This window comes from Pseudomonas haemolytica (assembly GCF_009659625.1).
Taxonomy (GTDB): Bacteria; Pseudomonadota; Gammaproteobacteria; order Pseudomonadales; family Pseudomonadaceae; genus Aquipseudomonas; species Aquipseudomonas haemolytica.
In genome coordinates this window covers 226,912-439,265 of the sequence record NZ_VOIW01000007.1, presented here as the reverse complement: position 1 = coordinate 439,265, position 212,354 = coordinate 226,912, and the positions used below count along the sequence as shown (strand labels likewise).

Below are 212,354 nucleotides of genomic sequence, written 5' to 3'. Positions count from 1 at the left end.
AGGAAGAGTATCCAGGCACGACGAATCCGTTCCCGTGGATGAGTGAGATCATGGACTTGAAGAAAGAGAAGAACTTCTTCGAAACCCGTGTGATCGAGTACCAGACCGGCGGCGCGTTGAGCTGGGATTGATTTCCAGGCCTAGCACCATTAAGAAGCCCTGACATGTTCAGGGCTTTTTTGTAGCCAGGAGAAATTGCCATCTTTTGAAGTACATCACGTCAGGCACCTCGCCCAGAAGGGTTCGGATCGCATCACCAATGCTGTAGCCTTGTGCCCCAATTGCCATCAGCGTTGTCACCGGTCGAGTGACCGGGACGCTTTCACTGAAGCGCTTTACGCCAAAGTCGGAAGATTGGCACGGGAGTAAACTCCAGTGGTCACACCTGATGTACGCTCAAAAAATACTAGATAGGACCGAGGCCAACCCGTGAACCCAGACATGCTCGAAGCCGGCCCCGCAGACGCCAAAGTACTTTCCGTCTTTGACTTCGACGGCACCCTGACCCATCACGACAGTTTCGTGCCCTTCCTCAAGTTTGCCTTTGGCCCCGGTGAGTTTTATGGCCGGATGGTCAAGCTGGCTGTGCCGGGGCTGCGCTTTTTGGTGCGGCAGATCAGCCGGGATGAGTTGAAGGCGCAGCTGATTCGCACCTTTATGACCGGGGTGCAGAAGACGTGGGTGCAGCAGAAAGCCGAGGAGTATTGCCAGCGTAATTGGGCGCGGTTGATGCGCCCGGCAGGGGTGCTGTCGGTGGAGCAGGAGTTGGGCTCGGGGGCGGTGGTGACGCTGTGTTCGGCGTCGCCGGCGTTGGTGTTGCAGCCGTTTGCCGATCGGCTGGGGATCAAGTTGATTGGGACTGAGCTTGAGGTGGTGGATGGAGTGCTGACCGGTAAGCTCACCGGGAATAACTGCCGATGTGAGAATAAGGTGCTGCGGCTTGAGGCGGTGTATGGGGACCTGGGCGAATATCGGCTGCGGGCTTGGGGCGATACGCGTGGGGATCGGGAGTTGTTGGCGGCGGCGCAGGATGCGCACTTTCGGCATTTTCATGCGAAGAAGAAAAAGCGGGCCAGGGTACAGCGCTGATAGCGGTGTATAGGGTCGGCGGGTAGACCGAGCTGATCCCATCGCAGCCCCGCTGGGGTTCTGTGCGGCTGCTTAGCCTTGAGGGGCGACGCGTAGCAGGTTCTTGCTGATATTTACGCAGGATCCCGCTATTAATAGCGAAACCTCTCACGGACCCGAGCCCCATGAAATTCGACACGGCCTACAGCCTGAGTCTCGATGACAAGGTGTCGATCTACGACGTACGAGACCTGAATTTCGACGAAACCACTGATTTCGATTCCGACAAGGACAGCTTCCTCTGCCCCAGCGACGCCTGCCGTGCGGCGTTCGATGCCACCAATGTGTTGAGTACATTCAACGCCAAGAACGTCAACTACCTGCGTACGCCGCACTTCAAGAACAAACCCGGCACCCGCCACATCGATGGCTGCCGCTATGCCAGCAGCCAAAAGACCGCGAACGGTGAAAGTGACGACGAGCGCGAGGAAAATTTCCCATCGGAATTTGTGCTGACGCGGCGTCAGTACGAACGTAAAACCCCCACGGTCGGCACCGAAGGCGGCCTCCCACAAGAGCCACCGAAAGCACCCTCAAACCAAGCCACGACGTCCCATAGCAACAGCGACTCCACTCCGGACAAAACCAGCGTGTTCGCCCACCCGGTGGAGTGCTATGTATCGAACATCGATGACAAGGACAAGCTAAAAGCCATGCCCTTGAAGATCGGTGAGCACACGGCGACCTACTGGGCATTTTTCAAGAAGATCGAATACCTGCAAGACAACAAGGGCCTGATTTACTGGGGCAGGATCAAGGCAATCAAAGACTACACCAGCAGCTTTCGCATCGATTTCGAAAAGAAGGTGTGGCTCGACAAAAAGCCTTATTCGGTCAACGTCTACCTGAGCAAAAAGCTTATCGAGAACTACCGCAAGCGCACGGCATTCCTGGAGCAAATCAAGGCCGCTGCCAGCAGCGAAAGACCGTTATATTGCTTCTTCTATGGGGTGACGCCAGCGCTCAAGCAGGTGCCGAGCAAGAAAAACCCCGAGCAAACCTTCGGGGTATTCAGCGCGAATATCGAGAACCTGGATCACCTGATTATTCGCGAGGCGCCGGGGGTGGAGTGATTGGGGGATGTAATGCCAGCGAAAGGGCCCAGTTGATGAGCGGTATAAACAACTGTACAAAAACACAGTATAGTTACGCCTCACCCGTCGAACCTGGAGAATCCCCATGTCCTCTCTGGCAATGAGCTCTTTCGTAGAACAGCAGATGGTGCTGCATCAATTCACCGCCAAACACAGCGCGCAGGCCCGCGTCATGCTGGGCTGGAGCCGCGAAGAACTGGCTCGCCAGGCAGGCGTGGCGGTGCAAGCGATTCAACAATTCGAGGCCCACGGCGACGTGGACGACGAAACCCGCCTGGTCCTGGCGTTCCGCCTGGAGGCGGAAGGGCTGGTGTTTTTCCCGGGGTTTGCGCCGGGGTGGGGGATGAGTGTGCGTCGGTTTGACACGCCATCAGCCGAACCCGCAACGCAAGGGCTCATGTCTCGGTTGTTGGGTACAACAACGGCAACAATTGACTCACCAACGCCTCAACCGAATGGTGCGTAGAGTCCAGCCGGATCACCGGGCAACTCAATGGTTTCAACCAGGTTTCATGCCGACGTAGGCTACGCAGGCTGTGATTGCCAGCATCGTAACGCGCGGCCCAGGCGAGGAATGCGACGCTGTTTTGATGACGGCTGCCACCTTCCAGGATCTGCTCCCCATAGCGCTCCACCTCCCGCAGGCGCAGGCGGAGCAAACGCACTTCAGGGTCCAGGCGCAGGAACACTACGTGGCTGAACTGCGGGATCATCGCATCGCCCCAGCCGCACAAGGAACCAGATAACACCCAGCGTTCATGGCCGGCAGTGTGTTCCTGCAGCAGTTGAATACGTTCATCCCGGGGCCGGGCGATGGTGAAGGGTTCCGGGGTTTGCTGCCAGTAATAGAAATCCGAGTCGAAATAGGCAATGCCCAGGCGTTCGGCCAGAGCCTTGCCCAAGGTCGTGGTGCCGGCACCCGCAGCACCGAGAATATGGATTCTGTGGCAGTCCATGGTTTTCCTCCCATGGCCGGCAGTGTAGCCCGTGGTGATAGTGTCGGCCTGAGGCAACCTCTGCTGAGCATTTGCCAGCAGAGGTTGATTCAAACTCAGGTACCAGTAGCAGGAGCCTCAGCTACTTCATCCTCGATTTCAGGTGCCGGTGTGAACGGAGTGCCTGGAAGAAAGGCGGGTTTTTGGATTGCCGGCGAAGCTTGTTCATAACCGTAGGCGACTGACAGTAATGTGGCTTCACTGTTGCCAGGGCCATAAAAATAGAGTGCCGTCGGCATGCCTTCATCATCCATGCCAGACGGAACCGATATTCCGGGATACCCGGCTGCAGCACTAAAAAAATAATTGTGTGACAGGAAATTCGACACCATGGCGTCGAGCTTGTGCTCCTTCATCGGGTCATCGATGGTTTTCTGAAATATGGGAAGAATGGCCGCCCACAATTCATCGCGTTTTTCCGCGGTCGTCTCCAGGTTGTTGATCATTTTCAGCACGTTCTGATCAGGCTCGCCGGATTGCTGATTACGGTTATTGAAAGCAATCAGTTCCGAAATAGATTTGACCGGTAAACCTTCCCGTCCAGCCAGATATTCCTCCAGCTTTTGCTTAACATCTGAAAATAACGCTTCGTTGTATTCAGCGTAGGTTTCCTCAGGGACGCCTTCGTCCAAGCGCCCTACCGGTACTAGAATCGCACCTTGGGATTTCAGTACCTCAAGGGCTTCCTGATAGTGCTTGTAGTCCGCTCGTTTCGCCGGATCCTTGGCATCCTCCGCGGACAATTCAGGCAAAGACGTGTAGCCAATTCGCTTACCTTTCAGAGCATCGGAGCTTAGCCCAACGGTGTAGGCCTTGGTCTCGGTCATAGCGTTGAGCGCTTCCGCCGCATCGCAGACATTACGCGTGAAAGTGCCAATCGAGTCCTGGCGTGAACTGGTCATAACGCCCTCGGTACTGAGCAACCCCATCGTGGCTTTCAGCCCGAAAACGCCGTTATAAGCTGCTGGAGCAATGACCGACCCGTTGGTTTCAACGCCCAAGGCTAGAGGCACATGCCCCTGGGCAACTGCCACGGCAGAACCTGAACTCGAGCCCGCCACCTGCCCACCCAGCCGATGCGGGTTCAGCGTCTGGCCACCTCGAGAACTCCACCCATCCACAGGATAATCAGAGCGGAAGTTAGATAACTCACTCATGTTGGTCTTACCCACGACCACCACCCCGGCCTTCAACAGGTTGTCCACGACCTTGGCATTTTTAGTCGCAGGCCCCCCCGTCAGCGCCTTTGAGCCTGCACTTGTTTGCATGCGGTCGTTGGTTTCAAACACATCTTTCAACGCTATCGGAACGCCGTGCAAGTACCCGCGCACTTGGCCTTTGGCACGTTCCTGGTCACGCGCCTTCGCTTCCTTGAGGGCATCCGGGTTGGTTTCTACAAACGCGTTGCCGCCCTGCAACCCCTGGTCAATATTGGCAATTTGCTTGAAGGAATCCTTTACAAGCGACTCCGAGGTGACGCCTCCCTTGGCCATCTCCCCTGACATTTCACATGCGCTCTTGAAGCCTTGCGGAGGATTTGAAAGCGCCTGGAACAGGCCTGTCGCCCAGCCACCTGCGGAAACGGGTCCCAACATAAAGTGCCCCTTAACTTGACTGAATATAAGGGCTATCAGCCGATAGCCCGACAGCAGTCTAAGAGGCGAAAACCCGCCCCTAATGCAGCCGAATCCTACCGCTGCGTCCTATCATTCCCAGCCTGATGTAGGCATCAATACAGCCTATGGGCGTAGCTGGCGGTAAGTTCGCAATAGGGTCGTCAAGCGATCAGCCGCCCAGCGGGCGCCGTAAAACCAGACTTTCGATCCGTCCCCCAATGTTTCACAGGCGTTGGGGTATCTGCTCCTGCACGCGTGATGAAACGCGGCATCTGGATCGTCTGAGACCAACGCATCAAGGCGATGATGAGTCACCAGTTCATCGATTCCATTGCAGCCTTGAAGGCTGAATTGAAGGTTCTCGTCCCCACGCCGCGCATCCACCGCCACCCATTGCGCACCGGCTTGGCGCAGGAGGTCGAACATTCCACGCACTGCTGCGCTGTGTTCGATGGATTCGACATGATTACCCTGCACATAGCGGTCGACGTAGCCGATACGATAGCCCGCCAACGTCAGGGAAGCGGTGAACGTGGTGTTGTTCAACACCAGGGGGACTTCCACCATCACGGGCTCCGTGGGGTCTATGCCACTCATGGCAATAAGGGATAAGACCGGGTCTCGCACAGGCTTTATATGTGGGGCCAGGGCGTTATACCCGGGTATGGGCGTGGCACCCTGACGCTGCCCGGCCCCAAACACGATACCGCCCGCACCGACGTTACCGGTGTGTAAAGCGCTTGATGAAGCGGGAATGTCGACAGTGTTTACAGGCGCGGGAGACGTCCGGTCGAGGGGACAAGGTAAATCCAACTTCGAAAACTCTTTACAGTGGCTGTCCATAGAATCCCCGCCGAAAATGAAATTTGCGGAGATCATCGCATTCCCCTCCGACAGTTGTCGCAGGGCTGAAACCTCCCGAAACCTCTTTCCCAACGGCTCTCGTCTCAGCCCGCCGCGTGCTCATCCAAAGACTGAGACTGCGCCTCCAACCACCACGCATTCCCACGTTCGGGCTGATTCAAGTGGAACGCCTGCCCCATCGCCGGGGTGGCGATCAACACGTTGTGCTCCCAGGCCAGGGCCATGATGCGGTCGAAAGGTTCGTGCCAGGCGTGGAACGCCAGATCGAACGTGCCGTTGTGAATTGGCAGCAGCCAGCGCCCCTTGAGATCGATATGCGCCTGCAGCGTTTGTTCCGGCTGCATGTGCACATGGGGCCAGTCGACGTTGTAGGCTCCGGTTTCCATCAGGGTCAGGTCAAACGGCCCATACTGCTCGCCGATGCGTTTGAAACCATCGAAATAACCGGTGTCGCCACTGAAAAAGATTCGTCGCGCATCATCGATCATCACCCAGGAGCACCACAGGGTCTGGTTGCTATCAAACAGCCCGCGCCCGGAAAAGTGCTGCGCCGGGGTGGCGATAAAACGGATGCCATCGACCTCTGTGCCCTGCCACCAATCCAGCTGGCGTACTTTGCTGGCGTCTACCCCCCACTTGATCAGCGTGTCGCCCACGCCCAGGGGCGCCAGGAAGTAGCGCGTCTTGTCGGCCAATTGGACTACAGCCTTGTGGTCGAGATGGTCGTAATGGTTGTGGGAAAGAATCACCGCCTCCAGAGGGGGCAACTCTTCAAGGCTGATGGGTGGCTGGTGGAAACGCTTGGGGCCGGCCCAACTGAATGGCGAGGCGCGCCCGGCAAACACTGGGTCGGTGACCCAGAATTTACCGCGCATTTTCAGCAATACAGTTGAATGCCCGAGGCGGAACACACTGTGGTCAGGGGCGGCCAACAACTGCTCGCGGGTCAGTGGTTGTACCGGAATCTGCCCAGCTGGCCGTGTCGTGCGTGGTTTGTTGAACAGCATGTTCCAGAAAATACGCAAGGTTTTGGCAAAGCCACCCTGCTGCACCGGGGCGTCATTGCTGAATTGCCCCTGGCCCTGCCCGGCAGGCTTGAGCGTTGCAGGCGCAGGGTCGAGACGAGTTGAAATCGTGGCCATTACAGGGTAACTCCTACGGTTCGCTCAAAAAATTACACTGCGCAGTGTAGTTTCTAGATTGCAACAAAAACCGGAGCAAGTAAACTACTGAGTGTAATTTCCTTTTTGAGTCGAATGCCATCCATGACTGCCCCCAAGCGCCTCACCGAGCGTAAACGCGAAGCCATCGTGGCTGCGGCCATTACCGAATTTCGCGAGAACGGTTTCGAGGTCACCAGCATGGACAAAATCGCCGCCACCGCCGGTGTTTCCAAGCGCACGGTGTACAACCACTTCCCTAGCAAGGAAGAGCTGTTCGCCGAGATCCTTCACCAGCTATGGGCCAGCAGCGTTGCCCAACTGGACGTGAACTACGCCAGCGACCGCCCTCTGCGCGACCAATTGCGCAAATTGCTGGAAGCAAAAATGAAGATGATGTCGGACGCCAACTTTCTCGACCTGGCGCGTGTGGCCATTGCTGCCACCATCCATTCGCCAGAACGTGCGCAAGATATGGTCAACCGCCTCAGCGCCCGGGAAGAAGGCTTCACCCAGTGGGTACGCGCCGCCCAGGAAGACGGCCGCCTCAATTGCACCGACCCGGCTTTCGCTGCCCACCAGATCCAGAGCCTGCTCAAGGCCTTTGCATTCTGGCCACAAATTACCCTCGGCCAGCCCACTCTCGACGCTGCCGCACAGGCCTGTGTCGTCGAATCGGCCATCGACCTGTTCCTCGCCGGCTATGAAGTCAGCACACCGCACCCGCGATAAGGAGTTGTTGCCTGGGCGACATTCCTAGTCGTTTTCGGCGCATTCACCCGCTGTTTTGCGCAAATGGCCTGGAAGGACACTGATTATTCCCACGAGAATAATCGACAATCACACCCATTTGCCGATCATCGGTTCCGCCCGTTGACGCATGCCGTCGTACCGGCAAAAAACAGCTGAACCAGGACACTATGGAAAACAGACGAGGCAAAGGGCTTTCATTTGCCAGGCGTATCTACAAGCCAAGGATTATCGGCCTGGGTATCGGCAGCATCAGCGTAATTGGCGCGTTGTATCCCTTATCGATGCCCGCTTGGGTCTGGGTGTTGCTGTTGTTCAATGGCTTCGTCTGGGCGCATCTGGCGTACCAACTCTCGACTCGCTCGCCGTTTCCCTACCAGGCTGAGCAACGCAACCTGTTGTTTGACTCGCTGGCCGGCGGTTTCTGGACGGCGGTCACTCAGTTCTCGCCGGTGACGGCCGTCACCATTCTGTCGATGATGGCCATGAACAACGTCGCCGCCGGTGGCAAACGCCTGTTCCTGCGCGGGCTGCTGGCACAAGCCGTCGGTATCGCAATGGCCTGGACCCTGTTCGGGATCAAGTTCGATCCCAACGTCAGCCTCATAGAGGTCTACACCTGCTTACCCATGCTGACGCTCTACCCAATGGCCATCGGCATGGTCTGCTATCAGTTGGCTATCAAGCTATCGGACCACAAACGTGCCCTCAGCGCCCTGAGCCGCATCGACAGCCTCACCGGCCTGCTCAACCATGGTTCGTGGAAAGACCTGCTGAACATCAAGTTCCACAAGTGCCAGCAGCAACAAGGCCAGGCGACCATTGCCTTGATCGATATCGACCACTTCAAACACATCAATGACATCCACGGCCATACCGTCGGGGATGCGGTACTGCGCCAGTTGAGCCAAGTACTGCGCCAGCACTTGCGGGAAGACGATTTGGCCGGCCGCTACGGAGGCGACGAGTTCTGTGTGATTCTTCCGCGAATGCCGCTGAAAGAAGCTGCACACGTCATGGAGCAGTTACGCGAAACATTCAGCAACTATCGACATCCGCAGATTCCCGAGCTGCGCGTAAGCCTGAGCATCGGCCTGGCGGACTTCCATCCCTCATTCGAAGATGCGGTCATGTGGCTCAACGCCGCGGATCGCGCGCTGTACGCCGCCAAAGACACCGGTCGCAACCGAGTCAAGATCACCGATTGCGTGGCCGCCAATTCAGCCTGAGTTGTCCGATAACACCTCGTCCGAATCTTCCTCCGCCAGCCCGCCGCAATAGCATAATGCCGCCACTGGTCGCCTACCCAATAAGGTCCTGCCCACAGGGCGAACTTCTGGGGCGGCTGATCACTCTGAAACCGTTGTTCCACCCCCTCTGTCAGCACCAGGAAGCTGGCAATGAGCAAGTCAACCGTAAGGCCAGGGGCCCTACGGGGTCAGGCGCAACTACATGGATACCGCATATGCTTGCATGCCCGAGCCCTCTAACATGCTATTTAACGCCCACAAGAAAACCATCAATACCCTGCAACACAGCATCGCCCAACAAGCCAGCCTGCTGGACGCTATCGAGCGCTCCATGGCAGTCATCGAGTTCGACCTGCAAGGCAACGTACTGCGGGCCAATGACAACTTCTTCAAGACCATGGGCTACCGTGCCGAACAGGTCTTGGGCCAGTCCCACCGGATGTTCTGCACCCCGGCGTTCGCCCGCAGCGCCGAGTACAACCAACTGTGGACGCACTTGCGCAACGGCCAATTCCAGTCAGGCACCTTTGAGCGGGTGGGCGCCAACGGCGAATCGGTGTGGCTGGAAGCCAGCTATAACCCGGTACGGGATGAAGTCGGGCGCGTGATCAAAGTGGTGAAGTACGCGATGGACGTCACCCCACGCCTGCAGGCCGAAAGTGAAGCCAACGCCAAGCTGGAAGCCATCGACCGCGCCATGGCGATGATCGAGTTCAACCTCGATGGCACCATCATCACTGCCAACGCGAATTTCCTGCAGCGCATGGGCTACAGCCTGGCGCAGATCCAAGGCAAGCATCACCGCCTGTTTTGCAAACCTGAGTTGGCCAGCAGTGCCGCCTACAGCGAGTTCTGGAACCGCTTGAACCAGGGCGAGCTGTTCAATGGCCAGTTCGAGCGGGTGGATAAACACGGCCAGGTCGTGTGGCTCGAAGCCAACTACAACCCGGTGTACGACGCCAGCGGGCGCCTGTGCAAAGTGGTCAAGTTCGCCTCTGACGTCACCGCCCGGGTACAACAACATGCCGCCGACGCCCAGAGCGCAGCACAGGCTTATCACCTGTCCTTGAGCACCCAGGAGATGGCCGAAAAAGGCGCCGAGGTGATTCAGAAAACCGCCAACGGCATGCGCGAAATTGCCGTGGATATCGACACCTCTTCGCAACTGATCGCCAAACTCGGCGAGCGCTCGCAACAGATCACCGCCATCGTCAATACCATTCGCGGTATCGCCGACCAGACCAACCTGCTGGCGCTCAACGCCGCCATCGAGGCCGCACGCGCCGGCGAGCAAGGCCGTGGCTTTGCCGTGGTTGCCGATGAAGTGCGGCAGTTGGCAGCACGTACCAGCGGCTCCACCGCGGAAATTTCCAGCATGATCGCCATGATCCAGGATGAAACCCGCCAAGCCATCGACAGCATGGACGCCACCCGCGACCGCGCCGCCCAAGGCGTCGAGCTGGCCAACCAGGCCGGCACGGTGATTCTGCAGATTCGCGAAGGCACCGGCGAAGCGGTCCAGGCGGTGAGCGCATTTGCCAATGAGCGAGGCAATCGCTGACCTGTTCTTCATGTGTCTGGCTGGGGGCTCGGTCTATAGTGTTGGCTATCTTTACGCTAAGGATTCGAGCCCGCCATGACCCCCGACAAGCCAGAAGCCGCTCCCGTCGACCACCTGCGCTTCCACCGCAGTCACGCCCACTTGGCGCCGACCTTCGGCAACGACACCTTTGCCCTCAAGGCTGAAGCCTTTGCACGCTTCTTTGGCACGCCCACCTTCCTCGGCGCACAAACTGCGATCGTGGTGTTGTGGGTCGTGCTGAACATGACCGGCGTCACCCACTTCGACGTCTACCCCTTCATCCTCCTCAACCTGGCGTTCAGCCTGCAATCGGCCTACGCCGCGCCGCTGATCCTGCTGGCCCAGACGCGCCAGGCCGCACGGGACAAAGCCCAGTCCGACGCGGACGCGCAGCACCGCGAAGCCCTCGCTACGGCCAACACCGAACGCCAGGCCCAGGCGGCCCAGACCACCAGACAGTTGATGGAACTGCTGGAGCAGAACACCCGGCTGACAGAAATGACCAAGCAGTTGACCGAGCGTATCGAGACCCTGACGTGCGAAATGCATGAGCAGTTTGTGCGTAAAACTTAAGACTTCATCTGCACATGCCGCCCCAGCTCATCAAACAGAGTCACCACCGAACGCAACGCCCGGCAATCAGGCCGCGTCAACAACCACAACGCGGTGTCGTGCCCTGCCAATGCGGGGCCCAGTGGTTGCAAGCCATCGCCCATTAAAAAATCCGGCAACGCCGCCACACCCAGCCCCGCGCGCACCAGTTCAGCCACCGACTGCATGCTGTTGCAGCGATAACTGGGACGCACGCCCGGCAAATGCTCACGGCGCCAGGCTACGGTGGGGTGGTCGGGTAAAAAATCGTCCGGTGCGATCCAAGCCAGTTCGGCCAGCTCATGACCTGCGTGTCGGCGGGCATAGTCGGCACTGGCACATACCTGATACGCCACCGTCCCCAGGCAACGTCCGACAAGATGCTCTGGTGGCTTGCTGGTCAGGCGCAGGGCGATATCCGCATCACGACGGCTGAGGTTGGCGAAGTCATTGGACGTGCTCAGTTCCAGGGTCAACGCTGGATAGGCAGGCATGAACTGCGCCAGAGCCGGCAGCAGCAGGCCCTGGAGCACCGAGTCCGTGCAGGTCAGGCGTACGGTGCCGCTGATCACTTCACCGCCCTGCTCCACACCCACACGCGCAGCCTCCAGGGCAAGTTCGGCGCGCTCAGCCTGTTGTGCCAGGTTACTCGCCAGGCTGGTGGGCAAATACCCGGCGCGGCTTTTTTCAAACAAGGTCTGGCCCAGGGCCGCTTCCAATCGCCGCACCGCACGGAACACCGTGGACACGTCCACCCGCAGCAAAGCAGCCGCCCGCGCCAGGGTGCCGCCGCGCACCAGTGCAAGGATCAATGACAGGTCGGGGTAATCGATTTGATAGTGCGTCGCTGCATTGAGCATATGGGTAAACGCCAATATTGATTGCGCGAACGCCAATCTATAGTGCGTATCAGCACACCACAAGTTATGGGACGTACACGATGACAACCACTGCTCTGCACCTCGCCCTGATCGGTGACTACAACCCTGACGTGATCGCCCACCAGGCTATTCCAGTAGCACTGCAGCAGGCCGCCACCGCCCTGGACCTGAGTGTCCATGTGCAATGGCTCGACACCGACACACTCACTTCCACCTCTGCCCTGCACGGTTTTGACGGCTTTTGGTGCGTGCCGGCCAGCCCCTATCGCGACACCGACGGCGCACTGCGAGCGATCCGTTTTGCCCGCGAGCAAGGCCGCCCTTTCCTCGGCACTTGTGGTGGTTTTCAACATGCCGTTTTGGAATATGCTCGCAATGTGCTCGGCTGGGCCGACGCAGAGCACGGCGAACTGGCTCCGGACGCCGAACGCGTCGTCATCGCGCCACTGAGTTGCTCCCTGGTAAACGCGAGCGGCACCGTGCGCCTGGCCCCTTACACGCGCATGGCCCAAGCCTACGGCCGTCTGGATATTCACGAAGGCTATCACTGCCGTTATGGCATCAACCCTGAGTTCGCCGACGCACTGCTGGAAGGCAACCTGATTCCCAGCGGGAATGATTCGGCGGGCGACCTGCGCGCAGTGGAACTGCTCGACCACCCGTTCTTCGTCGCCACCCTTTTCCAGCCCGAACGCGCCGCGCTGAAGGGCGTCACTCCGCCATTGGCGCTGGCCCTGCTCAAGGCTTGCCTGGAGGCTTCGGCATGATCGCCAAGACACCAGCCCCGCCTTATTACGCGGTGATTTTCAGCTCACTGCGTACCGATGGCGACCATGGCTATGGTGAGGCCGCCTCCCGCATGCTGGAACTGGCTGGGGAACAACCGGGGTTTCTTGGCGTGGAGTCGGCGCGGGAAGATGGTTTGGGGATCACGGTGTCCTACTGGACCAGCGAGGCGGCGATCCTGGCCTGGAAACAGCAGGCCGAGCATCGGCAGGTGCGTGAGCAAGGGCGCTCCACCTGGTACACGGCGTTTCATACACGGGTGTGCAAGGTGGAGCGGGCCTACGCATTCCCACATTGAAACACTGCCCGCTCCCACAGGTTGATCTTCACATAACAGAAGTGGGCTTAGCTCACCAAACTACGCAACGCACTGATCTGCGGGATCTCCACCCGGCGCATATACACCCGCAACGGCTCGGTGATGTTGATGCGGTCGTCGATATTCTGGTCGAGTAACAACTGTAGGCGTTCACGGCACAGGGTCATGGTGTGATCGGCGGCGGGTAGCCAGACAAATTCGGCGGTGGGAATGATGCCGTCATCGGCGACGTCCATGCCGAAGGCATCTTCGCTGAAACGCACGATGTACTGGCCGGTCTTGCGATTGAGGCCGACAAAACCATGGAGTTGGTCGGCGGCCTGGCAGATAAGCTCGGAAGTGATGCGCATGGTAAACCTCACTGAAAAGTCCCACTGGGACTGGAAAGATGGTTTACACGCGTGGCAAAAAATACTGCCCTCTAACGGGGCAGCTACGAGCAAGAATACTGCAATGCACCACAAAAAAACCGACAAAATTGGCCCGTACGCACGTTAATGTCGGTTTGGTGATAGCGCCTTTCGCAATCAATTGTTAAAAAGGAGGCCTTCTCAAAGCTACCTCCACGAAAGGACTTCGCATATGCCTGTCACGTTTACCAACGGCCCGGTGCCCGCCACTATAGGGAGTGCCTTGCTGCTGGCGCTGATGCTCGGTGTTGGCCCCGCACAGGCTGCCGATCCGATCAGCCCGGCTGAATTGGCGACAAACGAAGGCATCCCCTACCCTGCCGTGATCGCTCACCGTGGCGCCTCCTACGATGCACCGGAGTCCACCGCCGCCGCTTACAAGGTCGCACGCGACCTGGGCGCCGACTACCTGGAACTGGACCTGCAACGCAGCAAGGACGGCGTGCTGTTTGCCCTGCACGACAACAACCTGCAGCGCACCACCGACGTGGCCACCAAGTTCCCAGAGCGCAAGGACGCCCCGGCCAACGAGTTCACCTGGAAAGAACTGCAAAGCCTCGACGCCGGCAGCTGGTTCAACGCCGCCTACCCGGACCGTGCGCGTCCAGGCTTCGTCGGCCTGAAAATCCAGAGCCTGGACGACATCATCAAGATCGCCGAAGGCAACCCACAGCACAAACCCGGCCTGTACATCGAGACCAAGGAGCCCAAGCAATTCCCGGGTATCGAAGCCGACCTGAAAAACAAGCTGCTGGACAAGGGCTGGTTAAGCTCCGCCGGTTCCAAGTTGGGCAAGAGCAACACCGGCGTCGGCCAAGGCAAGGGCCGCGTGGTACTGCAAACCTTCGAGGTTGCCAGCCTCAAAGAGCTGCAGAATGAAATGCCGAACACGCCGAAGATCCTGTTGTTGTGGGTTGGCGAAGGCAGCATCGAACCGAAGTCCAAAGTGACCTTCGCTGAGTCCGGCGAGCCGACCAAGGCCGCCTACTACGCCAAGCAAGAGCCGAAAGACGCGGCCGAGTTCGAAAAATGGGTCGACCAAGCCAAGAGCCTGGGCGCCATCGGCACCGGCCCGTCGGCTGAGCTGACCGACCATGGTGACCAGAGCTATTCAGACCTGGTGAAACCTGAAATGAACAAGCTGACCCACGACAAGGGCATGCTGGTGCACGTATACACCGTTGATGAGCCGGTGGACTTCGAGAAAGTGATGAAGGCTGGCGTCGACGGTATCTTCACCAATCGCGCCGCCGAACTGCTGAAGTTCTACAAGCGCTGGCCGTCGTCCAGCGTGCAGGATCTGCTCAGCGACCATAAGTACTGAGTGAAGCCCGAATGGTCGGGCCGCCTGTGGTTGGGGCGTGACTACGGGCTGATCCTCGGTGAGCTGGGGCGCACCGCGCCCCATGCGCACTACGCGCACCAATTGATGTTGTCCCCCCACGCGCCGATCACGGTCAGCCTTGATGGTCATGTCACCACGGCCCATCGCCTGTTTATTCCTTCGCGTCACAGCCACGCCATCCTAGAGACCGAGGGTGAGGTGTGGGTGCTGTACGCCGAGCCGATGGTCTTTGATACCGAACCGTTGCAACAACTGCTGGTAGACGGCGAGCTATCCCCACAGGCCCTGCACACGCTACCCCGACGACGCCTTGACGACCCACGAATCGAACGCGCACTGGCCACCCTCGACCGACACTTGGGCGGCAAAGTATCGGCGCAGGCGTTGGCCGCGGCGGCGCATCTGTCATTGAGCCAACTGGAGCGCCTGTTCACCGATCAACTCGGTCTCCCCGTGCGCCGGCTGGTGCTGTGGCGGCGGTTGCGCATCGCCCTGCAACTGGCCCTTGCCGGCAGTACGTTGACCGAGGCGGCCCACGGCGCGGGCTTTGCCGATTCGGCGCACTTTTCGCGGACCATGAAGCAATTATTCGGCGTGACAGCGGGCGCGTCCTTGCGCCAACTGCAGGTGCAGTTCCTAGCGTAGATCGCCTGGTAAAGCCGGCTCCTTGGTCGTACGAACCGAGATGAACGGATCACGCAGTTGTGCTGCATATTCCACGGGGAAATCCGGGCGACTGCCAATCCCTAAGTCACCTGGCCCCATACGATAGCCATCGCGATAAAACGCCGTGCCCAACAGCCAATCCCACAGGTTGAAGAACAAGCCGAAATTCACATCCCCGGCGCGTCCATATTTCATATGGTGGAACCGATGCACCGGCGCCCAGGCGAACACCCAGCGCAGCGGCCCCAGGCGCATATCCACATTGGAATGTTGCAGCAGCAATTGAATGGCGATGGCCAGGGCCAGCAACTGCGCAACCTCCAACGGGATCCCCAGCAGGATCAACGGCAACAGACCCGCCGTCGCTTCCAGCATCTGGTGCAACGGATGCTTCATCAACCCATTGAAACCATAAAGCCGCTGCACGCTGTGGTGCACCGCATGCAAACGCCACAGAGGCGCGAGGCGGTGGCTGGCGTAATGCATCAAGGTGATACCGGCATCCGCCAGGAAGACGGCCATCAACAACTGCTCCCACAGCGGCCAGCCTCGCGGCCAGATGCCCTCGAACGCCAACAACGCCGTGAGCCCGGCAGGACCAACAAGCCCAGGGCATTCAGGCTTTCATTGACCAACGCATGCAAAGTGTCGCGCCGACGATCGCCCAGGCTGCGATTCCACTGCGGCTCGTAGGGCAGCCATTGTTCCGTTAGAAACGACACCGCCACCGCTGCCGCGAATATCACCAGCAACCATCGGGGCTGGTAGAGCCCCCATCCGATAAACCCCAGCAGGAATGCAGGTGCATAGAGCCAACTGACTAACCGTTTCATCCGAGTCTCCTTTTTTGGTGAGCCCTCAGCATGAAATCCCGCACCTATCGCGGATTGAACAAACTGCGCAACTGATTGAAATAATTAAGGGTGAGTTAAGTTGCGCGGGATAACCTGAGGCCACTTAAACAGATCACCCCGAGAAGGAAACACTATGAAAACCCTGACTGCCCTGTTCGCCGCCGCTGCCCTGACCCTGACTGCTGGCCTGGCCCAGGCGGATGTTCGTCCGGATCAGATCGAGGGCCTGCTCAAGTCCGGCGCCGTGATGCCTTTCGAAAAACTTAACGCAGCCGCCTTGGCCAAACACGCCGGTGCGACGATCAACGACACCGAGCTGGACCACAACAACAGCGGCGTACTGGTTTACGAAGTTGAACTGACTGACACCGCCAACAAGAAGTTTGAAGTCAAGCTCGACGCCAAGACCGGCGCCGTGCTGGAAGACAAGCTCGATACTTGAGTCGAACTTCCAAAAAAACGCGCCACCTGCCCCGGTGGCGCGTTTTTTTATGGCCATCATCAAACCGTCACCTGACCGTCATCCCGCCTTGCAATGATTCGCCATACGACCTGTGAAACGCCCTACAGGTCCTTTCACTGCGAGCCGCTATGAACCACAGCATCGACCACGCCCATCAGGATCCCGACCTGTTTGGCCTGCTTTACGGTTTTCGTTTTCGCCCGGGCGAAAAAGGGCAGCAGATTGATTCAGCCACGGCCCTCGCCGCCTTGCAGCAACCGCAAGACCCGGAGGAATTCCTGTGGCTGCACCTGAACCTGGCCCACGCCGCGTGCGAGCGTTGGATGCAGGCGCACCTGTCGCTGCCGGACGAGTTTTTCGAAGCGCTGCATGAAGGCTCGCGGTCCACGCGGATTGAACATGTCGATTCGGCCTTGCTGGCGGTGGTCAACGACGTGGTGTTCAACTTCAGCAGCATGGTTTCGTCGGATATTTCCACGCTGTGGGTGTGCGCCCGCAGCCGTTTGCTGGTGAGTGCGCGCCTGCAACCGTTGCACTCGGTGGACAAACTGCGCTCGTCGGTGAAGGCCGGTGAACACTTTCGCTCGCCCCTGGAGTTGCTGGTACACCTGCTGCGTGACCAGGGCGAAGTGCTGACGCAGATCGTGCGCAAGACCAGTCTCAGCGTCGACCATATCGAAGACCAGTTGCTGTCTTCACGCCTGTCCACCAACCGCGCCGAACTGGGCGCCGCACGCCGTGTGCTGGTGCGCCTGCAACGCCTGCTGGCGCTGGAGCCGGGCTCACTGCTGCGCCTGCTCAATCGCCCGCCGCAATGGCTGCAAAAGGAAGACGTGAAAGAACTGCGCAAATCCACCGAGGAATTTGCCCTGATCATCAACGACCTGACGGCCCTGGGCGAACGCATCAAGCTATTGCAGGAAGAGATCGCCGCCAACCTCAATGAACAAAGCAACCGCACGTTGTTCACCCTTACGGTGGTGACGGTGCTGGCGTTACCGATCAACATCATTGCCGGCTTTTTTGGCATGAACGTGGGTGGGGTGCCACTGTCCCAAGACCCGGAAGGCTTCTGGATATTGGTGGCGCTGGTCGCGACCTTTACCTTGATTGCCGGGCGGTGGGCCTTCCGAAAACGCAAAGACTACTAACTTTGAAATGCACTCAAAATGTGGGAGGGGGCTTGCTCCCGATAGCGGTAGGTCAGTCAAGAATATTCTGACTGATCCACCGCTATCGGGAGCAAGCCCCCTCCCACATTGGTTCTTCACTGTTTTGGAGACCAGCGGCACGCTCAACGTCTAAAACACTGATCTGTCGCAGCATCTCTGTAACATTCTGCAATGATCATCAAGGCCATCCTCCTCACACTGGATGCTCCGGCATGGCCACCCCTTCCCTGACTGCCTCCACTCACGCTTCATCCGCGGGCCCCAAACCCCGGCTAGACACAAAACCCGGCCTGTTGACGGTGATCATGTTCTTCGCCGTACTCGCCATGGGCCTGTTGTTCACCGCCTACAGCCTGATGCACGACATGCACGAAATGGGCGCCCAGCTCACCACCTGGACGCCATTCCTGTTGCTGGGCGTAGCGTTGTTGATCGCCTTGGGCTTCGAGTTCGTCAACGGCTTCCACGACACCGCCAACGCGGTCGCGACGGTGATCTACACCAACTCGCTGCCGCCACATTTTGCGGTGGTGTGGTCGGGCTTTTTCAACTTTCTCGGGGTGTTGCTTTCCAGTGGCGCGGTGGCGTTCGGCATTATTGCTCTGCTGCCGGTGGAGCTGATTTTGCAGGTGGGTTCATCGGCGGGTTTCGCCATGATCTTCGCCTTGCTGATCGCCGCGATCTTGTGGAATCTCGGCACTTGGTGGCTGGGGCTGCCGGCGTCGTCATCCCACACCCTGATCGGCTCGATCATCGGCGTCGGCGTGGCCAATGCCTTGATGCATGGGCGTGACGGCACCAGCGGTGTGGATTGGAGCCAGGCGATCAAGATCGGTTATGCCTTGCTGCTGTCACCGCTGATCGGCTTTGCATTTGCCGCCTTGCTGTTGCTGGCCCTGCGCGCCTTTGTCAAAAACCGTGCGCTGTACAAGGCACCGAAAGGCGACACGCCACCGCCCTGGTGGATTCGCGGCATGCTGATCGTCACCTGCACCGGTGTGTCATTCGCCCACGGTTCCAACGATGGGCAAAAAGGCATGGGCCTGATCATGCTGATTCTGGTGGGCACTTTGCCGATGGCCTATGCGCTGAACCGCACCATGCCCGCTGACCAGTCGCTGCAGTTTGCGGCGGTGGCGCAAGTCACCCAGGCCGCGTTGGTAAAGTCTGCACCGCAGCCTGCACCGAGTGATTCACGGGCACTCTTGTCCACCTACGTACGCACCAAGGAAGCCACGCCCGAGCTGGTGCCTGCCCTCGCGGCCATCACCGGCCATATCGGCGAAGAAGTGAAAAGCTATGGCTCTCTCGCGGCCGTGCCAGCCGAGGCCGTCGGCAACGTGCGTAACGACATGTACCTGACCAGCGAAACCATTCGCTTGATGGACAAGGACAAGGTCGGCAACTTCGACGCCGACACCCAAGACAAGCTGCAACTGTTCAAGCAACAGATCGACAACGCCACGCGCTTTATCCCGCTTTGGGTGAAGATCGCCGTGGCCATCGCCCTCGGCCTGGGCACCATGGTCGGCTGGAAGCGCATCGTGGTGACGGTGGGCGAGAAGATCGGCAAGACCCACCTGACCTACGCCCAAGGCGCCTCGGCCGAGACGGTAGCGATGCTGACCATCGGCGCGGCGGACATGTTTGGCCTGCCGGTGTCGACCACCCACGTATTATCCTCGGGCGTGGCCGGGACCATGGTGGCCAATGGCGGTGGCTTGCAGATGAAGACCATCCGCAATTTGCTGATGGCGTGGGTGTTGACCTTGCCGGCGGCGATTGTGCTCTCGGGCAGCCTCTACTGGCTGTTCACCCAATTGTTCTGACACAGCACGGTGATTAAAGAGCCCGGCCATGGCCTTCAAGCGCTTCTTGTAGCCCCGGCGCGCCGCTGAGGTGGGCTTTGCTGGTTTGCCGGACGACATTGGCGGCGCGATTTCGACCTTGCTGGCCGATGGCAGTAACTGGATCACCGGCCAGCGGATCGAGGCGTCGGGTGGGATGTTCCTGTAAGCGATGCACGCCTACAGGGTGACGGGGGTTTTGTCGGCGATTTTTTCGCGCAATACGTCATAACCCCAGTGGTACACATAGGTGTACGGCAGGAAGAACAACAGCACGCCGATATCGAGGATGAAGGCCTCCAACAGGCTGATCTTCATCAAGGCCGCAATCAACGGCACCGCCAGCAGAATCAGGCCGCCTTCGAACAGCAGCGCGTGCAGCACACGGGTCCAACCACCGTTGGCCAGTTGCAGGCGTATTTTGAGGCGGTCGAACAGGCTGTTGAAAATAACGTTCCAACTCAGTGCCAGCAGGCTGATGCCCAAGGTCACTACGCCCATCTCCAGCGCCGGCCTGCCGGTAATCCACACCAGCAGCGGCGTACAGATCAACAAGGCCAGCCCTTCGAAACCGAGGGCTTGGAGAAAACGTTCAGTAATGGATTTGGTAGGGGTCATGACCCGGCTCCGTGAGTGACGATGGTTGCCATGATCATGCCTTTAATCGATACTTCATAACCAATAACCATCGATAAAGGCGATAGTCATGGCCTCCCATGAAGTGCTCCAGGCGTTTGTCCAGGCTGCCACCCAAGGCTCGTTTTCCGCCGCGGCACGCAAGCTGGGCAAGAGCCAGTCCACCGTCAGCGCGGCGGTGGCCAGCCTTGAGATTGACTTGGACGTGGTGCTGTTTGACCGCAGCAGCCGCAAACCTACTTTGACCCCGGCGGGCTATGTGTTGCTGCAACGCGCCGAACAGGTGCTGGAGGCCAGCAGCCGTTTTGAATTGACGGCGAGCCAGTTGTCTCAGGGGTTGGAGCCAAAGCTGACAATCGCCATGTCGGACACCTATCAGTCGCAGCGTTTCGAAACTGCAATCACGGCGTTCGCCGAACGCTACCCGGACCTGGAACTGGAATGGCTGATTGCCGAATCCGATGACCTGATCGACCTCTTGCAAAGCGGCCGGGCGCAAATTGCATTGATCGAACAGCAGGACGTGTACCCGCCGGACCTGAACCATTCGCCAGTCCAGGAGCGCACGGAAACCGCCTTGTTCGTGTCGCCGCAACATGCCTTGGCCAAGCTGGAAAAGGTCGACCAGCAGGCCTTGAAACACCATCGTGAATTGCGCCTGGCGAGCATCGTCAAGCCCTACGACAACCGTGCAGCTGGGCGGGTCTGGTCGGCAGCCAGCTACCTGATGCTGATGGAAATGGCGCAGTTGGGTTTCGGTTGGGCGCCGCTGCCACGCTGGCTGGCGGAGCGTTTTGGCAATGGCAGCCTGCAGGAGCTGACGGTGCGTGGCTGGCCGCGCTCGGTGACGGTGGATGCCTTGTGGTCGCGGCAACAACCGCCAGGGCCGGCGGGGAGTTGGCTGTTGGGGCAGATGCTCGAGTGAGCCAGTTAGAACAATGAGGTCAAAATGTGGGAGGGGGCTTGCTCCCGATGGCTGAGTGTCAGTCAGCTAATCTTTACCTGACACACCGCAATCGGGAGCAAGCCCCCTCCCACATTTTGAGCTTCATTGTCTGGGGGATTTGAGTTCGCTCAGGCGTCGTTCGAGAAAACGTTTTTCCGGGGTTTGCTGGGTCAGGGACAGGGCTTTTTCATAAGCTCCCCGTGCCTCATCAACGTGCCCCAACTGCCGACAAAACTCCCCGCGCGCCGAATGCGCCAAGTGGTAATCCTGCAACTCACCGCGTTGCAAAATGCTGTCCACCAACGCCAACCCCGACGCCGGCCCCTGCTCCATCGCCACCGCTACCGCACGGTTCAGCTCGATCACCGGCGACGGCATGGCCCTGAGCAACACATCGTAAAGCCCGACAATCTGCCGCCAATCAGTCGCCTCTGCGCTCGGCGCCTCGGCGTGCACCGCCGCAATCGCCGCTTGCAGGCAATAGGGGCCGAAACGCCGCGTAGTCAGCGCCTGCTCCACCAACGCACAGCCTTCAGTTATCAAGGACGTATCCCATAGCCCACGATCCTGGGCATCCAGCAGCACCAGTTCGCCGCTGGCCGAGGTGCGTGCCGGTCGACGGGATTCGTGCAGCAGCATCAACGCCAGCAAGCCCATGACTTCCGGCTCTGGCAGCAATTCCATCAACAAGCGGCCCAGGCGAATGGCCTCAAGGGTCAAGTCTTCGCGGGTGAGATCGGCGCCCCTGGAGGCCGAGTAGCCCTCGTTGAACACCAGGTAAATCACGCGCAGTACGCTGTCCAGGCGCTCGGGCAGTTCGGCCCGGGACGGCACTTGATAGGGGATTTTCGCTTCACGGATCTTGCCCTTGGCACGCACGATGCGCTGAGCGATGGTGGTGGGCGTGGCGAGGAAGGCGTGGGCGATGGCCTCGGTGCTCAGGTCGCAGATCTCACGCAGGGTCAGCGCCGCCTGGGCGTCGGGCGCCAGCGCCGGGTGGCAGCAGGTAAAGATCAGGCGCAGGCGGTCGTCTTCCACGTCTTCATCACTCCACTGCGCCGCTTCCAGTGTGTCGGCCTGCTCTTGCAGCAACGGGGTAAACCGCGCCTGGCGACGCAGGCGGTCGATGGCTTTGAAGCGGCCGGTCGACACCAGCCATGCGCGTGGGTTAGCCGGAATGCCGTCCTGGGGCCAGCGCTGCACGGCGACGAAAAACGCCTCGTGCAACGCCTCCTCGGCCAGGTCGAAATCACCCAGCACACGAATCAGCGTCGCGAGGACGCGGCGTGATTCGCTGCGGTAGATGACCTCGATCTGCGGCGTCAATCGACCATGCCCTGGGTCACCAGCGTCACCAGGCGGTCCAGGCTCTGGCCCCAACCGTCGTGAAAGCCCATGGCTTCGTGGGCCTGCTTGTCCTCAGCACTCCAGTGCATGGCGCGGGCGGTGTAGAGGGTCTTGCCGCCGACATCTTCGAAGGTGACTTCGGCGCTCATGAACGGCTTGCCCGAGGGTACCCAGCCCGGCAGGAACGCATCGGTAAACACCACGCGATTAGGCGCGTCGATCTCCAGGAACACGCCCTGAGTCGGGTACTCACTGCCATCCGGCGCGCGCATCAAGGTGCGAAACAACCCACCGACCCACAGGTTCATTTCGCACTCGGGCGTGGTCATGCCGTGGGGGCCCCACCATTGCTGCAGCAGGGCCGGCTCGGTCCAGGCGCGGAACACCCGGCTGCGCGGCGCATCGATCAAGCGGCTGATGGACAGTTCGAATTCCGCAGGTTGACGTTTCATGGGTAAACCTCCTGGTTCTTGTTGTAGTCAGAGATTCAATTCGCGTACGGGGCGTACTTCCACACTGCCGACCCGGGCCGCCGGAATGCCACCGGCGACCTGGAGCGCCTCATTGAGGTCTTTGGCTTCGATCAGGTAGAACCCGGCGAGCTGCTCCTTGGTTTCGGCAAACGGCCCGTCGGTGATCGACAGCTTGCCGTTGCGCATGCGCACGGTGGTGGCGGTAGTCACCGACTCCAGCGGCTCGGCGGCGAGCATCCGCCCGCTGGCCTGGATGGCCTCGGCGTAGGCGAAACACTCCGAGTCGTGGGGGCTGTCGGCCGAGGTGTGCAACACCTGTTCGTTGCTGTAGATCAGGCACAGGTATTTCATGGCGTTCTCCGTTTTCGGACTACTGACTATAGTTCGCGGTGCTTAAGGTTTCAGGTCGAACAACGTGGTGCCGCTTTCCATGTCACAAGGTGCCGACCAGTGCTCATGCACCACCTTCCACTGGCCATTGATGCGCTGGTAGCCGGCGGTCACACGCATCCAGCACGCCTTCACCTCGCCATCCGGCCCAGTGCCGCCGCAGTGGGCCAGCCAGTGGGCGAAAGCGCTGTCGGCGGCTTCGACGATGTGCAATTGATGAAACTCGAAAATACCGGGGCCGGGGCAGTGCTTCATGCATTCCTCCCAGTGCGCGCGGTAGGCGGTCCTGCCCTTGAATTGCAGGGCGCCAACCGCGTCGAACGCGACGATATCTTCAGCGTAAAAGCTGACAATCTTGTCGATATCCTGGGAAACAACGGCTTGCTTCCATTGCTCGATCAGGGTGTTGATTGCGGTGCTCATGGCGATGACTCCTGGGGTGAAAAATCACGGAAGACACCCTTAGTCGAACGGCCTTTGAGCAAATCGACACACCACTGAAAAATAATTTCGCCGCCAGCAAAACCGCTAGAATTGACGCCTCTTTGTAGGATTTCGGATGCGAACCCGATGGAAACCCGCCTAGCCGCCTATGAGGCATTGAGTGCTGCGCAAAAACAGCGGCTCGACGCCCTCGAGGTCCATCCCGAACAACTGCCGTTTTGCGGCGATATCTATAGCGCGTTGAACTGCCTGCTGGTGAATCCCAACCCTGGCGTCAGAGGCTTTGCGCTGTTGGCCGACGACATTCCAGTGGCCTTCCTGCTGCTCAAGCGCCCACCCTGTCTGCCCCATTGGGCCAATGAACACAGCGCCACACTGCATGCGTTGCAGGTGGATCGGCACCAGCAGGGGCTTGGGTTCGGCAAGGCGTGCTTGCAGGCACTGCCGGCCATGGCGCTTGAGGCATGGCCGCAGATCAAGGGGTTGGAGTTGTCGGTGGACACGCACAACGTGGCGGCAATGGGGTTGTATCTAGGCGCGGGATGGGTGGACAGCGGCGAGGCCTACAAGGGCCGGGTTGGGTATGAGCGCCGGCTGAGCTGGATGTTTAATCCATAACGGTAATGCCACGTAAACCTGACTTTCATGCGTGCATGCCCTGTTTACGTGACATCGAATGCAGGGTCAGCCCCGCTCTCCAACCGGCAACCAGATCTCTACCGTCCCCGTGCCCTTCCTCACGTCAAAATCCGCGCTGTAGCGCTCGAAATCAGCGCCCATCACCTTGTAGCCCGAGTGCGGCAGCCATTCGAACATGATGCGCTCGTAGGTTTGTTCAAGCGCCTGCACCGGCCCGTAATGGGGGAACACGGCATAGTTGAGCGGCGGGATTTCGATGAACTCGAAGTTGCTCGGCACATCGCCCTTGGCGGGGACTTCTACCCCGGCCATGTAATCGAACTCGCCGTGGTGGGGGTTATGGCAAACCCCGTAGGTCACGCCGCCGACGCGTTTCTTGATGTCCTTGATGCACGTATCAAACAACTCCCACAGTTTGGGGATATCGCCTACGGTGGCCTTCGAATAACGCCCTTGTACACCGGCAATCACCAGGGCCTTGCCGGCTTCCATGCGTGGCTCTAACGGTTGTTTTGTCTGCTGATCCATACGAACAGTCTCCTTCTTATGAGGGAACAAACCCGCATCGAGTATAGGGGCATATCCCTGCCGCGCTCCATGCACAAATTTTTCCCACGCCATCTGGACAACCAGCCATCATCGCCCGTATTGTCTGCCCCGCAGGCCACCGCAGTGGCCGACGTCGCTCGGACGGTTCCGGGCGCTTACGTATTCGAGGCAACAATGGCAGACCAAGGTTCGCCGCGCCGCTTTGCGCGCATAGATCGACTCCCCCCGTATGTTTTCAATATCACTGCCGAGCTGAAGATGGCTGCGCGTCGGCGCGGCGAAGACATCATCGACTTGAGCATGGGTAACCCCGACGGCGCCACACCAGCGCATATCGTCGAGAAAATGGTCACCGTCGCCCAGCGTGACGACACCCACGGCTACTCGACCTCCAAAGGTATCCCGCGCCTGCGCCGGGCGATTTCGCGCTGGTACAAGGACCGTTATGAGGTGGATATCGACCCCGAGTCGGAAGCCATCGTCACCATCGGTTCCAAGGAGGGCCTGGCACACTTGATGCTGGCTACCCTGGACCAGGGCGATACTGTGCTGGTGCCCAACCCCAGCTACCCGATTCATATCTACGGTGCCGTGATTGCCGGCGCCCAGGTGCGTTCGGTGCCGCTGGTGCCCGGCGTGGACTTCTTCGCCGAGCTGGAACGGGCGATTCGCGGCTCGATCCCCAAGCCGAAGATGATGATCCTCGGTTTCCCGTCCAACCCCACCGCGCAGTGCGTGGAACTGGATTTCTTCGAACGCGTGATCGCCCTGGCCAAACAGTACGACGTGCTGGTGGTTCACGATCTGGCTTATGCCGACATCGTCTACGACGGCTGGAAAGCCCCATCGATCATGCAAGTGCCGGGCGCCAAGGATATCGCGGTGGAGTTTTTCACCCTGTCCAAGAGTTACAACATGGCCGGCTGGCGCATCGGCTTCATGGTGGGCAACCCGGAACTGGTCAACGCCCTGGCGCGGATCAAGAGCTACCACGACTACGGCACTTTCACCCCACTGCAAGTGGCGGCGATTGCGGCGCTCGAAGGCGACCAACAGTGCGTCAAGGACATTGCAGAGCAGTACCGCCAGCGCCGCAATGTGCTGGTCAAGGGCCTGCATGAGCTGGGCTGGATGGTGGAGAACCCGAAGGCGTCGATGTACGTGTGGGCGAAAATTCCCGAGCAGTATGCGGCCATGGGCTCGCTGGAATTTGCCAAGAAACTGCTGCTGGAAGCCAAGGTGTGCGTATCGCCGGGGATTGGCTTTGGTGAGTACGGCGATGACCATGTGCGCTTTGCGCTGATCGAGAACCAGGACCGGATTCGCCAGGCGGTGCGGGGGATTCGGGGGATGTTCAGGGCGGATGGGCTGGTCACTAAAGCCTGAGCCTGACCCGGTCAAAATGTGGGAGGGGGCTTGCTCCCGATAGCAGAGTGTCAGTCACCGCATTGGGTGACTGATCCACCGCCATCGGGAGCAAGCCCCCTCCCACATTTTTTATTGGGTTTTCACCCCAGGCTGTGCGGTGTGTCTGTCAGACCACCAACGACAACAACATGATGAAGATCAGCGCCACGATCGACAGAATGGTCTCCATCGCCGTCCAGGTCTTGAACGTCTCGGCCACGGTCATGTTGAAGTACTGCTTCACCAGCCAGAAGCCCGCATCGTTGACGTGAGACAGAATCAACGAACCCGCCCCCGTCGCCAGCACCAGCAGCTCGCGGTTAACCCCCGGGATCATCCCCACCACCGGCACCACAATGCCTGCCCCCGTAATGGTCGCGACCGTCGCTGAACCGGTGGCAATACGAATCACCGCCGCCACCAGCCATGCCAGCAGGATCGGGTTGATCTGTGCGTTCACCGCCATATGGCCGATCACGTCACCCACGCCACTGGTCACCAGCATCTGCTTGAAGCCACCACCGGCACCGATGATCAGGATGATCGCAGCGGTCGGCGCAAGGCTGGCGTCGAGCAGCTTGAGGATCTGCTTGGAATGGATGCCCTGGCGATGGCCAAAGGTGTACAGCGACAGCAGCAAGGCCAGCAACAACGCGGTGATCGGGTGGCCGATCATGTCCATCCAGTTGCGCACCACGTTGCCTTCGGCAAAGGCGATGTCGGCAAAGGTTTTCAGCAGCATCAGAAACACCGGCAGCAGCACGGTGACCAGGGTAATGCTGAAGCTCGGCAGGTTTTTGTTCTCAGGCTCGCGGGCCAGTTGATCGACCAGTTCCTGGGACGGATTGCCCGGGATGTACTTGGCGATAAACGTACCGAAGATCGGGCCGGCGATGATGGCCGTCGGCAGCGCAACGATCAGGCCGTACAGGATGGTCTTGCCGATGTCCGCGCCAAACACGCCGATGGCCAGCAACGGGCCCGGGTGCGGCGGCACCAGGCCATGCACCGCCGAAAGGCCGGCGAGCAGCGGGATGCCGATTTTGATCAGCGACACGCCGGTACGTCGAGCGACGATAAACACCAGCGGAATCAGCAGCACAAAGCCGATCTCGAAGAACAGCGGGATGCCCACCAGGAACGCGGCGAACATCATGGCCCATTGGACCTTCTCTTTGCCGAAGGCACGGATCAGGGTCTGGGCGATCTGATCGGCGCCGCCGGATTCGGCCATCATCTTGCCGAGCATCGTACCCAGCGCGAGGATAATGCCGACAAAGCCGAGCACCCCGCCGAAGCCGTCCTGGAACGCCTTGATGATCTTGTCCACGGGCATGCCCGAGGTCAGGCCGAGGAAGCCGGCCGCGATGATCAGTGCAATGAACGGGTGCACCTTGAACTTGGTGATCAGAACGATCAACCCGATGATAGTGACCACTGCATCTAGCAGCAGGTAAGACTCGTGGGACATGCCAAACATGGGGGGTCTCTCCTGTTTGTTGTTGTTATTAAAGCGGGTGTTGAACTTTCTGCCGGGGATAGCGCTATCTTTTCCGGCAAAAAATCAATGAGTGGGTTCAAAGCCGTGTTGCAGCCACCAGGCGTTGGTCTGCCTGGCCAGGGCCTCGACGCTGTCTTCGCTGGCGTTGAGGGCCAGGGTCAGCGGTTCGCCCTTGGGCGATTCAAGGGTGGCGAACTGGCTGTCGATCAGGCTTGCCGGCATGAAATGGCCGGGGCGATGGGACACCCGGTCGGCGGCGACTTCACGGGTCAGCTCCAGGAATACAAAGCCCAAGCCCGGCGCGGCTTCGCGCAGGTGGTCGCGGTATTTCTTCTTCAGGGCCGAACAGGTCAGCACCGGGTGCTCGCCGGCCTTGAGCGAGCGGCGCAGTTCATCACACAGGATGTCGAGCCAGCCGGCGCGGTCGTCGTCGTTGAGGGGGTGGCCGGCGCTCATCTTTTCGATGTTCGCGGCGGGGTGAAAGCTGTCGCCTTCAATGGCAGTGGCGCCGTTCAGGCGGCACAGGGCTTCGCTGACGCTGGACTTGCCACAGCCGGAAACACCCATGATGACCAGGGCGGTAACAGGTTGACTCATGAAACACCTCAGGACGCAGATAGCGCTACCTTTGCACAGCATAAGGCTAGTGCAAAAACAGGCTTTTCCCGCGCCGACTTGTCATTTTTATGGAGTGACGCGTGCATCCGTTCCAACCGACTTACTTCAAAAGTTGAACAGGATCAGGCAACCCTTTATCCAAGAATTTGCAGCCCTTTGGAGACAGCGCTACCTTAGTGCCTCGATTTTTGTTTGGCAAGCCGCCTGATGACCTCCAAGAACGATAAAAATACCCGCACGACGGGCCGCCCTACCCTCAATGAAGTTGCACGCCTGGCCGGGGTCAGCCCGATCACCGCCTCCCGCGCCCTGCGCGGTATCAGTACGGTAGCCACCGAACTGGTGGAAAAAGTGCAGCAGGCCGCCGCCGAACTCAACTACGTGGTCAACCCCGCCGCCCGCGCCCTGGCTTCGGCCCAAAGCCATTCAGTGGTGGTGCTGGTGCCGTCCTTGTCCAACCTGCTGTTTATCGAAACCCTGGAAGCGATCCACCAGGTGCTGCGGCCCAAGGGCTTTGAAGTGCTGATTGGCAACTCCCATTATTCGCGCGACGAAGAAGAAAACCTGCTGCGCAACTATATGTCCTACCAGCCACGGGGTTTGTTGCTGACCGGGTTCGACCGCACCGAAAGCGCGCGCCGGCTGGTCGAGGCCAGCAATGTGCCCTGCGTGTACATGATGGACCTGGACCCCAACGCCGGAGTGAACTGCGTGGGGTTCTCGCAATTGAGCGCAGGTGAAACAGCGGCGGCGCATTTGTTGTCCCGTGGGCGCAAGCGCCTGGCCTATATCGGTGCACAGCTGGACCAACGCACATTGCTGCGCGGTGAAGGTTTCCGCAGGGCACTGCAACAGGCGGGAATGTACGACCCGGCGTTGGAGCTGCTCACGCCGCAACCCTCTTCCGTAGGCTTGGGCGGCGAGCTGTTCCTGCAACTGTTGGCGCGGCATCCCGACGTGGATGCAATTTTCTTTGGCAACGATGACCTGGCCCAGGGCGCATTGCTCGAAGCCCTGCGCCATGGCATCAAGGTGCCAGAGCGTGTGGCGGTACTCGGCTTCAACGACTTGCCTGCGTCGTCATTCATGGTGCCGCGCCTGAGCAGCATCAGCACGCCACGGGAAGCCATTGGCCGGCGGGCGGCGGAGCATTTGTTGGCCATCATGGCAGGCAACAAGATCGCCAAGCCGGTGGTAGATATGGGCTTTGAGTTGCAGGTGCGCGAGAGCACGTAGCGGCCTGATGGCCGATAGGTCGGGCCAGCTACCGATACACCGCCACGTTCCACTCATCGAAAAGTATGGAAACCTGTTAGAAATGACAGTAGATATCCCTAGCAACTCTTGCCTAAATAGTTAGTGCAGCACCATCACGCCCTCAACTTGTTTAGGAGATACACCGTGAATAATCCCAATAAAATTACTGGATATCAAAAAGAGCTCAACGAAGACTTTGACTCTCACAGTATTCTCCATATAAATTCGTTCCCCGGGACCAAAAACATTACATTTGCTTTTATACAGAAAAATCATTTTATCGCTTTCGAAATCGACAAGAATTTCGCAGTAGGCTGCTATAAACTTTCCCATACAAAAAAGGAAGAATCTGTTCAAGTTATTTATAACATACCTACCGGGAACGGAAATACTGATCAATATCCGGCCATCTCGGGAACGTTTGAAATTATCAGCAATGCAAATAATATCCTCGAAGCAAAGTTTGCCTTCATTGCAGCTAAAGTCGACGACCCAAATGAAATCGTTACCGTCGAACGCGGCGAATACTACGTCAACGACTTCAACGAAACGCCATTAAATTGAACATCTACCCTCTTGAAGGCAGCACTTCCCATAGTCGGGAAAGTGCCTGCCTTTTTGACGGCTACACCACCTCGCTATCGCCCTCAAACGTCTGCTAAATTGCCCCTGTCATCCAAAAACGCAGGGAAGCTCAATGGCACACTCACTGAAAATCCTGGGCCGCACCTCCTCCATCAACGTGCGCAAAGTGCTGTGGACCTGCCAGGAACTGGGCATCGACTACATACGTGAAGACTGGGGCATCGGCTTCAAGCCCACCCAGTCCACCGAGTTCCTCGCGCTGAACCCCAACGCGCAAATCCCCGTATTGATCGACGACCACGGCGTGCTGTGGGAATCCAACACCATCTGCCGCTACCTCGTGGGCCTGTACCAACGCCACGACCTGCTGCCCGTCGAGCCCGCGCCACGTGCCCGCGTCGAGCAATGGATCGATTGGCAAGCTATAGAACTCAACCGCGCCTGGGGCGATGCCTTCACCGCCCTGGTACGCAACAATCCGGACGGCTTGGACGCGGTGCAGATCGGCGCCGCAGTCCAGCTCTGGAACGACAAGATGGGCATTCTGGAGCAACAGCTGGCCAAAACCGGTGCTTATGTAGCAGGGGATGAATTCACCCTCGCCGATATCCTGATCGGCCTCTCGGTACACCGCTGGCAGATGACGCCCATGGAACGTCCGCCCTACCCCGCCATTGCCGCGTACTACCAGCGGCTCACCCAGCACGCCGGTTTCAAGACCTTCGCCCTCGACGGCCACAACTGAGCGCCAGGGCGGTCACGCAAAAGGGCTCCACCTACTGCTCACCGGTGCCCATAGCAACATTCCCAACACGCTTTTTTTCGGGACAGCCAGCCGAAGGCTCATCGGTCAGAAAAATGCCGCTACCTGTCAGGTTTGACAGTAGATCGCACCGGCGATCGACGTTCTACTGGGAACCCAGGCGCTCCCGCAGTGGGTCGCCATCGGCAGATAATCAGGAGTTAGACATGGATCAGAGCAACCACGCCTCAGCAGGATGGCTTAAGTCCACAGGCTTCGAAGGTGAGATTGATACCAGCAACGTCGACTATCGCCAATCGCCTACAGGCACTAGAGGAATCACGCTGTATGGTCTACAGCCAAGCGGGGCTGACAGTTTCAGGGGTATTCAAATCAACTTTCCAGGAGATTCATTCACAGGTCCGATCGACGTGCCTCAACCTTTTCCGAATCAAGTTGAGGTGGGCTATTTTCGACAAACCAGTAGCGGCCAACGAACAACGTATAGGGCAAAAAGTGGTGTACTTGACCTGACGACGTATAACCAGCAACTGGGCTCAGCATCGGGAACATTCAACGTTATTGCCGAGGTGGAGGGCACGGAACATACCTTCAATGGCTCATTTGACATTCACATCGTATAGAACAGGCAGTCGGCGGCAACGACTGGCCTCTACACGGTCATCGCTTGCCGCCTCAAGCGTCCCGCCCCCCGCCGCTACTGGGTTTGATCATCGGCACACTATTTGCTCCAGCTGTCGCACCGAACATTTACACAGGTGACTGATCATGCTGGTTAACAACAACACCCAAGCCATGTCGACCGTCCAACAGATCAAGCGACCCGATATGGACCCCGCCAACGCCGCCGCCAGCGCGTTGTACAGCGGCGCCCTTCAGGCTGCGCAGCAAAGCGTCACGGTGCCGAGCGCACAGAAGGAATTGGACAAGGCCAGCGATCGCATTGACGAAGCCTTTGCCAAGACCCGTGTGCAATTGCAGACCACGGCATCAGCCTCCGATGTGCCGGCCACCGGTTCCACCTCCGGGGCACGCGCTGAGTTCACCGATTACATGACCAAGAGCCCCGCCGAGCGCATCCGCGACCAGTTGCTCAAAGAACGGGGCCTGACGCTGGAGGAGCTGAACGCCATGCCGGTGGAGCAGCAAAATGCGTTTGCCAAGGAAGTGTCCGAGCGGCTTAAGCAGCAGCAAGATCAGCAGGTAGCAGCAAAGAGTGTTAACCCACAGGCCCAGGTGCTGAAAGAAACCTTGGCCGCGATCTAAGCCACACCACATTTGGAGTTATTGCAGTTGCAACGTCGAGTTGAACTGACTGATCGCATCCACCACATGCCGCGACCCTTCCTGGATCTCCAGGATCACCTGCCCCGCCTCATTCGCCAACTCCACCCCAAGCCCCGTTCGGCTCAAGCTTGACTGCATGCTCGACACGGCACTCAGCGACAGGTCGTGGTTCTTGCGCACCACCTCCACAATCTCGACCGTGGCCTGGCTGGTGCGGGCCGCGAGGCTACGCACTTCGTCGGCCACCACCGCGAACCCGCGCCCATGCTCACCGGCCCGCGCCGCTTCAATCGCGGCGTTGAGCGCCAGCATGTTGGTTTGCTCGGCAATGCTGCGGATGGTTTGCACGATGGCGCCGATGATGTCTGACTGTTTATTCACCGCGTCGATGCTCTGGGCGGCCTGGTTCAGGTCACTGGAGATCGCCTCGATGATCTGCACGGTTTGCTGCACCACCTCCGAGCCCTTGCGGGCGCAGGCGTCGTTTTGTACCGAGGTGGCGTGGGCCGAATCGGCGGCGTTACGCAAGGTGGTGACCTGGTCGGTGATGTCGCTGGCAAACTTCACCACTTTGTACAGGCGCCCGTTGGCGTCGAAAATCGGGTTGTAGGACGCCTCCAGGAACAAGGTCTTGCCGTATTTGTTTTTGCGCTCGAAGCGGTGGGAGTGATATTCGCCGCGGTTGAGGGAGGCCCAGAATGCCTTGTAGGCCGGTGACTCGACGTCATTACGATGACAGAACATGCTGTGGTGCTGGCCAATGATTTCCTCCCGTGAGTACTGCACCGTGCGCAGGAAGTTGTCATTGGCATTGAGGATCTGGCCCTGCGGGGTGAACTCGATCACCGCCATGGAACGGCTGATGGCGTCGATCAAGCTCTGGTTCTCGTGTTCATGGTGCACCCGCACAGAAATATCCGACGCTACTTTGATCACACTGCGCACCTGGTTGTCGCTGTCCAGCACCGGCATGTAGCTGGCTTCGAGCCACACTTCCTGACCGCGCTTGTTCAAGCGCATAAAGGTGCCGCTTAGCGCCTCACCCCGCGCCAGGTCGCGCCATAATTTGGCGTATTCGTCAGTATGGGTGTAGGCCTCATCGCAAAAGAGGCGATGATGTTTACCGCGGATCTCCTCGACGCTGTAGCCCATGGTTTTGCAGAAGTTCTCGTTGGCATCGAGGATCACGCCTGTGCGATCGAACTCGATCATTGCCATGGAACGGCTGATGGCGGCGAGCTTGGCGTTGGCTTCGGTAAGGGCACAGGAAAAACGCTGGATTTCTTGCAGGTCGGATTTGTGATGACGATTGAACATGGTCAGCTCACCCTTGAGTCCCGGCGCCTGGACGGCGCATTCCATTCTTGAGTTGGATAGTGCTGGCAAACCTTCACGGGGAAATAACCATCCAAAACGCTTTATAGTCCAAGCGTCATTAACGGTTCTGGGTGAGCATAGACAGGGGTTGGCGCGATGCAAGGCCACTAGTCAGCCAGCATTGCCAGGATGACCAGGGAGCAACTCGTGTTGCAACGACAGCCAGAGTGTCACCAGCGGGATCAGTAGCAGAGTGCTGCACCACAGGCCCCGCCAGTGGCTGGCAAGCAACACACCGAACCAGCCGGCATACACGCCGAGCAACAACAGCCAGGTCGGCCATTCGGCCTTTGCGGTGAAACTTCGTACCAGGGCTTCGATTTCCCGGCGGTGGGTCAGATCAAGGTAGTTGGCCATCGGCAGCTCAGAGCAGTGTTTCCTGCTCTGTGCAGCGCGGCGCGCAAAACGTGCAGATCGTAGGGTTCTAAGGTTGTAACTCAGTGACCGAACAGGCCGGTCTCAGACTTCTTGGCTTTCTTGTCGGCGCGTTTTTCATCGGCTGTCTTTGCCGGTTTTTTCTTCGCGGCTTTCTTTGAATCCATACCTTTGGCCATGATGCATGCTCCACTGAAAGGGGATGTAGCACTGGGTATACCACCTATTGCCCAGGAGAAGGCGCTTATAATCCCCGCCCCCTGACAATGCTGGCCCAAAGACCATGCCCGAACTGCACATCGAACCGCTGGCAGAGCCCCTGTGGCCACTATTGAACAAGTTTTACCGCAGTCACAATTCGCCGATGAAGGCCCAAAAGGGTGGGCGCTTATGGGTGGCGCGAGACAGCGAGATAGTGGCCGGGCTATGCCTGACTCAAGTGGTCGGCGGGCAGTTTCTGACCGGCGTGTTTGTCGATCCGGCCTATCGCGGCCAGGGGCTGGCGGCGCGTTTGATTCGCCAGGCGGTGGCTGAAGTGGACGGCACGGTGTGGCTGCTGTGCCATCCGGATCTGGAGGGTTTGTACCAGCGTATAGGGTTCTCTCAAGACACCGTGCTGCCGCAATCGCTCAGTGAGCGGTTGGTGCGCTACAAGCGGAACAAGCCGATGATTGCGATGGGGCTTCAATCACCTGAATGATGCAGGACAAAAATGTGGGAGGGGCTAGCCCCCTCCCACATTTTGATCTCATGCTGTCAGAACGTTACTCGTCAGCCGTTGGGTCCATCTCCGGGAACATCACTTCGATAAACCCGAACTTGCTGAAATCGGTAATCCGCGACGGGTACAACCGACCGATCAGGTGATCACACTCATGCTGCACCACCCGCGCATGAAAACCATCGGCAAACCGCACAATCGGCTCGCCCTTGGGATCGAAACCCTCGTAGCGAATCTGCTGGTACCGGTCCACGGCCCCGCGCAGTCCGGGTACGGACAGGCAACCTTCGTAGCCCTCTTCCAGCACCGGGCTCAAGGGGGTAATCAGCGGGTTGATCAGGATGGTCTGTGGCACCGGTGGCGCATCCGGGTAGCGTTCACTGGCTTCAAAACCAAAGATCACCAGTTGCAGGTCGACGCCAATCTGCGGTGCGGCCAGCCCCACCCCGCCCACATGCTCCATGGTCTGGAACATGTCGTCGATCAGTTGCCACAACTCCGGGCTGTCGAACATTTCCGGTGGTACCGGCGGGGCGATACGCAGCAGGCGTTCGTCGCCCATTTTCAGGATTTCACGGATCATCGATCAGGCACTTCATCAGGGGTAGGTTTGGAGTGGTCCCGGCCTAGGCCCGAGACGTGCTGTTTTTCATCGGTATGGGCCGGTTCGTCGAATTCCTTTTCACCCGGGTCTTTGCCTTCGGCCGACATGTGTTCGATTACCGCATTCATTTCCGCACCCAGCAACAACACGGCAGCGGAAATATAGAAGTACAGGAGCAGGACAATGATCGCACCGATGCTGCCGTACATGGCGTTGTAGTCGGCGAAGGTTTTGACGTAATAGCCAAAGCCCAGGGAGGCAACGATCCACACCACCACTGCCAATACCGAACCCGGGGTGATAAAGCGAAACTTCTGCTCCACGTCTGGCATCACGTAATACATGAGGGCCACGGCGAACATCAGCAGGATCACGATCAGCGGCCAGCGCAGGATGGTCCACAGGGTGACGACGAATTCCTGCATGCCGATCTGCCCGGCAAGCCATTCCATGACCTGTGGGCCAAGCACCATCAGTGCGGCGGCGGCCAGCAACATGCCGGCGATGCCGACGGTGTAGAAAATCGACAGCGGGAAACGCTTCCAGATCGGCCGGCCTTCGACCACATCGTAGGCGGCGTTCATGGCACTCATCATGAGGCGTACACCCGCGGAGGCGGTCCACAACGCGATGACGATACCCACCGAGAGCAGGCCACCCTTGGATTGCTGCAACTGGTCGATCACCGGGTTGACCTGCTCCAGCGCCTGGGGCGGCAACACCAGCTCCGATTGCAGGCGCAGCCAGGTGAAGAAGTCCGGCAGGTGCAGGAAACCGATCAGGGCAATGAGGAACAGCAGGAAGGGAAACAATGAGAACAGCATCTGGTAGGCCAGTGCCGAGGCATAGGTAGGCATCTCGTCATCGACGAATTCCTTGACGGTGCGTACCAGCACCTTGTGCAGCTTGAGACCATCGAGTACTGGAAAAATCATAGCGTCTCCTTTCGCCGCAAAGAGGTTGAGTTCGTGGGCGACTCAGGGGCCGTTTTCTACATCAAAGTAGCCCATTTGGCGACTTTGAAACAATTTCCAAAGTTTAGTTGCACCGGTTCACATAAAAACGGCCATCCATGGATGGCCGCAGGGCTGCGAGAAACCAGCCGGCGAAGCAGGATTACTTGGTGGCTTTTTTTACCGCGTCTTTGGTATCGCCGACCGCTTTCTGCACTTCGCCTTTCTTCTCTTGAACCACGCCTTCAGCGCGCAGCTTGTCGTTGCCGGTGACTTTGCCGACACCTTGCTTGATGTTGCCGACCGCTTCGTTCGCCAAACCTTTTGCCTTATCCGATGTGCTGCTCATGGTATTTCTCCTGGAACAATCGAGGTTTTTGGTCATTACGTAGGAATTGACCCAGGGCTCCGCGGCAGAGTTTCAAATATTTTCGGCAGGCATTTCATCGCAGGCCGCAGGTTTGGCTTTATGTTTTGCGGCCAACCCACGAGAATGCCCGGCACATTCAGGCTGCAAGGCTGAATAACAGATCCCGTAGGAAGGTTATGAAACTCAATAAAGCACAGGCCATCGCCCGTAGAAACCAGGAACTGGGCGGTGCCGTACTCGGCGTCAATAACTGCCACTTCACCGACCTGGACCACAAACGCAACATCTGGTGGTTCGACCTGCCAGTGGCGCGGATTGCCGTGGGCCAGTACGAGTGGATCCACCTGTTGATGCACAACGCCGAGACTGACCAGTTGCTGCACCTGAAGGTGCCGACCGTGTTCCTGCGTGAAAAACTCGAAGGGTTGGTGGTGCGCAATGCAGGCAAGCGCAAGCCGGAAATCACCCTGGAGCTGAGCGCGGACAAGGATTCCTTTCTCAAGGATGTGCGCCCGGCGGGTGCGGGTGTGAGCTTCGCGCAGTTCGCCCTGTAAGAGCGTAGTAAAAAATGTGGAAAGGGCTTGCCCCCTTCCACATTTGAAGTGCGTTACTTTTTAAGACCGAGTTTCTTCAACTCTTCATCGCGCAATTCACGCCGCAGGATCTTGCCCACGTTGGTGGTCGGCAGCGCATCACGGAACTCCACGGCCTTGGGCACCTTGTAGCCGGTGACGTTGGCGCGCATGTGTTCCATCACCTGGTCCTTGGTCAGGGTAGCCCCTGGCTTGACCACGATGAAGATCTTGATGTGCTCGCCGGACTTCTCGTCCGGCACACCGATGGCCGCGCATTGCAGCACGCCCGGCAGGGTCGCCAGCACGTCTTCCAGTTCGTTGGGGTAGACGTTGAAGCCGGAGACCAGAATCATGTCTTTCTTGCGGTCGACAATGCGCATGTAGCCGTCTTGCTGGATGATCGCGATGTCGCCGGTCTTCAGCCAGCCTTCGCTGTCGAGCATCTCGGCAGTGGCGTCTTCGCGCTGCCAGTAGCCCTTCATCACCTGCGGGCCCTTGACGCACAGCTCGCCGGTTTCGCCCAGAGCCAGTTCGGTGCCGTCGTCGGCGATGACTTTACACACCGTGGACGGCACCGGAATGCCAATGGTACCGATCTGGATATTCTGGATCGGGTTCACCGTGGCCACCGGGCTGGTTTCGGTCATGCCGTAGCCTTCGCAGATGCCACAGCCGGTCACGGCCTTCCAACGCTCTGCCGCTGCCAGTTGCAAGGCCATACCGCCCGACAGGGTGACCTTCAGCGCGGAAAAGTCCAACTTGCGGAAGGCTTCGTTATTGCACAGCGCCACGAACAGGGTGTTCAAGCCGACAAAGCCGCTGAACTTCCACTTCGACAGTTCCTTGACCATCGCCGGCAGGTCGCGCGGGTTGCTGATCAGGATGTTGTGGTTGCCAATCAGCATCATCGCCATGCAATGAAAGGTGAAGGCATAGATGTGGTACAGCGGCAGCGGCGTGATCAGGATCTCGCAGCCCTCGTTGAGGTTGGAGCCCATCAGTGCCTTGCACTGCAGCATGTTGGCGACGAGGTTGCGATGGGTCAGCATCGCGCCCTTGGCCACGCCAGTGGTGCCGCCGGTGTATTGCAGCACGGCGACATCACTGCTGGCCGGGCTGGCATCGTTGACCGGCTGGCCATGACCCTTGGCGAGTACGTCGTTGAACCTGATCGCCTGGGGCAAGTGATAAGCAGGGACCATCTTCTTCACGTACTTGATCACGCTGTTGATCAGCAGGCGCTTGAACGGCGACAGCAGGTCGGCGACTTCGGTGACGATCACATGCTTGACGGCGGTCTTGGGCACGACTTTTTCAGCCAGGTGCGCCATGTTGGCCAGGCAAACCAGGGCCTTGGCCCCGGAATCATTGAATTGGTGTTCCATTTCCCGCGCGGTATACAGCGGGTTGGTGTTGACCACGATCAGGCCCGCACGGATGGCGCCGAACACGGCAACCGGGTATTGCAGGACGTTGGGCAGTTGCACAGCGATTCGATCGCCAGGCTTCAAGTCGGTATGCTGTTGCAGGTAGGCGGCGAAAGCGCCGGACAATTCGTACAGTTCACCGTAGGTGATTGTCTTGCCCAGGTTGCTGAAAGCCGGTTTGTTGGCGAAGCGCTGGCAGGACTGCTTCAGTACCGCCTGAATATTTTGATACTCGTCTGGATTGATCTCTGCAGCAATCCCGGCGGGGTACTTATCCTTCCAAAAGTCTTCGTTCATGGAAGCCCACTCCTCAGCGACGCGAATTCATCATCGCATTTGATGCGATTATTATTGGTGTATGTTTTTTAAGGTGAATCTGGCGCTTTCAAGCAGGCCGAGACGTCACAAAGCGCGCCGAGAGTAGCAGCTTTGCCAAGGGCCGCCTAGAGCCAAAAGAGGGCCCTACAGTCATAAACATGACTCAAGAATACGCAATGGTCATTTTTAGAGCAAAAATTCTATATCAATGAAAGCCGCTCTGGAATGGGCCTTACGGGCGACAAATAACAACTGTGGGAGGGGGCTTGCCCCAATGCCAGTCAGCTAAGGCTTTTTGTAGGAGCGAGCTTGTGTAAGCGAGCGTCGGATTTGGCACGGTCTAGCGGGAAGTATGGCACCGCATAAGCAGCCATCTCGGGTCGGTTACTCAGCAACCAACGCGGCAGCTAGCCAGTCGGGCGCTTGTGGGCGCTTGGAGACCTTCGGGAAGCCAACAGATGACGGCCAATCTCTAAGAAGCTGGCGATAATCCAATAGGTCGACGAACCTTTCAATTGCGATAGTCGGCACTTTAGCCATGTCTATCTCATCGCGGTGACGAGCGACCAGCCACTCTGTACTGCTTATCTCACCGTTCCGCCACAGTCGCTCATTGTCAGCCAGTTCTGCGGCCGTTGGTGCCAATCGCTGAATAGCGGTAGGTTTACCATCGCCGTCAGCAACTAAGCGCATGCCTTGGGAGCGCGCTTCTGACATTGCTTCAAACACGTTCTGGGAGACTTCCACGACATCAGAAGGCATCTTGCAGCGCTCGCTTCCAGGCACGCCATGCGTGTCGGTGCGGAAAATGTAGTCGTGGACGGACTGAAATACACCTGAGACATGATCACCACCCCAAAGCCAAAATACGGAAGCGGCCTTCACTGCTGAAGGAACCACCTCCATTCAATAAGAATTTTTGCTTGTCCCAACTCCCAGTTACCACACCGACATTCGTTCCCCAGCCGGAGCCAACCGTGCTGCTGAGCAATACTGGAAATACCCCAAAGACTCCGGTAGGGAACTCTAAAGGGAAGTACCGATAGTCGGCGGCAGAGGCGCTTTCTGTTACCTCAAACACTTGCTGCATCCATCCATTCGTAGTGCCAGAATTCCCAGGCTACTTGAGAGGCTGGTTGTCACTGCGGCGTTATGCCAGACAGGGGAGTCTGTTACCCAGGCAATAGGATTGGCACCAGCAGCGACACTCCTAATCCTGACTTGGCCTTGACTGACCGTGAGGGTAGATGCTGCTTTAGAAGTGTCATGATGCACCCAGACGCTACCGTTCGGTGATGTCGATTTGCAGATTGAGCCAGCCGTTGTGGGGCTGCTCGACGGTGATGGTGATGTCCTGGGCGCGGCCGTCATCGAGCAGCGGCTGGAGCGCCTGCTCGGCTTATCGCTTGGCGAGTTTGCAGACCCGCGGCAGGTCTTTGGAGCGTTTCAGCTCATGCAGACGCGAGCCCACAGTGGTGTCTTTCCCCCAGGTGCCGAGGGGTGTCATGAGGCGGATGTAAACGGCGTTGCCGAGCGTATTGATACGCGGGCCCGTCAGGTCGCCAGTGATTGGGTTTATGCATGCGTCCATAGAAGCAGGATGCCCCGCATTAATACGGGGCGGAGTTTCGCTCGGCTTTAAGGTAGCAAGTTAATCTTCGTTCAATGCAGTGAGCTGAACAGAAGACGGCTTGATGATTTGCTTACCGCTTCCTGCCTTAAAAGTAGTGCCAAAAACTAAAATGTGCGCCCCATCAAGGTTTGCCACAGTTGTTTTGTGTCGAGTCAAAAATGGGGCAACGTCCGTAGGATCAATTGCAACACTGACATCTTCCCATTCGCCTGTGTTCACCCAAAGAGTGCCATCGTTACCATAGCCGGTGTCGTAAATAACGCCCCAGAACCCATATAAGGTGTGTGGCTGGCACTGACTAACATCGGAGAAATTGACGAACAGGTCACGGGCGGGCCTGGTGTCTCTTCCAGGAATCTCAACATAGACTGTTGAAGTTCTAAAGGCTGGTTCATAAATAAGAGTTTTAAGTAACGGCCCTAGTCGTTTGCGTGATACAGCATTGGGCCGTCCACCATCGCCAGTAAAGCGCCTACCTCCCGCGCCTGCTCCGCCAGGCTCTCCAGGATCACCATTAACAATTTCGGCGGCCCCTTGAGCCTCATCTAAAACGATGCGAGTACCAGGATTATGAAGAGCATTCTCTTCATTGTTCCCACCCATTCCACGAGCCGACTCAACGGTAGCTAGCACGCAGTTCGCGTGGGGTCTTGCTCCAAAGCAAGGCCCCTGTCCGCTACTAGCCTCTTTACGAAAATAGGCTTTCGTCCCGCACATCACACAAACCAAATGCCGCCGATAGTCTGCCCTTTCAGCCTCAGGCAAAGCGGCAAAACCTACGCCTGTGTAATCAGTGTTGTTCACGGTACAGCGCGCACTATCCATATGGGATCTCCTTTATGAGCCCCAATGAATACCAGAATACTATTGGATTGGCGATGGCTTGCGGCCACTACCATGGTCGTGCTTGTTATAAATGTCCCGATCTTCTTGCATGCTGCGCGTATGGTCGGCTAGTGGGGCGGGTGGTCTGGTCAGGCGGTTGGATGATCTAAAGCCCAAGTGCCAAAAAGCCCGCTAAATGCGGGCTCTTTGTTGGTTTCGGTTGTTTTTCGACTTCGCGCCCCTTTTGGCACTGATTAGCCCTTTCTGATCCGTTCAGAGCCCGCCTTTCCTGGCTTGCCCGTTTTCTTCCCTCTTCTTCCCACCAGTTTCCTTTAGTGCCATATCTCTCACCCCCTCACAGCTTGCTCACGAAAAACTCACAGGCGCCGCGTTCATTCATGAAGCACGCGTTATCGTTGAGGTTTTTCGCGAGCAAGCTCGCTCCTACAGAGGGCGATGCACGCTTAACTGACCGGCATTAGGGCAAGCCCCCTCCCACATTTTGACCCTATTTCAAATCAGGCGCTGTCACGCAGCTCCCGCCGCAGGATCTTGCCCACCGGCGTCATCGGCAATGACTCCCTCAGCACAATATGCTTGGGCACCTTATAGCCGGTGAAGTTGGCCTTGCAGTACGCCTTCAACTCCTCAAGGGTCACCCCCTGGGCTCGCGCCACGACGAACAGCTTTACCGCCTCCCCCGTACGCTCATCCGGCACGCCGATCACCGCGCAGTTGGCCACGGCCGGGTGGGCCATGACCACGTCTTCGATTTCGTTGGGGTACACGTTAAAGCCCGAGACGATGATCAAATCCTTCTTGCGATCCACAATGCTGACGTAGCCATCGGTATCGATCACCGCAATGTCACCGGTCTTGAGCCAGCCTTCGGCGTCCAGGGCCTCGGCGGTGGCAACCGGCTGCTGCCAGTAGCCCTTCATCACCTGCGGGCCCTGGATGCACAGCTCGCCGCGCTCGCCCAACGGCAGTTCGTGCCCCTCATCATCAATGACTTTCATCGCCGTGCCCGGCACCGGGATACCCACGGTGCCCAGGCGCGATAGGCCGCCGTACGGGTTGGTGCTGGCCACCGGTGAGGTTTCGGTGAGGCCGTAGCCTTCGCCGATGGAACAGCCGGTCAGCGCCTTCCAGCGTTCCGCCGTGGCCTTGACCAGGGCGGTGCCGCCGGAGTTGGTGATCTTGAGATGAGAAAAATCCAGGGTCTTGAAATCCGGGTGATCCATCAATGCCACAAACAGGGTGTTGAGCCCCAGCAGGCAGGAGAACCGCCACTGCTTGAGCTCCTTGATAAAACCGCCAATGTCCCGTGGGTTGGTGATCAGCACGTTGTGGTTGCCCGACACCATCATGCACATGCAGTTCGCCGTGAATGCATAGATGTGGTACAGCGGCAGCGGCGCAATCATCACCTCCTGCCCATCCTTGACCAGCGGATGGCCGTCTTCGCCCAGTTGCGACATGCACGCGCGCACTTGCTGCATGTTCGCCACCAGGTTGCCGTGGGTGAGCATCGCGCCCTTGGCCAGGCCGGTGGTGCCACCGGTGTATTGCAGCACGGCGATATCGTCCAGGGCCACCGGATGCCGCGTCACCCCAAGGCCCGCGCCCATGCGCAAGGCGCGCTTGAACGACACCGCCCGTAGCAGGCGGTAGGCCGGGACCATCTTCTTTACCTTGTCGACCACAGTGTTGACCAGCCAGCCCTTGGCGGCGGGCATGAAGTCGCCCATCCTGGCTTCGATCAGGTAGTCGATCTCGGTATCGGTACAGACCTCCTGCACCCGCGCCCCGAACAGGTTGAGGTAGACCAGCGCCCGTACGCCCGCGTCCTTGAACTGGTGGCGCATTTCGCGCGGGGTATACAGCGGGTTGGTATTGACCACGATCAGCCCGGCCCGCAGTGCGCCGAAAACCGCAACCGGGTAATGCAGCACGTTGGGCATCTGCACTGCGATGCGCTCGCCGGGCTTGAGGTCGGTGTGCTGTTGCAGGTAACCGGCGAACGCCGCACTCTGGCGTTCAAGCTCGGCGTAGGTCAGGGTAATGCCCATGTTGCTGAACGCCGGACGGTCGGCAAAGGTCTTGCAGGAACGCTCGAAGACCTCGATCACCGACTTGTAAGTCGTGAGGTCGATGGCATTGGGCACGCCCGCCGCGCGTTTGTCATTCCAGAAATCAGGTTGCATTGTTCTTGTCCTCTTACCTGAGTGTGTCCGGCCGCTTTATACATTTATAACAAGCGGAGCTTTGGGGACGTTAGCAGCTATAACCAAACAGGCAAATACGCTAAATCGTGTCATTGATTGTGTGAATCTAGCGGCTAACGTGTAGGCAGATGCTCCGCCCCTCTGCCGATGAGCTATACACTGCAACGACCCTGAGCAAAGGAATCGCCATGAACCACAGTACCTTCTGGCTGAATGCGAACGACCGCAGCCGCCTGTACGTCAACCAATGGTTGCCAGACGGCTCGCCCAAGGCCCTGGTGATGCTCTCCCATGGCATGGCCGAGCACAGTGGTCGTTATGCCCGCCTGGCCGAAGCCCTGTGCGGCGCTGGCTACGGTGTGTATGCGCTGGACCAGCGCGGCCATGGCCGTACTGCTGACGAGGGCACCTTGGGCCTGTACGCCGAAAAGGATGGCTGGAACAAGGTGGTGGGCGACCTGGCCAGCCTCAACCAGCATATCGGCCAGCAACAGCCGGGTGTGCCGATTGTTTTGCTCGGCCACAGCATGGGCAGCTACATCGCCCAGGCCTACCTGCTGCACCACAGCGCCAGCCTGAATGGGGCGATTCTCAGTGGTTCGAATTTCCAGCCGGTGGCGTTGTACGGCGCGGCGCGGGTAATCGCTCGGGTCGAACGCCTGCGCCAGGGTCTGCGCGGCCGGAGTGCGTTGATCGAGTTCCTGTCGTTCGGCTCGTTCAACAAAGCGTTCAAACCCACGCGCACGGCGTTCGACTGGCTCAGCCGCGACCCGGCTGAAGTCGACACGTACATCAACGACCCGCTCTGCGGCTTCCGCTGCACCAACCAGTTGTGGATCGACCTGCTCGGCGGCTTGCAGCAAATCAGCAAAGCGTCCAATCTCAGTCAGATCGACCCGGGCCTGCCGATCCTGGTGATGGGCGGCGAATGTGATCCGGTGAGCGAAGGCAAGCGTCTCAAAAGCCTGGCCCACGCCCTGCGTGAGGCCGGCTGCCAGAACCTGCAATTGAATATCTACCCGCAGGCGCGTCACGAAGTGTTCAATGAAACCAACCGTGATGAAGTCACAGCGGATGTATTGAAGTGGCTCGACCAGGCCCTGGCCTTGCGCAGGCCGGCCCGCTGCGAATAACTTTTCGTTTAAAATCAGTTTATTAAATTACCGATTAGCCACAGGATGCCGCTTTAGATGACCCAGGTAACCAACACCCCGTACGAAGCCCTCGAAGTCGGCCAGACCGCCAGCTTCAGCAAAACCGTCGAAGAGCGTGATATCCAGTTGTTCGCCGCCATGTCCGGTGACCACAACCCCGTACACCTGGATGCCGAATACGCCAAGGCAACCATGTTCAAGGAGCGTATCGCCCACGGTATGTTCAGCGGCGCCCTGATCAGCGCGGCAGTCGCCTGCGAACTGCCTGGGCCGGGCACTATTTATATCGGCCAGCAGATGAGCTTCCAGAAGCCCGTCAAGATCGGCGACACACTGACTGTGCGCCTGGAGATCCTCGAGAAGCTGCCGAAGTTTCGCGTGCGCATTGCCACGCGAGTGTTCAACCAGCGCGATGAGTTGGTCGTGGATGGCGAAGCGGAGATTCTGGCGCCCCGCAAGCAGCAGGTTGTGACCTTGACCGAGTTGCCGCCGATCAGCATTGGCTGATCGTCGCACATAAAAAAGCCCCGCATCTGCGGGGCTTTTTCTATTCAGACAGGTCTTATGACTGAGCACGAGCCTGGTTACGCAGGGCTTTCACCTGGTCGTGGTTGCGCTGTACACCGTGGTACTGACGCTCAACCAGGTCACGAATGCCCAGCAGGTTGTGCTTGTTGATCTTCTCGATGGCTTCTTTATAAGCCTTCAGAGCGTGGTCTTCACCGCGCTCGGCTTCGTTCAGTACAGCCTCTTCGTCTTTACCGGTGACCATCGATTTTACGTCGACCCAACCACGGTGCAGAGCGCCGGCTACGCTACCGGAATCTTCCGGATCGCCACCCAGTGCGCGTACTGCAGTTTTCAATTCAGCGGCGGCAGTCGCGCAATCAGCAGAGCGCTTGGCGAACAACGCCTTGAGTTCTGGATGCTTGATATCTTCGGCACATTCCTTGAAACCCTTTTGGCCGTCGATGCTGGTCTCGATCAGGTCGTTCAGTACGGAGATCGATTCTTTATTGATGTCAGTCATTTTTCAATTCCTTGTACGGGTTAGAAGGTTGTCTTAGTTATTGCAGCGCCCGTGCCAGGTTTTCAAAAACAAAATTAACCAATAATTTCAAATACTTACGAATTATTGAACCATCTGTATCGATGTTATTTGCATGATCTGTCATTTGGCCTTCATGCAGAATGCCTGTATTTTCGAAGACCTCGCCTCTATCGCACGAAGCTCATGAACCCCGAAAAACTCGAACTGCTGATCACCCGCGAAATGCCCTTCGGCAAATACAAAGGCCGGATCATCGCCGACTTGCCCGGGCCCTACCTGAACTGGTTCGGCCGTGAAGGCTTCCCCCACGGCGAATTGGGTGGCCTGCTGGCCCTGATGCAGGAAATCGACCATAACGGCCTGTCCGAACTGCTCGAGCCGCTGCGCGTTAAACACGGTAAACCTGCCCCACGTCATTAAGAGACTCGCCATGCCAAGGAATGCAGATAACGAACGCCACTGGCACGCCATCGCCCAGCGCTATGACGTGGAGCCTGGGCCGATCAACCTGGAAAACGGCTATTTCGGGCGCATGAGCCGTGCAGTACAGGCGCACTACCTTGAGCACATCAGCTTTATCAACCGCAGCAACTCAGTGCATGTGCGCCAGTGCTTTGAGCAGGGTGAAAACGTCGAGATCCGCCGCGAGCTGGCGGGGTTGATCGATGTCGACCCGGAGTCCGTCGCCTTCACTCGCAACGCCACCGAAGCCTTGCAATCGCTGATTCGCAACTACAACCGCCTGCAACCGGGAGACCAGGTGCTGATCAGCGACCTGGAGTACGACACGGTCAAAGGCGCCATGCGCTGGTTGGCAGGTAGTCGCGGCGTGGAGGTAATCGAGGTGTCCCACAACCACCCGGCCAGTTTCGACAGCCTGGTGCAGACGTATCACGACGCGTTCGTTAAGTACCCACGCCTCAAATTGATGGCCCTGACCCATGTCACCCACCGCACCGGCCTGGTCATGCCCGTTGCGGCCATTGCCAAGGCCGCACGCGAACAGCATATCGACGTGATCCTCGACGGCGCCCACGCCCTGGGCCAGTTCGAGTTCAACCTGGCTGAACTGGGCATTCAATTCGCGGGGTTCAACCTGCACAAATGGATGGGTGCACCGCTAACCCTGGGCTTTTTATATATCGCCCCCGAGCGCCTGGCCGATATCGACCCGGACATGGGCGAGTCTCACTACCCGGCCACTGATGTGCGCGCTCGTACGTCCTACAGCACACCGAACTTTCCCGCGCTGATGACCTTACCGTTGGTGTTTGAAGAACATCGGCAATTGGGTGGCGCCGCGGCCAAGGGTGCGCGTGTCAATTACCTGCGGGATCTGTGGGTGAGCCAGGTGCGCCCCTTACCGGGGATTGAAGTGCTGACCTCGGATGATCCGCGACTGTATTGCGGGATCACCGCGTTCAAGTTCATCGGGCGGGATCAACAGGTGATGGTGGATAGGCTGCTCAAGGAGTATGACGTGTTCACCACGACCCGCTCGGGGGCGGCGTTTGGCACCTGTATTCGGGTAACGCCGGGGCTGGTGACGTCAGCGGCGGATATCAATGTGTTGGTCAACGCGATTACCGAGCTAAACAAAGATTGAAACTGTGGGAGCTGGCTCCCACATTTGGACTTGTGGTGGATCGAGTTTTCTACAGGCAAAAAAAAGCGGCGCACCGACCAAGTGCACCGCAAAAATGCCGTTAAGCACAGCAACAACGATTCAGTAAAAGCAGATCAATCCAGCAGCGCCAGCGCCTGCGCGGTGACTTCCTGGATACGCGCCCAGTCGCCGTTCTTCACCCATTCAGGGTCAAGCATCCAGCTACCGCCTACGCACATCACGTTTTTCAACGCCATGTAGTTCTTGATGTTGGCCGGGCCAACGCCGCCGGTAGGGCAGAATTTCACTTCGCCAAACGGGCCACCGAGGGCCTTGATGGCCGCGACGCCGCCGCTGACTTCGGCCGGGAACAGCTTGAAGCGGCGATACCCCAGGCCATAGCCTTCCATGATGCCCGAAGCGTTGCTGATCCCAGGCAGCAGCGGGATCGGGCTGTGCACCGAAGCTTCCAGCAGGTCACGGGTAATGCCGGGGGTGACGATAAATTGCGAGCCGGCCACTTCAGCCGCTTCGAGCATGTGGCGGTCGAGCACAGTACCGGCGCCGGTGCACAGCTCCGGACGTTGCTCGCGCAATACCTGGATGGCCTTGAGGCCGAACTCGGAACGCAGGGTCACTTCCAACGCGGTCAAACCGCCGGCTGCCAGGGCGTCGGCCAGCGGCAGGATGTCCTGTTCGCGGGCGATGGTGATCACCGGCAGGATCCGCGCCTTGGCGCAGAGGCTGTCGATCAAGGCAACTTTATCCGCCATGGACACGGTCGGTTGAGGGCTTTTCATAGCGGCTGATCCTTGGCTCATGGGCACCAGTAAATCTCTAGAGTAGGTTGCAAAAACGCGCGAATCGGCATGGCAGCAACATCGTCACTGGCCAGGGCGGCGCTCAAGGTGGTCAATTTCGAGCTGCCGGAAATCGACAGCACGGTGTAGTCGGCCGTGGCCAGCAGCGCACGACTCATGGTCAGGCGCTGGTGCGGCACGGTGGGCGCCAGCATCGGCCAGCAACGGCGGGTACCGTCGGCCTTCAGCGCTTCGCCCAGGTTCGGGCTGTTGGGGAACAGCGATGCGGTGTGGCCGTCATCGCCCATGCCCAGCACCAGCACATCAATGGCTGGCAGTTCGGCCAGTAGGCGATCGGCCTGCTCGGCAGCGTCTTCAAGGTTGGCAGCAGCGCTGTACAGGCTGAGGAACCTGGCCTTGGCCGCCGGGCCTTGCAACAGGTACTGCTTCAACAGGCCGGCGTTGCTGTCGGCGTGTTCTACCGGCACCCAGCGTTCATCGGCCAGGGTGATGGTGACCTTGGACCAGTCCAGGCCCTGCTTGGCCAGGTTCTGGAAAAATGCCACGGGGCTGCGCCCGCCGGACACCACTAACGTCGCCTCGCCACGGGCACTGATGGCCCCGCGCAGTTGTTCCGCCACGTCATTGGCCAGGCCATCGGCCAGCAGCGCGGGCGTGCGGTACTCATGGGCAGTGACGCCCTGAGGCAGTTTCAATTCAGATATCGCCATACCACGACCTCCCATCCCGCGTGATCAGTGCAATCGAGCTCATCGGCCCCCAGGACCCCGCCGCATACGGCTTGGGCGCATCACCGGATTTTTTCCACCCGGCGATCAACTGGTCGCACCACTTCCACGCAGCTTCGATTTCATCTTTGCGAACAAACAGGTTCTGATTGCCGCGCATTACTTCCAGCAACAACCGCTCGTAGGCATCGGGAATCCGTGCGCTGCGATAGGTGTCGGAAAAATTCAGTTGCAGTGGCCCGCTGCGCAGTTGCATGCCCTTGTCCAGGCCCTGCTCCTTGGTCATCACGCGCAAGGAAATACCTTCGTCCGGCTGCAGGCGGATGATCAACTTGTTGCTGATCTGCAGGCGCTGCTCCGGGGCGAAGATATAGTGGGACGGTTCCTTGAAATGGATGACGATCTGCGACAGCTTTTGCGGCATGCGCTTGCCGGTGCGCAAGTAGAACGGCACCCCGGCCCAACGCCAGTTACGGATATCGGCACGCAGGGCGACGAAAGTCTCGGTGTCGCTCTGGGTGTTGGAATTGTCTTCTTCCAGGTAGCCCGGCACGGCTTTACCAGCGCTGTAGCCGGCGATGTACTGGCCGCGCACGACCTGGGTGGTCAGGCCCTCGGGGCTGATCGGCGCCAGGGCCTTGAGCACCTTGACCTTCTCGTCACGGATGCTGTCGGCGGACAGGTCGGCCGGCGGGTCCATGGCAATCAGGCAAAGCAGTTGCAGCAGGTGGTTCTGGATCATGTCGCGCAGCTGGCCGGCCTTGTCGAAGTAACCCCAACGGCCTTCGATGCCGACCTGCTCGGCCACGGTAATTTCCACGTGGGAGATGTAGTTCTGGTTCCACTGGGTTTCGAACAGGCTATTGGCGAAACGCAGGGCGATCAGGTTCTGGACGGTCTCTTTGCCCAGGTAGTGGTCGATGCGGTAGGTGCGGTTTTCCGGGAAAAACTGCGCCACGGCGTCGTTGACCTTGCGCGAGGATTCCAGGTCCGAGCCGATGGGTTTTTCCAGCACCACCCGGGTATTTTCCGCCAGGCCGACCTTCGCCAGGTTCTCGCAGATCGCGCCATACACCGCCGCTGGGGTGGCGAAGTAGGCGATCAGACGTTGTTCGCTGCCGACATTGTCGGCGAGAGCGACATAGTCGTCGGCCTTCATGAAGTCGACATGCACATACGCCAGGCGCGCTAAAAAGCGTGCGGCCACGGCTTCGTCGAGTTCCTTGCCGACGTACTTACGCAATTCTTTTTCGATATGGCCCAGGTGCTGCTGCTCGGACCCGGCTTCACGGGCCAGGGCCAGGATGCGCGTGTCGTCGTGCAACAACCCGGCGCCATCGAGTTGATAGAGAGCAGGAAATAACTTGCGCAGCGCCAGATCACCCAAGGCGCCAAACAGGGCAAAGGTGCAGGGTTCTACGGTTATCGAAGGCATGATGTTTGTTCTTTTATCAAGTTAAGCTACAAATACCTTTTTTCAAGGCATCACTCAAGGAAAAATGTAGTAATAACCACAACATTTTCCGGTAATTCGCATTCCGAGTGGTGGTGTTCAGCTACCCTCAGTAGGATAGGCCACCGCAAAGGGCCACTCATCGATTGGTCACTGCCCTTTATTTGCATCGTCGCCCGAAGGAAAGACTGAATGGACCGCGTGCGAAATCTTCTGGAACAGATCCGGAACCGCCTCGAAGAATTGAACAAGGCCGAGCGCAAAGTCGCTGAAGTCATCCTGCTCAACCCGCAGCAGGCCACACGCTTCTCGATCGCCGCCCTCGCCCAGGCCGCCTCGGTCAGTGAACCGACGGTCAACCGTTTCTGCCGTTCGTTCGGTGTCAGCGGTTACCCTGAACTCAAATTGCAGCTGGCGCAAAGCCTGGCCAGTGGCGCTGCGTATGTCAGCCGCGCCGTGGAGGCCGATGATAACCCCGAAGCCTACACCCAGAAGATCTTTGGCAGTGCCATTGCGTCCCTGGACAGCGCCTGCCAGGCACTGGACCCGGCCCTGATCAGCAAGGCCGTGGACCTGTTGATCCAGGCGCGGCAGATCCACTTCTTTGGCCTGGGTGCTTCGGCCCCGGTAGCCATGGACGCCTTGCACAAATTCTTCCGGTTCAACCTGTCGGTGACCGCGCATGCGGACGTGCTGATGCAGCGCATGATCGCTTCGGTGGCGCATACCGGTGAGTTGTTTGTGATCATTTCCTACACCGGGCGTACCCGAGAGCTGGTGGAAGTGGCGCGTATCGCCCGGGAAAATGGTGCTTCAGTACTGGGCGTCACCGCCGAGAACTCGCCGCTGGCCAAGGCCAGCACAGTGAGCCTGAACATCCCGCTGCCGGAAGACACCGACATTTATATGCCGATGACTTCGCGGATCATTCAGTTGACGGTGCTGGATGTGCTCGCAACCGGCATGACGTTGCGTCGCGGAGTGGATTTCCAGCCGCATTTGCGCAAGATCAAAGAAAGTTTGAATGACAGCCGGTATCCGGTGGGGGATGAGTTCAACTGAGTCAGCCTGTGTTGGCTTCACTGGCCTCATCGGGAGCAAGCCCCCTCCTACATTTGACGGTATTCACACATCAAACTGTGGGAGGGGGCTTGCTCCCGATGAGGCCATCAGCCACACCATTAAGCCCCTGCCCTGGCCTGCAAACTCAAATGCGCCCTCTCCCCCGGCGCCAGGCTGGCTGCCGCCATCGCCGATTCCACGCACACAAACCCCGACGCCTCGTTGAAGCTCACGCCCAACAGCGGCCGGCTGCCCGGGTGCCACACCACGGTGTCGGCGCTGTCGCCAGTGTCGATGCACAATTCACGCTGCCAGGCGTGGTCCTTGAGCTGTAACTCGCCCTCATGCTGGAACACTCGCTGGCAACCACCATCGACTCGCAGTTCGCCTTCCTGTTGGCAAACCTGGCGATTGAGCTGGTCGTAACCCTGCGCCCCGTCGAGCCCAGACAGCGCTACCTCATCAACGTGACCGATACGCCAGTAAGCGTGCAACGCATGGCTCAACTGGCACGGCAGTTCGTCCTGATGCTCGGTGCTCAGGCGCAGCTCCAGGGTTTCGCCCAGGTGCGCGTGCAAGTCCACCTGCCAGTCGCACAACTGCAATTGCCAGTGCAGGCGCACGCCATCGTCGTCGGTGCTGCTGTCGAGTAGCTTCCAGTCGATCAACCGCGCCCAACCATGGGAAGGCCAGGCGTTTTCGCTGGGATGGCGGCCATACCACGGCCAGCACACCGGCACGCCACCACGGATCGCGCCGACTTGCGGCCACTTGGCGGCGCACCACAGCCAGGGTTTCTGGCCCGTGGGCTGAAAGTGCAGCAATTGCGCGCCCTGTCGACTGAACACCGCCTGGCACAGGGGATGGTCGATCACCAACACGTCGCGCATCTGAAAGCGCTCCCAGGCGAACACCGGACGCTCGCGCAGGGATTTGAAAAAGCGTTGCAACGGTTGCTCATGCATGTGCTCAGGTCCCGAATATCACAGTGCAACCCAAAAAAAAGCGGATAGCCATGGCTACCCGCAAATGCGCACAGAGAGAAGGAGCTTATCGCAACCGTGTTAGAACACCGACTGAATTTTCAGGCCGGCGACCAAGGCGTTGTCGATCTCGTCATTGCCACCTGGGTGGGTAACGTATTGCAGGTTCGGGCGCACGGTCAGCCAGTTGGTCACGTGGAAGCCGTAGTTGATTTCGTAGTTGTATTCGGTGCTGCGCACCGGTGTGAAACCGGCTTGGGTGTAGTCGGTGAAACCACCGCCTGCGTTCAGCAGCTCCGCGTTTTTCTTCACATCATCGTTGACATGGATACGGGCGAAACCGATACCGACGTCATCTTTTGGACGCGCATCGAATGGGCCTTTGTACACAAACATCAGCGACTGGTAGTTGTCGATGAAGTTAGTGTCTTTGTCGTGGAAGGTCGCGTTGGCTGCAATGTTCAGACCGCGAGAGGCGTCGCCGTTGTGTGTGGTGAGTTGTTGTTGAATGACGCCCCAGTAGCCGTGTTTGCTGCTGTGAACGCGGTAACCGTCACCGCTGAGGGCAGCGTCATTACCATTGGCATCTTCACGCACGTCATTGGCGTCAGCCGTGCTCTTGTAGTAACCCACACGGTATTCGCCCGGCAAGCCGTTGACCTTGGGCGACCAAACCAGTTCTACCGGCAATACGGTGCCTTTGGTGCCGCTGCCGCTGAGCTTGAAGCCGTTGCCGTGTTCAAGCTGCGATGGGTTCTGGTTGTACGCGCCGATTTGGGCATACAGCTCTGGCGTGATGTTGTATTTCACGCGCAGAGCGGCTTGGCTGACCGGCCAGTTGTACCAGATGTTGGTGGCCCAGTTACCCACTTGGGACCCGCAGAACGCCAGGTTCTGGAAGTCGCATGGGAAAGTGTTGAAGTCTTCGCCTTCACCGAAGTAACCAGCTTTCACGTCCAGTTTGCCGTCGAGGAACTGATGCTGGATCCACAATTGAGTCAGTCGCACCATGTGGCCGCGACCGTAGACTTCTTGAGAAGAACTCAAGGTCGCCGGACCTCTGCTGGAGTCGCCAACCCGGTCATTGGAGATGTTTTGGCCATTACGGTTAGTCAACTGGATCTTGGCCTGGGTGTTATCCCAGCCCCACAGTTTTTGCAGGTCCAGTGCCACGCCCAGACCAAACTGGTCGGAGTAACGACCGGTCTTGTCATCGTTATAGCCGCCGTGGGCGTTGTAGCCCATTTCCCCAACGTAGTCGGCCTTGATGTCGATACCTTGCTCGATCAGCTTGGTGCGCTCGCCGCCCCAATCGCCGGTCATCCATTTGGAATCGGCACTGAAGGCTTCGTCCGCCATCGCATTGGCGGACAAAACCAGGGCTGCTACTGCTGACAGTTGGCAGATCAGCCGGGTGTTGTTGTGTTGCTTTTTCATCCCTACATCCTCGTCTTTATTGTTATTAAACTGTTTTTATCTAACGCGGGTTACATTTTTTAACTAAAACAACCGCTTATCTGCTTCAGCGACCCTTGAACTGGGTCACATTGTCGGCATGCCCCTGTGCCGCCAGCGAAGCAGCGGTACCCAGTCGCTCACCGGTCTTGGCGTCAAACAGCAATACCTTGGCCGGGTCAAATTGCAGGGTCAGGGTCTCGCCTACCTGCGGCGCCACGTCCGGCGCCAGGCGGCAGCAGACCTTGGTGTCGTTGAGCTGTACGAACACCAGGGTGTCCGGGCCGGTCGGCTCGGTGACCTGGACTTCGGCACGAATGCTCGAGGCACTGTTGCCCTCACCTGTCGCCAACATGATTTGCTCCGGGCGCAGGCCCAGGATCACGTCGCGGTCTTCCAGACCCGCGTCAGTCACGTTCAGCGCCAGCTCGCAACGGGCCTGGCCGCTGTCGAGCAGCGCCACCAGGCGACCGTCCTTGCGTTGCAGGCGCAGGGGTACGAAGTTCATCGGCGGCGAACCGATAAAGCTCGCCACGAACTGGTTGGCCGGGTTGTTGTAGATCTCTTTGGGCGTGCCGAACTGCTGGATGATGCCGTCCTTCATCACCGCCACTTTGTCGCCCAGGGTCATCGCTTCGATCTGATCGTGGGTGACGTAGACGGTGGTGGTTTTCAGGCGCTGGTGCATCAGTTTCATTTCGGTACGCATCTCCACGCGCAGCTTGGCGTCGAGGTTGGACAGCGGTTCGTCGAACAGGTAGATCTTCGGCCGACGCGCCAGGGCACGGCCCATGGCCACGCGCTGTTGCTGGCCGCCAGACAGTTGGCCAGGCTTGCGGTTGAGCAGGTGTTCGATCTGCAGCAGCTTGGCCACCCGCGCCACTTCGGTGTCGATATCAGCCTGGGGCATCTTGCGGATTTTCAGGCCGAATTCGATGTTCTCGCGCACGCTCATGGTCGGGTACAGCGCGTAGGACTGGAACACCATGGCGATGTCACGGTCCTTGGGGCTCATGCCGCTGACGTCCTGGTCGCCGATCATGATCGCGCCACCGCTGATGGTCTCAAGGCCGGCAATGCAGTTCATCAGCGTGGATTTACCACAGCCCGACGGGCCGACCAGGATCAGGAATTCACCTTCCTTGATCGACAGTTCGATGTTCTTCAAGGTGTCGGGCAGGCCGGCGCCATAGGTCTTGTTTACATTGCGAAGTTCAAGCGTAGCCATGATTACCCCTTGACCGCGCCGGCCGTGAGGCCGCGCACGAAATACTTGCCTGCGATCACATAGACCAGCAGGGTCGGCAGCCCGGCGATCATCGCCGCCGCCATATCCACGTTATATTCCTTGGCCCCGGTGCTGGTGTTGACCAGGTTGTTCAGCGCCACCGTTATGGGCTGGGAGTCACCGCTGGAGAACACCACGCCAAACAGGAAGTCGTTCCAGATCTGGGTGAACTGCCAGATCAGGCAGACCATGATGATCGGCGTCGACATCGGCAGAATGATCTGGCGGAAGATGGTGAAGAAACCCGCACCGTCCAGGCGTGCCGCCTTGATCAGCGCATCCGGGATGCTCACGTAATAGTTACGGAAGAACAGCGTGGTGAACGCCAGGCCGTAGACCACGTGCACAAATACCAAGCCGGTGGTGGTGCTGGCCAGGCCCATCTTGCCGAGGGTGAACGACGCCGGCAGCAGCACGGTCTGGAACGGCAGGAAGCAGCCGAACAGCAACAGGCCGAAGAACAGCTGCGAACCCCGGAAGCGCCAGAACGACAGCACATAGCCGTTCAAGGCACCGATGGCGGTGGAAATCAGCACTGCCGGAACGGTGATCTTGATCGAGTTCCAGAAGTAGCCATCCACGGTAGCCCAGGCCTTGACCCAGCCGATACCGCTGACCACAGTCGGCCAGCTCAGCAGGTTGCCGGTGCTGATATCTTCCGGGGTCTTGAAGCTGGTGAGCAGCATCACCACCAGCGGTACCAGGTACAGCAGCACCGCGAGGATCAGCACCGCGTAGATCGCGATGCGACTCAGGCTAATGGCAGGTTTGGCAGCGAGACTAGTCATTGCGCTTGGTCCTCAGCTCGGAATACAGGTACGGCACGATGATCGCGAGGATCGCACCCAGCATCAGGATTGCACTGGCCGAACCCATGCCCATCTGGCCGCGGCTGAAGGTGAACGAGTACATGAACATGGCGGGCAGGTCGGACGAATAGCCCGGGCCACCCGCGGTCATTGCCGCGACCAGGTCGAAGCTCTTGATCGCGATATGCGCCAGGATCATCACCGCACTGAAGAACACCGGGCGCAGGCTGGGCAGCACCACGCTCCAATAGATGCGCGGCAGGCTGGCACCGTCGATCTGGGCAGCACGGATGATCGACTGGTCGACGCCACGCAGGCCGGCGAGGAACATTGCCATGATAAAACCGGAGGCTTGCCACACGGCGGCAATCACCAGGCAGTAAACCACGCGGTCCGGATCGATCAGCCAGTCGAGACGAAAGCCTTCCCAGCCCCAGTCACGCAGGAGTTTGTCCAGGCCCATGCCCGGGTTGAGCAGCCATTTCCAGGCGGTACCCGTGACGATCATCGATAGCGCCATCGGGTACAGGTAAATGGTGCGGATAAAGCCTTCACGGCGGATTTTCTGGTCGAGGAAAATCGCCAGCGTCACGCCGATCACCAGGGTGATGCCAATGAACATACCGCCGAACACGGCCAGGTTTTTGCTCGCTACCCACCAACGGTCGTTGTCGAACAACCGCTCGTACTGCGCAAGGCCCGCCCACTTGTAGCTGGGCAGGAACGTGGAGGTGGTGAACGACAGCACGAACGTCCACAGGATGTAGCCATAAAAGCCCACCAGCACGATGAACATGCTGGGCGCCAGCACCAGTTTAGGGAGCCAGCGCTGCAGTGCATCGAACGGCGAGGCCTTGCTGAACACAGCAACAGAACTCATGGGAAAATCCAGTACAGGGAAAAAGGACTACAGAAGCATGCCTTGTGAGGGGTCAGGGGGTTTCCCCTCACAAGGACCAGCAGTGCTAACCGTTACTTGGCCGACTTGATCGCCGCGCCAAGTTTTTTGGCGGTATCGGCCGGGTCGGCTTTCGGGTCGTTGATGTAGTTGGTCACGACATCAAAGAACGCACCTTGTACCGCCAGGGTGGTGGCCATGTTGTGGGCCATGCTTGGCTGCAGGCCGCCGGTCTTGGCGTCGGCCAGGAAGTCCTTGGCGGCAGTCTGGGCACAGGAGTCGAAACCGAGCTTGTCCATTTCAGTGAGCATGTCGGTGCGAACAGGGATCGAGCCCTTGTTGATGCTGAAGACTTTCTGGAAGTTTTCACCCAGCACGACTTTGGCGATGTCTTGCTGGCCAGCAGCAGTGCCTTTGTCTTTCTGCTTGAACACCGCCAGGGAGTCGATGTTGTAGGTGAAGGCTTTGTCGGTGCCAGGGAAGGCTACGCACTCGTAGTCCTTGCCGGCGATTTTCTTGGCCGCGGTCCACTCGGACTTGGCCCAGTCACCCATGATCTGCATGCCGGCCTTGCCGTTGATGACCTTGCCTGCTTCGAGGTTCCAGTCTTGGCCTTTGCCGTCGACGTCCATATAGGTCGCGACTTTCTTAAGCTCGGTGAGTGCCTTGACCATTTCCGGACCGGTCAGTGCACCGTTATCCAGGTCGACCAGGGCTTTCTTGTAGCCATCGGCACCCATCACCGACAGAACCACCGCTTCGAACACGGTGCTGTCCTGCCAAGGCTGGCCGCCATGGGCGAGCGCAATGAAGCCCGCGGCTTTGAGCTTGTCGCCGGCCGCATAGAATTCTTCGAGGGTGGTGGGGTTCTTGGTGATACCGGCTTTCTTGAAGACTTCCGGGTTGATCCACAACCAGTTCACACGGTGAATATTCACCGGTACGGCAACGTAATCACCGTCGTATTTCACGGTATCGGAGACTTTCTTGTCGAGCAGGGAGTCCCACTTTTCTTCTTTGGCGACGTCTTTGAGCACGTCGGTGTCGAGCAGGCCGGTGGACGCCCATTCCTGGATGTCAGGGCCTTTGATCTGGGCAACGCCTGGCGGGTTGCCGGCGACCGCACGGCTTTTCAGCACGGTCATGGCGGTGGCGCCACCGCCACCTGCAACGGCACCGTCTTTCCAGGTGAAGCCGTCTTTCTCAACTTGGGCCTTCAGGACATCCACAGCCGCTTTTTCACCGCCGGAGGTCCACCAATGCACCACTTCAACCGTTCCTTTCGAGTCGGCGGCAAATGCACTGAGGGGAAATAACGAGGCAATGGAAATAGCGACGGCGAGGCGATTAATCGCGTTCATCTGAGTACCTTTTCTTGTTGTTATGCATGCAAGTCTAGAGCTTGCGCTGCACGGAGTTTAAACATGGATTTTCGGGGTGCAGGTAACAAAGGGACGCACAAATGTCACCACTTGGTGACATAACCGCCCCGGGCTAAAGCGCTGGTCATACTGGGTGACAAGGGTAGCGCAGGCAGCACCACCGCTTGCCAGGCATGGTACAGGTCGGGTTTGCCGCCCCAGATCTTGCTGCTGGGCTGGTTGTGGGGGCTGAGCTCGTGGTGCCAGCTCCCGTTGATGCGGTCGATAAAGTGGGTTTCGCAGAACTCCCAGAATCGACGGTACCAGGTCTCGTAATGCAGCTCGCCGGTACGCTTGAGCAAGGCTTGCGCTGCGGCGCTGGCTTCGGCGTGGGTCCAGTGCAGACGCTCGCGTACCACCGGGCGATGATTCCAGTCCAAGGTGTAGACGATGCCGGCAGCGCCATCCACAGCCCAGGCGTATTCGCAGGCGCTGGCAAACAGGTTTTTGGCGTCGCTCACCAACCAATCTGGCGTGCTGAGCCCGGCCTGCAGGCGCGCGGCTTCCAGGTGCAGCACCAGCCGCGCCCATTCGAAACCATGGCCAGGGGTGATGCCGTAGGGGCGAAAGCCGTCGGCGGGGTGGTCTTCGTTGTAGCCCAGTAGCGGCTTCCACTGCGCATCGAAATGCTCGATCACCATGAACTGGTTGCCGGCGGCGTGGGTATGGATCACCCGCTCGACGATGCGCAGCGCACGGTCCAGCCACCGGGTATCTGCGGTGACATCGGCCAGGGCCAGGAAGGCTTCGGTGGCGTGCATGTTGCTGTTGGCGCCGCGATAGGCTTCAACGCCGCTCCAGTCCTGGGCAAAGGATTCGAGCATGACGCCCTCCTCCTCGCTCCAGAAGAACTGGTCGATGATATGGATAGCGTCGTTCAACAAGGTCTGCGCACCGGGTGCGCCGGCCACCACGGCAGAGCTGGCGGCCAGGGCCACAAAGGCATGCAGGTAAGCGGCTTTGCCGGTGTTGCCATCGAGGGCGTTGGGCGCGGCGAACCAGCCACCGTGCTCGCTGTCGCGCAGCGGCCCGTTGAGGGCATTGACGCCATGCGCCACCAGCTCCGCGTAACCGGGCAGCCCCATGGCATGGGCCATGGCGAAACTGTGGGTCATGCGGGCGGTGTTCATGGTTTCGGCGTGGGCATTGGCCGGCAGTTGGCCTTTATCGTCCAGGTTGCCGAAACCGTCCGGGAGCCTCGACGCCTTGGCGAACGCCAACAGGCGCTGGCCTTCGGCGGCGAGCCAAGTGTGATGGGCAGGTGCGTTCAGCCAACTGCTGGCAGGCAGTGGTTGCGTGGTCATGGGGAGCCCTTATTGTTTTTTGTGGGATGACCGGAGTCTAAACAAGGGCGCAGGAGGGGCAAGTAACGAAGGGGAAAAGAAATGTCACCGGGCGGTGACAATCGAAGCCCTGAGGATCGTGGATATCTAAATGTGGGAGGGGGCTTGCTCCCGATGGCGGTGTATCAGCCACTATATCGGGTGACTGACATACAGCTATCGGGAGCAAGCCCCCTCCCACATTTAGATCTCATTTACAGCTTATAACTGTGGTCATTGACCCAACGGAGTAATTGCCGCCGGCGCATTGAGGCGCTGATGCAGGTTCTGCACCTGGCTCTGCAAGGTGGTGATGTTGCGGGTGGTCTGGATGCGGAACACGTCGAACTCCTTGTTGGTTGGCGCATCGATGTTGGCTGGCTGGTTTTCCTGGGTGCTCTTGAGTACCAGCAGGTCCTGCTCGAGGCGGGCGATGGCCGCGCTTGGGTTGCCCTGTTTTTTCAAGGCCGCCACATCGGTGGACAGGTCCTTGATCTCACCCTGTGCTGCCTTGAGGGTGGCAACGGCGTCGGTCAGGGCCTGCACCTCGCCTTGCAACTTGGCGTTCGCCGTCGTCAGCTCGGTGGTGCTGGCACTCATTTGAGCCAGGCGACTGTCCAGCTCGGTGGCTTGGCCGGCTACGCCCATCTGTTGCTTGCCCTGCTCCTGCAACTGGTCTTGCAACTGCTTGATCTGCAGTTTCAATGCTTCGCTGCCGTTGTTGACGTTGGCTTCGCTGGCCACGACCTTGCCGGAAATAGCCTGCAGGCGTCCAGCTGCTTCCTCGCTGATACGTGCAAAGCTTTCCTGGGTGGCGACCAACTGCTGGCCCATCAGGGAAATCTGCTGGAAGCTCCACCAGGCAAGGCCGGCGAAGGCAATCAGCAGTGCGCCGACCAATGCCCATAACGGGCCGGTGCTGGCGCTCTTGACCTTGACCACGGGCGTCGTTCGCGAGCGCACCGACGTGGCTGGAGTCGGCACGAAATCATCGTCGTCCCCATGGTCGGCCCGCAGGGTGGGAACGTTGTCGAGATCGTCGTTTGCATCGTTACGCATGAATCTACCCTGAATCAATGAGATGGCTGGCTGGGAAGCCGAGCGGCAGGAGTATAAACCGCACTCCCGGCGCATGGATCGACCGGGAACCTGGAATTCGGTTCCCGATGTGTTGCTGGTTATGAGCTTATTTGAGGCCCGGGTCCTGGGCCTTCCACCAGCTGCAGAACTCGTCGAGCGCGGCCCACAGGCTGACCTTGGGCTCGTAGTCGAGATAATGCCTGGCGCGGCTGATATCGAGGCTGAAATCTTTGTTCATCACTTGCATGCCCAGGCGCGACAAGGCCGGCTCGGGCCGCCCCGGCCACATCGCGCAGAAGGCTTCATTCAGGGCCGCTACGCTATAGGACAAACCGTAGGAGCGGTAACGGGTCACCTGAGGCAACTCCATTTGCCGCATCACATAGTTGACCACATCCCACACCGGCACCGGCGCGCCATTGCTGATGTTGTAGGCCTTGCCCAACGCCGAGCCGGGGGCGAGCAGGCTGCTGAGCAGTGCTTCGTTAAGGTTGTGCACGCTGGTGAAGTCGACCTTGTTCAGGCCGTCGCCGACAATGGCCAGGCGATTTTTGCGCTGCATCTTCAGCAGGCGCGGGAAGATGCTCATGTCGCCGGCACCGGTGACAAACCGCGGGCGCAGCGCCAGCACTTCAAGGCCGAACTCCTGGGCACCGAAGACCTTCTGCTCGGCCAGGTATTTAGTCGCGGCATAGGGATGCTTGAAACGCTTGGGCACCTGCTCTTCGGTGAGCCCCACGTGGTCGCGGCCATCGAAGTAGATCGACGGCGACGACAGATGCACCAGGCGCCCGACGCGCTGCTTGAGGCAGGCTTCAACGACGTTTTCGGTGACCAGCACATTGCCTTGATGAAAGTCCTGATACTTGCCCCATAGCCCAACGGCACCGGCGCAATGCACCACGGCTTCGACATCGCGGCACAGGTCGCGTACCAGGTCGGCATCATTCAAATCACCCTGGATAAACTCGGCACCGCGCCGTACCAGGTGTTCCACACCTTCGGCGCGCCGCCCGTTGACCCGCACACCCAGGCCCTGCTCAAGGGCGAAACGCGCAAAGCGCCCGCCGATGAAGCCGCTTGCGCCGGTGACCAGAATTTTCATGTAGTACTCCGTGTTCTTTCGTTTTTCATCGCTGTTGCCTTGACGTCCGCCGCTACTCCAACGGCACCAACCATTGACCACACGCCTGGGCCAGATGGTCGGTCAACAAGCCCAACAGTTGCCCGCCACTGCGCCAATGATGCCAGTACAGCGGCACGTCGATGGGCTTATCTGGCAATAACTCGACCAATACGCCGGTTTCCAACTGGTCGCGCACCTGCAATTCAGGCACCAGGCCCCAACCCAGGCCGGCTTCCGTCAGGCGGATAAAGCCTTCAGATGAGGGGCATAAATGGTGTTCGAAACCACCGTCCACCCCGAGGGAGGCCAGGTAACGGTGTTGCAGGAAGTCATCCGGGCCGAACACCAGCGCCGGCGTGCGTGCCAATTGGTCCGCCCGCACGCCCTCGGGAAAATGCCGGGCTATAAAGGCTGGGCTGGCCAGCGCCCGATAACGCATGGCGCCCAGCAACAGGCTGCGAGCGCCGGCCACCGGGCGCTCGCTGGCGCAGATACAGGCCGCCACTTCACCGGCACGCATGCGTTTGAGGCCGACAGTCTGGTCTTCCACCACCAGGTCCAGCAACAAATGCTGTTCGGCACAGAAATCGCTGACGGCCTCGGCCCACCAGGTGGCAAGGCTGTCAGCATTCAGGGCGATACGCAGGCGCTCGGGCATGCCCTCTTCATCAAGGGCCGGCACCTGGCTTTGCAGGTCACGTTCGAGCAAGCGCACCTGTTGCACATGGTTGAGCAGGCGCCGACCGATATCGGTGGGCGTCGGCGGCGAGGCACGTACCAGCACCGGCTGCCCGATGCGCGCCTCCAGCAACTTGATGCGTTGGGAGATGGCCGACTGCGACAACCCCAGCACCTGGGCACCGCGTTCAAAGCCAGCCTGTTCCACCACCGCCGCCAGGGCAGACAGCAATTTATAGTCGAACATCAGTTTCTCTAATGAGCGATCAGCAATATTGGTTTTTCTTATACAGCCTCCGCCGTGACAATGACCAGCATTGCTTCCCCCTCTTTTAAGGAAACCTCACATGGCTGGCGAAACCGCCCTGGCTACCCTGCTGCGCAGCATGAGCCCGCACTTGAATGACGGCGACTATGTGTTCTGCACATTGCCTGATAACCACATTCCTCAAGGGTGTGAAGTCATCGGCAGCTTTCGTGAACAGGAAGGGCTGACGTTGATTGTCGAACGGCAACAGGCTGAACAGGCCGGGTTGAACTTCGACTATGTCGCCGCATGGATCACCCTCAACGTGCATTCCGCGCTCGAAGCCGTAGGCCTGACCGCCGCGTTCGCCAGCGCGCTGGGCAAGGCAGGTATCAGTTGCAATGTGATTGCCGGCTACTACCACGACCATCTGTTTGTCGGTCGCGCCGATGCCGAGCGGGCCATGAACGTATTGCGGCAACTGGCAGCGGACGCGGAGTAAACCCTATGTGGCAAAGTTATGTGAACGGTTTGCTGGTAGCCCTCGGCCTGATCATGGCGATCGGCACCCAGAATGCGTTTGTATTGGCGCAAAGTCTGCGGCGTGAACATCACCTGCCGGTGGCGGCACTGTGCATCGTGTGCGATGCCATCCTGGTGGCGGCCGGGGTATTCGGCCTGGCCACCGTGCTGGCGCAAAACCCGCTGCTGCTGGCGATTGCCCGCTGGGGTGGCGCGGCGTTCCTGTTGTGGTACGGCACCCTGGCCTTGCGTCGGGCGTTTTCGAAACAGAGCCTGGAGCAAGGGGCAAACCTCAAGGTGCGTTCATTGCGAGCTGTATTGCTCAGTGCCTTGGCGGTGACGCTGCTCAACCCCCATGTGTATCTGGACACCGTACTGCTGATCGGCTCACTGGGGGCTCAACAAACCGAACCTGGCGCCTATGTCGCGGGAGCGGCCAGTGCTTCGTTCCTGTGGTTTGCCACCTTGGCCCTCGGCGCAGCATGGTTGGCACCGTGGCTGGCGCGCCCGGCCACTTGGCGCCTGCTGGACTTGCTGGTCGCGGTAATGATGTTCAGCGTGGCCTATCAATTGATCAGTGCCTGAGGAATAATCCAAAACGCTCTGGAACCTCTATCCCACACAGTTGTTGCGTGGTTTTGCCGCAACCCCGGTGCTATGATCCGGACCCTGCGCCGCAAAGAGTACAAACTCCCCGGCGCTTGTTTGGCCGCCCGTGATCGGCCTTGCGCTCACCGCAACTGACCTGATTAGGAGAATCATCATGGCTTTCGAATTGCCGCCGCTGCCCTACGCACACGATGCCCTGCAGCCGCACATCTCCAAGGAAACCTTGGAATACCACCACGACAAGCACCACAACACCTATGTCGTGAACCTGAACAACCTGGTGCCAGGCACCGAGTTCGAAGGCAAGACCCTGGAAGAAATCGTCAAGTCTTCCTCGGGCGGTATCTTCAACAACGCCGCTCAGGTCTGGAACCACACCTTCTACTGGAACTGCCTGGCGCCAAACGCCGGCGGCCAACCTACCGGCGCACTGGCTGAGGCCATCAACGCTGCGTTCGGTTCGTTCGACAAGTTCAAGGAAGAGTTCACCAAGACGTCCGTCGGCACCTTCGGTTCCGGTTGGGGCTGGCTGGTGAAAAAGGCTGACGGCTCCCTGGCCCTGGCCAGCACCATCGGCGCCGGCAACCCGCTGACCAGCGGCGACACCCCGCTGCTGACCTGCGACGTGTGGGAACACGCCTACTACATCGACTACCGCAACGTGCGTCCAAAGTATGTGGAAGCGTTCTGGAACCTGGTCAACTGGAAGTTCGTGGCTGAGCAGTTCGAAGGCAAGACCTTCACTGCCTAAGCAACGCTTGCAGTAGAAAGAGCCCGGCAATTGCCGGGCTTTTCTATGGGCGCCGGACTGATAGGCCAGAAATACCGGAACTCAACAGTAACAATTCACCACACAAACGCCAGGAGGAATAAACCTCCTAACTCAATGTGGAGAATGACGATGGATCCTATTTCGATGGCAGCGGGGGTTGCGGGTGCAGTCCCAATCGTAGCGGGTATTGTTGATAAAGGGCTGGACCTGGCAAACGGCGCAATGGACCTGGCAAACAAAGTCCTGGACACGGTCGGTGAAGGCGCGAAGGTCGGTGGGGAAGAGCAACAGCCTCAAGGTCAGATCAATTTTTAAAAACGTCGACAACTAGAAGGCGGATCTCCTCCGCCTTCTCCCTGCTGGGCTTCGCCCCCTGACCTTCCTCGCTTCTGACAAGCCCGGACATAAGCGAGCGCCTCTCTAGGCTTATCCAGCCAAAACCTCAATTGCACTCAGGTTCCAATGTCCCTTTGACTGCCCTCTCGAGATTGCCAATACTCATGGCATATTGAAGGCCACCCGCATGAGACAAGGAATGCCCCTTTGAAGCTGGAACTCAAGAACAGCTTGTCGGTGAAGTTGCTACGGGTTGTGCTGCTGTCGGCATTGATCGTGGGCGTGGCGCTGAGCGTGGCGCAGATCGTTTTCGATGCCTACAAGACGCGCCAGGCCGTGGCCGGCGATGCCCAGCGCATCCTCGACATGTTTCGCGACCCATCGACCCAGGCCGTCTACAGCCTGGACCGCGAGATGGGCATGCAGGTGATCGAAGGGTTGTTCCAGGACGACGCAGTGCGCATGGCCTCCATCGGTCACCCCAACGAGACCATGCTCGCGGAAAAAAGCCGCGCCTTGCAGCAGTCCCCCAGCCGCTGGTTGACCGACCTGATTCTTGGCCAGGAACGCACGTTCACCACCGCATTGGTCGGCAAGGGCCCTTACAGCGAATATTACGGCGACCTGAGTATCACCCTCGATACGGCCACCTACGGCAAAGGCTTTATTGTCAGCTCTGTGATCATCTTTATTTCCGGCGTCCTGCGCGCCCTGGCCATGGGCCTGGTGCTGTACCTGGTTTATCACTGGCTGCTGACCAAACCACTGTCGCGGATCATCGAGCACCTGACCTCGATCAACCCGGACCGACCCAGCGAGCACAAGATCCCTCAGCTCAAGGGTCACGAACGCAACGAGCTGGGGCTGTGGATAAACACCGCCAACCAGTTGCTCGAATCCATAGAGCGCAATACCCATCTGCGCCACGAGGCTGAATCGAGCCTGTTGCGCATGGCCCAGTACGACTTCCTCACCGGCCTGCCGAACCGCCAGAAGTTGCAGGAGCAACTGGACAAGATCCTCACCGATGCCGGCCGTCGCCAACGACGCGTGGCGGTGTTGTGCGTGGGGCTGGATGACTTCAAGAGCGTCAACGAACAATTCACCTACCAGGCCGGCGACAAACTGCTGCTGGCCCTGGCCGACCGCTTGCGCGCCCACAGCGGTCGCCTTGGCACCCTCGCCCGCTTGGGCGGCGACCAGTTCGCCCTGGTGCAAGCCGATATCGACCAACCTTACGAAGCCGCCGAACTGGCGCAAAGCATCCTCGACGACCTGGAGGCTGAGTTCGCCTTAGACCATGACCTGATCCGCCTGCGCGCAACCATCGGCATCACGCTGTTCCCGGAAGATGGCGACAGCACCGAGAAGCTGCTGCAAAAAGCCGAGCAGACCATGACCCTGGCCAAGAGCCGCTCGCGCAACCGATATCAGTTTTATATCGCCAGCGTCGACAGCGAAATGCGCCGGCGCCGCGAGCTGGAAAAAGACCTGCGTGACGCCCTGGGTCGCGACCAGTTCCACTTGGTGTACCAACCGCAGATCAGCTACCGCGACAACCGCGTGGTCGGCGTGGAAGCCCTGTTGCGCTGGCACCACCCGGAACACGGCCTGGTACCGCCTGACCTATTTATCCCGCTGGCGGAGCAGAACGGCACCATTATTCCAATTGGCGAATGGGTGCTGGACCAGGCGTGCCGGCAACTGCGCGAATGGCATGACCTGGGCTTCACCGCGCTGCGCATGGCGGTCAACCTGTCCACCGTGCAATTGCACCACACCGAGTTGCCGCGCGTGGTCAACAACCTGATGCAGATCTATCGCCTGCCGCCGCGCAGCCTGGAGCTGGAAGTCACCGAGACCGGCCTGATGGAAGACATCAGCACCGCCGCCCAGCACCTGCTGAGCCTGCGTCGCTCCGGGGCGCTGATCGCCATTGATGACTTCGGCACCGGCTATTCATCCCTGAGTTACCTCAAAAGCCTGCCGCTGGACAAGATCAAGATCGACAAGAGCTTCGTTCAGGACCTGCAGGATGACGACGATGATGCAACGATCGTGCGCGCCATTATTCAACTGGGCAAAAGCCTGGGCATGCAGGTGATTGCCGAAGGCGTGGAGACCGCTGAGCAAGAGGCTTACATCATTTCCGAGGGTTGCCACGAGGGGCAAGGCTATCACTACAGCAAACCGCTGCAGGCGCGGGAGTTGGCGGCTTATTTGAAACAGTCCGAGCGCAATAACGCGGTGAGTCTTTGAACTAACAGACCGATACTAAATATTTCCCGCGCATAAGCCTTTACACAAAATGCAAATCTTTCGCATTATGTCGCAGCTTTTGCGCTCCCCGCGCGCCCTATTCACAATCGAAGCAGGATGTTCGCCATGATTCGTATGCCCCTGGCCACCGCCAGTCTGCTGGCCATTGCCATTTCTCTCGCCGGTTGCGGCGAAGGTAAAGACAAGGCCGCCGCGCCTCAAGCACCCGCTGCCGCCAGCACTACCGCACCGGCGGCAGGCCAGGTCGACGAAGCGGCCGCCAAGGCCGTGGTCGCGCACTACGCGGACATGGTATTTGCCGTCTACAGCGATGCCGAATCCACCGCGAAAACCCTGCAAACCGCGATCGATACTTTCCTCGCCAACCCGAACGACGAAACCCTGAAAGCGGCCCGTACCGCCTGGATCGCCGCTCGCGTGCCGTACCTGCAGAGCGAAGTGTTCCGCTTCGGCAACACCATCATCGACGACTGGGAAGGCCAAGTGAACGCCTGGCCCCTGGACGAGGGCCTGATCGACTACGTCGACAAATCCTACGAGCACGCACTGGGTAACCCGGGCGCCACTGCCAACATCATCGCCAATAACGAGATCCAGGTTGGCGAAGACAAGATCGACGTCAAGGAAATCACTCCGGAAAAACTCGCCAGCCTCAATGAGCTGGGCGGTTCCGAAGCCAACGTTGCCACCGGCTACCACGCCATCGAATTCCTGCTCTGGGGCCAGGACCTCAACGGCACCGGCCCAGGCGCGGGCAACCGCCCGGCCTCGGACTACATGACCGGTGACGGTGCAACTGGCGGCCACAACGAGCGCCGTCGCACTTACCTGCGCGCCGTGACCCAACTGCTGGTCAGCGACCTGGAAGAAATGGTCGGCAACTGGAAGCCCAACGTCGAAGACAACTACCGCGCCACCCTGGAGTCGGAGCCTGCCACCGACGGCCTGCGCAAAATGCTGTTCGGCATGGGCAGCCTGTCCCTTGGTGAACTGGCCGGTGAGCGCATGAAGGTGTCCCTGGAAGCCAACTCGCCGGAAGACGAGCACGATTGCTTCAGCGATAACACCCACAACTCGCAGTTCTACGACGCCAAGGGCATCCGCAACGTCTACCTGGGCGAATACACCCGTGTTGACGGCACCAAACTGACCGGTGCCAGCTTGTCGTCCCTGGTGGCCAAGGCCGACCCGACTGCCGATGCAGCCCTCAAGGCTGACCTGGCGGCGACCGAAGCCAAGATCCAGGTGATGGTAGACCGCGCCAACGACGGCGAGCACTACGACCAGTTGATCGCCGCCGGCAATGAAAAGGGCAACCAGATCGTACGCGACGCCATCGCCGCACTGGTCAAGCAGACCGGTTCGATCGAAGCGGCTGCGGGCAAACTGGGCATTACCGACCTGAACCCGGACAGCGCTGATCACGAGTTCTGATCCGTACGCAGTTGAGAAAGGCGACCTTCGGGTCGCCTTTTTCATACCCGCGACCAAACACCACAGATCCCCCTCCCACATTTGATCGGCATCGTCTGGGGCAGCCTCGGTTTACATGTTCTGCACCGCAGGTAGAATGGCGCCACTCCCCATACCCGAGCGAATTTCATGGCGTTGCCGACCCTACGCATCATCGGTTTCATCATCGGCATCTTCCTGATCACTCTTGCGATCGCCATGGTCATTCCAATGGCCACCCTGGTGATCTTCGAACGTACCAGCGATTTGCCCTCGTTCCTGTGGGCCAGCATGATTACCTTTATCGCGGGCCTGGCCCTGGTCATCCCCGGTCGCCCCGAACATATACACCTGCGCCCCCGGGACATGTACCTGCTGACAGTCAGCAGTTGGGTGGTGGTGTGCATCTTCGCCGCCCTGCCCTTTTTGCTGACCCAGCACATCAGCTACACCGACTCCTTCTTCGAAAGCATGTCGGGCATCACCGCTACTGGCGCCACCGTATTGAGCGGCCTGGACAGCATGTCGCCGGGCATCCTGATGTGGCGTTCGCTGTTGCACTGGCTCGGCGGTATCGGCTTTATCGGCATGGCGGTGGCGATCCTGCCGCTGCTGCGCATCGGTGGCATGCGCCTGTTCCAGACCGAATCCTCGGACCGTTCGGAAAAGGTCATGCCCCGTTCGCACATGGTGGCGCGGCTGATCGTAGCCGCGTATGTGGGCATCACCATCTTAGGCAGCCTGGCATTCTGGTGGGCCGGAATGGGTTTGTTCGATGCGATCAACCACGCGATGTCGGCGATTTCCACCGGTGGGTTTTCCACCTCGGATGAGTCCCTGGCGCACTGGAAACAACCGGCGGTGCACTGGGTCGCGGTGGTGGTGATGATCCTCGGCAGCTTGCCATTCGCCCTGTATGTGGCCACGTTGCGCGGCAACCGTCGGGCACTGATCAAGGACCAGCAGGTGCAAGGTTTGCTCGGCCTGTTGCTCGTGACTTGGCTGGTACTCGGCACCTGGTACTGGTGGACCACCGACTTGCACTGGCTCGATGCTTTGCGCCATGTGGCGCTCAACGTGACGTCAGTAGTGACGACCACCGGCTTTGCACTGGGGGACTACAGCCTGTGGGGCAACTTCTCACTGATGTTGTTCTTCTACCTGGGCTTTATCGGCGGCTGCTCGGGCTCCACGGCCGGCGGTATCAAGATCTTCCGTTTCCAGGTCGCCTATATCCTGCTCAAGGCCAACTTGAACCAACTGATTCACCCACGCGCCGTGATCAAGCAGAAGTACAACGGTCATCGCCTTGACGAAGAAATCGTGCGCTCGATCCTGACCTTTTCGTTCTTCTTCGCCATCACCATCTGCGTGATCGCCCTGGCCTTGTCATTGCTGGGTGTGGACTGGATGACCGCGTTGACCGGCGCCGCCAGTACCGTCTCCGGAGTCGGCCCGGGCCTTGGCGAAACCATCGGCCCGGCCGGCAACTTCGCCACCCTGCCGGATGCGGCCAAGTGGATCCTGTCGCTGGGCATGCTGCTGGGCCGACTGGAGATTATTACGGTGTTTGTGCTGTGTATTCCGGCGTTCTGGCGCCACTGACCGCCGACATTTCCAGCAATCGCGCCCGGTACTCGCCGGGCGTAGCATCGAACCAGCGACGAAACGCGCGGAAAAAGTTGCTCGGGTCGGCAAAACCCAGCAAGTAGGCAATTTCCAGCAAGGTCATGCCTGGCTGCGCTAGATATTGCTCGGCCAGTTCGCGACGGGTGTCATCGAGCAAGGCCTGGAAACTGGTGCCTTCTTCCTGTAAACGCCGCTGCAACGTGCGCTGGGATAGGTGCAGCGTCTGGGCCACCGCTTCGCGCTTGGGTTCGCCCTGAGGCAACAGGCGACACAACACTTGCCGCGCCTTGTGGGTCACGCGGCTTTCGGAAAAGCGCGCCAGGTATTCACCGGCAAAGCGGTCGTGCAACCGCGCCATGGCTTCGTTGGCCGTGGGCAACGGCGCGTCCATGTCGGCTTGCTCGAAGATCAGCGCGTCATAGGGTGCATTGAATTGCAAAGGCGCATGGAACGCCTGTTTGTAAGGCGTCAGGTCCGCCGGTTGATCGCCCTGCAGCAGCACTTTGCGCGGTTGCAGGGTGCGCCCGGTAAGCCAGCCGCACAGGGCCAGGGCGCTGGCCAACGAGGCTTCGGCGCTTTGTCGGGTCGGTGGCAGGTGATCGCCATGGACCGTCAGAATCAACGCATAGCCTTCGGGTAAGAGTCGGAAACTCAAGTCGGCGCTTTCGGCGATGATGCGCTGGTAACGCACCAGTCGCCTAAAACCTTCGGCGAGGGTGTTGCTCGACATCAGGGCATAACCGGCGACATGAAACGAGGCCGGGCGCACCACCTTGCCCATGTTCAGGCCAATTGCCGGGTTGCCCGACACCTCCACCGCACGCTGCCACAGCCGGGTCATGGCGTCCTGAGGGAAACGCGCGTCGGGGTCACTCAGGGCCGCATAATCCAGACCCAGTTGTTTGAACAAGGCACGGCAATCCAGGCCGTCCATTTCCAACGCCTTGACTATCCCCATCGCCCAGCTTGCAGAAGTTGTTCGTTCGCTCATGGCGTCTTCTTGATAAAGCAGGCTCAAACAGCAGCCAGGAAGCCAAGGATACTAAAGTGGCATCTATTGTCACTGGCTGTTACCACTGATCACTCTAGACTCAAATAAGCTCCCCGCCGAACACCTGTTGGGCGGCACAACAACCAGAGGGCCGGTCACCGTGGAAAACGTCAAGAAATTCAACAGCTTTTCCGAATTCTACCCGTACTACCTGAGCGAACACGGCAATAGCACCTGTCGGCGCCTGCACTTTATCGGGACCACTTTGGTGATCGGTATCCTCGCATACGCCGTTGGCAGAGGTTCACTGCTCTTGCTGCTGGCCGTGCCGGTTGCGGGCTACAGCTTTGCCTGGATAGGGCATTTCTTCTTCGAAAAGAACCGCCCGGCGACCTTTCAGCATCCGTTCTACAGCTTGTTGGGGGATTTTGTGATGTACCGCGACATGATTCTGGGCAAGGTGCCCTTCTAGGGGTGTGACGTCATGTCACTTGCGTTTGAACCATGAAAAATTCTGCATACGTGGAGATAAAAGTCTTTTTGTCATTTACGGTGCTGTATCCTGCCAAGGCTTTTTGAGAGCGCGGAATTACCTGCGATTGAAAAAACAGACCTTGCGAGGAGCGACGACGATGCACGAGATACCTAATCTCCCCTTCCCAAGCCTGCACCCAACTGAGCAGCCAACACCGCAGCAGGCCAGCGACAAGCAGCCTGAGGCCAAAGAAGCAAAACCAGTCGACAGCAAAAGCCAGGACTGACGCCGTACCAGACCGTGTGGAAAGCGCACCTTCAAGCGCTTTCCACACTGCCTGAATCATCCGAGACCCCCATCATGACCACTACCCTCCCCGATACGCCGGACGCTGCTGTACTCGACGCTGCCTTGCAGATGGTCGAAGTCTGGAACCGCCTCAGCGCAGACAAGCAAGCGGCACTGCTCAAGCGTTTCGGCACCCAGGAAAACGCCCTGGCGGCCCTGGTGACCACCCAACTGCTGGCCCCCGCCCAGGCCTGATGTGCTCTTGATCTGACGTTTTACATTTTTGCCGCCCTGCCCGGCCTTCGCGCCGGTATCATTAGCAGCCTATCTTTTCCTGCTGCGACAGTGGACCTCTCCCATGCCAGATACCCAGCGCCCCATGGCGGTCACGCTGCAAGTCGTTTCCATCGTGCTGTTTACCTTTATTGGCTACCTGAATATCGGCATTCCCCTGGCCGTATTGCCGGGCTATGTGCATAGCCAATTGGGCTATGGCGCGGTGATTGCCGGGCTGGTGATCAGCGTGCAATACCTGGCTACCCTGCTGAGCCGTCCCTATGCCGGCAAGATCATCGACAACCTGGGCAGCAAGCGCGCGGTACTGATTGGCCTGGTGGGGTGTGGCCTGAGTGGCGTGTTCATGTTGCTCGCGGCGTGGTTTGCCAGCCTGCCGGCCATCAGCGTGGGCAGCCTGTTGATCGGTCGACTGGTGCTGGGCAGCGCTGAAAGCCTGGTGGGCTCGGGTGCAATTGGCTGGGGCATCGGCCGCGTCGGAGCGGCGAATACGGCCAAGGTCATCTCCTGGAACGGTATCGCCAGTTACGGCGCGCTGGCCGTCGGCGCACCGCTGGGGGTGCTGCTGGTCAGCCACTTCGGGCTGTGGAGCATGGGCCTGAGCATTATTCTGCTGGCGGTGGTGGGCGTGCTGTTGGCCTGGAAGAAAGAAGCGGCGCCGATTGTGCCCGGTGTACGTTTACCGTTCATGAATGTACTGGGGCGGGTGCTGCCCCATGGGTGCGCGCTGGCGCTGGGCTCCATCGGCTTTGGCACCATCGCCACCTTTATCACGCTGTACTACAGCACCCAGCAGTGGGATAACGCGGTGTGGGCCTTGAGCTTGTTCGGCGCCAGCTTTATCGGTGCTCGCTTGCTGTTTGGCAATTTGATCAACCGCATTGGCGGCTTTCGGGTCGCGATTGCCTGCCTGTCGGTGGAAGTGCTCGGCCTGCTGTTGTTGTGGCTGGCGCCGGACGCACATCTGGCCTTGGCTGGCGCTGCATTGAGTGGCTTCGGCTTTTCCCTGGTGTTCCCGGCGCTGGGCGTGGAGGCGGTCAATCTGGTGCCAGCCTCCAGCCGTGGCTCGGCGGTGGGCGCCTATTCGCTGTTTATCGACTTGTCGCTGGGCATCACCGGGCCGCTGGCCGGTGCCGTGGCGGCGGGCTTCGGCTTTGCGTCGATCTTCCTGTTCGCCGCCCTGGCCGCGTTCGCTGGCTTGTTGCTGAGTGTGTACTTGTACCGCCAGGCCCCCAAGGCCCGGGAAATACGCGACGCCTAGAAGTCGACCTTGCCGCGCCCGGCCTTGATGCTGCCGCGCTTGGTCTTGGACTCCAGGCGGCGCTTTTTCGAGCCCAGGGTAGGCTTGGTCGGCCGGCGCTTTTTCTCCACCTTGGTGGCGCTCTGGATCAATTCCACCAAGCGTTCCAGCGCATCGGCGCGGTTCTGTTCCTGGGTACGATATTGCTGGGCCTTGAGCACCAGCACGCCTTCGCTGGTGATACGGCTGTCGCGCAACGCCAGCAGGCGCTCCTTGTAGAACTCCGGCAACGACGACGCCGGGATATCAAAACGCAGGTGCACCGCACTCGACACCTTGTTGACGTTCTGCCCGCCGGCGCCCTGGGCACGAATGGCGGTCAGCTCGATCTCGGCATCGGGCAGGTGCACAGTGTTGGAAATTACCAGCATCAATCAAAAACCCTAGGCAACGGACAAGCCCAACTCGGATAACAGCATCGACGCCTGGGCTTTGGAAATCACGGCGCCTTTGAACAGTTTGGCATCATTGAGGCGAAACCCGCTCAAATCTGCACCGCGCAGGTCGGCTCCGGCGAAATTGGCGCCATTGATGCGGGCATGGGCGAGGCTGCAGTCGATCAGTTCAGCCTTGCGAAAGTCTGCATCCGACAAGTCGCTGTCGGAGAAATCCAGATTGTTGAGCACAGTGCGGGCAAACGACAGGCCGGATAAAAAGGCACTGTTAAGCAGGGTTTCGCTGAAGCTCAACCCCAATGACGCGCAATGAGTGAAATTGGCGCCGGTCAGCTTGCACTGGGTGAAATTCGCCTGGGACAGTTTGCTGCGTTGCCAGCGGGTGTTGTTCAAGTCGCAGCCTTTGAACTGCGCCTCCAACAGGTTCGCCGCCTCGAACACGGCCTGGCCGGCGCGGCAGCTTGTCCACTGCGTGCCTTCAAGGCGCGCACCGAGAAAAGACGCCTGGGCCAGGATGCAGCGCTCGAACACCCAATGGTCCAATACCATCCGCGACAGATCGGCCCCACTCAAATCCACCCCAATCAACCGTAACGGCTCGCTGTGCTGGTCGATCAGGTCTTCCAGATCAGAGCGCTGCAAGGTGCCGCCGTCGATATCGGTGTGCTGCATAGGACCTCCGGGCAAGGGTCGACAAAAAACGAGGGGCGAGTCTACCCTGCTCGCGCCCACAAAAAACCCGGCTTGGCGCCGGGTTTTCTGTTTATCGGAAACGGCCTACTCCAAAACCGTCCTCGCTGTGCCCTCGGCGGCTTGTGCCTTGCGTCTGTTCTTGATCCAGTAGCACAACCCCATGAACGCCACCCATACCGGGATCGCGTATACCGAGCGGTCGATGCCGGGGATCATCAACATGGTGCCCAGGATAAACACCACGAACGCCACGCAGAGAATGTTGCCGTACGGGTACCACAGCGCCTTGAACAACGGCACCTGGCCGGTGCGGTTCATGTGCTGGCGGAACTTGAAGTGCGAGAAGCTGATCATCGCCCAGTTGATCACCAACGTGGCCACCACCAGCGACATCAGCAGTTCCAGCGCGTTATGGGGCATCAGGTAGTTCATCAGCACCGCCACCAGGGTGATCGCCGCCGAGGCCAGGATCGAACGCACCGGCACGCCGCGCTTGTCGATCTTCGCCAGGGCCTTCGGTGCGTCGCCCTGCTCGGCCATGCCCAGCAGCATGCGGCTGTTGCAGTAAGTGCCGCTGTTGTACACCGACAGCGCCGCGGTCAGTACCACGAAGTTAAGGATATGCGCAGCGGTGTTGCTGCCCAGCATCGAGAACACCTGCACGAACGGGCTGCCACTGTAGGCATCGCCGGACGCATTGAGGGTCGCCAGCAGGCTGTCCCACGGCGTCAGTGACAGCAGCACCACCAGGGCACCGATGTAGAAAATCAGGATGCGGTAGATCACCTGATTGATCGCCTTGGGGATCACGGTGCGTGGCTGGTCGGCCTCGGCTGCGGTAAAGCCGAGCATTTCCAGGCCGCCGAAGGAGAACATGATGATCGCCATGGCCATCACCAAACCGCCGACGCCGTGGGGGAAGAAGCCGCCGTGGTCCCACAGGTTGCTGACCGAGGCTTGCGGGCCGCCGCTGCCGCTGACCAGCAAGTAACTGCCCAGGGCAATCATGCCGACGATAGCCACCACCTTGATGATGGCGAACCAGAACTCGGCTTCACCGAAGACTTTGACGTTGGCCAGGTTAATCACGTTGATCAGCACGAAGAAGGCCGCCGCAGAGACCCAGGTCGGAATTTCCGGCCACCAGTAGTGCACGTATTTGCCGACGGCGGTCAGCTCCGACATGCCCACCAGGATGTACAGGATCCAGCAGTTCCAGCCCGACAGGAAGCCGGCGAAGCCGCCCCAGTACTTGTGGGCAAAGTGGCTGAAGGAACCGGCGACCGGCTCTTCGACAATCATTTCGCCAAGCTGGCGCATGATCATGAAGGCGATAAAGCCGCAGATGGCATAGCCCAGGATCATCGACGGGCCGGCGGACTTGAGCACCCCGGCCGAGCCCAGGAACAGGCCGGTGCCGATGGCGCCACCGAGGGCGATCAACTGGATATGCCGATTTTTCAGGCCGCGTTTCAGCTCGCCTGAAGAGGAATGGGGTCCACTCATGAAAAGGGTCTCACGCAAGGTTTGAGGAGGTTGAATGCAGGTTGCTGCCTTGAATTACCGACTCAAGCAGCGCCGCTCAAACCCCAGCGCAGGCACCAGGAGTACAGCGTCTTTCTAACGGTCATGCGTCACCTGTTTGTTTTTATCTGTGACGAAATCGAACCCGTCCGGCTCGTGGCCAGGCGGAGTGATCAGGGGAAACAAACCCTGGGGTCTTGGCCTTTTGCGTGGGTACGCAAGGGGGGTCACAGTAAAACGCGGCGCATTGTACACCGCTCGACCGCTTCGGGCCGAGCCCACAAAGCAGCTAAGACAAACTGTCAGACATTCCTTACGCCGCTGCCATGACTAATGGCAGCTGGACATTATCGTAAATTTATCGTTACACCACGGAAAACCTGCGTTACAGGTAGCTTTTATCGTCAGCCAACAGAAAATTGTCGGTGGGACGTTTCCGAAGAATCGGTTCAGCCAATTCGCTGTTTTGCTTGAATAAAAAAACCGTCGAAAAAACAGAAGAAAAAATCCAAATGAAACCGTGTCAATAAATTTTTTGCATTTCGAAACACTCTCTTCTAGGTTCTTTCCACTTGCTTGCGAAGCCCGCGGGCAAGCCGTTCTCAAACAACGTCCTCTAGGAGATCCACCATGCAAGCACTGGAAAAAGACCTGGAAACCGAACTGCAACTTGACGATTGGTTTGAAGCGCCGACCCATGAGGCCGCCGTTGAAATGATGCAAGCCGATGCCGTTGTGCCTTTCGGCACTGCGATGTGGCCTTTCTAACACCCGGCAGGCATCCGGCAGGTGCTGTGCACGGCACCTGCCCCCTTACCCAAGGCACAGAAGGACACCCGTCATGGACAAGGCCCGCGCCGTCGAACACTTTCTCTACTACCTCGCACACCACCCGGCCCTCAGCGGCCTGAGTCGCCCCACCGTGCTGCTGGGCCACACCGAACGCTACGACGCCATCGCCCAGGCAATCACCCACGGCAGCGCCGCCCGCTTCAACTTCCAGTTGCAACGCCTGGACCTGGCTCCCAGCGAAGCCCTGGTGCAAGCCATCGAAGCCTGTGACCTGTACCTGTTTCTCTACGACTCCTCCACCCTGCCTAACCCACGCGCCGAAGGCCCGGACTTTATCCGCGCCCTGCAAGGGGTGATGGCTGAGCATTGGAAGAAATCCCTGCTGTTCAAGGATTATGGCGACTATTTCTACGACACCTTCAGCGTCGAACCGCAACGCATCGCCGACCTCAACGCCACCCTGATCCGGCGTATGTCCCAAGCCAATGTGCTGAGCTTTACCGACAAGCACGGCTCGCGCCTGGAAGCGCCGATGAGCAGCATCAAGAAGTGGACCAATATCAATGGCGTCGGCAACCACGACCTCGCCCCCGGCGAAATCGCCACCCACAGCGAAGCCATCAACGGCCAGGTGCGATTTGTCGGCACCTTTCTTAGCACCATTCCGTTTGCGCGCAAATACGGCGTGCTGCAATCACCGCTGGAGTTGTGGATAGAGAACTCGACCATTTGCAGCGTGGCCAGCGACGTGCCGGGGCTGGCGGATGATTTCAACAAGTACCTGAATGCCAACCCGTCCAACCGTCGTGTGGAGGAACTGGGGATTGGTACCAATGAAGGGGTCAAGGATTTGTATGCACGCAACGCCGGGTTCGAGGAGCGCCACTGCGGGTTGCACCTGGGCCTGGGCGGTGGGCAGAAAGGCAGTCATCACTTGGATTTGATCTTTGCCAGTGGGGTGTTGGCGCTGGATGACAAGCCGGTGTTTGATGGCTCCTTTGCCTTCTGAACACAGGGCTCGAAAACACAGTTGATTGCATTTCAAATTTAGATCAAAAAAAACGCCAACCCTGAGGTTGGCGTTTTTGTGTAGCACTTAAAGCATCACTGCGGCTTCTTGCGACCAAAGCCCGGACGCTGGCCGGAACCGGCCGGTGCGCCGCGGCGCTTGCCCGACGGCTCGTCCGCGACCAGTTTCGGCCCAGGGCGCTTGTTAGCGGCCGGCTTGGCCGGACGCTTGGTGCTGGCGTTGTCAGCTGGACGATCGGCTTCACCACGGTTGCTGCGACCACCCGCCGGGGCTGGGCGTGGTGTGCGTGGAGCACGGTCGCCTTCCTGACGGGACGGCGCGGTTGGGCGACGCTCGCCTTCGATCTGCGGCTCACGGGAGATACGCCCGCCAGTGGCCGGTGCATTCAGCGCAGGGCGCAGCGTGCGGGCCACGCGCTCGGTACGCGCTACCGGGCGCGAGGATTTACGCTGCATACGCTCAAGCTTGTCTTTGCTCTTGGCGTTCATCTGCGGCATGGCGACGGGCGTCAGGCCAACTTCGGCGCTGAGGATGTCGACTTCGTACTGGCTCATTTCGCGCCAGCGGCCCATCGGCAGGTCGGAGTTCAGGAACACCGGGCCGAAACGCACGCGTTTCAGGCGGCTGACCACCAGGCCCTGGGACTCCCACAAGCGACGCACTTCACGGTTACGGCCTTCCATCACCACGCAGTGGTACCAGTGGTTGAAACCTTCACCACCTGGCGCCTGCTTGATGTCGGTGAACTTGGCCGGGCCGTCTTCCAGCACCACGCCCGCCTTGAGGCGTTCGATCATCTCGTCATCGACTTCACCACGTACACGCACGGCGTATTCACGGTCCATCTCGTAGGACGGGTGCATCAGGCGGTTGGCCAGTTCACCGTCAGTGGTGAACATCAGCAAGCCGGTGGTGTTGATGTCCAGACGGCCGATGTTGATCCAGCGGCCTTCTTTGGGCTTGGGCATCTTGTCGAACACGGTCGGACGGCCTTCCGGGTCGTCACGGGTGCAGATCTCGCCATCGGGCTTGTTGTACATGATCACGCGGCGTACCGATTCGGCGGCCTCTTCACGCTTGATGACCTTGCCATCAATGGTGATTGCATCGTGCAAGTCAACGCGTTGGCCGAGGGTGGCCTCGACGCCGTTGACCTTGATGCGCTTCTGGGTGATCCAGGCTTCGACGTCGCGGCGCGAACCCACGCCGATACGCGCCAGCACCTTTTGCAGTTTTTCGCCTGCTGGGCCGATTTCCTGGCTGTCGTTCTGGTCTTTGTCGTTCATCTTAAGCACCTCCCGGTGGGTCGATTCAGGCGTGGCCTGAAGAGTGTTGAAAGCGGGGCCTTGGACGAAGAGGTCGCCAAGGGGTCGCGAATCATACGCGCATGGCGCGTGTTGCGCATCACAGACTAGTCGATAAGCGCCAAGTCATTTGCTTTTCCGCCGACCGGTGGCACCCAGGGCCAGCAAGCGCAGCTCGGCTTCGGCCAATACCGTGCGCTTGTCGACTTTATCGAGTTTCTTCCAGGCGCGGATTTCACGCTTGCTGCGCCCGCAGCCGATGCAGATGTCATCGCTGAATTTGCAGATGCTGATGCACGGGTCTTTGGTGGAGCTCATGGTTTCTCCCAGGCAATGGGGATCAAATGTGGGAGGGGGCTTGCTCCCGATAGCGGCGTGTCAGCAACCTATGCATCAACTGACCCACTGCCATCGGGAGCAAGCCCCCTCCTACATTGACCGCATCAATCTTCGAATTCGCGGCGCTCCGCCTCAATAGCTTCGGCCAACGCCCGGGCTTCGTCTTCTTCGTCGCTCAGCGGTGGCTGTTCTAGGGCAGCGACAGCGGCCAGGAGTTTTTCCCGGGCTTGGGCCACGCCGAGGATATCTTCCTCGGCTTCTGCTTCGACTTCAGGCTCAACTTCAACGTTCACTTGGGTTTCAGGTTCAGCCGCGCCGTCACGCAGCAAGTCGTCGAAATCGGTCTTGAGCCCCTGCTCCATATCGTCCAGCTCAAGCAGCAAGGTATGGAAACTGGTTTCATCCTTGGGCTCTTCAGGCTCGGCGCTGGCGTCGGCCAGTTCCTGCAGGCTGGCCGGGACCGGCGCGTCGTCGAAGTCCAGCACCGGCTCGGCTTCCATTTCGCGCAGTTCGGCCAGGGGCGGCAGGTCGTCTAGGTTTTTCAGGTTGAAATGGTCGAGGAACACCTTGGTGGTGGCGAACATTGCCGGTTTGCCCGGCACGTCGCGGTAGCCGACGATACGGATCCACTCGCGCTCCAGCAGGGTCTTGACTATATGGCTGTTGACCGCCACGCCACGCACATCTTCGATTTCGCCACGGGTGATCGGCTGGCGATAGGCGATCAGCGCCATGGTCTCCAGCATCGCTCGGGAATAACGCTGCGGGCGTTCTTCCCACAACCGGCCGACCCACGGCGAAAATTTCTCACGAATCTGCAGACGATAACCCGACGCCACTTCGCGCAATTCAAAGGCGCGGCCGTCGCAGGATTTGCGCAGGATCTCCAGGGCCTTCTTGAATACCGGCGGCTCCGGGCGCTCGGCTTCCTCGAAGAGTTCGAACAAGCGCTCCAGGGATTGCGGTTTACCCGAGGCCAGGAGAAAGGCTTCCAGCAAGGGTGCCAGTTCGCGGGGTTCAGTCAGATTCATCGATTCAGCTCTTTATTCGGCTCGCGCCCGCACGTGGATAGCCGCAAAAGGCTCATTCTGGACCAGCTCCACCAAGGACTCCTTGACCAGTTCAAGGATCGCCATAAAGGTCACCACGACCCCAAGTCGCCCCTCCTCGGCGGTGAACAGCTCGACAAACGGCACAAAACCACCGCCCTTGAGACGCTCCAGCACATCGCTCATGCGCTCGCGGGTGGACAGCGCCTCACGGCTGACCTGATGGTGTTCAAACATGTCGCCACGGCGCAGTACTTCGGCCATGGACATCAGCAATTCTTCCAGGCTCACATCCGGCAGCAATTTGCGCGCACGCGCTTCGGGCGCATCGAGCTTGGGCACCACCACATCACGGCCCACACGGCTCAGGCCGTCGATGCCTTCGGCAGCGGCCTTGAAGCGCTCGTATTCCTGCAGGCGACGGATCAGCTCGGCGCGCGGGTCATCCTCTTCGGCTTCCACCGTTTCCGAGCGCGGCAACAGCATGCGCGACTTGATCTCGGCGAGCATGGCGGCCATCACCAGGTACTCGGCGGCCAGTTCCAGGCGCACCGACTGCATCAGCTCGACGTAGCCCATGTACTGGCGGGTGATTTCCGCCACGGGGATGTCGAGGATATTGATGTTCTGCTTGCGAATCAGGTACAGCAGCAAGTCCAGCGGGCCTTCAAAGGCTTCAAGAAACACCTCCAGGGCATCCGGCGGGATGTACAGGTCCAGGGGCATTTCCATGACCGCCTGGCCATACACCATGGCAAACGGCAGTTCCTGCTGGGCGCCGGCCTGGGGATCAGCGGTTTCCACGACCGACATTCAGGCCTCGACCATGAACGGGGTCGGATCGCCGCAACCCACGCGCACCACCTCCGGTTCGCCGTCGGCGAGGTTGATCACGGTGGAGGCCTTGTTGCCGCCGTAGCCGCCGTCGATGATCAGGTCGACGTGCTTTTCCAGCAGGCGCCGCATTTCGTAAGGGTCGTACAGCGGCTCGGTTTCACCCGGCAGAATCAACGACACGCTCATCAGCGGTTCACCCAGTTCAGCCAGCAGCGCCAGGGCTATCGGGTGTTCCGGCACACGCAGGCCGATGGTACGTTTCTTCGGGTGCAGCAACAGGCGCGGCACTTCGCGGGTGGCGTTGAGAATGAAGGTATAGGGCCCCGGCGTGTGGGCCTTGAGCAGGCGGAAGGTACCGGTGTCGACCTTGGCGAACAGCCCCAGTTGGGACAAGTCGCTGCAAATCAGCGCGAAGTTGTGCTTGTCGTCCAACTGGCGCAGGCGCCTTACGCGCTCGACCGCGCCCTTGTCGCCGATCTGACAACCAATGGCATAGGACGAATCAGTCGGGTAGATCACCACGCCGCCGGCACGGATGATCTCCACGGCCTGTTTGATCAGGCGCGCTTGAGGGTTTTCCGGATGAATCTGGAAGAATTGACTCACGTGTTCTACCTGTTCAGACGGTGGCAATAATGGGGTCATGCTTGAATCGCCCCCACAACAGCGGCAGATCTTCCGGGACCTGGCGATACTCGCCAATCTCGGACCAGCCGCCTGGGCCATGAAAATCACTGCCGGCACTGACCAGCAGACCAAATTCGCGGGCAAGAATCGCCAGGCTACCCACCTGTTCGGCGGGTTGATGCCCGTTAACCACTTCAATTGCGTGGCCGCCCGCTCCAATATAGTCGCTGATCAGCTTGCGACGTTTACTGCGGGTGAAATCGTAATGCCAGGGATGCGCCAGGCTGACCCAGGCGCCGGAGGCCCGCAAGGTCTCTACGGTGTCTTCCAGGGTCGGCCAATGCAGCTTCACATCGCCCAACTTGCCGGCCCCCAGCCATTTGCGAAAGGCTTCGGCGCGATCCTTGACATAACCTTCGCGCACCATCCAGTCGGCAAAATGCGGACGGGCCGGTGCGTTACCACTGTCGCCCAGTTCCTGCTGGATGGCGCGGGCGCCGTCCAGGGCACCGGGCATGCCTTTAAGGCTGAGCTTGCGGCTTATTTCTTCGGACCGCAGCCAGCGGCCATCGTGCAATTGGGCGATGGCCGCTACCAGTGGCGGGGCATGTTGATCGAAACCATAGCCAAGTACATGAATGGTGGCGCCGCCCCAGGTGCAGGACAATTCCACACCGTTGACCAGTTGCATGCTCAGGGAGTGCGCAGCTTCACGGGCTTCATCGAGGCCCTCGAGGGTGTCATGGTCGGTCAACGACAGAACTCGCACGCCTTTTTCAAACGCCCGCGCAACCAGTATCGCGGGCGCCAGGGCGCCGTCGGAGGCTGTGCTGTGGCAGTGCAAATCAACATTCACGGGGGTGTGTAACCTCAAGTCAGCTGGCGCTATCGCAACCAAGGATGTTTGTTATTATGCCGCCACATCCAGCTTCTGGCTCTTACTGTGAAACAATTCATCGACTTCATCCCGCTGTTGCTGTTTTTCATCGTTACCAAACTCGACCCCAGGGTCATCGAAATCGCCGGTCACCCGCTGTCCTTCGGGGGCATCTACAGTGCCACTGCCGTGCTGATCATCAGCTCTATCGTGGTCTACGGCGCCATCTTCATCTCCCAGCGCAAGCTAGAAAAAAGCCAATGGCTGACCCTCGTCGCCTGCCTGGTCTTCGGCGGCCTGACCCTGGCCTTCCACAGCGAAACCTTCCTTAAATGGAAAGCCCCGGTCGTCAACTGGCTGTTCGCGCTGGTGTTTATCGGCAGCCACTTCATTGGTGACCGCCTGCTGATCAAGCGGATCATGGGCCACGCGCTGACCTTGCCGGAGCCGGTGTGGGTACGCCTGAACGTGGCCTGGATCGTGTTTTTCCTGTTCTGCGGTGCCGCCAACCTGTTCGTGGCCTTTACCTTCCAGGACTACTGGGTTGACTTCAAAGTGTTCGGCAGCCTGGGCATGACCGTGTTGTTCCTGATCGGTCAGGGTATCTACCTGTCGCGTCACCTGCATGACACCGCCCCTACCACGCCGAAAACCGAGGACTGACATGCTCTACGCCATCATTGCTACCGATGTTGCCGACTCACTGGAAAAACGCCTGAGCGTGCGCCCGGCCCATGTCGAACGCCTCAAACAGCTGCAGGCCGAAGGCCGAATCGTGCTGGCCGGCCCGCATCCTGCGGTGGACAGCAATGACCCGGGCGAGGCCGGTTTCACCGGTAGCCTGATTGTCGCCGAGTTTGCCTCCCTGGCCCACGCCAAGGCCTGGGCCGATGCTGACCCGTATGTCGCGGCAGGTGTCTACGCCAATGTCGTGGTCAAGCCGTTCAAGCAAGTCCTGCCTTGAGCCCGGCGGCGCCGAACCAAATCGGTTCGGCGTACTCCTAATGGCTCATTATTCCCGGTAACCTGCCGACAACGTTCTGAATATTCGTGTGGAATCAGGAGTTCCGATGCGCTTACGTCAGTTGTGCCTGTTGGCAGTGTTAACGATCGGGGCTACGGCCCACGCTGAAGAGGCCTCGAACACCGGCGCTGCCGCGCCCCTGCCCTCGAGTGCCGACGCCCAGGTCACCGAGTTGCAGCAACGTTTGAAAGACAGCGAACGCCAGCGTGAAGAACTGAGCAAACAACTGCAACGCGCAGACGCTACCCGCGAAAGCGCTCAATTAAGTCGTTTGCGCCAAGAGAACCAACGCCTGGCCCAGCAACTCAAAGAGACGCAGGGCGGGGCCTTGACCCGCTGGCTGACCGAACAGCAGCAATGGTTCGTCACCGGCGGGGCCGTCGCCCTGATCGCCCTGCTGTGTGGGATCTTCGCCAGCGGTGGGCACCGTCGCCGTCGACAATGGCTAAATTGAGTGAGTCATGAGCGAGCTGTTACTGATTGATGATGACCAGGAGCTCTGTGAGCTGCTGACCAGTTGGCTGAGCCAGGAAGGTTTCCAGGTGCGCGCCTGCCACGATGGCTTGAGCGCCCGCAAAGCCTTGGCCGAAGCCGCCCCGGCGGCGGTTGTGCTGGATGTGATGCTGCCTGACGGCAGCGGCCTGGAGCTGCTCAAGCAATTGCGCAACGACCATCCGGAGCTGCCGGTGCTGATGCTCTCGGCCCGTGGCGAACCCCTGGACCGCATCCTCGGCCTGGAACTGGGCGCCGACGATTACCTGGCCAAGCCCTGCGACCCTCGCGAGCTGACTGCGCGCCTGCGCGCGGTACTGCGCCGCAGCCATCCGGCCGCGGTGTCGACCCAGCTCGAACTGGGCGACCTGTGCTTCAGCCCGGTACGCGGCGTGGTCAGCATCGATGAGCAGGAATTCACCCTCACCGTCTCCGAAAGCCGCCTGCTCGAAGCCCTGTTACGCCAACCCGGCGAGCCCCTGGATAAACAGGAACTGGCGCAGATCGCCCTGGGTCGCAAGCTGACCCTTTACGATCGCAGCCTGGACATGCACGTCAGCAACCTGCGCAAAAAGATCGGCCCGCACGCGGATGGCCGGCCACGGATCGTGGCGTTGCGCAGTCGCGGTTACTACTACAGCCTCTAGGGGCAGCTTGCCGCTTGAAGCTGCCACCCCCAGCCTTACCAAACCTTTACCCTCTCCTGACGGCGGCTGACCTTGTTCTGCGTAACCTACTCACATCCGGACTCACCGGAATAGAGACAGGAGAATCACCATGCGCAAGACCCTTATCGCTTTGATGCTCGCCGCTGCACTGCCTACCGTTGCCATGGCCATGCCAGAAGGCGCAGGCCCGATGGGCGAACCTTCCGGCCACATGATGGGTGGCCCGGGCCACGGTGGTGAACACGGTCCGCGTGGCAAAGGTGGCCCGTTCAGCCAACTGGACCTGAGCAAGGAACAGCGCCAGCAGATCGGCAAGCTGATGGGTGATCAATGGCACGCTCGCAAAGACCTGGTCAAAAAGTACCTGGACAAACTCCCGGCCGCTGACCAGAAAGCGATGCAAGACGAAATCGCCGCCGGCAAGCAGAAAACCCAGGCCGACATCCGCGCCCTGCTCAAGCCCGACCAACAGAAGAAATACGACGAGATCGTCAAGAAGCAAGCCGAGCGCCGTGCCGAGTGGAAGGAATTCCAGGCCTGGAAAGCCCAGCAAGCGCAAAAAGCGCAATAATGCGCGAGCGTTAAGCCTACAGCCCAGTGGTTCACGCCACTGGGCTTTTCCTGTTTGAGGGTTTCCTGTGCGTTCATTGTTCTGGCGTATCCTGGCAAGTTTCTGGCTGGCCATCGCCCTGGTTGCCGGGTTGTCGATCCTGCTTGGGCACATGCTCAACCAGGACGCCTGGATTCTCAGCCGCCACCCCGGCCTCAACAACCTGGCGCAAGAGTGGACGCAACTCTACGAAGCCCAGGGCGAGGACGCCGCCCAGGATTTGCTGCAACAGCGCAAACGCCAGTACCACATCGACGTGCAAGTGCTCAACGAAAGTGGCGAGCCAGTGGTGCGCGGCACCTTCCCGCGCCGCGCCGCCGCCTTCGAAGCCCGGCAGAATGACAGCCAGGACGGCCACCTGCCCTGGCGGCGTCTGACCGCCGAGTACAGCAGCGACAAAACCGGCGACACCTACCTGTTGATCTACCGCATTCCTCACCCGGAGCTGGACGCCTGGCACCGCAGCAGCCTGTTGTGGCCGTTCAGTGCATTGGCGATTACCCTGGTGGTGCTGACCCTGTTCAGCCTGTTGGTGACGCTGTCCATTACCCGCCCACTCAGCCGCCTGCGCGGCGCGGTGCATGACCTGGGCCAAGCCACTTATCAACAAAACAGCCTGGCGCAATTGGCCAATCGGCGCGATGAATTCGGCGTATTGGCCACCGACTTCAACCGCATGGGCGCGCGCCTGCAAAGCCTGATCGGCAGCCAGCGCCAGTTGCTGCGCGACGTATCCCACGAACTGCGCTCGCCCCTGGCGCGCTTGCGTATCGCCTTGGCCCTGGCCGAACGCGCCAGCCCCGAAGAACGCGAGAAACTCTGGCCGCGCCTGACCCGCGAATGCGACCGCCTGGAAGCCTTGATCAGCGAGATCCTGGTACTGGCACGGGTCGACGCCGACAATGCCAGCGCCGAAGACATCGACCTCAACCCGCTGCTCAAGACCCTGCAAAAGGACGCTCAGCTCGGCGCGCCGGACCAAGCGGTGCAATTGCGCACCGACGCCGACCTGCACCTCAAAGGCTGGCCGACCATGATCGAACGGGCCGTGGATAACCTGCTGCGCAACGCCCAACGCTTCAACCCGGTCGGCCAACCGATTGAATTGCAGGCCCAGCACCAAGGCGGGCGCATTCTGATCAGCGTACGCGACCACGGCCCCGGCGTTGACGCCGAGCACCTGAGCCAACTGGGCGAGCCGTTCTACCGCGCCCCCGGCCAGGTTGCCCAGGGCCATGGCCTGGGGCTGGCCATCGCGCGTCGCGCTGCCGAGCGCCATGGCGGCAACCTGATCCTGGCCAATCACCCTGACGGCGGTTTTATCGCCAGCATCGACCTGCCGCTGGAACCAGGCGTTGTCACACCCGTGTGAAGATCTTCTATAGTGGCCCTTCTCTTACGGAGGGCCTTTGATGACTGACCTGCTGACTCCCATCCAAGCCGCACTCGATCTACCACACACCGCGCCGCCGATGACTGAAGTCGGCGCCCTGCCCTCGACCTTCGCCGTCACTGACCTGGCCGCCGCCAGCATCGGCGCTGCCGGCCAGGCTGTCGCCCAGTTGATCCAGCTACAAACCGGGCGCCTGCCCAGCGTCAGTGTGGACCGACGCCTCGCGTCGCTGTGGTTCTCCTCTTCGATTCGCCCAGTGGGTTGGCAAGTGCCACCGCTATGGGACCCGGTGGCCGGCGACTACGCCAGTACCGACGGCTGGATTCGTTTGCACACCAATGCGCCCCATCACCGCGCAGCGGTCGAGCGGGTGCTGGGGCGTGTTGCCGACCGCGCCGAGATGGCGACCAAAGTCGCGACATGGAGCGCCGCTGACCTGGAACAGGCGATCGTCGACGCCGGCGGTTGTGCGGCGCAGATGCGTTCGTGGCAAGCCTGGCAGCAGCACCCACAAGGCTTGGCGGTAAATGCCGAGGAATTGATACAGCGCCAGGTCTTCGAAAGCGCCACCGACAAACCCTGGCCCGGCTCGGCTGCCCGCCCGTTGGCCGGCATCAAGGTGCTGAACCTGACCCGCGTACTGGCCGGCCCCGTGGCCAGTCGCTTCCTCGCAGGATTAGGTGCGGATGTATTGCGCATTGACTCGCCCACCTGGAACGAACCCGGCGTGGTACCGGAAATGACTTTGGGCAAGCGCTGCGCCCGCCTCGACCTGAAAAGCCCTGAAGGCCGGCAGGTATTCGAAGCGTTGCTCAAGGACGCTGACGTGCTGTTCCACGGGTACCGTGCCGATGCACTGGAGCAACTGGGTTACACCGCTGGCGAACGGCAACACCTCGCCCCCGGGCTGATCGACGTCAGCCTCAATGCCTACGGCTGGAGCGGCCCATGGCGTAACCGTCGCGGCTTCGACAGCCTGGTGCAGATGAGCAGTGGCATTGCCGAGGCGGGCATGGCGTGGAAGCAGGCGGATAAACCGGTGCCGCTGCCGTTGCAGGCACTGGATCACGCCACCGGCTACCTGATGGCCGCCAGTGCGATCCGGGCCTTGAGCGAACGCCTGGCATCCGGCCGGGGTGGGTCAGCGCGCTTGTCATTGGCGCGCACGGCGAAGTTGTTGGTGGATGCGGGGCAAGTGCCGGAGCAGGTGGCGTTGCGCGCCGAAGAGCCAAGCGATCAAGGCTTGGTGGTGGAGCAGACAGCCTGGGGGCAGGCCCATCGGTTGCTGGCACCACTGAGCATCAGCGGCACGCCATTGCAGTGGGATTTGCCAGCGGGGGAACTGGGGTCACACCGGCCTCAGTGGTGACCTGGAGACCGCCATCGGGGGCAAGCCCCCTCCCACATTCGACCGCATTTCAAAGTAAGTACTCGGTCAAGTGTGGGAGGGGGCTTGCCCCCGATGAGGCCAGTACATTCACCCTCCACCCTATGCCAATCTCACAACGACAAAACCCCGCTATACAACCCGTACGCCGCCACCCCGGCGCCCGCGACCACACAACTGAAAATGCCTTTTTCCATGTGGGTAAACAAAGGTTGGCCCTGCTCACGCTTGGCCTGGGCGAACAGGATCACACCCGGCGCATACAGCAGCGCCGACAGCAGCAAGTATTTCAAACCACCGGCATACAACAGCCATACCGCGTAGCCGAGTGCGATCAGCCCCACCAGCAAATCTTTCATGCGCTGGCGCTGGGCGCCGTCATAGGTTTCGCCACGCCCGCTCAACAGCACCGCATAGGCCGCCGACCACAGGTAGGGCACCAGGATCATCGACGACGCCAGGTAGATCAGCGTGGTGTAGGTGCTCTGCGAAAACAGCGTGATCACCAGGAAAACCTGAATCATCACATTGGTCAGCCACAAGGCGTTGACCGGCACCTGGTTGGCATTTTCCTTTTTCAGGAACGCCGGCATGGTTTTATCGTGAGCAGTGGCGTAGAGGATTTCGGCGCACAGCAGCGCCCAGGACAGCAGCGCGCCGAGCAGCGACACCGCCAGCCCGAGGCTGATCAGCATGGCGCCCCACGGCCCGACGATATGCTCCAGCACGCCGGCCAGGGACGGGTTCTGCAATTGCGCCAGTTCCGGCTGGCTCATGATGCCCAGGGACAGCACATTCACCAGCACCAGCAATGCCAGCACCCCCAGAAATCCAATCAGCGTGGCGCGCCCCACATCCGAGCGTTTCTGCGCCCGCGCGGAGTACACACTGGCACCTTCGATGCCGATAAACACAAACACCGTGACCAGCATCATGTGGCGCACCTGCTCGACCACACTGCCCATTTGTGGGTTGCCCAGGCCCCAGATATCGCGGGTGAAAATATCCGCCTTGAACGCGACAGCGGCGATCACGATGAACACCAACAGCGGCACGATCTTCGCCACCGTGGTGATCTGGTTGATAAACGCGGCCTCCTTGATCCCGCGCATCACCAGGAAATGCACCGCCCATAGCAACAGCGATGCGCAGCCGATCGCCAGCGGTGTATTGCCCTGGCCGAACGCCGGAAAAAAGTAGCCGAGCGTGCTGAACAGCAACACGAAGTAGCCAACGTTGCCCATCCACGCGCTGATCCAGTAACCCCAGGCGGATGAGAACCCCATGTAGTCACCGAAACCGGCCTTGGCATAGGCATATACGCCTGAATCCAGTTCGGGTTTGCGATTGGCCAACGTCTGGAAGACAAACGCCAGCGTCAGCATGCCGATGGCGGTGATGCCCCAGCCGATCAATACAGCGCCCACCTCTGCACGGGCGGCCATATTTTGCGGGAGCGAGAAGATCCCACCACCAATCATTGAGCCAACCACCAGGGCGATCAGGGCACTAAGCCGAAGTTTGTGGGCCGGTTGCGGCATGAAGTCTCCTGAATTAACTAACAACTTGAGCTGACACGTGTGCACTCAATATTAAACGGGGGGAGTGTAGCGTTTATTGGCGACCGTATTTAAACCAACAGGCTCATAACTTATGGGTCTTCAATAGGTGAAGTTTAGGCTTATTTAGAATTTAAATACGCCTAAATCAAACGCTCGTCGAACACAGCCGAAAAAGTTTGCGCATTCGCGAATAAGGTCTAGCTTCAACTGTCCATGCCCACGCCAGGATAAGCACACAGACCTCTCTGGATCGCGCCTTTCCAAGGTTCTTACTGCCCACTGGTTCGCGTCCCAAGTCATTAATTCACAATGGAATGTGCCAATGACGTGATCTGAGTCAGCTGTTTGATTAGCGCACGGATTTATTCTGTGGTCTCTCTTCTCCTGCATTGGAGTCATGCAATGTCTGAAACTCCCGGAAAACTTCGATTAGGCGCCCTGGTCGCTCTTGTCGTGGGCTCGATGATTGGCGGCGGGATCTTCTCACTGCCGCAAAACATGGCCGCCAGCGCCGATGTAGGCGCGGTGTTGATCGGTTGGGTAATTACCGCCATCGGCATGTTGACCCTCGCATTCGTGTTCCAGACCCTGGCCAACCGCAAGCCTGACCTCGACGGCGGTGTATACGCCTACGCCAAGGCCGGTTTTGGCGACTACATGGGTTTCTCATCCGCCTGGGGTTACTGGATCAGTGCCTGGCTGGGCAACGTCGGCTACTTCGTGCTCTTGTTCAGCACCCTCGGCTACTTTTTCCCGATGTTTGGCGAAGGCAATACGCCGGCGGCGGTGATCGGTGCGTCGGTGCTGTTGTGGGCCGTGCATTTCCTGGTACTGCGCGGGATCAAAGAGGCGGCGTTCATCAACCTGGTGACCACCGTCGCCAAGGTGGTGCCGCTGCTGCTGTTCGTGCTGATTGCATTGTTCGCGTTCAAGCTGGACATCTTCACCGCTGACATCTGGGGCGTAAAAAACCCCGACCTGGGCAGTGTGATGAACCAGGTGCGCAACATGATGCTGGTGACCGTCTGGGTGTTTATCGGCATCGAAGGCGCGAGCATCTTCTCGTCCCGTGCAGAGAAACGTAGTGATGTGGGCAAGGCCACCGTGATCGGCTTTATCACCGTGCTGCTGTTCCTGATGCTGGTGAACGTGCTGTCCCTGGGGATCATGACCCAACCGGAATTGGCCAAGCTGCAGAACCCATCGATGGCCGCCGTGCTGGAACACGTGGTGGGCCACTGGGGCGCGGTGCTGATCAGCGTCGGCCTGATCATCTCGCTGCTGGGTGCGTTGCTGTCGTGGGTGCTGCTGTGTGCGGAGATCATGTTCGCCGCCGCCAAGGACCACACCATGCCGGAGTTCCTGCGTAAGGAAAACGCCAACCATGTGCCGGTCAATGCCCTGTGGCTGACCAACGCGATGGTGCAGATCTTCCTGGTGATCACGCTGTTTTCCGCCAGCACCTACCTGTCGCTGATCTACCTCGCCACCTCGATGATCCTGGTGCCTTACCTGTGGTCGGCGGCCTACGCCCTGCTGCTGGCGGTGCGTGGTGAGACCTACGAAAACGCCCTCAAGGAGCGCAAGAAAGACCTGTTCATCGGCGCCATCGCCCTGATCTACGCGATCTGGCTGTTGTATGCCGGCGGCACCAAGTACCTGCTGCTCTCCGCCCTGCTCTATGCCCCCGGCGCGATTTTGTTCGCCAAGGCCAAGCGTGAACTGGGCAAACCGATTTTCACCAACGTCGAGAAGCTGATTTTCGCCGCAGTGGTCATTGGCGCCCTGGTGGCGGCCTATGGGCTCTACGACGGCTTCCTGACTCTGTAACCCAAGATGAATGTGTTCACTGGAGGATCTGTAATGACCACGGAAAAAGTGAAGTACGGCGTACATTCCGAAGCCGGCAAACTGCGCAAAGTCATGGTGTGCTCCCCAGGTTTGGCCCACCAGCGGCTGACCCCCAACAACTGCGATGAACTGCTGTTCGATGACGTGCTGTGGGTGGCCCAGGCCAAGCGCGACCACTTCGACTTCGTGACCAAGATGCGCGAGCGGGACATTGATGTGCTGGAAATGCACAACCTGCTCACCGATATCGTCGCCATCCCCGAAGCCCTCGACTGGATCCTGGAGCGCAAGATCACCGCCAACACGGTGGGCCTGGGCCTGGTCGATGAAGTCGGCTCGTGGCTGCGCAGCCTTGAGCCGCGCAAGGTCAGCGAGTTCCTGATTGGCGGCGTGTCGGCCGATGACCTGCCGAGCAGCTTCGGTGGCAAGACTATCGAGATGTTCCGCGACTTCCTCGGCCACGCCAGTTTCATTCTGCCGCCGCTGCCCAACACCCAGTTCACCCGTGACACCACCTGCTGGATCTATGGCGGTGTGACGCTCAACCCGATGTACTGGCCGGCGCGACGCCAGGAAACCCTGCTGACGTCCGCCATCTACAAGTTCCACCCCGAGTTCACCAACGCCGACTTCCAGATCTGGTACGGCGACCCCGACCAGGAACACGGCGCTGCCACCCTGGAAGGCGGTGACGTGATGCCGATTGGCAATGGCGTGGTGTTGATCGGCATGGGCGAGCGCTCGTCTCACCAAGCCATTGGCCAACTGGCGCGCAACCTGTTCAAGAACAAAGCCGTGGAACGCGTGATCGTTGCCGGCCTGCCGAAATCCCGCGCAGCCATGCACCTGGACACCGTGTTCAGCTTCTGCGACCGCGACCTGGTTACCGTCTTCCCCGAAGTGGTCAACCAGATCGTGCCGTTCACCCTGCGCCCTGACGAAACCAAGCCGCACGGTATCGACATCCAACGGGAAAAAACCAACTTCCTCGAGACCGTCGCCGCAGCCCTCAACCTCAAGGCACTACGTGTCGTCGAGACCGGCGGCAACAGCTTCGCCGCCGAACGCGAACAGTGGGATGACGGCAACAACGTGGTGGCTGTAGAGCCTGGCGTGGTGATCGGCTACGACCGCAACACCTACACCAACACGCTGCTGCGCAAAGCTGGTGTGGAAGTCATCACCATCAGCGCCGGTGAGCTCGGCCGTGGCCGTGGCGGCGGCCACTGCATGACCTGCCCGATCATCCGCGACCCTATCGACTATTAATTTCCAGGCCTTGGCCGGCGCCCATAAGGCGCCGGCCAGGGGGATAACCTAAACAGAAGGAGATCCATCATGGCTTTCAACATGCGCAACCGCAGCCTGCTGTCGCTGATGCACCACACCACCCGCGAGCTGAACTACCTGCTGGACCTGTCCCGCGACCTCAAGCGCGCCAAATACACCGGCACCGAGCGTCCGCACCTGCAAGGCAAGAACATCGCGCTGATCTTCGAAAAAACCTCGACCCGCACCCGCTGCGCCTTCGAAGTCGCGGCCCATGACCAGGGCGCCCACGTCACCTACATCGACCCGGTGTCGTCGCAGATCGGCCATAAAGAAAGCATGAAAGACACCGCCCGCGTATTGGGTCGGATGTTCGATGCGATTGAATACCGTGGCTTCGAACAGGAAATCGTCGAAGAGCTGGCCAAGTTCGCCGGTGTGCCGGTGTTCAACGGCCTGACTGCCGAATTCCACCCGACACAAATGATCGCCGACACCCTGACCATGCGCGAACACAGCGACAAGCCGCTGCATGACATCAGCTACGCGTACCTAGGCGATGCACGCTACAACATGGGCAATTCGTTGCTGATGATCGGCGCCAAGCTCGGCATGGACGTGCGCATCGGTGCGCCCAAAGCGCTGTGGCCGCACGAAGATTTCATCAAGCAATGCCAGGCGTTTGCCGAGGAAAGCGGCGCACGCATCACCATCACCGAAGACCCTAAGGAAGCGGTCAAGGGCGTGGACTTCATCCACACCGATATCTGGGTGTCCATGGGTGAGCCGGTCGAAGCGTGGGACGAGCGTATCGAGCAATTGCTGCCGTACCAGGTCAACGCCAAGATGATGAAAGCCTCGGGCAACCCTCGGGTGAAATTCATGCACTGCCTGCCGGCGTTCCATAACAGCGAAACCAAGGTCGGCAAGGACATCGCTGCGCGGTATCCGCACCTGGCCAATGGCGTGGAAGTGACCGAGGAAGTCTTCGAGTCGCCGGCCAACATTGCCTTTGAGCAGGCGGAAAACCGCATGCATACCATCAAGGCGATTCTGGTGTCGGCGTTGGCGGATATCTAATTTTTCCTGCTGCAACACAGTCAATGTGGGAGGGGGCTTGCTCCCGATAGCGGTGGTTCAGCCACACTTCTATCAACTGACACACCGCTATCGGGAGCAAGCCCCCTCCCACATTTCAAAAGGACATTCTTTATGCGCATCGTCGTAGCCCTGGGCGGCAACGCCCTCCTGCGCCGTGGTGAACCCATGACCGCGGACAACCAACGCGCCAATATCCGTATCGCCACCGAACAGATCGCCAAGATCCACGCCGGCAATGAGCTGGTGATCGCCCACGGCAACGGCCCGCAAGTCGGCCTGCTGTCGTTGCAAGCGGCGGCCTACACCAGCGTCTCGCCCTACCCGCTGGACGTGCTGGGCGCCGAGACCGAGGGCATGATCGGCTACATCATCGAACAGGAACTGGGCAACCTGCTGGACTTCGAAGTGCCGTTCGCAACGCTGCTTACCCAGGTCGAAGTGGACGCCAAGGACCCGGCGTTCCAGAACCCGACCAAACCCATCGGCCCGGTGTATTCCAAAGCCGAAGCAGAAAAACTCGCCGCCGAAAAAGGCTGGGCCATTGCGCCCGATGGCGATAAATACCGCCGTGTGGTCGCCAGCCCGCGCCCCAAACGCATCTTTGAAATCCGCCCGATCAAGTGGCTGCTGGAAAAAAGCGCCATCGTGATCTGCGCCGGCGGCGGTGGCATCCCGACGATGTATGGCGAAGACGGCAAGCTCAAGGGCATCGAGGCAGTGATCGACAAAGACCTGTGCTCGTCGCTGCTGGCCTCGCAACTGGACGCTGATTTGCTGGTAATCGCCACCGACGTCAACGCCGCCTTTATCGACTTCGGCAAGCCCACGCAGAAAGCCATCGGCCAGGCCCACCCGGACGAAATGGAAAAACTCGGCTTCGCCGCCGGCTCCATGGGCCCCAAGGTGCAAGCGGCCTGCGAGTTCGCCCGCCAGACTGGCAAAACCGCAGTGATCGGTTCACTCTCGGACATCGAAGCCATCGTCCAGGGCAGCGCCGGCACCCGCATCAGCACGGCAAAACCTGGCATCACCTACCTGTGAAGTAGAGGAGCAACGCCTATGGCCACCTTTGAACCCGGTCACCTGCACGTCGAACGTCACGCGCTCAACAAAGACGATTACAGCTACAACCTGTGCATCGACTATGAAGTCAGTCAGGACCCAAAGGAAGGCAAGGGAATGCTCTTCAAGTTGCACGGTTCGGTGCAGGGCAAGGACCTCAAGGAAGAGTTCTTCCTGCCCAAGGACCAAGCCTTCGATTTTGCCCGGCATGCGATGAACATTGCGCAGAAATACGGCATGCCGAAAGTCGCGGTGCTCAATGGCTCGATGCACAAGCAGTACGACTTGATGTTCGAGGATGTGCGGCATCAGCTGGATGTGAAATCAGGTGATCCAGTCAAACCCGAACACCTGGAGTAACACGCCTGCACTGACACAATGCAGTTCAAACTGTGGGAGGGGGCTTGCTCCCTCCCACATCTTGATCTTCATCATTTGTCAGATTTCACCTGCGCCCCGCGCCAAGGCATACTTGCCGCCTCTGCTCTCCAGAATTGCCAATCGCCCCATGCGTATCCACGTCAGCTTCATCGACCGCGTCGGCATCACCCAGGAAGTCCTGGCCTTGCTCGGTGGGCGCAATCTCAACCTGGATGCGGTGGAGATGGTGCCGCCCAACGTCTATATCGACGCGCCGACCCTCAGCGCCGAGGTGCTTGAAGAACTGCGCGACGCGTTGTTCAGCGTGCACGGCGTGCAGGCGGTGAAGGTGGTCGACATCCTGCCGGGCCAACGCCGCCACCTGCAACTCGACGCATTGCTGGCGGCCATGACCGACCCGGTACTGGCCCTGGACAGCGCGGGCAAGATCCTGCTGGCCAACCCGGCACTGATCGCGCTGTACGGGCGCGAGCCGGCCGGGGAAAGCATCGCCGAGCTGTTCAACGACCCGGCACTGCTGGACACCTTGCTGGAGCACGGCTTTCGTTTGCCGTTGCGCGAGATCAGCGTCAACGGCCAGACCTTGCTGCTGGACGCCACGCCGATCACCGACGCTGGTGCCCTGCTCACCCTCTACCAGCCCAACCGCATCGGTGAACAACTGTCAGCGCTGCACCACGACCATGCCGAAGGTTTTGATGCACTGCTGGGCGAATCCCCGGCGATCCGCACCCTCAAGGCGCGGGCGCAACGCGTGGCGGCGTTGGATGCACCGCTGCTGATCCAAGGCGAAACCGGCACCGGCAAAGAGCTGGTGGCGCGTGCCTGCCACGCCATCAGCACGCGCCACAGTGCGCCGTTTCTGGCCCTGAACTGCGCGGCGCTGCCGGAAAACCTCGCCGAAAGCGAGTTGTTCGGTTACGCCCCGGGCGCCTTCACCGGTGCGCAGCGCGGCGGCAAGCCGGGGCTGATGGAACTGGCCAACCAGGGCACGGTATTTCTGGATGAAATCGGCGAGATGTCGCCGTACCTGCAAGCCAAGCTGCTACGGTTTCTCAATGACGGCAGCTTTCGCCGCGTAGGCGGTGATCGCGAAGTGAAGGTCAATGTGCGCATCCTCAGCGCCACCCACCGCGACCTGGAAAAAATGGTCAGCGAGGGCACCTTTCGCGAAGACCTGTTTTACCGCCTCAATGTGCTCAATGTCGAAGTACCGCCCCTGCGCGAGCGCGGCCAGGACATCCTGCTGCTGGCGCGCTACTTCATGCAGCAGGCCTGCGCGCAAATCCAGCGCCCGGTCTGCCGCCTGGCGCCCGGCACTTACCCGGCGCTGCTGGGCAACCGCTGGCCGGGTAATGTGCGGCAACTGCAAAACGTGATCTTCCGCGCCGCCGCCATCTGCGAAAGCAGCCTGGTGGACATCGGCGACCTGGACATCGCCGGCACCTCCGTCGCACGCCAGAGCGATGGTGAAGTCGACAGCCTGGAACAGGCGGTAGAAGACTTCGAGCGCAACCTGCTGGAAACCCTCTACACCAGCTACCCCTCGACGCGCCAACTGGCCAGCCGCCTGCAGACCTCCCATACGGCGATTGCCCATCGCTTGCGCAAGTACGGCATTCCCAGCAAGCACTGACTGCTAACGGTATGGGATCTAACTGTGGAATGCAGTCAATGTGGGAAGGCATTCCAATTTTTGGTCTGAGAACGACATTCACTGTACTGAAAGCGCTACAGTGTAACGATATCGCTACAACCCTGTTTTTTACGCGCCATGCAAGGCTTTGATCCACATAGGCTTTTTTTCACGCACCCGACTGTAGCGAAATCGCTACACCCAAATGCACCAACGTCATAACCAATTTTATTAACTCGTTGATTTGTAACGAATTAGCAACCTTGGCCGCAATATTGCTAAGCAACTCCCATTATTCCAATCCCGTCCACCAGACGATTCTGGCCCTGAGGAGTTTCCATGAGCGAGTTGCGTTTCACTGAAGATCACGAATGGCTGCGCGCCGAAGCCGATGGCAGCGTCACCGTGGGCATCACCGCTTTCGCGCAGAACGCGCTGGGTGATGTGGTTTTCGTGCAACTGCCGGAGTTGCAGGCTTACGACAAGGGCGCCGAAGCGTCTACCGTAGAATCGGTCAAGGCCGCCAGCGGCGTATACATGCCGTTGGACGGCGAAGTACTCGAAGTCAACGACAAACTTGATGGCAGCCCGGAACTGGTCAACGAAGACCCGATGGGCGAAGGCTGGTTCTTCCGCTTTAAACCGGCCGATGCCGAGGCGGTAGCTAAACTGTTGGATCAGGACGCGTACGACCGCCTGATCAAAGCCAACGCTGAAGCCTGAGGAGCGCGCCATGACCGTTAATCTCACGACCGCCAACGAATTCATCGCCCGCCACATCGGCCCACGCCAGGAAGACGAGCAGCAAATGCTCGCCAGCCTGGGTTTTGATTCCCTGGAAGCCCTGAGCGCCAGCGTGATCCCGGAAAGCATCAAGGGCACCAGCGTGCTCGGCCTGGAAGACGGCCTGAGCGAAGCCGAGGCCCTGGCCAAGATCAAGGCCATCGCCGGCAAGAACCAACTGTTCAAGACCTACATCGGCCAGGGCTACTACAACTGCCACACACCCTCACCGATCCTGCGCAACCTCCTGGAAAACCCGGCCTGGTACACTGCTTACACGCCGTACCAGCCTGAGATTTCCCAAGGCCGCCTGGAAGCACTGCTGAATTTCCAGACCCTGATCAGCGACCTCACCGGCCTGCCGATTGCCAACGCTTCCCTGCTCGATGAAGCCACCGCCGCTGCCGAAGCCATGACTTTCTGCAAGCGCCTGAGCAAGAACAAGGGCAGCAACGCCTTCTTCGCTTCGGTGCACAGCCATCCGCAAACCCTCGACGTACTGCGCACCCGTGCCGAGCCGCTGGGCATCGACGTGGTGGTCGGCGATGAGCGCGAACTGACCGACGTCAGCGCGTTCTTCGGCGCCCTGCTGCAATACCCGGCGAGCAACGGTGACGTGTTCGACTACCGCGAACTGACCGAGCGCTTCCACGCCGCCAACGCCCTGGTGGCCGTGGCTGCTGACCTGCTGGCCCTGACCCTGCTGACGCCACCGGGTGAGTTCGGTGCCGACGTCGCCATCGGCAGCGCGCAACGCTTCGGCGTGCCGCTGGGCTTTGGCGGCCCGCACGCGGCGTACTTCTCCACCAAGGATGCGTTCAAGCGCGACATGCCTGGGCGCCTGGTCGGTGTTTCGGTCGACCGCTTCGGCAAGCCGGCCCTGCGCCTGGCCATGCAGACCCGCGAGCAACATATCCGCCGCGAGAAAGCCACCAGCAACATCTGCACCGCCCAAGTGCTGTTGGCCAACATCGCCAGCATGTACGCCGTGTACCACGGCCCCAAAGGCCTGACCCAGATCGCCCAGCGCATTCACCAACTGACCGCGATCCTGGCTAAAGGCTTGACCGCCCTGGGCCTGAAGGTCGAGCAGAAAAACTTCTTCGACACGATTACAGTCAACACCGGCGCCAACACCGCCGCCCTGCATGACAAGGCCCGTGCCCAGCGCATCAACCTGCGCGTGGTAGATGCCGAGCGTGTCGGCCTGTCGGTCGACGAAACCACCACCCAGGCCGATATCGAAGCCTTGTGGGCCATCTTCGCCGACGGCAAGGCCCTGCCGACCTTCGCCGCAACCGAAAGCACGCTGCCGAGCGCCTTGCTGCGCCAGTCGGCGATCCTCAGCCACCCGGTGTTCAACCGCTATCACTCCGAAACCGAGCTGATGCGCTACCTGCGCAAGCTGGCTGACAAGGACCTGGCCCTGGACCGCACCATGATCCCGCTGGGCTCGTGCACCATGAAGCTCAACGCCGCCAGCGAAATGATCCCGGTGACCTGGGCCGAATTCGGCGCCCTGCACCCGTTCGCGCCAGCCGCACAAAGCGCCGGCTACCTGCAACTGACCACCGAACTGGAAGCCATGCTCTGCGCGGCCACCGGTTACGACGCGATCTCCTTGCAGCCGAACGCCGGTTCCCAGGGTGAATACGCAGGCCTCTTGGCCATCCGTGCCTATCACCAGAGCCGTGGCGAAGAACGTCGCGACATCTGCCTGATCCCGTCGTCGGCCCACGGCACCAACCCGGCGACCGCCAACATGGCCGGCATGCGCGTGGTGGTGACCGCTTGCGATTCGCGTGGCAACGTCGATATCGAAGACCTGCGCGCCAAAGCCATCGAACACCGCGAGCACCTCGCCGCGCTGATGATCACCTACCCGTCCACCCACGGTGTATTCGAGGAAGGCATCCGCGAAATCTGCGCGATCATTCACGACAACGGCGGCCAGGTGTACATCGACGGCGCCAACATGAACGCGATGGTCGGCCTCTGCGCACCGGGCAAGTTCGGCGGCGACGTATCCCACCTGAACCTGCACAAGACCTTCTGCATCCCCCACGGCGGTGGCGGCCCGGGCGTTGGCCCGATTGGCGTCAAGTCCCACCTCACGCCATTCCTGCCTGGCCACGCGGCCATGGAACGCAAGGAAGGCGCGGTGTGTGCGGCACCGTTCGGCAGCGCGAGCATTCTGCCGATCACCTGGATGTACATCAGCATGATGGGCGGCGCCGGCCTCAAGCGCGCTTCGCAGTTGGCGATCCTCAACGCCAACTACATTTCCCGTCGCCTGGAAGAGCACTACCCAGTCCTCTACACCGGCAGCAACGGCCTGGTGGCGCATGAATGCATCCTCGACCTGCGCCCGCTGAAAGACAGCAGCGGCATCAGCGTGGATGACGTGGCCAAGCGCCTGATCGACTTCGGTTTCCATGCGCCGACCATGTCCTTCCCGGTGGCCGGCACCTTGATGATCGAGCCGACCGAAAGTGAATCCAAGGAAGAACTGGACCGCTTCTGCGACGCCATGATCGCCATCCGCGAAGAGATCCGCGCGGTGGAAAACGGCACATTGGACAAGGACGACAACCCACTCAAGAACGCACCGCACACCGCTGCTGAATTGGTAGGTGAGTGGTCGCACCCGTACAGCCGTGAACAAGCGGTGTACCCGGTTGCATCACTGATCGAAGGCAAGTACTGGCCGCCGGTTGGCCGGGTCGACAACGTGTTTGGCGATCGCAACCTGGTGTGTGCGTGCCCTTCAATCGAGAGCTACGCGTAACCTGAGGCTGAACTCAATCAAATGTGGGAGGGGGCTTGCTCCCGATGGCGGCTTTACATTCAACACCTCTGTTGACTGACACACTGCCATCGGGAGCAAGCCCCCTCCCACACTGACCGAGTGCACCCGATACATAATAAGAAACCGGAGAACAACTCATGTCTTTAAGCGTGTTCGACCTGTTCAAGATTGGCATCGGCCCCTCCAGTTCCCACACTGTCGGCCCGATGCGTGCGGCGGCTCGATTCGTCGAGGGCCTCAAGCGTGACAACCTGCTGAGCGCCACCACCGGCATCAAGGTGGAACTCTACGGATCGCTGGGTGCTACCGGCAAAGGCCACGGCAGCGACAAGGCCGTGCTGCTGGGCCTGGAAGGCGAACACCCGGACACCGTGAATACCGAAACCGTCGCTGCACGCCTGGCGCAGATGCGCAGTGACGGGCGCCTCAACCTGCTCGGCGAACACAGCATCGCGTTCAACGAGAAAGAACACCTGGCGATGATTCGCAAACCCCTGGCCTATCATCCCAACGGCATGATTTTCCGTGCCTTCGACGCCGCCAATATCCAGATCCGCAGCCGTGAGTACTACTCGGTGGGCGGCGGTTTTGTGGTGGATGAAGACGCGGCTGGCGCCGACCGGATCGTCGAAGACGCTACGCCCCTGACCTTCCCGTTCAAACACGCCAAGGACTTGCTTGGCCATTGCACCACCTATGGGCTGTCCATCAGCCAAGTGATGCTGACCAATGAAAGCGCCTGGCGCCCGGAAGCGGAAACCCGCGCCGGCCTGCTGAAAATCTGGCAGGTCATGCAGGACTGCGTGGATGCCGGCTGTCGCAACGAAGGCATCCTGCCCGGAGGCTTGAAGGTCAAGCGCCGGGCGGCGGCGTTGCACAGGCAGTTGTGCAAGAACCCTGAGTCTGCACTGCGTGACCCGCTGTCGGTGTTGGACTGGGTCAACCTGTATGCGCTGGCGGTCAACGAAGAAAATGCCAACGGCGGGCGGGTGGTCACCGCGCCCACCAACGGCGCGGCAGGTATCGTGCCGGCGGTGCTGCATTACTACATGCGCTTTATCCCCGGCGCGAACGAAGACGGCGTGGTGCGCTTCCTGCTCACCGCCGCCGCCATCGGCATCTTGTACAAGGAAAACGCCTCGATCTCCGGCGCCGAAGTCGGCTGCCAGGGCGAGGTCGGCGTGGCCTGTTCCATGGCCGCAGGCGCCTTGTGCGAAGTGCTGGGCGGCAGCGTATCCCAAGTGGAAAACGCCGCCGAGATCGGCATGGAACACAACCTCGGCCTGACCTGCGACCCGATTGGCGGGTTGGTACAGGTGCCGTGCATCGAGCGCAATGCCATGGGCTCGGTGAAGGCGATCAATGCGGTACGCATGGCCTTGCGCGGTGACGGGCAGCACTTTGTATCCCTCGACAAGGTCATCCGCACCATGCGCCAGACCGGCGCCGACATGAAAAGCAAATACAAGGAAACCGCCCGTGGCGGTTTGGCGGTCAACATTATCGAGTGCTGACGCCTACAAGCGCGCCGGCACGTTTTTCAGGAGCTGAATATGTCCACCGAAACCCTGTTGAAAACCCCATTGCACGCCCTGCACCTCGAACTGGGCGCACGCATGGTGCCCTTCGCCGGCTACGACATGCCGGTGCAGTACCCGCTGGGCGTGATGAAGGAACACCTGCACACCCGTGAGCAGGCCGGGCTGTTCGATGTGTCCCACATGGGCCAGATCCGCCTGACCGGCGCCAATGCCGCCAAGGCCCTGGAAACCCTGGTGCCGGTCGACATCATCGACCTGCCGGTGGGCATGCAGCGCTACGCAATGTTCACCAACGAGCAAGGCGGTATCCTCGACGACCTGATGGTCGCCAACCTGGGCAACGACGAACTGTTCCTGGTGGTCAACGCCGCCTGCAAGGACCAGGACCTGGCACACCTGCGCCAACATATCGGCGACCAATGCACCATCGAGCCGCTGTTCGAAGAACGCGCCCTGCTGGCCCTGCAAGGCCCGGCAGCGGTGAAGGTACTGGCGCGCCTGGCGCCGCAAGTGTCCAAGATGACCTTCATGCAATTTGCCACCCTGCGCCTGCTGGGCGTGGACTGCTACGTCAGCCGCTCCGGCTATACCGGCGAAGACGGTTTTGAAATCTCGGTACCGGCAGCCAACGCCGAAAGCCTGGCCCGTAGCCTGCTGGCAGAAACCGAAGTACAAGCCATTGGCCTGGGCGCTCGCGACTCCCTGCGCCTGGAAGCCGGCCTGTGCCTGTACGGCCATGATATGAACGCCGACACCACGCCTATCGAAGCCAGCCTGTTGTGGGCCATTTCCAAGGCCCGTCGCGCTGACGGCGCACGCGCTGGCGGCTTCCCGGGTGCCGACCGGATTTTCACCCAGCAGCAAGCCGGGGTCAGCCGCAAGCGCGTGGGCTTGTTGCCCCAGGAACGTACCCCGGTGCGTGAAGGTGCCGAAATCGTCGACGAACACGGCACGGTGATCGGTAGCGTGTGCAGCGGCGGCTTTGGCCCGACCTTGGGCGGCCCGCTGGCAATGGGTTACCTGGACAGCGCATTTGTCACACTGGATACCGAAGTCTCAGCGCTGGTACGTGGGAAAAAGGTGCCATTACGTGTAAGTAAAATGCCATTCGTACCGCAACGTTACTATCGTGGTTGAGTGACTGTTTCTATAAGTAACGCGGTTGCGTTAACGCGCACTAATCTGTAACGCAACCGCCATAAAACAGTGCATTGTCGATAGTCTTCTCTATTGGAAAGTTTCTATAACAAGTGAACATCTCTATCGAATAAGCCACGCCCACCGACATTCAACAAAGTGTCATGACCCCAGCAAAACCTGGGGTTTTGTCAGGGCTTGTGTTTTTCATCTTAGTTGGCGTAGAGTTTGCCCACTGTGTTTGCATGGGTCGCTTGGAACCTGGACCTGGGCAGTAGCTGAAGTAGTTGTGCTACAACCCGTTCGACGTCTCTTACTTTCCTGCAACCCAGCCCAGTACTCTTTCATGTGAAAGGGGCTGTCATTAATTTCAAGCGTCAAAGGAAAGAAGAAAATGGCTGAACGTCAGAGCGGTCTCGTCAAGTGGTTTAACGACGAAAAAGGGTTTGGTTTTATCACTCCAGAAAGCGGCCCGGATCTGTTTGTGCATTTCCGCGCTATCCAGGGCAACGGCTTCAAGAGCCTCAAAGAAGGCCAGAAAGTGACCTTCATTGCTGTTCAAGGCCAGAAAGGCATGCAGGCTGACGAAGTACAAGCAGAGAACACCTGATCCTTCCTGCGACAAAAAGCCCCTGATATGACATCAGGGGCTTTTTTATGGGCGTTTGTCCGTAAAATGCTGCTTTTCCTCCAGAGAGCCCTGCCATGTCCAAGCACCTGCTAAGCCCCCAAGGCCAATACCCCGCCGTTGGCCTGGGCCGTCGCCTGGCAGCGATGTTCTACGACTTTCTGTTGTGCACGGCCCTGCTGATCGTCACAGCATTTGCCTACAAGCTGGTGTGGATCGCCTTCGTGGGCGAAGCGAAAATGCGCACGCTCACCGAGTCCGGTGCGCTGGACGGTGACCCGCTGCTGTCGACGATACTGTTGTTTGTGCTGTTTGGGTTCTTCGCCAAGTTCTGGACCCATTCCGGGCAAACTCTGGGTATGCAGGTGTGGGGTGTACGCGTGCAAAACGCCGACGGCTCGCGGATCAGCCTGTGGCAGGCGTTGTTGCGTTTTGTGGTGTCGATTGCGTCGTGGTTGTGTGTGGGGCTGGGGTTTATCTGGTCGTTGTTCGATAAACACAAACGCAGCTGGCATGACATCTATTCGGACACGCAGTTGGTACGGATCCCGAAGCAAAAGAAGTAACGCCCGGCCAAGTGGAGATCAAAAATGTGGGAGGGGGCTTGCTCGCGATGGCGGTGGGTCAGCCACAGATGTATTACTGACACGCCCTCATCGGGAGCAAGCCCCCTCCCACATTTGGAAAGTGTTCACACCTGGGTTATGCGTTGCCGGCCAGTTTGAGGCGAGCAGCCTGGGTGAAGTCCAGCATGCGCTTGAGCGGCCGCACCGCCTGCGGAATCACCGACGGCTCGACGAAGATCTCGTTGCTGCCCTCACGCAGACACTGCAACGTACGCTCCAGCGTATTCATCGCCATCCACGGGCAGTGCGCGCAACTGCGGCATGCCGCGCCGTTACCGGCGGTAGGGGCTTCAATGAAGACCTTGTCCGGGCACAACTGCTGCATCTTGTAGAAAATGCCGCGGTCGGTCGCAACGATAAAGGTCTTGTTCGGCAAGCGCTGCGCCGCGGCAATCAACTGGCTGGTGGAACCCACCGCGTCGGCCAGTTCGATGACCGAGGTCGGCGACTCCGGATGCACCAGGATTGCAGCGTCCGGGTACAGCGCCTTCATGTCTTCCAGCTGTTTGGACTTGAACTCTTCGTGGACGATGCAGGCTCCGTCCCACAGCAGCATGTCGGCGCCGGTCTGGCGCTGGATGTAGGTGCCCAGGTGTTTGTCCGGCCCCCAGATAATGGTCTCGCCGTTGTCCATCAGGCTTTCGACGATTTCCAGTGCGCAACTGGAGGTCACCACCCAGTCCGCCCGGGCTTTGACCGCCGCCGACGTGTTGGCATACACCACCACGGTGCGCTCGGGGTGTTGGTCACAGAACGCGGAAAACTCATCCACCGGGCAACCCAGGTCCAGGGAGCACGTAGCTTCCAGGGTCGGCATGAGGATGCGTTTTTCGGGGGTGAGGATCTTGGCAGTCTCGCCCATGAACCGCACACCGGCCACCAGTACGGTCTTGGCCGGGTGAGCGGCGCCGAAGCGGGCCATTTCCAGTGAGTCGGAAACACAGCCACCGGTTTCTTCGGCCAGGGCCTGAATCACTGGGTCGCAATAGAAGTGGGCAACCAGCACCGCATCCTGAGCTTTGAGCTCGGCGGCGATGGCGGTACGCAGGCTCGCCTCTTCGGCGGCGCCAAGCACCTTGGGCTGCTTGGCGTCGAGGTGGGCTTGAACCAGTAGGCGTTCGGAAATTTGCGTCATGTTCGCAAGACCTGCAGGCGCAGTAGCGCGAAAGTCGAGTGTACCACCGGCTCTGGAGCCCTTCGGGCGCCGCCGGATGAAGTGTTGGTATTCATCAAGCACGGGTAAAAGTGAGGCTGCGCAAGGCTACAGAATATCGAATGGATTCAAAAGCCAAATCTGGTGTGCCTGGACGCGCCTGTTGGGTGAATAACCCCACTTATAAACACAATGATTAAGCGCTTTAAATGCAACAATCAAAAAACATCTGCATCCCCCTCACCCCCTAAAATACGACACATGAGCTTACCACTCACGCATCACGCACCTATTTTGTGCGTTTTTTCCCTAAATAACGTGGTATTCCTCACGTTTTGTGCAATAAATCCCCCGCCCGTGTAACAAACCGTTTAATGATGACTCCAGTGTGGCAATACCCCTGGGCTGACGGTTTGGCCCAGGAAGCAAAGATCGTGTGTATTTCTACGTTAAGGATGTCGAGTGCCAAATCAGCCCTCAACCGGTCACCTGTGTTGTCTCCAGAAACTGGGCATCACCTTGCTCTGCCTGTGTGCGCTGCCAGTCGCTGCCGCAGACGGGCCTCAGCCAGGCCAGGAAGCATTGCGCTTGCAACAGCAACAGCAGCGCGACTTGCAGCAATTACAACTGGAGCAACGCCAGCGCCAGATGCAACGTGGCAGTTTCGGTACGCAACCGGTCACCCCAGCCTTGCCGAAGGACATCGCCCAAGATGAACGCTGCTGGCCGCTAAATGGCACGCGCCTGGCCGGGGTCACGCTGTTCAACCGTACCGAGCTGAACAAACGCATCGAGCCCTATGTGGCGCCTTGCATGGGCGTCACCCAGATCAACCGCCTGCTGGCGCAGATCACCCAGCTGTACGTCGAGGCCGGTTACATCGCCAGCCGGCCGTACCTGATCAGTGCACCGGCCGCCGGCCAACCGTTGGATATTCACGTCGAAGAAGGCTACCTCGAAGCCATTGAGCTGGCTGACCAGAGCCTGCCCGTGTCTTTAGGCGGGGCGTTTCCCGGGATGCTCGGCAAGCCGCTGAACCTGCGCGACCTGGAACAGGGCCTTGACCAGCTCAACCGCCTGCGCTCGGTCGACCTCACCGCCGATATCGCCCCCGGCAGCGAAGCCGGCGCCTCGCGCATCATTCTGCGCTCGCGCAGCAGTGCCTCGCGCTGGGCCCTGGGGCTTGGGGTGGATAACCTCGGCAGCGCCGGCACCGGGCGCGATCGCCATGCCATCAGCTTGAGCCTGGACAGCCCGCTGCAGCTTAACGATTCACTCAACCTGAGCTTCAGCGACACGCTCAACCATGGGCCGCGCTACAGCCGCAGCCATAGCCTGTTCTATTCCATCCCCTACGGCTACTGGACCTACAGCCTGTTCGCCAGCCATGCCGAATACCGCTCGCCGTTCAAGCTCAGCCGCACGACGCTTTACAACAGCGGCCGCACCGATCAAGTCAGCCTGCGCAGCGACCGGGTGTTGTGGCGCGACCAGGGCCATCAACTGAGCGCCAACCTGCAACTGGCCTACAAGGACGTCGACAGTTACCTGCAAAAGGCCCGCCTGAACATCCAGAGCCCGACGCTGACAGTCGCCGAAGCCGGCCTGAACCTGTTCTGGCTCAACAGCGCGGTGTGGAACCTGGACGTCAACTACGCCCAGGGCCTGACCTGGTTCGGCGCAGATCGCGATGCCGGCCAGGTGCAAAAAAACCGGCCCCAGGCGCAGTTCCACAAGTACCGCGCCAACCTCACCCAATGGCGCAACGGCCAATGGGCGGCACAACCGTGGCAGTGGCAGAGCCAGCTCTCGGTGCAATACAGCCCGGACGCCCTGCCCGCCATCGAACAACTGTTGGTCACCGACGACTCGGCGGTGCGCGGCTACCGCGAAAACAGCAGCTCCGGCGCGATGGGCGCGGTGTGGCGCAACACCTTGCGCCTGCCCCTCAACAGCGACTTGCCGGTGAAGATCACCCCGCGCCTGGGCCTGGACAACGGCTGGATCAAGCGCGAACACGGCGCCCAGAGCCAACGCCTGAGCGGCGCCAGCGCGGGGCTCAACCTGAGCTGGAAGAACGTGCAGCTGGACTTCGATTACCAACGCAACCTCAACACACCGTCAGGCTTTCGCCAGGAGCCGGAGGTCTGGCTGACACGCCTGAGCTTACAGATATAAGCCTGCAACTATGAACCAACACCTGTTTTAGCCTGAGTTAACCGCCGTACCTGAACCACCACAGCAGCGTTGCAACGAACAACGCACGTCGCGGATCAGCCAACACAGAGCGATATTATTTATGCCGACTATTCCCCACAGCTTTCACCTTTCTCCCCAGGGCAAACTGCGCTGGGCCATTGCCAGCCTGTTCCTGTTGCCGCAGCTTGTGCTCGCCGCAGGCGTGACCGTCGCCGAAGGGCCTGGCGGCACGCCGCAACTGCAAAACCAGGGTGGTGTGCCGATCGTCAACATCGTCGCGCCGAATGCCGGCGGCCTGTCCCATAACCAGTTTCTGGACTACAACGTCGACCGCCAGGGCCTGGTGTTGAACAACGCCTTGCAGGCCGACGTCTCCAAGCTCGCCGGGCAACTGGCGGCCAACCCGCAGTTCCAGGGCCAGGCGGCGAGCGTGATCCTCAACGAAGTGATCAGCCGCAACGCCTCGGCCCTCAACGGCGCCCAGGAGATTTTCGGCCAGGCTGCCGATTATGTGCTGGCCAACCCCAACGGCATTTCGGTGAATGGCGGCAGTTTCATCAACACCCCGAATGCCAACCTGGTAGTGGGCCGCCCTGAGCTCAACGACGGCAAACTGCAAGCCTTGAGCACCCGCGATGCCAACGGCCAACTGACGGTGCAAGGCCAGGGCCTGCAAAACCGCGAGGGTTCCATCAACCTGATCGCGCCGCGTATCGACAGCGATGGCAGCATCAGTGCCGGTAAACAGTTGAACCTCACAGTCGGGCGCAACCAGGTCGACTTCGCCAGCGGCCAAGTCAGCCAGGTAGACCCTGCCAGCAAGACCCAGGACCAGCGCATCGACGCACGCCTGTTCGGAGCGATGCTGGCCGGGCGCATCAATATCATCAGCACTGCCGAAGGCGCCGGTGTGCGCGTGGGCGGCGTGCAGGTGCAAGGCACTGACGGCGTGAAGATCAGTTCGGCCGGCGACCTCGATATCAGCGGCCAGGTCCACGCCAACAGCCTCGACGCCACCCGCGCCGGTGTGCAGAGCCGCCAGGGCGATGTCGACTTGCACAGTGCCAAGGACCTGAACCTGGCTGCCACCGACGTCAGCGGGCGCAACGTCAAACTCGATGCCAGCCGCAACCTGACCCTCAGCAGCCTGGAAAGCCGCAAGCTCCAGGAAAAACGCGAACAGTGGAACAACAGCAACTTCCTGTTCACCTACGAAACCTACGACCGCACCACGACCGACAAGGACTCGCGCCAGCACGGCAACCAGGTTGTCGCGCAACAAGATGCCGCGCTGTCGTCCGGCGCCAAGACCGAGATCAAAGCCAGTCACGTGGAAGCGGGCAACGCCTTGCGCGTCAACAGCGGCGCCGACCTGCAGGTAAACGCAGCCACCGAAACCCATGAAACCCGCGACCAGGGCAACCATCGCAAGCACCTGTGGAAAGCCAACTGGGACAAGTCCAGCAGCGAACAACGCAGCATCACCAGTAGCCTCAAGGCCGGCAACACGCTGGAGCTGACCAGCAAGCAAAAACTGCAATTGCAAGGCGCCGAACTGAAATCCCCAGGCGACATCCAGTTGGCTGGCCGCCAAGTGGAAATCGCCAGCGCCAGCCGTACCCAGAGCAGCAGCGACAACGCCTACTCCGGTGACCTGACAGGTGGCAGCTTCTTCGGCAAGAACGGCGACGGCAACCAAGGCAAGACCTTGAACACCGGCAGCAAGGTCAACGCCGACGGCAAGCTGATCGTCAAGGCTGACGACGTGCGCATCAGCGGCAGCCAGGCTCGAGGTGGCAAACAGGCCAGCGTCATCAGCGACAAAGGTTCACTGGTGATCGACGGCGTGCAGGACACCTCCCACGACAACCGCTACAGCAACGACAGCAAGTTCTTCGGCATCTCCAAGGATGAAAGCCGCAAGAACCTCAAAGACAGCACCGTTGTCGCCAGCAACCTGCGCTCGGACAGCAACCTCAAGCTGCAAAGCGCCAAGGACATCACCGTCAGCGGCTCGCAGGTGTCTGCCGCCGGCGAACTGCAGGCGGATGCCAAAGGCGATATCAAGGTGGTTGCGGCTGAAGACACCCGCCATGACACCACCAGCACGCATACCCGTGGCTTCGACGGCTACGCCAAGGAAACCGCCGACGGCAGCCGTCAGTACCGTGCGGGGGTGAGCTATGAAGACCAGCAGCAAACCCGCAAGACCGACACCACCCGGCAGCAGGCTTCCGGCCTTGAAGGCGGCAGTGTGGTGGTCAACGCCGGTGGCGATGTGAGCATCAAGGGTTCCAACGTCAAGGCAACCCAGGGTGATGCCAGCTTGAGCGGCAAAAATGTCGAGCTGTTGGCGGCCGACGACAGCAGTACCCAAGCCGTCGACAAGACCACCACCGGCGGTAGCTTCTACTACACCGGCGGCCTTGATCGAGCTGGCAACGGTGTGCAACTCAGCCACCAGAGCAGCCAGGACACCAGCAGCAAAACTACCGCGCACACCAGCACCGTGGCAGCGGCCGGCAAGCTGACCATCAACGCCGGCAACACCCTCACCAGCCAGGGCGCGCAGGTAAAGGCTGGCTCCGAGTTGCTGGTCAATGCAGGCCAGATCGACAACCAGGCAGCCCATTCCACCGAAACCAGCACCCACAAGGAAAACGGCTGGACCGCCGATGTCGGCGCCAATGTGGAATACAAAGGCATCACCCGCCCGATCGAAAAAGCCGTCGAAGGCGTGGCCCAGGCCAAATTCCATCAGCCGGGCCTGCTGGACGCGTTCGAGCAGCCCAATGTCGGGCTGGATGTGGAAGTCGGGCATACCAACAAGACCCGCACACAACAGGACAGCACGGCGGTGGTCAGCCAGTTCAGTGGTGCCACGGTGCAGGTCGATAGCGCCGGCAAGTTGCAGGATGAAGGCACTCAATACCGGGCCACCGATGGCGGGTTGAAGATCAATGCTGGCGAGCATATCGCCACGGCCGCCGCCAATACCCACAGCAGCAGTGAGCAAGGCGTGGACGCCAAAGTCGGCGTGCGGGTCTACACCACTACCGGTGAAGACGTGAACGTACGCGGCAGCGGTGCAGGCGGTAGCAGTGATGTACGCGAATCCAGCAGCACGGCGGTAGTCGGCAGCTACGCGGGCACTCAAGGCGTGAACATCGAGACCAAGGGCGATGCGCGTTACGAAGGTAGCCAGTTCAATGGCGGCCAGGCGGGCGTCAATCTCAAGGCTGGTGGTGAGTTGGCGCTCAACCAGGCCAACGACACACAAAGCAAAAACAGCAGTACCTTGCGCGGCAACGCGTCATTGACCGTGGGCACCGCGCCGGGCGCCAATGGTACCAACGTCAACCTCGGGGCCGGCGTGCAACTGGATAACAAACGCCTGGACACCCAGGACAGCCAGGCCCGCGTCGCGACCATTCAGGGCAGCGGGCCGATCCAGCTCAGCAGCGGCGGCGACATGACCCTGCAAGGCACCCAGATCGGCACCGCCAGCGCCAAGACCGGCGATATCAGCCTCAATGCTGGCGGCAAGCTCGACCTGCAAGCCGCCACCGACAGCCACGTCAGCAACGGTAGCAACCTGGGCGGCGGCCTGGCTGCCGGCGCCGGCAAGACCAGCAGTGCCGAAAGCAGCAGCAAGACCGGCAGCCTCAGTGCCAATTTCAACATCGGCAAAGTGGCGGAAAATGACCAGGGCGTTGTGGTCGGGCAGTTGCACAGCAACGGTAAGGTCAGCCTCACCAGCGGCGCCAAGGCAGCCGATGCCGTTCACCTGCAAGGTACCCAGGTCACGGCTGCCAGCGTCAGTCTCGACGCGCAGAACGGCGGCATCCTGCAAGAGTCCGCGCAGTCGACCCAGGCCCATGACAGCTGGGGCGTAACCCTGGGCGCAGGCGGCAGCGGCGGCAAGACCACTTTGGCCGATGCCGGTGAGCACGACACACCCAAGACCCAGCACGGCATCAATGCGCGGGCCAAGGTCGACGTGGACCACCTGCAAGGCACCACCCAGCACGACAGCCTGATCAAGGCCGACAACGTGGTCATCAACAGTGCCGGCGATACTCATCTGGCGGGCGCACGCATCGACGCCAAGCAGGTGACCGGCAAGGTTGGCGGCGACCTCGTTGTCGAGAGCCGCAAGGACCAGGTCAACAGCACCCAGGTCAATGTCGATGCCAGGCTGGATGTCGAGAAAAACCAGCCAGGCGTGGTCGATAAACTCGCCAAGACCACCGGCCCGCTCAAAGACACAGTAAAAGCCAAGGCCGAAGGCGCGTTCGACAAGCATCGCGACAAGCTGGAGAACGTCGTCGACAAAGGCACCGCGCACCTGGCCTCAGCCAAGGACAAGGTGGTCAACAGCGCCGTCAATGCCAAGGAGCGCCTGGAGGAAAAATTCACCCGCAGCGGTAGCTACGACGTGAATCCCGAGCCCCGTGGCGCCTTCGGCTCTCGCGTGGACAAGGCCAAAACCTACCTGGCAGAGAAGAAGGAGGCCCTCGGCACGCGCTTGTCAGGCTTCAAGGATAAGGTCTGGCCAAAAACCAGCGACAGCTATGTCGTCAGCGGCAAAAACACCACCGGCAGTTCGGTGGCCAATACCGCCGAAAGCGTGTTGTTCGGTGACAAGAGCGGCAACACCAACTACACCCCGACCCTGTATCTGGATGTCAGCCATGTGGCCAAGGACAGCGTCGCCCAGGCCTCAGGCATTCGCGGCAGCCAAGGCGTCAACCTGCAGGTGAGTGGTGATACGCGCCTCACGGGTGCGCGAATCAGCGCCGAGCATGGCAAGGTCGACCTGGGAGACTCCAAGGTGACGGCCACGACATTGGCCGGCAGCGACTATCGTGCCGATGTCGGGCTGAACGTATCGAAATCACCGGTCAACCTGGCACTGGGGGCCAAGGACGAACTGACCCAGAAACATGACGACGCCACGCGCAAGGATCAAGCCTTCAACCTGGGGCTGCTGCGAGCGGGTGGGCACAGTGAGAGCCAAGCCTTGCAGGCGGGGATTGATCAGGGCATTAACTAAAGGGTAATGCCCACCCCTCTGTAGGAGCGAGCTTGCTCGCGAAGAACGTTAACGATGACGCTGGCATGCTTGGAGTACGCGGCGCCCTCAGGTTTTTCGCGAGCAAGCTCGCTCCTACACAGGCATTGCAGCCTGCGCGTTAGGTCAGTTGAAGAGCGCCTGTACGTTCTTCATTGCATCATCGGCAAAGCCTTGCAGGAATGCCTCGAACGCCGGCACGTCTTCCTTGCCGCCGGTGTAGGGCTGGCCAATGATGGTCCAGGTCGCCAGGCTCCGGTTCTCGCCTTGGGGAACGACTTCCATCACGGCCCACAGGTTGCCGATATTCAGTGAGGTATAAATCAGTGACCACGTCATGTTCATGGCTTGGTCGTCATGGGTATTGAGTTGCTCAATCACCACATTGCCATCCTTGAACAGTTTCTTGCGTACCGAACGTATGCCCTCGCCGGTCATTTCGATATGGGACAACGCAGGAATAAACTTCGCGAAACCGGCGAAATCTCCGACGATCTTCCACACGCTGCGGGCATCGCCATTCACGGTCACGCTGGCGACAACAGGGTTGCCCACGGGGTTGCGGACCAGGGTATCGGGTTCAAAATGTGGCATGAGAAAGCTCCTTTTTTGTTCAGATAAAATCGATTTGCTTGAGGTAGTCACAGCCTTTTTGCAGCAGCGCACTGTTCTTGGCCGGGTAGTCTTCACCCATGCTCTGGATGCCTGAGAGCGCATTGCGGTACTCGATCATCGAGATATCGCCGATGTCTTCTTCAAACCCATTGAGGTAGAACCCGACCACGCCGAACAGCGCGTTATCACTGTCGATGGCCGACAGGCGTTGCTGCCATTGCGTCACCGGGACCATCTGGAAATCGTGACCGGCCGCGCGGAACGCCTCCAGATAGTGGGCCCAGGTCAAAGGCAGCGGGTTGTGCAAGTTGAACACCGCCTTGGCGCGGTTATGGCGGCTGGCGTGAAACGCGATAAAGCGGGCAAGAAAGTCCACCGGCATCAGGTCGAAGTTGAGCGCCAGTTCGGGCACCTCCTTAAGCTGCAAGGAGCCTTTGAGCATCAACATCAAACGGTTCTGATGTGGCTGGCACACGCCGGTACGCGTATTGAAGGCAATGTTTCCCGGGCGGTAGAGGTTGACCCAGACGCCCGACTCACTGGCGTTCCACAAGATGCGCTCAGCCACCCACTTGGAAAGGTTGTAACCATTGCGAATGTAGATCGGCGGCGTGAATGCCGGCGGCTCTTCCAACACCCGGCCCTGTTCATCCACCGTGCTTGACGCAGACAGAGTGGAAATGAAGTTGAAAATCTTCTTGCTGCGCCCTTCACACAGTTGCAGACATTCCAGCACTGGCGTGACGTTGTCCTTGACCAGCGACTCGTAGTCGAGCACGTGGTTGACGTTGGCCGCGTTATAGATCAACACGCCGTATTCACGGTCCAGCCATTCATAGTCATGCTCGGATAAACCCAGGCGCGGCTTGCTGATATCGGCCGCCAGTACCTTTACCCGGCTCAGGTCCAAATGCTCGAGACGGTTCTGGATCAGCGCATCCTCGAACCGCTGCTGGGCAGTCATCCCGCCCGACTCGCGCACCAGGCAAGCCACTTCAGTGCTGCCCAGTTCCAGCAGTGCCTCGACAATATGCACGCCCAGAAACCCATTGGAACCGGTCACGATGACCTTGTGTATGTTGCCCAGCCGACTGATGGGCAGCACATCCAGCTCAGGTCGCAGCATCGCGTCTTGCAGTGCCTGGGGGCTGACCGTTGCAGTGGCCTCGACGTCCTGGTCTATCAGGTTGGCGAGGTTGACCAAGGTCGGTTGCTCAATAAAGCGGTTGATCGACACCCCTTTGCCGAATGCCTCGCGAATCCCCATGAGCATCTGCGACAACAGGATCGAATGGCCGCCCAGGTTAAAGAAACTGTCGTCCACGGAAATGTCCGGCCCGGGCAAGTCGAGCAGCTTGGACCACAGGTCCAGCAACTGCGCCTGGGTGGCATTCTGAGGGGCCAGGCGCGGGCCTTGGGTCTTGTAGTTGACCGGCAGGTCTTTCAAGGCTTTGCGGTCGACCTTGCCATTGGCCGTGGCCGGCAACCGCTCCAGCAGGCAATAGGCGCTTGGCCGCATGTAGTCGGGCAAATGCTTGAGCGCGTAAGCCTGCAACTGTTCACTGGCCGCTTGGCCCTCGCCACTTTGAGGCTGGGAGAAAAACGCCAGGATGCGGCGCTGGTGATCGATGACCACCGCCAGTTGCCGGAACAACTGACTCGATTGCAGCAGGTGTTCGATTTCTTCTGGCTCGACCCGAAAGCCGCGAATCTTCACCTGGTTATCCAGGCGCCCGATAATCTGGATACCCTCCTGGGTCCACCGCGCCAGGTCGCCGGTACGGTAGAGGCGTGCAAGCTGGCCGTCGGGCAATTCGTGCAGCCGATATCGCTCGGCAGTCATTTGCACAGCGCCCAGGTAGCCGGCCCCCACCCCTGGCCCTTCAATGTGGATCTCACCGCTGTCGCTTTCGCCAACCGGTTGGCCGTGCTCATCGAGCAGGTGGATTGAGGTATTGGCAATCGGCACACCCAGGTTGCGATTGTTGTCCCCCGGCTGGAAGGTGCGGCAGGTGGCGAGCACCGTGGTCTCGGTGGGCCCGTAGATGTTGTGCAGGGCACAGTGGCCCACCAGTTGTTCGATCACATGGGGCTCGCACACATCGCCGCCCGTTACCAGATGCTGCATGCCGTAGAGCGATTCGAGCTGGATGATGCTGAGCAGGGCCGGCGGCAAAAAGGCGTGGGTGACGTGCTCCTGCTGGATCAACTCGGCAAGCGCCACCGGATCGCGGCGCTGGTCTTCGGTCGGCACGATCAACTCGCCGCCCTCGATAAGCGTCGGGAAGATATCCAGCAACGAAGCATCGAAATTGATGGTCGAGAACTGCAAGGCACGGCTGGTGTGGCCCAGTTCCACATAGCGTGAATACCACGCACAGAAGTGGCTCAAGTTATCGACCGTCAGCAGCACGCCCTTGGGTTGCCCGGTGGTGCCCGAGGTGTAGATCGCCACGCAGGGCGCCGAACCCGCCAATGTAACGCGCAGCAGACTCTGGTCCGGTGCCAGGGCTACCCGGCTATAACCCTTGGCACCATGGTGGAAGAAATCCAGATGGCCGATGTCGAGGGTGGCCAGGCCCGGTAGCGGGTTACCCGCCTCCGTATCCTGGATCAGCAAGCTGGCGCCGGCATGCTTGAGGATGGCCGCGCGACGTTCGACAGGATGGCTCGGGTCCAACGGCAGATACACAGCACCGCAGCCAATCACCGCGAGAATCGCTGCATACAGCGCCGTGCCCTTGGGCAATGAGATGCCGACCACCACCAGCCCACCCGCGGACACTTCAAGCAATGGCTGCAAGCGTTCCTGAATCGCCACGCTGTAGGCGTGCAGTTGGGCGTAGGACATACCCCGCCCTTGTACTTTCAGGGCGTTGCGCTCGGCATTGGCCAGCAGGCTGTCGGCCAGGCGTTGTACAAAGGGGCGTTTGGCCTCTTCCAGAATCCCGGCATTGGCGGTCGCATTGTGACGATGACGCCACGCCAGACGGTCCAGCAGGGTCAGGCTCGACAGCCGGTCAATCGCCTGCACCGGCTCACGCGGTACATCAAGGTAGTCGACGCTGCGCGAAAAACGGCCGATGTGCACACTGGCCATTTCTACCACTTGCGCTACAGCTTCGCGTGCCAGGTCAGCACCGTTGCCCGCAGCGTTGGCGCAGACGTCACGATGCCCCAGCAGCATCCAGTCGCCATCGCCAGGTCGCCACAGGCAATCGACCTGCACGGGCGCAAAGACATCGCTGGCATCGCCGGACTGCGCCCGCAAAGACAGGTGGTGACACGACGGATAATGCGGGAGTTGCGCCGTGCTGGCGTCGTCTATCAGCAAGTCCGGCGCCGGTAACCGGCAAAGATCAATGGCGTTATCACTGGTTAACAAATGGGCCGTATGCCCCATCTGTTCCAGCTCTTGCGTAAGGCAGGCGAGCGCATGGCTGCGCCCGCACAGAACGATATCAAGATGTCTCATTGAAGGTGTCCTCTAGCGCAGATAATCGGCGAGCGCTTCCTGCATGCAGGGAGCGTCGAGCAGGGCGCTGTGTTTGAAGAATCGGACGATGTTGCCTACCAGTGGGTGAGACGGCGTGATCGGAAAACTCATGCCTTCGACCTCCTCACGCAACGCCGCCTTGACGCCGGGGCTCACGGGCAGTTGCTCGATCAGCGCGAAATCAAACCCCTGCTGGATCTCGTTGGTCAGGTACTCACCCAGGAACACCGGCATGATCGAGGCCAGGGCACGCTTGTCCTCCTCACTCGCGGTACTCCAGTAAATACGCGTCAACTTGGCCCAGAAACCGGAGTGTCGACCCTCGTCAGCCAGGTGGTCTGCCATCAAGCCCTTGACCGATGCCTTGACCGAGTCGTCGCGGGCAAAGGCCGCGACATCGTTGGTCAGGGTGTTTTCCGCGATGGCGACACAGATCAGCTCGACCGCCGCCTTGAGGTGGTCGGGCGCCATGGCCAATGCCTTGGGAATCGACCGACTGAGTTCGATTTCCGCCGGCAAGCTGATGGGTTGGATTCCGGTCAGCTCGATGGTCTGTTGCATGTAGTCCATCGCCACCAGCGCGTGATAGTCCTCATCGACCACCACGGTCATCGCGTCATATCGACAGGCAAACGGGAAGCGGATGGCGAAGTTATCTTTCGCAATGCTCCTGGCGGTTTTGTCGACAATTTCCGTTTCGAAAATCACTACATCATTAATGAACTTGTACAAGCTTTGAACGAGCACAAAATGTTGTAAGTGAGCACACTCCCGCATAAAGGTCGCGCCCATTACCAGCGGCTGGCGACTGATCGGGAATATTAACTTCCCATCATCTTCCAGACGCCGCCTGGGACGCGTGCGAATGGTCGCCCGCTCCTCCCACGCCTCGGAAAATGATTGATATTCTTCAGCTCTCATGAAGCGTTCCCTTTGTTCATGATGATCAGTAGTAGTGCACTTCAAACAACAGACATCCGTCTTTTGAATTAAACGGACCGTGCTCGGTATGTGCAGCCCTGAAGAAGTAACTGCCGTCGCGGTAGGTTTTCTCTGGGCGCCCCTCACTGGCCTGTTCAGTCTGGTCGCCTTCAATCAAATACACTTCTTCGTGATAATCGTGGGTGTAGATTTCACGGGTGCCGCCCCCTGGATGAAAACGTACCAACCGCGTACGTACACCGGTTTTGGCAATGGGGTCCAAAGTGTCCTTGAAGACGGTCAGGGTGATGCCGCGTTCAGACGTCACCTCGAACCATTGAGCCTGGTCGGCCTCGATGACTTCGAAGTTCATGCCACACACTCACTGACTGTTTCACGCATGGCCACGCGCAGGTTGTCCCACAACGCCAAGCGGCTTTGCACCGCCGCGATGGCCGATACATAGACCTCTTCCTGACGCTGGGGATCGCCATTGACCAGGCGCGCCAACAGGCTTTCTGCCGCTGGGCCGTGATCTTCCGAGTCGACTTCGATGTGGCGTTGCAGGTAATAGCGGAACGTTGGCGCGTCGTCGGCCGTGATGTCCCAATCATCGAGAATGCGCTGGAACATCTCCGGGATGACGCTCTCGCGGCCATGCAGGAACGCGGCAGCAACACTGTGGGTGGAGGCGTTAATGGCGGTTTCGATGGTGTCGGTGACAAAGGCCGAGGCTGCCAGGCCCGCGCCGCAACGCGTCAGGGCAGATTGCAAGTCGACGCCTTCGCGCATCAGTTTGACAAAGTATTCGATCTTGTCGGTGCTGGCGCCCACTTCCCGCATGGCATGCAAGTAGAGCTCGAAGTGGCTGTAGTGACCGCCTTGCAAGTTCTGGTCAGACTCTTCGCCCAGGATGATTTCGTTGATCAGGTGCGCGGCAGCCGGATCCACCGGTGGTAGCCAAGGCAGGCGAGTACAGGTCAGGTCCTGTTGCAGGCGCTTGGCCAGGGACATGAAATCCCACACGGCAAACACATGGGTCTCCATAAAGGCGCGCAGCACCGGCATTGAATTGATTTCAGCAAAAATCCGGTGATTACCCAGTTCCACTTTCTTTGCATTCAACAGCGTCTTTTTATTTTCCATGTTGCGCTCCTTATCAGACTTTAGTTAGCACCGACCACCTGGCAAATACCGGCTGATCTTTTTCCAGGCATAAGCAGGCCTGTCTCGCCATCGACGGCCAGTGCTAAGTCTTATTCAAGTTAGTTATACGCTTAAGCTTCGTTAGCACGAAAGGTCTGCCGTCGAAGCAAGACGAAACTTAGAGGAAGTTCATAACGATCAGCAAGTGTTTTTTCTAAAATTAATACAATTTATTTCCACGCTATAAAACAACCAACAACAGAAGCCCGACCGAAGTTAATAACATCAACTTCGTCAGGCAATAGTTGGCCGACACCCCCAATGGAGTGCACATAACCTTTATGTAGTTGCTAAGTTAGCAATTCATGAGTCTATTAAGAGTCTTACCATTCAAGTTCCGTCTTGCAGCTGACAAGAGCCCGCGCACTGCCTGCGGGCCATAATGGTTTCAGTTCTTTGCTTGTTGTCGTAATGCCAAGGCCGCTACACCACACAAGATCAAGGCGATACAGGACACGTAGAACGCATCGCTGTAGGCCATCAGGTACGCCTCACGGCGCACGGTGTGGATCAACCCCTCAAGGACCTGCTGTTGAGCGGGTAACAATTGGTTGAAGATAAAATCCTCGCTGTCGGCCATGCCGGCACGCAGGCGCTCCTGCAAGGACGGAGAAAACAAGGTGATCGACTCCCCTACCCGCTCGGAGTGAAAGCGCTCGCGCATGGCGACGATCTGCGTCAAGCCCGCAGTGCCCACGGCACCGCCCAGGTTACGCAGCATGGAGAACAAGGCAGAGGCGGAACCGGCTTCATCCTTGGCCAGGCCAGACACCGCCAGCACCGACAACGCCACCATGATCAGCGGCTGTCCGATACCGCGCACCACCGTGGAAGGAATGATCACGTTGGCGGCGCTATCAACATTCAGGTGCGCGCCGAGGTAGCAGCCCAGCGCCATGATGAAAAAGCCGCTGGCGACCATCAGTTTCGGGTTGAGCCACTTCATCAGGCGCGGCATGAACGGCGCCAGCACCAGCTGCACCATGCCGTAGGCGATCAGGCTGATACCAATTTCCCGGGCGTTATAGCCCTGCAACTGGGAAAGGTAATTGGGCACCAGGAACACCAGGCCGAACGTAGCTCCGCCGAAAATGAACATCGCCGCACTGGCCACCCCGAAGTTGTAGCTCTTGAGCAGGCGCAGGTTGATGAAGGAGCGGCTGCCATACAGCTGCGACAGCACGAAGTACACCAGGGCAATGCCGGCGACCAGTGACATCCACACAATGAAATCGGAGCCGAACCAGTCCTTGCGCCCGCCTTCCTCCAGCACGATCTGCAAACCGCCCAGGCCGACGATCATGGCAATGATTCCGCCCCAGTCGCCGCGTTTGAGCAGGCTCAACTGCATGGGCTTGGCATCGATGGACCACGCCACCGCCAGCAGCAAGAGAATGCCTGGGGCCAGTTGCAGGTAGAAAATCCAGCGCCAGGAATAGGCATCGGTCAGCCAGCCGCCAATGGACGGTCCGGCGGCCTGGGCAACGCTGTTGGACAAGGCGAACAAGGCCATGCCCATTGCAATCTTGCTGGGCGGCAGCTCGGTGATGATCAACTGGAATGACAAGGGGATCAGCACCGCGCCGGCGGCGCCCTGGATCACCCGGATGATGATCATCACTTCCAGGTTGGGCGCCCAGGAACAGGCAATGGACGCCACTAGAAACACAAACGAACCGACGAGCATCACCCGGCGCAGGGAGAACACTTGGACCAGCCAGGCGGTCAGCGGAATCATCACGATCTCCGCAACCAGGTAGGCGGTGGAGATCCACGAGCCTTCCTCGAAGGTCGCCCCCAGGGAACCTTCGATTTCCGGCAACGCGGCGCTAGTCACATGCACGTTCATACCGGCCATGAAACAGCCGAACAGCCCCCCGATCACGGCCACCCAGGCGCGAAAGGAAACGCTTTTTTCAGCGGCTTCAGTCATGTGCAACGCCCTGGGCAGCGGGCCGGGTATCCACGGTGGTGATCACCGACATGCCCGGCAGGATAGGCCCGCCCTCATCATGCTCATCGATGACGATCTTCACCGGGAAGCGCTGCACGATCTTGGTGAAGTTGCCGGTGGCGTTGTCCGACGGCAACAGCGCGAACACCGCCCCGGAACCTGGCGAAAAACTCACCACGTGGCCTTTGAGCTTGCGTCCCGAATAGCTGTCAACGCTGATGTCCACGGGTTGGCCGGCACGCATGTCGCGCAACTGGGTTTCCTTGTAGTTGGCCACCACGTAGGCCTGTTGCAAGGGCACCACCGCCAGCAGCGGCAAGCCGGGCGCGACATATTGGCGGGTACGCACTTTGCGCTGCCCCACCACCCCGTCGATGGGCGAACGGATCAACGTATCCTCCAGCGCGTGGGTCGCCAGGTTCAACTGCGCCTCGGCCTGGCTGCGCCGGGCAATCTGCTGTTGAAGCGAGGCTTCGGCCAATTGGCGCCGGGTAATGGCGACGGTCAGCCGCGTTTCCTGTTGGCGCTGCATCGCCTTGGCAATTTCCACGGCGGCATTGGCCTGGGTGTAGCTGGCGGCAGCGGTTTCCAGACGCTGGGCGCTGGCGGCGTGCTCGCGGACCAGGCCTTCGTAACGGCGCTGGTCGAGGCTGGCGCGGCGCAACTCGGCACCGACGCTGCGGGAGTGGGCCTCAGCTTGGGCGACGCCGGCCTTTTGCTGGGCGATCAGGCTGTCGGTAACTTGCAGGTTGGCCTGTTGCGCCGCCACCGAGGCTTGGGTTTCGGCCAGTTGCGCGCGGGCCTGCGCCAAGCGTGCCTGGTAGTCACGGTCCTCGATGCGCACCAGCACATCCCCAGCCTTGACCGGCTGATCATCCTCCACCATGACCTGGGCCACATACCCGGAGACCTTCGGGCTGATGGGAATCCAGTCGGCACGCACATAGGCATCATCGGTCTCTTCCAGGTAACGACCCACTGTCATCCAGTACACCCCGAACACCACCGCCGCGATCAACAGTGCGGCGCCGCCCAACAGGATCAGATTGCGTTTGTGGCGTTGCTTGCGCGCATGCATGAGTTGCTCGACCACATTCTCCTGCTCGTCCTGGAAAGCGGTTTTTTCATCAACGGCGATATTCATGGCTGGGTACCGGAAAAAGAGGTGGAAGCGTGGGCGACCGGGGTATTGGCGGAGGCGGACTGCCAACCGCCGCCAAGGGCACGAAACAGGCTGATCTGGCGTTGCAGCAACTGGCCATCAGCGTCGGCGCGCGTGGCCTGCAAACGGATCAGCTCACGTTCGCTGTCCAGCACGTCAAGAAAGTCGATTGAGCCTGCGTCGTAGTTGAATTGGGCCAACTTGTAAGCGTGGCGGCTGCTGTCCAGCGCCTGGCTCAGGGCCGCGTGGCGCTGCCGTTCGCCGTCATACAACGCCAGCGCCTGGCGTACATCCTTGAGGGCCTTGAGTACGCTGGCCTCGAATTGCGCCACCTCCACCTGCTCGAGCGCCCGCGCCTGGTTGACCCGCGCGCGGTTGGCTTTCCAGTTCGGAAATTGCCAGGTAATCAGCGGGCCGATGCCGAACATGACGGCGCTGCTGTCCCCCAGTTCATGGGGTTTATTGGCGGACGAAGACACTGAAGCGCCGAAGGTCACCTTCGGGTACAGGTCGGCCTGGACGATATCCACTTGCAGCGTGGCCGCCTGCAGCGCTCGCTCGGCCTGACGGATGTCGGGGCGGCGCGCCAATAATTGCCAGCCATCGCCCACCGGCAGTTCGGCATTCAGTTGCGGCACCACCTCACAGGTCGCGGCGCCAGAGCCTTGTTCCAGGTCGGCGACGCCGGTGAGCATCGCCAGCTCGTACAGCGCAGCTTGCCGGCGCGCCTCCAGCATCGGCAGCAAGGCCAGGGTTTCGCCCTGCAACGCCTGCATGCGGGTGTATTCAAGGTCCGTCACCACACCGGCCTTACGCTGGCGATCGGTCAACGCCAGGCTGTGGCCGACCACGTCCAACGAATGCCGCTGGACCTTGGCGCGTGCGCCCAAGGCGCAAGCATTGACATAGGCGCGGGTGGTTTGTGCCACGACCGTGATGCGCAACAGGTCTTCGGCGTCCTGCGCTGCTGCGGCTTGCACCTGAGCCCGTTCGATGGTGCGCTGGACCTGGCCCCAGACATCCACTTGATACGCCAGCTCGAAGCCCGGGTTGAACGCCCACTGTGACGGAGCATGACTATCGGTGGCCTTGGCCAGGGTCTGATCATCGGCGGTCTTGCCGTACTCGGCGCCCAGTGACGCCTGGGTGGACGGCCAGCGCTCGGCATCGGCCTGCATGATCCCGGCCAGCATGGATTGCACATGGGCCTGGGCCGCCGCCAAGTCGCGGTTGTGCAGCAACGCCTGCTGCACCAGCGCATCGAGTTTCGGATCGTTGTACAACTGCCACCAGCGCTCGGGTAACGCTTGGGCCGAAACACCTTGCGGCAGGCGGCTCAGGGCATTGATGCGTTCCGGGTGTGGCTGTGCCGGCGTATGAGCGACCCAGGACGAACAACCCGCCAACAACACCACCGCCACGCCAACGAGCGAAAGACGGCCATGCCGTGGGGAAAAAGAAGGCGAACCCATCGAAGAAATCCAGAATGCCAAGTAGAGACGCAGGGTAAAAGAGCAACGGGCTGCGCATCTCCCGAGTTCCAGACAACCATCGTTTCGATTGGGACAACGTGTCTGCGATCGCTCTGGATCAAGGGCCCCATACGCCGGGCAGGCAAAAACATGGCCCTGCCTGGCGGCGGGCCATGTTCAATGGGAGGCTGTGCTATCGCCAGGGCGAATCAGACCAGGCGGCAGTTGCTCGGGGTGTAACCCATGGTGCGTTTGAACATCGCAGTAAACGCACTCGGGCTCTGATAGCCATGCTCCAGCGCCACTTCCAGGATCGACACGCCGCAGGCCAACCGCTGCATGCTGAGCAAAAGTCGCGTGCGCTTGCGCCACTCGCCATAACTCATACCCAACTCTTTCTGGAACAACCGAGCCAGGGTGCGCGAACTCATATTGAGTTGCGCCGCCCAGCTCTCCAGTTTCGACTCCTGGGAAGGGTTGTCGATAAAGTCCGCACACAGCGACTTGAGCCTGGGCTCATCCGGAATCGGCACATGCGCCAGCACTCTTTGCGCCCTGTCGAGTTCCGAGAAAATCAGCTCGACAATCTGTACATGACGCAACAACGCCGGCTCGCTATCAGGCTCATCACCTGCGGCAACGATCAGCTCACGCAGCAACGGCGAGACCCTGATGACCTGGCACTCTTCGGTCAACCGGCGGTGCGCCCCCGGCGAGATCAGCAAGGTGCGCATACGCACCTCGCCGGTCATGCGGATCTGATGCTCCAGCCCCGAAGGCACCCACAGGGCATGCCCGGAAGGCACCACCCACGTCGTTTCCTCCACCGACACCAGCATCACGCCATTGATGGCGTAGACCAGTTGGCCCTCATCATGTCGGTGGGAAGCCACGATATCTCCGTGCCCATAGTTACCGGCGAGTGCCGCCAATGCGGTATGCGCGTTCATGTCAGGACGGCACCGCAGCGTTCACCACGCTGAGCAGGCCCAGGCGCGATGCGCGATTGACGGCACTCGTCACCGCCTTGAGGGATGCCAGCAAGCTGCTGCCATCGCGTGCGGCGCCGAACAGCAACTGGTTACCCACGCGAATTTCCACATAGGCCAATGCTTCGGCCTGGGCCCCGTCACGGGTGGCATGCTCGTGGTAATCGGCGATATCGAAGTGGATCCCTCGCTGGGCAAAGGCATCGACCAGCGCCGCCAGTGGCCCGTTACCCTCGCCGCTCAAGTCAATGCGCTGTGCACCCTGCTCGAGGGTGGCTTCCAGATAAGTCACGTCGCCCTCACTGACCAGTTTTGGCGCACGTAACGCGTAAGGCTTGCCCTGCTCCAGGTAGTGCCGGGTAAAGCAGGCCAGGATCATCTCGCCGCTGATTTCCTGACCGGAGCCATCTGCTTCCTGTTGCACCAGGCTGCTGAATTCCATCTGCAAGCGCCGCGGCATCACGATGCCGTGCTGCTCCAGCAGATAGGCCACGCCGCCTTTGCCCGACTGACTGTTGACGCGGATCACTGCTTCATAGCTGCGGCCCATATCGGCGGGGTCAATCGGCAGGTACGGCACTTCCCACATGCCGTGAGGGTTAGCCTGGCGCGCCGCAAAGCCTTTCTTGATCGCATCCTGGTGCGACCCGGAAAAAGCGGTGAACACCAATTCACCGGCATAAGGGTGGCGTGGGTGGGTCGGCAACTGATTACAGAACTCCACCTCACGCTGAACGTGAAGAATGTCCGAGAAATCCAGCTGCGGGTCGATGCCGCTGGTGTAGAGGTTCATCGCCAGCGTCAGGATATCCACGTTGCCGGTTCGCTCACCGTTGCCGAACAAGGTGCCCTCGACACGCTCGGCGCCGGCCAGGCACGCCTGCTCCGCGGTGGAAACTCCGGTGCCACGGTCATTGTGCGGGTGGACGCTGATCACCACACTGTCACGGCGGCTGAAGTGTCGGCAGAACCATTCGATCTGATCGGCGAACACATTGGCCGTGGAAACTTCCACCGTGGTCGGCAGGTTCAGGATCATTTTGTTGGCCGGGGTAGGCCCGAAGGTCTGCGTCACCGCCTCACACACCTCAAGGGCAAAATCCAGCTCGGTGAAGCAGAAGGTTTCCGGGGAGTACTGGAACGTCCACTGCGTCTCTGGGTTCGCGTCCATATGCTGCTTGATTTCCCGGGTGGCCTGGGTAGCAATCTCGATGCAACCCGCCCGATCCACGTTAAATACAACCTCTCGGAACACCGGTGCCGTCGCGTTGTAAACGTGCACGATGGCGCGCGGCGCGCCCTTCAGCGCCTCAAACGTGCGCTCGATCAGATGGCTGCGCGCCTGGGTCATGACCTGGATCGTCACATCATCAGGAATCGCACCGCTTTCAATCAGTTCGCGGACGTAGTCAAAGTCGGTCTGCGAAGCGGCGGGGAAACCCACCTCGATTTCCTTGAAACCGACCTTCACCAGCAGATCGAAGAAACGGCGCTTGCGCTCGGCATTCATCGGCTCGATCAACGCCTGGTTGCCATCGCGCATATCCACACTGCACCAGGTAGGTGCTGCGGCTTGGACAGTACTGGGCCATGTGCGATCCGGCAGGTTGACCGTGGTGAAGTGGCGATATTTGCGGGAAGGGTCCTTCAGCATCATGGCATTTCTCCTTTTTATAACAGTGCGTCTGTGGCGAGGGGCGCAACCTGCACGTCGCCTGATTGGATCCAATACTAAACGAACATAGTTTGATACAAATTGCGTTGTTGGCGTGGGAAGATGAAAAAAACCATATAAATAGCCAATATTAGCGACGTAATTGGTTATTTATTGCATTTGCATATGAGATATCACAATTTAATGACTGTAACTCGTAGGTTTTTGGCAAGCGAAGTGATACGCAGGGGCAGGCGCTGGTGAGGAGGGAAAGGAGATAAATGTATTACTCGACAGTACAAGACAGCGCGCCGCCTTTTTACAGGCGGCGCCTTTTTTACAAGGCAAACCCGGACAGTGTCCGGCTTTTACCTAAGGGTTTATCAACTGCCCAACAGTCCACTGGTGTCCGCGTCGAAGCGCTTGCGGGCCTGATCAGCCGCCGGTTTGAGCAGCATGAGCAGCGCCGCCTCACTGTACAACTGAGTGACCGCCAGTTCCTTGGGGGTCGGCTCAATCGGGATCAGCACATCTTCGCTGTCGGCGTGTAGCCAGATTGCCACAACGTGCAATGCCGAGATGAACAGCACTCGCAGCTCAACGGTTTTACCTTGCAATTGCGGGGACTGTTCCGCCAGTTTCAGCGCATCCACCGTCGCCGCTGCCACGGGCCCGTGGTTGAGCGAAGCGAACTCGACATGCCCGCCTACGTCGGCCAATTGCGCATCCGCAATCGTCACGCCATCGGCAAATACCAAGTAACGCCAATCGCCGACCTCAGCGTCTTTTAGGCCTTTACCGTGAGTCAAATCCTCGAGGCTGAGCGAATAGCCACGATAGGCTTCGCTCAGCCTGATGTTGCCCGGTGCGGCGGCCGCGAATGAGTGATTGCGCCCCAGGCCCTGGGTTTGCAGCGCGGCTTGCAACGCCGGACGCAGTGTGTGTACGCCGTTTGAGGGCGCCTTTGGATAAATCAGTTGCATGATGCAGCCCTCCTCAGTTTTTTACGGTGAAGTAAGTGTTGGTCCAATTGCCGCCGCCGTTGTACGAACCAGGGAACGCGTTCAACGCACGGGTCGAGTAGCCGTAGATCGAATCTGCGATCAACAGGTAGTTGCCGTTGGTCCCGTAGATCACCAAAAAGTGCGCACCGCCACCGTACCAGGCACAACGCAAACCGATGGGGCGGCCCCTGTTGATCTGGTTCTGGATGGCCGACATCTGCAACGAGCCTTGATTCATGCCGTTGTAGCTGCGCGTGGTTCGTAAGGCGGAATCCAGATAGCCATAGACGTTGCACGGTCCAGGTTGATTGCAGCAGTTGCGGTCAAGCTCGCTGCTGGCTACACCGCACTGGGTCCAGGACCCGGTGCCGTAGTAGTTGCCGACCGAGGCAGAGAGCGCCGCCCAGCACCAATTGCTCTGGGTTTGTCTCTGCATGCTGAAATTGAGACTGGTGGCAGCCATTGCTTGGGGCTGAGCAGCCGCTTTGACTTCGACCAGTTGCGGATCGAGCAGATGGCCGATCAGGCAGTTGGGCGGTGTATCGCCGGTGAATCGGGTTGTTTCAGTGGATAACATTTTTCAATCCTCCATGAGTGAAAACCAGCGTCCTGCTGGTAAGCGTGTAGCGGTGCTGCTGAGCTATCGACGTTCAAGGTGGCCCATATTTGATGGGAGCGTTGCGATCTGGCTCGGGGTAACCGTAGATGTGAATATGCGTTTACGCAAATATATAAATGCGTTAATGCATATTTACTGATAAAGGAGTGCGGTTTGTCGGGCGGGGACAAAGGGGGACAGATTTATTTATTCAGAAAAAGTAAATCCGTCAACTTTTCAGGACGGGACAGGCCAATCAAATGAATCTGTCCCTTTTTCCTTAAATATCGGGGAATAGATTTCAACGAAGAAAGATTATTGCTTTTGGGAGTAACAGGGGCTCGCAAAGAGCCCCTGTTCGGGTTTAACCCTAAAACGCGTAACGCGCCTTGACCATCACCCCATCGGCATCAAACCCGCTACGCGCCTGGCGGGTATAGCTGGCGCCCACCGTCAGTGCCGACACCTGATAATTCAGGCCCAGGCTGGCTTCGTAACTGTCACGTGCGACCGAAGCGCCCGTGACGGTAAACGCCGAACCGCCCAGCACAAAGCTGGAGGTTTGCGCTACGCGGTCGCCTATCAGGTCGTGATAAGCCATCAAGGTCGCTTCCGGTTGCAGGCTGCCGGTGGCCAACGGGAAGTTGCCAGCCAAGCGCACACCCGCGCCCAACTCGCCCACTTCATAGCGTTGCGAGCCGGTGCTCAGCGCCGCTGAAGAGCCCTTCTCGGTAAAGCTGTCCATGCGCACGTTGGAGTAACGCGCCGCCACTCGCGGTTCTATCACGGCAGCATCCGACAGCTTGAAGCTGTAGCCGCCCAGTACGCTGGCCGACAACACATTGCTGTCGTAGCTGCCCTTGGCGGTAGTGCCCGCCACACGACGCTTGCTGTCATTGTCGTTATGGCCGTAGCTCAGGCTGCCATCGACAAACCAGTTCTGCAGCGACCAGTTGCCGTACAACGACAGCGCATTGCCCTGCACATCGGTCTTGGTGCCCAGGTCCGAATGGATGTTGGAATTGAGGTAGCTGTAAGCCACACCCACCGTGGTGCTGTCGTTCAACCGACCATCCACACCCACCGCCATGCCGCTGCTGTTGGCCGAATAACCGTTCTCGCCGCTGCGGCCATCCTGATCCATGTTGCTGCTCAAGCCTTGCAACCACACACCCACGGCTTCGCGATTATCACGCTGGCCCGAGAGGCGATTGAGGATCGCGCCATTGATCACCGTCTGGCCCGACAAGGCCACGTCCAGCGCACCACGGTTGACGTCCGGCTTGAGTTGCTCGCCCACCTGCGCCAACTGCTGCGCCGTGCCCGCGTTGGCCAGGGCCTGGAACACCGGATCATCCGTTGCCAACTGCCCGAGCACGTCATTTTTTGCTTCGTTGACCACAGTGACAACCGGCTCAGTGGCGCCCGCGCCGGTCAGTTCCTCTTGCACTTGCTGATTGCTCTTCAAACCCACTACGGCCTTGACCGTTTGCGCATCGGCCGAGTAACTCAGCACGTCCAGCAACGACGAAGTACTGGCAACCGACAGGCCGCTGTTCTGCACACTGCTGGCTTGCAGCAAGGTGTACTCGGTGCCGCTCGGCACGGCGGTGAAATCACCAGGGGTGGCGCTCAAGGTCACTGTCGATGCCTGGGCGAAATTCGCCGCACCATTGACCGTCAGGTATGGCGTGGTCGGCACTACGCTGTTGGACAGGCGCATATCAATGCCTGCACCGCTGGCGATGTTGAGGTCACCGGTGAGCACCGTGCCAGGGGCCGACAGGTTCAGAGAGCCCGAGTTGATCGACACTGGCGCGATGATGCGGCTGCCGGAAAAGTCAGCCTGGCCAGCGATGTTCATCGCGTTGACGTTGAGTACGTCGCCGACGATTTTGCCGCCGGTCCAGTTGAGGGTGGCGCGGTTGGCTGCATCGATAGCGATGCCGGAATTGCTGCGGATTTCACCGGCTTGCTGGTTAATTTCGAAGACGGAAGTTTGCTCGGCTGCGTCGACAGAGATGGCCGTGCCATCGGCAGTGATCGTGCCGCGGTTGATGATGCCGCGGGAGCCAGTGGGGCTGTTTTGGGTGAAGGTGGCACCCAGGAGGTCGATCGCTTTGGCGTTGGTGCCTTTGGCTTCGAGGGTTCCGGTGTTGAGGATGGAGTCGACGGTGCCGGCATAAAAAACAATACCGGAAGCATCTGCGCCGTTCACAGACAGCAGGCCACTGTTTTCAATGCGCAGCGGGCTCGTGGTGGTTTCAACTTCTATGCCCCAGGCGCGCTGGCCCGTTGCCGAGATGGTACCGGAGTTGATGATTTTACCGCCGATATTGATCGGGAAATCACTCGGGCCATCCACTGCCAGCGCCACTACTTCATCGCCGACCACCTCGATCACGCCCGTGTTAGCAACGTCGCCTGCCACTTGGGTGTTATGCAGGAACATGCCCTCGCCGCCAAACGTGCCATTGACAGCAGAGACGTCCGATACAACAGGCGTTGATTTGATAGTGCCGGAGTTGATAACACTGCCACCAATCACGGCATCACCAATCTCAAAACCTTCGTAACCGCCATTGTTCATGGTGATGTTACCGGCCTGAATCAAATCGCCCGTAATCGTACTAGGGGTTGAGCCGTCGTTTGCAAAACCGAATGGGTCCACGGCAAACGCCCGAATGGAACGTCCGTCAGAGGTCATCACAATATCAGCGCGATTGATCAGCGAACCTTGAATACTGGTATTGGAAACACTGACGCCCATCAACGCAGTAGTGCCAGAGTCGGGGGTAGGTGTTTGGTTGGTCGCTTCAGTCAGCCTCCCGGTGAAGGTCAGAGACTCGTTGAACGTCTCACCCTTCCACGAGGTTTTGCCTTGACCCAGATCTACTTCAACGGCCAATGCCTGGCTGCTGATTGCACCGACCACCACGGCCAACAGTTTTTGCTTGAATGGATTTCGCTTCATTTGAAAACTCCATGTACGACAGAAAGCAACGCCACAAACCCATGGCGATTACAGATATAAAAAGAACGACTACAACAAGCGCCGCTGCACCGCCTCATCCAACGTGCTGCGGGTCAGGGCTTGCACCACCTCGTGGGTGTCCTGGCGGAAAGGCACGGCAACGATCAACAACAATTGCATCCAGGTACGCAGCGACTCACTCTTGCGCACACGACCCAGCTCCTTGCCGTCCTTGTTCTTGAATACGGTCTCCAGGGTGAAGGTGTTCTTCGCGGTAGAAGGGATAATGAAAAACGTCACCCCGGTGATGATGGCCGACGCCATGCTGAACTGTTCGTTGTTGTACAAGGTGGCCTCAACATAGAGATCCGCCTCGGACTTATCCGTACTCACCCACGCAAAACGCCCAGATTCACGAAAGCCCTCGGCAACCGTCGCTTCCCCAACCGCTGCCGCAGCCCCCGCAGCCATATTGGCCGGCCCACCGTTGACCTGATTCATGACCGTGGTGCGCACGAACACCTTCGGCTTTTGCTGCGGCACATTGGCCGTGGGTGGCCACGCCTGCACGGGAGGCAACTCGTTTTACGAATACGTCACGCAACCAGACAGCAAAATCGCAGCGAGTACCACACAGTGCTTGATTGAACCGATCATTTTTGTTCTGCCTTAAGTTGTGGTTGTGCCAACTTTGCCGTGGCGTTATCGAGCAGGGTTGAAAGCGCGAGGACGGGAATACGCTGCGCGGGATCGGTGATGTCATACACATGCTGCTCACAGCCCGCGCCGACGATCACGAACTCCACCAGGTAAACCTTCTGCTTCTGAGGCTTGAACGCCGAGCTCATAGGGCCGCAGGCGTAGACAATTTTTTCGGCGTAGCGGTAGTAGTTCGAGTCATACACCCGCGACTCGCCCAATACCTCGATTGTCTGCCCCGGATCAGCCAACACTTCCAACTGCGGGAAGCGCTTGACCGCCGCGCTGTTGGCAACCTCACTCATCTTGGCGATCCAGCCGAACACCTTGCCCCGGCCCGAATCCACCACCGTGCCGAGGATCTCCGGCCGCTGATCGGCATCACTGCCACGGCGCACGGAGAACTGCACAGGGTAGGTAAAACCGGTGGCCCGCATGATCACCTTGGCTTGCTCGGCATCGGCCACAACCGTGTTCTGCTGCAACTGCACGCCGTCTTTGAGCAGACTGGACGACGAGTCGCGAGCATTGGAGTGACAGCCCGCGAGGATCAAGGCCGAGAGGATAAAGGCAACTTTTCTCATAAGGGTTTTCCGTATAGATACATGGCCATGCAAGGATCAAAAACTCAAAAAAAATACGACCCCGTATAAAAACAGGGCGAAGCCGGCCAACGCCGCTCGCCACTCCGGGTCGGCATCCTTACTCATGCCGCCCGGCGCGATGGCCACCCTGGCGCCTCGCGCATAGCTGTAGACCGCCTGGCCAAACCACAACTGCACCAGCACCATGAGGAAAAAGCGCTTCCAGCTACCGTCAAATCGTAGAAAGCCATTGAGTAGCGCAGCCAGGAGTAAGACCAGGCCAATGCCGTGCTGATATTTGTATAAGTTCGCGATCATGCTACCCACCCTTGACCGTACCTTTGAGGCCTTCAACCAACTTGTCCCACACCCCCGCAGTACCCAAGGCATTGGAAAGTCACGAAGCGGTTTGCGGCGTAACGCCCTTGGTCACTGCAAACGTTTCAAAGTCCATGCTGAGTGCGTTACCTGTGGCCGCTTCCGGAAGTTCTTCTTTCAAGTAGCCAGGTTTGCCCTCCACCACCAGCACTTGCAGGTGCCCCTTGGACATGTCTTGCTGCGGCAAGTAAGCGCGGCTGGTGACCAGGCCTTTGTCGATGTAGTAGTCGGTGATGACCTTGAGCAATGCATTGAGCTGGGAGACGCCCAGGCACTCGCCGATATAGGGCTTGAGCAGGCGTTCGCGGTCAGGCGCTGGCAGGCTGTCGGCGCCCTTGAGTTCGATGTTTTGAATCGGGTAGCAACGGCTGTCCATCGGGGTTGCCGGCGCCTCGGGCTTGACCTCTTTGCCCGGCAACTCCTTGAGTTGTTCAAGGCGCCGCTGCTGTTCTTTGAGCAGGCGATTTTGGCGGTCGCGGATCAGGTCCTGATCACCCGGCAGGTTGGCGGCCATCACGCTATGGGAAGCGAGGCAAGCGAGCAGGAGAATGCCCAGTGAATACCGGGTCCGTGGCAGTAGGGGCAACATGTTCGATCCATCGAATTGCGAAGGGCGGCAAACTAACATCGTCGCCTTGGCTAGCCAATAATCTGACCCAAATTTAGAAATCCTCCTAAATAGTTACTAACTACATGATAAGTAATGAATATTTTTATGCTGGAAGGAATATCGTTTGAAGTTGAACGCTGTTTTCCGACCAGCGGTATCAGATTTGATACACATTAAGGACGCATGCGAATGACCGGACTATCCGGTCAGTGCCGGTCCGGAATATGAATATTTAGATTAAAGGGATGCGCTTGAACGGCAACCTGCCTCTGAGCACGGATGACGCCCTGTCGATTTGAACGGGCCAAATTTCAGGCAAAAAAAAACCCGGAAATCCTCACTTGCGTGGGCCTTCCGGATTTTCTAAACCGCCAAAAATGGTGGGTCGTGTGGGATTCGAACCTACGACCAATTGGTTAAAAGCCAACTGCTCTACCAACTGAGCTAACGACCCGCTGTGTGGTGGCGCGTATAATACTGATTTCTAAGGATTATTCAACACCTTATTTGAAATAAATCAGAAATAACGCGTTGGGGCCGTAATTGGGCAGGGTTGAAAGCCCGCCGTAGTCCCCTGATCAGCCTTTTCAGCGCCCCGGTTCGTCGTTCCACAGGTACTTATGCAGCTGCAATTGCAAGCGCACCGGCAGATTGTCCGCCACTACCCAGTCCGCCAGGTCACGGGCATTCAGGTCGTGATGGCTGGGCGAGAACAACACCTCCCCCGCGCGACGCTCCAGGCCGTATTGGATCAGCTTGGAAGTCGCCCAGTCATAATCGTCACGGGAACAGATGACGAACTTGACCTGATCGTTGGCCGTCAGCAAGTCCATGTTCTCGTAGCGGTTGCGGTGGGCCTCTTTGGAATCTGGGGTCTTGAGGTCGACCACCCGGCTTACACGCGGGTCGACAGCGGAAATGTCCAAGGCGCCACTGGTTTCCAGTGAGACCTCGTAACCGGCGTCACACAGCTGCTTGAGCAAAGGAATGGCATTGGGTTGCGCCAATGGCTCACCCCCCGTCACACAGACGTAGCGCGGCCGGTAGCTGGCAACCTGTTCCAGGATGTCGTCGAGGGTGCGCACGGTGCCGCCACTGAAGGCGTAGGCGCTGTCACAGTATTGGCAACGCAATGGGCAGCCGGTCAACCGTACAAATACGGTGGGCAGGCCAGCAGTGCGCGTTTCACCCTGTAACGAGTAAAAAACTTCGGTGATGCGTAATGTGTCTTGCATAGTCGCCACGGGCGTAACAGCTAAACAGGCTGTCCGCCTCCGTCAGGCACTTCATGGGATTGCGCCAACGCGCCAACCCCAAAAAGCGTATTTCATAAAAGGGCGTGGATTCTAACGAAAAAACCCGCGCCAGGCGCGGGTTTCTTCTAAACGGGAAAAGCGCGTTTACAAGCGCTGCAGATCCCGTTGGGCCAACTGGGCAGCGGAAGTACCGGGATACTGGGCAACCACCTGCTGCAGAATGCCTTTGACCTTGTCGGTATGACCCAGACGGCGCTCTACGTCAGCGAGTTTGTACAGTGAGTCCGGCACCTTGGCGTGCTTGGGGTACAGTTGGCTGACCTTGGCAAACGCCTGGCCCGCAGCTTGCAAATCACCCTTTGCCAGGTTCACCTCACCCAACCAGTACTGGGCATTGCCCGCGTATTGGCTGTTGGGATATTTGCGCAGGAATGCGGTAAAAGCCTGGCTGGCCTTATCGAAATCCTTGGCCTTGATCAGGTCGAAGGCTGCATCGTAATACAGTTTTTCCTTCGCCGGATCACCCGGTTCACTACTGGCAGCAGGGGCGGCAGCTGCGGCCCCCGCTGCTGCGCCACCGGCAGCGGCGCTAGGCGCGCCACCGGCAGAAGAATTATCAGGAGTAGCGGCAGGTGCAACACCGGCTCCAATACGACGATCAAGATCCTGGTATCGCTCCAGGCCTTCTTGCTTCAGCTGGTTCACTTGATTCTGCAGAACTTCAATGGCGCCTTGTTGCTGCGACAATTGATCCTGCATGCGTTGCAGCTGGTTGAACAGTTCGCCCTGTGCCGAGGGTGCGGACGTAGCCGCTCCCCCAGCATAGGCGCCGTTCGTGCCATAACCCGCTGGCGGATAACTGCTCCCGCTATTGTTATAGCCTGAGTTGCTATCCGTTACAGGAACCGCAGCCCACACCGCAAGCGGTGCGAGGCTGAGAGCCAATACAGTTAGAGCACGACGGCACGTTCGCATGACGAATTACTTACGCAGTTCGACGCGACGGTTCTGAGCCCACGACTGTTCGTCGTTGCCAGTTGCAACTGGACGCTCTTTACCGTAGGAAACCAGTTCCAGTTGGCCTGGAGCAACACCTTGCAGTACCAGGTAGCGCTGAACGGCTTTCGCACGACGCTCGCCCAGTGCCATGTTGTACTCACGAGTACCACGGGCGTCAGTGTTACCTTCCAGAACAACGCGAGCGCCGTTAGCTTTCAGGTCCTTGGCGTGAACGTCCAGAGCGCGCATGGCTTCTGGCTTCAGGTCCGAACTGTCGTATTCGAAGTAGAAAGTGGTGATAGCGCGCAGAGCAGCTTCTTCGCTCAGGGAGCCGTCAACTGCACCAGTGTTAGCGCCGTAACCAGCGTTTGGATCAACAGCAGCGCCTTCACCGGCATTGTCGCCGCCTTTAGAGGAGCAACCAACGGCTACGGACAGAGCCAGAGCCAGAGCAGCAAACTTACCAAACTTCAGCATTTCCATCGTGAAACTCCTAATGAACCCCAGTGTGTTAAGTACTTCTTTTTGTAGCGCCGCGTCAGTTCAGGTAAGGGGACCAGGATGGTTCTCTGACTTCGCCTTGTGCGGTAGGAAGTGGGAGCCTTACGCGTCCATTAATGGACACGAGCATCAAGACTCCCCGGCCCTGCTGGCGGGTGGCGTAGATTACCATGGTGCCGTTGGGTGCAACAGTGGCTGACTCATCAAGGTTGGTATCTGTAAGGATTTTTACGGTTCCGCGCTGCAAATCCTGGGCCGCAACCCGGAAATTAGTGAAACCATCCTGACGGTGAATCATCACCAACGTCTTTTCATCCGCCGAAAGCTTAGGGTTGGCGTTGTAGTTACCGATAAAGGTAACACGCTCCGCACCGCCACCGTTCACGTTTGCCTTGTAGACCTGAGGCTTGCCGCCACGGTCGGAAGTGAAATAGATGGTCGAACCATCTTTACCCCAGAACGGTTCGGTGTTGATACCCGGGCCGCTGGTCACACGGCTGAGCTGGCGCGAGGCCATGTTCATCACGTAGATATCCGGGTTGCCGTCCTTGGACAGCACGAAAGCCAGGCGCGAACCATCCGGCGACCAGGCCGGTGCACCGTTGAGGCCTTCAAAGTTGGTGATCTGCTCACGACGGCCAGTATCAATGTGCTGCACGAAGATACGCGGGCGGCGCTGCTCGAACGAAACATAGGCGATTCGCTTGCCGTCCGGCGCGAAGCGCGGCGACAGGATTGGCTCACGGGACTGCAGCAAGGTCACTGCGCGGGCACCGTCGTAGTCCGAACGTTGCAGGGTGTAGCGAGTGTTGTCTACCGAGAACCGCTCAGCCGTCACATACAGCAGGCGCGTGGAGAACGCCCCCTTGATACCGGTGAGTTTTTCAAACGACTGGTCCGAGATGTAGTGGGCCATGTCGCGCAGTTGTTCGGCGGTACCCGAAACGCTGCCGGTCAAGACCTGCTGCTCGGTGGCCACGTTGAACAACGTGTACTGGATCTGCAGGCGACCGCCGGCTGGCGTGATGTTGCCAACCATCAGGTACTGCGCGCCCACGGCTTTCCAGTCACGGAACACGACTTCGCTGGCCTGGTTGGGCTGGCTGATCATGTTGCCTTTCGGAATCGGCGCGTAGTAACCGGAGTTACGCAGGTCGTCGCTGACGATCTGGGCCATGTCGTCCGGCAGCACGCTGCCGCCTTGCCAACCGAACGGTACAACTGCAATCGGGGTGGCCCGATCGCTACCGCTGGTAACCAGGATGTTCTTTTCATCCGCCGCCGCTATCCCTGCCATACAGCAAATAACGACAAGCATTCCTCGAAGAAGGTTTCTCACAAGGCTAGATCCTCAGGTGTGAATGTCATCTTGAATGAACGATAGGGAGCGAAGTCACTTGGTTTCATTCCCTGCATCTCGGTCAACCGGCCAATATTCTTGACCGCGGCAACCGCCGAACTGTCGAACGAACCGTCACCACTGGACTTGGCCACGCTGACCGAAGTCACCGTACCGTCCGGCAACATGCCGATCTGCAGCACTACTGTCATGCCTTTACGTGCCGAAGGTGGACGTGTCCAACCTTCCGCTGCCCGTGCCCGAATCAGGTCGTCGAAACTGCCCGCGACTTCATCACCACGCTCATCGGCCAAGGCTTGCTGACGTTGCGGCGTGTCGGAAAGCAAATCTGCCAGGGCCTGGGCCTTTTTCTCTTCGGCGGATTTGCGCGCTGCTTCCTGGGCCTTTTTCTTGGAGGCGTCGGCGGCAGCTTTCTTCTTCGCGTCGTCGGCGACTTTCTTCTTCGCCTCGTCTGCTTCAGCTTTTTTCTTGGCGTCTTCGGCGGCTTTCTTCTTCGCGTCTTCGACTATCTTTTTCTTGGCTTCTTCAGCGGCCTTTTTCTTGGCCTCTTCTTCGGCAGCCTTTTTGGCTTCTTCTTCAGATTTCTTCTTGGCTATATCAGCCAATTGTTTCTCTTCGGCCTTTTTCGCTTCGGCAGCTTTCTCGGCTTTCTTGGCTTCATCAGCCTTTTTCGCTTCGTCGGCTTTCTTCGCTTCGTCAGCCTTTTTCGATTCCTCGGCCTTTTGAGCCGCCTCTTCTTTCTTTTGTTCCGCAGCAGCCTTCACCGCTTCCTGCTCGACCTTCTTCTGTTCCATCTGCTCGACTTCAGTCTGGCGCGCAGCCGACTTCTGGGCCTCACCCGCAATCTTCTGATTGGTCTGGGTGGTGGCCTGGCTTTTCGATTTCAGCTGATACAGGGTCGCCTGCACGATCGGCTTGGCTGGCGGCAGGTCCGGGGTCATGGCAAAGCTGACGAACAGCATGCCGAACACCAGGACGTGCAGGGCTATTGCCCACACGCCAGGCCAGAAGTAGCTTTCCGAGGCGGACGGCTCTCGCTGTTGCTGCATCAGGGCGCCTCGGTAATCAAGCCAACGTTACCGACGCCGGCCTTCTGCAGCCCGCCCATGGCGCCCATGACGGAGCCGTAGTCGACCGATTTGTCGCCGCGGATAAATACCTGGGTGTGCTTGCCGCCTTCGTTGCCGGAGCGAATGATCTTGGTCACCGCATCGGTCATCGCCGGCAAGGTCAGGGCCTTGTCCTGCTGCTTCTGCGTGTCGACTTCGCTGCCAAGGTTCCAGTAGTAGGTCTTGTCAGCCTTGATCGAAATGGTCAGGACCTGAGTGTTGTTGTCCTGCGGCAAGGCTTCACTGGAAACCTTGGGCAGATCAACCTTCACGCCCTGGTTGAGCATCGGCGCGGTCACCATGAAGATGACCAGCAGCACCAGCATCACGTCGATGTAGGGCACTACGTTCATCTCGGCGACCGGCTTGCGCTTTTTGCGAGCTCGAGCGATTAAAGCCATTGGGAATTACCTGCTTATTCTTCGCTGGTGTGCACTTTACGGTGCAGGATCGCCTGGAATTCATCGGCGAAGGTGTAGTAACGGCCGATCAACGTTTCGCTGGTTGCAGCAAAACGGTTGTAGGCGATTACTGCGGGGATAGCGGCGAACAGGCCGATCGCGGTGGCGATCAGGGCTTCGGCAATACCCGGGGCCACGGTGGCCAGTGTGGCTTGCTGGGCCTGGGCCAGGCCGCGGAAGGAGTTCATGATCCCCCACACAGTGCCGAACAGACCGATGTACGGGCTGACGGAGCCTACGGTGGCAAGGAACGGCAGGCTCTGTTCCAGCTTCTCTTCTTCACGGGAGATAGCCACGCGCATGGCACGCGCTACGCCTTCCATCACCGCTTCCGGGTCAACCCCAGGCTGCTGGCGCAGGCGGGAGAATTCCTTGAAGCCGGCACGGAAGATCTGCTCGACGCCCGAGTCCGGGTCCGGGTTGCTACCGGCCTGGCGGTACAGCTTGGACAGGTCGATACCCGACCAGAAGCGCTCTTCGAAGCTCTCCAGGGCACGTCGACCGGCGCGCAGCAGGTTGCTGCGCTGAAAAATCATGACCCAAGAGGTAACCGATGCGGCTACCAGGGTCAGCATGACCAGTTGAACCACGATACTGGCATTGCTGACCAGGCTCCACATGGAGGAATGGTCGACGACGGTAGGTTCCACGCTAAATCTCCTGCTTTGATTGTTGACCCGCGCCGCTCACGGCAGCAAAGGCCGCACGTAGAGTTTCGGGAATGGCCCGAGGTTTCAAGCTGTTGGTGCGCACACACGCCACCAGGAACTGCCCCTCACAGAGCAGCGTTGCATCCGTGGCCCGCCTGACCTGCTGTTTGAAACGCAGGCTGGCACGGTTCAATTCGATTACTTCAGCGCTGACCAGCAGCTCGTCGTCCAGTCGCGCCGGTGCGTGGTAACGCGCCTCGCTGGAATGCACGACGAATAACAGGTCCTCCCCTGCCAGCTGGGATTGGGCAAAGCCCAGCTCCCGTAGCCGCTCGGTTCGAGCCCGCTCCATGAACTTGAGGTAATTGACGTAATACACGATGCCGCCAGCATCGGTGTCCTCGTAATAAACGCGACAGCGATGTGCGAACGACTGATCCCCGTTTTGCGCGCGCATACTCTAGTGCTTACTCCTCAGGTTGCCAATTGGCTAGGCAACTGTTTTTTCATTAGCTGAAACATTTGTACTGCCTGAATGACGACGCCAGCCACTAGGACAGCACAAACCTCAGATAAATCGTCTGGCGTGACCTTTTTAATCGTCCACTGCATCAAGGAATTCGTCTACCGCAGGCATCTCCCCCAATCGTGACGGAATGTTTAGCCCAAAGTGCAGATAAGCGTGGCGCGTCACCACCCTGCCCCGCGGTGTACGCATGATGTAGCCCTGCTGGATCAGGTATGGCTCCAGCACGTCCTCGATAGTATGACGCTCTTCACTGATGGCCGCGGCCAGGCTGTCCACGCCGACCGGGCCACCGTCGAACTTCTCGATCATGGTCAAGAGTAGACGCCGATCCTGGTGATCGAAGCCATGCTCGTCCACATCCAGCAGGTTCAGCGCCAGGTCAGCAACCGCCTTGGTGATGTGGCCCTTGGCACGTACCTCGGCAAAGTCGCGCACGCGGCGCAGCAGGCGGTTGGCAATCCGTGGCGTGCCACGGGCGCGGCGGGCGATTTCAAAGGCGCCTTCCGGGTCCAGGGGCAAGCCGAGAATGCTCGCCGAGCGGCTGACGATGGTCGCAAGATCGGCGGTGCTATAGAACTCTAGACGTTGGACAATGCCGAAACGGTCTCGCAGCGGGTTTGTGAGCATGCCCGCACGCGTGGTCGCCCCAACCAGGGTGAACGGCGGCAGGTCGAGCTTGATCGAACGGGCCGCCGGGCCTTCACCGATCATGATGTCGAGCTGGAAGTCCTCCATGGCCGGGTACAGCACTTCCTCGACAATCGGCGACAACCGATGGATCTCGTCGATAAACAGCACATCGTGGGGCTCAAGATTGGTCAGCAGCGCCGCCAAGTCGCCAGGACGCTCCAGCACCGGACCGGAGGTGGACTTGATCGACACGCCCATTTCCTGGGCAATGATATTGGCCAGGGTGGTCTTGCCCAACCCCGGCGGCCCAAAGATCAAGGTGTGGTCCAGGGACTCACTGCGCCCGCGCGCGGCCTGGATGAACAGCTCCATCTGCTCGCGCACGGTAGGCTGGCCGATGTACTCGGCCAGGCTCAGGGGGCGGATGGCCCGGTCCTGGACTTCTTCGCGGTCACGCGGGCCGGTGGCCGCGATCAGACGGTCAGCTTCAATCACTTAAATCATTCCCTTCAGGGCTCGGCGGATCATGTCTTCGCTGCTCAGGTTCTTGTCCTTGATGGCCGATACCGCCTTGCTGGCCTCTTGGGGCTTGTAGCCCAGGGAGATCAACGCACTGACCGCATCGCTTTCGGCACTGGCGACCTGGCCTGCCGGCATATCCGGCTGGTTCGGCACCAGGGCAAACATGCTCGGCACCACCTCCCAGGCTTTGAAACGGTCCTTGAGCTCTACCAACAGGCGCTCGGCGGTCTTCTTGCCCACGCCCGGCACCTTGGTCAGGGCCGAAGTGTCCTGGGCAGAAACGGCACGTACCAGTTCATCCACTTCCAGGCTCGACATCAGCGCCAGGGCCAATTTCGGCCCCACGCCATTGAGACGGATCAGCTCGCGGAAGAAATCGCGATCACGCTTGCCGATGAAACCATAGAGCAGTTGCGCGTCTTCGCGCACTACCAAATGCGTGTGCAAGGTTATCGGCTCACCGACCGAGGGCAAGCGATACAAGGTGGTCATGGGCACTTCAAGCTCATAACCCAATCCATTCACATCCAGAATCAGGTGCGGCGGCTGTTTCTCAGCCAGGGTGCCGCGCAAGCGTCCAATCACGGTTCAGATCCTTAAAGCTTGGGGGTCAGATCAGGGCCTGACCGCAACTAACAATTGCGCTGATGCTATCAGAGACGCAGCCGCCCGCCACGACTACGTGCGGTGCCCAAGCCGTGAGGCAACAGGCTGGAGCGGGTGTGTGCATGGCAAATGGCAATGGCCAGGGCGTCGGAGGCGTCGATCTGCGGTTTTGAGGTGAGTTTGAGCATGTGCATGACCATCATCTGCACCTGCTCCTTGTTGGCCGCGCCGGTGCCGACAACCGCCTGTTTGACCTGGGTCGCGGTGTACTCAGCGATCTCCATGCCCTCCTCGGCACCTGCCACGATCGCCGCGCCACGGGCCTGGCCAAGCTTCAACGCCGAGTCGGCGTTCTTGGCCATGAACACCTTTTCGATGCCCATGGTGACCGGGCCATAGGTCTGAATGACTTCACGTACGCCGCGATAGACGATTTGCAAACGCTCGGCTAATTCACCCGCGCCGGTGCGGATACAGCCCGAGGCCACGTAAACACAGCCGCGCGGGGTGTGTTGCACCACGCCAAAACCGGTGATGCGCGAACCGGGGTCGATACCTAGGATTAAAGTCATAACGCCTGCGGTTTGGATAAACACATTTTTTGATACACCGAGAATCCAATGTGGGAAGGGGGCTTGTGTGGGAGGGGGCTTGCACCCTCCCACACAAGCCCCCTTCCCACATTTGGACCTACATCGTTCTTCAGGCTAGCTGTTCGGCTACGTCTTCCGGGATGTCGGCATTCGAATAAACATTCTGCACATCATCCAGGTCTTCAAGCATATCCAGCATCTTCAACACCTTCTGCGCACCCTCAAGGTCCAGCTCGGCACTGGTGGTCGGCAGCATCACGATTTCAGCGTCGGTACCTTTGAACCCGGCGGCTTCCAGGGCGTTACGCACCGCGTAGAAGCCGGCAAACGAGGTAAACACATCGATGGAACCGTCTTCGTTGGTCACCACGTCGTCGGCATCCGCCTCCATCGCCGCTTCCATAAGCGCGTCTTCATCGGTGCCAGGCGCGAAGGAAATCTGGCCCTTGCGCTCGAACAGGTAGGCCACCGAACCATCCGTGCCAAGGTTGCCACCGCACTTGCTGAACGCATGGCGCACGGCTGCGGCGGTGCGGTTGCGGTTGTCGGTCATGCACTCGACCATCACCGCCACGCCGCCCGGGCCGTAGCCTTCGTAGGTCAGCTCGACCATGTCGTCGGTATCGGCCGCGCCGGCACCACGGGCCACAGCGCGGTCAATGATGTCGCGGCTCATGTTGGCGCCCAGTGCCTTGTCCAGCGCCAGACGCAGACGCGGGTTGGAGCCTGGGTCACCGCCACCCTGGCGGGCAGCGACGGTCAGTTCGCGAATCCACTTGGTGAATATCTTGCCCTTCTTGGCATCCTGACGCTCTTTGCGGTGCTTGATGTTCGCCCACTTGGAATGGCCAGCCATAACACAACTCCGAAATTCTCTAGAAACCTTATCAATCCCGCCCCAGGCAGGATTTCCTTCTTTTAAACGCAAAGGCGCATCCGAAGATGCGCCTTTTTGACTGCGTACAACCTTATCGCGCTTTCACGCTGCAGCCTTACTCAGCCTTCGGCGTCTCGCGCAGACGGATGTGCAGCTCGCGCAGCGCCTTGGCATCCACCACACCCGGAGCCTGGGTCATGACGTCCGCAGCGCTCTGGGTTTTCGGGAAGGCAATCACTTCACGGATCGACTGGGCGCCGGTCATCAGCATGACCAGACGGTCCAGGCCGAACGCCAGGCCACCGTGTGGCGGTGCGCCGTACTTCAGGGCATCGAGCAGGAAGCCGAACTTCTCTTCCTGTTCCGCTTCGTTGATGCCCAGGAGGCGGAACACCGCCTGTTGCATCTCTTTGCGGTGGATACGGATCGAGCCGCCACCCAGCTCAGTACCGTTCAACACCATGTCGTAGGCACGGGACAACGCGCCTGCCGGGTTGGCTTCCAGCTCTTGCGGGGAGCACTTCGGTGCGGTGAACGGGTGGTGCAAGGCGCTGAAGCTGCCGTCGTCGTTCTCTTCGAACATCGGGAAGTCGACGACCCACATCGGTGCCCATTCGCAGGTCAGCAGGTTCAAGTCGTGGCCGAGCTTGATGCGCAGCGCGCCCAGGGCTTCGCTGACGATCTTGGCCTTGTCGGCGCCGAAGAACACGATGTCGCCGTCAACTGCACCGACGCGGTCGAGGATCGCGTTCAGGTTGTCCAGTGGAATGTTCTTCACGATCGGCGATTGCAGACCGTCAACGCCATTGGCGCGCTCGTTGACCTTGATGTACGCCAGGCCCTTGGCACCGTAGATGCCAACGAACTTGGTGTAGTCGTCGATCTGCTTGCGCGGCATGCTCGCGCCGCCAGGCACGCGCAGGGCGGCGATGCGGCATTTAGGGTCGTTGGCCGGGCCGCTGAACACCTTAAAGTCGACTTCCTTGAGCTGGTCGGCCACGTCCACCAGTTCCAGCGGGTTACGCAGGTCGGGCTTGTCGGAACCGTAGCGGCGCATGGCTTCTTCGAAGGTCATGTGCGGGAATTCGCCGAACTCCAGGTCCAGCACTTCCTTGAACAGGTTGCGGATCATTTGTTCGGTCAGGCCCATGATCTCTTTTTCATCGAGGAAACTGGTCTCGATGTCGATCTGGGTGAATTCAGGCTGGCGATCCGCACGCAGGTCTTCGTCACGGAAGCACTTGGCGATCTGGTAGTAACGGTCGAAGCCGGCCACCATCAGCAGTTGCTTGAACAGCTGCGGCGATTGCGGCAAGGCGAAGAAGCTGCCGGCGTGGGTACGGCTAGGCACCAGGTAGTCACGCGCGCCTTCCGGAGTCGCCCGGGTAAGGATTGGCGTTTCGACGTCAAGGAAGCCGTTCTCATCGAGGAAGCGGCGGATGCTGGTGGTCATGCGCGAACGCAGGCGCAGCTTCTCGGCCATTTCCGGACGACGCAGGTCCAGGAAGCGGTAGCGCAGGCGGGTTTCTTCGCCCACGTCGGAGTATTCGTTGAGTGGGAACGGCGGGGTTTCCGATTCGTTCAGCACTTCCAGCTCGTAGCCCAGCACTTCGATACCGCCGGACGCCATGTTCTTGTTCACAGCACCGGCCGGGCGCAGGCGCACCTTGCCGGTGATTTTCACGACGTATTCGCTACGCACGCGGTCGGCGGCGGCGAAGCTCTCGGCGCGGTCCGGGTCGAACACCACCTGGGCCAGACCATCACGATCACGGATATCGAGGAAGATCACCCCGCCGTGGTCGCGGCGACGGTGAACCCATCCGCAAAGGGTGATTTCCTGACCTTCCAGGGTCTCGTTCAGTTGGCCGCAATAGTGGCTGCGCATCATGGTCGTGGTTTCACTTCTCGTAATTCGAAATTCGGTGGAGGCCTGCCTCGTCACCGTACAGTTAAGCAGGAGACGGATAATGCAGGAGCCTGCGCGTAGAGTTCAACTCAGTCTGCTTTGTCGCCGCCCGCCAGGTTCTTCTTGGCGCCGGTCTTGAAATCGGTCTCGTACCAGCCGCTGCCGCTCAGGCGGAAGCCCGGCATGGACAACATCTTCTTCAACTCAGGTGCCTGGCAGGCAGGGCAATCGACCAGCGGTGCTGCGCTGATCTTCTGAATGGCTTCCAACTGGTGACCACAGGAAGCGCATTGATAGTCGTACATGGGCATGGAGATGTCTCGGCGATCAGATCGTTACAGCGCCACGCCCTGCCCTGTGCATAAAGCCCGGCATGCGCAGCAAAGCGCGGGATTATATCTGGTAAATCAAGGCAGCGCAGCCGGCTTTCTGCCCCAGGCCCGGCCCGCGGGGATGAAGGGCCGGCCCCAAAGCCTGCGCCTATTGCACAAGCGTGTCCGCAGACGTGAGGGCGGCGCGATCTTTTAGCACATGCACCACGCACACCACCCTCACCAACCCACTGAAGTTCTTGACGCCCCCGTAGCGCAAATGCACTTCCCTATCGACATAAGACAACAACGCACTGACTGAACAGGTATTGATCCTGGCGATCTCCGTCAGGATGTTCCAATAGATCTGTTCAAGCCGCAGACAGGTGGAAAACCCGTTGAGCCTGACCGACCGGGACAATGGCTTGGCCATCCCCATGTCAAACCCTTTATCAAAGGGGTCGATCTTTATCTTGTGAAAACCACAGGTTTCCATCACTCCCTTACCCACTCCACGTGACATACACCTGACACTCCATTGCCAAACAGCAGCCAATGGGCTTCTCCCATTGGGCGATGGGTCTATAAAACAGCAGGAGGCGCGGAGCAGCCAGAAGACGGGGAGTTGTTAGTCGTAGGACAACTCTAGGAAGCGCAGGGAAATAAGCAGGCAGCGCCCAAAAGGCGCCGCCCGGGTTCGGCAGTTACTGGTTTTCAAGCAGGGAACGCAACATCCACGCGGTTTTTTCGTGGACCTGCATACGCTGGGTCAACAGGTCCGCCGTCGGTTCATCGCTGACCTTGTCGAGCAGCGGGAAAATGCCTCGCGCGGTACGCGTGACCGCTTCCTGGCCGGCGACCAGTTGCTTGATCATCTCTTCGGCGCTCGGCACACCCTCCTCTTCCTTTATCGAAGACAGGCGGGCGTAAATCGAATAGGCGCCCGGTGCCGGGAAACCCAGGGCACGGATGCGCTCGGCGATGGAGTCCACTGCCAGCGCCAGTTCGTTGTACTGCTCCTCGAACATCAAGTGCAGCGTACGGAACATGGGGCCAGTGACGTTCCAATGGAAGTTGTGGGTCTTCAGATACAGAACATAGGTATCGGACAGCAGCCGCGAGAGTCCGTCGACGATGGATTTACGGTCTTCTTCACTGATACCAATATCGATTGCCATGTTTTTCCCCTTCAATTGACGAGCATTCATTGATCAGGTGCAGGACCACTCTAGCAAGAGAGCGAGCCCCTTGCAGCCCGACACACCCAGGCAGCATGCGGCAAATCGCCCTCGCACCACCCGCAGACGTGAATTGGCAAGCCTTTCTACCCGTAGGAAGAGTCTCCAGCATGCCACTCAAAAAACCTGCACCTGTCTAGGACAAGCGTTTGCCGCAGAAATGCCGTGCCCGACGCAACACCTCGAAATGCTTGATTTGAGTAGGCACAGCCTTTGCTGTTAAATAGACGGCGTGTGGCTGCCGTTTATTTCTGCGGCACGCCACATAGGCTGATACCCGCGTACGTGCCCAACGCCTCCCATTGTTCAGAAGCGAACCGTGCCGGTCAGCTCTTCCTTGTGATCCGTCTTAACGTGAGTTAATCAAAATGTTGAAAATCGTCCACCTGCTAACGGGCGTTGCAGCGTTGCTGCTGTCCTTTATCCCGAGCCTGCAGCCTGAAAGCCTGCCCTACCTGCAACAACACGACGCTCTGTACCTGGCCTTGTTCGGCCTTCTTAACCTGACGCTCGCACCGGTAATCCCTTACTGGAACAAAGGCACGCGTCATCAACTGCAAAACCTGGTCAGTGCGCTGCTGGTGCTGACTGTTGTCGTACAAACCCTCACCCTCCTGGCGCCCATGCCTGAAGTCGGTGGCCACCCGGCCATCCTGCTCAGCCTGGTGATTGCTGTGGTCGCCATCGTTCTTCATTTGGCCATCAGCTTCTACCGTTCGTCCCCTGCGGCCGCGTCGCAAAACTACGACATGACCAACCGGGATACCGGGACCGTCAAGTGGTTCAACACCTCCAAAGGCTTCGGCTTCATTTCCCGCGATTCGGGCGACGATATCTTCGTCCACTTCCGGGCTATCCGTGGCGAAGGCCACCGCGTCCTGGTCGAAGGCCAGCGCGTGGAGTTCTCGGTGATGAACCGCGACAAGGGCCTGCAAGCCGAAGATGTAATCGCTGCCCTGCCGCGTCGCTGACCCCAGCCTTCGCTGCAAAAAAAACCGCAATCCAGCGTTGGCTGGATCGCGGTTTTTTATTGCCTGCACCTTTCAATAGTGCGGCGGTGGCGCTTCTTCTTCGGATGACTCGAACTGGCCGCCCATTTCTTCCTGGCGCTTGAGCAATGCGGTCATTTGCAATTGCAGGCGCTCAACCGCCCGTTGCTGGGCGACCAGTATGTCATTGAGTGTCTCGATGGTGTCGTCCTGGAAGGCCAGGCGGCTCTCCAGGTCGGTGACGCGCTCTTGCAGGTCCATGGTTCAGTCCTGGGTAAAGATAAAGTCGGCAGGCAACAGCTCACGCATACGGGCGCGAATCGCCGCCACTTGCTCGTCGGTATAAGGCCGGGCTGGGTGCTTGCCCCACACCGGCGCCGGCCAGGCGGCGTCGTCACGCCTGCGTACGATCACATGCACATGCAACTGGCTGACGACGTTGCCCAGCGCACCGATGTTCATCTTATCGGCGGCCAACCCGTCGTTAAGCAACTGCGCCAGGGCCGTGGTTTCTTTCCACAACGTTTGTTGAGCGGCGACATCCAGTTGAAACACTTCGCTGATACCGTCGATGCGCGGTACCAGGATGAACCAGGGGTAGTTCGAGTCATTGGACAGCAGCAGGCGACAGAGCGGGAAGTCCCCAATGGCCAAGGTGTCTTGTTGCAGGCGTTGATCTAGGGCGAACACGTGGGCACTCCGTTCGGCAGGTCGGTTTCAGGCGCCCAGCATACCTTCGAATGCCCAAGGCTTCACGGCGAATACGGGGAGCCTTGAGGCAACCGGTAAAAAAAACGCACCCTTTAGAGGCAGGCAAATATTTGAACTACGCTAGGCCGGGCTTCAACGGGCCGCACCAAAATGACCCACTTATGCGTCAAAGGGCTCCCCCGACTACCCACTGATGAGGGTGAACCGGTAACGTTTTGCCCAGGTGCAGGTTTTGTGTACGACCGGTCAGGTGTAACACACGGGCGTCAAGCCCGAACCAAATGGCGTAAAAAGCCCGTGCTTATGCGGTTTTTACACTCCCGTAACGCTTTTCACGAAAAAATGACATTCGGTTGGCGGTTTGTGCACGCTTGTTGCATTCACCACCGTATCGTCGGCAACGGCACCCGTTTGGAAGCAGGTGTTTCGCGATAAAAAACAGCAGCGATTCAGTGCGTATCAAGGAAGAGTTCAAACTTTGAAAGAAGTAGGAAAAGAGCATTGAAGTTGTCAGCCTGGTTACATTCAGGCTGTGAATTTGCGACATGGATCTAGCGATTTACGACAGCCTCGTAAAGAAGCTGAAAGGAAAGATGGGCAAGTATCGTCATTAGAGTCTGCGTGATATAACTTTGCGCCGACACAAATAAAGAAAGAGCCGCCCAGATAAAAATACAGGTGGGACGGCAGTTACTCTTCCTAAAACCAAAGGAGCAAATCACGATGCGCGTGATGAAGTGGAGCATGATCGCCCTGGCTGTTTCAGCAGGCACCTCGCAGTTCGCAATGGCGTCCGCCCAAGATGATTCCAAGGGCTTCATTGAAGACAGTACCGCCAGCATTCTGACGCGTACCCTGTACTTCAGCCGCGACTACCGTAACAACGACACAGGCCCGAGCCGTCGTGAAGAAACCGGTCTCGGTTTCCACGGCCTGTTCAGTTCGGGCTACACCCAAGGCACCATCGGTGTCGGTGTAGATGTCATCGGCTTGATGGGCATCAAACTGGACAGCGGCAAGGGCCGCGCCGGCACTGGGCTGTTCCCTAACGGCTCCGATGGTCGCGCTCAGGATGAGTACTCAAAGGGTGGCGCCGCGGTGAAATTCCGCATTTCCAACACCGTGCTCAAAGTCGGTGATCAATACACCACCGCACCGGTGTTTGCCTCGGATGACAGCCGTTTGCTCCCGGAACTGCCGCAGGGCATCTCCATCACCAGCAACGAAATCAAAGATCTGAAACTGGAGGCCGGTCACTTCACCTCGATTGTGGCGCAGGACCAGACCTACAGGGACAGTATCGGCAGCTCAGAGCCAGGTTCAAACCGCGGCCTGCGAGACGCCAACTTCGTGGGCGGTGTATACGCTTGGAGCCCGGAGTTCACCACCAGCCTCTACTACTCGAAAGTGGAAGACTACTGGAGAAAGCTCTACGCCAACGTGAACTGGACTCACGCGCTGAGCGATGACCAATCCGTGGCTGTCGACTTCAACATCTACGACACCAAGAGCGACGGCGCTGGTCTGGTACGTGCTGACAAGGACAGTACTACCAAGCTCGACAACCGCGCGTTCAGCTTGCAAGGCGCGTACACCATTGGCGCCCACACCTTCACCCTGGCAGCCCAGAAGGTCAGCGGCGACGGCCAGTACGGCTACGGCGTAGACGGCGGCGGAACGATTTTCCTGGCCAACTCCATCGCCCGTTCCGACTTCAACGCTGAAGGTGAGAAGTCCTTTCAAGCTCGCTACGACATCAACATGGCGACCTTTGGTATTCCTGGCCTGAGCTTCATGACTCGTTACGTAACGGGTAGCGGCGCCAACACCAACCTCACTAGCAACGGCAAAGAGTGGGAGCGTGATATCGAGGCTAAATACGTAATCCAGAGCGGTGCGGCAAAAGATCTGAGCCTGCGCCTGCGTCAAGCGACTTATCGCTCGTCTGATAACGTGTACGGATCGCCGTCCCTGGACGAACTGCGTCTGATCGCGCAATACCCGCTGAACATCTTGTAATTACCCATTTAATTACGAAGATGACTTAAGGCTTCGGCTTTAAACAAAAAAGCCGCTCCTGTGTTCAAACAGGGAGTGGCTTTTTTATTGCAGTTTTATTTCACTGGAAAAATAACTAGCAAGCTAACTAACGAGAGCATTGAACCTGACCTTTCGGCCAAGTTCGATAGCGTCACGTCAAATTATTTTGTGACACTTTCCTGCATCACGCGAATAACCCGCTGCGGAAACGGAATATCAATCCCGGCAGCTTTCAAACGGTCACGCGCCAGTTCATTAAACATAAACATTACGTCCCAATAATCCGGGGTATTGGTCCAGCAGCGCAGGGAAACAGTGATGGAGCTGTCGCCCAAGGTCGAAACCACCGCCACTGGCGCAGGGTCTGCCAGCACGCGCGGGTCTTTGGCCAACTCCAGCAGGACTTCGCGGGCCTTCTGCAGGTCTGCCTCGTAATCCACACCTACATCAAACACCACCTTGCGGGTCGGCTGGCGATTGGTGTTGGTGATGATGCCGTTGGACAGGATGCCGTTGGGCACGATTACTGTCTTGTTGTCACCGGTGCGGATCACCGTGTGAAAGATCTGAATGCTATCGACCGTACCGGAAGTACCCTGGGCTTCGATCCAGTCACCAATGCGGAACGGGCGGAACAGCAGAATCAACACGCCACCGGCGAAGTTGGCCAGGCTGCCCTGCAATGCCAGGCCAATGGCCAGGGTTGCGGCACCGATAGCGGCGACGAATGAGGTGGTTGCCACACCGATCATTGAGGCTACGCTGACAATCAGCATGACCTTCAGCGCGATATTTGCCAGGCTGGTGATGAAATGTTGCAGCGCCAGGTCGGCATTGCGGATAGCCAGCAAACGCCCCACTCGGTGGGTCAACACGTTGATCAGCCACCAGCCAATGGCCAGGGTGATGACGGCCAGCAATACCCGGCTGCCGTATTCCATGATCATCGGGATCCACGACTGGGAGGTCTTGATCAGGTGATCCATTTCAGCGTTCAAATCCATCTACATTCTCCTGTTTACCGGATGTGCGGCTTTTTTGAGTACCCACTAACGCAATCGAGCCCCGCAGGGCTCAAGAGTAGGCGTAAGTTCTGGGGCGTGGGACGTCAAAAACGCCCACAGGTTCCCCAAAGTGCCATCAGTCGCGGAAGTTATTGAACTGCAGCGGCATGTCGAAGGTCTTGGCACGCAGGGCCGCAATGGCGTCTTGCAGGTCGTCGCGCTTCTTGCCGGTGACACGAACCTGTTCGCCCTGGATGGCGGCCTGGACTTTCAGCTTGGCATCCTTGATATGCGCGACGATCTTCTTCGCCAGCTCCTTGTCGATACCTTCCTTGAGCACGGCTTCCTGCTTCATCAGTTTGCCGGAGGCGTAGGCGTCCTTGACTTCAAGGCACTGCACGTCGATCTTGCGCTTGACCAGCGCCAGCTTGAGGATCTCGATCATCGCTTCCAGCTGGAAATCGGCTTCAGCGGTCAGGTTGACGGTCAGTTCCTTTTCCTTGAATTCGAAGCTGCCCTTGCCTTTCAAGTCATAGCGACGGTCCAGCTCCTTGACGGCGTTCTCGACGGCGTTGGTGACTTCGTGTTTGTCCAGTTCGGATACCACGTCGAACGAAGGCATGTCATTTCTCCAATATAAGGGGCGGGCTCAGTAGAGATGGAGCGCGCCCGAGCTAAAATGCCGAGGCATTATAGCGGTTCTTTCGCCCCGTTCACTGTGAGCGACCCTACGGAGCACAAACTGATGTCGACCCCCTGGCATATTCTCGGCGCTGGCAGCCTGGGCACCCTCTGGGCCACACGGCTGGCGCGTGCGGGCGTGCCCGTCAGGCTGATCCTGCGCAATGACGCGCGCCTGGCCAGCTATCGAGCCGGCCAAGGGCTGACCCTGGTAGAGCACGGCGTGGAACATACCTATGCGGTGATCGGCGAAACACCTGAAAGCCCCGAGCCGATTCATCGCCTGCTGGTGGCGTGCAAAGCCTACGATGCCCAAAGCGCTATCGCCCAGTTGCAACATCGGCTGGCACCGGACGCCGAACTGATCCTGCTGCAAAACGGCTTGGGCAGCCAGGACGCAGTGGCTGCGCAAGTGCCGTCAGCCCGCTGCATCTATGCCTCCAGCACCGAAGGCGCGTTCCGCGATGGCGATTGGCGGGTCGTGTTTGCCGGCCACGGTTACACCTGGCTGGGAGACGCGGGCCATCCCACACCAGTGCTGTGGCTGGACGACCTGCAAGCGGCCGGCATTCCTCACGAATGGGCGACCGATATCCTTACGCGCCTGTGGCGCAAGCTGGCGCTCAATTGCGCCATCAACCCGCTGACCGTGCTCTACCAGTGCCGCAATGGTGGCTTGCAAGCCCATCAGTGTGAAGTGGCAACCTTGTGCGCCGAATTGGCCGAGCTGCTGGAATACTGCGGCCAGCCCGCGGCCGCAGAGGATCTGCACGCTGAAGTGGAGCGCGTGATCCAGGCCACCGCGGCCAATTACTCCTCCATGTACCAGGACGTCGCCAACGCCCGACGCACCGAAATCAGTTACCTGCTGGGCTACGCTTGCCAGGCGGCGGCCCGCCACCAGTTGGTCTTGCCACATCTGCAACAGTTGCAGGCGCGGCTGGTCGAGCATTTGCTCGCACGCGGATTGGCCAGCGACTGAGGCACGCGCTACCCTGCCTACCTGTCTATCACCTGGGAAAACCCTGATGCCACTGCGCCAGCGTCTTGAAAATCTACCGGTAGGGCAGAAACTGCTGGCGGCCTTGCTGGTGCTATTGACCACCGTATTACTGGTGGCCAACCTGACGTTTATCAGCGCCGCCTACTGGATCTCCCAGGAAAGCATGGCGCCCCAGGCATTGCAGGCGATTGGCCGACTGGTGTCCAACCCGTCGCTCGCCGCCGAGGCCCTCGAATCCCCAGCCAAGGCCGAAGCGCTGCTCAATGAACTGACCAGTTATTCCCCACTGCGTGCCGCCGCCCTGTACGACGGCGAAGGCAACCGCCTGGCGCAGCTGCAGCACGGCGACCGCCTGCACCTGCCGGACAACTACCGGCATATCGAGGCCTGGCGCGTCACCGAGTTTCGCAGCAACCAGGTCATCACCCTGCCCCGTGGCGCCCAGCCTTCCGGGCATTTGTTACTGGTGGCCAGCAGTGAACTGCCGGTGGCTTTCTATACCGGCACGCTGACCGCAAGCCTGGGCATCCTGATTTTCAGTGTGTTGCTATGGCTGGTCATCGCCCGGCAGATCAAGCGCCTGATCACGCGCCCCATCCATGAACTGGAAGAACTGTCCCGCCAGGTGACCCGCGAAGAGAACTACGCCCTGCGCGCCGGGCGTGGCAACCATGACGAAATCGGCAGCCTGGCCGAAGCCTTCAACACGATGTTGTCGCGCATCGAGGCCCGCGAGCAGCAGCTCAAGCGTGCGCGTGACGACTCCCAGGCCGCTTACGACCAGGCCCAGGGGTTGGCCGAAGAAACCCGGCATACCAACCGCAAGCTGGAACTGGAAGTCCAGGTGCGCAGCAAGATCGAGAAAAAGCTCACCGGTTTCCAGAACTACCTCAACAGCATTATCGACTCGATGCCCTCGGCGCTGATCGCTCTGGACGAGCAGCTCTATGTCACCCAGTGGAACCAGGAAGCCACCGCCCTTTCCGGTACGCGTCTGGACGAAGCCCTGAATCAGCCGATTTTCCTCGCCTTCCAGCCGCTCAAGCCGTACCTGCCGCAAATCAAGGCCACGGTGGAGCAGCACACGGTGGAACGGATCGAGCGGGTCACCTGGGTCAAGGACGACGAGCCCAAGCATTACGCGCTGACGTTCTACCCGTTGATGGGCGGTGCCGGGCGCGGCGTGGTGATCCGTATCGACGACATCACCCAGCGCCTGTCCCTGGAAGAGATGATGGTGCAGTCGGAAAAAATGCTCTCCGTCGGCGGCCTCGCCGCCGGTATGGCCCACGAGATCAACAACCCACTGGGCGCGATCCTGCATAACGTGCAGAACATCCGCCGCCGCCTGTCCCCGGACCTGCCCAAGAACCTGGAGCTTGCCGAGCAGGTGGGCATCGAGCTGGATACAGTCAATCGTTACCTGCAAGGCCGCGAAGTCCCACAGTTGCTCGACGGCATTCAGCAGGCCGGTGCACGTGCGGCGAAAATCGTCACCCATATGCTCAGTTTCAGCCGTCGCAGTAATCGCCAGATGGCCCCCTGCGATTTGCCGGCCCTGATCGACCAGGCCGTGGAAATCGCCGGCAACGACTTCGACCTGACCATCGGTTTCGATTTCAAGGGCCAAGCGATCATCCGCCAGTTTGACCCGCAACTGGGCCCGGTGCCCGGCACCGCCAACGAGCTGGAGCAAGTGCTGCTCAACCTGCTGAAGAATGCCGCCCAAGCCATCCACCTGCGTGACGACGACAGCGAGCCGGGGCGCATTATTCTGCGCACCCGCCTCAACCCGCCGTGGGCAGAAATCCAGGTGGAAGACAACGGCATCGGCATGAGCGAAAACGTGCGCAAGCGCACCTTCGAACCGTTCTTCACCACCAAGGAAATCGGCCAGGGCACCGGGCTTGGGCTGTCGGTGTCGTATTTCATTATTACCAACAACCACAAGGGCCAGATGGAAGTGCATTCCACCCTGGGCCAAGGCACCTGCTTTACCTTGCGTCTGCCCCTGGCCGGCAGCCAATTGTCCCCCGCAGAACTTACCCAACTGGAGCACTGACCATGGGCTTTCGCCTGTCGAAGATCTACACCCGTACCGGCGACAAGGGCGAAACCGGCCTCGGCGACGGCCGCCGCGTGCCCAAGGACCACCCGCGCGTGGAGGCGATTGGCGAGGTAGATACGCTTAACAGCCAATTGGGCCTGTTGCTGGCCAACCTGGAAGAGCAAAGCGGCAAGCACCCGGCGCTGATGGACGTGATTGAGGTGCTCACACCGTGCCAACATCGTTTGTTCGACCTGGGCGGTGAGCTGGCGATGCCGGTGTACAAGGCGTTGAATGCAGCGGAAGTGGATCGGCTGGAAGCGGCGATTGATCGCTGGAACGAAGAAGTCGGGCCGTTGGAGAACTTCATCCTACCCGGTGGCTCAGCCTTGATTGCCCAAGCCCATGTGTGCCGCAGCCTGGCGCGCAGTGCTGAGCGGCGCTGTCAGCAGTTGAATACGGTGGAGCCGTTGGAAGGCGTGGGGTTGGCGTATATCAATCGGTTGTCGGATTTGCTGTTTGTGGCGGCCAGGGTGATTGCCCGGCGCCAAGGTGTTGCTGAAGTGTTATGGCAGGCCGCTGCCAAGCCACACTGACATTTCCCAGGGGACTGACGGGGCCTCATCGGGAGCAAGCCCCCTCCCACATTCAGACCACATTCCAAAGTTGGAACTCGGTCGAATGTGGGAGGGGGCTTGCTCCCGATAGGGCCCGTCAGAACACCATCAAACCTGCGGCCAGAACGCCCTGATACCTGCCACACCCTGGGCCCCAGCCTCCCAAGCCTTCTCCCGCTGCGCAGGCCCAACCCCGCCCAACAGGAAAACTGGTTTGCTGAACCCGCGAATCAACTCCTGCGCCTGCTCCCAACCCAACGGCTGCGCATCCGGATGGGTCTGGGTCGGCTGCACCGGCGACAGCGTGACAAAATCCACGTCCATCATCTCGGCCAGCGCCAGTTCTTCAGCGTTGTGGCAGGACGCGGCCAACCAACGGTCTTTGGGCAGCGGGCGACCCTTGCTGGCGTATTTGCGCAACTGCGCCGAGGTCATGTGCCAGCCGGCGGCAGGGAAATCCCCCAGCCATTCAAACGGCCCCTTGAGCATCAATTGCGCCTTGCCAGCACACAGGCCAACCGCATCCACCGCCAGGTCACGGTATTTGGGGTCATAGCCATTGGGCGCACGCAGTTGAACCAGCTTGATGCCACCGGCGATAGCCTTCTGGATACCACGCAACAGCGTCGGGGCTTCCAGCTCGCCCGGGGTGATCAAATACTCGGCGGGCAAGCGTGCAGCAGCAACAATCGGCGCATTCGCCGCCGGGAACTCATAGTTGACCAAGTCCCGTGGCGTCACCCATTCCAACGGCTGCCCTTCGGCGCCATGGGGCTCGCCGGTAAAGGCCGAGACTTCCCAGACATCCAGCAACACCTGCTTGTCCGGATAATCATGCTGCACCTTGATCAGCGGTCGCGCCGTGGTGACCTGGATGCCCAACTCTTCCTGCAGTTCACGGGACAAGGCCGTGGCGACCGATTCATCGGCCTCCACCTTGCCCCCGGGAAACTCCCAGAGGCCGCCTTGATGCTGGGTATCGGCACGGCGCGCCAGCAGGATCCTGCCGTCGACACCGCGGATCACCGCTGCTGCTACATGCACTCGTTTCACCGCCAGTTTCCTCTTGGTATCAGGTACGGTATTCCGCATTGATCTTCACGTATTCGTGGGACAGGTCCGTGGTCCAGATGGTTTCGCTGCACGCGCCACGACCCAATTCGATGCGGATGGTGATTTCTTCCTGCTGCATGACCGCCGAGCCCTGGGCCTCGGTGTAGGTTTCGGCGCGAGCACCACCGCTGGCGATGCACACGTCGCCGAGGAACACGTCGATCTTGCTCACGTCCAGGTCCGGCACGCCGGCACGGCCAACCGCTGCCAGGATACGGCCCCAGTTCGGGTCCGACGCAAACAGCGCGGTCTTGATCAACGGCGAGTGAGCCACGGTGTAGCCCACGTCCAGGCATTCCTGGTGGTTGGCGCCGCCGTTGACTTCAACAGTGACGAACTTGGTCGCGCCCTCGCCGTCCCGCACGATGGCCTGGGCTACGTCCATGCACACTTCAAATACTGCCTGCTTCAACGCCGCGAACAGCGGGCCGCTGGCTTCGGTGATGGGCGGCAGGCTGGCCTGGCCGGTAGCGATCAGCATGCAGCAGTCGTTGGTCGAGGTGTCGCCATCGATGGTGATGCGGTTGAACGACTTGTTGGCAGCGTCCAGGATCAGGCTGTGCAGCACCTCGCGCGAGACTTTGGCGTCGGTGGCGATATAGCCGAGCATGGTGGCCATGTTCGGGCGGATCATGCCCGCGCCCTTGCTGATGCCGGTTACGGTAACCGTCACGCCGTCGTGCACAAACTGGCGGCTCGCACCTTTGGGCAAGGTGTCGGTGGTCATGATGCCAGTGGCCGCAGCCGCCCAGTTATCCACAGACAGGTCATCCAACGCAGCTTGCAAAGCGCCTTCGATTTTTTCCACCGGCAGCGGCTCGCCGATCACGCCGGTGGAGTATGGCAGCACTTGGCTGGCGTCCACGCCGGTCAGTTGGGCCAGCTTGGCGCAGGTGCGCGCAGCAGCCACCAGGCCTGGCTCGCCGGTGCCGGCGTTGGCATTGCCGGTGTTGGTCAGCAGGTAACGGATCGTGCCGGCCACACGTTGCTTGGCCAGGATCACCGGCGCAGCGCAGAAAGCGTTGAGGGTGAACACACCGGCAACGGTCGAGCCTTCGGCACAGCGCATCACTACCACATCCTTACGCCCCGGGCGCTTGATGCCGGCCGAAGCGATACCGAGCTCAAAACCGGCAACCGGGTGCAATGTGGGCAAAGGACCAAGACCAACAGCCATGAATGCGCTCCTTAAAAATAGGTGATGTCTGTGCCGTCGTTATCGACGGTGGGAATTAATGGCAAAACGCCGCGACGGCTAATGCCGGTCGCGGCGCGGGGTGTTGCAGCGTCAGGCGAAAATCTTAGTTGATTTCGCCGTGGCAGTGTTTGAACTTCTTGCCCGAACCGCACCAGCACAGTTCGTTACGGCCCAGCTTCTGATCGTTGCGAACCGGGGTTTGGGCCAGGGCCACATCGACCTCTTCGCCCAACACCTCAGGCGCTTCCAGGCCCGGTGCTTCGTCATGCTGGAATTGCAGGCGCGCAGCCAGTGCCTCGGCTTCCTGACGCAGGCGAGCTTCTTCTTCGATCGGGTCTTCGCGACGCACCTGAACGTGGGACAGCACACGGATCGAATCGCGCTTGATCGAATCCAGCAGTTCGGAGAACAGCGTGAACGACTCGCGCTTGTACTCCTGCTTCGGGTTCTTCTGGGCGTAGCCACGCAAGTGGATGCCGTGACGCAGGTGATCCATGGTCGACAGGTGGTCTTTCCACAGGTCATCCAGCACGCGCAGCACGATTTGCTTCTCGAAGGTGCGCAGTGCTTCGGCACTCGCCTGCTCTTCTTTCTCGTTGTACGCGGCCAGCAGTTCGGCCATCAGTTTTTCGCGCAGGGTTTCTTCGTACAGGTGGTCGTCTTCGTCCAGCCATTGCTGAACCGGCAGGTCAACACCGAAATCGCTCTTCAGTGCCGCTTCCAGGCCGGCGACATCCCACTGCTCAGGCAGGGACTGTGGCGGGATGTGGGCGCTGACGGTGGCATTCAGCACGTCCTGACGGAAATCAGCGATGGTCTCGCCAATATTGTCGGCGGCCAGCAACGTGTTACGCATGTGATAGATCACTTTACGCTGTTCGTTGTTGACGTCATCGAACTCGAGCAGTTGCTTACGAATGTCGAAGTTACGGCCTTCGACCTTGCGCTGGGCCTTTTCGATGGCGTTGGTCACCATGCGGTGTTCAATCGCTTCACCGGACTGCATGCCCAGGGCCTTCATGAAGTTCTTCACCCGATCAGAGGCGAAGATACGCATCAGGCTGTCTTCCAGCGACAGGTAGAAACGGCTGGAACCAGCGTCACCCTGGCGACCGGCACGACCACGCAACTGGTTGTCGATACGACGCGATTCGTGACGCTCGGACGCGATCACCTGCAAACCACCGGATTCGAGCACGGCCTGGTGGCGTTTCTGCCAGTCAGCCTTGATCTGGGCGATCTGCTCAGGGGTCGGGTTGTCGAGCGAGGCCACTTCCACTTCCCAGTTGCCGCCCAACAGGATGTCGGTACCACGACCGGCCATGTTGGTGGCGATGGTCAGTGCGCCTGGGCGACCGGCCTGGGCGATGATCTCGGCTTCTTTTTCGTGGAACTTGGCGTTGAGTACTTTGTGCTCGATGCCTTCCTTGTTGAGCAGGTTGGACACGTGCTCGGAAGTCTCGATGGTGGCGGTACCCACCAGGATCGGACGGCCCTGGGCGATGCCGTCCTTGATGTCATTGATGATTGCCGCGTATTTCTCTTCGGCAGTCAGGAACACCAGGTCGTTGAAGTCTTTGCGCGCCAACGGCTTGTTCGGCGGAATGACCATCACGGCCAGGTTGTAGATCTGGTGGAATTCGAACGCTTCGGTGTCGGCCGTACCGGTCATGCCGGACAGTTTGTTGTACAGACGGAAGTAGTTCTGGAAGGTCGTGGACGCCAACGTCTGGCTTTCGGCCTGGATGTTGAGCCCTTCCTTGGCTTCGATGGCCTGGTGCAGGCCTTCGGACAGACGGCGACCCGGCATGGTACGGCCGGTGTGTTCGTCAACCAGTACGACCTGGCCGTCCTGGACGATGTACTCGACGTTGCGATGGAACAGCTTGTGGGCGCGCAGGCCGGCATACACGTGGGTCAACAGGCCCAGGTTGTGCGCCGAGTACAGGCTTTCACCCTCGGCCAGCTCGCCGATCTGGGTCAGCATCTCTTCGACGAACTGGTGACCGGCTTCGTTGAGTTCGACCTGGCGGGTCTTCTCGTCGATGCTGAAGTGGCCTTCTTTGGTCACCACGCCTTCCACTTCCTCGATGTGCTGCTCCAGGCGCGGGATCAACTTGTTGATCTCGGTGTACAGGCGCGAGCTGTCTTCGGCCTGGCCGGAGATGATCAGTGGGGTACGGGCTTCGTCGATGAGGATGGAGTCGACTTCGTCGATCACGGCAAAATTGAGTTCGCGCTGGAATTTCTCTTCCATGCTGAACGCCATGTTGTCGCGCAGGTAGTCGAAACCGAATTCGTTGTTGGTGCCGTAGGTGATGTCGGCAGCGTAGGCGGCGCGCTTCTCTTCCGGCGGCTGGAACGGCGTTACCACGCCGACGGTCAGGCCGAGGAATTCATACAGCGGGCGCATCCAGTTGGCGTCCCGGCGAGCCAGGTAGTCGTTCACCGTCACAACGTGCACGCCCTTGCCGGACAGTGCGTTGAGGTAAACGCCCAGGGTTGCCACCAGGGTCTTGCCTTCACCGGTACGCATTTCGGCAATCATGCCTTCATGCAAGGTCATGCCGCCGATCAACTGCACGTCGAAGTGGCGCATGCCCATGACACGCTTACCGGCTTCACGGGCGACCGCAAAGGCTTCAGGGAGCAGCTTGTCGAGGGTTTCACCTTTGGCTATGCGGGCCTTGAACTCTTCGGTCTTGGCGCGCAATTGCTCGTCCGACAGAGCAACCATCTGCTCTTCGAAGGCATTGACCAGCTGCACCGTCTTGAGCATGCGTTTGACTTCGCGCTCATTCTTGCTTCCAAAAAGTTTCTTTAACAAAGGCGCAAACATATCGGCAGGTTCTTCCACACATAGGGATGGAGGGCGCACCGTCAGTGGCCCGAGCAGCCCTCACGGCCGCATGCGAACGCGCATTCTACCCGGAATCGTGGGTGAGGAAAGTGGCGTTGTTCCCCGATGCTGGCATGGGCCTGTGAGAGGGCTTGTTTAAAATAAGGGCTTTTGCTGGAACTTCAACCCATGAGGTGCAGAAGTTACCTATTGATTTCACGAGAAAAGCTCCGTAGATGCATGGCCTCGGGGTGTACCGGCGCTTTCTGTTAAGATGACCGCTCTGTTACTTAAGGTGTCCAGACATGGCATTTCGCCCACTTACAGCCCGCGCTCCCGGCGTGTTGCTCCGCGAAGCCAAGCCGTTGAAAGCCATCTTTGGCCATGCGCAACGCTTGGGCCATTTGCAACGCCTGCTTGAAAGCCAGCTGCAACCGGCCGCACGTGAACATTGTCATGTGGCGTCCTGGCGTGAAGGCAATCTGCTATTGATTGTGACCGACGGCCATTGGGCGACCCGCTTGCGTTATCAACAAAAACGCTTGCAGCGGCAACTGATGGTATTTGATGAGTTCGCCAGTTTGACGCGGATTCAGTTCAAGGTGCAGCCGCCCACCGTGCCGCAAGGCGCAGTGGGACATACCATGGACCTGTCGGAAAATGCGGCCGAAACCCTCCAGGCAACGGCCGACGGGATCAGCGACCCGGGCTTGCGCGCGGCACTTGAACGGCTGGCCGCACACGCTAGGCCCAAGCCCTGAATCGCTATTTGCGCTTACTGCCGCCCAGCAACGACCCCAACAAGCCGCGCACCAACTGGCGCCCCATCTGATTCGCGGCCTGCTGCATTGCAGACTTCAACGCCTTGCCGGCCGTGGTTCCCAGGAATGCGCCGGCCTTGTCGGTGAAGCTCGGTTCTTCGGCGGTCGGTGCAGCCTCGCCAGTGGGCCCAAGCTCCTTGCGCGCCATCAGCACCTCATAGGCCGACTCACGATCAACCGGCTTGTCATAACGCCCCAGCAGCGGCGAACTGGCGACCAGTGCCGCGCGCTCGGCTTCGCTGAGCGGGCCGATCCGCGATTGCGGGGGTGCGACCAATACGCGCTGGACGACTTCTGGCGTACCTTTTTCCTGCAAGGTCCCCACCAACGCCTCACCGGTGCCCAACTCTGTCAGCACCGACAACGTATCGAACGTCGGGTTGGGCCGGAAACCATCCGCCACCGCCCGCAGGGATTTCTGTTCTTTCGCGGTGAAGGCGCGCAAGCCGTGCTGGATGCGCAGGCCCAGTTGCGCCAGCACTGTGTCGGGCAAGTCGCCCGGCGATTGGGTGACGAAGTACACGCCGACACCTTTGGAACGGATCAGGCGCACCACTTGCTCCAGACGCTCCTGCAAGGCTTTGGGCGTATCGGCGAACAACAAATGCGCCTCGTCGAAAAACAGCGCCAATAGCGGTTTGTCGGCATCGCCGCGTTCCGGCAATTGTTCGAACAACTCCGCCAGCAGCCACAACAGGAAGGTCGCGTACACCTTCGGCGCCTCATGCACCAGGCGGCTGGCGTCCAGCAGGTGGATGCGCCCCCGACCATCGCTGGCAGGCTGCAAAATATCTTCGAGTTGCAGGGCCGGCTCGCCAAACAGGGCTTCGGCGCCCTGCTGCTCCAATACCGCCAGGCGCCGCAACAGCGCCTGGCTGGAGCCGGTGGTCATCAGTGCCGCGTCGTCGCCCAGCAGTTCCGGGTGATAGCGCAGGTGATTGAGCAGCGCCTTGAGGTCCTTGAGGTCCAGCAGCAACAGGCCTTCACGATCGGCCACCTTGAAGGTCGCATAGAGCGCCGATTGCTGGCTGTCGGTCAGTTCCAACAGGCTGCCGAGCAATAACGGGCCCATTTCGCTGATGGTGGTGCGCAACGGATGACCGGACTGCCCGTGGATATCCCACAGGGTGACCGGGTACGCCTGGGCGGTGTAATTCAGGAACGGCATGCCGGCAATCCGTTCGGCCACTTTGCCTTGCGGGTTGGCGGCGGCACCCAGGCCGCAGAGGTCGCCCTTGATGTCGGCGGCGAACACCGCCACGCCAGCATCACTGAAGGCTTCCGCCAGGCGCTGCAAGGTGACGGTCTTGCCGGTGCCCGTAGCGCCAGCGATCAACCCATGACGGTTGGCAAGGCGCATGGACTGGGCGATGGGCTGGCCGCCTGGGCCGGCACCGATAAGCAGTTGTGTGGAGTCAGGCATTTCGTCACCTATGGTTAATCTTTAGTGCCGCGAGGTCGATACAGACGATGTGAACCCCACAAAGACTAAAAAACGGTCAGATAATTCCTAAATGGACCAACGGAGCTATCAGCAGAAATATCACACCTTTTTTGACGCTGCCATTTCGCGCCTCCCAAAAGGACGCGCTTCGGATATTAAGACCTTAGCGGACCCTACAAGCCATGAACAAAAATCTGCGCTTCAGCCACAAAATCCTGCTTGCAGCCTCCCTTATCGTCATCGCCGCCTTCGCGTTGTTTACCCTCTATAACGACTACCTGCAGCGCAACGCGATCCGCGACGACCTCAATAACTACCTGCATGAAATGGGCGATGTCACCGCCAGCAATATCCAGACCTGGCTCACCGGGCGTATCGCGCTGGTGGAAAACGCTGCACAGAACATTGCCATCAACCCTGAACCGTCCGTCGTCGCCAGCCTGCTGGAGCAGAAAGCGCTGACCTCTTCATTTATGGCGACCTACGTCGGTGACAGCCAGGGCACCTTCACCATCCGCCCTGACACCAAGATGCCCGACGGCTTCGATCCGCGTGTTCGCCCCTGGTACAAGGGCGCCCAGGCCAGCAATGGCTCGACCCTGACCGAACCCTATATTGACGCGGCTACCGGCCAACTGATCATCTCTGTCGCCACTCCCAGCACCAAGGCGGGCCAGAATATCGGCGTAGTAGGTGGCGACCTGAGCCTGCAAACCCTGGTGGATAACATTGGCGCGCTGAACTTCGGCGGCATGGGTTATGCGTTCCTGGTCAGTGCCGACGGCAAAGTGTTAGTACACCCGGACAAAGCCCTGGTGATGAAGACCCTGGCAGACGTGTACCCGAAGGACACCCCCAAGATCAGCGCGGACTTCAGCGAAGTGCAAGCCAACGGCAAGGCCAATATCGTGACCTTTACCCCGATCAAGGGTTTGCCGTCAGTTAACTGGTACCTGGGTATTTCGGTGGATAAAGACACATCCTTCGCCATGCTCAGCAAATTCCGCACCTCGGCGGTGATCGCCACGATCATCGCGGTAGTCATCATCATCGCCCTGCTGGGCATGTTGATCCGCGTCTTGCTGCAACCGCTGCACCTGATGACCAAGGCCATGCAGGACATCGCCGACGGCGAGGGCGACCTGACCCGGCGCCTGGTCATCCAGAACAATGATGAGTTCGGCACCTTGGGCAATGCTTTCAACCGTTTCGTCGAGCGTATTCATACCTCGATTCGCGAAGTGTCTTCGGCCACCGAGCAGGTCAATGAAGTGGCCCTGCGGGTAGTCAGCGCCTCCAACTCGTCGATGGTCAATTCGGACGAACAGGCCAACCGCACCAACAGCGTCGCCGCCGCCATCAACCAACTGGGGGCCGCCGCCCAGGAGATCGCCCGTAACGCGGCCCAGGCCTCCAACCAGGCCAGCGATGCGCGGCACTTGGCCGAAGACGGCCAGCAGGTGGTAGAACGCAACATCAAGGCGATGACGCAGTTGTCGAGCATGATCAGCGCATCGAGCAGCAATATCGAAGCACTTAATAGCAAGACGGTGAATATCGGCCAGATCCTTGAAGTGATCACCAGCATTTCCCAGCAAACCAACCTGCTGGCGCTCAACGCGGCTATCGAAGCGGCGCGAGCCGGGGAAGCCGGGCGCGGGTTTGCGGTGGTGGCCGATGAAGTGCGCAACCTCGCCCATCGCACCCAGGAATCGGCACAACAGGTGCAAACGATGATCGAGGAGCTTCAAGTTGGCGCCCGTGACTCGGTGAGTACCATGAGTGAAAGCCAACGTCACAGCCTGGACAGCGTGGAAATCGCCAACCTCGCCGGCGAGCGCTTGAACAGCGTGACCCTGCGAATTGGCGAAATTGACGGCATGAACCAGTCGGTTGCCACTGCCACCGAAGAACAGACCTCGGTGGTGGAGTCGATCAATATGGACATCACCGAGATCAACACCCTCAACCAGGAAGGGGTGGAAAACCTGCAATCGACGCTGCGCGCCTGTTCGGACCTGGAGCAGCAGGCGTCGCGCCTGAAGCAATTGGTGGGTAGCTTCCGGATCTGATAGACAGCATGGCCCCCTCTTCTTAGAGCCGGTACTCGGTCTAAATGTGGGAGGGGGCTTGCCATCATCCTCACCTTGAACGCGCAGCACGACACCAATCCCGATAGAACATCTATCCTTACCTCAGGTCCACGTTAAGGAGAGCAATGGATCGGAGGGATGTTCATCGTGCATATCGCTGACATAACCATGTTCTACGCCCCCGCCAGCGGTGGTGTACGCACTTACCTCGACGCCAAGCACCGGCGCCTGGCGCTCAAGCCTGGGATTCGCCACAGCCTGTTGATCCCCGGCGCACACTTGAGCGAGCAGGACGGCGTCTATAAAGTGCCGGCCCCCGCCCTGCCCTTCGGCAAAGGCTATCGCTTCCCCCTTCGCTTGGCGCCATGGCGAAATGTCCTGCACGATTTACAGCCCGATCTGATCGAAGTCGGCGACCCGTACCTGACCGCCTGGGCGGCGCTGGATGCCCGGCGCCAGTTGGATGTGCCGGTCATTGGCTTTTACCACTCCGACCTGCCGCTGCTGGTGAGCAACCGTATGGGGCCGTGGTTCACCCCTAATGTTGAAGCCTATGTCAGCAAACTCTACGGGAATTTTGACCGCGTGCTGGCGCCTAGCCAGGTGATGGCCGACAAGCTCACCGGGCTTGGGGTAAGAAATGTCTTCGTCCAACCGCTGGGGGTAGACCTGCACACCTTCACCCCCGACGTGCGCGACCCCGGCCTGCGCGCCGAACTGGGAATTGGCGAAGACACCCGGCTGCTGATCTTCGCCGGACGCGGTTCCAAGGAGAAAAACCTGCCGGTACTGCTCAACTGCATGAAGCGCCTCGGGGACGGCTACCACTTGCTGCTGGTGGGCTCGGGGATGCCGGCCAACGTGCCGGATAACGTCACCGTGGTCGATGGGTTCCGCCCGGCCCGGCATGTGGCCCGGCTGATGGCCAGCGCCGATGCCTTGCTGCATGGCGGCGATCAGGAAACCTTCGGCCTGGTGATCCTGGAGGCCATGGCCTGTGGCATCCCGGTGGTCGCCGTCGCGGCCGGGGCATTCACCGAGATTGTCGACGAGCGCTGCGGCCTCCTATGTGCCCCCAATAGCCCCAAGGCGATGGCCGATGCAGTGCGCGAATTGTTCGGTGCCGACAGCCGATGCCTCGGCGCCCAGGCGCGGCGGCATGTCGAACAGCATTACGCGTGGGACACGGTGGTCGATAGTCTGCTGGGGCATTACCAGGCGGTGCTCCGCAGCCATAAACCGATGCTCGCCCATGGCTGAGCGTTCGCTGATGCTGGTGCTGCACGATGTGGCGCCGAGCACTTGGGCCGACTATCGGCCTTTTGTCGAGGCCGTCGACGCGCTGGGCAACGTACCCATTACTTGGCTAGTGGTGCCGGACTTCCATCACCATGACGCCCTGGCCGCCCACAGTGATTTTCGTCGCCTGCTCGACGGCCGTGTGGCCAAGGGCGATGAACTCACCTTGCACGGTTACTACCATTGCGACGACCAACCTCGGCCACGTTCGCCAAAAGAGTGGTTCATGCGGCGCATCTATACCCATGAAGGCGAGTTTTACCAGTTGCCCCAGGCCGAGGCGCTGCAACGGCTTACCGCCGGCATCGAGGTATTCCAGCGCAATGACTGGCCGCTGCAAGGGTTTGTCGCCCCAGCCTGGTTGATGAGCGACGGCACTCGCCAGGCATTGCGCCAGTTGCCACTTGGCTACACCAGCGATCCGCACCATATTTATCGCCTGCCTGACTTCAAGCGCATCGACGCCCCGGGGCTGGTCTGGAGCGCCCGCAGCGCCTGGCGCCGCGGGCTGTCGAAAGTCCTCAGCGACCGGCGTGAGCAACGCTGGCGGACAGCCCCGGTGATCCGACTGGGATTGCACCCAGTGGACATGCGCCACGAGTTTTCCCGTCGTTACTGGCTGCACACCCTGCAACGCCTGCTCAACGCTGGCCGTATGCCGCAGACCAAGGCCGCCTGGCTGGCGATGCAGCCATGGGACGGCTGACTACTCGCGCCCACGGTCGGCAAACCGCTGCTCAAGCGTCTTTTCCAGGGTCGGCAGGTGGCTCGTCCTGCTCCTGCATCTGCTCCCACAAACGGGCCGCCTCGGGAAAATCAGTACCATCCTCGGCGTCCAGCGCCTCAGGGTCGTAGCGACTCAGACAGCCCTCGCCCACTGTAGCGGGCGCCCTGGATGTGGCTTTATCGAGTGGGTCGGTCATGGGTGTGTCCTGAAGTCGGGATAAAAAAAGGGCCTGGAGAGTTGTACCTCCAGGCCCCTGTTTCTTTCAATCAATACCGATTGATCAAAAGACTACCGTCTTGTTGCCGTGCACCAACACGCGATCTTCCAGGTGATAACGCAGGCCACGAGCCAGCACCATCTTCTCGACGTCACGGCCGAAACGCACCATGTCTTCAATACTGTCGCTGTGGCTGACGCGCACGACGTCCTGCTCGATGATCGGGCCGGCGTCCAGCTCTTCGGTGACGTAGTGGCAAGTCGCGCCAATCAACTTCACGCCGCGCAGGGACGCTTGGTGGTACGGCTTGGCCCCGACAAACGAAGGCAAGAAACTGTGGTGGATATTGATCACCTTGCCGGCGTACTCGCGGCACAGCTCCGGCGGCAGGATCTGCATGTAGCGCGCCAGCACCACCACGTCAGCCTCGTGTTGCTTGACCAGGCGCGACACCTCGGCGAACGCCGGCTCCTTGTCCTGCGGGTTGACCGGCACGTGGTAGTACGGGATGCCGTGCCATTCGACCATGCTGCGCAGGTCGTCATGGTTGGAGATCACGCAGGCGATCTCACAGTCCAGTTCATCGCTGTGCCAACGATGCAGCAGGTCTGCCAGGCAGTGGGACTCACGGCTGGCCATTAGCACGACACGTTTCTTCTGCTCCGTGTCGGTGATGTGCCAGCTCATCGAAAACTCTTCGGCGATAGGCGCAAACGCCTCGCGGAAAGCCTCCAGGCCAAAGGGCAGCGTATCGGCACGAATTTCGTGACGCATGAAAAACCAACCGCTGAGATCGTCCGAGTGATGGCTCGCCTCGGTGATCCAGCCATTGTGGGAAGCCAGAAAGTTACTGACCTTGGCAACGATGCCAACCCGGTCCGGGCAAGCAATCACCAGCCGAAAAGTGCGCATTAGGGGGAAACTCCAGAACTTCGCAAAGGCCGCTATTCTAGCGATTGCGCAGAAAAACTGCAGTATTCCTTGCGGCTTATTCTGATGCCTGCTCAATGCAACACCCCTTGATAGCGTAAGGTTTTACCATCGCCATATGACCGTACAAAGGCAAGCTCAGGCAGTTGGCGAAAAAAATAACGCGATTATCTTTAAGCATAGCGCCTACTAATTAACTCGTTTGCATAGCGTCGCCACAAACAATCAATGTAATTCACATAAATACCGTCTTAATTGTTTACTTGATGAAATTGCCTGACTATTATTAGGCCACTCACCCTGTCAATCAGCGTTCTACATAAGGTAGTCCACATGTCTCTGATCAACGAATACCGCGCCACCGAAGAAGCTATCAAAGAGCTGCAAGCCCGCTTGAAGAACCTGTCCCAAGACGACAAGCTGCAAACCGAGCTGGAATTCGAAGGCAAACTGCGCACCCTGATGGGTGAATACTCCAAATCCCTGCGTGACATCATCGCGCTGCTGGATCCAGAGTCGAAAGTTAAAGCACCGCGCGGCGCTGTGAAAACTACCGGCACCAAGCGTGCTCGCAAGGTCAAGCAATACAAAAACCCACACAACGGCGAAGTGATTGAAACCAAAGGTGGCAACCACAAAACTCTGAAAGAGTGGAAAGCCAAGTGGGGCGGTGACGTGGTTGAAGGCTGGGCTACCCTGCTGGGCTAAGCCTGGTCGGACGTTAACCCGATACGCTACACATAAAAAACGCCAGCTTGCTGGCGTTTTTTATTGTCTGGATATTCTACAGTTATCCGCTTACAGATTCAGGCGAGCGGCTAAAGAGTCCGCATAGTCCTGCCACTGGTCCAGCACCTGGCACTGAAACGATGTAGCACTAACCGCCAACTCCTCACGCGCTTGCTTAAATGCCAACAAGGTATTCGGTGCTCCCCACTGCGGGTCCGACAAACGTTGCTGACAGAAAAGTTTCCAGCGCTGTTGCTCCTCATTGTTCAAGGTTTCAGGAAAGTTACGCGCGCGGTAGCGAAATAATAATTCCGGCAAACGATGATCATCGAATGGCCACTGCTGACGCGCTAAATGCGCAGGCTCTGCCATGCGAACTTGTTCACATAAACGGCGATCGCGATCGCCAATAAAACCATCGTAGAGCTGCTGCTCCGGGTCTGCGTTCGCCGCAAAGTCTTCCTCGGCGTAAATGGCCGCCAACTTCCCACGCAAAACTTCCTGTGCGTCAGTTAGCCGCAGTGCTCGCGCCTGATAAGTGTCCATATCCAATTGCAGTCGCTCGCGGTCTTGCAAGCGCAGTACCTTTAAAGGAGCTACCACAGGGCAGCGGTTGATATGCAACAACTTGAGAGGGACGGGCAGCTCACCTTCCGCCAACTCATCACGGCGCGTGTAAAGGCGCTCGCGCAGGGTCGCGGCATCCAGCTCCAACAACCCCTGAGGGTCGAGCCCCAGGTCGCAGACGATCAAGGCATTGCGATTGCGCGGGTGCCAAGCCAGAGGCAGTACCACGCCCAGATAATGGCGCTCGGCGGAAAAACGCCCGGAGATATGCACCATCGGTTGCAACAACCGCACCTGATCCATGACCCGCTGCTTGCTACGCAGTTGAAACAGCCATTCATACAGCTTGGGCTGCTTTTCACGGACCAATCGCGCCAGAGCGATGGTTGCGCGTACATCAGAAAGCGCATCGTGGGCCTGGCCGTGATCAATGCCATTGGCTTCGGTCAGCCGCTCCAGCTTGAGCGTCACGCGCCCGTCTTGCTCAGGCCAGGTAATCCCCTCCGGCCGCAGGGCGTAGGCAGTACGCATCACATCGATCAAGTCCCAGCGACTGTTGCCGCCCTGCCACTCCCGGGCATAAGGGTCGAAAAAGTTGCGGTACAGGCTGTAACGCGTCATTTCATCGTCAAACCGCAGGGTGTTGTAACCGGCGCCGCAGGTGCCTGGCGCGGCCAGTTCGGCGTGCACCCGAGTCATGAAGTCGGCTTCGACGAGGCCCTTCTGCGCGAGAACACCCGGGGTAATTCCCGTAATCGCACACGCGGCTGGATGGGGCAGAATATCGTCGCTGGGCTGGCAATAAAGATTGATCGGCGCCCCCACCTCGTTGAGTTCGAGGTCGGTACGGATACCGGCTACCTGGAGCGGGCGATCGTTGCGTGGGTTGATGCCGGTGGTTTCATAGTCGTACCAGAAAATCGAGGTCACGGGCTATTCCTGTGCTGAAGACCGATAAAGTCTAGGCGCTGCAAGGTATTCGGGGCCAGCGATACCTTAACTGTATAAATATCCAGCAAAACCTCGAGTGGTTGCTTCCAGCGTCGACACTGCTAGCATCCGTGTCTCTTAGTCGCCTCGCAGTGCAAAGGATCGCAATGGCATCAACCCCTTTGGATACCCACTACCAGATCGAGACCCCGGAAGGTATCGACCTGCCCTTGCGCCCTGCCGGCCTGCCGCCCCGCGCTTTGGCCTTTGCGTTCGACCTGGGCGTGCGTGGGATCATCATGGGCATCCTGCTGGTGCCCTTGGCGCTGCTTGGCAACATTGGAGTCGGGCTGGGTTCGCTGCTGCTGTTCCTGATGAGCTGGTGGTACATGGTGCTATTCGAAGTTCTCAACCAGGGTTGCTCTCCGGGTAAGCAGGTGATGGGCCTGCGAGTGGTACAAGATGACGGCACGCCCATTGGCTGGTCGGCGTCCCTGATCCGCAACCTGCTGCGTTTTGTCGACATGCTGCCTTTTGGTTACTTCCTCGGGGCAATCAGTTGCCTGCAACACCCGCATTTCAAGCGGCTCGGCGACTTGGCCGCCGGTACGCTGGTGATCTACCGCGAACTGCCACTGGTACGCCCTCGAATACCTCAAGCGGCCGCCCTGCGCCTGCCCTTTGCACTGGAGCTGAGCGAGCAGCGGGCCATCCTTGGTTTCGCCGAACGCCAGGCCGAGCTCTCTAACGAACGGGTGCATGAACTGGCCGCGATCCTCGCCGCGCCCCTGCAAGTGTCCCCGGCACGCGCCGTGGAGCAACTCAACGGTGTGGCCCGTGGCTTGTTGGGGCCGACATGAAACAGAGTCTTTTTGAAAGCCGCCACCAGCAACAATGGCAAACCTTCGCCGAACAGCTCAAGCAACTGGAGCAAGGTAAAGCCAAGGCCGCCGACGTCGCTGACTTCCCTCATCAATATCGACGCCTGTGCCAGCACCTGGCCCTGGCCCAGGAACGCGGCTATAGCAGTTACCTGATAGACCCGCTTCAACAACTGGCGCTGCGCGGGCATTCGCAGCTGTATCGCCATCGCAGCCAGCTGGCGGCAGAGGTACTGGCCTTCCTCCTCGCCGACTTCCCGCGCCTGGTACGCGAACAGTGGCGCTTCGTGCTGATCGCCGGCCTGCTGTTCTTTGGCAGCCTGTTAGGTATAGCGCTGCTGGTCTACCTGTTTCCCGACCTGATCTACAGCATCGTCAGCCCCCAGCAGGTGGCCGAGATGCAAAGCATGTACGACCCCGAGGCCAGCCGCCTGGGGCGCGCCGCCGAACGTGCCGCCAGTGAAGACTGGATGATGTTTGGCTACTATGTGATGCACAACATCGGCATCGCCTTCCAGACGTTTGCCGCCGGCCTGCTGTTCGGCCTGGGCAGCGTGTTCTTCCTGATTTTCAATGGCTTGGTCATTGGCGCGGTCTCCGGGCACCTTACCGGCATCGGCTATGGCCAGACCTTTTGGTCATTTGTGGTAGGTCATGGCGCGTTCGAGCTGAGCGCCATCACATTGGCCGGGGCCGCGGGGTTGCAACTGGGCTGGTCGCTGATCGCTCCCGGGCGTCTGACACGCAGCGAGGCCCTGCGCCTGGCGGCCCATAAAAGTGTGCGAATGCTCTGCGGCGTCATGGTGTTCCTGCTGATCGCTGCGTTCATCGAAGCCTACTGGTCCTCCACTACCAGCATCGAACCCTGGATCAAGTACCTGGTAGGCGCCGCACTTTGGCTGCTGGTAGCCGCCTACCTGATCCTTGCAGGACGGACTCCCCATGCGCCTGACTGATTCCAGCGTGGTGATTCGCCCGCGTACCGCCTGGGAAGCCATGGACCTGGGTGTGCTGATGGCCAGGGAACATCGCCTCTTGCTGATGGGCAGTTGGGCGATCGTGAGCCTGCCGGTGTTTATCTTACTTACCCTGCTGCTGTGGGATTACCCGTCGTTAGCCATGTTTTTGTTCTGGTGGCTCAAGCCGGCCTTCGACCGCTTGCCGCTGTACATTCTGTCCAAGGCCCTGTTTGGCGAAACACCCAGCCTCAGGCACGCCGTTCGCCACTGGCCGCGCCTGCTCAAGGGCCAACTGTTCGCCAGCCTGACCTGGCGGCGACTGAGCATGAGCCGCAGCTTTACCTTGCCGGTAAGCCAACTTGAAGGCCTCGATGGTCATGCACGTCAACAGCGACTGGGGATATTGCAGCAACGTAACGCTGGTGCAGCACGCTGGCTGACGACTATCGGCGTACACCTGGAAATCGGCCTGTGGTTCGGCTGCATGGCCCTGTTCTATCTATTCATCCCGCAACAAGTTGAACTGGACTGGGATTGGCAACGGGTAGTATTGGCAACGGGCTCGGATGTGCTATGGCTGGAGCACCTGAGCAATGCTTTCTACGCATTGGTGCTGGTGTTTTGGGAACCCATCTACGTAGCCTGTGGTTTCAGCCTTTACCTCAACCGTCGCACGGTCCTGGAGGCCTGGGACCTGGAGCTGATCTTCCGTCGCTTGCGCCAGCGCCTGAGCGGTGTTGCACCGCTGTTGTTACTGGTCGTCGGCCTGACACTGCTACCGCTCAGCCCATCCGTCATGGCAGATGAAACGACGAGCCATAAGCCACTCAGCACCCAGGCCGCCAGCCAATCCATCAAGGCACTCCTGGAAAAGCCGCCCTTCAAGAACCCGGAAACCGTCACTCGTTATCGGTTTGGCGAAGAGAAGGCGCCGGGTAAAAACGAGGCCCAGGGCGACGGTAAATTACCCGGCTGGATCCAGGTATTACTCGATAACCTCAATAGCAACAATTTCAAAAACGTCGCTAAAACCCTGGAAATACTGCTATGGGGCCTGCTGATTGGCGGGCTTGCGCTCGTGGTGTGGCGCTACCGTGAATGGTTACGCACGTTTGTCAGCCGGCGCCCTCGCCCTCCAGCCAAAACACCCACTCCCGCGCAGTTGTTCGGGCTGGAGCTCGGCGTCGAGACATTGCCCGAAGACATCGCCAGCACCGCCGAACAGCTATGGCCCACCCAGCCACGGGAAGCTCTCGGCCTGCTGTACCGCGGCCTGCTCAGCCGTTTGTTGCATGAGTTCAACCTACCGCTGAAAAAAGCCGATACCGAAGGCCAGGTACTGGAGCTCGTTCAACATTTACAGCAAGCACAGTTGCTGGCGTTCAGCGACGAGCTGACACGCCACTGGCAAAACCTAGCCTATGGTCACCGCCTGCCACCTGCCTGCGCCCAACGAAAGTTGTGCAGCGATTGGCGTGCTCTGTTCAGTAACGGAGCGAGCCAATGAAGCGACCGTTATTGTGGGGGGCGCTGTTACTGGCTTGCCTGCTGGGCGTGGGCGGCTTGTATGCCTGGCACAAGGCAGTTCCCTATGACGAAGTGGTGGATCGCGGGCCATCGCCGGATGCTCGGGCCAACCCCTATCTGGCTGCCGAGCATTTCCTGCGCCAGCAAGGCCTGGCAGTGCAGCATGCCAACGGTCTTGAACGCCTCGTCGACCTGCCTTCCAAGGGCCGTAGCCTGTTGCTGCTGGGGGAACGCAGCAACATGTCCCCACGCCAGGTCGAGCAACTGCTGGAGTGGGCCAAAGCCGGAGGGCACCTGCTGCTGGTCGCCGAGGCATTGTGGGACGAAGAAGCGGGCAAAAGCGGTGACCTGCTGCTTGATCGCCTTGATATCCACCAAGCCTTGAGCGAAAGCTTCGACGAACCGGCGCCACCTCGTAAAAAGCCAGCGCCAGACCTGACCAAACTCTACGTCGACAACGAAACCGCACCGGCGTATTTCAGTTTCGACACCGATTTCAACCTCACCGACCCCAAGCACCTGGCGCAGTTTTCAGCCAACAGCGCCCAGTCCAGCCACCTGATGCAACTGGACCTGGGGCAAGGCCGCGTCACGGTGATCACCGATAGCGACCTGTGGAAAACCCCAGGCATCGGCAAACACGATAACGCCTGGTTGCTGTGGTACCTGAACCAGGGCACCGACGTAACCTTGCTGTTCAACAGCGACGTGGACGATCTGTTTACCCTGTTGATGCGTTATTTCCCCCAAGCCATCGTCGCACTCGCGGCACTGGTTGCCCTGGCACTGTGGCAGGCCGGCATGCGCCAAGGGCCGATACAGGCACCGGCTCCCAAGGCGCGCCGACAGCTACAGGAACACTTGAAGGCCAGCGCCGATTTCCTGCTGCGCCGCAGCGGCCAGGGCACCTTGTTGCAAGCCTTGCAGCACGACATCCTGCGTGCAGCCCGGCGCCGCCATCCAGGCTTTGAACACCTCGACACGGCAGGACAATGGCAGGTGCTGGAACACCTGACGCGACAACCCCCTCATATCATCAGCCAGGCGCTCGGCCCACCTCCACTGAAACGGCTCTCCAGCGCCGACTTCAGCCGACAGGTGGCGTGCCTGCAAACCCTCAGGAATGCCTTATGAGCGACTCTCCAATGGCCACCACCCTGACCACCGAGAACCTTCGACATGCCAGCCAGCAGGCCCAGGCCCTGCGTGTGGAATTGCGCAAGGCAGTGATTGGCCAGGACCAGGTGATTGACGACGTGCTTACCGCCTTGATCGCAGGCGGCCATGTGCTGCTCGAAGGCGTACCTGGCCTTGGCAAAACCTTGCTGGTACGTGCCCTGGCGCGGTGCTTTGGCGGTGATTTCGCACGTATCCAGTTCACCCCGGACCTGATGCCCAGCGATGTGACCGGCCACGCCGTGTACGACCTGCATACCGAGCAGTTCAAACTGCGCAAGGGGCCGCTGTTTACTCACCTGTTGCTGGCTGACGAAATCAACCGCGCCCCCGCCAAGACCCAGGCGGCCCTGCTCGAAGCCATGCAGGAGCGCCAGGTCACCCTTGAAGGCGAGGCACTGCCCATCGGCCAGCCATTCATGGTGCTCGCAACCCAGAACCCCATCGAGCAGGAAGGTACCTACCCATTGCCCGAGGCCGAGTTGGACCGGTTCATGCTCAAGGTCCGCATGGACTACCCCGACGCCCAGCAGGAACTGGACATGGTGCGCGAAGTGACGCGCTCGTCCAGGGCTGACATGCTGGATGTACAGCCGTTACGCACCGTACTGCAAGCCGAGGACGTGGTACTGATGCAGAAAATTGCCAGTGAGCTGCCCCTGGATGAACAGGTCCTCGACTATGCCGTGCGCCTGGCGCGAGCCACCCGCAGTTGGCCAGGGCTGACCATCGGTGCCGGTCCACGTGCCTCCATCGCCCTGGTACGTGGCGCCCGTGCCCGCGCGCTGTTGCGTGGCGCAGAGTTCGTGACGCCAGATGACATCAAGGGCTGCGCCCTGGCAGTGCTGCGTCACCGGGTACGCATCGCGCCGGAACTGGACATCGACGGCTTGGAAGTCGACCAGGTGCTCAAGCAGTTACTCGACCAGATTGCGGCCCCAAGGCAATGACCCCGCCATGAAGCCGACCCGTTTGCTCCTGATCTGGCTGGGTCTACTGCTGGGCCTGAATACCCTGTTGGGCGCCTCGGTGGCGTTGCAGGTCAAAGTGCCGGAAACCTTGCATTCAGTGGCCTGGGGCCTGCTTCTGGCCCTGCTGCTATTGGCGATGCTGGATGCCGCACGCTTGCGCCGCAGGCCCTCGGTGCGGGTACACAGGAAACTGCCCGGCAGCCTGGCGCTGGGGCGTTGGGAAGAAGTCCGCCTGTCGCTGGAGCACAACTACCCACAGCCACTGACCCTGCTGGTGTTCGATCACGTGCCCGATGGCCTGAGTGTGGATAACCTGCCCCATGCCATCCAACTACGCCCCGGCGAACGCGGGGAGCTGGGCTATCGCGTTCGTCCCTTGCGACGCGGGCATTTCAGCTTCAGTCACTGCGAACTGCTGTTGCCCAGCCCATTGGGCCTGTGGTCGGCGCGACGATGGGTTGAAACCCATGATGCCACCCGCGTTTACCCGGATTTCGCCCGCTTATACGGCGCGCAGTTGCTGGGTGTGGATAACTGGCTGAGCCAACTGGGCGTGCGCCAACATCAGCGCCGGGGATTAGGCCTGGAGTTTCATCAACTGCGCGAGTTTCGTGAAGGTGACAGCCTGCGCCAGATCGACTGGAAGGCCACCGCCCGGCAACGCACACCCATTGCCCGGGAATACCAGGATGAACGCGACCAGCAGATCGTGTTCATGCTCGATTGCGGCCAGCGCATGCGCAGCCAGGATGATGAGCTGTCCCATTTCGACCATGCCCTCAATGCCTGCCTGCTGTTGAGCTATGTCGCGTTGCGCCAGGGCGATGCCGTAGGGCTGTGCACGTTCGCCAGCGACACACCGCGCTACCTGAAGCCGGTCAAGGGCACTGGCCAGTTGAACTTCTTGCTCAATGCGGTCTACGACCTGAATACCACTCGAAAAACTGCCGACTACCAGGCTGCCGCCGACCAGTTGCTGGCACGACAAAAACGCCGGGCACTGGTGATCATCGTCACCAACTTGCGGGATGAAGATGATGAAGCGCTGATGACTGCCGTCAAACGTATCGGTCGGCAACACCGGGTACTCGTGGCAAGCCTGCGGGAGGAAGTCCTTGACCGGTTACGCCAAGCTCCCGTGCAGACCTTGCCCGAGGCACTGGCCTATAGTGGCGCCATCGATTATCTCAACACCCGTAATCAGCTCCATGATCGTTTGACCGCCCATGGGCTCTCAGTGCTCGATACGTTGCCGTCGGACCTGGGCGCCACACTGGTGACGCGCTACCTGGGATGGAAAAAAGCCGGTGCGCTCTGAATGCATGCACTCAGACAGAGGCCTGTAAAGGATCAAAGCTGAAGTACTGCACCAGCGCGTTAATCAGTTGCCCGTACTCTTCGGGTGCCTGATGCACGGCAAACCCGGAATCGTAATGCTGTGGGTTGACATCTTCACGGCTCCACAAGCAGGTCGCCGTCAGGTCAATCGCCTGGAATTCGCCTTTCGCCACTGGAATTTTCAAGCACAGCTCGAAATCCACATCGATCATCATGGGTAACTGGCTGATCAGCATCAGCCCAGTTTCTGAGACATTGCCCAGAAACCCAATCGGCTTGTCGGTGACACGATTAAACACCTGCAAAAAATAAGGCAGTTGATGCCTTTCGATCCGTCGCTGGGTAAACATGGTGAAGTCGCCATCCAATAGCCAAGAGCCTGGCCGTGCCAGTGATTCGGAACGAGCAATGGCCCGCTCTCCCCGAGTCTCGGTGTGACGACAGGTACCGCTTGTCACCAGACAGCTGCCGAGTCAGGGCCTTGCATCCGTTCGAATAGAAACTTGTACAAACGAACATTCAAAGAATAGCCCAAGACTGGCGACGGGCCAGCTATCGAGTGACAAATATCATTACAAAGACGCAGGCCGGGGTTTTGCTGCGACTGCGGCCGGGAAATGCCCCAATTGCTGCAAGGTATCGAGCCTGGCGCGAGCACGGTAGGCATATTCGCTGGATGGGTATTGGCTGATGATGAACTGATAGGTTTGTGCTGCATCGACGAACAGTTTCTGGCGCTCCAGGCATTGGCCGCGCAACATCGAAACCTCCGGCTGCACATAACGACGGGTACGGCTTTCACGATCGACCTGGGATAACTCCAGGGTGACGCGCTCGCAATCACCCACCCCATAGGCACGGTAAGCGTTGTTCAAATGGTGGTCCATCGACCAGCGGGTGCAGCCGACAACACTGACGGCCAGGGCAGCAACGAGCAAAATTCGCATGGGGGTTCTCCTGTCTTGTGCAGTGTATCGACCCGTGGTCGAAAATCTTCAAGGGTGTTTACCGATTCAGCCGCAGCAAAAACAAGCCAATCGTCGATAAGTAGTGCAAACGAACAATGACTACAACGAAAGAGCATAGTAGCCTTCCCCAGCGCTTGAACTCAGGAGTCTGTGCATGTCCGTCCGTCGCACCAAAATCGTCGCCACCCTTGGCCCGGCCAGCAACTCGCCGGAAGTCCTCGAACAGCTGATTCTGGCTGGTTTGGACGTTGCCCGTCTGAACTTCTCCCACGGCACCCCGGACGAGCACAAGGCTCGCGCCAAGCTGGTGCGTGACCTCGCCGCCAAGCATGGCCGCTTCGTCGCACTGTTGGGTGACCTGCAAGGCCCGAAAATCCGTATCGCCAAATTCACCAACAAGCGGATCGAGCTGAAGATCGGTGACAAATTCACCTTCTCCACCAGCCACCCGCTGACCGAAGGCACCCAGGACGTCGTGGGTATCGACTACCCGGACCTGGTCAAGGATTGCGGCGTCGGTGACGAACTGCTGCTGGACGACGGTCGCGTGGTCATGCGTGTCGATACCGCGACACCGACCGAACTGAACTGCACCGTGATCATCGGCGGCCCGCTGTCCGACCACAAAGGCATCAACCGTCGCGGTGGTGGCCTGACGGCGCCGGCCCTGACTGAAAAAGACAAGGCCGATATCAAGCTCGCCGCCGAAATGGAAGTCGACTACCTCGCCGTCTCCTTCCCGCGCGACGCCGCCGACATGGAATACGCCCGTAAACTGCGCGACGAAGCCGGCGGTACTGCCTGGCTGGTAGCGAAGATCGAACGCGCCGAAGCCGTGGCCGACGATGAAACCCTCGACGGCCTGATCAAGGCGTCCGACGCCGTGATGGTTGCCCGTGGCGACCTGGGCGTGGAAATCGGTGACGCCGAGCTGATCGGCATCCAGAAGAAGATCATCCTGCACGCACGCCGCCACAATAAGGCAGTGATCGTCGCGACCCAGATGATGGAGTCGATGATCCAGAACCCGATGCCGACCCGTGCCGAAGTGTCCGACGTGGCCAACGCCGTGCTCGACTACACCGACGCCGTGATGCTCTCGGCTGAAAGTGCGGCTGGCCCGTACCCGCTGGAAGCCGTGCAGGCCATGGCGCGCATCTGCGTCGGCGCCGAAAAGCACCCGACCAGCAAGACCTCCAGCCACCGTATCGGCAAGGTCTTCGAAAGCTGCGACCAGAGCATCGCCCTGGCCGCCATGTACACCGCCAACCACTTCCCAGGCGTCAAAGCGATCATCGCCTTGACCGAAAGTGGCTACACGCCGTTGATCATGTCGCGCATTCGTTCTTCGGTGCCTATCTACGCGTTTACCCCTCACCGCGAAGCCCAGGCCCGCGCGGCGTTGTTCCGCGGCGTGTACACCATTCCGTTCGATCCGGCTTCGCTGGCACCGAACGAAGTCAGCCAGAAGGCTATCGACGAACTGGTCAAACGCGGCGTTGTAGAGAAAGGCGACTGGGTCATCCTGACCAAGGGCGACAGCTACCACACCACCGGTGGCACCAATGGCATGAAGATCCTGCATGTGGGCGACCCGCAGGTCTGAGTGACACGCTGAAAAAACAAAAGCCCTGTCATGAAAATGGCGGGGCTTTTTGCATTTCAAATGCCGGTTTAGGTGTTGAACCGTCAGGCCTCATCGGGGGCAAGCCCCCTCCCACAGCTAATCGCGTACACCCGCAAAGCCTGTGCTCGACAGTCAGCGCTCAACCACGGGGCAGGAACACATCGGCCAGCATTTGATTACGCGGCAATCCCGCCAGGAACAGGCGCTTGGAGAAGGCCTCGACGCTGGCAGGGTGCCCGCAGAGCAAGGCCAGCGTTTGCCGCGAAACCAGCCGCAGTTGCGCTAATGCCTGGTTCAACTCCGCCGCCGTCCATAGCTCCACCGTCAGGTTCCCATGCAGCGCGGCAAGCGCCGCCAGGGGTCCGGCCAGGTAATGAGCATCGGCATCATGGGCCAGGTGAATAACCCGAATAGCCCCCTGATGATCCTGGCGCAACGCCTCGCGCAATACGCCCCACAACGGGCCCAGGCCGGTGCCGGAGGCCAGCAGCCACAACGGCCGCGACTGCCAGTCAGGGTCATATTGCAGCGCCCCGCCACGCAACTCGCCCAGGCGTAGAGGCTCACCGACCTTGAAGTGTCGAGCGGCATCGCTGAATTCACCGGGTTGACGGCAGTCGATATGAAACTCCAGGTACGCGTCCTCCTGGGGCAAGCTGGCCAGGGAATAGGGGCGCGCCACCTGCCCCGCCCACACCACCAGATGCTGCCCGGCCCGATATCGCAGGCCGCGCTCCGGTTGCAGTCGCAGGCGCAGCACCGTTGAGTTCAGCCAATCGGCGCCGACCACTTGGGCCGCCAGACCGTCGCGCTGTGGGTCGAACGCTTCGACCTTGAGATCGCCGCTGACCCGGCACTGGCATGCCAGGCGCCAACCCTCCTGGCGTTGCGTCGGGCTCAGGGCCTCGGGATGCTGGTCGTCAACGTCTCCCTGGCACCGCACCAGGCACGCGTGGCAACTGCCAGCGCGACAACTGTAGGGCACGGCCACACCCGCCTGATTCAAGGCATCCAGCAGGTTACTGCCGGTGGCGACCGACCAGTGGCGTTCGCCGACGTGCAGTTCAGGCATATGAGGTCTCGATCAATAGGTTTGCGCACAGGGAATCACGCCCGGCAGAGTTTGACCATAGTCGGGTGTATCGGCCACCGCGCCGGGTTATACTGCCGCGCCTTTTTAGCGTCGCGCCTGCACCACTTTGGCGTGCCTTGGAAAGATGGTTTCAGCCGACCGACGTAACACTGAAGCCACCTTTATTGAATGTTCCCTTATAGAGGAGCGCGACTCATGACCGTGATCAAGCAAGACGACCTGATTCAGAGCGTTGCCGACGCCCTGCAATTCATTTCCTACTACCACCCCGTTGACTTCATCCAGGCCATGCACGAAGCCTACCTGCGCGAAGAATCGCCGGCGGCCCGTGACTCCATCGCCCAGATCCTGATCAACTCGCGCATGTGCGCCACCGGCCACCGCCCGATCTGCCAGGACACCGGTATCGTCACCGTGTTCGTGCGCGTAGGCATGGATGTACGCTGGGACGGCGCCACCATGGGCCTGGACGACATGATCAACGAAGGCGTGCGTCGCGCCTACAACCTGCCGGAAAACGTCCTGCGCGCCTCGATCCTCGCCGACCCGGCAGGCGCGCGCAAGAACACCAAGGACAACACCCCTGCGGTGATCCACTACTCCATCGTCCCGGGTAACACCGTGGAAGTGGACGTGGCAGCCAAGGGCGGCGGTTCCGAGAACAAGTCGAAAATGGCCATGCTCAACCCGTCCGACTCGATCGTCGACTGGGTGCTCAAGACCGTTCCGACCATGGGCGCCGGCTGGTGCCCACCGGGCATGCTCGGCATCGGCATCGGTGGTACCGCCGAGAAGGCCGCGGTGATGGCCAAGGAAGTGTTGATGGAATCCATCGACATCCACGAGCTGAAAAAGCGCGGCCCACAGAACCGTATCGAAGAGATGCGCCTGGAGCTGTTCGAGAAGGTCAACCAACTGGGCATCGGCGCCCAGGGCCTGGGTGGCCTGACCACCGTGCTCGACGTGAAGATCATGGACTATCCGACCCACGCCGCCTCCTTGCCGGTGTGCATGATCCCCAACTGCGCCGCCACCCGTCACGCGCACTTCGTGCTCGACGGTTCGGGCCCGGCGTCGCTGGAAGCGCCATCGTTGGACGCCTACCCGGAAATCGTCTGGGAAGCCGGCCCGTCGGCCCGTCGCGTCAACCTCGACACCCTGACCCCGGAAGAAGTGCAGAGCTGGAAGCCGGGCGAAACCGTACTTCTCAACGGCAAGATGCTCACCGGCCGCGACGCCGCACACAAGCGCATGGTCGAGATGCTGAACAAGGGCGAAACCTTGCCGGTCGACCTCAAGGGCCGCTTTATCTACTACGTAGGCCCGGTTGATCCGGTGCGCGAAGAAGTGGTTGGCCCGGCTGGCCCGACCACCGCGACGCGAATGGACAAGTTCACCCGCCAGATCCTCGAGCAAACCGGCCTGTTGGGCATGATCGGCAAATCCGAGCGCGGCCCGACCGCCATCGAAGCGATCAAGGACCACAAGGCCGTGTACCTGATGGCCGTGGGCGGCGCCGCTTACCTGGTGGCGCAAGCCATCAAGAAGTCGCGTGTAGTGGCGTTCGCCGAACTGGGCATGGAAGCCATCTACGAGTTCGACGTGAAAGACATGCCGGTCACCGTTGCAGTAGACAGCAAGGGTGAGTCGGTACACATCACCGGTCCTGCCATCTGGCAGAAAAAGATCAGTGAGAGCCTGGCGGTAGAAGTGCAGTAAGCACTTTTTCCACACGCATAAAGGCGACTGCGGCCCCACGGCCCAGTCGCCTTTTTTATTGGGGTGAAGGCGCTTGCTCCTACACCACAAAATGCAGTCCGGCTCATGGTATGGTGCTCGCCCCTTACCGCGCTTGTTCATCATCGTATGATCGTGATCCCTCGCCCTCTGCGTCTGACCTTTTACTCGCTGTTGATCATCGCCGGTGCGGTGCTGGCCGCTGCCTTGGCCACGCGTCATGCCGAACGCCAAGCCTTGGTGGATGACGCCGCTCGTGCCAATCAACAGCTGGCGTTATACGCCAACTCGCTGCACACCCTGATCGAACGCTACCGTGCCCTGCCCGCCGTGCTGGCCCTGGACTCGGAAATGATCCGCGCCTTGAAGGGCCCACTGGATAGCACCACCCAGGACGTGCTCAATCGCAAGCTCGAACGCATCAACGGCGCCGCCCAGTCCTCGACCCTGGAACTGATGGACCGCACCGGCCTGGCAGTGGCCGCCAGCAACTGGAACCTGCCCAGCAGTTATGTGGGGCACAACTACGCGTTTCGACCGTACTTCAGCCAGACCCTCAGCCAAGGCACCGGGCGCTTTTATGCGGTGGGGGTGACCACTGGCATTCCGGGTTACTTCCTCTCCAGCGCGGTGGTCGATGAACACGAACAGTTCCTCGGCGCCATGGTGGTCAAGCTGGAATTCCCAGAACTGGAACGCGAATGGGCCCAGGGTAATGACTTGCTGCTGGTCAGCGATGCGCGCGGCATTGTGTTTATTGCCAACCAGCCAGGCTGGCGTTATCGCAACCTGCGGCCGCTGTCAGAGAGCGACCTGGCTGAACTCAAGGCCACCCGTCAATACGACAAGAAACAGCTGCAACCGCTGGAAACCAACACCCTCCAGCACTTCGACGAAAACAGCCTTCTGGTGCGGGTCAACGGCCCCGATGGCAACGCTAATTACATCTGGGAATCCCTGCCACTCAAGGCCGAAGGCTGGACCCTGCATCTGCTGCGCAAACCCCAGTTCGCCTTTGAAGACCAACGCAATGCCGGCCTGGCGGCTGCCGGTTCCTGGCTGGCGCTGGTGTTCCTGGTGCTGTTTCTCAGCCAACGCTGGCGCCTGGCCCGCTTGCGTCAGCGCAGCCGCGAAGAGTTGGAACAGCTTGTGGAAGAGCGTACCCAGGCGCTGCGCACCGCCCAGGATGGCCTGGTGCAGTCGGCCAAGCTGGCGGCACTGGGGCAGATGTCCGCCGCCCTCGCCCATGAGATCAACCAACCACTGACAGCCCAACGCATGCAATTGGCGACGCTGCGGCTGTTGCTCGACCACGGCCGGGTGGACGATGCCTACAAGGCGCTCACGCCGCTGGACGACATGCTCACGCGCATGGCCGCGCTCACCGGCCACCTCAAGACTTTTGCACGTAAAAGCCCCAGCGGCCTGCGCGAACGCCTGGACCTGGCCACCGTGGTCGACCAATCCCTGCACCTGCTGGATGCGCGCCTGCGCGATGAAACCATCGGCGTAGTGCTGGACCTGACACGCCCGGCCTGGGTACGCGGCGACGCAATTCGACTGGAACAGGTGCTGATCAATCTGCTGCGCAACGCCCTCGACGCCATGGCCGCCAAACCACGCAAGCGCCTGGAAATCCGCCTGCACGCCGATCAGCAGCTGTGGCAACTGACCGTCAGCGACAGCGGCGGTGGCATCGCCGAAGAACACTTGAACAGCGTGTTCGACCCGTTCTTCACCACCAAACCGGTGGGTGACGGCCTCGGCTTGGGGCTGGCGGTGTCCTACGCTATCGTGCATGAATTGGGCGGGCGCCTGAGCGCCGGTAACCGTGGTGACGGCGCGGTATTTACCCTGACCTTGCCGATTGCACTGGAGACGCCATAGCCATGTTGAACGCAGTGATTGTGGTCGATGACGAAGCCAGCATTCGCACGGCCGTCGAGCAATGGCTGAGCCTGTCGGGGTTTGAGGTGCAGCTGTTCAGCCGCGCCGAAGAGTGCCTGGCACAACTGCCCAAGGACTTTCCCGGGGTAATTTTGAGCGACGTTCGCATGCCCGGGCTCAGCGGCCTTGAGCTGCTGGCCGAGGTACAGCGGCGGGATGCCGACTTGCCGGTGATTCTGCTCACTGGCCATGGCGACGTGCCGATGGCCGTCGAAGCCATGCGCGACGGTGCCTATGACTTCCTGGAAAAACCCTTCAGCCCGGATGCCCTGCTCAACAGCCTGCGCCGGGCGCTGGACAAGCGCGGCCTGATCCTGGAAAACCGCCGCCTTCACCAACAGGCCGATCACCGTGCACAACTGGAATCCAGCCTGCTGGGGGTATCGCGCAGTTTGCAGAACCTGCGCCGCCAGGTGCTGGACCTCGCGACCTTGCCGGTTAACGTGTTGATCCGTGGCGAGACCGGCAGCGGTAAGGAGCTGGTCGCTCGCTGCCTGCATGATTTTGGCCCGCGGGCCAAGAAGCCGTTTGTGGCGCTCAATTGTGCAGCCATCCCCGAGCAGCTATTTGAAGCCGAGTTGTTCGGCCACGAAAGCGGTGCGTTTACCGGCGCCCAGGGCAAGCGCATCGGCAAATTGGAATACGCCCACGGTGGCACGCTGTTCCTGGATGAAATCGAAAGCATGCCCCTGGCCCAGCAAGTCAAATTGCTGCGGGTGTTGCAGGAACAGAAGCTGGAGCGGTTGGGATCCAACCAAAGCATTCATGTGGATCTGCGCATCATTGCCGCCACCAAACCGGACTTGTTGGAAGAGGCTCGCGCCGGGCGATTTCGTGAAGACCTGGCCTATCGCCTGAACGTCGCACAACTGCGCTTGCCGCCGTTGCGTGAGCGTCGCGAAGATATCCCGTTGCTGTATGAACATTTTGCGCACAGTGCTGCCGAGCGTTTGGGCCGCCATGTCGAGCCCTTGAGTGGGCCGCAGCTGGGGCGCCTGCTCAGCCATGACTGGCCGGGTAACGTACGCGAACTGGCCAACGTCGCTGAACGTCAGGTGCTGGGGCTGGGCGAGCCGGAACCGGAAGAGATCGAAGCCGGGCAATCGCTGGCGGCGCAGCAGGAGGCGTTTGAGGCGCATTGCCTGAAAGCTGCGTTGACTCGGCATAGAGGCGATATCAAGGCGGTGCTGGCCGAGCTGCAACTGCCGCGCCGCACGCTTAATGAAAAGATGCAGCGGCATGGGTTGGTGCGGGAAACATTTCTCTGACCTAGCTTATGTAGCGATTGTAAGGACGTCTTCGCGAGCAAGCCCGCTCCCACATTTCGATTTGTGAATACATTCAAGTGTGGGAGCGGGCTTGCTCGCGAAGGGGCCAGCAGCCATAAGCGGATTTCCGCTCACCACCTCAAAACCATCAGCGAATTTCCGCTCAAAAAAATCTTGCAACCCGTCTATTCCGGGCCCTCATCTACCTGGCACAGCTCCTGCTATAGCCGAATCAGGCTGCGTTCGCGCCGCTCCATAAAAACAACTAGATGAAGGATCCTTCAATGGATAACTCCAACACCTTGCCTCTTGGATCGACGGCAGAAAAAACGCAGGGACGCACCACCTCCAGCCGGATCAAGTCGATCTTCAGCGGATCGGTCGGCAACATGGTCGAGTGGTACGACTGGTACGTCTACGCCGCCTTCTCACTGTACTTCGCCAAGACCTTTTTCCCCAAAGGCGACACCACCGCCCAATTGCTCAACACCGCCGCGATCTTCGCCGTAGGCTTCCTGATGCGCCCGATCGGCGGCTGGCTGATGGGGCTGTACGCCGACAAAGTCGGACGTAAAAAAGCCCTGATGGCCTCGGTATACCTGATGTGCTTCGGCTCACTGCTGATTGCCCTGAGCCCAGGCTATGAAATGATTGGTATCGGCGCGCCGATCCTGCTGGTGTTTGCCCGCTTGCTGCAGGGCCTGTCGGTCGGTGGCGAATACGGCACCTCCGCCACTTACCTCAGCGAGATGGCGACCAAGGAACGTCGCGGCTTCTACTCCAGCTTCCAGTACGTGACCCTGATCTCCGGCCAGCTCATCGCGCTGGCGGTGCTGATCGTGCTGCAACAATTGCTGACCACCGAGCAGCTGTACGCCTGGGGCTGGCGCATTCCGTTCGCCATCGGCGCCCTGTGCGCAGTGGTCGCGCTTTATCTGCGTCGCGGCATGGAAGAAACCGAGTCGTTCACCAAGAAGGAAAAGGCCAAGGAAAGCGCAATGCGCACCTTGATGCGCCACCCCAAGGAACTGATGACCGTGGTCGGCCTGACCATGGGCGGCACCCTGGCGTTCTACACCTACACCACCTACATGCAGAAATACCTGGTGAACACCGTCGGCATGAGCATCTCCGACTCCACCACCATCTCGGCGGCCACGCTGTTCCTGTTCATGTGCATACAGCCTCTGGTCGGCGGGCTGTCGGACAAGATTGGCCGGCGGCCGATCCTGATCGCTTTCGGTATCCTCGGCACCCTGTTCACCGTACCGATCCTCACCACACTGCACACCATCCAGACCTGGTGGGGCGCGTTCTTCCTGATCATGGCGGCGCTGATCATCGTCAGCGGCTACACCTCGATCAACGCCGTGGTGAAAGCCGAACTGTTCCCCACAGAAATCCGCGCCCTGGGCGTGGGCCTGCCGTATGCCCTGACCGTGTCGATCTTCGGCGGTACCGCTGAATACATCGCCCTGTGGTTCAAGAGCATCGGCATGGAGACCGGCTACTACTGGTACGTGACCGCGTGTATCGCAGTGTCGCTGATGGTCTACGTGACCATGAAAGACACCCGTAAGCATTCGCGGATTACCACCGACTAACTGTCCGACGTGGTAAAAACTGTGGGAGCGGCAGTGCGACGATTCGACTTACTCGCTCCCACATTGGATATGATGGCCGCCCCCAAAATTCAAAGCAGGACCGGCCCATGTCCGATGATATCCACTTCTATGAACCCGCCAACGGCCACGGTCTGCCCCACGACCCGTTCAACGCGATTGTCGGCCCACGGCCGATTGGCTGGATCTCGTCACACGACAGCGAAGGGCGTCTGAACCTGGCGCCCTACAGCTTCTTCAACGCGTTCAACTACATCCCGCCGATCATTGGCTTTTCCAGTGTCGGGCGTAAAGACAGCCTGAACAATATCGAACAGACCGGCGAATTCGTTTGGAACCTGGCCACTCGCTCGCTGGCCGAGCAGATGAACCAGAGTTGCGCAGCGGTATCGCCTGAGGTGAATGAATTCGAGTTATCCGGCCTTACGCCGGTGGCCTCGAAAGTCGTCGGTGTGCCACGGGTGGGCGAGAGCCCGGTGTCGTTCGAATGCAAGGTGACGCAGATCATCCAGCTGCAACGCGCCGATCAGCAGTTGGTACCGAGCTGGCTGGTGCTGGGCGAAGTGGTGGCGGTGCACATTGCCAAGTGGCTGCTAAAGGATGGGATCTACGACACCGCTGCCGCCGAGCCGATTTTGCGCGGTGGCGGCCCAGCGGATTACTTCCAGCTGGGGCCGGAAGCGCTGTTCAAGATGTACCGCCCAGGCGTCACAAAACCCTGACTGAAATGCAATAAAAATGTGGGAGGGGGCTTGCTCCCTCCCACATTTGCTCATCTGTGTTGTTTAGTTCGCAGCAGTTGCCCAGCTCAGTCGGCCTTCTTCGTCCACATCGACCAGGCACTCAAGCTGCAGCGTCGCCGCATCATCGGCATCCGAAGCCGTCTTGAACTTCTGCCCATCAAGGATCTTGTGAAACTGCGGTGCACCCATGCCATCCAGTGCCTTGACGGCAACGGCGGCGCTGTAGCCCCCTTCACCTGGTACTACGGCGGAAACGGCTTCGTGGTGGGCAAATTGTCTACGTGCCATGTTGCAGGTCCTGGCCAATGGAAAGTCGGCCATTGTAACCCTCAACCGGCGAGTTGCAGGTACTCGCCGTAGGCGTGTGCGGCGGATGCATCGGTGAAGGTCTGGAAGTCCATGCTGCGGACCACCATGTCGTTCAACAGCTCGGTAAAGATCATCAGGGCCGGAGAGCTGAAGTAGGCACTCATGGCCTGCTCGCTGCTCCAGAACCCCGACACCAGCCAGACATCGGGATCGACCTGGGAATGCTGCAACGAGAATTGCAGGCAACCCTGGGCCTGGCGACCCGGTTCAATCAAACTGCTCAAGCGTGCACCGAGTTCGGTGCTGCACCCGCTACGGGCGCGGATAAAGGCCATATGGCTCGCGGGAATGGGGGTGGACATGTTCGACTCTCCCGTTGAGAAGTGATGCTCGGCAAACACTGTGGGGGCGTGTTGCCACAGGATCAAAGATAACGACGTGGATGCGGGTGCGGTTAGTCAATTCCTGCAGGCTTATTGCACAATCCTGCGAAAAACGTAGAGAGGGCGTTTGGCATCGCTGATTCATTCCATGCACAGGCCCAGTGTTTCAGGGAGATGACAGCCTGCATGATTGCCTGATTCGCGACATATCGCAGGATCAGGCAAGGATCAGGCAGAATCGACGTAACACTATTTGAAAAGCCGCCACTAAGCTGAGCCCATCAAAGCAGCGTGTAGAGGACGCCCAATGCCGTCGCCCAATCCAAAGTCCGCTCCCCTCGATGCCGAGATGGAGAAACAACGCGCCGAGCTGGCCAGTATCGTGCACCGCCATACCTGGGAAGACGGTTCCTACGGCACGGCGATCACCTCGCTGTACCTGAACCGCCACAACACGCCACGGGATTTCATGCCGGTGCTGGTGGAACCTGCGCTGTGCATCCTCGCCAGCGGCAGTAAGGAAGTGCGCCTGGCCGACGAAATCTTTGCCTATGACCCACTCAACTACCTGGTGTTTTCGGTGGCGATGCCCGTGGCCGGGCGGATCATTGATGCCACCGCCGAAGACCCCAACCTGTCGGTGCGCATCAACATCGACCCGGCGCAACTGACAGCCCTGATCGCAGAGGCAGGGCCGATGGGCGTGCCCTCGCGCCCGTCGACCCGCGGGATGTACGTTGACCGCATCGACCACCCACTGCTCGACGCGGTACTGCGCCTGACCCGCCTGCTGGATACACCCAAAGACATCGCCATGCTCGCGCCGTTGATCAACCGGGAAATTCTCTACCGTTTGCTGCGTGGCCCACAGGGTTATCGCCTGTATGAAATTGCTGTGGCCAACAGCCAGAGCCATCGGGTCAGCCAGGCGATCAAGTGGTTGAACGGCAACTACGAACAACCGCTGCGCATCGACGATCTGGCCAAGGAAGTGAACCTGAGCGTCTCGACCTTGCACCATCGCTTCAAGGCGATCACCGCCATGAGCCCGCTGCAATATCAGAAACAACTGCGCTTGCAGGAGGCCCGTCGGCTGATGATTGCCGAAGGGCTGGAAGCCTCGGCGGCGGGGTATAGGGTGGGGTATGAAAGCCCGTCGCAATTCAGCCGGGAGTACAGCCGGTTGTTTGGCGCGCCGCCCCTAAGAGATTTGGCCCGACTGCGCCAAAGTATCTGACCGGATGAAGATCAAAATGTGGGAGGGGGCTTGCTCCCGATGGCGGTATGTCAGTCACTGATTTGTTAACTGAACCACCGCAATCGGGAGCAAGCCCCCTCCCACATTTGATCAGCGTGTGTTCAGTCTAAACCGCGGGGCAGTTGCAGGGTGACGCGCAACCCACCCTCGCGCAAATTCTGCAAACTCACCTCGCCCCCATGGCTATGGGCAATGTTGCGCGCAATCCCCAATCCCAAGCCGTAGCCCTGTTGCTGCCCGGCCAGGCGGAAGTGCGGCTCGAACACCTGTTCCAGCCTCTGTTCCGGTACGCCGGGGCCTTCGTCATCCACATGCAGGATGAACTGCGCGCCATCATCTTCGATATGTAAATGCGCGTTCTGCCCATACTTCAAGGCGTTGTCGATCAGGTTGCCGATGCAACGCTTGAGCGCCAGCGGCTTGCCGGGGTAAGCCGCCAGCGCCGCGCCATCCAGGGTCACGCGGCCATTGCCGTTGGGCGCCAGGTACGGCTCCACCAGGCATTCGAGTACGTGGTTGAGATCCACCGGCTGGATGTTCTCGTGGATGTCAGTGTCTTTCACGCACTGCAGCGCGCCTTTGACCAGCAGTTCCAACTCATCCAGGTCACGGCCGAACTTGGCTTGCAGGTTCTCGTCTTCGAGCAACTCCACACGCAGGCGCAGGCGGGTAATCGGTGTGCGCAGGTCGTGGGAAATCGCGCTGAACAATTGGCTGCGTTCGGTCAGGTAACGGCTGATGCGTTCGCGCATGGCATTGAACGCACGGCCCACTTCCACCACTTCACTGCCACCGCCTTCGGCCACCGGTTCTACATCGGCGCCCAGGGACATATCCCGCGCTGCCCGTGCCAGGCGCTTGAGTGGCCGGCTTTGCCAGTGCACCAGCAGGCCGATGAACAACAGCAGGAAGCCGCTGGTCAGCACGATAAACCACACCTGTTGGGACGGCAGGCCTTGTTCTTCAAGGCTGGTATAGGGTTCGGGCAACAGCGAGGCGATGTACAGCCATTCGCCGGGGGCGAGTTGAATCTGGGTGACCAATACCGGTGGGTTCACCGGCTCCAGGGTTAACGCGTAATGGGCCCAGGAGCGTGGCAGCTCGTCGAGCTTGAGCCCGGCATTGAAGATGCGCAGGTCTTCGGCGCTGACGAACTCCACCGAGATATGCACGTCGGCACCCAGGGTCTGGCGCAGCACTTCGTCCACCGCGACCAGTACCGCCTGTTTGCGCGGGGTTTCAGGTAATACCTGCATGTCCAGCGGGCGATCATTGAGGGTCACGACAAAACGGGTGCCGCCCATGCTGCGCAACTGGTCGAGGACCAACGGCCGATAGGCCACCGGCAGCGAACGAAAGTAACTCACGCTGGCAGTCATCGAATGCGCCAGGCTGCGGGCGCTGGTGACCAGGCCCTCGAGCTGGGTGGCGCGCAATTGCGAAACCCAGATCACGCTGGACAGCGCCTGGGCGAACAGCACCGCCAGTAACGTCAGCAGCAACATGCGCCCCAGCAGTGAACGGGGCACCGGGAAGCGCCGGCGGCGCTCGCTTAAAGGCTCAGTGGGCATTGCCGGCAACCACGCTGGCTGCCAGTTGATAACCGCTGCCACGCACGGTGCGGATCAGCCTCGGGGGTTTTTCGGTATCGCGCAAGCGTTGGCGCAGGCGGCTGACGGCCATATCGACAATGCGGTCCAACGGCATCAGGTCACGCCCACGTGTGGCGTTGCCGATGGTGTCGCGGTCAAGGATCTGTTGCGGGTGGTCGAGAAACAACTTGAGCAAGGCGAAGTCGGCGCCGGAGAGGATCACCTCTTCACCGTCAACGTGGAACAGTCGGTGGCTGATCATATCCAGGCGCCACTCGTCGAACACCAGCACATCGCCACTGCTGCCGCGCTCCTGGCCAAACTGGCAGCGACGCAACAGCGCCTTGATCCGCGCCTGCAACTCGCGGGGGCTGAACGGCTTGCCGATATAGTCATCGGCGCCCAGCTCAAGGCCAATCACGCGGTCGGCTTCGTCGGAACTGGCGGTGAGCATGATGATCGGCACCTGCGCCTGGCGCGGGTGCTGGCGGATCCAGCGGCAAAGGCTGAAGCCGTCTTCATCCGGCAGCATTACATCAAGGATAACCAGGTCGCACGGCGCCTCGTTCATCGCCTGGCGGAACCCCGCGCCATCCGGCACACCACGCACCTGGAAGCCGGCGCGACTGAGGTAGGTTTGCAGCAATTCGCGGATTTCCTGGTCGTCGTCGACGAGGAGAATGGATTTACTGATTACGCTCACGGGGTCCTCCTTGTTGTTATGGGGTGTTCTTGATGGCCTCATCGGGGGCAAGCCCCCTCCCACATTTGAAACGCGTTCCAATGTGGGAGGGGGCTTGCCCCCGATGAGGCCATCACTGCCTAAGCAAATGCCTGCTCTAACGCCACACCCGCCCCGGTCAACCCGGAATACGGCGCAGTCACCAACCACACCGGAATACCTTTGAAGTAGTCACTCATGCAGCCCTTATCGCTGAAACTCTTGGCAAAACCGCTGTTGATAAAGAACTCGGCAAACCGCGGAATCACCCCACCCACGATATACACACCACCGCGCCCACCCGTGGTCAGCACATTGTTACCGGCCACCCGGCCCAGCCAGATGCTGAACTGGTCCAGCACTTCGATGGCGATAGGATCGCCGGCCAGGCCCGCTGCGGTAATGGCTTCGGGGCTGTCCAGCACCGGCGTATGCCCATCGACTGCACAAATGGCGCGGTACAGGCGCGGCAACCCGCCGCCGCTCAAGGCGGTTTCGGCGCTGACATGGCCGATCTCGGTGTAGAGGTGCTGCCATAACTGGGTTTCCCGCGGGCTGCTCAGGGGCAGGTCGACATGCCCGCCCTCCCCCGGCAAGGCCGCAAAACGGCCAGCGCCCAGATCCAGCAAGGTACCCACACCGAGGCCGGTGCCCGGGCCGATCACCACCGCCGGGCGCAACGGTTCCGGCGTGCCTTCGCAGACCACGCGGAACTCATCGGGTTTGAGGCGCGTCATGCCCAGGGCCATGGCCGAAAAGTCATTGACCAGCAGCAGTTCATCCACTTGCAAGCGCTTGCAAAAAGCAGTCTTGCTCAGGCGCCAGTGATTGTTGGTGAATTTAAATTCATCCCCGCTCACCGGCCCGGCCACCGACAGGCACACCGCACCGATGTCCCCGATTTCCAGGCCTTCCTCTTTGAGGTAGACCTTGATCGCCTCTTCAGGGCTCTGGTGATCCGCCGTGGCATGCACGCGGATCGAATGCAGCTCCTGGTCCCGCCATAACGCAAAACGGGCGTTGGTACCCCCGATATCACCGACCAGCGCAAGCTTCACTTAAGCGTCTCCAAGGCAGAGGTAAAGGCGCTGGCGCCCTGCTCTGCGGAGCTTGCGGCCAAGCGCATGAATGCAAACAGCTCGCGACCGGCGCCCACGTTATTGCCCAACAGGCCCGTGGCAGGCGTACGCGCTGCAAATGTTGCGGCGTCTACCTTAAGCTCCAAGGTGCCGGTAACGCCATCCACACGGATGATATCGCCATCCTGCACCCGCGCCAGCGGCCCGCCGCTCTGGGCTTCGGGGTTGACGTGAATCGCGGCGGGGATCTTACCCGACGCGCCGGACATACGCCCGTCTGTCACCAACGCCACTTTGAAACCACGGTCTTGTAACACGCCGAGGAACGGCGTCATCTTGTGCAATTCCGGCATGCCGTTGGAGCGTGGGCCCTGGAAGCGCATCACCGCGACGAAGTCTTTTTCCAGCTGGCCGGCCTTGAAGGCGTCGGCCAGGTCCTGCTGGTCCTGGAACACTACCGCTGGCGCTTCGACAACCTGATGCTCCGGCGCCACGGCCGAGACTTTCATCACGCCACGGCCGAGGTTGCCTTCCATCACGCGCAGGCCGCCTTCCGGCGAGAACGCACGAGCCACCGGCCGCAGGATGGTTTCGTCGAGGCTTTCAATCGGGCCGTCGCGCCAGACCAGCTCGCCGTCCACCAGGAACGGCTCCTGGATGTACCGGCTCAGCCCCTTGCCGGCCACGGTGTTGACGTCTTCGTGGAGCAGGCCGGCTTCGAGCAGTTCGCGGATCAGGAACGACATGCCGCCCGCCGCCTGGAAATGGTTGATGTCGGCCTTGCCGTTTGGGTACACGTGGGACAGGGTCGGCACCACCTCGGAGAGGTCGGCCATGTCTTGCCAGGTCAGGATGATGCCCGCCGACATGGCGATGGCCGGCATGTGCAAGGTGTGGTTGGTGGAGCCGCCAGTGGCGTTGAGGGCAACGATGGAGTTGACGATGGACTTCTCGTCGACAATCTCACCGATAGGCGTGAAGTTGCCACTGACCTTGGTCAACCGCGTGACCTGGTGCGCGGCTTCGCGGGTCAACGCATCACGCAGCGGCGTGTACGGGTTGACGAACGAGGCGCCCGGCAAGTGCAGGCCCATCACTTCCATCAGCAACTGGTTGGTGTTGGCGGTGCCATAGAAGGTGCAGGTGCCGGGGCTGTGGTAGGACTTCATCTCCGATTCCAGCAACTCTTCGCGGCTGGCCTTGCCTTCTGCATAGCGCTGGCGCACATCGGCTTTCTGCTTGTTGGAGATACCCGACGGCATCGGCCCGCCCGGGACGAAGATCATCGGCAGGTGGCCATAGCGCAGCGCGCCCATCATCAGGCCGGGGACGATCTTGTCGCAAATGCCCAGCATCAGCGCGGCGTCGAACATGTTGTGGGACAGCGCTACCGCCGTGGACATGGCGATGACTTCACGGCTGAGCAGGCTGAGCTCCATGCCCGGCTCGCCCTGGGTCACACCGTCGCACATCGCGGGAGTGCCGCCGGCGAACTGGCCAACCGAGCCGACTTCGCGCAGGGCTTTCTTGATCTGTTCCGGAAAATGTTCGTACGGCTGATGCGCCGAGAGCATGTCGTTATAAGAAGAAACAATTGCCACGTTAGCGGCATTCATCATGCGCAGGCTGTTTTTGTCTTCGGTGCCGCAACCGGCCACGCCGTGGGCGAAGTTGGCGCATTGCAGCTTGCCGCGCATCGGACCGTCGCTGGCTGCGCCGCGAATGAGCGCAAGGTAAGCCTCACGGGTGGCGCGGCTGCGGGCGATAAGCCGTTCGGTGACCTCAAGAACGCGGGGATGCATGTATAGAACTCCAGGCTAACGGATGTGGCGACCTGAGTGTCTATGCTGATCAAACGCCCACGGCTCATGGGATGGCAGGGGGTCGTTTGGATCATCGGACCAGTTGATTCAGGTCACTCGTTGTAGATTGAACAAAATATTGCCACTAAAAAGGCTTGTTTTCTATTTTTATGCGAATAATCTTGTAATTCTTACAACAAATCGACGACAGGCACTTTCCAATGACTCTTCGTATCGCAATCAATGGTTTTGGCCGTATCGGCCGTAATGTCCTGCGCGCACTGTATACCCAAGGCTATCGCCAGGATTTGCAGATCGTCGCCATCAATGATCTGGGCGACAGCTCGATCAATGCACACCTGCTCAAGTACGACACCGTACATGGCACTTTCGATGCAGAGGTTGCCCACGATCAGGAAAGCCTGACCGTCAATGGTGACCGGATTGCCGTCAGTGCCATTCGCAACCCCGCCGACCTGCCGTGGGCTGCGCACAAGATCGACGTGGTGTTCGAATGCACCGGTCTGTTCACCGACCGTGACAAGGCTGCCGCCCATATTACCGCCGGCGCGCGCAAGGTGATCATCTCGGCACCGGCCAAGGGTGCAGACGCCACCGTGGTCTACGGGGTGAACCATGACATTTTGCGTCAGTCCCACCAGATCATCTCCAATGCGTCGTGCACCACCAACTGCCTGGCGCCGGTGGCCCAGGTGCTGCACCGCGAGCTGGGCATCGAAAGTGGCCTGATGACCACCATTCACGCCTACACCAATGACCAGAACCTCACCGACGTCTACCACACCGATCCGTACCGCGCGCGCTCGGCTACCCAGAACATGATCCCGAGCAAGACCGGCGCCGCTGAAGCGGTTGGCCTGGTGCTGCCGGAGCTGGCGGGCAAGCTGACCGGGATGGCAGTGCGCGTGCCGGTGATCAACGTGTCCCTGGTGGACCTCACCGTGCAGTTGAAGAAAGAAGCCACGGCCGATGAAGTCAATGCCCTGCTGAAACAGGCCAGCCAGCACTCGAAGATCCTCGGTTACAACACCCTGCCGCTGGTCTCCAGTGACTTCAACCATAACCCGCTGTCGTCGATCTTCGATGCCAACCACACCAAGGTCAGCGGCAAGCTGCTCAAAGTGCTGGCGTGGTACGACAACGAGTGGGGCTTCTCCAACCGCATGCTGGATAACTGCCTGGCGCTGTGCAACGCCGAGTAACCCCACCCTTTTATGGGAGTCGGACTTGTGTGGGAGCGGGCTTGCTCGCGAATGCGGTGGTTCAGCTGGCCTATTCGCTGACTGACACGCCGCATTCGCGAGCAAGCCCGCTCCCACATGGGGTTTGGGCATTTCCTTGCACCTGCGCTGGCCCACAGAAATAGCCACTTGCCATTTCAGTTGATGATAAGCATTATCATTCGCTGCAAATCGGTCTGGTATCACTGTGAGCCAATCTCGCTTCAACCAAGTCTTTCTCACCCAACGGGTGATTCTGCTACGCACCTTGCAGCGGATGGTGAATAACCACAGCACTGCCGAGGACCTGTTGCAGGAAACCTACCTGCGCGTGACCCGGGCCCTGAGCGAGCGGCCAATCGACCACCTTGAGCCTTTTGTCTACCAGACGGCGCGGAACCTGGCGCTGGATCACTTGCGCGCGCGTCGGATCCAGGCCCGTACGCTGCAGGAAGATGTGCCGCTGGATGTCCTGCAAAGCGTCGCCGCCCCGGTCAGCACACCTGAAGAAGCCACCCAGGCCGAGCAACTGCTTGAGCACCTGAGTGTCAGCCTCGGCCAGTTGAGCGCCCGCCAGCAGCGGATTTTCATCCTCAGTCGCCTGCACGGTTGCAGCTATCAGGAAATTGCCGATCAATTGGGCGTGTCCTTGAGCACCGTGCAAAAAGAACTGAAATTGATCATGGCCATCTGTGTAGGTGTGGCCGAACGGCTGGATCAGCCTTAAGCTTCACCCCACAGAGGTGTCGATCCAAGCTGTAGGAATGATGAATAGAACGTGGCGAAGACCCGAGGAACACCGTGACGGACCCGAATAAACTGCGCCCCCATGAGCTGGCTCATGAGGTGTTGCAAGACACGGCCATGGACCAAGCCCTCGATTGGCTGATCGCCTTGCAGTGCCCGCAACCCGGGCAGCAGGCTGAGTTCGACGCCTGGCTGGCCAAGGACCCGGCACACGTCCACGCCTTCAGCAAGGCCCAAGCCGCCTGGGGTGGTGCGCCGGTACACAGCGCCGCGGTGGCCCTCGCAGCGCCGCGCAAGCCGAGCGGCTGGCGCCGGATAAAACCGCATTGGAAACCCCTGGCCACCGCCGCTGTGCTGCTGATTGGCCTGTTCAGTTTCAGCAACCTGCCGGTGCGTCTGCAGGCCGACCATCTCACCGTCGTCGGCGAGCGCCAGCGCCTGCAACTGGATGATGGCTCCAAGGTGCTGCTGAACACCAACTCGGCGTTTTCCAGCAGCATCAAGGACCACCAGCGCATTGCGCGCCTGTACCAGGGCGAAGCGTTTTTCGAAATCGCCCCCACCCGCGGCCTGCCCCTGGAAATCGACGCCGGCCCCGTGCGCGCCAGCGTGCGCGACACCGCTTTTGCCGTGCGCTACCTCAATGGCGAAGCCCAGGTACAGGTGCAACGCGGCGATGTCGACCTGAGCAATACCTTCGACGATGCCCGCGTACGTCTGAGTGCCGGCGAAAGTATCCGCATCGGCCCCAAGGGTTTCGGCCAGCCGGCCAAGCTGGATGCCAGCAAGGATCTGGCCTGGGTCCAGGGCCGGCTGGTGTTCGAAAACTGCCCGATGAGCGAAGTGCTGGCCGAACTGCGCCGCTATTACCCGGGCTGGATCGTCAACAACAACGAACAACTGGCCAGCGTCGCCGTCACTGGCAACTACCGCCTCGACCAGCCTCTGGACGTGGTGCGCTCCCTGGCCCACATCACCTCGGCCAAGCTGTCGGAATACCCAGCGTTGGTGATCTTGAACTAAATGAGAATTATTTTTACTCGATAGTGCACGGTGGTACGTCTCGTCTTAGCCAATGCAACTGATTCCTATTTGGTTCGGTTCGCAACTATAAGATTCGTATTCCCCGGAGCGCTCTCGATGTCCTCTCGTTTCAACCGCCGGTGTTCTTCGCCCGTTTTGTCCTTGCTGACCGCCGCGATCCTGCTGGCTGGCGCGCCGGTCATGGCCGCCGCCGCCGAACCGGCCCAACGCAGCCACGCAAATTACACGTTCAGCATCGAGCAGCAACCACTGGTGTCGGCACTCAACGCTTTTACTGCGGTGACGGGTTGGCAAGTCGGCCTGCCGGCTGAGCTGGGCCAGGGTGTGTCGTCCCCTGGCGTTCGTGGCCCGTTGTCGCCGGAAAAAGCCCTGGACCGGCTGTTGGCGGGGACCAACCTGAGCTACCGCAAACTGGGCAGTAACAATATCGTGCTGGAGAAACGTGCAGCGGGCGGCGCCCTCAACCTGCAACAGGTGACCATCAGCGCCACCCGTAACGAACAGGATGTGAACAGCGTACCGAGCACCGTCAGCGTGCACGACCGCCAGGAACTGGACCGCCAGAACACCAACAACATCCGTGAACTGGTGCGCTACGAACCCGGCGTTTCCGTCGGCGGCGCCGGTACCCGTTCGGGTAACGCGGGCTACAACATCCGTGGTATCGACGGCGACCGCGTCCTCACCCAGGTGGATGGCGTCGAAGTGCCCAACAACTTCTTCAACGGCCCCTACGCCAAGACCCGCCGCAACTACGTCGACCCGGAAATCGTCAAGCGCGTGGAAATCCTGCGCGGCCCGGCCTCGGCCCTTTACGGCAGCAGCGCCATTGGCGGTGCGGTGAGTTATTTCACCCTCGACCCGGATGACATCATCAAGCCCGGCAAAGACGTCGGCGCCCGCCTGAAGACCGGCTACAGCTCCGCCGACGAGAGCTGGCTGACCTCCGGCACCTTCGCCGGGCGTGTACAGGACTTCGACGGCTTGCTGCACCTGAGCCAGCGCAATGGCCATGAAACCGAATCCTACGACGGCAACAACGCCACCGGCCTGGCCCGCACCGGCGCCAACCCGGAAGATGCGCGCACCACCAACATACTGGCCAAGCTGGGCTGGAACTATGGCGATGACAACCGCCTGGGCCTGACCTACGAGAAGTTCAAGGATGATCGCGACGTCAATCTGAAGAACGCCGTGGGCGGCCCGTTCATCGGTGGCCGGGGCATGAACCTCTACCGTGCCCGCTCGGGCAACGACACCATCACCCGCGAGCGCTTCGGCCTGGAAAACACCTTCGCCCTTGAATCGCCGATTGCCGACCACATCAAGACCAGCCTCAACTACCAGATCGCCAAGACCGACCAGACCACCGCCGAAATCTACCAGGCTGGCCGTCGCGTCCTGCGCACCCGCGACACCCTTTACGAAGAAAAACAGTGGGTCTTCGACGCTCAGTTGGACAAGGCTTTCAGCCTCGGTGAGACCGACCACCAAGTAACCTATGGCACCACCCTCAAGCAGCAGAAAGTCACCGGCTCCCGCGAAGGCTCGGCCTCGTGCCTGGCGGTGGGCTCCGGTTGCACGGCGATCGGCGCGCCCAGCCCGCAAGCGGGCGACAGCGTGAAGAAGGCCAGCGACTTCCCCGACCCGACCATCAACACCTACTCGCTGTTCGCCCAGGACCAGATCACCTGGGACAAATGGACCTTTCTGCCCGCCGTGCGTTATGACTACACCCGGCTCAAGCCCAAGCTGACCGAGGAATTCCTCAGCACCGTCAACCCGACCGGCGAATATACCGTCGACGGCAAAGACAAAACCTGGCACCGCGTAACGCCCAAATTCGGCCTGACCTATGCTCTGACCGATAACTACACCTGGTTCGGCCAATACGCCGAGGGCTTCCGTACCCCGTCCGCCAAGGCCCTGTACGGTCGCTTCGAAAACCTCAACCTGGGCTACACCGTCGAACCCAACCCCGACCTCAAGCCGGAAACCAGCAAAGGCATCGAAACCGGGATTCGCGGCAAGTTTGACGAGGGTTCCTTCGATATCGCGGTGTACTACAACAAGTACCGTGACTTTATCGACGAAGACAACGCCGTGGTCGGCGGCACCGTGGAGCAGTTCAAGGCCGTCAACATCAAGCGCGCCACCATCAAGGGCGCGGAAGCCAAGGGCCGCCTGAACCTGGACGCCTTCGGCGCGCCGAAGGGCCTGTATACCCAAGGCTCGATTGCCTACATCTACGGCCGCAACGACGACAATGGCCAGCCGCTCAACAGCGTCAACCCACTCAAGGGCGTGTTTGGCCTGGGCTACGACCAGGACAACTACGGTGGCCTGCTGAGCTGGACCTTGGTGAAGAAGCAGAATCGCGTCGACAGCAGCACCTTCCACGCGCCCGACGGCAGCACCGACGGCCCGTTCAAGACCCCAGGCTTCGGCATCCTCGACCTGACCGCCTACTACAAGGTCACCAACGACGTCACCCTCAATGGTGGCCTCTACAACCTCACGAACAAGAAGTACTGGAACTGGGATGACGTGCGCAGCTACGACAGCGTCGGCGAAGCGGCGGTGACCGGCCCGGCCAACCTCGACCGCCTGACCCAGCCGGGTCGCAACGTTGCGATCAACCTGATCTGGGACATCTGATCCACCCGCCTCACCTCGCCGGAATCAATCAGCGGCGGGGTGAGGATTTTTTACTGTGCCGCGTCTTCTTGTTCGTCTAGTTGATAACAGCTCTCTTTAGGGCACCCAGGCGCTCCCCCTTCTCAAGGACTTTTTTCATGACCGCTTCTCCTACCGCAGAACGCCCAAGCCTGCGCTCCCAGCGCCTGAACCAGATCACCAACGCGCCACACACCAAGCTCGATGCGCTGGTGAAGGCTCACGCCCCGTTCGAAACCCAAGCCAACTTCGCCCGTTTCGTGGTGGCTCAGTACCTTTTCCAGTCGGAGCTGGTAGCCCTGTACAACGATGCCGAACTGATCAAGATCGTCCCTGACCTGGCTGCACGCTGCCGCGCCGAAGCGGCCAAGCTCGACCTGGCGGACCTCGACACCGAAATCCCGGCCCCAGTCGCCGGTGCGGTGAACAACCCGAGCAAGGCCGAAGCCCTGGGCTGGCTGTTTGTGTCCGAAGGTTCCAAGCTGGGCGCTGCGTTCCTGATCAAGCGCGCCGTGGGCCTGGGCCTGAGCGAAACTTTCGGTGCCCGTCACCTGGGCGAGCCGGCCGGTGGCCGCGCCGAAGGCTGGAAGAGCTTCACCCGCACCCTCGACGGCCTGGAATTCAGCGCTGAAGAAGAAGCCGCCGTGGAGAAAGGCGCGATCGATGCGTTTGTACGCTTCACCGTGTTGCTGGAACAGGCGTACGCTACGGCCCCTGAACTAGCCTGATTCCGAAATTGAAATGCAATTAGACCTGTGGGAGCGGGCTTGCTCGCGAAAGCGGTGTGACAGTCAATACATCCGTGACTGATAGACCGCATTCGCGAGCAAGCCCGCTCCCACAGGTTGATCCGATTTCAACTTGAATATTCCATTCGCTTATAAATCGCTCTTATGACCGGCAAAACCCAATCCTCCTCCAAGATCGCCCAGTTCCTCTACGGGCTGCTGGCCTACGTCAGCCTGGGGATCGGTTTAGTGGCGATTGTGATACCGGGTTTGCCGACCACCGAATTCATCCTGCTCGCCGCCTGGGCCGCCACCAAAAGCTCACCGCGCCTCAGCGCCTGGCTGGAAAACCACCGCCTGTTCGGCCCGATCCTGTTCAACTGGCGTAACGGCAAGATCATTGCGCGCCGGGCCAAGGTCAGCGCCACCGTGAGCATGTTGCTGTGTGCCGTTTTGATGCTGGTGATGCTGGATCACGGCTGGCCGGTGTACCTGGCAATCGCCGGGATGAGCCTGGGTAACCTGTGGATCTGGTCCCGCCCCGAGCAGCTCGCACGCCCCGTGTAAGGCTGCATGTAGGCACTTTCCTACCGCTCATCGCCTATTCCTCATGAATTGACTTGTTACGCCGATGTTTCAGGCATGGCGCCGAATGGACTTGGCTCGCTTTGCTTGCATTCCAACAAGACCATTCGTGAGTGAACCTATGTTCGACACCCTCTCCATCCGCTTGAAAATCGTGCTGCTCTCCGGCCTCTGCCTGTTGGGGGTGATTGCACTGGTGGTCGGCATCAATATCTACAACACCAACCAGAACGACCTATTGGTCAGTGATTCAAGCTCACGAATGCTGACTGCCAGCGTGGAACAACTGCTGCAAGCCAAAGCGGCGGAGCAGGCGGGGCAATTGCAGAAAACGTTCGGTGAAAACCTGCTGGTAGTCACCGCCCTCGCCGACCAGATCAAAGACCTGCGTCAGCTGGGGACCAAGCGTTCCCTTGAAGCCGGTGCCCTGCGCGAAGAAATCAACCAGAGCATAAAAACCGCGTTCGAGCGCAACACTAAGGTGCTGGGCATCTGGCTGTCGTTCGAACCCAACGGGCTGGATGGCAAGGACAGCGACTTCGTCGACGACAAGGCGCGCGTCTCCAACGAGAAAGGGCGCTTTTCCAGCTACTGGAGCCGTGCCGGCGGCGAGAGCCTGAACACCATCATGGTCGAGGATGACCTGACCAAGACCACCCTCAACCTCAACGGCACGCCCTACAACATTTGGTATACCTGCCCACGAGACACTCGCAGTACTTGCCTGCTGGACCCGTACGAAGACACGGTTGCCAATAAGCCGGTACTGATGACTACCATTTCCCTGCCCTTGATAGTCGACGGCAAAGTCATCGGCGTCGTCGGTGTCGACATCGCCCTCACAGCCTTGCAAGCCACCACCGATGCCGCACAGAAAGACGTGTTCAACGGCGCAGCGCACCTGGAGATTCTGTCCAGCACCGGCTTGATCGCGGCCTACAGCGGTGAACCGGCCAAAGTCGGCAAGAACCTGATGGATAGTCTCGGCGCCGAAGGCAAAGAGATCGTGCAATTGCTTGCAAACGATCGGCCCGCGCTCCGCGAACAGGACGACACCATTCGCGCCGTGTACCCGGTCAAGCCGATTGCCGACGCCAAGTCCTGGGGCGTGGTGATCAAGCTGCCAAAAGCGGTGATGCTGGCCGATAACGTGAAACTGCAAGCCGTGCTCGACGAAGCCCAGGCCACCGGCACCCTCAAAGCCTTGCTAGTGGCAGCGGCCGCTGGCCTGTTGGGTTTGCTGCTGATCTGGCTGACCGCTACCGGCGTGACCCGGCCGATCAACAGCGTGGCCGCGATGCTCAAGGACATCGCCAGCGGCGACGGCGACCTCACCCAACGCCTGGCCTACGCCAAGAAAGACGAACTGGGCGAATTGGTGAATTGGTTCAACCGCTTCCTCGACAAGCTGCAGCCAACCATCGCGCAGATCAAGCAAAGCATCACCGAAGCCCGTGGTACGGCGGATCAATCGTCGGCCATTGCACGCCAGACCAGCGAAGGCATGCAGGTGCAGTTCCGTGAAATCGACCAGGTGGCGACCGCGTCGAATGAAATGAGCGCCACTGCCCACGACGTCGCCAACAGCGCCTCCAATGCCGCCAGCGCGGCTCGCGGCGCCGATCAGTCGGCCCGTGAAGGCATGGCGATCATCGAGCAGAGCACCCGCGACATCACCACCCTCGCCGACGAAGTCAGCAAAGCCGTGACTGAAGTCGAGGCCCTGGCAGTCAACAGCGAACAAATCGGTTCAGTCTTGGAAGTAATCCGCAGCATTGCCGAACAGACCAACCTGCTGGCGTTGAATGCGGCAATCGAAGCGGCGCGGGCCGGTGAAAGCGGGCGTGGATTTGCGGTGGTGGCCGACGAAGTGCGCAACCTGGCCAAGCGCACCCAGGACTCCGTCGAGGAAATCCGCCTGGTGATCGAACGTATCCAGAGCGGCACCCGTGGGGTGGTGGCGACCATGCACTCCAGCCAGCACCAGGCCCAGAGCAATGCCGGGCAGATCCATCAAGCCGTGCAGGCCCTGGGCAAGATCAGCGACGCGGTCACGGTGATCAGCGACATGAACCTGCAAATCGCCAGCGCCGCCGAACAGCAGAGCGCGGTGGCCGAAGAGGTCAACCGCAACGTTTCGGCGATTCGTACCGTGACCGAAACCCTCACCGGCCAGGCCACCGAGTCGGCGGCGATCAGCAGCCAGCTCAATGCACTGGCCAGCCAGCAGATGAAACTGATGGATCAGTTCAGGGTGTAATCGATCTCAAAGGTACTGGGTTCAAATGTGGGAGGGGGCTTACTCCCTCCCACATTTTGACCGTGTGCCGCTTAGCGTCCGGTCCAGGCCTGGACAAACGGCGTCAGGTCTTCCTTCGGCGCCGTACGCGGCGGGTTCTGCGGGGTACCCAGGTAGAGGAAGCCAATCACCTCTTCATCCGCCGTCAACCCCAGGCCTTTGGCGACATGCGCCGAGTAGGACAACTCCCCCGTACGCCACACCGCACCGATCCCCTGGGCATACGCCGCCAACAGAATGCCGTGGGCCGCACAGGCCGCGGCCAGCAATTGCTCGGACTTGGGCACTTTGAAGTGCTCCTGCAAACGTGCAATCACTACCACTACCAGCGGCGCACGCAGCGGGCCGTTCTGCGCCTTGTCGATGACGGCTTGCGGGGCGTCGGCATCCTGCAGGCGGGCGGCTTCGGCCAACAGCGTGCCCATCTGCTCGCGGGCCGCGCCTTCTACGGTAAGGAAACGCCATGGGCGCAGTTGACCGTGGTCGGGCGCACGCATGGCGGCGGCGAACAGCAGGTCGCGCTGCTCCTGGGTCGGTGCCGGTTCCAGCAAACGGGGCACGGAAACACGGTTGAGCAAAGCGTCGAGAGCCTGCATTGGCCACCTCCAGAGAAAAATGTGCGCTCATTCTAGCGGGAAAGAATCGGGATGCCACCAAACGATAATTGCTCTTATTCAAACCGCCCTGCCCTGTTAGACTTTGCGACCATATTTTCTGCCCTCGTCCAGGAATCTCGATGTTCCGTTCGTTTTTTCGCCTGTCCGCAGCGTTGATGGCTTTAAGCCTGACTGCTTGCGACGACGCTCCATGCTTCACCAAGGCAGAGCCTGGTGAATCGCGGTCCGGTGGCGCGACGACGGTGAACAAACGCGACCAGAACGCCTTTTCCCTGCCCTCGGCCAACCTGGCGCCGACCCGCCGCCTGGATTTCAGCGTCGGCAACAGTTTCTTTCGCAACCCCTGGGTGATTGCCCCGGCCACGACTACCGCACGGGATGGCCTGGGCCCGCTGTTCAACACCAACGCCTGCCAGAACTGCCATATCAAGGACGGCCGTGGCCATCCACCGCTGCCCGACGCACCCAATGCGGTGTCGATGCTGGTGCGCCTCTCCATCCCTGATGCATCACCTTACGCCAAGCTTATCGAGCAGATCGGCGTGGTGCCCGAGCCAGTCTACGGCGGGCAACTGCAAGACATGGCCGTGCCCGGCGTGGCGCCGGAAGGCAAGGTGCGGGTCGATTACACGCCCGTCCAGGTCAGCTTCAAGGACGGCACCGTCGTCGAATTGCGCAAGCCCACCCTGCAAATCACCCAACTCGGCTACGGCCCGATGCATCCCGACACACGCTTCTCGGCGCGTGTCGCCCCGCCGATGATTGGGCTGGGCCTGCTCGAAGCTATCAGCGACGCCGATATCCTGCGCAACACCGACCCCAAAACGGCCGATAAAGACGCTGTCATCGGCCGCGCCAATTGGGTCTGGGATGACGCCCAGCATAAAACCGTACTCGGGCGTTTTGGCTGGAAAGCCGGGCAACCCAACCTCAATCAACAAAATGTTCACGCGTTTTCTGGTGATATGGGCCTCACGACTTCCTTGAGACCCTTTGATGACTGCACCGATGCCCAAGCGGCCTGCAAACAGGCGCCCAACGGTAATGGCCCGGATGGCGAGCCGGAAGTCAGCGATAACATTCTGCGCCTGGTACTGTTCTACACCCGCAACCTTGCAGTGCCCGCACGCCGAGACGTCAACACCCCGCAGGTGCTGGCCGGCAAGAACCTGTTCTACCAGGCCGGTTGCCAGGGCTGTCACAAGCCGACGTTCACCACGGCTGCCAACGCCGCCGAGCCTGAACTGGCCAACCAGGTGATTCGCCCCTACAGCGACCTGTTGTTGCACGATATGGGCGAAAGCCTCGCCGACAACCGTACCGAGTTCAAAGCCACTGGCCGCGACTGGCGCACCCCGCCGCTGTGGGGTATTGGCCTGACGCAGACCGTGAGTGGTCACACCCAGTTTTTGCATGACGGCCGCGCCCGCAACCTGCTTGAAGCCGTGCTGTGGCATGGCGGCGAAGCACAAGCGGCGCAGCAGCATGTGCTGTCGTTCAATGCCGAGCAGCGTGCCGCGTTGCTGGCGTTCCTGAATTCTTTATAAGCTTTGCCCCACTTACAGAAGGGAGCTCGACATGTTTCGTCCCAAGTTGTTGTTCACCAGCCTGGCCGCCCTTGCCCTCGGCGCCTGCTCGCCCCAGGACCCGCAAGCGGTGACCTCGGCGGCCATCGCCAAGCAAGTGATCCTGCCGACCTACAGCCGCTGGGTTGAAGCCGACCGCCAACTGGCCGTCAGCGCCCTGGCCTACTGCCAGGGCAAGGAAAGCCTGGACACCGCCCGTGCCGACTTCCTCCACGCACAAAAAGCCTGGGCCGAGTTGCAACCGCTGCTGATCGGCCCGCTGGCCGAGGGCAACCGTGCATGGCAGATACAGTTCTGGCCGGACAAGAAGAACCTGGTCGGGCGCCAGGTCGAGCAACTGGTCAGCGCCCAGCCGCAGATCGATGCAGACGCCCTGGCCAAGTCCAGCGTCGTGGTGCAGGGCCTGTCGGCCTACGAATACATCCTCTACGACGCCAAGCCCGACGTCGCCGATGAAGCCCAGAAAGCCCGCTACTGCCCGCTGCTGATGGCGATCGGCGAGCGTCAGAAAGCCCTGGCCGAAGAGATCCTCGCCAGCTGGAACAGCACTGACGGCATGCTCGCGCAGATGACCAAGTTCCCGAACCAGCGCTACGCTGATTCCCACGAAGCCATTGCCGACCTGCTGCGCGTACAAGTGACGGCCCTGGACACCCTGAAGAAAAAACTCGGCACGCCCATGGGCCGCCAGACCAAGGGCATTCCGCAACCGTTCCAGGCCGATGCGTGGCGCAGCCAGTCGTCCCTGCAAAGCCTCGAGGCCAGCCTCGCCGCGGCCCAGACCGTGTGGGTGGGCGTCGACAACAAAGGCTTGCGTGGCCTGCTGCCGGCGGATCAGAAGGCGTTGGCCGAGAAGATCGACGCCGCCTATGCTGCTTCCCTGAAACTGTTCGCCAGCAACCAGCGCACCCTCAACGAACTGTTGAACGATGACGCCGGGCGCCAGCAGCTCAACGACATCTACGACAGCCTCAACGTGGTCCACCGCCTGCACGAGGGCGAGCTGGCCAAGGCCTTGGGTGTCCAACTGGGCTTCAATGCCAACGACGGTGACTGATGATGCTCAGGCGACAGGCTTTGGCGATGGGCAGCGTACTGCTCAGCGCCCTCACGTTGGGTGGCTGGACGCTGTTCAAAGGCAAAGACAAGGGTCCGCTGCTGCTGTCGGCGCGCGATGATGCCGACGGCAAGCACTACGCCGTCGGCTATCGCCTGGATGGCAAGCAGGTATTTGCCACCCAGGTCGGCCAGCGCTGCCACGACATCATCAACCACCCGACGTTGCCGATTGCGCTGTTCGTTGCCCGTCGCCCAGGCACCGAGAGTTACCTGATCGACTTGCGCGATGGCGCGTTGCTGCAAACCATCACCTCGAACGCCAACCGCCACTTCTACGGCCATGCGGTGATCCACAAGAGTGGCGACTGGTTGTACGCCACCGAGAACGACACCTCCGACCCTGGCCGTGGCCTACTGGGCGTGTATAAGTTCGAGGGCGAGCGGCTGGTGCACAGCGGCGAGATTTCCACCCACGGCGTCGGACCCCACCAGGTTTCCTGGATGCCCGACGGTGAAACCCTGGTGGTGGCCAACGGCGGTATCCGTACCGAAGCCGAAAGCCGGGTGGAGATGAACCTCAACGCCATGGAGCCCAGCCTGGTACTGATGCACCGCGATGGCAGCCTGATCAGCAAGGAAACCCTGGGCCAGCAGATGAACAGCGTGCGCCATATGGGGATTGCCAGCGATGGCACCATCCTCACCGGGCAGCAGTTCATGGGGCCGTCCCAGGAGCGTTCCGAGTTGCTGGCAATCAAGCGTCCGGGCCAGCCTTTCGTGGCGTTCCCGGTGGCCGACGAGCAGTTGCAGGCGATGGGGCACTACACCGCCAGTGTGGCGGTGCACAGCGAACTGCGTCTGGTGGCGCTGACGGCCCCAAGGGGCAACCGCTTCTTTATCTGGGATATGGACAGCGCCGAGTTGCGCCTGGATGGGCCGTTACCCGACTGCGCCGGTGTCGGTGCGGTGGCGGATGGGTTTGTGGTGACATCAGGACAGGGGCGCTGCCGCTTCTATGATTGCCGCCAGGAACAGTTGCTGGCCAAACCGTTGGAGTTGCCGGCGGGGTTTTGGGATAACCACCTGCACCTGGTCTGACTCACGATCCAAAAGGCAAAAAAAAGGGCCTCGCATCGCAAGGCCCTTTTGGGGGGTCAATCGTTTCAACTTTGCGGCCTCATCCCTTGAGACATACCGAACATGAATAACAGCAATTCATGGTCAGGCTTGGCCGCCACACTCGCCTTGGCAATACGCGGCAGCAGGCATTGCCCGCCACCTTGCACCGCACTGAGCACTTGTGTGCGAGGTTGCTCCCACACGGCCAGGGCCAAGGCTGAAACGCCCAACGCCCCGACCAAGAACAAACCTCGTGCTATTTCTAGCTTCATCTGGTTAAACCCTTGATAGCGCTGCCAAACGCCGTCTCGTAAAAGTAGCTGAGTTTTTTCCAGTCGGCATCGTTCCACGACGAATGGCGGCGCAATTGCAGCATGTCATGGGACGCGGCCCGATAAGCGGTCAAGCGCTGGCGACATTTTTCGAAGTCCAGCAGGGCCACTTCCACAGTCGCCGCATCGGGCTCGCCGGTGACCCGCACGAAGATGTGCTTGATGTACAGGCAACCATGCTGCCAGCGGCCTTTGTGCATGCGCGCCAGGGTAGCGGCCAATTCCTGCAGCAAGCGCTCATGGACTGCCTCGCCATACTGCTCACGGCCACCGGCGGCGTACCAGTTTTCGATCTCGTCGAACCCGTCCAGGGACGCGGTCACCAGCAGGGCTTTCCATTGGTGCTCCGGGTCGCGTCGCGCCTCGCAGAACACCAGTTCCGGCACGCGCACATCCAGCAAACGCAGGCCCTTGAGGGCATCACGTTCACGAAGCACGGTCGGACGCCCAAAAGGGTGTAACCAACTGCGGTAGATGTGACCGGTCTGGCGCTTGCTATAGAGCAATCGCCCATTGGCGCTCACAACCCGCTGCACACCACTTTCACCACCACGCCGACGATTAGGCTCTTCGACCCACTCGCCCTTCTGGCGCCAGAAATAATCAAACCGCTCCTCGGGAGCTACATGACTGCCTGCTACGCACTCAACTGCCATCCTGTTACCTCTTACGCAATACATACACTCGCCACATGGCGTAGAGCGGTATGAAGTCCAGGGATTCCTGAACACGGAAACCGGCCTGCTCGAATTCTGCCTCGACAGTAGCAGCCGGTAACACAAACCGGTTTTGGTAACCTTCCTGCTCACCTCGTTTGCGACGACGTACTTCGCTGCGCTTGCGCTTCCAGGCCTTGAAATTGCCGTCTACCCACAACGAAAGAATCACGCTGTCGCGGGTAACCCGCTGAAACTCACGCAGTATTGTCAGCCTGTGCTCCGGTTCACCGATGTGGTGCATCAGGCGCATGCAGAAAATACTGTCGACGGAGTTATCTGGCAAATCGATATCAAAGGCAGACGTCTGCAAGGGCCGTACCCGTTTCACCACATCCGCCGGTTGGGCGGTGGTGGCGATCTTCAACATCGACGCCGAATTGTCAGCCCCGATAATCACGCGGTTGGGTTTTTCAGCCAGCAACGGCCAGAAACGTCCAGCGCCACACGGCAAGTCCAGCACCAGGCCCGGCTCACCGGCCATGGCCAGCGCACCGCGCGCCAGTTGCTCGTCGCGTTTGTGGGACAACCGGCGAGCCAAATTGTCCTGATGTTTGAGCAAATATTGTTGCGCGTGTTGATCGTCGTACTTTTCGGAAAATTCCAACTTGATTGGGGAAGGCATCGTACGTCTCCAGTATCTGATGCCTACAACCTTATGCAGCGAACTGTGATCAACAGGTCAACTCATTGTGAAAATCTTGTCCTGTCTAATTGCATACATTTCAAGACTT

General features: G+C 59.8%; 199 protein-coding genes, 1 tRNA gene and 11 pseudogenes. 101 read left to right on the top strand and 110 right to left on the bottom strand.

What is annotated here, in order from left to right; translation table 11 throughout:
• From FRT59_RS23775 to FRT59_RS23755, 5 genes and pseudogenes are all read left to right on the top strand, one after another.
• Window positions 1–131: pseudogene (locus FRT59_RS23775) on the top strand (ribonucleotide-diphosphate reductase subunit beta); the annotation flags it as partial.
• Window positions 132–159: 28 nt separating this feature from the next.
• A complete protein-coding gene (locus tag FRT59_RS23770; RefSeq protein ID WP_267911026.1) occupies window positions 160–369 on the top strand; it encodes an HNH endonuclease in 210 nt (69 codons plus the stop codon).
• A 72-nt stretch (window positions 370–441) separates the two neighbouring features.
• Window positions 442–1,089: an HAD-IB family hydrolase gene (locus tag FRT59_RS23765; RefSeq protein ID WP_153872530.1), complete on the top strand. Its 648-nt coding sequence runs from the start codon at window positions 442–444 to the stop codon at window positions 1,087–1,089.
• Between the two features lie 164 nt (window positions 1,090–1,253).
• Window positions 1,254–2,201, top strand: coding sequence for a hypothetical protein (locus FRT59_RS23760; protein ID WP_153872529.1), 948 nt, complete (start codon window positions 1,254–1,256; stop codon window positions 2,199–2,201).
• 106 nt (window positions 2,202–2,307) lie between these two features.
• On the top strand, window positions 2,308–2,688 hold the full coding sequence (locus FRT59_RS23755) for a helix-turn-helix domain-containing protein (RefSeq protein ID WP_034115650.1): 381 nt from the start codon (window positions 2,308–2,310) through the stop codon (window positions 2,686–2,688).
• On the opposite strand, the gene FRT59_RS23750 is transcribed toward FRT59_RS23755, so the two are convergent.
• The 4 genes from FRT59_RS23750 to FRT59_RS23735 all read right to left on the bottom strand — a co-directional run bounded on the left by FRT59_RS23750 (window position 2,618) and on the right by FRT59_RS23735 (window position 6,839).
• Window positions 2,618–3,178, bottom strand: a complete 561-nt coding sequence (locus tag FRT59_RS23750; protein WP_153872528.1) for an AAA family ATPase — start codon at window positions 3,176–3,178, stop codon at window positions 2,618–2,620. The genes FRT59_RS23755 and FRT59_RS23750 overlap by 71 nt on opposite strands.
• A 95-nt stretch (window positions 3,179–3,273) precedes the next feature.
• Window positions 3,274–4,722: an amidase family protein gene (locus FRT59_RS23745; RefSeq protein WP_153872548.1), complete on the bottom strand. Its 1,449-nt coding sequence runs from the start codon at window positions 4,720–4,722 to the stop codon at window positions 3,274–3,276.
• 234 nt (window positions 4,723–4,956) lie between these two features.
• A complete protein-coding gene (locus tag FRT59_RS27315) occupies window positions 4,957–5,400 on the bottom strand; it encodes a hypothetical protein (protein ID WP_233094258.1) in 444 nt (147 codons plus the stop codon).
• 380 nt (window positions 5,401–5,780) lie between these two features.
• On the bottom strand, window positions 5,781–6,839 hold the full coding sequence (locus tag FRT59_RS23735; protein ID WP_153872527.1) for an MBL fold metallo-hydrolase: 1,059 nt from the start codon (window positions 6,837–6,839) through the stop codon (window positions 5,781–5,783).
• A 123-nt stretch (window positions 6,840–6,962) separates the two neighbouring features.
• Here FRT59_RS23735 and FRT59_RS23730 point away from each other — a divergent pair, with 123 nt between their 5' ends.
• From FRT59_RS23730 to FRT59_RS23715, 4 genes are all read left to right on the top strand, one after another.
• The gene (locus FRT59_RS23730) at window positions 6,963–7,589 is read left to right on the top strand and encodes a TetR/AcrR family transcriptional regulator (protein ID WP_153872526.1); all 627 of its coding nucleotides are present in this window, start codon (window positions 6,963–6,965) and stop codon (window positions 7,587–7,589) included.
• A 188-nt stretch (window positions 7,590–7,777) separates the two neighbouring features.
• The gene (locus FRT59_RS23725) at window positions 7,778–8,836 is read left to right on the top strand and encodes a diguanylate cyclase (RefSeq protein ID WP_153872525.1); all 1,059 of its coding nucleotides are present in this window, start codon (window positions 7,778–7,780) and stop codon (window positions 8,834–8,836) included.
• Window positions 8,837–9,098: 262 nt separating this feature from the next.
• Window positions 9,099–10,418 (top strand): methyl-accepting chemotaxis protein, encoded by a 1,320-nt coding sequence (locus FRT59_RS23720; RefSeq protein WP_153872524.1) that lies wholly within the window; start codon window positions 9,099–9,101, stop codon window positions 10,416–10,418.
• Window positions 10,419–10,493: 75 nt separating this feature from the next.
• A complete protein-coding gene (locus FRT59_RS23715) occupies window positions 10,494–11,012 on the top strand; it encodes a DUF1003 domain-containing protein (RefSeq protein ID WP_153872523.1) in 519 nt (172 codons plus the stop codon).
• Here FRT59_RS23715 and FRT59_RS23710 read toward each other — a convergent pair.
• Complete coding sequence (locus FRT59_RS23710) at window positions 11,009–11,890, bottom strand: LysR family transcriptional regulator (protein ID WP_034115658.1); 882 nt, start codon at window positions 11,888–11,890, stop codon at window positions 11,009–11,011. The genes FRT59_RS23715 and FRT59_RS23710 overlap by 4 nt on opposite strands.
• Window positions 11,891–11,970: 80 nt before the next feature.
• Here FRT59_RS23710 and FRT59_RS23705 point away from each other — a divergent pair, with 80 nt between their 5' ends.
• Window positions 11,971–12,678: a CTP synthase C-terminal region-related (seleno)protein gene (locus FRT59_RS23705; protein ID WP_034115659.1), complete on the top strand. Its 708-nt coding sequence runs from the start codon at window positions 11,971–11,973 to the stop codon at window positions 12,676–12,678.
• Window positions 12,675–12,995: an antibiotic biosynthesis monooxygenase family protein gene (locus FRT59_RS23700; RefSeq protein ID WP_034115660.1), complete on the top strand. Its 321-nt coding sequence runs from the start codon at window positions 12,675–12,677 to the stop codon at window positions 12,993–12,995. The genes FRT59_RS23705 and FRT59_RS23700 overlap by 4 nt, the downstream gene beginning before the upstream one ends.
• A 47-nt stretch (window positions 12,996–13,042) precedes the next feature.
• On the opposite strand, the gene FRT59_RS23695 is transcribed toward FRT59_RS23700, so the two are convergent.
• Complete coding sequence (locus tag FRT59_RS23695) at window positions 13,043–13,366, bottom strand: DUF2025 family protein (protein WP_034115661.1); 324 nt, start codon at window positions 13,364–13,366, stop codon at window positions 13,043–13,045.
• Between the two features lie 232 nt (window positions 13,367–13,598).
• Between FRT59_RS23695 and FRT59_RS23690 the strand changes: the two genes are divergently transcribed.
• Together FRT59_RS23690 and FRT59_RS23685 are read left to right on the top strand one after the other, a co-directional pair.
• Window positions 13,599–14,750 (top strand): glycerophosphodiester phosphodiesterase, encoded by a 1,152-nt coding sequence (locus FRT59_RS23690; protein WP_153872522.1) that lies wholly within the window; start codon window positions 13,599–13,601, stop codon window positions 14,748–14,750.
• On the top strand, window positions 14,751–15,416 hold the full coding sequence (locus tag FRT59_RS23685; protein WP_198809824.1) for a helix-turn-helix domain-containing protein: 666 nt from the start codon (window positions 14,751–14,753) through the stop codon (window positions 15,414–15,416).
• Here FRT59_RS23685 and FRT59_RS23680 read toward each other — a convergent pair.
• Window positions 15,408–16,270 (bottom strand): annotated as a pseudogene (locus FRT59_RS23680) (sterol desaturase family protein). The gene FRT59_RS23685 and the pseudogene FRT59_RS23680 sit on opposite strands and share 9 nt — an antisense overlap.
• Before the next feature lie 154 nt (window positions 16,271–16,424).
• Here FRT59_RS23680 and FRT59_RS23675 point away from each other — a divergent pair.
• From FRT59_RS23675 to FRT59_RS23660, 4 genes and pseudogenes are all read left to right on the top strand, one after another.
• Window positions 16,425–16,733, top strand: coding sequence for a PepSY domain-containing protein (locus tag FRT59_RS23675; RefSeq protein ID WP_153872521.1), 309 nt, complete (start codon window positions 16,425–16,427; stop codon window positions 16,731–16,733).
• Window positions 16,734–16,882: 149 nt separating this feature from the next.
• Window positions 16,883–17,905, top strand: a complete 1,023-nt coding sequence (locus FRT59_RS23670) for a transporter (RefSeq protein WP_034115666.1) — start codon at window positions 16,883–16,885, stop codon at window positions 17,903–17,905.
• Between the two features lie 233 nt (window positions 17,906–18,138).
• A complete protein-coding gene (locus FRT59_RS23665; RefSeq protein ID WP_153839031.1) occupies window positions 18,139–19,755 on the top strand; it encodes an inorganic phosphate transporter in 1,617 nt (538 codons plus the stop codon).
• Between the two features lie 70 nt (window positions 19,756–19,825).
• Window positions 19,826–19,942: pseudogene (locus FRT59_RS23660) on the top strand (short-chain dehydrogenase); the annotation flags it as partial.
• 11 nt (window positions 19,943–19,953) lie between these two features.
• Here the strand turns inward: FRT59_RS23660 and FRT59_RS23655 are convergent.
• Entirely contained in the window at window positions 19,954–20,391 is a 438-nt protein-coding gene (locus FRT59_RS23655) for a multidrug/biocide efflux PACE transporter (RefSeq protein ID WP_153839032.1), read from the bottom strand.
• An 88-nt stretch (window positions 20,392–20,479) separates the two neighbouring features.
• On the opposite strand from FRT59_RS23655, the gene FRT59_RS23650 reads away from it, so the two are divergent.
• Window positions 20,480–21,334 carry a LysR family transcriptional regulator gene (locus tag FRT59_RS23650; RefSeq protein WP_153872520.1) on the top strand — a complete coding sequence of 285 codons (855 nt, stop codon included), beginning with the start codon at window positions 20,480–20,482 and terminating at the stop codon, window positions 21,332–21,334.
• A gap of 123 nt (window positions 21,335–21,457) precedes the next feature.
• Here FRT59_RS23650 and FRT59_RS23645 read toward each other — a convergent pair whose 3' ends face one another.
• The 4 genes from FRT59_RS23645 to FRT59_RS23630 are packed head-to-tail and all read right to left on the bottom strand — an operon-like array spanning window position 21,458 to window position 23,988.
• Window positions 21,458–22,681, bottom strand: a complete 1,224-nt coding sequence (locus FRT59_RS23645; protein WP_153872519.1) for an RNA polymerase sigma factor — start codon at window positions 22,679–22,681, stop codon at window positions 21,458–21,460.
• A complete protein-coding gene (locus FRT59_RS23640) occupies window positions 22,678–23,154 on the bottom strand; it encodes an SRPBCC family protein (protein WP_153872518.1) in 477 nt (158 codons plus the stop codon). The genes FRT59_RS23645 and FRT59_RS23640 overlap by 4 nt, the downstream gene beginning before the upstream one ends.
• Before the next feature lie 27 nt (window positions 23,155–23,181).
• Window positions 23,182–23,526 carry a YciI family protein gene (locus tag FRT59_RS23635; RefSeq protein ID WP_153872517.1) on the bottom strand — a complete coding sequence of 115 codons (345 nt, stop codon included), beginning with the start codon at window positions 23,524–23,526 and terminating at the stop codon, window positions 23,182–23,184.
• A gap of 42 nt (window positions 23,527–23,568) precedes the next feature.
• Window positions 23,569–23,988, bottom strand: a complete 420-nt coding sequence (locus FRT59_RS23630) for a YybH family protein (RefSeq protein WP_153872516.1) — start codon at window positions 23,986–23,988, stop codon at window positions 23,569–23,571.
• 147 nt (window positions 23,989–24,135) lie between these two features.
• Between FRT59_RS23630 and FRT59_RS23625 the strand changes: the two genes are divergently transcribed.
• Window positions 24,136–24,627 carry a GNAT family N-acetyltransferase gene (locus tag FRT59_RS23625; RefSeq protein ID WP_153872515.1) on the top strand — a complete coding sequence of 164 codons (492 nt, stop codon included), beginning with the start codon at window positions 24,136–24,138 and terminating at the stop codon, window positions 24,625–24,627.
• A gap of 66 nt (window positions 24,628–24,693) precedes the next feature.
• Here FRT59_RS23625 and FRT59_RS23620 read toward each other — a convergent pair whose 3' ends face one another.
• Window positions 24,694–25,176: a GyrI-like domain-containing protein gene (locus tag FRT59_RS23620; protein ID WP_153839037.1), complete on the bottom strand. Its 483-nt coding sequence runs from the start codon at window positions 25,174–25,176 to the stop codon at window positions 24,694–24,696.
• 195 nt (window positions 25,177–25,371) lie between these two features.
• Here FRT59_RS23620 and alaC point away from each other — a divergent pair, with 195 nt between their 5' ends.
• Window positions 25,372–26,583 carry an alanine transaminase gene (gene alaC, locus FRT59_RS23615; RefSeq protein WP_034115676.1) on the top strand — a complete coding sequence of 404 codons (1,212 nt, stop codon included), beginning with the start codon at window positions 25,372–25,374 and terminating at the stop codon, window positions 26,581–26,583.
• Between the two features lie 148 nt (window positions 26,584–26,731).
• Here alaC and FRT59_RS23610 read toward each other — a convergent pair whose 3' ends face one another.
• Window positions 26,732–28,084 carry a GntP family permease gene (locus FRT59_RS23610; protein ID WP_034115677.1) on the bottom strand — a complete coding sequence of 451 codons (1,353 nt, stop codon included), beginning with the start codon at window positions 28,082–28,084 and terminating at the stop codon, window positions 26,732–26,734.
• An 84-nt stretch (window positions 28,085–28,168) separates the two neighbouring features.
• A complete protein-coding gene (locus FRT59_RS23605; RefSeq protein ID WP_153839038.1) occupies window positions 28,169–28,702 on the bottom strand; it encodes a gluconokinase in 534 nt (177 codons plus the stop codon).
• Window positions 28,703–28,927: 225 nt separating this feature from the next.
• Between FRT59_RS23605 and gntR the strand changes: the two genes are divergently transcribed.
• From gntR to FRT59_RS23580, 5 genes are all read left to right on the top strand, one after another.
• The gene (gntR, locus tag FRT59_RS23600) at window positions 28,928–29,959 is read left to right on the top strand and encodes an HTH-type transcriptional regulator GntR (protein ID WP_167524307.1); all 1,032 of its coding nucleotides are present in this window, start codon (window positions 28,928–28,930) and stop codon (window positions 29,957–29,959) included.
• A 165-nt stretch (window positions 29,960–30,124) separates the two neighbouring features.
• Window positions 30,125–30,544 (top strand): hypothetical protein, encoded by a 420-nt coding sequence (locus tag FRT59_RS23595; protein WP_153839040.1) that lies wholly within the window; start codon window positions 30,125–30,127, stop codon window positions 30,542–30,544.
• Between the two features lie 133 nt (window positions 30,545–30,677).
• Window positions 30,678–31,310: a glutathione S-transferase family protein gene (locus FRT59_RS23590; protein WP_153872513.1), complete on the top strand. Its 633-nt coding sequence runs from the start codon at window positions 30,678–30,680 to the stop codon at window positions 31,308–31,310.
• Window positions 31,311–31,534: 224 nt separating this feature from the next.
• A complete protein-coding gene (locus FRT59_RS23585) occupies window positions 31,535–31,951 on the top strand; it encodes a hypothetical protein (RefSeq protein ID WP_034115683.1) in 417 nt (138 codons plus the stop codon).
• 145 nt (window positions 31,952–32,096) lie between these two features.
• The gene (locus tag FRT59_RS23580) at window positions 32,097–32,594 is read left to right on the top strand and encodes a hypothetical protein (protein ID WP_153872512.1); all 498 of its coding nucleotides are present in this window, start codon (window positions 32,097–32,099) and stop codon (window positions 32,592–32,594) included.
• Between the two features lie 18 nt (window positions 32,595–32,612).
• Here FRT59_RS23580 and FRT59_RS27610 read toward each other — a convergent pair.
• From FRT59_RS27610 to FRT59_RS23570, 3 pseudogenes are all read right to left on the bottom strand, one after another.
• Window positions 32,613–33,029: pseudogene (locus FRT59_RS27610) on the bottom strand (methyl-accepting chemotaxis protein); the annotation flags it as partial.
• A 174-nt stretch (window positions 33,030–33,203) separates the two neighbouring features.
• A pseudogene (locus tag FRT59_RS27605) lies at window positions 33,204–33,827 on the bottom strand (PAS domain-containing protein); the annotation flags it as partial.
• Between the two features lie 291 nt (window positions 33,828–34,118).
• A pseudogene (locus FRT59_RS23570) lies at window positions 34,119–34,349 on the bottom strand (fatty acid desaturase); the annotation flags it as partial.
• Window positions 34,350–34,650: 301 nt separating this feature from the next.
• Here FRT59_RS23570 and FRT59_RS23565 point away from each other — a divergent pair.
• The gene (locus tag FRT59_RS23565; protein WP_034115686.1) at window positions 34,651–35,067 is read left to right on the top strand and encodes a GNAT family N-acetyltransferase; all 417 of its coding nucleotides are present in this window, start codon (window positions 34,651–34,653) and stop codon (window positions 35,065–35,067) included.
• A 64-nt stretch (window positions 35,068–35,131) separates the two neighbouring features.
• On the opposite strand, the gene def is transcribed toward FRT59_RS23565, so the two are convergent.
• The 3 genes from def to FRT59_RS23550 form a co-directional block, all read right to left on the bottom strand.
• On the bottom strand, window positions 35,132–35,671 hold the full coding sequence (def, locus tag FRT59_RS23560; protein WP_034115687.1) for a peptide deformylase: 540 nt from the start codon (window positions 35,669–35,671) through the stop codon (window positions 35,132–35,134).
• On the bottom strand, window positions 35,668–36,627 hold the full coding sequence (locus FRT59_RS23555; RefSeq protein ID WP_034115688.1) for a YihY/virulence factor BrkB family protein: 960 nt from the start codon (window positions 36,625–36,627) through the stop codon (window positions 35,668–35,670). Before FRT59_RS23555 ends, def begins: the two co-directional genes overlap by 4 nt.
• A gap of 181 nt (window positions 36,628–36,808) precedes the next feature.
• Complete coding sequence (locus tag FRT59_RS23550; protein ID WP_058414423.1) at window positions 36,809–36,994, bottom strand: CsbD family protein; 186 nt, start codon at window positions 36,992–36,994, stop codon at window positions 36,809–36,811.
• 197 nt (window positions 36,995–37,191) lie between these two features.
• On the opposite strand from FRT59_RS23550, the gene FRT59_RS23545 reads away from it, so the two are divergent.
• Window positions 37,192–37,569, top strand: coding sequence for a hypothetical protein (locus tag FRT59_RS23545; protein WP_034115690.1), 378 nt, complete (start codon window positions 37,192–37,194; stop codon window positions 37,567–37,569).
• A 53-nt stretch (window positions 37,570–37,622) separates the two neighbouring features.
• Here the strand turns inward: FRT59_RS23545 and fadD1 are convergent, their stop codons facing one another.
• The 4 genes from fadD1 to fadD2 all read right to left on the bottom strand — a co-directional run bounded on the left by fadD1 (window position 37,623) and on the right by fadD2 (window position 44,000).
• Window positions 37,623–39,314, bottom strand: coding sequence for a long-chain-fatty-acid--CoA ligase FadD1 (fadD1, locus tag FRT59_RS23540; protein ID WP_034115691.1), 1,692 nt, complete (start codon window positions 39,312–39,314; stop codon window positions 37,623–37,625).
• 405 nt (window positions 39,315–39,719) lie between these two features.
• Window positions 39,720–40,220 carry a phage tail assembly chaperone gene (locus FRT59_RS27450; protein ID WP_167524306.1) on the bottom strand — a complete coding sequence of 167 codons (501 nt, stop codon included), beginning with the start codon at window positions 40,218–40,220 and terminating at the stop codon, window positions 39,720–39,722.
• A gap of 766 nt (window positions 40,221–40,986) precedes the next feature.
• On the bottom strand, window positions 40,987–41,793 hold the full coding sequence (locus FRT59_RS23525; RefSeq protein WP_153872509.1) for a hypothetical protein: 807 nt from the start codon (window positions 41,791–41,793) through the stop codon (window positions 40,987–40,989).
• A 518-nt stretch (window positions 41,794–42,311) separates the two neighbouring features.
• The gene (gene fadD2 / locus FRT59_RS23520) at window positions 42,312–44,000 is read right to left on the bottom strand and encodes a long-chain-fatty-acid--CoA ligase FadD2 (RefSeq protein WP_153872508.1); all 1,689 of its coding nucleotides are present in this window, start codon (window positions 43,998–44,000) and stop codon (window positions 42,312–42,314) included.
• Between the two features lie 209 nt (window positions 44,001–44,209).
• Here fadD2 and FRT59_RS23515 point away from each other — a divergent pair, with 209 nt between their 5' ends.
• Window positions 44,210–45,154, top strand: coding sequence for an alpha/beta hydrolase (locus FRT59_RS23515; RefSeq protein ID WP_153872507.1), 945 nt, complete (start codon window positions 44,210–44,212; stop codon window positions 45,152–45,154).
• 57 nt (window positions 45,155–45,211) lie between these two features.
• Complete coding sequence (locus tag FRT59_RS23510) at window positions 45,212–45,682, top strand: MaoC family dehydratase (RefSeq protein ID WP_034115694.1); 471 nt, start codon at window positions 45,212–45,214, stop codon at window positions 45,680–45,682.
• Between the two features lie 55 nt (window positions 45,683–45,737).
• Here the strand turns inward: FRT59_RS23510 and FRT59_RS23505 are convergent, their stop codons facing one another.
• Window positions 45,738–46,205 carry a ferritin-like domain-containing protein gene (locus tag FRT59_RS23505; RefSeq protein WP_032891010.1) on the bottom strand — a complete coding sequence of 156 codons (468 nt, stop codon included), beginning with the start codon at window positions 46,203–46,205 and terminating at the stop codon, window positions 45,738–45,740.
• 204 nt (window positions 46,206–46,409) lie between these two features.
• Here FRT59_RS23505 and FRT59_RS23500 point away from each other — a divergent pair, with 204 nt between their 5' ends.
• Both FRT59_RS23500 and FRT59_RS23495 read left to right on the top strand, forming a co-directional pair.
• The gene (locus tag FRT59_RS23500; protein WP_153872506.1) at window positions 46,410–46,646 is read left to right on the top strand and encodes a DUF3820 family protein; all 237 of its coding nucleotides are present in this window, start codon (window positions 46,410–46,412) and stop codon (window positions 46,644–46,646) included.
• 10 nt (window positions 46,647–46,656) lie between these two features.
• On the top strand, window positions 46,657–47,832 hold the full coding sequence (locus FRT59_RS23495) for an aminotransferase class V-fold PLP-dependent enzyme (RefSeq protein WP_153872505.1): 1,176 nt from the start codon (window positions 46,657–46,659) through the stop codon (window positions 47,830–47,832).
• Window positions 47,833–47,966: 134 nt separating this feature from the next.
• Here the strand turns inward: FRT59_RS23495 and FRT59_RS23490 are convergent, their stop codons facing one another.
• The 3 genes from FRT59_RS23490 to zwf are packed head-to-tail and all read right to left on the bottom strand — an operon-like array spanning window position 47,967 to window position 50,816.
• Complete coding sequence (locus FRT59_RS23490; protein ID WP_026013852.1) at window positions 47,967–48,632, bottom strand: bifunctional 4-hydroxy-2-oxoglutarate aldolase/2-dehydro-3-deoxy-phosphogluconate aldolase; 666 nt, start codon at window positions 48,630–48,632, stop codon at window positions 47,967–47,969.
• A gap of 17 nt (window positions 48,633–48,649) precedes the next feature.
• Complete coding sequence (pgl, locus tag FRT59_RS23485) at window positions 48,650–49,363, bottom strand: 6-phosphogluconolactonase (protein ID WP_034115696.1); 714 nt, start codon at window positions 49,361–49,363, stop codon at window positions 48,650–48,652.
• Entirely contained in the window at window positions 49,350–50,816 is a 1,467-nt protein-coding gene (gene zwf / locus FRT59_RS23480; protein ID WP_153872504.1) for a glucose-6-phosphate dehydrogenase, read from the bottom strand. Before zwf ends, pgl begins: the two co-directional genes overlap by 14 nt.
• Window positions 50,817–51,035: 219 nt before the next feature.
• On the opposite strand from zwf, the gene FRT59_RS23475 reads away from it, so the two are divergent.
• Window positions 51,036–51,896, top strand: a complete 861-nt coding sequence (locus FRT59_RS23475) for a MurR/RpiR family transcriptional regulator (protein WP_198809839.1) — start codon at window positions 51,036–51,038, stop codon at window positions 51,894–51,896.
• 119 nt (window positions 51,897–52,015) lie between these two features.
• Here FRT59_RS23475 and FRT59_RS23470 read toward each other — a convergent pair whose 3' ends face one another.
• The 10 genes from FRT59_RS23470 to FRT59_RS23425 all read right to left on the bottom strand — a co-directional run bounded on the left by FRT59_RS23470 (window position 52,016) and on the right by FRT59_RS23425 (window position 63,203).
• Window positions 52,016–52,861: a D-hexose-6-phosphate mutarotase gene (locus tag FRT59_RS23470; protein WP_034115699.1), complete on the bottom strand. Its 846-nt coding sequence runs from the start codon at window positions 52,859–52,861 to the stop codon at window positions 52,016–52,018.
• A 99-nt stretch (window positions 52,862–52,960) separates the two neighbouring features.
• Complete coding sequence (locus FRT59_RS23465; protein WP_153872503.1) at window positions 52,961–54,316, bottom strand: carbohydrate porin; 1,356 nt, start codon at window positions 54,314–54,316, stop codon at window positions 52,961–52,963.
• 85 nt (window positions 54,317–54,401) lie between these two features.
• A complete protein-coding gene (locus tag FRT59_RS23460) occupies window positions 54,402–55,562 on the bottom strand; it encodes an ABC transporter ATP-binding protein (protein ID WP_034115701.1) in 1,161 nt (386 codons plus the stop codon).
• A gap of 2 nt (window positions 55,563–55,564) precedes the next feature.
• A complete protein-coding gene (locus tag FRT59_RS23455; RefSeq protein ID WP_034115702.1) occupies window positions 55,565–56,410 on the bottom strand; it encodes a carbohydrate ABC transporter permease in 846 nt (281 codons plus the stop codon).
• On the bottom strand, window positions 56,403–57,311 hold the full coding sequence (locus FRT59_RS23450; RefSeq protein ID WP_034115703.1) for a carbohydrate ABC transporter permease: 909 nt from the start codon (window positions 57,309–57,311) through the stop codon (window positions 56,403–56,405). Before FRT59_RS23450 ends, FRT59_RS23455 begins: the two co-directional genes overlap by 8 nt.
• Before the next feature lie 92 nt (window positions 57,312–57,403).
• Window positions 57,404–58,690: an ABC transporter substrate-binding protein gene (locus FRT59_RS23445; protein WP_153872502.1), complete on the bottom strand. Its 1,287-nt coding sequence runs from the start codon at window positions 58,688–58,690 to the stop codon at window positions 57,404–57,406.
• 104 nt (window positions 58,691–58,794) lie between these two features.
• Window positions 58,795–60,054 carry a D-mannose isomerase gene (locus tag FRT59_RS23440; RefSeq protein ID WP_153872501.1) on the bottom strand — a complete coding sequence of 420 codons (1,260 nt, stop codon included), beginning with the start codon at window positions 60,052–60,054 and terminating at the stop codon, window positions 58,795–58,797.
• Window positions 60,055–60,306: 252 nt separating this feature from the next.
• Window positions 60,307–61,131: an ATPase gene (locus tag FRT59_RS23435; RefSeq protein ID WP_153839048.1), complete on the bottom strand. Its 825-nt coding sequence runs from the start codon at window positions 61,129–61,131 to the stop codon at window positions 60,307–60,309.
• A gap of 127 nt (window positions 61,132–61,258) precedes the next feature.
• A complete protein-coding gene (locus FRT59_RS23430; RefSeq protein ID WP_153872500.1) occupies window positions 61,259–62,257 on the bottom strand; it encodes an NAD-dependent epimerase/dehydratase family protein in 999 nt (332 codons plus the stop codon).
• A 52-nt stretch (window positions 62,258–62,309) separates the two neighbouring features.
• On the bottom strand, window positions 62,310–63,203 hold the full coding sequence (locus FRT59_RS23425) for a LysR family transcriptional regulator ArgP (protein ID WP_034115708.1): 894 nt from the start codon (window positions 63,201–63,203) through the stop codon (window positions 62,310–62,312).
• 100 nt (window positions 63,204–63,303) lie between these two features.
• On the opposite strand from FRT59_RS23425, the gene FRT59_RS23420 reads away from it, so the two are divergent.
• The 7 genes from FRT59_RS23420 (at window position 63,304) to FRT59_RS23390 (ending at window position 70,779) form a co-directional block, all read left to right on the top strand.
• Window positions 63,304–63,705: an ACT domain-containing protein gene (locus FRT59_RS23420; protein WP_153872499.1), complete on the top strand. Its 402-nt coding sequence runs from the start codon at window positions 63,304–63,306 to the stop codon at window positions 63,703–63,705.
• Between the two features lie 5 nt (window positions 63,706–63,710).
• Complete coding sequence (locus FRT59_RS23415) at window positions 63,711–64,310, top strand: LysE/ArgO family amino acid transporter (RefSeq protein WP_034115710.1); 600 nt, start codon at window positions 63,711–63,713, stop codon at window positions 64,308–64,310.
• Window positions 64,311–64,488: 178 nt separating this feature from the next.
• Window positions 64,489–65,085: a superoxide dismutase gene (locus FRT59_RS23410; protein ID WP_003212997.1), complete on the top strand. Its 597-nt coding sequence runs from the start codon at window positions 64,489–64,491 to the stop codon at window positions 65,083–65,085.
• A gap of 150 nt (window positions 65,086–65,235) precedes the next feature.
• Window positions 65,236–65,421: a hypothetical protein gene (locus tag FRT59_RS23405; protein WP_153872498.1), complete on the top strand. Its 186-nt coding sequence runs from the start codon at window positions 65,236–65,238 to the stop codon at window positions 65,419–65,421.
• A 228-nt stretch (window positions 65,422–65,649) separates the two neighbouring features.
• Window positions 65,650–67,701 carry a putative bifunctional diguanylate cyclase/phosphodiesterase gene (locus tag FRT59_RS23400; RefSeq protein WP_034115712.1) on the top strand — a complete coding sequence of 684 codons (2,052 nt, stop codon included), beginning with the start codon at window positions 65,650–65,652 and terminating at the stop codon, window positions 67,699–67,701.
• A gap of 126 nt (window positions 67,702–67,827) precedes the next feature.
• On the top strand, window positions 67,828–69,156 hold the full coding sequence (locus FRT59_RS23395; RefSeq protein ID WP_034115713.1) for an imelysin family protein: 1,329 nt from the start codon (window positions 67,828–67,830) through the stop codon (window positions 69,154–69,156).
• A gap of 168 nt (window positions 69,157–69,324) precedes the next feature.
• On the top strand, window positions 69,325–70,779 hold the full coding sequence (locus FRT59_RS23390) for a TrkH family potassium uptake protein (RefSeq protein WP_034115714.1): 1,455 nt from the start codon (window positions 69,325–69,327) through the stop codon (window positions 70,777–70,779).
• Here FRT59_RS23390 and FRT59_RS23385 read toward each other — a convergent pair.
• The gene (locus FRT59_RS23385) at window positions 70,736–71,794 is read right to left on the bottom strand and encodes an AraC family transcriptional regulator (RefSeq protein WP_153872497.1); all 1,059 of its coding nucleotides are present in this window, start codon (window positions 71,792–71,794) and stop codon (window positions 70,736–70,738) included. The two genes, FRT59_RS23390 and FRT59_RS23385, sit on opposite strands and share 44 nt — an antisense overlap.
• Window positions 71,795–71,954: 160 nt before the next feature.
• On the opposite strand from FRT59_RS23385, the gene FRT59_RS23380 reads away from it, so the two are divergent.
• Window positions 71,955–72,266 carry an Mpo1-like protein gene (locus FRT59_RS23380; RefSeq protein WP_034115716.1) on the top strand — a complete coding sequence of 104 codons (312 nt, stop codon included), beginning with the start codon at window positions 71,955–71,957 and terminating at the stop codon, window positions 72,264–72,266.
• A gap of 10 nt (window positions 72,267–72,276) precedes the next feature.
• Here FRT59_RS23380 and FRT59_RS27035 read toward each other — a convergent pair whose 3' ends face one another.
• Window positions 72,277–72,615, bottom strand: coding sequence for a hypothetical protein (locus FRT59_RS27035; RefSeq protein ID WP_034115717.1), 339 nt, complete (start codon window positions 72,613–72,615; stop codon window positions 72,277–72,279).
• 14 nt (window positions 72,616–72,629) lie between these two features.
• Here FRT59_RS27035 and FRT59_RS23370 point away from each other — a divergent pair, with 14 nt between their 5' ends.
• Complete coding sequence (locus FRT59_RS23370; RefSeq protein WP_032879737.1) at window positions 72,630–72,812, top strand: hypothetical protein; 183 nt, start codon at window positions 72,630–72,632, stop codon at window positions 72,810–72,812.
• Window positions 72,813–72,915: 103 nt separating this feature from the next.
• On the top strand, window positions 72,916–74,112 hold the full coding sequence (locus FRT59_RS23365) for an MFS transporter (protein WP_153872496.1): 1,197 nt from the start codon (window positions 72,916–72,918) through the stop codon (window positions 74,110–74,112).
• Here the strand turns inward: FRT59_RS23365 and arfB are convergent.
• The 3 genes from arfB to FRT59_RS23350 form a co-directional block, all read right to left on the bottom strand.
• The gene (gene arfB / locus FRT59_RS23360) at window positions 74,109–74,522 is read right to left on the bottom strand and encodes an alternative ribosome rescue aminoacyl-tRNA hydrolase ArfB (protein ID WP_034115719.1); all 414 of its coding nucleotides are present in this window, start codon (window positions 74,520–74,522) and stop codon (window positions 74,109–74,111) included. The two genes, FRT59_RS23365 and arfB, sit on opposite strands and share 4 nt — an antisense overlap.
• 12 nt (window positions 74,523–74,534) lie before the next feature.
• Window positions 74,535–75,218, bottom strand: coding sequence for a pentapeptide repeat-containing protein (locus FRT59_RS23355; RefSeq protein ID WP_153872495.1), 684 nt, complete (start codon window positions 75,216–75,218; stop codon window positions 74,535–74,537).
• 105 nt (window positions 75,219–75,323) lie between these two features.
• The gene (locus tag FRT59_RS23350) at window positions 75,324–76,745 is read right to left on the bottom strand and encodes an amino acid permease (protein ID WP_153872494.1); all 1,422 of its coding nucleotides are present in this window, start codon (window positions 76,743–76,745) and stop codon (window positions 75,324–75,326) included.
• Between the two features lie 648 nt (window positions 76,746–77,393).
• Between FRT59_RS23350 and FRT59_RS27030 the strand changes: the two genes are divergently transcribed.
• Both FRT59_RS27030 and FRT59_RS23345 read left to right on the top strand, forming a co-directional pair.
• A complete protein-coding gene (locus FRT59_RS27030) occupies window positions 77,394–77,531 on the top strand; it encodes a hypothetical protein (protein ID WP_003237751.1) in 138 nt (45 codons plus the stop codon).
• Between the two features lie 73 nt (window positions 77,532–77,604).
• Complete coding sequence (locus FRT59_RS23345) at window positions 77,605–78,564, top strand: CgnE/CgnB domain-containing protein (RefSeq protein ID WP_153872493.1); 960 nt, start codon at window positions 77,605–77,607, stop codon at window positions 78,562–78,564.
• Window positions 78,565–78,659: 95 nt separating this feature from the next.
• Here FRT59_RS23345 and rluB read toward each other — a convergent pair whose 3' ends face one another.
• The 6 genes from rluB to FRT59_RS23315 form a co-directional block, all read right to left on the bottom strand.
• Entirely contained in the window at window positions 78,660–79,871 is a 1,212-nt protein-coding gene (rluB, locus tag FRT59_RS23340) for a 23S rRNA pseudouridine(2605) synthase RluB (protein ID WP_071484392.1), read from the bottom strand.
• Between the two features lie 144 nt (window positions 79,872–80,015).
• Window positions 80,016–80,207 (bottom strand): DUF1289 domain-containing protein, encoded by a 192-nt coding sequence (locus tag FRT59_RS23335; protein WP_153872492.1) that lies wholly within the window; start codon window positions 80,205–80,207, stop codon window positions 80,016–80,018.
• Window positions 80,208–80,332: 125 nt separating this feature from the next.
• The gene (gene scpB, locus FRT59_RS23330) at window positions 80,333–81,259 is read right to left on the bottom strand and encodes an SMC-Scp complex subunit ScpB (RefSeq protein WP_034115725.1); all 927 of its coding nucleotides are present in this window, start codon (window positions 81,257–81,259) and stop codon (window positions 80,333–80,335) included.
• A 12-nt stretch (window positions 81,260–81,271) separates the two neighbouring features.
• On the bottom strand, window positions 81,272–81,970 hold the full coding sequence (locus tag FRT59_RS23325; RefSeq protein ID WP_178115112.1) for a segregation and condensation protein A: 699 nt from the start codon (window positions 81,968–81,970) through the stop codon (window positions 81,272–81,274).
• A gap of 120 nt (window positions 81,971–82,090) precedes the next feature.
• Window positions 82,091–82,720, bottom strand: a complete 630-nt coding sequence (locus FRT59_RS23320; RefSeq protein WP_034115727.1) for an L-threonylcarbamoyladenylate synthase — start codon at window positions 82,718–82,720, stop codon at window positions 82,091–82,093.
• Window positions 82,721–82,733: 13 nt separating this feature from the next.
• The gene (locus FRT59_RS23315) at window positions 82,734–83,597 is read right to left on the bottom strand and encodes a PHP domain-containing protein (protein ID WP_198809826.1); all 864 of its coding nucleotides are present in this window, start codon (window positions 83,595–83,597) and stop codon (window positions 82,734–82,736) included.
• Window positions 83,598–83,684: 87 nt separating this feature from the next.
• Between FRT59_RS23315 and FRT59_RS23310 the strand changes: the two genes are divergently transcribed.
• From FRT59_RS23310 to FRT59_RS23280, 7 genes are all read left to right on the top strand, one after another.
• On the top strand, window positions 83,685–84,281 hold the full coding sequence (locus tag FRT59_RS23310; protein ID WP_034115729.1) for a septation protein A: 597 nt from the start codon (window positions 83,685–83,687) through the stop codon (window positions 84,279–84,281).
• A gap of 1 nt (window position 84,282) precedes the next feature.
• Window positions 84,283–84,582, top strand: a complete 300-nt coding sequence (locus tag FRT59_RS23305) for a YciI family protein (RefSeq protein ID WP_153872490.1) — start codon at window positions 84,283–84,285, stop codon at window positions 84,580–84,582.
• 106 nt (window positions 84,583–84,688) lie between these two features.
• Complete coding sequence (locus FRT59_RS23300) at window positions 84,689–85,096, top strand: SH3 domain-containing protein (protein WP_034115731.1); 408 nt, start codon at window positions 84,689–84,691, stop codon at window positions 85,094–85,096.
• A 7-nt stretch (window positions 85,097–85,103) separates the two neighbouring features.
• Window positions 85,104–85,781: a response regulator transcription factor gene (locus FRT59_RS23295; protein ID WP_034115732.1), complete on the top strand. Its 678-nt coding sequence runs from the start codon at window positions 85,104–85,106 to the stop codon at window positions 85,779–85,781.
• Between the two features lie 130 nt (window positions 85,782–85,911).
• The gene (locus FRT59_RS23290) at window positions 85,912–86,373 is read left to right on the top strand and encodes an LTXXQ domain protein (protein WP_034115733.1); all 462 of its coding nucleotides are present in this window, start codon (window positions 85,912–85,914) and stop codon (window positions 86,371–86,373) included.
• Window positions 86,374–86,440: 67 nt separating this feature from the next.
• The gene (locus tag FRT59_RS23285) at window positions 86,441–87,784 is read left to right on the top strand and encodes a sensor histidine kinase (protein WP_198809827.1); all 1,344 of its coding nucleotides are present in this window, start codon (window positions 86,441–86,443) and stop codon (window positions 87,782–87,784) included.
• Window positions 87,785–87,824: 40 nt separating this feature from the next.
• Window positions 87,825–89,174 carry a CoA transferase gene (locus FRT59_RS23280; protein WP_153872489.1) on the top strand — a complete coding sequence of 450 codons (1,350 nt, stop codon included), beginning with the start codon at window positions 87,825–87,827 and terminating at the stop codon, window positions 89,172–89,174.
• Window positions 89,175–89,305: 131 nt separating this feature from the next.
• Here the strand turns inward: FRT59_RS23280 and arcD (FRT59_RS23275) are convergent, their stop codons facing one another.
• Window positions 89,306–90,733 (bottom strand): arginine-ornithine antiporter, encoded by a 1,428-nt coding sequence (gene arcD, locus FRT59_RS23275; RefSeq protein WP_153872488.1) that lies wholly within the window; start codon window positions 90,731–90,733, stop codon window positions 89,306–89,308.
• Between the two features lie 423 nt (window positions 90,734–91,156).
• Between arcD (FRT59_RS23275) and arcD (FRT59_RS23270) the strand changes: the two genes are divergently transcribed.
• The 12 genes from arcD (FRT59_RS23270) to FRT59_RS23215 all read left to right on the top strand — a co-directional run bounded on the left by arcD (FRT59_RS23270) (window position 91,157) and on the right by FRT59_RS23215 (window position 105,518).
• On the top strand, window positions 91,157–92,584 hold the full coding sequence (gene arcD / locus FRT59_RS23270) for an arginine-ornithine antiporter (RefSeq protein WP_034115737.1): 1,428 nt from the start codon (window positions 91,157–91,159) through the stop codon (window positions 92,582–92,584).
• Window positions 92,585–92,617: 33 nt separating this feature from the next.
• Window positions 92,618–93,874 (top strand): arginine deiminase, encoded by a 1,257-nt coding sequence (arcA, locus tag FRT59_RS23265; RefSeq protein ID WP_153839060.1) that lies wholly within the window; start codon window positions 92,618–92,620, stop codon window positions 93,872–93,874.
• A gap of 69 nt (window positions 93,875–93,943) precedes the next feature.
• Window positions 93,944–94,954, top strand: a complete 1,011-nt coding sequence (locus tag FRT59_RS23260) for an ornithine carbamoyltransferase (RefSeq protein WP_005790837.1) — start codon at window positions 93,944–93,946, stop codon at window positions 94,952–94,954.
• A gap of 132 nt (window positions 94,955–95,086) precedes the next feature.
• A complete protein-coding gene (gene arcC, locus FRT59_RS23255; RefSeq protein ID WP_034115739.1) occupies window positions 95,087–96,016 on the top strand; it encodes a carbamate kinase in 930 nt (309 codons plus the stop codon).
• An 18-nt stretch (window positions 96,017–96,034) separates the two neighbouring features.
• On the top strand, window positions 96,035–96,397 hold the full coding sequence (locus FRT59_RS23250) for a DUF5064 family protein (RefSeq protein WP_043049087.1): 363 nt from the start codon (window positions 96,035–96,037) through the stop codon (window positions 96,395–96,397).
• A gap of 148 nt (window positions 96,398–96,545) precedes the next feature.
• Entirely contained in the window at window positions 96,546–98,054 is a 1,509-nt protein-coding gene (locus FRT59_RS23245; RefSeq protein ID WP_153839062.1) for a sigma-54-dependent transcriptional regulator, read from the top strand.
• A gap of 339 nt (window positions 98,055–98,393) precedes the next feature.
• Complete coding sequence (gcvH, locus tag FRT59_RS23240) at window positions 98,394–98,777, top strand: glycine cleavage system protein GcvH (RefSeq protein WP_032879722.1); 384 nt, start codon at window positions 98,394–98,396, stop codon at window positions 98,775–98,777.
• 10 nt (window positions 98,778–98,787) lie between these two features.
• On the top strand, window positions 98,788–101,625 hold the full coding sequence (gene gcvP / locus FRT59_RS23235; protein ID WP_034115742.1) for an aminomethyl-transferring glycine dehydrogenase: 2,838 nt from the start codon (window positions 98,788–98,790) through the stop codon (window positions 101,623–101,625).
• Between the two features lie 158 nt (window positions 101,626–101,783).
• Window positions 101,784–103,160, top strand: a complete 1,377-nt coding sequence (locus tag FRT59_RS23230; protein WP_153872487.1) for an L-serine ammonia-lyase — start codon at window positions 101,784–101,786, stop codon at window positions 103,158–103,160.
• A 39-nt stretch (window positions 103,161–103,199) separates the two neighbouring features.
• On the top strand, window positions 103,200–104,324 hold the full coding sequence (gene gcvT / locus FRT59_RS23225) for a glycine cleavage system aminomethyltransferase GcvT (protein WP_153839065.1): 1,125 nt from the start codon (window positions 103,200–103,202) through the stop codon (window positions 104,322–104,324).
• Between the two features lie 394 nt (window positions 104,325–104,718).
• Window positions 104,719–104,934 carry a cold-shock protein gene (locus FRT59_RS23220; protein ID WP_153839066.1) on the top strand — a complete coding sequence of 72 codons (216 nt, stop codon included), beginning with the start codon at window positions 104,719–104,721 and terminating at the stop codon, window positions 104,932–104,934.
• A gap of 95 nt (window positions 104,935–105,029) precedes the next feature.
• Window positions 105,030–105,518, top strand: coding sequence for an RDD family protein (locus tag FRT59_RS23215; RefSeq protein ID WP_153872486.1), 489 nt, complete (start codon window positions 105,030–105,032; stop codon window positions 105,516–105,518).
• A 136-nt stretch (window positions 105,519–105,654) separates the two neighbouring features.
• On the opposite strand, the gene nadA is transcribed toward FRT59_RS23215, so the two are convergent.
• Complete coding sequence (gene nadA / locus FRT59_RS23210; RefSeq protein ID WP_153872485.1) at window positions 105,655–106,713, bottom strand: quinolinate synthase NadA; 1,059 nt, start codon at window positions 106,711–106,713, stop codon at window positions 105,655–105,657.
• A 480-nt stretch (window positions 106,714–107,193) separates the two neighbouring features.
• Here nadA and FRT59_RS23205 point away from each other — a divergent pair, with 480 nt between their 5' ends.
• The 3 genes and pseudogenes from FRT59_RS23205 to FRT59_RS27600 all read left to right on the top strand — a co-directional run.
• Complete coding sequence (locus FRT59_RS23205; RefSeq protein ID WP_198809828.1) at window positions 107,194–108,909, top strand: ShlB/FhaC/HecB family hemolysin secretion/activation protein; 1,716 nt, start codon at window positions 107,194–107,196, stop codon at window positions 108,907–108,909.
• A gap of 121 nt (window positions 108,910–109,030) precedes the next feature.
• Window positions 109,031–113,986, top strand: a complete 4,956-nt coding sequence (locus FRT59_RS23200) for a hemagglutinin repeat-containing protein (RefSeq protein WP_153872484.1) — start codon at window positions 109,031–109,033, stop codon at window positions 113,984–113,986.
• 32 nt (window positions 113,987–114,018) lie between these two features.
• Window positions 114,019–114,105 (top strand): annotated as a pseudogene (locus tag FRT59_RS27600) (outer membrane lipoprotein carrier protein LolA); the annotation flags it as partial.
• Between the two features lie 25 nt (window positions 114,106–114,130).
• Here the strand turns inward: FRT59_RS27600 and FRT59_RS23195 are convergent.
• The 34 genes and pseudogenes from FRT59_RS23195 to FRT59_RS23030 all read right to left on the bottom strand — a co-directional run bounded on the left by FRT59_RS23195 (window position 114,131) and on the right by FRT59_RS23030 (window position 147,811).
• On the bottom strand, window positions 114,131–114,598 hold the full coding sequence (locus FRT59_RS23195; RefSeq protein WP_153872483.1) for an SRPBCC family protein: 468 nt from the start codon (window positions 114,596–114,598) through the stop codon (window positions 114,131–114,133).
• A 19-nt stretch (window positions 114,599–114,617) separates the two neighbouring features.
• Window positions 114,618–118,094 carry an amino acid adenylation domain-containing protein gene (locus tag FRT59_RS23190; protein WP_153872482.1) on the bottom strand — a complete coding sequence of 1,159 codons (3,477 nt, stop codon included), beginning with the start codon at window positions 118,092–118,094 and terminating at the stop codon, window positions 114,618–114,620.
• 12 nt (window positions 118,095–118,106) lie between these two features.
• Window positions 118,107–119,036 carry a diiron oxygenase gene (locus tag FRT59_RS23185; protein WP_034115751.1) on the bottom strand — a complete coding sequence of 310 codons (930 nt, stop codon included), beginning with the start codon at window positions 119,034–119,036 and terminating at the stop codon, window positions 118,107–118,109.
• A 25-nt stretch (window positions 119,037–119,061) separates the two neighbouring features.
• Window positions 119,062–119,409 (bottom strand): DUF4437 domain-containing protein, encoded by a 348-nt coding sequence (locus FRT59_RS23180; protein WP_034115752.1) that lies wholly within the window; start codon window positions 119,407–119,409, stop codon window positions 119,062–119,064.
• Complete coding sequence (locus FRT59_RS23175) at window positions 119,406–120,182, bottom strand: DUF3050 domain-containing protein (RefSeq protein ID WP_034115753.1); 777 nt, start codon at window positions 120,180–120,182, stop codon at window positions 119,406–119,408. The genes FRT59_RS23180 and FRT59_RS23175 overlap by 4 nt, the downstream gene beginning before the upstream one ends.
• Before the next feature lie 448 nt (window positions 120,183–120,630).
• Complete coding sequence (locus FRT59_RS23170; protein ID WP_153872481.1) at window positions 120,631–122,175, bottom strand: MDR family MFS transporter; 1,545 nt, start codon at window positions 122,173–122,175, stop codon at window positions 120,631–120,633.
• Window positions 122,168–123,340 (bottom strand): HlyD family secretion protein, encoded by a 1,173-nt coding sequence (locus FRT59_RS23165; protein ID WP_034115755.1) that lies wholly within the window; start codon window positions 123,338–123,340, stop codon window positions 122,168–122,170. The genes FRT59_RS23170 and FRT59_RS23165 overlap by 8 nt, the downstream gene beginning before the upstream one ends.
• On the bottom strand, window positions 123,337–124,830 hold the full coding sequence (locus tag FRT59_RS23160) for a TolC family protein (RefSeq protein ID WP_153872480.1): 1,494 nt from the start codon (window positions 124,828–124,830) through the stop codon (window positions 123,337–123,339). Before FRT59_RS23160 ends, FRT59_RS23165 begins: the two co-directional genes overlap by 4 nt.
• A 209-nt stretch (window positions 124,831–125,039) precedes the next feature.
• Complete coding sequence (locus FRT59_RS23155; RefSeq protein WP_153839072.1) at window positions 125,040–125,780, bottom strand: AraC family transcriptional regulator; 741 nt, start codon at window positions 125,778–125,780, stop codon at window positions 125,040–125,042.
• 1 nt (window position 125,781) lies between these two features.
• Window positions 125,782–127,476 carry a 2-isopropylmalate synthase gene (gene leuA, locus FRT59_RS23150; RefSeq protein ID WP_034115758.1) on the bottom strand — a complete coding sequence of 565 codons (1,695 nt, stop codon included), beginning with the start codon at window positions 127,474–127,476 and terminating at the stop codon, window positions 125,782–125,784.
• A gap of 380 nt (window positions 127,477–127,856) precedes the next feature.
• Window positions 127,857–128,456 (bottom strand): hypothetical protein, encoded by a 600-nt coding sequence (locus FRT59_RS23145; RefSeq protein WP_153872479.1) that lies wholly within the window; start codon window positions 128,454–128,456, stop codon window positions 127,857–127,859.
• 13 nt (window positions 128,457–128,469) lie between these two features.
• Window positions 128,470–129,054 carry a papain-like cysteine protease family protein gene (locus FRT59_RS23140; RefSeq protein ID WP_153872478.1) on the bottom strand — a complete coding sequence of 195 codons (585 nt, stop codon included), beginning with the start codon at window positions 129,052–129,054 and terminating at the stop codon, window positions 128,470–128,472.
• Between the two features lie 391 nt (window positions 129,055–129,445).
• A complete protein-coding gene (locus tag FRT59_RS23135; protein WP_153872477.1) occupies window positions 129,446–132,049 on the bottom strand; it encodes an autotransporter family protein in 2,604 nt (867 codons plus the stop codon).
• A gap of 69 nt (window positions 132,050–132,118) precedes the next feature.
• Window positions 132,119–132,706: pseudogene (locus FRT59_RS23130) on the bottom strand (hypothetical protein).
• Window positions 132,703–133,332, bottom strand: a complete 630-nt coding sequence (locus tag FRT59_RS23125) for a hypothetical protein (protein ID WP_153872476.1) — start codon at window positions 133,330–133,332, stop codon at window positions 132,703–132,705. The pseudogene FRT59_RS23130 and the gene FRT59_RS23125 overlap by 4 nt, the downstream one beginning before the upstream one ends.
• A gap of 36 nt (window positions 133,333–133,368) precedes the next feature.
• Window positions 133,369–133,650 (bottom strand): hypothetical protein, encoded by a 282-nt coding sequence (locus tag FRT59_RS23120; protein ID WP_065892966.1) that lies wholly within the window; start codon window positions 133,648–133,650, stop codon window positions 133,369–133,371.
• A gap of 148 nt (window positions 133,651–133,798) precedes the next feature.
• Window positions 133,799–134,299, bottom strand: a pseudogene (locus tag FRT59_RS23115) (POTRA domain-containing protein); the annotation flags it as partial.
• 399 nt (window positions 134,300–134,698) lie between these two features.
• A tRNA-Lys gene (locus FRT59_RS23110) sits at window positions 134,699–134,774 on the bottom strand.
• 133 nt (window positions 134,775–134,907) lie between these two features.
• Window positions 134,908–135,555 carry a 7-carboxy-7-deazaguanine synthase QueE gene (gene queE, locus FRT59_RS23105; protein WP_153872475.1) on the bottom strand — a complete coding sequence of 216 codons (648 nt, stop codon included), beginning with the start codon at window positions 135,553–135,555 and terminating at the stop codon, window positions 134,908–134,910.
• Between the two features lie 165 nt (window positions 135,556–135,720).
• Window positions 135,721–136,551 carry a tol-pal system protein YbgF gene (ybgF, locus tag FRT59_RS23100; protein ID WP_034115765.1) on the bottom strand — a complete coding sequence of 277 codons (831 nt, stop codon included), beginning with the start codon at window positions 136,549–136,551 and terminating at the stop codon, window positions 135,721–135,723.
• 6 nt (window positions 136,552–136,557) lie between these two features.
• Window positions 136,558–137,058: a peptidoglycan-associated lipoprotein Pal gene (gene pal / locus FRT59_RS23095; RefSeq protein WP_003193861.1), complete on the bottom strand. Its 501-nt coding sequence runs from the start codon at window positions 137,056–137,058 to the stop codon at window positions 136,558–136,560.
• 55 nt (window positions 137,059–137,113) lie between these two features.
• Window positions 137,114–138,394: a Tol-Pal system beta propeller repeat protein TolB gene (gene tolB / locus FRT59_RS23090; RefSeq protein WP_034115766.1), complete on the bottom strand. Its 1,281-nt coding sequence runs from the start codon at window positions 138,392–138,394 to the stop codon at window positions 137,114–137,116.
• 17 nt (window positions 138,395–138,411) lie between these two features.
• Complete coding sequence (gene tolA, locus FRT59_RS23085) at window positions 138,412–139,485, bottom strand: cell envelope integrity protein TolA (protein ID WP_034115767.1); 1,074 nt, start codon at window positions 139,483–139,485, stop codon at window positions 138,412–138,414.
• Window positions 139,485–139,937 (bottom strand): protein TolR, encoded by a 453-nt coding sequence (gene tolR / locus FRT59_RS23080; protein ID WP_161793227.1) that lies wholly within the window; start codon window positions 139,935–139,937, stop codon window positions 139,485–139,487. The genes tolA and tolR overlap by 1 nt, the downstream gene beginning before the upstream one ends.
• 23 nt (window positions 139,938–139,960) lie before the next feature.
• Entirely contained in the window at window positions 139,961–140,656 is a 696-nt protein-coding gene (tolQ, locus tag FRT59_RS23075; RefSeq protein ID WP_034115768.1) for a protein TolQ, read from the bottom strand.
• A 1-nt stretch (window position 140,657) separates the two neighbouring features.
• Window positions 140,658–141,113, bottom strand: coding sequence for a tol-pal system-associated acyl-CoA thioesterase (gene ybgC, locus FRT59_RS23070; protein WP_043049114.1), 456 nt, complete (start codon window positions 141,111–141,113; stop codon window positions 140,658–140,660).
• A gap of 138 nt (window positions 141,114–141,251) precedes the next feature.
• Window positions 141,252–142,310: a Holliday junction branch migration DNA helicase RuvB gene (gene ruvB / locus FRT59_RS23065; RefSeq protein WP_005790907.1), complete on the bottom strand. Its 1,059-nt coding sequence runs from the start codon at window positions 142,308–142,310 to the stop codon at window positions 141,252–141,254.
• A complete protein-coding gene (ruvA, locus tag FRT59_RS23060) occupies window positions 142,311–142,922 on the bottom strand; it encodes a Holliday junction branch migration protein RuvA (protein ID WP_003175802.1) in 612 nt (203 codons plus the stop codon).
• Between the two features lie 68 nt (window positions 142,923–142,990).
• The gene (gene ruvC / locus FRT59_RS23055) at window positions 142,991–143,515 is read right to left on the bottom strand and encodes a crossover junction endodeoxyribonuclease RuvC (RefSeq protein ID WP_024077147.1); all 525 of its coding nucleotides are present in this window, start codon (window positions 143,513–143,515) and stop codon (window positions 142,991–142,993) included.
• A gap of 130 nt (window positions 143,516–143,645) precedes the next feature.
• A complete protein-coding gene (locus tag FRT59_RS23050) occupies window positions 143,646–144,392 on the bottom strand; it encodes a YebC/PmpR family DNA-binding transcriptional regulator (RefSeq protein WP_034115771.1) in 747 nt (248 codons plus the stop codon).
• A 136-nt stretch (window positions 144,393–144,528) separates the two neighbouring features.
• Window positions 144,529–146,304 carry an aspartate--tRNA ligase gene (gene aspS, locus FRT59_RS23045; protein WP_153839084.1) on the bottom strand — a complete coding sequence of 592 codons (1,776 nt, stop codon included), beginning with the start codon at window positions 146,302–146,304 and terminating at the stop codon, window positions 144,529–144,531.
• A 107-nt stretch (window positions 146,305–146,411) separates the two neighbouring features.
• Window positions 146,412–146,633 carry an FmdB family zinc ribbon protein gene (locus tag FRT59_RS23040; protein WP_003193872.1) on the bottom strand — a complete coding sequence of 74 codons (222 nt, stop codon included), beginning with the start codon at window positions 146,631–146,633 and terminating at the stop codon, window positions 146,412–146,414.
• 169 nt (window positions 146,634–146,802) lie between these two features.
• Window positions 146,803–147,156, bottom strand: a complete 354-nt coding sequence (locus tag FRT59_RS23035; protein ID WP_034115773.1) for a ribbon-helix-helix domain-containing protein — start codon at window positions 147,154–147,156, stop codon at window positions 146,803–146,805.
• Window positions 147,157–147,337: 181 nt separating this feature from the next.
• Window positions 147,338–147,811, bottom strand: coding sequence for a Dps family protein (locus FRT59_RS23030; RefSeq protein ID WP_003193874.1), 474 nt, complete (start codon window positions 147,809–147,811; stop codon window positions 147,338–147,340).
• A 428-nt stretch (window positions 147,812–148,239) separates the two neighbouring features.
• Between FRT59_RS23030 and FRT59_RS27405 the strand changes: the two genes are divergently transcribed.
• Entirely contained in the window at window positions 148,240–148,842 is a 603-nt protein-coding gene (locus FRT59_RS27405; RefSeq protein ID WP_005790922.1) for a cold-shock protein, read from the top strand.
• A gap of 72 nt (window positions 148,843–148,914) precedes the next feature.
• On the opposite strand, the gene FRT59_RS23020 is transcribed toward FRT59_RS27405, so the two are convergent.
• Both FRT59_RS23020 and FRT59_RS23015 read right to left on the bottom strand, forming a co-directional pair.
• On the bottom strand, window positions 148,915–149,121 hold the full coding sequence (locus tag FRT59_RS23020) for a SlyX family protein (RefSeq protein WP_003193876.1): 207 nt from the start codon (window positions 149,119–149,121) through the stop codon (window positions 148,915–148,917).
• Window positions 149,122–149,124: 3 nt separating this feature from the next.
• On the bottom strand, window positions 149,125–149,550 hold the full coding sequence (locus tag FRT59_RS23015) for an HIT domain-containing protein (RefSeq protein ID WP_198809829.1): 426 nt from the start codon (window positions 149,548–149,550) through the stop codon (window positions 149,125–149,127).
• 744 nt (window positions 149,551–150,294) lie between these two features.
• Between FRT59_RS23015 and FRT59_RS23010 the strand changes: the two genes are divergently transcribed.
• Window positions 150,295–151,590: an OprD family porin gene (locus FRT59_RS23010; RefSeq protein WP_153872474.1), complete on the top strand. Its 1,296-nt coding sequence runs from the start codon at window positions 150,295–150,297 to the stop codon at window positions 151,588–151,590.
• A gap of 182 nt (window positions 151,591–151,772) precedes the next feature.
• Here FRT59_RS23010 and FRT59_RS23005 read toward each other — a convergent pair whose 3' ends face one another.
• Window positions 151,773–152,615 (bottom strand): mechanosensitive ion channel family protein, encoded by an 843-nt coding sequence (locus FRT59_RS23005; RefSeq protein ID WP_034115776.1) that lies wholly within the window; start codon window positions 152,613–152,615, stop codon window positions 151,773–151,775.
• A gap of 136 nt (window positions 152,616–152,751) precedes the next feature.
• Window positions 152,752–153,237, bottom strand: coding sequence for a YajQ family cyclic di-GMP-binding protein (locus tag FRT59_RS23000; protein WP_034115777.1), 486 nt, complete (start codon window positions 153,235–153,237; stop codon window positions 152,752–152,754).
• Between the two features lie 123 nt (window positions 153,238–153,360).
• Between FRT59_RS23000 and FRT59_RS22995 the strand changes: the two genes are divergently transcribed.
• The 3 genes from FRT59_RS22995 to FRT59_RS22985 are packed head-to-tail and all read left to right on the top strand — an operon-like array spanning window position 153,361 to window position 156,942.
• Window positions 153,361–154,278, top strand: coding sequence for a putative 2-dehydropantoate 2-reductase (locus tag FRT59_RS22995; protein WP_153872473.1), 918 nt, complete (start codon window positions 153,361–153,363; stop codon window positions 154,276–154,278).
• Window positions 154,279–154,324: 46 nt separating this feature from the next.
• Window positions 154,325–156,361 (top strand): sensor histidine kinase, encoded by a 2,037-nt coding sequence (locus FRT59_RS22990; protein ID WP_034115779.1) that lies wholly within the window; start codon window positions 154,325–154,327, stop codon window positions 156,359–156,361.
• Window positions 156,362–156,363: 2 nt separating this feature from the next.
• Window positions 156,364–156,942 (top strand): cob(I)yrinic acid a,c-diamide adenosyltransferase, encoded by a 579-nt coding sequence (locus FRT59_RS22985; protein WP_034115780.1) that lies wholly within the window; start codon window positions 156,364–156,366, stop codon window positions 156,940–156,942.
• Window positions 156,943–157,071: 129 nt separating this feature from the next.
• Here FRT59_RS22985 and FRT59_RS22980 read toward each other — a convergent pair whose 3' ends face one another.
• The 3 genes from FRT59_RS22980 to secA form a co-directional block, all read right to left on the bottom strand.
• Window positions 157,072–158,016, bottom strand: a complete 945-nt coding sequence (locus tag FRT59_RS22980; RefSeq protein ID WP_198809830.1) for a Nudix family hydrolase — start codon at window positions 158,014–158,016, stop codon at window positions 157,072–157,074.
• Window positions 158,017–158,035: 19 nt separating this feature from the next.
• A complete protein-coding gene (gene argJ, locus FRT59_RS22975; protein ID WP_153872471.1) occupies window positions 158,036–159,253 on the bottom strand; it encodes a bifunctional glutamate N-acetyltransferase/amino-acid acetyltransferase ArgJ in 1,218 nt (405 codons plus the stop codon).
• Window positions 159,254–159,377: 124 nt separating this feature from the next.
• The gene (secA, locus tag FRT59_RS22970; protein ID WP_034115783.1) at window positions 159,378–162,113 is read right to left on the bottom strand and encodes a preprotein translocase subunit SecA; all 2,736 of its coding nucleotides are present in this window, start codon (window positions 162,111–162,113) and stop codon (window positions 159,378–159,380) included.
• 305 nt (window positions 162,114–162,418) lie between these two features.
• Between secA and FRT59_RS22965 the strand changes: the two genes are divergently transcribed.
• A complete protein-coding gene (locus FRT59_RS22965) occupies window positions 162,419–162,874 on the top strand; it encodes a DUF721 domain-containing protein (protein ID WP_034115784.1) in 456 nt (151 codons plus the stop codon).
• Window positions 162,875–162,878: 4 nt separating this feature from the next.
• Here FRT59_RS22965 and FRT59_RS22960 read toward each other — a convergent pair whose 3' ends face one another.
• Window positions 162,879–164,357: a helicase HerA-like domain-containing protein gene (locus tag FRT59_RS22960; protein ID WP_034115785.1), complete on the bottom strand. Its 1,479-nt coding sequence runs from the start codon at window positions 164,355–164,357 to the stop codon at window positions 162,879–162,881.
• 203 nt (window positions 164,358–164,560) lie between these two features.
• On the opposite strand from FRT59_RS22960, the pseudogene FRT59_RS27595 reads away from it, so the two are divergent.
• The 4 genes and pseudogenes from FRT59_RS27595 to gpgD all read left to right on the top strand — a co-directional run.
• Window positions 164,561–165,592: pseudogene (locus FRT59_RS27595) on the top strand (HAMP domain-containing protein); the annotation flags it as partial.
• 93 nt (window positions 165,593–165,685) lie between these two features.
• Window positions 165,686–166,450, top strand: a complete 765-nt coding sequence (locus FRT59_RS27590) for a methyl-accepting chemotaxis protein (RefSeq protein WP_411829037.1) — start codon at window positions 165,686–165,688, stop codon at window positions 166,448–166,450.
• Window positions 166,451–166,609: 159 nt separating this feature from the next.
• Window positions 166,610–167,731 (top strand): N-acetylglucosaminyl phosphatidylglycerol synthase, encoded by a 1,122-nt coding sequence (gene gpgS / locus FRT59_RS22950; RefSeq protein WP_153872470.1) that lies wholly within the window; start codon window positions 166,610–166,612, stop codon window positions 167,729–167,731.
• Window positions 167,724–168,476, top strand: a complete 753-nt coding sequence (gene gpgD, locus FRT59_RS22945) for an N-acetylglucosaminyl phosphatidylglycerol deacetylase (protein WP_153872469.1) — start codon at window positions 167,724–167,726, stop codon at window positions 168,474–168,476. Before gpgS ends, gpgD begins: the two co-directional genes overlap by 8 nt.
• Window positions 168,477–168,507: 31 nt before the next feature.
• Here the strand turns inward: gpgD and FRT59_RS22940 are convergent, their stop codons facing one another.
• Window positions 168,508–168,693, bottom strand: coding sequence for a hypothetical protein (locus FRT59_RS22940; RefSeq protein WP_034115789.1), 186 nt, complete (start codon window positions 168,691–168,693; stop codon window positions 168,508–168,510).
• Between the two features lie 84 nt (window positions 168,694–168,777).
• Window positions 168,778–169,626 carry a formyltetrahydrofolate deformylase gene (purU, locus tag FRT59_RS22935; RefSeq protein WP_034115790.1) on the bottom strand — a complete coding sequence of 283 codons (849 nt, stop codon included), beginning with the start codon at window positions 169,624–169,626 and terminating at the stop codon, window positions 168,778–168,780.
• A 351-nt stretch (window positions 169,627–169,977) separates the two neighbouring features.
• On the opposite strand from purU, the gene mvaT reads away from it, so the two are divergent.
• Complete coding sequence (gene mvaT, locus FRT59_RS22930) at window positions 169,978–170,352, top strand: histone-like nucleoid-structuring protein MvaT (protein WP_005790963.1); 375 nt, start codon at window positions 169,978–169,980, stop codon at window positions 170,350–170,352.
• A gap of 90 nt (window positions 170,353–170,442) precedes the next feature.
• On the opposite strand, the gene sbcB is transcribed toward mvaT, so the two are convergent.
• Window positions 170,443–171,870: an exodeoxyribonuclease I gene (gene sbcB / locus FRT59_RS22925; RefSeq protein WP_034115791.1), complete on the bottom strand. Its 1,428-nt coding sequence runs from the start codon at window positions 171,868–171,870 to the stop codon at window positions 170,443–170,445.
• A 167-nt stretch (window positions 171,871–172,037) separates the two neighbouring features.
• Between sbcB and FRT59_RS22920 the strand changes: the two genes are divergently transcribed.
• Genes FRT59_RS22920 through FRT59_RS22895 form a run of 6 tightly spaced genes read left to right on the top strand, consistent with a single transcriptional unit; the run spans window position 172,038 to window position 178,702 of the window.
• Window positions 172,038–172,730 (top strand): RDD family protein, encoded by a 693-nt coding sequence (locus FRT59_RS22920; RefSeq protein ID WP_153872468.1) that lies wholly within the window; start codon window positions 172,038–172,040, stop codon window positions 172,728–172,730.
• On the top strand, window positions 172,727–173,707 hold the full coding sequence (locus tag FRT59_RS22915) for a stage II sporulation protein M (RefSeq protein ID WP_153839091.1): 981 nt from the start codon (window positions 172,727–172,729) through the stop codon (window positions 173,705–173,707). Before FRT59_RS22920 ends, FRT59_RS22915 begins: the two co-directional genes overlap by 4 nt.
• A complete protein-coding gene (locus tag FRT59_RS22910; RefSeq protein ID WP_153872467.1) occupies window positions 173,694–175,217 on the top strand; it encodes a DUF4129 domain-containing protein in 1,524 nt (507 codons plus the stop codon). The genes FRT59_RS22915 and FRT59_RS22910 overlap by 14 nt, the downstream gene beginning before the upstream one ends.
• Entirely contained in the window at window positions 175,214–176,371 is a 1,158-nt protein-coding gene (locus tag FRT59_RS22905; RefSeq protein WP_153872466.1) for a DUF4350 domain-containing protein, read from the top strand. Before FRT59_RS22910 ends, FRT59_RS22905 begins: the two co-directional genes overlap by 4 nt.
• Window positions 176,368–177,363, top strand: coding sequence for an AAA family ATPase (locus FRT59_RS22900; protein ID WP_034115796.1), 996 nt, complete (start codon window positions 176,368–176,370; stop codon window positions 177,361–177,363). Before FRT59_RS22905 ends, FRT59_RS22900 begins: the two co-directional genes overlap by 4 nt.
• A 7-nt stretch (window positions 177,364–177,370) precedes the next feature.
• Window positions 177,371–178,702 carry a DUF58 domain-containing protein gene (locus FRT59_RS22895; protein ID WP_153872465.1) on the top strand — a complete coding sequence of 444 codons (1,332 nt, stop codon included), beginning with the start codon at window positions 177,371–177,373 and terminating at the stop codon, window positions 178,700–178,702.
• Window positions 178,703–178,712: 10 nt separating this feature from the next.
• Here the strand turns inward: FRT59_RS22895 and FRT59_RS22890 are convergent, their stop codons facing one another.
• Together FRT59_RS22890 and FRT59_RS22885 are read right to left on the bottom strand one after the other, a co-directional pair.
• The gene (locus FRT59_RS22890) at window positions 178,713–179,072 is read right to left on the bottom strand and encodes a PilZ domain-containing protein (protein ID WP_034115997.1); all 360 of its coding nucleotides are present in this window, start codon (window positions 179,070–179,072) and stop codon (window positions 178,713–178,715) included.
• Between the two features lie 222 nt (window positions 179,073–179,294).
• The gene (locus tag FRT59_RS22885; protein ID WP_153872464.1) at window positions 179,295–179,669 is read right to left on the bottom strand and encodes a tetratricopeptide repeat protein; all 375 of its coding nucleotides are present in this window, start codon (window positions 179,667–179,669) and stop codon (window positions 179,295–179,297) included.
• A 175-nt stretch (window positions 179,670–179,844) separates the two neighbouring features.
• On the opposite strand from FRT59_RS22885, the gene pyk reads away from it, so the two are divergent.
• Window positions 179,845–181,296 (top strand): pyruvate kinase, encoded by a 1,452-nt coding sequence (gene pyk / locus FRT59_RS22880; RefSeq protein WP_034115799.1) that lies wholly within the window; start codon window positions 179,845–179,847, stop codon window positions 181,294–181,296.
• 160 nt (window positions 181,297–181,456) lie between these two features.
• Here pyk and FRT59_RS22875 read toward each other — a convergent pair whose 3' ends face one another.
• Window positions 181,457–182,389: an iron-sulfur-binding ferredoxin reductase gene (locus FRT59_RS22875; protein WP_153872463.1), complete on the bottom strand. Its 933-nt coding sequence runs from the start codon at window positions 182,387–182,389 to the stop codon at window positions 181,457–181,459.
• 216 nt (window positions 182,390–182,605) lie between these two features.
• Between FRT59_RS22875 and FRT59_RS22870 the strand changes: the two genes are divergently transcribed.
• From FRT59_RS22870 to FRT59_RS22850, 5 genes are all read left to right on the top strand, one after another.
• Window positions 182,606–184,129 carry a fumarate hydratase gene (locus FRT59_RS22870; protein ID WP_005790979.1) on the top strand — a complete coding sequence of 508 codons (1,524 nt, stop codon included), beginning with the start codon at window positions 182,606–182,608 and terminating at the stop codon, window positions 184,127–184,129.
• A 147-nt stretch (window positions 184,130–184,276) separates the two neighbouring features.
• Complete coding sequence (locus tag FRT59_RS22865; protein WP_153839094.1) at window positions 184,277–186,034, top strand: ATP-binding protein; 1,758 nt, start codon at window positions 184,277–184,279, stop codon at window positions 186,032–186,034.
• A 2-nt stretch (window positions 186,035–186,036) separates the two neighbouring features.
• Complete coding sequence (locus tag FRT59_RS22860; protein WP_153872462.1) at window positions 186,037–187,362, top strand: sigma-54-dependent transcriptional regulator; 1,326 nt, start codon at window positions 186,037–186,039, stop codon at window positions 187,360–187,362.
• A 284-nt stretch (window positions 187,363–187,646) separates the two neighbouring features.
• Window positions 187,647–188,966 (top strand): MFS transporter, encoded by a 1,320-nt coding sequence (locus tag FRT59_RS22855; RefSeq protein ID WP_034115803.1) that lies wholly within the window; start codon window positions 187,647–187,649, stop codon window positions 188,964–188,966.
• 107 nt (window positions 188,967–189,073) lie between these two features.
• Window positions 189,074–189,706, top strand: a complete 633-nt coding sequence (locus tag FRT59_RS22850; RefSeq protein ID WP_034115804.1) for a flavin reductase family protein — start codon at window positions 189,074–189,076, stop codon at window positions 189,704–189,706.
• Between the two features lie 63 nt (window positions 189,707–189,769).
• Here FRT59_RS22850 and FRT59_RS22845 read toward each other — a convergent pair whose 3' ends face one another.
• Both FRT59_RS22845 and FRT59_RS22840 read right to left on the bottom strand, forming a co-directional pair.
• Entirely contained in the window at window positions 189,770–190,048 is a 279-nt protein-coding gene (locus tag FRT59_RS22845; protein ID WP_153872461.1) for a hypothetical protein, read from the bottom strand.
• Between the two features lie 8 nt (window positions 190,049–190,056).
• Window positions 190,057–190,398: an antibiotic biosynthesis monooxygenase family protein gene (locus tag FRT59_RS22840; RefSeq protein WP_034115806.1), complete on the bottom strand. Its 342-nt coding sequence runs from the start codon at window positions 190,396–190,398 to the stop codon at window positions 190,057–190,059.
• A gap of 328 nt (window positions 190,399–190,726) precedes the next feature.
• Here FRT59_RS22840 and FRT59_RS22835 point away from each other — a divergent pair, with 328 nt between their 5' ends.
• Window positions 190,727–191,656, top strand: a complete 930-nt coding sequence (locus FRT59_RS22835) for an AraC family transcriptional regulator (protein WP_153872460.1) — start codon at window positions 190,727–190,729, stop codon at window positions 191,654–191,656.
• Between the two features lie 122 nt (window positions 191,657–191,778).
• Here FRT59_RS22835 and FRT59_RS22830 read toward each other — a convergent pair whose 3' ends face one another.
• The 4 genes from FRT59_RS22830 to edd form a co-directional block, all read right to left on the bottom strand.
• Window positions 191,779–193,248: an ATP-binding protein gene (locus tag FRT59_RS22830; protein WP_034115808.1), complete on the bottom strand. Its 1,470-nt coding sequence runs from the start codon at window positions 193,246–193,248 to the stop codon at window positions 191,779–191,781.
• Window positions 193,238–194,014, bottom strand: a complete 777-nt coding sequence (locus FRT59_RS22825; RefSeq protein WP_153872459.1) for a response regulator — start codon at window positions 194,012–194,014, stop codon at window positions 193,238–193,240. The genes FRT59_RS22830 and FRT59_RS22825 overlap by 11 nt, the downstream gene beginning before the upstream one ends.
• Before the next feature lie 77 nt (window positions 194,015–194,091).
• On the bottom strand, window positions 194,092–195,048 hold the full coding sequence (locus tag FRT59_RS22820; protein ID WP_034115810.1) for a glucokinase: 957 nt from the start codon (window positions 195,046–195,048) through the stop codon (window positions 194,092–194,094).
• Window positions 195,045–196,871 (bottom strand): phosphogluconate dehydratase, encoded by a 1,827-nt coding sequence (gene edd / locus FRT59_RS22815; RefSeq protein WP_153872458.1) that lies wholly within the window; start codon window positions 196,869–196,871, stop codon window positions 195,045–195,047. Before edd ends, FRT59_RS22820 begins: the two co-directional genes overlap by 4 nt.
• 221 nt (window positions 196,872–197,092) lie before the next feature.
• Between edd and gap the strand changes: the two genes are divergently transcribed.
• The 8 genes and pseudogenes from gap to FRT59_RS27580 all read left to right on the top strand — a co-directional run bounded on the left by gap (window position 197,093) and on the right by FRT59_RS27580 (window position 206,152).
• A complete protein-coding gene (gene gap, locus FRT59_RS22810; protein WP_005791003.1) occupies window positions 197,093–198,094 on the top strand; it encodes a type I glyceraldehyde-3-phosphate dehydrogenase in 1,002 nt (333 codons plus the stop codon).
• Between the two features lie 226 nt (window positions 198,095–198,320).
• Complete coding sequence (locus FRT59_RS22805) at window positions 198,321–198,839, top strand: RNA polymerase sigma factor (protein WP_034115812.1); 519 nt, start codon at window positions 198,321–198,323, stop codon at window positions 198,837–198,839.
• Between the two features lie 74 nt (window positions 198,840–198,913).
• On the top strand, window positions 198,914–199,882 hold the full coding sequence (locus FRT59_RS22800; protein WP_034115813.1) for a FecR family protein: 969 nt from the start codon (window positions 198,914–198,916) through the stop codon (window positions 199,880–199,882).
• A gap of 117 nt (window positions 199,883–199,999) precedes the next feature.
• A complete protein-coding gene (locus FRT59_RS22795; RefSeq protein ID WP_153872457.1) occupies window positions 200,000–202,561 on the top strand; it encodes a TonB-dependent receptor in 2,562 nt (853 codons plus the stop codon).
• Window positions 202,562–202,698: 137 nt separating this feature from the next.
• Window positions 202,699–203,307, top strand: coding sequence for a biliverdin-producing heme oxygenase (locus FRT59_RS22790; protein WP_153872456.1), 609 nt, complete (start codon window positions 202,699–202,701; stop codon window positions 203,305–203,307).
• Window positions 203,308–203,472: 165 nt separating this feature from the next.
• On the top strand, window positions 203,473–203,874 hold the full coding sequence (locus FRT59_RS22785) for a YbaN family protein (protein ID WP_153872455.1): 402 nt from the start codon (window positions 203,473–203,475) through the stop codon (window positions 203,872–203,874).
• A 64-nt stretch (window positions 203,875–203,938) separates the two neighbouring features.
• Window positions 203,939–205,294 (top strand): annotated as a pseudogene (locus FRT59_RS27585) (methyl-accepting chemotaxis protein); the annotation flags it as partial.
• Between the two features lie 102 nt (window positions 205,295–205,396).
• Window positions 205,397–206,152, top strand: coding sequence for a methyl-accepting chemotaxis protein (locus tag FRT59_RS27580; RefSeq protein WP_411829036.1), 756 nt, complete (start codon window positions 205,397–205,399; stop codon window positions 206,150–206,152).
• A gap of 71 nt (window positions 206,153–206,223) precedes the next feature.
• Here the strand turns inward: FRT59_RS27580 and FRT59_RS22775 are convergent, their stop codons facing one another.
• On the bottom strand, window positions 206,224–206,787 hold the full coding sequence (locus tag FRT59_RS22775; RefSeq protein WP_153839100.1) for an NAD(P)H nitroreductase: 564 nt from the start codon (window positions 206,785–206,787) through the stop codon (window positions 206,224–206,226).
• Window positions 206,788–206,927: 140 nt separating this feature from the next.
• Here FRT59_RS22775 and FRT59_RS22770 point away from each other — a divergent pair, with 140 nt between their 5' ends.
• The 3 genes from FRT59_RS22770 to FRT59_RS22760 are packed head-to-tail and all read left to right on the top strand — an operon-like array spanning window position 206,928 to window position 210,551.
• Window positions 206,928–208,355 (top strand): di-heme oxidoreductase family protein, encoded by a 1,428-nt coding sequence (locus FRT59_RS22770; RefSeq protein ID WP_153872454.1) that lies wholly within the window; start codon window positions 206,928–206,930, stop codon window positions 208,353–208,355.
• A 31-nt stretch (window positions 208,356–208,386) separates the two neighbouring features.
• Window positions 208,387–209,451: an imelysin family protein gene (locus FRT59_RS22765; RefSeq protein WP_034115820.1), complete on the top strand. Its 1,065-nt coding sequence runs from the start codon at window positions 208,387–208,389 to the stop codon at window positions 209,449–209,451.
• A gap of 2 nt (window positions 209,452–209,453) precedes the next feature.
• Entirely contained in the window at window positions 209,454–210,551 is a 1,098-nt protein-coding gene (locus FRT59_RS22760) for a DUF1513 domain-containing protein (protein ID WP_153872540.1), read from the top strand.
• Between the two features lie 65 nt (window positions 210,552–210,616).
• On the opposite strand, the gene FRT59_RS22755 is transcribed toward FRT59_RS22760, so the two are convergent.
• Genes FRT59_RS22755 through FRT59_RS22745 form a run of 3 tightly spaced genes read right to left on the bottom strand, consistent with a single transcriptional unit; the run spans window position 210,617 to window position 212,245 of the window.
• Entirely contained in the window at window positions 210,617–210,844 is a 228-nt protein-coding gene (locus FRT59_RS22755; RefSeq protein ID WP_034115822.1) for a hypothetical protein, read from the bottom strand.
• Window positions 210,841–211,560: a lipopolysaccharide kinase InaA family protein gene (locus FRT59_RS22750; RefSeq protein ID WP_034115823.1), complete on the bottom strand. Its 720-nt coding sequence runs from the start codon at window positions 211,558–211,560 to the stop codon at window positions 210,841–210,843. Before FRT59_RS22750 ends, FRT59_RS22755 begins: the two co-directional genes overlap by 4 nt.
• A 4-nt stretch (window positions 211,561–211,564) precedes the next feature.
• A complete protein-coding gene (locus tag FRT59_RS22745; protein WP_034115824.1) occupies window positions 211,565–212,245 on the bottom strand; it encodes a class I SAM-dependent methyltransferase in 681 nt (226 codons plus the stop codon).
• Window positions 212,246–212,354: the final 109 nt, after the last annotated feature.

Excerpts from the sequence above, each read along its gene's own strand:
- FRT59_RS23765 (WP_153872530.1), top strand. The coding sequence starts at position 442 with ATGCTCGAAGCCGGCCCCGCAGACGCCAAAGTACTTTCCGTCTTTGAC.
- FRT59_RS23760 (WP_153872529.1), top strand. The coding sequence starts at position 1,254 with ATGAAATTCGACACGGCCTACAGCCTGAGTCTCGATGACAAGGTGTCG.
- FRT59_RS23755 (WP_034115650.1), top strand. The coding sequence starts at position 2,308 with ATGTCCTCTCTGGCAATGAGCTCTTTCGTAGAACAGCAGATGGTGCTG.
- FRT59_RS23750 (WP_153872528.1), bottom strand. The coding sequence starts at position 3,178 with ATGGACTGCCACAGAATCCATATTCTCGGTGCTGCGGGTGCCGGCACC.
- FRT59_RS23745 (WP_153872548.1), bottom strand. The coding sequence starts at position 4,722 with ATGTCAGGGGAGATGGCCAAGGGAGGCGTCACCTCGGAGTCGCTTGTA.
- FRT59_RS27315 (WP_233094258.1), bottom strand. The coding sequence starts at position 5,400 with ATGGTGGAAGTCCCCCTGGTGTTGAACAACACCACGTTCACCGCTTCC.
- FRT59_RS23735 (WP_153872527.1), bottom strand. The coding sequence starts at position 6,839 with ATGGCCACGATTTCAACTCGTCTCGACCCTGCGCCTGCAACGCTCAAG.
- FRT59_RS23730 (WP_153872526.1), top strand. The coding sequence starts at position 6,963 with ATGACTGCCCCCAAGCGCCTCACCGAGCGTAAACGCGAAGCCATCGTG.
- FRT59_RS23725 (WP_153872525.1), top strand. The coding sequence starts at position 7,778 with ATGGAAAACAGACGAGGCAAAGGGCTTTCATTTGCCAGGCGTATCTAC.
- FRT59_RS23720 (WP_153872524.1), top strand. The coding sequence starts at position 9,099 with ATGCTATTTAACGCCCACAAGAAAACCATCAATACCCTGCAACACAGC.
- FRT59_RS23715 (WP_153872523.1), top strand. The coding sequence starts at position 10,494 with ATGACCCCCGACAAGCCAGAAGCCGCTCCCGTCGACCACCTGCGCTTC.
- FRT59_RS23710 (WP_034115658.1), bottom strand. The coding sequence starts at position 11,890 with ATGCTCAATGCAGCGACGCACTATCAAATCGATTACCCCGACCTGTCA.
- FRT59_RS23705 (WP_034115659.1), top strand. The coding sequence starts at position 11,971 with ATGACAACCACTGCTCTGCACCTCGCCCTGATCGGTGACTACAACCCT.
- FRT59_RS23700 (WP_034115660.1), top strand. The coding sequence starts at position 12,675 with ATGATCGCCAAGACACCAGCCCCGCCTTATTACGCGGTGATTTTCAGC.
- FRT59_RS23695 (WP_034115661.1), bottom strand. The coding sequence starts at position 13,366 with ATGCGCATCACTTCCGAGCTTATCTGCCAGGCCGCCGACCAACTCCAT.
- FRT59_RS23690 (WP_153872522.1), top strand. The coding sequence starts at position 13,599 with ATGCCTGTCACGTTTACCAACGGCCCGGTGCCCGCCACTATAGGGAGT.
- FRT59_RS23675 (WP_153872521.1), top strand. The coding sequence starts at position 16,425 with ATGAAAACCCTGACTGCCCTGTTCGCCGCCGCTGCCCTGACCCTGACT.
- FRT59_RS23670 (WP_034115666.1), top strand. The coding sequence starts at position 16,883 with ATGAACCACAGCATCGACCACGCCCATCAGGATCCCGACCTGTTTGGC.
- FRT59_RS23665 (WP_153839031.1), top strand. The coding sequence starts at position 18,139 with ATGGCCACCCCTTCCCTGACTGCCTCCACTCACGCTTCATCCGCGGGC.
- FRT59_RS23655 (WP_153839032.1), bottom strand. The coding sequence starts at position 20,391 with ATGACCCCTACCAAATCCATTACTGAACGTTTTCTCCAAGCCCTCGGT.
- FRT59_RS23650 (WP_153872520.1), top strand. The coding sequence starts at position 20,480 with ATGGCCTCCCATGAAGTGCTCCAGGCGTTTGTCCAGGCTGCCACCCAA.
- FRT59_RS23640 (WP_153872518.1), bottom strand. The coding sequence starts at position 23,154 with ATGAAACGTCAACCTGCGGAATTCGAACTGTCCATCAGCCGCTTGATC.
- FRT59_RS23635 (WP_153872517.1), bottom strand. The coding sequence starts at position 23,526 with ATGAAATACCTGTGCCTGATCTACAGCAACGAACAGGTGTTGCACACC.
- FRT59_RS23630 (WP_153872516.1), bottom strand. The coding sequence starts at position 23,988 with ATGAGCACCGCAATCAACACCCTGATCGAGCAATGGAAGCAAGCCGTT.
- FRT59_RS23625 (WP_153872515.1), top strand. The coding sequence starts at position 24,136 with ATGGAAACCCGCCTAGCCGCCTATGAGGCATTGAGTGCTGCGCAAAAA.
- FRT59_RS23620 (WP_153839037.1), bottom strand. The coding sequence starts at position 25,176 with ATGGATCAGCAGACAAAACAACCGTTAGAGCCACGCATGGAAGCCGGC.
- alaC (WP_034115676.1), top strand. The coding sequence starts at position 25,372 with ATGGCAGACCAAGGTTCGCCGCGCCGCTTTGCGCGCATAGATCGACTC.
- FRT59_RS23610 (WP_034115677.1), bottom strand. The coding sequence starts at position 28,084 with ATGTTTGGCATGTCCCACGAGTCTTACCTGCTGCTAGATGCAGTGGTC.
- FRT59_RS23605 (WP_153839038.1), bottom strand. The coding sequence starts at position 28,702 with ATGAGTCAACCTGTTACCGCCCTGGTCATCATGGGTGTTTCCGGCTGT.
- FRT59_RS23590 (WP_153872513.1), top strand. The coding sequence starts at position 30,678 with ATGGCACACTCACTGAAAATCCTGGGCCGCACCTCCTCCATCAACGTG.
- FRT59_RS23585 (WP_034115683.1), top strand. The coding sequence starts at position 31,535 with ATGGATCAGAGCAACCACGCCTCAGCAGGATGGCTTAAGTCCACAGGC.
- FRT59_RS23580 (WP_153872512.1), top strand. The coding sequence starts at position 32,097 with ATGCTGGTTAACAACAACACCCAAGCCATGTCGACCGTCCAACAGATC.
- FRT59_RS23565 (WP_034115686.1), top strand. The coding sequence starts at position 34,651 with ATGCCCGAACTGCACATCGAACCGCTGGCAGAGCCCCTGTGGCCACTA.
- def (WP_034115687.1), bottom strand. The coding sequence starts at position 35,671 with ATGATCCGTGAAATCCTGAAAATGGGCGACGAACGCCTGCTGCGTATC.
- FRT59_RS23555 (WP_034115688.1), bottom strand. The coding sequence starts at position 36,627 with ATGATTTTTCCAGTACTCGATGGTCTCAAGCTGCACAAGGTGCTGGTA.
- FRT59_RS23550 (WP_058414423.1), bottom strand. The coding sequence starts at position 36,994 with ATGAGCAGCACATCGGATAAGGCAAAAGGTTTGGCGAACGAAGCGGTC.
- FRT59_RS23545 (WP_034115690.1), top strand. The coding sequence starts at position 37,192 with ATGAAACTCAATAAAGCACAGGCCATCGCCCGTAGAAACCAGGAACTG.
- fadD1 (WP_034115691.1), bottom strand. The coding sequence starts at position 39,314 with ATGAACGAAGACTTTTGGAAGGATAAGTACCCCGCCGGGATTGCTGCA.
- FRT59_RS23525 (WP_153872509.1), bottom strand. The coding sequence starts at position 41,793 with ATGGATAGTGCGCGCTGTACCGTGAACAACACTGATTACACAGGCGTA.
- fadD2 (WP_153872508.1), bottom strand. The coding sequence starts at position 44,000 with ATGCAACCTGATTTCTGGAATGACAAACGCGCGGCGGGCGTGCCCAAT.
- FRT59_RS23515 (WP_153872507.1), top strand. The coding sequence starts at position 44,210 with ATGAACCACAGTACCTTCTGGCTGAATGCGAACGACCGCAGCCGCCTG.
- FRT59_RS23510 (WP_034115694.1), top strand. The coding sequence starts at position 45,212 with ATGACCCAGGTAACCAACACCCCGTACGAAGCCCTCGAAGTCGGCCAG.
- FRT59_RS23505 (WP_032891010.1), bottom strand. The coding sequence starts at position 46,205 with ATGACTGACATCAATAAAGAATCGATCTCCGTACTGAACGACCTGATC.
- FRT59_RS23500 (WP_153872506.1), top strand. The coding sequence starts at position 46,410 with ATGAACCCCGAAAAACTCGAACTGCTGATCACCCGCGAAATGCCCTTC.
- FRT59_RS23495 (WP_153872505.1), top strand. The coding sequence starts at position 46,657 with ATGCCAAGGAATGCAGATAACGAACGCCACTGGCACGCCATCGCCCAG.
- FRT59_RS23490 (WP_026013852.1), bottom strand. The coding sequence starts at position 48,632 with ATGAAAAGCCCTCAACCGACCGTGTCCATGGCGGATAAAGTTGCCTTG.
- pgl (WP_034115696.1), bottom strand. The coding sequence starts at position 49,363 with ATGGCGATATCTGAATTGAAACTGCCTCAGGGCGTCACTGCCCATGAG.
- zwf (WP_153872504.1), bottom strand. The coding sequence starts at position 50,816 with ATGCCTTCGATAACCGTAGAACCCTGCACCTTTGCCCTGTTTGGCGCC.
- FRT59_RS23470 (WP_034115699.1), bottom strand. The coding sequence starts at position 52,861 with ATGCATGAGCAACCGTTGCAACGCTTTTTCAAATCCCTGCGCGAGCGT.
- FRT59_RS23465 (WP_153872503.1), bottom strand. The coding sequence starts at position 54,316 with ATGAAAAAGCAACACAACAACACCCGGCTGATCTGCCAACTGTCAGCA.
- FRT59_RS23460 (WP_034115701.1), bottom strand. The coding sequence starts at position 55,562 with ATGGCTACGCTTGAACTTCGCAATGTAAACAAGACCTATGGCGCCGGC.
- FRT59_RS23455 (WP_034115702.1), bottom strand. The coding sequence starts at position 56,410 with ATGACTAGTCTCGCTGCCAAACCTGCCATTAGCCTGAGTCGCATCGCG.
- FRT59_RS23450 (WP_034115703.1), bottom strand. The coding sequence starts at position 57,311 with ATGAGTTCTGTTGCTGTGTTCAGCAAGGCCTCGCCGTTCGATGCACTG.
- FRT59_RS23445 (WP_153872502.1), bottom strand. The coding sequence starts at position 58,690 with ATGAACGCGATTAATCGCCTCGCCGTCGCTATTTCCATTGCCTCGTTA.
- FRT59_RS23440 (WP_153872501.1), bottom strand. The coding sequence starts at position 60,054 with ATGACCACGCAACCACTGCCTGCCAGCAGTTGGCTGAACGCACCTGCC.
- FRT59_RS23435 (WP_153839048.1), bottom strand. The coding sequence starts at position 61,131 with ATGCGTAACGATGCAAACGACGATCTCGACAACGTTCCCACCCTGCGG.
- FRT59_RS23430 (WP_153872500.1), bottom strand. The coding sequence starts at position 62,257 with ATGAAAATTCTGGTCACCGGCGCAAGCGGCTTCATCGGCGGGCGCTTT.
- FRT59_RS23425 (WP_034115708.1), bottom strand. The coding sequence starts at position 63,203 with ATGTTCGACTATAAATTGCTGTCTGCCCTGGCGGCGGTGGTGGAACAG.
- FRT59_RS23420 (WP_153872499.1), top strand. The coding sequence starts at position 63,304 with ATGGCTGGCGAAACCGCCCTGGCTACCCTGCTGCGCAGCATGAGCCCG.
- FRT59_RS23415 (WP_034115710.1), top strand. The coding sequence starts at position 63,711 with ATGTGGCAAAGTTATGTGAACGGTTTGCTGGTAGCCCTCGGCCTGATC.
- FRT59_RS23410 (WP_003212997.1), top strand. The coding sequence starts at position 64,489 with ATGGCTTTCGAATTGCCGCCGCTGCCCTACGCACACGATGCCCTGCAG.
- FRT59_RS23405 (WP_153872498.1), top strand. The coding sequence starts at position 65,236 with ATGGATCCTATTTCGATGGCAGCGGGGGTTGCGGGTGCAGTCCCAATC.
- FRT59_RS23395 (WP_034115713.1), top strand. The coding sequence starts at position 67,828 with ATGATTCGTATGCCCCTGGCCACCGCCAGTCTGCTGGCCATTGCCATT.
- FRT59_RS23390 (WP_034115714.1), top strand. The coding sequence starts at position 69,325 with ATGGCGTTGCCGACCCTACGCATCATCGGTTTCATCATCGGCATCTTC.
- FRT59_RS23385 (WP_153872497.1), bottom strand. The coding sequence starts at position 71,794 with ATGAGCGAACGAACAACTTCTGCAAGCTGGGCGATGGGGATAGTCAAG.
- FRT59_RS27035 (WP_034115717.1), bottom strand. The coding sequence starts at position 72,615 with ATGATTCAGGCAGTGTGGAAAGCGCTTGAAGGTGCGCTTTCCACACGG.
- FRT59_RS23370 (WP_032879737.1), top strand. The coding sequence starts at position 72,630 with ATGACCACTACCCTCCCCGATACGCCGGACGCTGCTGTACTCGACGCT.
- FRT59_RS23365 (WP_153872496.1), top strand. The coding sequence starts at position 72,916 with ATGCCAGATACCCAGCGCCCCATGGCGGTCACGCTGCAAGTCGTTTCC.
- arfB (WP_034115719.1), bottom strand. The coding sequence starts at position 74,522 with ATGCTGGTAATTTCCAACACTGTGCACCTGCCCGATGCCGAGATCGAG.
- FRT59_RS23355 (WP_153872495.1), bottom strand. The coding sequence starts at position 75,218 with ATGCAGCACACCGATATCGACGGCGGCACCTTGCAGCGCTCTGATCTG.
- FRT59_RS23350 (WP_153872494.1), bottom strand. The coding sequence starts at position 76,745 with ATGAGTGGACCCCATTCCTCTTCAGGCGAGCTGAAACGCGGCCTGAAA.
- FRT59_RS27030 (WP_003237751.1), top strand. The coding sequence starts at position 77,394 with ATGCAAGCACTGGAAAAAGACCTGGAAACCGAACTGCAACTTGACGAT.
- FRT59_RS23345 (WP_153872493.1), top strand. The coding sequence starts at position 77,605 with ATGGACAAGGCCCGCGCCGTCGAACACTTTCTCTACTACCTCGCACAC.
- rluB (WP_071484392.1), bottom strand. The coding sequence starts at position 79,871 with ATGAACGACAAAGACCAGAACGACAGCCAGGAAATCGGCCCAGCAGGC.
- FRT59_RS23335 (WP_153872492.1), bottom strand. The coding sequence starts at position 80,207 with ATGAGCTCCACCAAAGACCCGTGCATCAGCATCTGCAAATTCAGCGAT.
- scpB (WP_034115725.1), bottom strand. The coding sequence starts at position 81,259 with ATGAATCTGACTGAACCCCGCGAACTGGCACCCTTGCTGGAAGCCTTT.
- FRT59_RS23305 (WP_153872490.1), top strand. The coding sequence starts at position 84,283 with ATGCTCTACGCCATCATTGCTACCGATGTTGCCGACTCACTGGAAAAA.
- FRT59_RS23300 (WP_034115731.1), top strand. The coding sequence starts at position 84,689 with ATGCGCTTACGTCAGTTGTGCCTGTTGGCAGTGTTAACGATCGGGGCT.
- FRT59_RS23295 (WP_034115732.1), top strand. The coding sequence starts at position 85,104 with ATGAGCGAGCTGTTACTGATTGATGATGACCAGGAGCTCTGTGAGCTG.
- FRT59_RS23290 (WP_034115733.1), top strand. The coding sequence starts at position 85,912 with ATGCGCAAGACCCTTATCGCTTTGATGCTCGCCGCTGCACTGCCTACC.
- FRT59_RS23280 (WP_153872489.1), top strand. The coding sequence starts at position 87,825 with ATGACTGACCTGCTGACTCCCATCCAAGCCGCACTCGATCTACCACAC.
- arcD (WP_153872488.1), bottom strand. The coding sequence starts at position 90,733 with ATGCCGCAACCGGCCCACAAACTTCGGCTTAGTGCCCTGATCGCCCTG.
- arcD (WP_034115737.1), top strand. The coding sequence starts at position 91,157 with ATGTCTGAAACTCCCGGAAAACTTCGATTAGGCGCCCTGGTCGCTCTT.
- arcA (WP_153839060.1), top strand. The coding sequence starts at position 92,618 with ATGACCACGGAAAAAGTGAAGTACGGCGTACATTCCGAAGCCGGCAAA.
- FRT59_RS23260 (WP_005790837.1), top strand. The coding sequence starts at position 93,944 with ATGGCTTTCAACATGCGCAACCGCAGCCTGCTGTCGCTGATGCACCAC.
- arcC (WP_034115739.1), top strand. The coding sequence starts at position 95,087 with ATGCGCATCGTCGTAGCCCTGGGCGGCAACGCCCTCCTGCGCCGTGGT.
- FRT59_RS23250 (WP_043049087.1), top strand. The coding sequence starts at position 96,035 with ATGGCCACCTTTGAACCCGGTCACCTGCACGTCGAACGTCACGCGCTC.
- FRT59_RS23245 (WP_153839062.1), top strand. The coding sequence starts at position 96,546 with ATGCGTATCCACGTCAGCTTCATCGACCGCGTCGGCATCACCCAGGAA.
- gcvH (WP_032879722.1), top strand. The coding sequence starts at position 98,394 with ATGAGCGAGTTGCGTTTCACTGAAGATCACGAATGGCTGCGCGCCGAA.
- gcvP (WP_034115742.1), top strand. The coding sequence starts at position 98,788 with ATGACCGTTAATCTCACGACCGCCAACGAATTCATCGCCCGCCACATC.
- FRT59_RS23230 (WP_153872487.1), top strand. The coding sequence starts at position 101,784 with ATGTCTTTAAGCGTGTTCGACCTGTTCAAGATTGGCATCGGCCCCTCC.
- gcvT (WP_153839065.1), top strand. The coding sequence starts at position 103,200 with ATGTCCACCGAAACCCTGTTGAAAACCCCATTGCACGCCCTGCACCTC.
- FRT59_RS23220 (WP_153839066.1), top strand. The coding sequence starts at position 104,719 with ATGGCTGAACGTCAGAGCGGTCTCGTCAAGTGGTTTAACGACGAAAAA.
- FRT59_RS23215 (WP_153872486.1), top strand. The coding sequence starts at position 105,030 with ATGTCCAAGCACCTGCTAAGCCCCCAAGGCCAATACCCCGCCGTTGGC.
- nadA (WP_153872485.1), bottom strand. The coding sequence starts at position 106,713 with ATGACGCAAATTTCCGAACGCCTACTGGTTCAAGCCCACCTCGACGCC.
- FRT59_RS23200 (WP_153872484.1), top strand. The coding sequence starts at position 109,031 with ATGCCGACTATTCCCCACAGCTTTCACCTTTCTCCCCAGGGCAAACTG.
- FRT59_RS23195 (WP_153872483.1), bottom strand. The coding sequence starts at position 114,598 with ATGCCACATTTTGAACCCGATACCCTGGTCCGCAACCCCGTGGGCAAC.
- FRT59_RS23190 (WP_153872482.1), bottom strand. The coding sequence starts at position 118,094 with ATGAGACATCTTGATATCGTTCTGTGCGGGCGCAGCCATGCGCTCGCC.
- FRT59_RS23185 (WP_034115751.1), bottom strand. The coding sequence starts at position 119,036 with ATGAGAGCTGAAGAATATCAATCATTTTCCGAGGCGTGGGAGGAGCGG.
- FRT59_RS23180 (WP_034115752.1), bottom strand. The coding sequence starts at position 119,409 with ATGAACTTCGAAGTCATCGAGGCCGACCAGGCTCAATGGTTCGAGGTG.
- FRT59_RS23175 (WP_034115753.1), bottom strand. The coding sequence starts at position 120,182 with ATGGAAAATAAAAAGACGCTGTTGAATGCAAAGAAAGTGGAACTGGGT.
- FRT59_RS23170 (WP_153872481.1), bottom strand. The coding sequence starts at position 122,175 with ATGACTGAAGCCGCTGAAAAAAGCGTTTCCTTTCGCGCCTGGGTGGCC.
- FRT59_RS23165 (WP_034115755.1), bottom strand. The coding sequence starts at position 123,340 with ATGAATATCGCCGTTGATGAAAAAACCGCTTTCCAGGACGAGCAGGAG.
- FRT59_RS23160 (WP_153872480.1), bottom strand. The coding sequence starts at position 124,830 with ATGGGTTCGCCTTCTTTTTCCCCACGGCATGGCCGTCTTTCGCTCGTT.
- FRT59_RS23155 (WP_153839072.1), bottom strand. The coding sequence starts at position 125,780 with ATGAACGCGCATACCGCATTGGCGGCACTCGCCGGTAACTATGGGCAC.
- leuA (WP_034115758.1), bottom strand. The coding sequence starts at position 127,476 with ATGATGCTGAAGGACCCTTCCCGCAAATATCGCCACTTCACCACGGTC.
- FRT59_RS23145 (WP_153872479.1), bottom strand. The coding sequence starts at position 128,456 with ATGCAACTGATTTATCCAAAGGCGCCCTCAAACGGCGTACACACACTG.
- FRT59_RS23140 (WP_153872478.1), bottom strand. The coding sequence starts at position 129,054 with ATGTTATCCACTGAAACAACCCGATTCACCGGCGATACACCGCCCAAC.
- FRT59_RS23135 (WP_153872477.1), bottom strand. The coding sequence starts at position 132,049 with ATGAAGCGAAATCCATTCAAGCAAAAACTGTTGGCCGTGGTGGTCGGT.
- FRT59_RS23125 (WP_153872476.1), bottom strand. The coding sequence starts at position 133,332 with ATGAGAAAAGTTGCCTTTATCCTCTCGGCCTTGATCCTCGCGGGCTGT.
- FRT59_RS23120 (WP_065892966.1), bottom strand. The coding sequence starts at position 133,650 with ATGATCGCGAACTTATACAAATATCAGCACGGCATTGGCCTGGTCTTA.
- queE (WP_153872475.1), bottom strand. The coding sequence starts at position 135,555 with ATGCAAGACACATTACGCATCACCGAAGTTTTTTACTCGTTACAGGGT.
- ybgF (WP_034115765.1), bottom strand. The coding sequence starts at position 136,551 with ATGCGAACGTGCCGTCGTGCTCTAACTGTATTGGCTCTCAGCCTCGCA.
- pal (WP_003193861.1), bottom strand. The coding sequence starts at position 137,058 with ATGGAAATGCTGAAGTTTGGTAAGTTTGCTGCTCTGGCTCTGGCTCTG.
- tolB (WP_034115766.1), bottom strand. The coding sequence starts at position 138,394 with ATGCTTGTCGTTATTTGCTGTATGGCAGGGATAGCGGCGGCGGATGAA.
- tolA (WP_034115767.1), bottom strand. The coding sequence starts at position 139,485 with ATGCAGCAACAGCGAGAGCCGTCCGCCTCGGAAAGCTACTTCTGGCCT.
- ybgC (WP_043049114.1), bottom strand. The coding sequence starts at position 141,113 with ATGCGCGCGCAAAACGGGGATCAGTCGTTCGCACATCGCTGTCGCGTT.
- ruvC (WP_024077147.1), bottom strand. The coding sequence starts at position 143,515 with ATGACTTTAATCCTAGGTATCGACCCCGGTTCGCGCATCACCGGTTTT.
- FRT59_RS23050 (WP_034115771.1), bottom strand. The coding sequence starts at position 144,392 with ATGGCTGGCCATTCCAAGTGGGCGAACATCAAGCACCGCAAAGAGCGT.
- aspS (WP_153839084.1), bottom strand. The coding sequence starts at position 146,304 with ATGATGCGCAGCCACTATTGCGGCCAACTGAACGAGACCCTGGAAGGT.
- FRT59_RS23040 (WP_003193872.1), bottom strand. The coding sequence starts at position 146,633 with ATGCCCATGTACGACTATCAATGCGCTTCCTGTGGTCACCAGTTGGAA.
- FRT59_RS23035 (WP_034115773.1), bottom strand. The coding sequence starts at position 147,156 with ATGTCACGTGGAGTGGGTAAGGGAGTGATGGAAACCTGTGGTTTTCAC.
- FRT59_RS23030 (WP_003193874.1), bottom strand. The coding sequence starts at position 147,811 with ATGGCAATCGATATTGGTATCAGTGAAGAAGACCGTAAATCCATCGTC.
- FRT59_RS27405 (WP_005790922.1), top strand. The coding sequence starts at position 148,240 with ATGTTGAAAATCGTCCACCTGCTAACGGGCGTTGCAGCGTTGCTGCTG.
- FRT59_RS23020 (WP_003193876.1), bottom strand. The coding sequence starts at position 149,121 with ATGGACCTGCAAGAGCGCGTCACCGACCTGGAGAGCCGCCTGGCCTTC.
- FRT59_RS23010 (WP_153872474.1), top strand. The coding sequence starts at position 150,295 with ATGCGCGTGATGAAGTGGAGCATGATCGCCCTGGCTGTTTCAGCAGGC.
- FRT59_RS23005 (WP_034115776.1), bottom strand. The coding sequence starts at position 152,615 with ATGGATTTGAACGCTGAAATGGATCACCTGATCAAGACCTCCCAGTCG.
- FRT59_RS23000 (WP_034115777.1), bottom strand. The coding sequence starts at position 153,237 with ATGCCTTCGTTCGACGTGGTATCCGAACTGGACAAACACGAAGTCACC.
- FRT59_RS22995 (WP_153872473.1), top strand. The coding sequence starts at position 153,361 with ATGTCGACCCCCTGGCATATTCTCGGCGCTGGCAGCCTGGGCACCCTC.
- FRT59_RS22990 (WP_034115779.1), top strand. The coding sequence starts at position 154,325 with ATGCCACTGCGCCAGCGTCTTGAAAATCTACCGGTAGGGCAGAAACTG.
- FRT59_RS22985 (WP_034115780.1), top strand. The coding sequence starts at position 156,364 with ATGGGCTTTCGCCTGTCGAAGATCTACACCCGTACCGGCGACAAGGGC.
- argJ (WP_153872471.1), bottom strand. The coding sequence starts at position 159,253 with ATGGCTGTTGGTCTTGGTCCTTTGCCCACATTGCACCCGGTTGCCGGT.
- secA (WP_034115783.1), bottom strand. The coding sequence starts at position 162,113 with ATGTTTGCGCCTTTGTTAAAGAAACTTTTTGGAAGCAAGAATGAGCGC.
- FRT59_RS22965 (WP_034115784.1), top strand. The coding sequence starts at position 162,419 with ATGGCATTTCGCCCACTTACAGCCCGCGCTCCCGGCGTGTTGCTCCGC.
- FRT59_RS22960 (WP_034115785.1), bottom strand. The coding sequence starts at position 164,357 with ATGCCTGACTCCACACAACTGCTTATCGGTGCCGGCCCAGGCGGCCAG.
- FRT59_RS27590 (WP_411829037.1), top strand. The coding sequence starts at position 165,686 with ATGGTCAATTCGGACGAACAGGCCAACCGCACCAACAGCGTCGCCGCC.
- gpgS (WP_153872470.1), top strand. The coding sequence starts at position 166,610 with ATGTTCATCGTGCATATCGCTGACATAACCATGTTCTACGCCCCCGCC.
- gpgD (WP_153872469.1), top strand. The coding sequence starts at position 167,724 with ATGGCTGAGCGTTCGCTGATGCTGGTGCTGCACGATGTGGCGCCGAGC.
- FRT59_RS22940 (WP_034115789.1), bottom strand. The coding sequence starts at position 168,693 with ATGACCGACCCACTCGATAAAGCCACATCCAGGGCGCCCGCTACAGTG.
- purU (WP_034115790.1), bottom strand. The coding sequence starts at position 169,626 with ATGCGCACTTTTCGGCTGGTGATTGCTTGCCCGGACCGGGTTGGCATC.
- mvaT (WP_005790963.1), top strand. The coding sequence starts at position 169,978 with ATGTCTCTGATCAACGAATACCGCGCCACCGAAGAAGCTATCAAAGAG.
- FRT59_RS22920 (WP_153872468.1), top strand. The coding sequence starts at position 172,038 with ATGGCATCAACCCCTTTGGATACCCACTACCAGATCGAGACCCCGGAA.
- FRT59_RS22915 (WP_153839091.1), top strand. The coding sequence starts at position 172,727 with ATGAAACAGAGTCTTTTTGAAAGCCGCCACCAGCAACAATGGCAAACC.
- FRT59_RS22910 (WP_153872467.1), top strand. The coding sequence starts at position 173,694 with ATGCGCCTGACTGATTCCAGCGTGGTGATTCGCCCGCGTACCGCCTGG.
- FRT59_RS22905 (WP_153872466.1), top strand. The coding sequence starts at position 175,214 with ATGAAGCGACCGTTATTGTGGGGGGCGCTGTTACTGGCTTGCCTGCTG.
- FRT59_RS22900 (WP_034115796.1), top strand. The coding sequence starts at position 176,368 with ATGAGCGACTCTCCAATGGCCACCACCCTGACCACCGAGAACCTTCGA.
- FRT59_RS22895 (WP_153872465.1), top strand. The coding sequence starts at position 177,371 with ATGAAGCCGACCCGTTTGCTCCTGATCTGGCTGGGTCTACTGCTGGGC.
- FRT59_RS22890 (WP_034115997.1), bottom strand. The coding sequence starts at position 179,072 with ATGTTTACCCAGCGACGGATCGAAAGGCATCAACTGCCTTATTTTTTG.
- FRT59_RS22885 (WP_153872464.1), bottom strand. The coding sequence starts at position 179,669 with ATGCGAATTTTGCTCGTTGCTGCCCTGGCCGTCAGTGTTGTCGGCTGC.
- pyk (WP_034115799.1), top strand. The coding sequence starts at position 179,845 with ATGTCCGTCCGTCGCACCAAAATCGTCGCCACCCTTGGCCCGGCCAGC.
- FRT59_RS22875 (WP_153872463.1), bottom strand. The coding sequence starts at position 182,389 with ATGCCTGAACTGCACGTCGGCGAACGCCACTGGTCGGTCGCCACCGGC.
- FRT59_RS22870 (WP_005790979.1), top strand. The coding sequence starts at position 182,606 with ATGACCGTGATCAAGCAAGACGACCTGATTCAGAGCGTTGCCGACGCC.
- FRT59_RS22865 (WP_153839094.1), top strand. The coding sequence starts at position 184,277 with ATGATCGTGATCCCTCGCCCTCTGCGTCTGACCTTTTACTCGCTGTTG.
- FRT59_RS22860 (WP_153872462.1), top strand. The coding sequence starts at position 186,037 with ATGTTGAACGCAGTGATTGTGGTCGATGACGAAGCCAGCATTCGCACG.
- FRT59_RS22855 (WP_034115803.1), top strand. The coding sequence starts at position 187,647 with ATGGATAACTCCAACACCTTGCCTCTTGGATCGACGGCAGAAAAAACG.
- FRT59_RS22850 (WP_034115804.1), top strand. The coding sequence starts at position 189,074 with ATGTCCGATGATATCCACTTCTATGAACCCGCCAACGGCCACGGTCTG.
- FRT59_RS22845 (WP_153872461.1), bottom strand. The coding sequence starts at position 190,048 with ATGGCCGACTTTCCATTGGCCAGGACCTGCAACATGGCACGTAGACAA.
- FRT59_RS22840 (WP_034115806.1), bottom strand. The coding sequence starts at position 190,398 with ATGTCCACCCCCATTCCCGCGAGCCATATGGCCTTTATCCGCGCCCGT.
- FRT59_RS22835 (WP_153872460.1), top strand. The coding sequence starts at position 190,727 with ATGCCGTCGCCCAATCCAAAGTCCGCTCCCCTCGATGCCGAGATGGAG.
- FRT59_RS22830 (WP_034115808.1), bottom strand. The coding sequence starts at position 193,248 with ATGCCCACTGAGCCTTTAAGCGAGCGCCGCCGGCGCTTCCCGGTGCCC.
- FRT59_RS22825 (WP_153872459.1), bottom strand. The coding sequence starts at position 194,014 with ATGAGGCCATCAAGAACACCCCATAACAACAAGGAGGACCCCGTGAGC.
- edd (WP_153872458.1), bottom strand. The coding sequence starts at position 196,871 with ATGCATCCCCGCGTTCTTGAGGTCACCGAACGGCTTATCGCCCGCAGC.
- gap (WP_005791003.1), top strand. The coding sequence starts at position 197,093 with ATGACTCTTCGTATCGCAATCAATGGTTTTGGCCGTATCGGCCGTAAT.
- FRT59_RS22795 (WP_153872457.1), top strand. The coding sequence starts at position 200,000 with ATGTCCTCTCGTTTCAACCGCCGGTGTTCTTCGCCCGTTTTGTCCTTG.
- FRT59_RS22790 (WP_153872456.1), top strand. The coding sequence starts at position 202,699 with ATGACCGCTTCTCCTACCGCAGAACGCCCAAGCCTGCGCTCCCAGCGC.
- FRT59_RS22785 (WP_153872455.1), top strand. The coding sequence starts at position 203,473 with ATGACCGGCAAAACCCAATCCTCCTCCAAGATCGCCCAGTTCCTCTAC.
- FRT59_RS27580 (WP_411829036.1), top strand. The coding sequence starts at position 205,397 with ATGCAGGTGCAGTTCCGTGAAATCGACCAGGTGGCGACCGCGTCGAAT.
- FRT59_RS22775 (WP_153839100.1), bottom strand. The coding sequence starts at position 206,787 with ATGCAGGCTCTCGACGCTTTGCTCAACCGTGTTTCCGTGCCCCGTTTG.
- FRT59_RS22770 (WP_153872454.1), top strand. The coding sequence starts at position 206,928 with ATGTTCCGTTCGTTTTTTCGCCTGTCCGCAGCGTTGATGGCTTTAAGC.
- FRT59_RS22765 (WP_034115820.1), top strand. The coding sequence starts at position 208,387 with ATGTTTCGTCCCAAGTTGTTGTTCACCAGCCTGGCCGCCCTTGCCCTC.
- FRT59_RS22760 (WP_153872540.1), top strand. The coding sequence starts at position 209,454 with ATGCTCAGGCGACAGGCTTTGGCGATGGGCAGCGTACTGCTCAGCGCC.
- FRT59_RS22755 (WP_034115822.1), bottom strand. The coding sequence starts at position 210,844 with ATGAAGCTAGAAATAGCACGAGGTTTGTTCTTGGTCGGGGCGTTGGGC.
- FRT59_RS22750 (WP_034115823.1), bottom strand. The coding sequence starts at position 211,560 with ATGGCAGTTGAGTGCGTAGCAGGCAGTCATGTAGCTCCCGAGGAGCGG.
- FRT59_RS22745 (WP_034115824.1), bottom strand. The coding sequence starts at position 212,245 with ATGCCTTCCCCAATCAAGTTGGAATTTTCCGAAAAGTACGACGATCAA.